The organism is Rhodoferax sp. GW822-FHT04A08 (genome assembly GCF_058801025.1).
On record NZ_JBXAMW010000004.1, the window covers coordinates 170,356 to 393,010 of the forward strand.

The window sequence follows — 222,655 nt, forward strand, 5'->3', positions numbered from 1 at the left end:
CGATGCCAAGTGGCGCGAGTACGAAGGTGGTGTGTCGGACTGGCTGGTGCAAAGCAAGCGCGCCAACGAGATTGCACAGAGCAAGGGCCAGAAAGGCGCCTCGCCGTTCAACTACGGACGCGACCAGGCCGCCAAGCCCGCAGCAGCGGCAGTCTCCACACCACTGCCGACACCCGCACCCGCAGCACCAGCCGCCAAGGCGCGCAAGCTCAGCTTCAAGGAGCAGCGCGAGCTTGATAGCCTGCCCGCTCTGATCGCCGCGCTGGAAGCTGAACAGAAAGACATCACCGAACAGCTTGCCGACGGCAGCCTGTTTGCGCGCGACAACGCCCGTGCGCTGGCGCTGACCAGCCGCAGCGCGCAGATCGACGAAGAGCTCATGACCGCGCTGGAGCGCTGGGAAGCGCTGGGCGCCTGAAGCCTGCAAGCACGCTAGGGGATTGTTACCCCTGGCGCAATCCCGCGATCGCGGGGTGCGGCAACACCTGATGCAAAACTCGCTGCACTTGCCCGTATTTTGTTAGAGTGGGACAAACAAACGGAAGGTCGCGCAATGAGGAGGAGCTTTGCATGAACCGGCTATTGGTGCGCCCCAGTCTTGCCTTGCTGACCGTCGCGGCTACCTGTGTGCTGGTTGCCATAGTGGTGACCATGGTCGCACTGGCCCAGCCGTGGCTGGGGCTCCCATTGCAGACGGCGGGCGAGGGTGATGCCGCCACAGTCATACTGACTGCAGACGCTCCCACAGCCAATCCTCCAATTCCCAAAGACGCGCGCGTGCTGCAGCTGAGCGACGGCCTGCAGACCCTGGCGCTCAAGCCAACCGACCTGATCGAAGAGCCCGATTTTCTGGATACCTATCCCGAAATGGACGACTTCTTTGCACGGCAAAACCAGCTCGCCCGCATACTGCGCGCCGGCGAGGTCAGCGTCATCTGGCAAACCACCGAGGAACATCCGCAAGCCAGCATGATCCGGCCGCAGCACCGTCCTCTGGCTAGCCTGGGTACGCCGTACTGGTACCAGTTGGCGGTGGGATTTGCAGCCTTGCTGATTGCCACCTGGGTATATGTGCTGCGCCCAGGCCAGTGGGGCACGCAGCTCTTTCTGTTCACCGGCATGAGCTTTGTCTTGTTCACTGTCCCTGCTGCCTTGTACAGCAGCCGCGAGCTTGCACTGCCTGGTGTGCTGTTTCGTACGCTGTCCAGCATGAACCATTTGGGCGCAAATGCATTTGGGTGCGCGCTGGTCGGGCTATTCCTCATGTACCCACGACCCCTGGTGAAGCCGCGTACCCTGCTGTGGCTGCCGCTGGTTTTTGGCCTCTGGTTTGCGCTGGATGCCACACACAGCGCACCGGATCAGGACTGGGGTAGTCGCACACCCATCATGGCGCAAATGCTGTTGGCCATCGTCATGGGCGTGGTGCAGTGGCGTACCACGCGCGGCAAACCGGTGGAACGGGCTTCGCTGCTGTGGTTTGCGTTGTCCTCGCTGGTGAGCTGCAGCCTGGCCGTGTTGCTGGTGTACGTGCCCAGCTTCCTCGGATGGTTTGCGCCGCTGCCGCAGGCCTATGCCTTTGGTTTGTTTCTGGTGATGTACCTGGGCATTGCGCTGGGGCTGAGCAAGTACCGGCTGTTCGATCTGGGCGAGTGGGCTTATCGCGTGATTCTGTGGCTGGGTGGCATTGCGGCGGTGATGGCCATGGACGCCGCGCTGCTCACCATCGGGCTGGGGCCTTCCCTGTCCCTGGGCACCACGGTGCTGCTGGTGGGCGCCCTGTACTTCCCGTTTCGCCAGTGGCTGTTGCAGCGGCTATTGCGCCGGCACGGTGCACGACTGGACAGCCTGCTGCCGGAAATCACCCGCATCACTTTTCTGGCCGGCGCGCCCGAACAGCAGGCGGCCTGGAGCGCGCTGCTGCAGCGCCTGTTCGACCCGCTCGAGTTGTCCGTTGCAGCACCAACAGATGCAACACTGCCCAAGGTGGCACATGTGGAGCAGGACGGGCTGGTGCTGCAAGTAGGTGGGCTGGCCAATCTGGCGCCCTGTACCCTGCGCTATGCCGGAGGCGGCGCACGCCTGTTCACCACGCGGGATGCGCAATGGGCCAGCGCACTGTGCGAACTGATGGCAGACATGCTGACCGGCCGCCTGAGCTATGAGGCCGGTGTGGCACAGGAGCGGCTGCGCATAGGGCGCGATCTGCATGACAACATCGGTGCACGCCTGCTGAAGATGATCCACCAACTGCGCGGCACACCCACCGCCGAAGTGGCACGCGAAGCCATGAAGGACTTGCGCACATCGATTGCCGCTTTGGACTCGCACCCGGTGGCACTTGCCGACGCGCTGGCGGACTGGCGTGCGGAGGCCAGCGAGCGTTGCGAGGCCGCGGGTTGCACCATGCAGTGGGAGCAGCAGACCGAGCTGACCGAAACACCGCTGTCCTCTCATACCAAGGCCACGCTGGAGGCCGTGGTACGCGAGCTGCTGACGAATGCACTCAAGCATGCTGCTCCCACCCAGGTGGCCGTTTCATTCGCATTGCAGGAGCAAAGGCTGCAGCTGCAGCTTACGCACGATGGTGCCGTCTCTGCACCCGATTCATGGAAAGACGGCTACGGCATGCGCAATCTGCGTGCCCGCCTGAAGGAGAAGGGTGGCTCGCTCTCGGCGGCCTTGCGGGACCAGACTCTGCTGTTTCAGGCAGAGCTGCCGGTGTCATGAAAAACGCCTTGGTGCTGGAAGACCTGCCCGAGTCGCAGGAGATGCTTTGCGAACTACTGCAGACCGCGTTTGCCGGTATCACGGTGCATGCCGAGGCCAGCGTTGCAGCCGCCCTGGAGTGTGTTTCGCGAAAACCGCTGGATTTGGCCTTGATCGATCTGGCCCTTCCCGATGGCAGTGGCGTAACCGTAATACAGGCACTGGCTGAGCGCTACCCGGACTGCATGATCGTGGTGGCCACCATCTACGAGGACGACGCGCATCTGTTTCCAGCCCTGCGCGCAGGCGCCCAGGGTTACCTGCTCAAAGACGAGACGCTGGAGCGGCTGGTGGCCCAGCTGCAAGGCATTGTGAAGGGGCAGCCGCCCTTGTCCCCCACCGTGGCGCGGCGTTTGCTCAAGCACTTTCGTGAGCCGGTTGCGACACTCGCACCAGTGGAAGACTCCACACAGCAAGCGGCACTGACGGCGCGTGAACGCGAGGTGTTGCAGGAGCTATCGCGCGGCGTCACGCTGGCCACCATTGCCGAAAACCTGGGTATCTCGCGCCACACCGTGGGCGATCACGTCAAGAACATTTACCGCAAGCTCAATATTTCCTCACGTGCCCAAGCGGCATTGCACGCGCACAACCTGGGCTTGATGTCTGGTAAGTAGCTGCCTTCAGGCAAACAGTTTGAAGCGTGATGCCAGTTTCTGCACGTCCCCCAGGCTGCGCGGTATCCGCGAGGCAGAACTGTCAGTTTGTGTTTCCTTGGCAAGCGACTTTTGCCGCTCCTGCTCATCGGCGTATTGGCGCATGGTGTTGACGGCAAAGGTTACAAAGGCCTGCGATGAGCTGTCCTGCGTAGCGGGCCTGGAGACCAGCACACCGTCCTTGTCCAGTGACAAGCTGCTAGGGGAATCGGCACTGCGCGCGACGGCTTGGCGATATTGCTCGCTTGCGCGTGCGGCATCTGCGTCGCTATCGGACGCAGCGTTGGCTTTGCTCCCATTGGAATACACCAGATCCGCAGGCACAGGGGCGGCAGGTGCAGTGTCACGGGTGGTCTGAATAGTCGCAATGACACCGGGCGCGTCCTGCGCAGCCGGCGTCGGGCGGACAGTGGTGTCCTTGGCCGGGCTGGCGGTCGCGGACTGGCTGCCGAAGTCGGGATAGATAAGGTTGTTTAGCTGGCCAATCTGCATGGCACGTCCCCAGTGGGTGAAGGTCTGGGACAAGTATGGAGACGGTGTCAATCCGTCAACGCAGAAATAAAGGGCAAATAGCGGGGCAATTCCGGCTATCTAGCCGCGGCGTTGATTCAACGGCCGAAAGCGCGCTTCAGGGTGGGCCACAACAGATTCACCGCCAGACCGCCCATGACCAGGGCTGCTGCCGTCAGTTTCCACAGCGGCAGCGACTCGCCCAGCCACCAGGTTGAAGCACCCATGCCAAACACCGGAACCAGCAGCGCCATCGGCGTGATGGTGGCAGCCGGATGACGTGCCAGCAACCAGCCCCATGCGGCATAGCCAAAGAGTGAATTGCCCCAGGACTGCCAGACCACGGCAAGCCAGGTTGCCAGGTCCGCGTCACGCAGCCCATGCAGGATGGCATCGCCCCCTTCAAACAGATACGACAGGACAAACAGCGGAGGTGCCGCAAACGCGCTGGACCACACCACGTAGGCCACCATGTTGTCCGGCTTACCCTCCTTGGCCGCAATGTTGCCGCCAGCCCAGGACAGGGCGGCGCCCAGCACCAGCAGCAAGCCCAGTACGGTGGTCGTGCCATCGGTATGCATGCCGATGGTGGCAATGCCCGCTGTGGCCAGTGCCAGCGCCAGCCACTGGAACGGCTGCACCCGTTCGGCCCGCATGCGCATGGAAAGGCCGATGGTAAAGAAGACCTGCGTCTGCACGACCAGTGAAGCGATGCCCGGGGAGATGTGGCCATTGATGGCCAGATACAACAGACCGAACTGGCCCACGCCGATCAATACGCCATACAGGGCCAGATTGCGCCACCCCACATTGGGCCGCGGCAGAAACAGCATTGCCGGGAACAGGGCAAGGGTGAAACGCAGCGCCGCAAACAGCAGGGGCGGCAAATGACCCAGGGCGAGTTTGATGACGACGAAGTTGGTGCCCCAAACAGCTACCACCGCCAGGGCAAGTAGAAAGTGGCGCAAAGGAAGAGCTGCTGGCATGTCCCTACTGTACCCGAGCGACTTCGTCCGGCTTGTCCATAACCCTGCTCGCATGACCGGTAACGCAAAGCCGCTCTGGCCTGACACAATCCCACCCAATCAGTATTTTTTTCAGGATGCAGCAGGAGGCCGGATCGCAGGCCTGCAACCGCCCAGAATGAACGGATCAAACGAACCACCCGCCGCGCACCGTGCATCCGACCCCATCAGGATGTTCATTGACACGCGCGGTGAAGCAGTCATCCGCTGGGTCATCTTCTTCATTGTGCTGGCCGTGGCCATCGTCAGCCTGTATATCTACCTGCTGCATGGGACCGTTGCCTATGTCACGTTGACCCTGTTCCTTCTGAACATACTGGTAGTGCTCTGGCTGCTGCGAAAGAAGAAGTTCCAGTGGGCGTTCTTCCTGTTCATTGCCGCATTGGTTGTTGTGGCCTTGCACCGCGGCTTTACCGTGTCGGGCTTTCAGACACCCGCCTTGCTGCTGCTGCCCATTGCCACCATGCTCAGTGGCTGGCTGCTGCGGCGCAGCCAGACCTTGGCATTGCTGGCCATCGTGACCGTCGGGCTTGTGGCGCTGGCCTGGATGCAGCAGACCGGCCAACTCCCTACGGCGCCACGCGAACCTGCGGTATGGGCGTTGACCTTTGGCATGGTCTGCGGCTTTGGTGCCGTATTGGGCATCGCCATGACCAGCAGCGTGCGGGAACAATATGCGCGCGCTGTCCAACTGAACCAAAGCCTGGTCGAACTCAACCGCGATCTGGACTCCAAGGTAGCACAACGGACACAGGATCTGCAGGACGCGCTGACCCGTCTGCAAAGCATGCAGGAAGAACTGATCCATTCCGAGAAGCTGGCATCGCTTGCAACCATGGTGGCAGGCATTGCCCATGAGCTCAACACACCCATTGGCAATTCGGTCACGATCCTGTCGACGCTGGACGATCACCTGCAGAACATCGGGCGAAAGGTTGACTCGGGCACCATCAAAAGATCACAACTTGTCAACGGCCTGCAGTCTGCTGCGGAAATGGCCCGGCTTGCCGACCGCTCGGTCAATCGCGCAGCCACCCTGATCACGAGCTTCAAGCAGGTTGCCATTGACCAGGTGTCAGAGCGCCGACGTCCCTTCGATTTGCGCGAAGTGGTGGAAGAGAATCTGGAGACCCTGCGCCCCGGCATCAAGCACAAACCCTGGGTTCTGACCAACGCCATCGAACCCGGTATCGCCTGCGACGGTTACCCCGGCCCCTTGGGACAGGTCATAACCAACCTGGTGCAGAACGCCATCATTCATGGCTTCGGGGAGCGCGAATACGGCAACGTCGAAATCAGTGCCCAAACGGAAAACGGGCAGTTGACGCTGACCGTGGCAGACGACGGTGTGGGCATGGACGCTGCGACCAGAAGCCGCATGTTCGAGCCCTTCTTCACCACCCGGCTCGGACAGGGCGGATCAGGCCTGGGGATGGCGATCTGTTTCCGTATCGTCAACAGCATTCTTGCGGGCGACATCCGGGCCGTCTCTTCGGCGGGAAGTGGCACCCAGGTGGTGCTGCGGTTCCCGCAGCGCACACCCGGGGCAATGTAGGCGCTGGCTGTGCCAGGTTAGATAACCGCAGCCTCCCTGAGTGCGGCGATCCTGGCGACATCGAACCCCATCTCCTGCAAGATGGACTGCGTGTGCTCGCCCAGAGCTGGCGGCGGATTGCGCAGCACCGGCGGGGTGCTACCCAGGCGCAGCGGACTGGCCACGCTGGCAATGGACGCCACACCGGTGCTGGCGCGTACGCTGTCCGAAGTGGTCTGCGTGACCTTGAGCCCACGGTGCAGTACCTGGGCATCGGCAAAAGCCTGGCCCATGTGGTTGATGGGACCGCAGGGCACGGCCTTGTCTTCCAGCGCGGCAATCCACTGCGCCGTGGTGCGTTGGCGCGTCGCCGTCAGCATCAACTCCACCAGCGCCACACGGTGGGTTACGCGGGTGGTGTTGGTGGCAAAGCGCGCATCCTGCGCCCATTCCGGATGGCCAGCCACTTCGCAGAAGCGGGCGAATTGCCCGTCATTGCCTATGGCCAGCAGCATGGCACCGTCCGCCGTTTCGAAGTCCTGGTAGGGCGCCAGACTGGGGTGGCTGTTGCCCTGGCGCATGGGCACCTTGCCGGTGTTGAGAAAGCCTGCGGCCTGATTCGCCAAGATGGCCATGCCCACGTCCAGCAAGGCCATGTCGATGTGCTGACCCTCGCCGGTGCGGTGCCGCACTTCCAGCGCCGCCAGGATGGCGCTGCACGCATAGACACCGGTGAATACGTCGATGATGGCCACGCCCACACGCATGGGCTCGCCTTCGGCCTTGCCGGTGATGCTCATCATGCCGGTCATGGCCTGGATCATCAGGTCATAGCCCGCGCGCTCGGCATAGGGACCGTCCTGACCGAAGCCGGTAACGGAGCAGTAGATGAGCTTGGGGTTGAGCTTCTTCAAACTCGCATAGTCCAGACCGTACTGGGTCAGGCCACCGACCTTGAAGTTCTCCACCACGATGTCGCTTTGCATCGCCAAAGAGCGGATCAACTCCTGCCCCTCGGGCTTGGACATGTCGATGGTGATGGAGCGCTTGTTGCGATTGCAGGCAGCAAAGTAGCTTGCCTGCTGGGTGTTGTTGCCGTCGGCATCCTGCAGAAAGGGCGGGCCCCAGTGGCGCGTGTCGTCGCCGACCTGGGGACGCTCGACCTTGATGACGTCGGCGCCCATGTCGGCCAACATCTGGGTGCACCAGGGACCGGCCAGCACACGGGAGAGGTCCAGCACTTTGATATGGGAAAGCGCCCCGGTAGTTTCAGTTGTCATGTTGTTTCCTGTGGCGCGCCGATACGTTGGCAGCGCGGTTGGGGTAGGGGCGGGCGCCGACTTGTGCGTACCCGCAGTAGGAGGCGCCCGCCCCTACCCCAACTGCGCAACCACAAGAGCACCGCAAAAGACCTTAATTGCCGAACGCCGCAATCCCCGTCTGTGCCCGCCCCAGAATCAGCGCATGGATGTCATGTGTGCCCTCGTAGGTGTTCACCACCTCCAGGTTCACCAGATGCCGCGCCACACCGAACTCGTCACTGATGCCGTTGCCCCCCATCATGTCGCGCGCCAGTCGGGCAATGTCCAGCGACTTGCCGCAGCTGTTGCGCTTGAGGATGGACGTGATTTCCACCGATGCAATGCCCTCGTCCTTCATGCGGCCCAGACGCAGGCAACCTTGCAGACCGAGTGTGATTTCGGTTTGCATGTCGGCCAGCTTCTTCTGGATCAACTGGTTGGCGGCCAAGGGACGGCCAAACTGCTTGCGGTCCATGGTGTACTGGCGTGCACGCAGCCAGCAGTCTTCTGCAGCACCCAAAGCGCCCCAGGCGATGCCGTAGCGGGCACTATTGAGGCAGGTGAACGGGCCCTTGAGTCCACGTACTTCGGGGAAGGCATTCTCTTCGGGGCAGAACACGCCGTCCATCACGATCTCGCCGGTGATGCTGGCGCGCAGGCCCACCTTGCCGTGGATGGCGGGGGCACTCAGACCGGCCATGCCCTTTTCCAACACAAAGCCGCGGATGGGGCCGACCTGGCCGCCTTCTGAAACTTCCTTGGCCCAGACCACGAACACGTCCGCGATCGGGCTGTTGGAGATCCACATCTTGGAGCCGCTGAGTTTGTAGCCGCCGGGCACTTTGTGTGCGCGAGTCGCCATGCTGCCGGGGTCAGAACCGTGGTCGGGCTCAGTCAGGCCGAAGCAGCCAATCCACTCACCGGTGGCCAGCTTGGGCAGGTACTTCTGACGTTGCGCTTCGGTACCGAATTCAAAGATAGGCACCATCACCAACGAGCTTTGCACGCTCATCATGGAGCGGTAGCCGCTGTCCACGCGCTCCACCTCGCGGGCAATCAGGCCGTAGGCCACATAGTTCAGGCCGGGGCCGCCATAGGCCTCTGGAATGGTCGGGCCCAGCAGGCCGAGTTCACCCATTTCGCGAAAGATGGAAGGATCGGTACTGCCTTCGCGAAACGCCTGTGTGACGCGGGGCAGCAGCTTGTCCTGGCTGTAAGCCGCTGCGGCATCGCGCACCATGCGTTCGTCGTCGCTCAGCTGGGTATCGAGCAGAAAGGGGTCTTGCCAGTTGAATGCGGTTGCCATGGGTGTCTCCGTAGGGGGATTGCAATTGCCCGCAAACAGCGGGATCGAATAGGCGCCATGTTAGGCGTGGGCGCCTTGGGAGGCAATCGATGCTTTCTTGCTCAGATATGATTGAAGCGCATATCTGGATTACCCCTTCACGCCATCACCACCCATGCGCCGCAAGCTGCCCTCTTCCACCACGCTCCTCTGTTTTGAGGCGGCAGTGCGCCACCGTAGCCTGACCCGCGCGGCAGTTGAGCTGTCGCTCACCCAAAGTGCCATTTCCCGGCAGATCATTGCCCTGGAGGAATACCTGGGTGTTGCGCTGTTCCGGCGCACGCGCCACGGCATGGAGCCCACTGCGGCGGGCTCGGAGTACGCGGCCCGCGTGGCACAGCGCCTGGATGCGCTGGAGCAGGACACGCTGGACGTCATGGGCACTTCGGCGCCAGGTGGTGACCTGCACCTGGCCTGCATGCCGACATTTGCCGTGAAGTGGCTGATTCCGCGCCTCGGCGAATTCAGCCGTCTCTTTCCGGGCACCACGGTGCACATGGACACCTGCACACGACCGTTCATGTTCTCCGACGGCACATGCGATGCCGCCATATTTGCCGGCACGCTGGACCAGATGAACCGCTGGGCCGGTACTGAGTTCACCAAGCTGCTCGACGAGAAGGTGGTAGCCGTCTGCAGTCCACGCGTACTGGGTGCGCGCCGCAAGCTCAAGCCCGAGGCTCTCACCCAGATGCCGCTGTTGCAGCAGTCCACCCGCCCCGACGCCTGGCGTAACTGGTTCCAGGCCCTGGGTGTGGACGCACCCAATGCATTGGCGGGTCCACGCTATGAGCTGTTTTCCATGACCAGTGCAGCGGCGGCACAGGGCTTGGGTGTGGCCCTCGTGCCGCACCTGCTGGTGGAGGCGGAACTGGCGCGGGGTGAGCTGGCGCTGGCCCACCCCACGCCTCTGCCCAGCGAGCGGGGCTACTTTCTGGTGTTGCCCATGGGTGCCCAGCGCTCCCAAGCAGTGTTGAATTTCATCGCCTGGGTACGGCAGGCATTGGACGCCGGCGTGGCTGCAACCCAGCGCTAGCGCCAAGCTGCTGCTGCTGCTGCTGCTGAGTTATCGCACCAAGCAGGGACGCTTGGGGTCGAACTTCCAACCCGGAATCAGGTATTGCATGGCGATGGCATCATCCCGCGCGCCCAAGCCATGCTGCAGGTAGAGGCGGTGAGCAGCTTCCACCTTGGCCATGTCGAGTTCCACGCCCAGGCCCGGTTTGCGTGGCACCTGCACATGACCGCCCACGATCTGCAACGGCTCCTTGGTGAGCCCTTGTCCGTCCTGCCAGATCCAGTGCGTGTCGATGGCGGTTACCTTGCCCGGAGCTGCCGCTGCCACATGGGTGAACATGGCCAGGGACACGTCGAAATGGTTGTTGGAGTGCGACCCCCAAGTCAGCCCCCAATCGCGGCAGGTCTGGGCCACGCGCACTGAGCCGGCCATGGTCCAAAAGTGCGGGTCCGCCAGGGGAATGTCCACGCTTTGCAGTGACAGCGCGTGCACCATCTGGCGCCAGTCGGTGGCAATCATGTTGGTGGCCGTAGGCAAGCCCGTGGCACGGCGGAATTCGGCCATGACCTCACGTCCGCTGAAACCGTCTTCCGCACCGCAAGGGTCCTCGGCATAGGCCACGATGCCACGGGTATCGCGCATCAGGCGCACAGCGTCTTTCAGCAGCCAGCCGCCGTTGGGGTCCAGCGTGACGCGCGCCTTGGGAAAGCGCGCGTGCAGTGCCGTGACGGCCTCCACTTCGGCCTCACCGGCCAGTACACCGCCTTTGAGCTTGAAGTCGTTGAAGCCGTATTTTTGATGGGCGGCCTCGGCCTGGCGCACGATGGACTCGGCGTCCAGTGCCGTGTCGTTGCGCAGGCGGAACCAGGGGTCTGCAGACGCCGCTTCATCGCGATATGGCAGATCGGTGCGTCGGCGATCGCCCACATAGAACAGGTAGCCCAGCATCTCCACGGAGTCGCGCTGCTGACCTTCGCCCAACAGGGCGGCCACAGGCAAATCCAGGTGCTGGCCCAGCAGGTCCAGCATGGCCGATTCGATGGCAGTGAGCACATGGATGGTGGTGCGCAGGTCAAAGGTCTGCAGGCCGCGGCCGCCTGCGTCGCGGTCTGCAAACTGGGCCCGCACCGCGTTGAGCACGGCCTGCACCTGGGCAACCGATTGGCCCACCACCAGTTTGCTGGCTTCCGCCAAGGTAGCCCGGATTTTCTCCCCTCCAGGCACTTCACCAACGCCGGTATGACCCGCGTTGTCGGTCAGGATCAGCAGATTGCGGGTGAAGAAGGGCGCATGCGCTCCAGAGAGATTCATGAGCATGCTGTCATGTCCGGCGACGGGAATGACGCGTAACGTGGCAATGGTGGGTGCGGTCATGGGTGAGGGCTATGGCAGAAATGGAAGGAATTGGTAGCGCTACCAAATTGAATTAGTGCGAATGGTAGCGCTACCAATTCTGGGCGTCAAGCCTGTTTGTCCAAAGCCCTACTCGGCCCATTCAGGTGCTGTCGCGCTCCACAATGGAAAAACCCACGTCCACCACGGGCTGGTCCACGTTGCGCCCTTCGGCACGGGCAATCAGCATCTCTGCGGACAGGCGGCCAATTTCCGCACCATTGATACGCACCGTGCTCAACGCCGGCACCAGATCGGCCACCAGCGGAACATCCCCAAAACCCAGAATGGCCAGCCGCTCTGGCACAGCAACGCTGCGTACACGCGCCTCCGTCAGCACGCCCAGCGCCAGCAGGTCGGAGCTGCAGAACACCGCATCCACATCCGGCGCCTGCGCCAGCAGCTGCGTCAACGCCTGACGGCCAGTGTGCATGTCGCGCGCGGAACCCACATTAATGACCTGCACAGTCGGCAGTCCCGCTTGTGCCACGGTGGCTGCAAAGGCTTCAAATCGGCGCTGCGCGCGCGCGTCGTCGGCCATGACCATGGTCAAGCGTGTGCGGCCTTTGCCGATCAGGAAATCCGCAGCCGCACGCCCGATAGCGGCGTGGGAGAAACCCACCAGCATGTCCATCGGCGAAGTGCCCAGGTCCCAGGTCTCCACCACGGGAATGCCAGACGCCAGCAAGCGCGTGCGGCTCGCGCCGGAAGGCAGAAGACCAATCAAGAAGATGCCATCCGGACGGCGCGCGATCACCTCTTCCAGCAGACGGGCCTCGCGCTCAGGCGCGTAATTGGACTGCCCCAGCATGAGTTGGTAGCCCGCATCCATGAGCACGGTGTTGAGCGCTTCTATGGTTTCCATGAACACCGACATCACCGTGCTGGGCACCACGGCGGCAATCAGGCGGCTGCGCTGTGAGGCCAGTCCACCGGCCATGCGGTTGGGAACGTAACCCGTGCGCTGCACCGCGTCCTGCACCTTGCGCAGCAGATCAGCTGACACCTGCGCAGGCGTATTCAGGGCGCGCGAAACGGTGATGGGCGCCACACCGGCCAGTTGCGCGACGTCCTGGAGCGTGACAGCTCCGCTGCGACGGCGCGCGCGCTTGGGTGGGTTGTTGTCCAGGTTCATGGCGGGGATGTTAGCGCCACCTGTCACATGAAGCCGCCTCAACCAAGTCCGAAGGGGAACAATGCCCGCACACGAACATTTCATCCGTCTTCATTCCTTGCTTCTCCCTAGCATCTGGCCGCCTGTTTCACAACATGCACCACCAGACGCTTGCTCCCCTCACGGGATCTGTGCAACTTCCTACTACACAAGCAAATGATCAAATAGTGAGAATCAAAATGAAAAACCAGTTACGGCTGATAGCAACCGCATTTGCTATCGTTTTTATAACGGGCTGCGGAGGCGGCGGTGGGGGAGGCACCACCACTACCACTGAGAGTTCCGTTGCGGCCCCGGTCATCACAAAGCAACCGATATCTGCCTCCGTCTACGAATCCCAAACCGCCACTTTCAGCGTCACCGCCTCTTCCAAGGATGCAGTTACCTACCAATGGAAGAAAAATAACGTCAACATACCGGGTGCCACTTCGGATACCTACAACTGGACAAACGCCGCGCTTGCCGACAATGGCAGCACCCTATCCGTCGCAGTGACCAGCACAGGCGGCACTACTACCAGTGCAACCGCGACGTTGAATGTACAAGCGGCCGCACCCAGCATCGTGACGGCACCCACGCCAAAGACGGTTCTTGTGGGGCAAGCTGCAAGCTTTACCGTCACCGCAAACGGGATGCCATCCCTGAGCTACCAGTGGTTGAGGAATGGTGCGGCCATCCAAGGCGCAAACCAGTCTGCATATTCAGCCGTAATGTCCTTGGGCAACAATGGTGACAAATATTCCGTGAAAGTCACCAATAGCGCTGGCAGCGTTACCAGTGGTGAGGCGCAAGTCGCAGTGCTCCCTGGCCAGAATGAACTGGTCATCTCCGAGGTTTCCAGCTGCTACTACTATGACGTGGGCTGCTGGTTCGAAATCTACAACCCCACTACTTCGGCGATCAACCTGAGCAGCTATGCAGTAAAGACTTACAGCATCGATGCGACCGTTGGAGGCTCTGCCACGATTTCCACCTTTGCACTCCCCAGCATCACAATTCCTTCCGACGGTTATGTGGTGATCTCTGGAAACGCGGAGAACCTTACGCAACGCAATAACCAGAATATTCGGTTGCGCTCTGGCAACCGGGTTCCGTTCTGGAACGCCAATGGGTTCATTGAACTTCTCAACTCAGGCGCTACGGCAGACTTTATCCGCTTCGGCTCCGTTACGCAGACCCCTGTGACAACCTCAAAGTGGACCGGCCAATCTGTTTCTGCGATGCCCTCCAGCGCCACGGACTATGGCAAGGCCATTGTGCGACTCTATCCCCGGATCATCGACACCAATACCCATTCAGCCGCAGACTGGACCAGCGTCAACTGGGCAACGCCCGGTGGAATGAACGATGTACCGGCCTCCGCAATAGATGCAGACGGCGACGGCATCCCCAACACGGCCAAGATTTCGGGTGGCACCTTTGCTGGCCTGGACTTGTATGCGATGGGCGCGCGTCAGGGAAGAAAGGCGATATTCATCGAAGTGGACAGCATGCAGAGCAGCGATCCTGGCGTGAAACCCAGGAAGGAGTCTCTGCAAAAGGTGGTGGATAGCTTCGCAGCCCATGGAATTGACGTATTTTTTGATGCCGGAAATCTGTTCAGCTCCACGTTTTCAGTGGCCGATTTCAACCTGGGCCAACCCAATGGCACCGTTGCATACGAACCTTGCGTCACGCTGGACCAGGTAACCTGTACGGCCAACCAAAGCAACATGCGCAGCATCTACGACTGGAAAGACACTTACATGGACCTGCGTCGCAGAGCCATCTTTCACTACCTGCTTCTGGGCAACTCCCAAAAGGCAGACGGTTCTGCAGGCTCTTCTGGCGTAGCCGAACTGCCGGGGAACGACTTTTTGGTCACCATGGGATCTTGGGGTTTCAGCGCCAACGCCGGTCAGAGCCTGAACAAGCTGATCAACATGCAGGCATCGACCATCATGCATGAACTGGGTCACAACCTGGGGCTCCGACATGGCGGGTTTGAAAACACCAACTACAAGCCCAACTATTGGAGCATCATGAACTACATGTACCAGTTGGATGGTCTTGATCCGGATCCGGCTTCCGCAACGGCCTATCAACGCTGGCTAATGTACGCAAACAACGACTACACCATTGAATGCAGCCTGATTGGCTCTCCCTGCGGTGATAAGGTGAACTTCGTCATCAGCTATTCCGACGGCACAGGCAGTGCTTTGGACGAATCCAGCTTGTCAGAAGCCCAGAACATGGGACGTGGAGCCAAGAGCGGTGCCTACGCAGATTGGGACCGCAATGCAAGCATCACCTCTGCGCTTCTCAGCGTGGATATCAATGGAGACGGCCATAAGAGCGTCCTGAGTGACTACAACGACTGGGCAAATCTGGTCTTCCCGTTTGCACGCCAATATGCTGGAAACGCAGGCAGATCGATCCTGAGCCAATCCAAGCCCGCCTTGAACCCCGTCTCGGCGGATCGTCAAGAAGCCGTTGTTGAAGCGCCGCCTCCTGCAGCGCGTCTCCAACTCCTTCGTCTGATGCAACAGCGATGAGATTGCTCCTGCTGCCGCTATGGATGGCTTCACTGCAAGGGCTCGCCATGGCGCAGAACTTTCAGTGTACGCAGATCGATGGACGCCTGTGGGAGTGCACACGCCAGGATCGCCATCCATCTGGTCCAACGGTTACCCGGGAGTTGAGGAGCGCTGTTGATTCACCCCCTTACTTTCGGGAAATACTGGGTGCGCGGTCCGGCAGCCAGGTGGTGGGTGATCTGCGTCTTCGGTATGGCACAGACCGCTCCTGGAGCCTCGTCTGGCCAGATGGGCACAGCACCCTATTGCTTACTCCAGGAGAGCGTCCTACCAAATGGGTTCGCGGGATAGACGCCAAAGGATTTGTTTGGGACGTCTTCGTCAAACGCCGCACTGAACCTATTGAAAGGGCCGGTATTTCCGTGGAGGACGAACCCAAGCTGGATCTTCAGCTTGTACGCAACACCCACTTGTAGCCATAGTCGGGCCGTGAGACTTTCGTTTGCACGGCACCCTCCACGCAGGGCCAATCTCTTGTCGACTTGGCGGTCGAAAGGGCTTGGCCCTCTTTTTGTTGCAGTGCTGTTTCCTGTGGGCCAACCGTAGGAGAGTCACCCGGCATCCTTCCACTGACATCGGGTAAGCCCCTACTTACAGGCTGGCACGTGCATTGCTAGTATTCGCTCAATTACTTGACCAAATGGTCAGTTTTTTAAGTTTTGCACCAAAAGGAGCGAGTCGCGTGAGCCCTGTTTCCACCAACCCCACATCCCCCGACATCCAGGCTGGCCGACTGCCCGCCGATGAATACGCACGGCGCTTTGCCGATGCAACACCCCGGCTCACGCCCTCGCAGGCCTTGCTGGAAGCCGAGCGCTGCCTGTACTGCTATGACGCGCCTTGCGCCACGGCCTGCCCCACCAGCATCGACGTGCCGTCCTTTATCCGCCGCATTGGCGAGGGCAACCTGCGTGGTGCAGCACGCACCATTCTGGACAGCAACCCCTTGGGCGGCATGTGCGCGCGGGTCTGTCCCACCGAGAACCTTTGCGAGGCCGTCTGCGTGCGCAACACCCAGGAAGATCGCCCCGTCTCCATCGGTCGCCTGCAGCGCTTTGCCGTGGATGCCTTGATGGAAAGCAAGCAGCCCCAGATATTTACCCGCGCAGAATCCACCGGCAAGAAGGTAGCCGTGGTCGGCGCCGGCCCTGCCGGCCTGGCCTGTGCCCACACCCTGGCGCGTCTGGGCCACAGCGTGGTGGTCTATGACGCCCGCCCCAAGGCCGGCGGTCTGAATGAATACGGTCTGGCCAGCTACAAGACGCCCGACAACTTTGCCCAGGCCGAAGTGCAATGGCTGCTGGGCATTGGTGGCATCAAGATCGTCAACAGTTGGAAGCTGGAAACCGCCGCCCAGCTGGAAACGCTGCGCCTGGACTATGACGCGGTTTTCCTGGGCATGGGCTTGTCCAGTACCGCGTCGCTCGGCGTTCCCGGTGAAGACCTGAACGGCGTGCAGGACGCGGTGGACTTCATTGCCACGCTGCGCCAATGCGAAGACCTCTCCACGCTGCCTGTGGGCCGCCGCGTGATCGTCATCGGTGGTGGCATGACGGCTGTGGATGCCGCGGTGCAAAGCAAGCTGCTGGGCGCCAAGGTGGTGCACATGGTGTACCGCCGCGGACCGGAACAGATGTCCGCCTCCAAGGACGAACAGGAATGGGCCCAGACCAACGGCGTGGTGCTGCACCAGTGGCTTGCGCCCGTGGAAATCGTGGGCAGCAATGGCCACGCCAGCGCAGTGCGCTTTGCCGAGCAAAGCCTGGTGGATGGCAAGCTGGTACCCACCGGACGCGAGATCTCCTGGGAAGCCGACACGGTGCTCAAGGCCATTGGCCAGACACTGGGCAATGCGGTACTGGGTGAAGCCGGGCTGACACTGCAAAGCGGACGCATTGCCACTGACGACGACGGCAAGACCAACCTGCCCGGCGTCTGGGCCGGTGGCGACTGCCGTGCTGGCGGACTGGACCTGACCGTGGAGGCCGTGGAACACGGCAAGCGCTCGGCCAAGGCCATTCATGCACACCTGAGCGCTGGCAAGTAATTCAGCGCACCACCCGAATTCAACGCATACCGTATTGGAAGTAACACCATGGCCAATCTGCAAACCACGTTCGTCGGCGTCAAGAGCCCCAACCCCTTCTGGCTTGCCTCCGCTCCCCCCACTGACAAGGCCTACAACGTCAACCGCGCCTTCGAAGCCGGCTGGGGCGGCGTCGTCTGGAAGACCCTGGGCGAAGCTGGCCCACCGGTCGTCAACGTCAACGGCCCCCGCTACGGTGCGCTGCTGAGCAACGACCGCCGCCTGATGGGTTTCAACAACATCGAGCTGATCACCGACCGCGACCTGGAAATCAACCTGCGCGAAATCACCGAGGTCAAGCGCCTGTGGTCGGACCGGGCCATGGTGGTGTCGCTGATGGTGCCATGTGAAGAGAAGTCGTGGAAAGCCATCCTGCCGCGCGTGGAAGACACCGGCGCGGATGCCATCGAACTCAACTTCGGCTGCCCGCACGGCATGAGCGAACGCGGCATGGGCGCCGCCGTGGGCCAGGTGCCCGAATACATCGAGATGGTCACAGCCTGGTGCAAGCAGTACAGCAAGCTGCCCGTCATCGTGAAGCTCACCCCCAACATCACCGACATCCGCCAACCCGCACGCGCCGCCAAGAAGGGTGGAGCCGATGCGGTATCCCTCATCAACACCATCAACTCCATCATGGGCGTGGACCCGTATACGTTGACCATGAGCCCTTCCACTGGCGGCAAGGGCTCGCATGGAGGCTATTGCGGCCCGGCCGTCAAGCCGATTGCACTGAACATGGTGGCCGAGATCGCACGCGATCCGCAGACCGCAGGAATCCCGATCAGCGGAATTGGCGGCATCGGCACCTGGCGCGACGCGCTGGACTACATTGCCCTGGGCTCGGGCACGGTGCAGGTGTGCACCGCCGCCATGGTGTATGGCTTCAAGATCGTGCAGGAAATGGCGGACGGCCTGTCCAACTACATGGACGAGATGGGCTTTACCAGCGTGGACCAGATCGTGGGCAAGGCCGTGCCCACCGTGTCGGACTGGCGCTACCTCAACCTCAACCACATCAGCAAGGCCGTCATCAACCAGGACAGCTGCATCCAGTGCGGACGCTGCCACATTGCCTGTGAAGACACCTCGCACCAGGCCATCACCTTTGAGAAAGATGGCAAGCGCCATTTCGAGGTGAAGGAAGACGAGTGCGTGGGCTGCAACCTGTGCGTCAACGTCTGCCCGGTGCCCGACTGCATCACCATGCGCGATCTGGCACCCGGCGAGGTGGACCTGCGTACCCAGAAGACGGTGCAGGCACAGCACGCCGACTGGACCACGCACCCCAACAACCCCATGCGTACAGCGGCCTGAGCCCAGGGGCAGTTTTTCGGTGACAAGTGCTGCGAACTGCCCTATTCTTAACCTGCTAATTTCTTGAGGAACTCTCCATGACCAGCCTTTTGATTCGTGGCGGCACCGTTGTCAATGCAGACCGTGCCTTTGTTGCCGATGTGCTCACCCAGGACGGGAAAATCGTTGCGGTGGGCGAAGGCCTGAGCGCCCCCACTGGCGCAACGGTGGTAGACGCCGGTGGCCAGTATGTGATGCCCGGCGGCATAGACCCGCATACCCACATGCAGCTGCCCTTCATGGGCACCACCACCATGGATGATTTCTACACCGGCACGGCAGCCGGCATGGCCGGTGGCAACACCACCATCATCGACTTCGTCATCCCCAACCCCAAGCAGCCCATCATGGAGGCCTACAAGACCTGGCGCGAATGGGCCGAAAAATCCGCCAGCGACTACAGCTTCCACGTCGCTATCACCTGGTGGGACGAGACCGTCAAGCGCGACATGGGCACCCTGGTGCAGCAGGAAGGCGTGAACAGCTTCAAGCACTTCATGGCCTACAAGAACGCCATCATGTGCGACGACGAAACCCTGGTGAACAGCTTCAAGCGCGCACTGGAATTGGGTGCCATGCCCACCGTGCATGCCGAGAACGGCGAGCTGGTCTACCTGCTGCAAAAGCAGGTGGCCGAGATGGGCATCACCGGCCCCGAAGGCCACCCGCTCTCGCGCCCACCCATGGTCGAAGGCGAAGCCGCCAACCGCGCCATTGCGATTGCCGACGTGCTGAACGTGCCTATTTACGTGGTGCACGTCTCCTGCATCGAAGCAGCAGAAGCCATTGCCCGCGCCCGCGCCCGCGGTCAGCGCGTGTACGGTGAAGTGCTGGCAGGCCACCTGGTACTGGACGACAGCGTGTACCGCAACCCCGATTTCGCCACTGCCGCAGCCCACGTGATGAGCCCACCCTTCCGCCCTGCAGGTCACCAGGAATTCCTCTGGCGCGGACTGCAAAGCGGCAATCTGCACACCACCGCTACCGACCACTGCACCTTCTGCGCCGCGCAGAAGGCTGCAGGCAAGGATGACTTCTCCAAGATCCCCAATGGCACCGGCGGTGTGGAAGAGCGCCTGGCCGTGATCTGGGACGCGGGCGTGAACACCGGGCGCCTCACGCCCAGCGAGTTCGTGGCCATCACCTCGGCCAACACCGCCAAGCTGTTCAACATCTACCCGCAAAAGGGCAACGTGTCGGTGGGTGCCGATGCCGACCTGGTGGTCTGGGACCCGGCCGGTACCAAGACGCTGTCGGCCAAGACCCAGCACAGCAAGGGCGACTTCAACATCTTTGAAGGCCGCACCGTACGTGGCATTCCCAGCCACACCATCAGCCAGGGTGAACTGGTCTACGTGCAAGGCGACCTGCGCGCCGTACGTGGCAAGGGACGCTACATCAAGCGCCCCGCTTTCAGTGCGAACTTTGAGGCATCGAAATTGCGTGCGGAAGCCCTGAAGCCCACCGCCGTCCAACGCTGAGGAACACACCATGACCACTGCAACAGCAACCGATATTTCTGCCCTGCGCGTCAACGGCGAGCGCCTGTGGGCCTCGCTCATGGAGCTGGCCAAGATCGGCGCCACGCCCAAGGGCGGCGTCTGCCGCCTCACGCTCACCGACCTGGACAAGCAGGGCCGCGATCTGGTGACCGGCTGGGCGCGCGAGGCCGGCATGACCGTCACCATCGACAAGATCGGCAACGGCTTCATGCGCCGCCCAGGCCGCAACAACAGCCTGCCGCCCATCATGACCGGCAGCCACATCGACACCCAGCCCACCGGCGGCAAGTTCGATGGCAACTACGGTGTGCTGGCGGGCATTGAAGTGGTGCGCACCCTCAACGACCACGGCATTGAAACCGAAGCGCCCATTGAAGTGGCGTTCTGGACCAATGAGGAAGGCTCGCGCTTCGTGCCGGTGATGATGGGCTCGGGCGTGTTCGCCAAGGCCTTCACGCTGGAGCACGCCTACGCTGCTACCGATACCGAGGGCAAGTCGGTCAAGGGCGAGCTGGAACGCATCGGCTACATCGGCGACCAGGAGCCCGGTGACCACCCCATCGGCGCCTACTTTGAAACCCATATCGAACAAGGCCCGGTGCTGGAGGACAACGACGTGACCATCGGCGTGGTCAGCGGCGTGCTGGGCATCCGCTGGTTCGACTGCACCGTCACCGGCATGGAAGCCCACGCGGGCCCCACACCCATGGCCTTGCGCAAGGACTCGCTCTTAGCCGCCACCCGCATCATGCAGGACGTGGTGGCCGCGGCCCACCGCCACCCGCCGCACGGACGCGGCACCGTGGGCATGGTGCAGGTGTTCCCCAACAGCCGCAATGTGATCCCCGGCCGCGTGAAGTTCAGCATCGACCTGCGCAACAGCACCGATGCACTGGTGGACCAGATGGCCGACGAGGTCAAAGCCTTTGCCGCCAAGGTCGCACAGGAGCATGGCGTGGACATCAAGATCGAACTGGTGTCCAGCTACCCCGCGCAGATCTTCCACGCCGACTGCGTGGACGCCGTGGGCCGTGCCGCCAAGAAGTTGGGCTACTCCAACATGCCCGCCGTGTCGGGTGCCGGCCACGATGCGGTCTACATGGCCAAGCTGGCTCCCAGCGGCATGATTTTCATCCCCTGCAAGGACGGCATCAGCCACAACGAGATCGAAGATGCCAAGCCCGAGCACATCACGGCGGGCTGCAATGTGCTGCTGCATGCCATGCTGGAGCGGGCGAAACCAATATAGACGCCATTAACTCACTGCCACAATAGGACCCGCGGAGCGAATGCCTGCGGGTTTTTTTATGGAGGCTAGGAATGCATTTGAAGCAACTAAGAATCTCAAATTACAAGAGCTTCTATGGAACTACTGAGTTCAATTTCTCGCCCGGCTTTAACGTTCTCCTAGGCGCGAATTCGAGCGGCAAGACTTCGGTTTTGGAGGCAATTTCATTTGCAGATCTGGTTGAAGTCCCTCATAGTTCCATTCTGAATTCAGATGAACCAGGTGCTTTACCTCAAAGCAGACCAACTACTGAGCTTTTGTTTTCTGTTGCTTTAGATGAGCTGCAGCGGCTCATTACACCAGCAAGTGAATTCTTTATTGGTATAGGTGAGCAAGTAGGCCACTTTCATACAAGTGATCCTGACCTGATAAGGCGAAAGTTAAAAACTGAATCGCTCAATTTTGGAGTTCAGCGTGATTTTTCGAACGCCCATCTCTTGGCAAAAATTGAGTTTTCACATTGGCCCTCAGTATGGCGCTCTTTAAGAGGCGGCACATCATTTCCAGCGGCATATATTTCTAGAAACCGCGAAGTTATTCAGGTTTCTCAGTTTCAAACTGAGGGAGACGAAATAGTACATATCAGCAATGCTATTTCTGCAAAAATCTTTCGATTCCAATCTGCAAGAGCAGTTCAGTCGGCTTACGGTCATTATCCGAACGCAGAGCTGCAGCCGAATGGGGCCAATTTGGCCTACTGTGTCAACTATTTGCAAACAACAAACAAAGTGTTGTTCGACCAGTTAAACGGCCTCTTAAACCGGGTTTTTCCAACAATACATTGGGTGGGAGCTCCACCAAACGGAAACAATGCATTTGAGCTGAAAGTCCATACTACTCAGACCCGTTTGAATCGTGGAGACCTCGCCGTACCAATCAGCCAAGTTGGAACTGGGGTTGGTAACGCGCTTGCAATTTTGTACGTTGCGCTTACTGCACAGACACCGCGCGTTATTTTGCTTGAAGAACCCAACTCATTCCTGCATCCACGCGCAGTACGCGAGCTCTTGGCAATCCTCGCGGAAATAGGCGGAAGGCATCAGTTCTTTGTTACTACCCATTCAAGTGATGTGCTCCGCACCATCAATGCCTCCACCGTCACGCTTCTTGAACACGATGGGCAACAAACAACCATTAAGCAAACATCTGGGAAGAAGCTTCATGAATTGAAGGCAGGTCTTACTGATCTGGGAATTAGTCTGACCGACCTACACGGTTGTGACAAGGTTCTTTGGGTAGAAGGCGAAACGGAAGAGGCTGTCTTTCCACAGTTGCTTCGTCATTACTTTCCGGCACAGGCGCAAGGCATTGCCGTTTTGCCTCTCCATGCAACTGGTGATTTCGAGTCCAGGAAATTCAGTCCAAAGAAAGTTGCCGAGATATACAAGACACTTAGCGAGGGAAGTTTTCTCGCTCCGCCCATGGTTGCTATCGCACTGGATAGAGAGAGGCGGCGAATCGAGGAAGTGGGGCAGATCGAAAAGGACTGTGAAGGCATAGTCCGCTTTCTGCCGCAGGTCATGTTGGAGGACTATTTTCTGCATCCTGACGCCATAGCTTTCGTTCTTAGCGAGGAAGCCGGTCGAAAATTTTCTGCCGATACGGTGGCCAAGGCTCTCGAAGACGCTCGCAAGGACAATAAGTGTCTTCTGCAACCGGAAAATCCCAAAGGCTCCGAGATACACGCTGCCAAGGCTCTCAACAAAGTGTTTGTAGAAATTGCCAGTACGGAGTATCACAAGACTGCACATGGCCCACAAATTGTCGACTGGCTGCTTTCAAACGATCCAGGCTCACTGTCAGCATTACGGGACTGGTTGGCGGTTGTCTTGCAACCAGGTGGCACGAGCTCTGCTTTGAGCGTCCATTGAAACAATTCGTCGCCATTCTTCGAACGGGAATTACCTATGCTCGACCTGCTGATTCACAACGCGGCATTTGCCGACGGCCGCAAGGCCATGTCCGTCGCCGTGCAAGGCGGCAAGATTGTCGAAGTCACGCAAGGGCTGCAAGCCCCCGCGCACGAAACCGTGGACGCGGGCGGCATGTTGCTGTCCAGCCCCTTTGTGGACGCGCACTTCCACATGGATGCCACGCTGTCGTATGGCCTACCGCGGGTGAACCAGAGCGGCACGCTGCTCGAAGGCATTGCGCTGTGGGGCGAGCTCAAGCCGTTGCTCACGCAAGAGGCGCTGGTGGAGCGAGCACTGGCGTATTGCGACTGGGCCGCAGCCAAGGGCTTGCTGGCGATACGCACCCATGTGGACGTGTGCGACCCGCGTCTGCTGGCAGTAGATGCGCTGCTGGAGGTGAAGAAGCGGGTGGCGCCCTATATCGACCTGCAGCTGGTCGCCTTTCCGCAAGATGGCGTTCTGCGCGGACCGCAGGGTGCACAGCAGCATATGGACAACCTCAAACGTGCGCTCGACAAGGGCGTGGACGTGGTGGGCGGCATTCCCCACTTTGAGCGCACCATGGCCGATGGTGCCCTGAGCGTGAAGCTGCTGTGCGAGCTGGCCGCCGAGCGCGGGCTGATGGTGGACATGCACTGCGACGAGTCGGATGACCCGCACTCGCGCCACGTGGAGACGCTGGCGTTCGAAGCGCAACGGCTGGGGCTGCAGGGCCGCGTCACCGGTTCGCACCTGACTTCCATGCACAGCATGGACAACTATTACGTCAGCAAGCTCATTCCGCTGATGGCCGAGGCCGGGCTGCACGTGGTGGCCAACCCGCTCATCAACATCACACTGCAAGGCCGCCACGACAGCTACCCCAAGCGCCGGGGCATGACGCGCGTGCCGGAATTGATGGCCGCTGGTATCAACGTGGCCTTTGGCCATGACTGTGTGATGGACCCCTGGTATTCGCTGGGCAGCGGCGACATGCTGGAGGTGGCGCACATGGGGCTGCATGTAGGCCAGATGACCAGCCAGGACGCCATGCGCCAGTGCTTTGACGCAGTCACCCGCAATGCGGCCTGTGTGCTGGGCTTGCAGGGCTACGGTCTGGCAGCGGGCTGCAATGCAGACTTGGTGCTGCTACAGGCACGCGACCCGGTGGAGGCCATACGCCTGCGTGCCACGCGTCTCAAGGTGTTCCGCGCTGGCAAGCTGATTGCGCAGTCACCCGCTGCCACCGCCCAGTTGAACTTGCCGGGGCGCCCGGCGCAGACGAGCTGGATTCAGGCGTTGGACGTGTAGGCGCTCAAGGCGTTGGAAGTGGTTGACGACTGCGAGGCGCTGAACTGCTGCACCGCCTTGAGCAAGGCGGTGCGTTGGGTTTGCAGCAAGGTGGACTTGCTGGTGAGCGCGCTGACTGAGGAGGCAATCCTTCCATCGCTGGCCAGCTCCTTGCCGGCCGCCTTGTCCACCAGCTTGCCGAGCTTGGACAAAGCCGTCTGCACGGTGCTGGGCGAAGCCTTGTAGGCCGCCGCAAACTTGGTGGCATCCAGTTTCAGCGTGCCGTCACTGGCTTTGGTAAAGCCCATGTTGCGCAGGTCGCTGATCTTGCTGAGATCGGCAGACAACGCGCGGCTCATGGTGGAGCTGATCTTGTCTGTGCCGCTGGTCTGTGCCGCAGCCGTTTGCGCCGACGCCACCATCGCATTGAATTTGGTGATGAAGCTGGTGATGCCCGCTTTCACGTCGTCACTGGTGGAAGAGGTCTGGAACCCGCTGAGTCCCTGCGCGGCGGTTTGCACCAGGGAAACGGCGGATTTGAACTGGCCCAGCGTGGACAGGCTTGTGGTGGCGGCATCCAGCTTGGCCTGCAAGGCGGTGCTGGATTTGGTGATGCCCGCCAAAACCGGGCTGAGCGCGCTGCTAGCCTGCGTGGTGGACTGGCTGCTGGATGCCAGGCTGGCCGTGCTGCTGCTGAGCAACTGGCTGATGTTCATGGTGATTTCCTTGGTAGGGCGGGCTCGTGGCCCTCCGGTGGGACCCCCTGATTTTGTTCAGCCTTGGCCCAGGCATAGAGGCGGAGATAGCCCGAAGACACCCGCCAATTGGATGGACCTCAGTCGCCCTTGCCGCCGCCTCCACCGCAAAGACGGTTTCTGCGCAGATAATCTTCCGAGCAACAAAGGGGGACGCGATGGTTCTGGACGATTTGACGGCGCACGACAAATTCTTGCTCATGCTGGAGTGGATGCTGGCCCTGGAAAAGCGCCATGCCGACGTGTTGCAGCCGGGCCTGGTCCACATCAAGTACGACCCCCAGGACATCCGGGACCTGACCTTCGGTGCCAGCGATGCCGCGCAAAAGCTCAGCGAAGTGGCCGAATGCCTCAAACGCTCGTTCCGTGGCACCGACTTCATTGCCCGCGAGGGCATGGGCTTCTGGATTCTTACCCCGTTCACACAGATTGACCCGGTGATGGAAAAGGTGCGCCAGGTTATCAAGACAGCGCCCCAAAATGGCCTGGGCATCGCCCATAGCAATGTGCGCATCTATATGCTGCGCGACCACCTGGGCGGTGCTGCCGGACAATTCAAGGCAGCGCAGGACTTCCTGGACTACCTGCAGACCTTGCCGGAACCGGTACTTCCGGTGTGACATTCGCCGGGCTGCAAAGTACGCAAAAGTACTTGCAAGGCCTCTTCATATACGTTTTTGTAATTAGAAACTGACAATTAAGTTGTTCCTGTTTTAACGGTCCACTTCCAGAATGCAACCCATCGCACTGTTGCGTTGCAAACATCCTGGAGTTGACCATGGCAAACAGCCACCCCCAATCCCGCCTTTCCCGCCGCCCGTTCCTCAAACTGGCTGCCGCAGTCGCCGTGGCTGCCACGTCCCTCGGTGCATCGCTGCAAGCCCAGGCCCAGCAGGCCGTCACCCTGCTGAACGTGTCCTACGACCCCACGCGCGAGCTGTACGTGGAATACAACGCGGCCTTTGCCAAGTACTGGAAAGCCAAGACCGGCCAAGACGTGACCATCAAGCAAAGCCATGGTGGTTCGGGCAAACAGGCCCGCTCGGTCATTGATGGCCTGGAAGCCGACGTAGTGACCTTGGGCTTGGCAGGCGACATCGACGCCATCGTCAAGAACGGCGGCTGGCTGTCCAAGGACTGGCAAAAGCGCCTGCCCCACAACTCATCGCCCTACACCAGCACCATCATCTTTGCGGTGCGCGAAGGCAATCCCAAGGGCATCAAGGACTGGGACGACCTGATCCGCCCGGACGTGAAGGTCATCACACCCAATCCCAAAACTTCTGGCGGCGCACGCTGGAACTATCTGGCGGCCTGGGAATTTGCCCGCCTCAAGTACGGCGGTGACGCCAAGGCCAAAGAGTTCGTAGCCAAGCTGTACGCCAATGTGCCTGTGCTGGACACCGGTGCCCGAGGCTCCACCATCACCTTCGGCCAGCGCGGCCAGGGCGACGTGCTGATTGCCTGGGAAAACGAGGCCTACCTGCTGGAAAAAGAATTCGGCGCCAAGTTTGACGTGGTTGCACCTCCCTTGAGCATCCTGGCCGAGCCGCCCGTTGCTGTGGTCGACAAGAACGTGGACAAGAAGGGCACCCGCACCGTGGCCGAGGAATACCTCAAGTACCTCTACAGCGAAGAAGGCCAGGACATTGCCGGCAAGAACTTCTACCGCCCGGCCGTGTCGGAGAAGGCCAAGGCCAAATACGCCAAGCAGTTCGCCAAGATCAAGCTCTTCACCATCGACGAGGCCTTTGGCGGATGGGAAAAAGCCGACAAGGAACACTTCGCCGACGGTGGCAGCTTTGACCAGATCTACACCAAGAAATAAGGCCCCCACGCATTTCACCTTGGGACGGCCCGGCGGTGAAACCAACTCTTAGCATCATCAACCAAGGTCTGTCATGTCTGTTCTCTTGATTGCCGGAAGCCCGTCGGAACGCTCACGCACCGCCGCACTGCTGGATGCCGCCGGCCAGCGCCTGGCAACCCGCGGTGCGCTGGTAGAGCGACTTCGTGTGCGCGACCTCTCGCCCCAGGCGCTGCTGCTAGCGGACTTTGGCCACCCCTCGGTGAGCAAAGCTATTGGTCAGGTGGCACAGGCGCAGGTCGTGATCGTGGCCACGCCGGTATACAAGGCCGCCTACAGCGGCGTGCTCAAGGTCTTCCTGGACCTGCTGCCGCAGGATGCCTTCAAGGGCAAGACCGTGCTGCCACTGGCCACCGGAGGCAGCCCCAACCACATGCTGGCGCTGGACTATGCCTTGCGACCGGTCCTGCAGTCGCTGGGTGCGCGCCATATCCTGTCGGGCATCTTTGCGGTGGACTCGCAGGTCACGCTTTCGCCGGAGGGGTCCTATAGCCTGAGCCCTGACATCAGTGACCGCCTGGATGCGGCTGTCACCACGCTGGTCACGGAAGCGCTGTCTCCTTCCCTGGCGCACGCCAGCCGCTTTGCACCGGTGCACTTCTCGCAGGTGCGATGTAGCGTGTAACAACCCAACGCGCACCGAGTGCGCAAACCCCACTCTCCACGTTTTTGAGGACCGCAGGATGCGGCCCCCGGGGGAGGTTTTGTCTTCACTTTTGCAAGGAATCCAACCATGTCCCATCCGTCCCTCACCCGACGCCACCTGCTGGCCGGTGCCGCTGCCTCCACTGCCTTGTTGGCCGGCGGCAGTGTCCTGGCACAAAGCGCGTCACGCACCTTGCGCATCGGTTACCAGAAGGGCTGGCTCTCCATCCTGCGCGGGCGCGGCACGCTGGAAAAGCGCCTCACACCCCTGGGCGTGAACGTGACCTGGACCGAGTTCAACGCCGGACCGGTGCAGCTGGAAGCACTCAACGTCGGCTCTATCGACTTCGGCGATGTGGGCGAAGCGCCTCCGATATTTGCCCAGGCCGCTGGAGCACCGCTGGTCTATGCCGCAGCCACCGTGCCGCGCCCGCGCCTGGAAGGCGTGCTAGTGCCCAAGGACTCGCCCATCCAAAGCGTGGCCGATCTCAAGGGCAAACGCATCGTCTTCAACAAGGGCTCCAACGTGCAGTACCTGCTGGTCAAGCTGCTGGAGAAGCACGGCCTGAAGTACAGCGACGTGACCCCCATCTTCCTGCCGCCGCCCGATGCGCGTGCCGCGTTCGAGAAAGGGGCCGTGGACGCCTGGATCATCTGGGACCCGTTCCTGGCCTCGGCCCAGAAGACGCTGCAGGCGCGCCTGCTGGTGGACGGCAGCGGTGTAGTGAACAACCGCCAGTACTACTTCACCTCGCGTGACTTCGCCACCAAGAACACCGACGTGCTGAAGATCGCGATCGAGGAGATCAACGCCATCGACACCTGGATCGGCAACAACAAGGCCGCCGGTGCCGCCGAGCTGGCCACCGTGCTGGGTCTGGACAAGAGCATCACCGAGCTGTACGTGGGTCGCGCCGCCTACGGCACCAAGGCCGTGACCAGCGACATCCTGGCCGAACAGCAGGCCGTGGCCGACACCTTCTTCGAGCTCAAGCTCATCCCCAAGAAGCTCAACCTGCTGCACGCAGCACCGGTCAACCTGAGCTGAAACGCCTTGCGAGAGACTGCCATGCGTACCACCTCACCCTTTCATACCCAGCGGCGCGGACTGCTGCAGTTGCTGGCCGTCACGGCGGGTACCTGGGGTCTGAGCGGCCCCGTCGTCAACCCGGCGTTTGCGCAGGCGGCGCCCTCGGCTGCCAAGCCGCTGGACGTGCTGCGCATAGGCTACCAAAAGTCTGCTGCCAATCTGGTCATCCTCAAGGAACAGGGCGCGCTGGAGAAGCGCTTCCCCAACACCAAGGTGAGCTGGATCGAGTTTCCGGCTGGTCCGCAGTTGCTCGAAGCGTTGTCCGCTGGCAGCTTGGAGTTCGGCCTGACCGGCGACTCGCCCCCGGTATTCGCGCAGGCTGCAGGCAAGGAGCTGGTCTATGTGGGTGCCGAGCCACCCAAGCCCGACAGCTCGGCTGTGCTGGTGCAGCGCGACTCGCCGCTACGCACCCTGCCCGAACTCAAAGGCAAGAAGATTGCCGTGCAAAAGGGCTCCAGCGCCCACTACCTGCTGGTGCGCGCGGTGGAAAAGGCCGGTCTGCAATGGAGTGACATCACCCCAATCTACCTCACACCGGCCGATGCACGTGCCGCATTCGAGCGCAAGAGCGTGGACGCCTGGGCGATCTGGGACCCGTTCTATTCCGCCACCCAGCTCAGTATCCAGGCCCGCGCGCTGGCCACCGGGCGCGGCCTGTCCAACAACAACTCGTTCTACCTGGCCTCGCTGCCGTTTGCCAACCAGCATGCCGATGCCATCGCAGTGCTGTTTGAAGAACTCACCCGCGCCGACCGGTTTGTGCAGGAGCACCGCCCCGAAGCCATCAAGCTGATTGCCGGCTTCAGCGGACTGGATGCCGGCGTGGTCAGCCTGTTCCTGCAACGTCGCCCCGCTTCACCGGTAGGCCCGCTGGCTGCCTCCACCAAGGCCGACCAGCAACGCGTGGCCGATGCCTTTCTGCAGCTCGGTCTCATCCCCAAGGCCGTGCAGGTTGCCGACATCGTGTGGACCGCCCCCGCCACACGCGTGGCCAGCACCAAACCCTGACCCCAACAACTACCCGCCCCCACGCCCCCGCAGACCATCATGAAAATATTCTGGTTCATCCCCACCCACGGCGACAGCCGCTACCTCGGCACCTCCGAAGGCGCGCGCGCGCTCAGCCACGATTACCTCAAGCAAGTGGCCCAAGCCGCAGACAGCCTGGGCTACGAAGGCGTGCTCATCCCCACCGGCCGCTCCTGCGAAGACCCGTGGGTGGTGGCATCCAGCCTGCTGCCCGTCACCACGCGCCTGAAGTTCCTGGTGGCCGTGCGCCCCGGACTGCATCAGCCTGCGCTGGCCGCACGCATGGCCGCCACCTTCGACCGCTTGTCCAATGGGCGCCTGCTCATCAACCTGGTCACCGGGGGTGACCAGACCGAACTCGAAGGTGATGGTGTGTTTCTGGACCATGCCGCCCGCTACGAACAGTCCGCAGAGTTCATCCGCATCTGGCGCGAGATCATTGCCCGCAGCCACGAAGGCAAGACCTATGACTTCGAAGGCAAGCACCTCAGCGTCAAGGGTGCCAAGCTGCTCTACCCCTCGGTACAACGCCCGCATCCGCCGGTGTATTTCGGTGGCTCTTCAGAAGCCGCGCACGATCTGGCTGCCGAACAGGTGGAGACCTACCTCACCTGGGGCGAACCGCCAGCCGACGTGGCCAAGAAGGTGGCCGATGTACGCGCCCGCGCCGCCAAGCACGGCCGAAGTGTGCGGTTTGGCATTCGCCTGCACGTCATCGTGCGTGAAACCGATGCAGAAGCCTGGGCCGCAGCCGACGCGCTGATCAGCCGACTGGATGATCAGACTGTGGCCACAGCGCAGAAGGCCTTTGCCCGCATGGATTCCGAAGGGCAGCGCCGCATGGCCGCTCTGCATGGCTCGGGCAACAAGCGCAGCCGCGCCGATCTGGAAATCAGCCCCAACCTGTGGGCCGGTGTGGGCCTGGTGCGCGGTGGCGCAGGTACCGCACTGGTGGGTGACCCACAAACCGTGGCAGCGCGCATCCAGGAATACGCAGCCCTGGGTCTGGACACCTTTGTGCTCTCAGGCTACCCGCATCTGGAAGAAGCCTACCGCTTTGCCGAACTGGTGTTTCCGCAGCTGCCGCTGGAATTGCAGAACAAGTTCTGCGGAGGCACACCGTTTGGCGAAGTGGTGGCCAATGAGTACCTGCCCAAGGTTTCGCAGAGCTGAGGCGCAATATGACACACGCTGTTCAAGAGGCCTCGGCCACGGCGGACACCCTGCAGGCGCCTGGCTTCGGCTTGCTGGCTGCGCTGCCTTCTGCACGCGCGCCCGGCTCCGCCCTGCTGCCGTTTCTGCGCGCCGTATGGCAGCGCCTGATTCCTTGGCTGGTTCCGCTGGCACTGATTGCGCTCTGGCAACTCAGCAGCGCACTGGGCTGGCTGTCCAGCCGCGTGCTGCCAGCGCCTCTGGATGTGGCGACCGCCGCATGGAAGCTGACACTCAGCGGTGAACTGTTTACCCACGTCAAAGTCAGTGCGGCGCGTGCGCTCACGGGCCTGGCCATTGGCGGCGGCCTGGGTTTGCTGCTGGGCTTGCTGACCGGCTCGATACGGATTTTCGAAACCCTGCTGGACAGCACCATCCAGATGGTGCGCAACATTCCGGCCCTGGCCATGATTCCGCTGGTCATCCTGTGGTTTGGCATTGACGAGTCGGCCAAGCTGTTCCTGATTGCGGTGTCGGTGTTCTTCCCGATCTATCTCAACACCTTCCACGGTATCCGCGGCGTGGACCCCGGTCTGGTGGAGATGGCGCGCAGCTACGGCCTCAACCGCTGGCAGCTCTATACCCAGGTGATATTGCCGGGTGCGCTCTCCAGCATTCTGGTGGGCCTGCGTTTTTCGCTGGGCCTGATGTGGGTGATCCTGATCGTGGCGGAGACCATTTCGGCCCAGGCCGGCATCGGCTACCTGACCATGAATGCGCGCGAGTTCCTGCAGACCGACATCGTGCTGGTGGGCATCCTGCTGTATGCCGCACTGGGCAAGCTGGCCGACTGGTTTGCGCGCACGCTGGAGCGCAGCTGGCTGCGCTGGCACCCCGGTTACCAAGATGCACAGTGAGGCACGCATGACAAACCCACAACAACGCGGCGTCGCACTGGATGCGAAGGGACTGACCAAACGCTACGGCGCGCGCACCGTGCTGAACAACGCGCAACTGCAGATTGCCCCCGGCGAGTTCGTAGCCATCGTGGGCCGCAGCGGTTGTGGCAAGAGCACGCTGCTGCGTCTGGTGGCGGGTCTGGAAGCCGCCAGCGATGGCCGCCTGCTTATTGACCAGAAGCCATCCGAAGGCATACGCAGCAATACCCGCATCATGTTCCAGGACGCGCGCTTGCTGCCCTGGAAACGCGTGGTCGACAACGTCGCCCTGGGACTGCCCGCAACCCGCCACGCCGATGCGGCGCGGGTGTTGGAGCAGGTCGGGCTGGGTGAGCGTCAACAAGATTGGCCAGCGCGCCTGTCGGGCGGCCAGCGCCAACGCGTGGCACTGGCCCGCGCCCTGGTGCACCAGCCGGACCTTTTGTTGCTGGACGAGCCTCTGGGCGCACTGGACGCGCTGACCCGCATCGAGATGCATGCCCTCATCGAAGACCTGTGGCAGCGCAACGGCTTTACCGCCCTGCTGGTCACCCACGATGTGCAAGAAGCCGTGGCACTGGCCGACCGCGTGGTGCTGATCGAGGACGGTGCGATTGCACTGGACGAACGCATAGCCCTGCCACGCCCGCGCCACCGCGGCGACCCGCGCTTTGCCGCACTGGAAGAACGCATCCTCAACCGCGTGCTGCAGCGTCCTGTCAAAGACGAGCCATCCACCACCACAGCCGATACCTGGCCCGGCGCACCTGCGCACGGTCTGCGCTGGGCCATCTGACATTTACTCAACGGACTTTTTAGGAGAAACCCATGTCCATTCAAGCCATCAACGTTCGCAACCAATTCCGCGGCAAAGTGCGCGAGATCATCCACGGAGATGTCGTCTCCGAAGTCGACGTGGAAACACCCTGGGGCATCGTGACCTCGGTGATCACCACCCGTTCGGTGAAGGACCTGCAACTGGTCGTGGGTTCCGAAGTCGTGGCACTGGTGAAGTCCACCGAAGTGTCCATCGCCAAGCTCTGAGCTGGAGGTTCCATGTCCACCCCCCAGAAGTTCGAAACCCTGGCGGTGCACGCCGGCTATTCGCCCGACCCCACCACCAAGGCCGTGGCCGTACCCATCTACCAGACTGCTGCCTATGCATTCGACAACGCGCAGCATGGCGCAGATCTGTTCGACCTGAAGGTGCCGGGCAATATCTACACCCGCATCATGAACCCGACACAGGACGTGCTGGAAAAGCGTCTGGCCGCGCTCGAAGGCGGCATCGCTGCGCTGGCCCTGGCATCGGGCCAAGCGGCAGTGACCTACGCCATCCAGACCATTGCAGAGTCCGGCGACAACATCGTCTCCAGCACGGCACTCTACGGCGGCACCTACAACCTGTTTGCCCATACGCTGCCGCAATACGGCATCACCACCCGCTTCGCCGACCACCGCGACCCCAACAGCTTCGAGGCGCTGATCGACGACAAGACCAAGGCGATCTTTGTGGAATCGCTGGGCAACCCGCAAGGCAATGTGACCGACATTGCGCGCGTGGCCGAGATTGCGCACCGCCACGGCGTGCCGCTCATCGTCGACAACACGGTGGCGTCTCCCTTTCTGCTGCGCCCCATCGAGCACGGCGCCGACATCGTGGTGCACTCGCTCACCAAATACCTGGGCGGCCACGGCACCAGCATTGGCGGTGCCATCGTGGACTCGGGCAAGTTTCCATGGGGCCTGCACAAGGCACGCTTCAAGCGCCTGAACGAGCCTGACGTGAGCTACCACGGCGTGGTCTACACCGAAGCCCTGGGCCCTGCCGCCTACATCGGCCGTGCCCGCGTCGTGCCGCTGCGCAACATGGGTGCTGCCATATCGCCGTTCAACGCGTTCCAGATCCTGCAAGGCATAGAGACCCTGGCGCTGCGCATGGAGCGCATCACCAGCAATGCCAGCGCGGTGGCCCAGTTCCTGCAAAAACACCCCAAGGTGAGCTGGGTGAACTACGCCGGCCTGCCCGAGCACCCGGACCATGCCCTGGCGCAGAAGTACCTGGGTGGCAAGCCCTCCGGTCTGCTGACCTTTGGCGTGAAGGCACCCGAAGGCAAACGCCGTGAAGCCGGTGCCGCCTTCCTCGATGCGCTGCAGGTGTTCACCCGCTTGGTCAACATTGGCGACACCAAGTCGCTGGCCACCCACCCGGCTTCCACCACCCACCGCCAACTGTCGGCCGAGGAACTCACCAAGTCCGGCGTGCCGGAAGACGCGGTGCGCCTGTCGGTGGGCATTGAACACATTGACGACCTGCTGGCCGATCTGGAGCAGGCACTGGGAGCGACATGAACTTTCAACAACTGCGCTCCGTGCGCGAGGCCGTGCGCTGCAATTTCAACCTCACTGAAGTAGCGCACATGCTGTTCACGTCGCAGCCCGGCGTGAGCCGCCAGATCCGTGAACTGGAGGAAGAGCTGGGGGTGGAAATCTTCGTGCGCGCGGGCAAGCGCCTGACCGGCCTCACGCCGCCGGGCGTGGCCATTCTGCCCATCGTGGAGCGGCTGCTGCTGGACGCCGAGAACATCAAGCGCGCCGGCCAGGACTTCACGGCGCAGATGGAAGGCCAACTCACGGTGGCCGCGACCCACACGCAGGCACGCTATGCCCTGCCTCAGGTGGTGAAGGACTTTCGCGATCGCTTCCCCAAGGTCACCTTGCACCTGCACCAGGGCTCGCCCAAGCAGGTGGCCGCGATGCTGATTTCGGGAGAGGCCGACATCGGCGTGGCTACGGAAGCGCTGGGCGACTACGCCCAATTGCTGACCCTGCCTTGCTACCGCTGGACCCACAGTGTGATCGTGCCCCCCGGGCATCCGCTGCTCGAAGAAAAGGGCCCGATCACGCTGCAGCAGTTGATCCGCTATCCCATCATCACCTACGAGGTGGGTTACACCGGCCGCTCGCATATTGACGATGCCTTCTCTGCCGAAGGGCTGCAGCCGGACGTGGTGCTGACCGCCATGGACGCCGACGTGATCAAGACCTATGTCGAACTGGGCATGGGTATTGGCATCGTGGCCTCCATTGCGCTGGACGAAGAGCGCGACCGCGCCCTGCGCATTCTGGATGCCGGCCATCTGTTCACCGTGAACGTGACCCGACTGGGTCTGCGCAAGGGTGCTTGGCTACGCGGCTACGCGTACAGCTTTGTGGAACTGTTCGTGCCCACCCTGACCAGGGAAGTGGTGACGGCGGCATTTGCGGAGGCCGGCTGACTGCTGGCGCCAAAGCGCTGGTAGCGGGTCGCATCTCCTATAGTGGCGGTTTTCCATCCGAACTACCCTCAGCCCACATGACTTCCTTTACCCCTCTGAGCGCTCTGGCCGGCGGCCTGCTGATCGGCACGGCCGCCATCCTGCTGCTCTGGCTCAATGGCCGCATTGCCGGCGTGACCGGCATGATCACCGGTCTGCTGGTCAAGCCGTCAGGCACACAGATCTGGCGTCTGCTGTTCCTGGCCGGGCTGGTGCTGGGCACAGTGCTGTATGCCGCCTGGGGCCAAGCTACGCCTTTGCGCCATGGCTTTCCTGTGCCGTTGCTCATCGTGGCGGGCCTCCTGACCGGCTACGGAACGGCCCAGGCCAACGGCTGCACCAGTGGCCACGGCGTCTGCGGTCTGGCGCGTCTGTCGGTGCGCTCGCTGGTGGCCACCGGCACCTTCCTGGGTGTGGCCATCGTGACCACCTTCGTGGTGCGGCATCTGGTAGGGCTGGCCACATGAGCCGCACGGTAATGCGCAACTTCGCCGCATTGGCCAGTGGTGTGGTGTTTGGTCTGGGCCTGTCGCTGGCGCAGATGACCAACCCCGACAAGGTGCTGAACTTTCTGGACGTGGCAGGCAGCTGGGACGCCAGTCTGCTCTTCGTGCTGGGCGGCGCTGTGGTGGTGAGCGCCGTGGTCTTCCATTTCATTCTGAAGCGCAGTGCGCCCCTGTGGGACACCGTGTTTCACCTGCCGCTGGTGCGTGCGATCGACAAGCCACTGGTCATCGGCTCGGCCCTGTTCGGTATCGGCTGGGGTCTGTCCGGCTATTGCCCAGGCCCGGCAATTGCTTCTGTCGGCCTCAACAACCCGGAGGCGCTCTGGGTGGTGCCCAGCATCATCGCCGGCGCCGCACTGCAGCGCTGGAGCCACTACCGCCAGACTGCCGACATTGATTAAACGCAACCTGCCAACCGCCGATAACTGATACAAGCGCCCATTCCACCTACTCAGCGAGCACCCATGAACCGTCCCACACCGTCCAGCGAATTCGAATGGCCCACCTGGTTGTTGTGGGGCGTGATTCTGTTGTCCTGGGTGGCACTGGTGGGAACCTACGGCAGCATTCCCACCTGGCTGTCCACCGGGCTGCTGATCGTGCTGCTGGCGTGGTACATGAGCTTTCAGCACGAACTCACCCACGGCCACCCCACGCGCAACGAAACCATCAACCGGCTGATCGGCCTGCCACCGCTGGCTGTGTGGTATCCGTTCGACACCTACAAGAAGGACCATCTCAAACACCATGACGATGCGCATCTGACCGAGCCCGGTGTGGACACCGAGAGCAACTACATCACGCCCGAGCAGGCCGCCACCATGGGCCCGGTGGCGCTGTGGCTGTACAAGAGCCAGCGCACCGTGCTGGGCCGCTTCATCATCGGCCCGGCCATCGTCAACGTGAGCCTGTGGACGCGGCTGGTACGGTCCCTGGCCAAGGGCGAGACCACCGAACTGAAAGTCTGGAGCTTGCACCTGCCGCTGGTGGCGCTGCTGCTGTGGCTGTTGGACCAGTACACCCGCATCCCGGTGTGGCACTACTGCTTTGGCATTGCCTACCCGGCACTGGGCCTGGCCATGCTGCGTTCGTTGTACGAGCACCGCCCCGGCGTCTTGCCCGCACACCGCACCGTGATCAACGAGGCCGCGCTGCCCTGGCGGCTGCTCTACCTCAACAACAACTTCCACGTGGTGCACCACGCCTACCCTGGCGTGCAGTGGTACAAGATTCCCGCGCTGTACCGGGCGGACCGCGCCGCCTACCAGGAGCGCAACGGCGGCTTTGTGCTGCCGGGCTACCTCTACCTGATTCGCAACTTCGCCTTCAAGCCGGTTGACAATCCGGTGCTGGCCGCTCCCGCCACCGCTCCCAAGCGCACCGCCCCCAAACGCGTGCCAGCCAAGCCCTGAGCATGCAGGCAGCATTGCCCATGTACTTCCCGCCGTGCGAGGCGGTAGAGGCCTTCTGGGCGGCTCTGGCCGGACTGTTGCGTACGGATGCTGCATGCGCCGGATATGACATCCCTGCCGCATTGCGCTGGCCCGAAGACGTTCATGCCCAATGGCTGGAGAGTGACCTGTTGCTCAGCCAGGCCTGTGGCTACCCCTTCGTCACCATGCTCAAGGGGCGGGTGCAACTGGTGGGCACGTTTGCCTATGAGGCGGTGGGCGTGCAGGGCATTTATTGCCGCAGCCAGCTGATTTGCCGCGCAGACGATGTGCGCCAGACGTTGGCGGAATTTGCCGGCAGCTCCGTGGCCTTCAACGACACCATCTCGCAATCCGGCTACAACGCCTTGCGCGCACTGGTGGCTACCACCACCACGCAGAGGCCGTTCTTTGACAAGGCGCTCCATACCGGCGCGCATTACCGCTCCATAGAAGCGGTGCGTACGGGACAGGCGGATATGGCCTCCATAGACCCGGTCAGCTGGGCGCACTGGCAGCGCAGCAACCCATCGCTTGGCACGCAGCTGCGCGTGTTTGAGCAAACCCAACCCTACCCCGGCCTGCCCTTGATCACTGCGCTGGAAACACCGCCGGCAGTGCTGCAAGCCTTGCGCAAAGGCCTGCACACCCTGGCGCACGATGCGGCCTATGCCGCGCTGCGCAAGCCGCTACTGATCAGCGGCTTTGAAGTGACCGACAGATCGCACTACCAGATGTGTGTGACGATGCAGGAGCAAGCTTTACTCCACGGCGTGCGAGACCTTTGACGAATGGCATACGATAGCGCCTGAGCAAAAAACAAGTTCTGGGAGGAACGATGGCTGCAGTCGCGACAGTGTTTGGCGCAGAAGAACAAATGAATTCCGCCGCCCACGCAGGTGGCATCAAGGGAATTCCCATTCCACCGCGCCCGCTGGTGGTTCAGCAGATGCAGGAAGAGATGGCGTGGCCCGAACCGGACATGCGTCGCATTGCCCAGATCGTGGGCCAGGACGTTGGCCTGACGGTCGCCGTTCTGAAGACCGTGAATTCCCCCATGTATGGCTTGAGTCGCAAGGCCGAATCAGTGGAACAGGCCGTCAACCTGATCGGGCTCAAGCAACTGGAAAACCTGGTGACAGCCCTGGCCATGCGCAACCTGCTCAAGGGTGACAGCAATTTCCTGGGCCGTTTCTACGATACGTCGGCCCGACGCGCCCAGGCCATGGCCCATATGGCCAAGGCCACCGGTGTGGTGGATGTGGGATTGGCCCAGACCTTCGGCCTGTTCTGCGACGTCGGCATTCCACTGCTGATGCAGCGCTTCCCACGCTATACCCAGACTCTGCGCATTGCGAACGAGGACAGCGAGCGCTCCTTTACCGCCGTGGAACATGAAGCCCATAACACCGACCACGCCCTTATTGGCGCGCTGATGGTGAGGACCTGGGGACTATCCAAGCACGTCGCACTGGCCATCCGCATGCACCACGACTACCACGTGTTTCTGGACCCGCAGGCACCGCTGGAAGTGGTGCGATTGATCTCGCTGAACATCGTGGCCGAGGAGGCCATCCAGCGCTATGCCCAGATGCATTCCAACGTGGAGTGGCTCAAGGGTGGTGACTACGTCCCCAGCACGCTGTCCATGGAACCGGCCGAAGTCGAGGAGTGGATTGAACAATTGACCGATACGTTTGCCCTCGGCATGGAGTAACCCTACTCGGTATTTGTGCTCTGTCGGAAACCGGTGCGATTGCTTTAGAGTCGCACCATGGGAGTGCCTACAACCTCTGAAAAACCCTCCGGCCAGGAGCAGGAGTCCGCTTGGCGAATCGTAGCTGTCTACACAATCTTCGCAGCGTTGTGGATTCTGCTGTCCGACACGCTGGTCGGCTCGATGTTCTCCGACGCCAAAGTGGTCGCCATGATCGGCTTGTTCAAAGGCTGGCTGTTTGTGGGCGTCACTGCGCTCTTGCTTTTCACACTGATTTCCCGCCTGATCGGCAACTACGAAAAGTCCCTGGAGCAACTGAAGCTGCGCGAAGACGAGCTCAACCGCAGCCAGCACCTGCTGCTGGAGGCGCAACACATCGCCGGACTGGGAAGCTATGAGCTGGACATTGCATCGGGGCGCTGGACTTCCTCCGATATCTGCGATGAGGTACTTGGCATTCCCCGGGATTTCGAGCGCACGCTGGAGAGCTGGAGCGGCCTGGTACACCCCGACGACTGGCCTGCATTGCTTGCCTACTTCACCGAACAGGTACTGCAGGCAGGAAAACCGTTTGATCGCGAGTACCGAATCGTCCGCCCCTCTGACAAGGAAATCCGCTGGATCCGCGCGCTGGGCAAGGTGACGCGCGATGCGCAAGATAATCCGGCTCGATTGACGGGGACGCTGCAAGACATATCCACCCTGATGTGGGCGCAGGCCCGGATCACAGAGACTACCAACACCTTGCAGGCCACCCTGGATGCATTGCCGGATCTGCTGTTTGAGGTCAGCGAACAGGGTTACATATTCCAGTACCACTCACACAGCAGGGATTTGCTGGCTGCACCACCGGAGGCTTTTCTTGGAAAGCGGTTTGACGAGGTGCTGCCGCCCGAGGCCTGCGCCGTGTGCAGAGCCGCCATAGACGAGGCATCGCGAACCGGATTCTCTTCCGGCAAGCGGTATTCGCTCGATCTGGCACAAGGTACACGCTGGTTCGACCTCTCGGTTGCGCCCATGGCCACGGGAACACAGAACAGCAAGCGCTTCATCTTCATTGCGCGGGACGTCACGGACCGCTACCTGGCCGAAAAACAACTGGAGCTTGCCGGCCTGGTGTTCAACCATGCACGTGAAGGCATCGTGGTAACGGACGCCGAAGGGGCCATCATCGATGTCAATCAGGCCTTTGCACGCGTCACCGGCTATTCCCGTGAGGAAGTCCTGGGAAGGAACCCGAGATTCCTGAATTCCGGGCGACAAAGCAAGGAGTTCTACAACGTCATGTGGACCCGTTTGCTGGAACTGGGGTTCTGGACCGGCGAGGTGTGGAACCGCCACAAGGACGGCGAGGAGTATGCAGAGCTTCTCACCATCAGTGCCGTGCGCGGCCCGACCGGCCAGGTGGAGCAATACGTGGCATTGTTCTCCGACATCACGGCGCTCAAGAAGTACCAGTCTGAACTGGAGCACGTAGCGCACTTCGACGTTTTGACCGGACTGCCCAACCGGCTGCTGTTGGCCGACCGGCTGCACCAAGCCATGGCCCAATGCCAGCGGCGCGGGCAGAAGGTATTGATTGCCTATCTGGATCTGGATGATTTCAAACGGGTGAATGACAGCTACGGCCATGAAGTGGGAGACGCTCTGCTGCAGGCCCTGGGCCAGCGGCTGGTGGCCCATCTGCGCGATGGCGACACGCTGGCGCGCATGGGTGGCGACGAGTTTGTGGCCGTGCTCACGGACTTTGTGGACACGGAGTCGGTGATGCCGCTGATTTCCCGGCTGATTGCCGCGGCGACCGAGCCTTTCCATCTGGGAGAACGGGTGCTTCGCATATCCACCAGTGTCGGCATCACCGTATTCCCGCAGGAGGCGGAGCTGGATGCCGAGCAGCTACTGCGACAGGCCGACCAGGCCATGTACCAGGCCAAAGTGGCTGGCAAGAACCGCTACCACGTATTCGATTTCCGCCACGACAGCGAGATACGCGTGCACTTCGACATACTGGAGCGCATGCGCCTGGCCTTGGCGCAGTCCGAATATGTGCTGCACTTTCAGCCCAAGGTGAACATGCGCACGGGCACCGTCATTGGCGCAGAAGCCCTGATCCGCTGGCAGCACCCTGAACGCGGCTTGCTTGCGCCTGGGGAGTTCCTGTCATCGGCGGAGGAGAGCCCGATTTCCGTGGACATCGGCGAGTGGGTGATAGATGCAGCGCTGCGCCAGCACCTGGTCTGGCTGAGCCAGGGCTTCGAGATACCGGTGAGTGTCAACGTGGGTGCCATCCAGTTGCAGCAGTGCGATTTCCTGCAGCGTCTTCAACGGATACTGGCGCGTTACCCCAGCGTCAAACCCGGCAATCTGCAAATTGAGATCCTGGAAACCAGTGCCCTGCGGGACATGCAGCAAGTCACCACCGTCATCCAGGCGTGCAAGGATATGGGCGTGGAATTCGCGCTGGACGATTTTGGTACCGGCTATTCGTCACTCACCTATCTGCGTCAGCTGCCCGTGGCCATGCTGAAGATAGACCAGAGTTTTGTCTGCAACATGCTGGACAACGTGGACGACCAGGCCATTCTGCGCGGCGTGGTGGGTCTGGCCCAGGCCTTCGGACGCAAAGTCATTGCCGAGGGGGTGGAGACCGAGGCACATGGCAGGTTGCTGCTGCAATTCGGCTGCGACCTGGCGCAGGGTTATGGAATCGCCAGGCCGATGGCGGGTGATGCCTTTGCCCTGTGGATGCAAGATTGGACGTTGCATCCGGGTTGGCCCGAGCGCCGCTAGCTACACTCGCCCTTTTCTTATTTTGAAAACACGGAGAAAACCATGATCAAACGCCTGGATGTCGGAGCCCGCATGTCCGAAGTCGCAGTACACAACGGCACAGCCTACTTGGCCGGACAGGTTGCCGAAGACGGCAGCCAGGACATCGCCGGCCAGACACGGCAGGTGCTCGCAGCGATAGACGCCCTGCTGGCCCGCGTGGACAGCGACAAAAGCAAGATCCTGATGACGCAGATTTTCCTGGCCGATCTGGCGGACTTCCCCGGCATGAACGCGGTCTGGGACGCCTGGGTGGTGCCCGGCCAGACCCCTCCGCGCGCGACGGTGCAGGCCGCGCTGGCCAAGCCGGAATGGAAAATTGAAGTGGTGATCACCGCCGCCGTCTGACCATCAGCAGGTGTGCCCCCGGGGCCGGCACACCTTGCATATCCCGGGTATGGCCCCATGTTGTTGATCTTTCCCACAGGAGAACCACCATGGCCCGCAAGACCCCCATCCAGCGCTACCGCAACATCGGCATCTCTGCCCACATTGATGCCGGCAAGACCACAACCACGGAGCGCATCCTGTTTTACACCGGGGTGAACCACAAGATTGGTGAAGTGCATGACGGCGCGGCCACCATGGACTGGATGGAGCAGGAGCAGGAGCGCGGCATCACCATTACCTCGGCTGCCACCACCTGCTTCTGGAAGGGCATGGCGGGCAATCTGGAAGAGCACCGCATCAACATCATCGACACCCCGGGACACGTGGACTTCACCATCGAGGTGGAGCGTTCCATGCGGGTGCTGGACGGCGCCGTCATGGTGTATGACGCCGTGGGCGGCGTGCAGCCGCAATCCGAGACGGTCTGGCGCCAGGCCAACAAATACAAGGTGCCGCGCCTGGCATTCGTCAACAAGATGGACCGCGTGGGCGCCGACTTCCTGCGCGTGCGCCAGATGATGGTGGACCGGCTCAAGGCCAACCCCATCGTGCTGCAGATCCCCATCGGCGCGGAAGAGCACTTCCAGGGCGTGGTCGATCTGGTCAAGATGAAAGCCATCATCTGGGACGCCGACAAGGGCGTGACCTTCAAGTACGAAGAGATTCCCGCCAACCTGGTCGAGGTGTGCGAGCAGTACCACGGCATCCTGCTGGAAGCTGCGGCCGAGTCCAGCGAAGAGCTGATGAACAAGTACCTGGAAACCGGCACGCTCAGCGAAGCCGAAATCAAGGCCGCCATCCGCCAGCGCACGCTGGCCGGTGAACTGCAGCCCATGCTGTGCGGCTCCGCCTTCAAGAACAAGGGCGTGCAAGCCATGCTGGATGCGGTGGTGGAATACCTGCCGTCGCCGGTGGACATTCCACCGGTGCCTGGCACCGATGACGATGACCAGCCCACCGTGCGCCGTGCCGCGGATGATGAAAAGTTTTCTGCGCTGGCATTCAAGCTGATGACAGACCCATACGTGGGCCAGCTCACCTTTGTGCGGGTGTATTCGGGCGTGCTGAAGTCGGGCGACTCGGTCTACAACCCGATACGGGGCAAGAAGGAACGCATAGGCCGCATCCTGCAGATGCACGCCAACCAGCGCGAGGAGATCAAGGAGATCCTGGCCGGCGACATTGCCGCCTGTGTCGGGCTGAAAGAAGTCACCACCGGCGAGACGCTGTGTGATCCAGAAGCCGTGATCACGCTGGAGAAGATGGTCTTCCCCGAGCCGGTGATTTCGCAGGCGGTGGAACCCAAGACCAAGGCCGACCAGGAAAAGATGGGCATTGCCCTGGGTCGCCTGGCGCAGGAAGACCCGTCCTTCCGCGTGCGCACCGACGAAGAGTCCGGCCAGACCATCATCTCCGGCATGGGCGAGCTGCATCTGGAAATCATTGTCGACCGCATGAAGCGCGAGTTCGGTGTGGAGGCCAGCGTGGGCAAGCCCCAGGTCGCCTACCGCGAAACCATACGCAAGTCCGTCTCGGACGTGGAAGGCAAGTTCGTGCGCCAGTCTGGCGGCAAGGGCCAGTACGGCCATGTGGTGCTGACGGTGGAGCCGCAGGCACCAGGCAAAGGATTTGAGTTTGTCGATGCCATCAAGGGCGGCGTGGTGCCGCGCGAGTTCATTCCGGCAGTGAAGAAGGGCATTGAAGACTCGCTGCCCAACGGTGTGCTGGCAGGCTACCCGGTGGTGGACGTCAAAGTCACGCTGACCTTTGGCTCCTACCACGAGGTCGACTCCAACGAAAACGCCTTCAAGATGGCGGCCTCTCTGGGCTTCAAGGACGGTTGCCGCAAGGCGACACCAGTCATACTGGAGCCGATGATGGCAGTGGAAGTGGAAACGCCGGAAGACTATGCCGGCAACGTCATGGGCGATCTGTCGTCACGGCGCGGCATGGTGCAAGGCATGGACGATGTGCCGGGCGGTGGCAAGGTCATCAAGGCAGAAGTGCCACTGTCCGAGATGTTCGGTTACTCCACGACGCTGCGCTCCATGTCCCAGGGGCGTGCCACGTACACCATGGAGTTCAAGCACTACAGCGACGCGCCCAAGAACGTGGCGGACGCGATCATTTCCAGTCGGCAAAAGTGAGCGGCTGAACCGCGGTCTGGCGATCGCGGTTCAGTTCACCGGCTGGTGGAAGCGGATGGCATTGCGCCCGGCCTCCTTGGCCTGGTACATGGCCCGATCTGCCCAGTTGAGGATGTCATCGGGTCTGGTTTCATGGCCCAAAAACATGGCAATGCCCACACTGGCAGAACAGTGGTGCTCGACCAGATTGCCCACATCCCCATCGGCTTCAATCTGCAGCTGGTAGGGCTGCGATATGGTGTTGCAGATTTTTCCCGCAATGGCGCGGGCCAGTGAGGCCGATTCGGCTTCGTCCATACTCAGCGCGCTCAGGATCACCACGAATTCATCGCCGCCAATGCGCGCCACGGTGTCTTCGGCGCGCATCAGGCGTTTGAGTCGATTGGCTACTTCGATCAACAGCAAATCCCCCACGGCATGGCCGTGCAGGTCGTTGATGGGTTTGAAATTGTCCAGGTCGATGAATATCAGGGCGTTGTAGAAGTAACTCCGCTTGCTTGCTGCCATGGACTGTTTCAGGCGATCCAGCATCAGACGGCGGTTCGGCAGGCCGGTCAAGACATCGTTGAACGCCATGTCATGCACTCGCTCGTCCTTTGCCTTGCGCTCGGTGATGTCAAACGAAACGACCGCCACATTCTTGATCTTGCCCGTACCGTCGCGGATGACGCCGCTGCGCGATTCCATGTAGCGCACGTCCTTGTGGTTGGGCAGCATGAAGCGGTATTCCAGGTGGCGCCCCACACCGGTGGTGACGACTTCCTGGAATGCCTGCTCCACGCGCTCACGGTCTTCGGGGTGTATTTCCAGAAAGGAAAACGTGCCAGCGGAGTCACCGGGGCCCAGCAGGCGCCGGTAGGAAGGACTGTTGTAGACGCGCACGCCCTTGAGGTCGAGCACGGCAACAAAGCCGTCCAGGTTTTCGGTGATCAGGCGGAAGAACTCGCCTTGTTCGCGCAGTTCGGCATGGACCTTCTTGCGATCGGATATGTCGCGAAAGAAGCCAAACATCTCCTGCCCGTTGTCGTCCGCAAGGGCCATGGATACGTCCGCATTCCACAGGGTTCCATCCTTGCGCCGAAGAATGGTTTCGAAGCGCCGCCCTTTTGCACCATCAACAAGTGTTGCATTGGCATTTGCCTCCAGGGCATGGCTATCGAATGCGGAAATATGCAAGCCCGCCAGCTCTTCACGCGGGTAACCGGAAAGCGCACAGAAGGCGGCGTTGACGTCAACCACCACGCCTGCCCTGGAAATATGCAGGTAGCCGTCCAGTGAAGTTTCGATGACTTGTCTGTGGTTTACATCCGTGGCATTCATATTCACTCTGAATCACCTGAAGCCCGGATACTGTGCGCCGCGTAGTTCAATATGACACCAAAATAGTTGATACCGCCAAGCGAATGCACAGGTGACCGGCCTGCGTTCGATATTTCATTTTCTCCGGCCCGAAGGCCCAATCGCATCTTATCGGCAAATAGTTATCCATATTTACCAATATTTTTCTGATGACGGATTATGTTGCATGCCTATGCAAAGCCGTGCTTAGCGCATCCGCGCTGCAATATTGCTGGCTGCATTGCATAAACTGTGCCGATAGCGTCTTGCCCCCTGCCAAAGCAAAGTCGAAGCAATTCGCCCTGCAATATTTCTGCGCCCGTGCGATTGAATGCTAAATATTCACATATTTCAAAAATGAAATGGTCATTGGCAATGGAAAGACGGCGTCTCCAAGCGATTGACCTCATCCTGAGTCGCAGTACTGCGATGCAGATAAATTACAGGACCTGAAGGCTCTCAACCCCGAACCCGCTTATGCATCTCACAGAATTGCTCGGTATCCGATACGCGTTGATACAGGCACCCATGGCAGGTGTGCAAGACAGCGCGCTGGCCATCGCTGTGTCGAATGCCGGAGCCCTGGGGTCCCTCCCATGCGCCATGCTGTCGCCGGCACAGATTCGTAGCGAACTCACGGCCATTCGTAGCGGTACGGACAAGCCCTACAACGTCAATTTCTTCTGCCACACCCCACCCCAGGTTTCTGCACAAAGAGAGGCGCAGTGGCAAGAAGCGCTGATGCCCTATTACCGGGAATTTGACATCGACCCGGCAGGCATCACCACAGGCTCCCAGCGGCAGCCCTTCAGCGCCGAACTGGCGGATTTGCTGGAGGAATTCAAGCCACCGGTGGTCAGCTTCCACTTCGGCCTGCCCACGCCACAATTGCTGGCACGCGTCAAGGCCTGGGGCACCAAGGTTCTATCTTCGGCAACCACGCTGGAAGAGGCCGTCTGGCTGGAGGCCCATGGGGCAGACGCCATCATCGCGCAAGGGCTGGAAGCCGGAGGACACCGGGGCATTTTTCTTTCGGATGACCTCAGCACACAGGTGGGCACCATGGCCTTGCTGCCGCAATTGGCGGCACACGTACGCGTGCCGGTGATTGCGGCTGGCGGCATTGCCGATGTGCGCGGCGTCAAGGCGGCCATGGCATTGGGCGCAACCGGCGTGCAGGTGGGAACCAGCTACCTGCTGGCACATGAAGCCCGCACCAGTGCCGTGCACCGCGCCGCCTTGAAAAGCGATGAAGCGGTACACACCGCGTTGACCAACATCTTCACCGGCCGCCCAGCGCGCGGTATCGTGAACCGCGTGATGCGAGAGTTGGGGAACATCAGCGCCCATGCGCCGGCCTTCCCCCTGGCTGGCGGCGCTATCGCCCCTTTGCGCGCATACGCGGAAGCACGGCAATCGGGCGCGTTCTCGCCGCTTTGGGCCGGGCAGAACACCAGCGGATGCGTGGAGAAGTCCGCTGCGGAAATTACCGCCGAGCTGGTCAGCGCATTGCCAGCGTAGGCGCGACACGGAACGGGTATCGGTCTTCAGGTGTTCAGCACGTAGGCTTCAAAGGCGTCAATCGGCAAGGGCCAGCCAAACAGGTAGCCCTGACAGGCGTGGCAACCTGACGCGGCCAGGAACTGACGTTGACAACCAAGGTGAGATGCTCCAACAGCAACCTGCTTGAGCAGCAGGTCTCCCATGTCATACCCCAGCGTGCTGTGCAAGGTCTTGAAGTGATCCAGATCGATATACAGCAGAGAGCCCCAGCTGCCGCGGCGATCGCAGTCGATGCTCCACTCCTTGAACCGGGCCAGCAGCAGAGTGCGGTTGGGCAAGCCGCCGGATTTCCTCATCCGCCTGCAGATGCTGGGTGATGTCACGCAGCGCGCTGATGAAGGGCGGCGACACATACAGCTGGTTCTTCTTGCGCTGCTTCAGGGCGTTCATCTGGTGGCGGTTTTCATCGCATAGAGTCGCTTGTCGGCGCTGGCGATGAGTGACTGCGCATCGGTCCCGTCTTCCGGAAAGCTGGCGAGTCCAAAGCTGAAGGAGAGGCTGTGTTCCGCATCGCCAAAACGCATGGGCTTGGCACGCAAACGGGCAAGAATGCCGGCGATGTTCTTTTCCATGGTCTCCGCCTTGGTCAGGTGGTAGCTGGCGATGAACTCGTCGCCGCCAAAACGGCCCATGATGTCCGAGTTGCGGCAGGACGCGCGCAAGGCGTTGGCTATGGCCAGCAGCATCCGGTCACCCGCGAGATGGCCGGATGTATCGTTCACGTGCTTGAGTCCGTCCACGTCAAACAACGCGACGACAAAAGGCTCCTGGTGCCTAAGGGAACGGTCCAGCGTAATCCGGAACAGATCGTCAAAGTAGCGACGGGTCAACAGCCCTGTAAGCGAGTCCACCTGATAGCGCTTGATGTTGGCGGTGTAGCGCTCGCGCGCCAGCAAACCCACCTCGATCTGGGTGCAAAAGCGCTCCACGATCTCCACGTCCTTGACGTCATAGGTGCCGGTCACCGGGGAATCGAGATTGAGCAGTCCAAACAGCCGGTCGCCCACGAAGAGTGGTGCGCTGATGACAGACTTGTATTCCCACTCACCCGGTTTGATGACCGTTTCGATGTGCTTGAAATCCTGCCCGGTGATCAGGCGTGCCTCCTCGATTTGGCCCCCGGTCAACTGGTACAGAAAGCAGTCTTCCAGCTTGAGGTGGAAGTTGCTGACAAACTCTTCGGTGAACCCTCTGGAGGCAACAAAGGTCAGACATCCATCTTCGCCCAGAATCAGGATGGAGCCGGTGGTGGCACTGGGGAATACGCTGAACAAATAATTGAGGATCGTGCGGTAAATGAGTTCAATGTCCTCGTTCAAGAGGATCTCACGATTGACCTTCACGTTCATCTCGGCCAACAAGCTGGCGCGGCGTGAGGACTCTTCCAGTTGCCGAACGTACCGGTAAATTAGCACCCCACCCGCATTGACCGCGACCAGGCTGCCAACGATGGCCACAGCCGTTACTGCAAAGCCTTGCCCCAGGCGGGAAAGCGTCACCAGAACAGCGCACAGGATGGCAAGTTGCGCCAAGGCGGCAACCGCAAATCCTGCCCACTTATTTGGTACGTTCAACCGCATTGCTTCAAGTATGGCATGAGCTGCCCATGCCAAAAGCGTCTACGGCAACACTGCGTGTTTCGCAGTGCAGCAAATCAATGGTCACCAAACAGGTGCCGGATCTCGCGATTCATCAGGCTGGGATCGCCGCTGTTCAATTCGATGAGGCGCCGCAGACGCGTCAGGCTGGTGACATCGATTTCGGTGCATTCAATGCCGATCAGCGGACCTTTCAAATGGGCAATGCGTCCTGCCATCACAATGCCCTCTCCGTCCTGGGCCATGGGCAGTTTCAGCCGGCATTTTTCGTCTAGCTGGAACGTCTCGCTACCGTCGCCCTGCACCAGCGCACCCTTGATGGAGATGTCGATCAGCTGGACCTTGATGGACTTGTCTTGCACCCTGAGCAGGACATCTGCATCGAACGGAATGCGCACAAACTTGCGCATGCTTTGGACCGGATTGTGTTTCATGGCGGGCTCTTGCTATTGAAGCCCTCAGGTTACCCTTGCGGCGCCGAATAGACAATGGCGCAGTCATCCCGCGCGTCGATCGGGCTGAATCAACGCTTGGCCGGCTTGGGGGACCAGACCGGGCGTTCGGTCGCACCCGAATCCACTACCACCAGATAACGCCCCGGCCAGGGCATCGTCTGCCGGTCTGAACGCAGTATCCAAAGCTTCTTGCCGCTGGCTGCGGCCTCTTCGTATTGGGCGTCAAGCACGCCGTAGCGGTCCAGAAAGCGGTTGAGACTGGCCGGTATGCGCACGCAGCCCTCGGATTGCACGCTGCCCAGTCGCGCCTCCAGCCCATTCGGGTCGGTTGCATGCATCTGCAAGCGCATCTGGCTCTCGCCATCGTCACCCCAGCCCCGCTGGGCCGTCTGCCAGCCGAAATCAAACACCCGCATCCCTTTCAAGCCATAGCCACGGATCTTGTTCTGGTTGTAGGTGCCTTCGGCCCGGAAATCCGGGTTGTCCAGGGTATGCGCAAAGACCCCCAAGGGTGTCAGAAAGTGCTCATATGTGCCGATCTTGCCGGTGGAAACCGCCGTGGCGCCCAGCCAATGCCAACCGGCAGACGTGCGCACCACGACAAAGGCGGCCTGTACAAAGGCACTGCGATCCACCAGCACGTAGGCTTGTGGCGGGGCATTGCGCATATGCGACTCCCCCAACTCCTGGGCGAGCAGATCGGTATAGCGCTTCTGAACATCTGGAGGCACCTGCAACTGGTGGTCCACCTCATTGGTGAATCGCAACGACCAGGCATTCAGCGTGGCGTCAGACGGTGGCACCGGTTGCGCGTGCACGAGGGTGCAGCAAAGTGCAAGCAGCAGGCTGCGTCGAATCATTCCCTATTCTCCCCCAGGTGGGCGCGCAGCGTCCGTGTGCCAGCAGACGATCACTGGCACGGGCAACGGTTGCCAGGCTATCGCTCAATCATCTACTGCGGCGGACGTCTGCTTGGGAACTTCTTTGGACTTCATAACCTCCGGCTCATGAACTGTGAGAGGAGCCTTGTCCTGCAGGTGGCTATGCGCCTGTTTGATCGCATGGTTGATACGGCCGTGCGGGTTGAACAACAGCATGCCCAGAACCAGAGCGGCGGCGACCAAAATGACGGAACCGGCACCTATTTTGGTGCCGGTTGAGACGATGGACTGCTTCACCTTGGACTCCTTGCGCATATCGGGGGGATACGCTGGCGCAAGCAGCAAGATCTGTACCCGTACCCGCTCCGAGATGGTGTTGGTCAGGCTCTTGTACTCTTTGGTCGCATCTGCGAATCCAGCCCCACCACCGAACCATGAACCAATTGATGTGCCAATGAAATCAGGCGCACCGGGCTGAAAGGCTTGACAAGATAGGCACTGGCGCAGGCTTGCAGGCTCTCCTGAACCTCCGGGTCTTCCCCGGCATCGGAATAGGCGGAATCGCAGCCGGAAAATTCCGACCACGTTCAGAATTTTCTGATCAGGCTTTCTGGTTCTTGTCCTGCGTGCGGGTCTCGAAGTCGCCCGCATCATGGCGCTCATGCAGCTGGGATTCCAGCGGGCCGAATGCGCGGTTGACGATGCGGCCGCGGATGACGGCCGGGCGCTGCGCGATTTCATCGGCCCAGCGCACCACATGGGTGTACTCCTGCACCTGCAGGAACTCGCCAGCGCCGTACAGAAGCCCCTTGGCCAGCCCGCCATACCAGGGCCAGATGGCAATGTCCGCAATGGAGTAGTCGTCACCCGCGATATAGCGGCTCTGCGCCAGGCGCTTGTCCAGCACATCCAGCTGCCGCTTGGTCTCCATGGCAAAGCGGTCTATGGCGTACTCGATCTTGGTTGGCGCGTAGGCATAGAAGTGCCCGAATCCACCGCCCAGATAGGGCGCGCTGCCCATCTGCCAGAACAACCAGTTCAGACACTCGGTACGCTTGGCACGCCCGGTGGGAATGTAGGCGCCAAACTTCTCTGCAAGATACAGAAGAATGGAGCCGGACTCGAAGACCCGGACCGGCTCGGGCTCGCTGTAGTCCACCAGCGCCGGGATCTTGGAGTTGGGATTGACCTCTACAAAACCACTGCCGAACTGGTCACCTTCGTTGATGCGAATCAGCCAGGCGTCGTATTCGGCCGCGGTGATGCCCAGCGCCAGCAACTCTTCGAGCATGACCGTGACCTTGACACCGTTGGGTGTTGCCAGCGAGTACAGCTGCAAGGGGTGCTTGCCGCGTGGCAACGGTTTCTCGTGCGTGGGGCCGGAGATGGGGCGGTTGATGTTGGCGAACTGGCCGCCGTTCTCCTTGTCGTAGGTCCAGACTTTGGGCGGTACGTAGGGCTTTGCTTCAGGCATGGAGCGGCATTCCAGTCAGTGGTCTTTGGTGGCTACGATCTTGTCGTTGCGGCGGGGTCGACCAGCGCGGCCGGTCTTGGACCATTCATAGTCCTGGCCATCCGGCGTCTTTCCATCCACCACGGCATCGACGCCGGGCTTGCCCACATGGCGCGGGTCTTCTGCCACCATGGTGACAAAGGAATACCCCGCATCCCGCTTTTCCTTGACAACTTCAAGTGCTTTGGTGAGCAGCTCTTCGTCTTGCGAGCAGGCCTGTGACTCGGCGTCGGTCCAGTAGATTTTGAACATGCTTCATCATAAAGCGGGTGTGCAAGCACCGCTCGCGCAAGGGCAAGTGCTCCTGCTCAGACGTTGACCGAACCCAGAAAAGCTTCCGGATAACGCAGACCCGCCGCCGCATCCGGTTGGAAGACCGCGTTCAGCCGCTCCAGCTCGTCTTGCCCCAACACCACATCCAACGCACCGATGTTGATGTCCAGATAGGTCCGCCGCTTGGTACCCGGGATCGGGATGATGTCCTCCCCTTGCGCCAGCACCCAGGCCAGCGCAAGCTGGGCTGCGGTGATGCCTTTTTCTTCGGCCAGCTGCTGGACCTGCTGCACCAGGGCGAGGTTGGCATCGAAGTTGTCGCCCTGGAAGCGTGGCGAAAAGCGGCGGCGGTAGTCTTCCTCCGGCAGGTCTTCAGGTTTAGTGAACGCTCCAGTGAGAAAGCCGCGGCCCAAGGGCGAATAGGCCACCAGGCTGACGCCGTTGCGCCGGCAGGCGGCCAGCGTGCCGGTGAATTCCGGATCGCGTGTCCACAAGGAGTACTCACTTTGCAGGGCAGCAATCGGATGCACCGCGCAGGCCCGGTCTATGGTTGCCGCCGAGGCCTCGGACAGGCCCAGGTAGCGCACCTTGCCCGCGCGCACCAGATCGGCCATGGCGCCCACGGTCTCTTCGATGGGGACCGTCTTGTCGACACGGTGCTGGTAGTACAGATCGATCTGCTCCACCCCCAGGCGTTGCAGGCTGGCATCGCAACTGGCCTTGACGTATTCGGGTCTGCCGTTCACGGCGCGCGCACTCTCGTTGGCCGGGTCGCGGCAGATGCCGAACTTGGTTGCCAGAAACACATCGGCGCGCCGGGCCGCAATGGCCTGACCGATCAGCACCTCGTTGGTGTGGGGTCCGTAGGCGTCGGAGGTGTCCAGAAAATTCAGGCCCTGGTCCAGCGCGTGGTGGATGGTGGCTACGGACTCGGCATCGTCGCGGTGGCTGTAAAAATCGCTCATGCCCATGCAGCCCAGGCCGATGGCGGAAATGGTGGGGCCGTTGCGGCCCAGTACACGTGTCTTCATGGTTTCAATGGTCCTTTGGTAAAAGTGGATACATGGCTTGTGTTGCCTGGAAGGGCTGTCTGCATGTCCTGGTAGGTCTGGATCTTGTTGCGGATGATTTGCAGGGTCTCGGCCCGCAGACGTTGCTCCTCTTCCAGGCGTAGCGCATGGCGCTCCAGCATGGCCTGGCGCTCGGCTACGCCCGCCGGGTCTGCCCCCTCACGCCGCAACTGCGCATAACGCTGCATGTCGCGCATGGGCATGCCGGTGGAGCGCAGCCGGACCAGGAATTCCAGCCAGCGCATGTCTTCTGCGCTGTAGCGGCGTGCACCGCTGCTGCGGGCCACGGGCGCAATCAGGCCAATCTGCTCGTAATAGCGCAAGGTGTGGGCCGAGAGACCTGTCGCGCGGGATGCCTCGGCGATGCTGAAGAAGGTTGTCATGCGGGCACTGTAAGACTTCGAGTGCACTCGAAGTCAAGCATTGTTTTTGCGGCGGTACTGCCACCTGCTGGAAGCTGTGCATACTGAGGGGCATGAGCAGACTTTCCCTGACACGCGACAAGATCTACAAGACAGTGGCCCGCCAGTTACACGGCAAAGTTCCTTGCTGGATGTGCGGTGAACATGTGGCGCCCGCGGAAGCGACGCTGGAACATATCCAGCCCTTGAGCGAGGGCGGCAACAGCCATGTCGAGAACCTAGCCATCAGCCATGCCCGCTGCAACCACCAGCGCCACATGAAAAAGCCGCTGCTTCCCTAAGGGCCTGCACTGCCAGGCATACACGCTTGCTGCATGAGCAAGCGCGGTTTTCTTCGTTTGCATTTCTTCCCCTGTAGCCAAGAATGGCTCGCAAGACCGATAAGGCGCATGCCCCCAGGAGGAACCTATGCCAGAGACTGACCACAACCCAGGGCCCCAGCCGGACAACCCGTTCGATGATGTTGAATTCCTGCCCGGATTGGGCGTGGCGGTTTTGATCGTCGTGCTGGCCTATGTGCTGGTCAATCTGCTGTTGCTGCCTGTGCGCCCGGTGTAACGCAGACCACGAAGCTCATATGCAAAAACCAACTATCCAACTGCTTTAAAACTCGTTTGCGTTTGAACGATGCGCTCCTACAGTCCTCGCATTACCTGACCTCAGCGAGACCAAAGGACACCGCACCATGACTGCCACCACCGACACCGCCAACCTGCCCGCCGCACTCGAATCCATTCGTGCGGTAGCCCTTGCCACCGGTTTGCCCTACGCGGGCGCGGTGCCGCCGCAGCTGGCCTGGGAGCTGGTTTCGGCAGGTGAGGCGGTGCTGGTCGATGTTCGTACCACCGAAGAACGCAAGTTCGTTGGCCATGTGCCAGGCACACAGCATGTGGCTTGGGCCACTGGTACCGCACTCACACGCAACCCGCGCTTCGTGCGCGAGCTGGAAGTCAAAGTGGGCAAGCAGGCCACCATCCTGCTGCTGTGCCGCAGCGGCAAGCGCTCTGCCCTGGCTGCACAGGCGGCAGCGCAGGCTGGCTTTACCCGCGTGTTCAACATCCTGGAAGGCTTTGAAGGCGAGATCGACCTGGACAAACACCGCGGCACCAAGGATGGCTGGCGCTTCCACAACCTACCCTGGGTGCAGGACTGACCAGGGAGCCCGCATGAGCCAGCACCACAACAAAATTGAACCGCCACTATTTGATCTCAAGAACATTGTTTCGGAGTTGGCCGCGGTAAGACAGGAATGGCGCACCGCGCAGCAGCGCTCCAACGAGCCGGGCGGGCGTGAACTGCCGTCGCGCGACGCCCTGACTGAGATCATTCATGGACTGCAGGGCGTGCTGTTTCCCATGCGCCTGGGGCCCAAAGACCTGCGCCAGGAAAGCGAAGACTTCTACATCGGCCACACCCTGGGGTCGGTGTTGCATGCATTGCTGGAGCAGGTGCATCTGGAACTGCGCCATGCTGCACGCCACGTACACGATGTGGATAATGCCGAACTGAGTGCAAAGGCCGAACACATCGTGCGGGAGTTTGGCAACGCCCTGCCCCACATCCGCCGCCTGCTCGACAGCGACGTGATTGCCGCGTTTGATGGCGACCCGGCCGCCCGTAGCGTGGACGAAGTGCTGCTGTGCTACCCCGGCATCCTGGCCATGATCCACCACCGCGTGGCCCACACGCTGTACAAGGCGGGTGTGCCCTTGTTGGCACGCATAGTGGCGGAACTGGCGCATGCACAAACCGGCATTGATATCCATCCGGGCGCAACCATAGGCGCCGGGTTCTTCATCGACCACGGCACCGGTGTCGTGATTGGTGAGACTGCACTGATTGGTCAGCGGGTACGCCTGTATCAGGCGGTCACACTGGGCGCCAAGAGTTTTCCGGTGGACGCCGACGGCAAACCCATCAAAGGTCAGCCGCGCCACCCGATCCTGGAAGACGATGTGGTCATCTACGCCGGTGCCACCGTGCTGGGCCGCGTCACCATCGGCAAAGGTGCTTCCATTGGCGGCAACGTCTGGCTCACGCACGATGTGGAGCCGGGTACCGCCATCACCCAGGCCAGCTTGCGCCAGGACAGCAAAGCCCGTTGATGCCACGTCCCACTCCCCGCTCTCCGTCCCAGACCGCAGCCAGCCTCACTCGGCACCTGGGCGCCACCGTGCGTCAGTTCCGTGAGGGCAGAAGCTGGTCACAAGAGGTATTGGCTGAAAAGGCCGACCTGAACCGCTCCTACGTCGGCGAACTGGAACGGGGCGAGGCCATAGCCTCACTCATTACCCTCGAAAAACTGGCTACCGCCTTTGGCGTCACTGTCAGCCACTTGCTGGCGCAAACCGAACGGCTGGCACAGCACCATGTGGTCTCGGGCATTCAATTGACGTCTATAGCCTGTTGAACACAGGCTGAAGACCCCAGACACTCATCCACTGTTTTCCTTTCACATCCCACGGAGTCTTTCATGTCCGAGAACACCTCTTCCCAACAAGCGCTCAGCGACAGCGCAGCACGGCAGCTAGCCAACGCGACCAAGACAGTCCCCATCCTGTCGACCATCAGCCCGCGCTGGCTGGTGCACCTGCTGCAATGGACGCCGGTGGAAGCAGGCATCTACCGCCTCAACAAGGTCAAGAATCCGCAGGACGTGCTGGTGGCTTGCACCAAGCGCGACGAGTCCGAACTGCCGCAGACCTTTGTGGACTACGAAGAGCAGCCGCGCGAGTATTTCCTCAACGCCGTGTCTACCGTGCTCGATGTGCACACCCGCGTGAGTGACCTCTACAGCAGCCCCCATGACCAGATCAAGGAACAGCTGCGCCTGACAATCGAGACCATCAAGGAACGCCAGGAGTCCGAACTCATCAACAACCCCGACTACGGCCTGCTGGCCAGCGTCGCGCCCGAGCAAGTCATCTACCCGCTGACCGGTGCTCCCACGCCCGACGACCTGGACGAGCTGCTGACCAAGGTCTGGAAAGAGCCCGCCTTCTTTCTGACCCATCCGCTGGCCATTGCCGCCTTTGGCCGTGAATGCACCCGCCGTGGCGTGCCACCGCCCACCGTGAGCCTGTTTGGCTCCCAGTTCCTGACCTGGCGCGGCATTCCGCTGATCCCCAGCGACAAGGTGCCCGTGGCCGATGGCAAGACCAAGATCTTGCTGCTGCGCGTAGGCGACAAGCGCCAGGGCGTAGTTGGCGTGTACCAGCCCGGTCTGGCTGGCGAACAAAGCCCGGGCCTGTCGGTGCGCTTCATGGGCATCAACCGCAGCGCGATTGCGTCCTACCTGATCAGCCTGTACTGCTCGCTGGTGGTGCAGTCCGATGACGCATTGGCCGTGTTGGAAGATGTTGAGATTGGCAAGTTCCATGACTATCCAGACACCTACAAGTGATCTGCCGGGAGCTACGCCTCCCGCTGGACTGCCTGATGTAGCCACGCTCACCCAACTGGCCGGCGCTTTCTTCGCCGCCCTGCCAGGTGAAGCGCCCAAGCTGCCTTCCGGAGCACCGAATTCCCCTGCACTGGGTGGCGTACCAGCACCAACGAATGTGCTGCCCGGCGGTACATCGCTGGGGCCGCTGGTGCGCGAACCGCAACTGCCGGGCACGATTGCGCCAGGTGCCAACGTGGCACCCACGACGCCACAGAACGTGCTGTCGCTAGGCGCCAGCTCGCCTTCGCTGCTGCCGCATTCCACCGCAGTCAACGGCCTGCCCGACAACGCGGCCATTGTGCCCCCCGCCGTAGACAACCGTACTGGCGGCCAAGCGCTGGGCGTGCCCGAAGGTTTTGCGGCTTCGCTTCCCGCCGCACCGCAGTCGCCTTCGCCGCTTCCCGGAACACCATCCACCCCGTACTACTTTTTGGGTGAGAGCAGTGGCTATCCCTCCACGTTGACCGAGTTCTCTGTGCCGCGCGAAGACCGTGTCACGGCGCATTCCTTCGGTCTGCCCGGCGCGGATGACCTGCGTGCCCTGCTGAGCGACAACCCGCGCAACGCAGCGCCCTCTAGCGCGACCCCTGGCTCCGCAGTGGGCGGCAGGCCGCAACAGGCCGATGCCGCCCAGGCTGCCGGACCGTTCTACTTCCTGGACCAGAAGCGTCCACCCAGCGGCTACGCCGGGCGTGACCCCCAAGTGGACCCGCAGGCGCGCCACCCGGCGTTTGATGTGAATGCGATCCGTCGCGACTTTCCCATCCTGCAAGAGCGTGTGAACGGCCGTCCGTTGGCCTGGTTCGACAATGCCGCCACCACCCACAAACCACGCCAGGTGATCGAGCGCATCTCGTACTTCTACGAACACGAGAACTCCAACATCCACCGTGCCGCCCACGAGCTGGCGGCGCGCGCCACCGACGCGTACGAAAGTGCGCGTGAAAAGGTGCGCGCCTTCCTGGGTGCGTCCAGCGTGGAAGAGGTGATCTTCGTGCGCGGAGCTACCGAGGCCATCAACCTGGTGGCCAAAACCTGGGGCGTGCAGAACGTGCTGGAAGGCGACGAGATCATCGTCTCCAACCTGGAGCACCACGCCAACATCGTGCCCTGGCAACAGCTGGCCGCGCAAAAGGGCGCACGCATCCGCGTGATCCCGGTGGACGACTCCGGCCAGGTGCTGCTCGACGAGTACAAGAAGCTGCTGAACGACCGCACCAAGATCGTCGCCGTGACCCAGGTTTCCAACGCACTGGGCACCGTGGTGCCGGTGAAGGAAATCGTGGAACTGGCCCACCGTGCCGGTGCCAAGGCACTGGTGGACGGCGCGCAGTCGGTCAGCCACATGCGGGTGAATGTGCAGGACATAGGCGCCGACTTCTTCGTGTTCTCCGGCCACAAGATCTTCGGCCCTACCGGCATTGGCGTGGTCTACGGCAAGCGCGAGCTGCTCGACAGCATGCCGCCCTGGCAGGGTGGCGGCAACATGATTGCCGACGTGACCTTCGAGCGCACGCTGTTCCAGCCCCCGCCCAACAAGTTCGAGGCCGGCACGGGCAACATTGCTGATGCCGTGGGCCTGGGTGCGGCCATCGACTATGTGCAGCGCATCGGTCTGGAAAACATTGCGCGCTATGAGCACGACATCCTGGAATACGCCACGCAACTGCTGCGGCCCATTCCCGGCGTGCGGCTGGTCGGTACGGCACAGAACAAGGCCAGCGTGCTGTCCTTTGTGCTCAAGGGCTACACCACCGAGGAAGTGGGCAAGGAGCTCAACCGCGAAGGCATTGCGGTGCGTTCCGGTCACCACTGCGCGCAGCCCATCCTGCGCCGCTTTGGACTGGAAGCCACGGTACGTCCTTCCCTGGCGTTCTACAACACCTGCGAAGAGGTGGACCGCTTCATCGCCGTGGTGCGGCGCCTGAGTTCGGCACGCTCCCACTGAAGAGGCGATTGGGGGGCTTTATCATCCGGCGCCATGCATGAGCCGGTTGAATGGTCAGAAGACCAGTGCCCCACCAGTCCCCGCTTCGGTGACGTCTACCGCTCGCGCGCCGGCGGCTGGCAGCAGGCGCAGACGGTTTTCGTGGGCGGCTGCCATCTGCCGCAGCGCTGGCAGAACACCGAGCACTTCACCATTCTGGAAACCGGCTTTGGCCTGGGTTTGAATTTTCTGGCGACCTGGGCAACCTGGCTGGCAGATGCGCGCCGTTGTGCGCGGTTGCACTATGTGGCGGTGGAGGCCTATCCGGTCTCGGCCGCAGATGTGGTGCGCAGTGCCCAAGCGTTGAGCGACACACAGGCCATATCGCCTCTTGTCGATCTGGCGCGGGAACTGGCCTTGCATTGGCAGACGCTGCGGCCCGGCATGCAGCAGTTCAGCCTCGCACAAGGTGCCATCCTTCTGACCTTGGCCATAGGCGATGTGCTGCCCATGCTGCAGCAACTCGATTGCCGTGCAGATGCGGTGTACCTGGATGGTTTCAACCCGGCGAAGAATCCAGAGATGTGGTCCGACGAAACCTTGCGTGCCATGGCGGCCCACTGCATTGTCGGCACCACACTGGCCAGCTTTTCAGTGGCCAGCAGTGTACGTAGCGGCTTACGGCAGGCGGGCTTCAGCGTGCGCCGCAAACCAGGCGTTGCACCTAAATGGCACCGCCTGGAAGCCTGCTACAACGGCTTGACCGCGCCCTGAATGGGTGCGCCTACTTGCCGAAATGACCGCCGTCAATCAGGCGGTCAATTTCTGCGGCAGCGAGCAACCAGTCTTCTTCCGGATTTCCGGGCGCAAACCCGCGGCGCTCGGCAATGTAGAAGGCGGCCACCTCAATGTAGTTGGCGCGCTGTTCAGGTGTGATCACGCGAGCTGCTGGCTTGGCCGCTTTCTTCGCGGCTGGTGCCTTCTTGGTCGGGGCCTTGGTTGCCGGTACTGCTTCTGGCACCGGCTTGGTCACTGCCTTTGCCGGCACTGCCTTCTTGGCAGGGGCCGCTTTTTTGGCGGCGGTTGCCGGCTTGGTTGCCGGAGTGACTACGGGTGCTGCCTTGGGGGCATCTGCCGCTTTCTTGCTGGTTGCCATAAGGGTCTCCTGTATTTGCATCGAAAGAACCCCACCGCGGTGGGCCCTGCGGGTGTGCAAGAACTGTACCGCATGCGCCATGACAGGCACGTTACTTGATTGATGTCTAGCTCTTGCCCTTCCAGGGAACCAGTACGCTCTCCAACAGGCGCATAGCCAGGGTGAAACCAAAGGCGCAGATGGCAATGACGCCAATACCCACGAACACTGCGTCCGTCGCCAGGAAGTGTGAGGCCGACATGATCAGATAACCGATGCCCCGATTGGCGGCAATCAGTTCGGCGGCCACCAGCGTGCCCCAGCCCACGCCCAGCGCAATGCGTATGCCGGTCAAGATTTCAGGCAGTGCCGAGGGCAGCACCACTTCGGTAAACAGCTGCCAGGGGCTGGCGCCCAGTGTGAGTGCCGCGTTGACGCGCTCGATGGGCAGCGCACGCACCCCAGCCTGGGCCGAGAGCACGATGGGTGCAAACATGGCCAGCGTCAGCAAGGTGATCTTGGATGCTTCACCAATACCCAGCCAGATGATCATCAAGGGCAGGTACGCCAAGGGCGGTAGCGGCCAGTAGAACTCGATGGGCGTGTCCAGCACGCCCTTGGCCCAGCGGTTCAACCCCATGAGCAGGCCCACCGGAATACCCAGCAGTACGGCAATGGCCGCTGCCGACAGGATGCGTGCCAGACTGGCCGATACATGTTCCCACAAGGTGGCGTTGGCATAGCCATCCGCCCAGATCGATTGGGCCATGGTGATGACTTCAGCCGGTGCGGGTAAAAACAGATGAGAGACCCAGCCCGCTTGCGTCACGCCCCACCATGCAAGTAGCAATACGACGCCACTGATCAGGCTGATCGGGGCGGTGGAGCCTTCCCCAATACCAAAGTTGCGCATCTTCACAACCTTGGGCGAGGGTGTCTTGGTATCCGGCAACATCACGGTGGGACTGGCGTCCACGTTCTGAATCAATGCCAGCTGTGCAGCCATATCGCTCATACGCTTGCCAACTCCTGGTCTTCGGTCTGGTGCACGATGCTGCGGATCTCTTCGCGCAGTTCGGAAAATTCGGGCAAGGTCTTGATGGCGCGCGCATCGCGATCGCGCGCGAAACGCCGCACGAAATCCACGTCGAAACGGGCCACGATCCGACCCGGGCGCGGTGACATCACAATGACCTGGGTGCCCAGAAAAAGGGCCTCTTCAATGGAATGGGTAATGAAGAACACCTGCTTGCCGGTACGTGCCCATACCGACACCAGCAGCTCCTGCATCTGCTCCCGCGTCATGCTGTCGAGTGCACCAAAAGGCTCGTCCATCAACAAGATCTTGGGGTCCGGAGCCAGCGCCCGTGCCAGGCCGACGCGCTGGCGCATGCCACCTGACAACTCGTAGGGCGCAGACTTGGCAAAATCCTGCAAGCCCACCAAGCGCAGCAGTTCGTGTGCCCGTTCTTCACGCTCGCGCCGCGGCACGCCGGCAAACTTCAGGCCCAGAGCCACGTTGTCCAGCACCGACTGCCAGGGCAGCAAGGTGTCTTTCTGAAACACCACCCCGCGGTCGGCGCCAGGCCCACCGACGGGCTGGCCGTCCAAGGTAATCGTGCCTTTGGACAGAGGCAGAAACCCCGCCATGGCATTAAGCAGGGTGGACTTGCCACACCCCGATGTGCCCAAAGCCACCACAAAGCCGCCGTTGGGAATCTCGAGTGAAACGTTGTCGAGTGCCTGTACCGGGCGGCCATTGCGGGCCTCAAAAAAGACGCTGGCGTTGTCGACCTTCAGCATGAAAGCCTGCTTACTTCTTCAGGGACGCAACCACCGTGGGAGTCACGTAGGCCGCGTAGCTGGGCAACACGTCGGAGATCTTCTTCTGCTCTTTCAGGAAGGCAGAAGTCTCTTTCAGGATTCTGGCAACGCCGGACTTCTCACCACCGCCCAGCCAGGCGTCGGAAGCCTGTGCAGTCAAAGGCACCAGGTTCAGGTTGAGCAGGCCCGCAGCCTGATCGGCCGGTGTGCCGCCCAGCAACTTGGCAAGCTGCTTGGCGTTGTCGCTGTCCTTGTTCCAGGCGGCCTTGTTGGTCAAAAAGGACTGGGTGTGCTTTTCGATCACGCTGGCAAACCCTTTGAGGAACTCCGGATGGTCCTTGGCGAAGGCGCCAGTGGCGACCCAGGCGGAGAAGGTGGGCGCGCCCTTTTCGGCCACTTCCTTGGAGGTCACCAATACCTTGCCGTTCTTCTTGAGCTCGGTGAGCGCCGGATCCCAGACAAAGCCACCGTCGATGTCACCGCGATTGAAAGCCGCCACGATTTCAGGCTGGGGAATGGCAAAGACCTGCACGTCCTTCTCGGTCAGGCCCTGGCTCTTGATGAGTGCCAGCAACTGGTAATGGTCTGTGGACACGGGAGCCGCGGCAAGCTTCTTGCCTTTGAGATCGGACAGGGAGTTGATGCCCGATCCGTTGCGAACGACCAGCGCCTCGTCGATGCCCGAAATGGAAGCCAGATAGAAAGCCTTGACGTCCAGTCCACGGGAAGTGGCTGCTGCATAGGGGCTGGAACCTACATAACCCACCTGCACGTCACCGGAGGCAATGGCGGCGAACACGTCGGCTCCGGAATTGAACTTGCGGAAGTCAATCTTGTAACCCGTGGCTTTTTCATAGTCTCCATTGGCAATGCCCAGCGAAGAGGGCAACGCGTCGGTCTGGTAACCGACCACCACAGACTTGTCTGCAGCGCTCACGCCAAAGGTAGCGGCAAGGGCCAGGGTGGCTAGCGTCGCGGCAAGCTTTCTTCTATCGATTTTCATGTGCGAGGTCCTTCTTTAACAATTCACAGGCCCACGGTGTGTGACCCTGGGTGAACTGTATGGAGGGACCTCGCGCTAGACAAAGACCGTTTTCGATCTTGTAAATGTGAATAACGAAGATGGCGGCTCCAGGCCGCCACACATCAGGGGCGGAAATGCTGCGCCAGTGCGAACACCGAGTTCGGTGGCAGGTTGCGCAAAACTGGGCGCGGTGCGGCAGGCATTACGCCCTTGTTGCTGACCTTGCGGCGTTCATCCACCTTGAAGCCTGCGGCGCGCTGGCCATCTGCCAAGCTCTTGAGCGTGATGGTCTTCATATGTTCAAACACGGCGGTATGTAGCGAGTCCCACAGCGCCTGGGTGTTGAGCACGCCCTGGCGTTGCTTGCGCGCGCTTTGGGGATCGCCCACTTCCTCGATGGCACTGATGATGTCTGCCACGGTGATGCTGTCACCGCGAAAGCCCAGGGTGTAGCCGCCGCCGGGGCCGCGTGTGCTTTCCACCAGGCTGTGCTGGCGCAGCTTGGCAAACACCTGCTCCAAATAGGAAAGGGAAATGCCGTGGCGCAAGGCCAAGTCAGATAGAGGTACCGGGTAGCCCTTGTCGCGCAGCGCAAGGTCAATCATGGCGGTAATGGCAAAACGTCCACGGGTACTGAGTCGCATGGTTATCACTCCTATGCAAGTGCAAAGGCACTTGTGTGAGTGGAATATAGGGTCGACAATGCTTCGTGAAAAGTCGAATTTTTCATTACTTTACTTCGCGAAAAACTGATGAACTTCAAACACCTGCGCTACTTCTGGGTCACGGCCAAGGCCGGCGGCATCACCCGGGCGGGGGAACAGCTCCACACAACGCCCCAAACCTTGTCCGGCCAGATCAAGTTGCTGGAGGACTGGCTGGGCCGCAAGCTGTTCAAGAAGAGCGGCCGCAATCTGGAACTGACCGAAGACGGACGAATCGCCCTGGGCTATGCCGACCAGATATTCACGCTGGGCGCTGAACTGGAGAGCGCCTTGCAGACCGCCCGGGACGGCAAGAAGGTTCTGGACTTTTCCGTGGGTGTGGCGGACTCGGTCACCAAGTCCATTGCCTACCGGCTGCTGGAGCCGGCGCTGTCCATTGACGAGCCGGTGCGGCTCATCTGCGTGGAGGGTAAGTTCCCCGACCTGTTGGCGCAGTTGGCGCTCAACCGCCTGGATCTGGTAATTGCCGACGAAGCCATGTCGCGTCGCCTGAACGTGCGTGCCTTCAACCATGCGCTCGGTGGCACCGCCATGAGCTTCTTCTGTACGCCGGAACTCAAGGCGCAGCTCAAGGGCAAGTTTCCCCACTGCATGACCAACCAGCCCATGCTGATACCCGGCACGCAAGCCTCGGTTCGCGGCCAACTCGAGAGTTGGCTGACGCGCCACGGTGTGCAGCCACGGATCGTCGGCGAGTTTGACGACGGTGCCCTGATGACCGCCTTCGGGCGCGAGGGCCGGGGCGTGTTCATGGCGCCCAGTGTGGTCGAGGACGAAATCATCCGGCAGTTTGGCGTGAAGGTCATTGGCCGCACCGACGAGCTGCGGGACGAGTTTTTTGCCGTCTCCGTGGAGCGCCGCATTACCCATCCATGCGTCGTGGCCATCACCGATGCGGCCCGCGTCACGCTGTTCGGCTGATTGCTCCGAGTCTCCCGAGCTTCAAGGCTTTCTGCATATGGAGAACCCTTCTATAGAGGGAATCCGCATATGCAAACAACCAAGTATTCGTTGGTTATTGCGGCTTCGGTCTGCACAATGCGGACTCCAATGGGGTGTTTTCGCACCCGCCGCTCAACCCTTCCTGAACTTGACCCATGCAATTCAAACAAAAACTGACGTTGGCCCTGGCGGCCTTGGCGCTTTCGGTAAGCAATCTGGCATCCGCCCAGACATTGCTGAATGCGTCTTATGACGTGTCGCGCGAGTTCTACAAGGATGTGAACGCCGCCTTCATTGCCAGTTACAAGAAAAGCACCGGCAAGGACATCAAGATTGACCAGTCCCATGGTGGTTCCAGCGCGCAGGCGCGCGCTGTGGCCGACGGCCTGGACGCTGACGTGGTGACCATGAACACCACCACCGACGTGGACTTCCTGGCCAATGCCGGTGTGGTGGCCAAGGACTGGAAGAAACGCTTCCCCAACAACGCATCGCCGAATTCAAGCACCATGCTGTTCCTGACCCGTGAGGGCAATCCCAAGGGCATCAAGGACTGGGACGACCTGATCAAACCAGGCGTTCAAGTCGTGGTCGTCAACCCCAAAACCGGCGGCAACGGCCGCATGGCCTATCTGGCCGCTTGGGGCTATGTGCGCAAGAAGGGTGGCACAGATGCCCAAGCCGCTGAGTTTGTGGCCAAGCTCTACAAGAATGTGCCGGTACTGGCCAAGGGCGGGCGCGATGCCACGACCATCTTCCTGCAACGCAATATCGGCGATGTGCTGATCACCTTTGAATCCGAAGTGGTTTCCGTGGACCGTGAATTTGGCACCGGCAAGGTCGACGCCATCCACCCCAGCATCAGCATCGTGGCGGAAAACCCGGTGGCCGTGGTGGAGCGTACTGTGGCCAAGAAGGGAACGGCCGATCTTGCCAAGGCTTATTTGACCTATCTCTATAGCGATGAAGCGCAGGAGATTGCCGCCAAGCACGCCCTGCGCCCGACCAACGCCGCCATCCTCAAGAAGTACGCCTCTACCTTCAAGCCCATCCAGCTATTCACCGTGGAAGAGCTGTTCGGCTCCCTGGCCGAAGCACAGAAAGTGCACTTCAACGACGGTGGTCAGTTCGACAAGCTGTATACGGTCAAGTAAATGAGTGCCGTCACCGCGAACGCCCTGTCGGTGCAGGGTGCCGACAACGCGTCCGCAAACCGCCGAACGCCCCGGCGCGTGCTGCCGGGCTTCAAGCTCACCCTGGGTTACACGCTGTTTTATCTGAGCGTGATCGTGCTGATTCCGCTGTCCGCACTGATCTTCAAAACCTTTACCCTGACCTGGGACCAGTTCGTGCTGGCCGTGAGCAGCCCCCGGGTCCTGGCTTCGTACCGCCTGACCTTTGGCGCGTCCCTGATTGCGGCGCTGGTGAACGCCGTGTTCGGCCTGCTGGTGGCCTGGGTGCTGGTGCGCTATAGCTTCCCCGGCAAGAAAATCATCGACGCGCTGGTGGACTTGCCCTTCGCACTGCCCACTGCGGTGGCGGGCATTTCGCTCACCGCGCTGCTGGCCAGCAATGGCTGGATCGGTTCCTTGCTGGAGCCCTACGGCATCCAGCTGGCCTTCAACCGCAACGGCGTGGTGATTGCACTCATCTTCATCGGCCTGCCCTTTGTGGTGCGCACCGTGCAACCGGTGCTGGAAGACGCCGAGAAGGAGCTGGAAGAAGCCGCCACCTGCCTGGGTGCCACCCGTCTGCAGACCTTCTGGCACGTGATCCTGCCGACTATTGCACCGGCACTGCTGACCGGCTTTGCCATGGCCTTTGCCCGCGCGATCGGTGAATACGGCTCGGTGATCTTCATTGCCGGCAACATGCCCATGATCTCGGAAATCACCCCCCTCATCATCATCGGCAAGCTCGAGCAATACGACTACGCCGGAGCCACCGCAGTCGCCGTGGTGCTGCTGGTCATCTCCTTCCTCCTGCTTCTGGTCATCAATGCCCTGCAAGCCTGGCAGCGTCGCCGCTCCGGCGGGAGTTCGTCATGAGCAATACACGCACAGTACGACGCGCACAAGCCGGAACGACTGAACCCACCTGGGTCAAATGGACCCTGTTGACCATTGCGCTGGCTTTCATCTTCCTGTTCCTGGTGCTGCCCCTGGCCGCGGTGTTCACCGAGGCTTTGCGCAAGGGTGGCGATGCGGCTCTTGAAGCGCTCAAGGAGCCTGACGCCTGGAGTGCGATCCGGCTGACACTGATCACGGCAGCGATTGCAGTACCGCTGAACCTGGTATTCGGTATTGCCGCAGCCTGGTCGATTGCCAAGTACGAATTCAAAGGCAAGGCCTTTCTGACCACCTTGGTGGACCTGCCGTTCTCGGTATCGCCCGTGGTGGCCGGCCTGATTTATGTGCTGATGTTTGGCGCCCAGGGCTGGATCGGCCCGTGGCTGCAGGCGCACGACATCAAGATCGTGTTTGCCATACCAGGCATTGTGCTGGCCACCATCTTCGTAACCTTCCCGTTCATTGCCCGCGAACTCATTCCGCTGATGCAGGCGCAAGGAACCGACGAGGAGCAAGCGGCCATCGTGCTGGGTGCCACCGGCTGGCAGACCTTCTGGCATGTGACGCTGCCCAACATCAAGTGGGGCCTGGTGTACGGCGTAATCCTGTGCAACGCGCGCGCCATGGGCGAGTTCGGTGCGGTGTCGGTGGTATCCGGCCACATCCGCGGCCAGACCAACACCATCCCGCTACACGTGGAGATTCTGTACAACGAGTACCAGTCGGTGGCAGCCTTTGCGGTGGCATCGCTGCTGGCCCTGTTGGCCTTGGTCACCCTAGTTATCAAGCAGGTTGTGGAGTGGCGATTCGAACGTGATCAAAAAGCCGCGGCGGCACTGCCACCCGAGCGCCCCTTGGTTGTTGCACCGTCTGCCACGTGACCATTTCCCGAAATTTAGAGAAGAAACCATGAGCATCGCCATTCGCAACGTCGACAAACACTTCGGCAACTTCCATGCGCTGCGCAATGTCAGCCTGGACATAGACTCCGGGGAACTGGTGGCACTGCTGGGCCCGTCGGGCTGCGGCAAGACCACCTTGCTGCGCATCATTGCCGGCCTGGAAACAGCGGACCAAGGCAATATTCTGTTCAGCGGTGAAGACACCACCGACGTGCATGTGCGCGACCGCAATGTGGGATTTGTGTTCCAGCACTACGCGCTGTTCCGCCACATGACCGTGTTTGACAACGTGGCCTTCGGGCTGCGCATGAAGTCACGCGCAACCCGCCCTTCGGAAGCTGTCATCAAGGAGAAAGTGCACAAGCTGCTGAACCTGGTGCAACTCGATTGGCTGGCCGACCGCTATCCGGCGCAGCTCTCGGGCGGTCAACGCCAGCGCATCGCGCTGGCCCGCGCCCTGGCGGTGGAGCCCAAGGTGCTGCTGCTGGACGAGCCTTTTGGCGCGCTGGACGCCAAGGTGCGCAAAGAGTTGCGCCGCTGGCTGCGCCGCCTGCACGACGACCTGCACGTGACCAGCATCTTCGTGACGCATGACCAGGAAGAGGCGCTGGAAGTGGCCGACCGCGTGGTGCTGATGAACAGCGGCACCATCGAGCAGATCGGCTCGCCACAGGAAGTGTGGGACCATCCGGCCAGCCCCTTTGTTTATGGTTTCCTGGGGGATGTGAACCTGTTCCATGGCCGCGCACACGAGGGCGAGATGCTGATCGGCGAACAGCTCCACGGCGTGCGCTTGGCCAGCCCCGAGCACAGCGATACACAAGACGCCAAGGCCTTTGCCTATGTGCGCCCCCACGATCTGGATGTGCGCCGCTACCAGGCCGGTGAAGCCGCCAACGTCAGCGCTGAGAACCCCCAGAGTGGTATTCCGGCCAAGCTGGTGCGCGCCATTGTGGTGGGCCCGATCGCGCGGTTGGAACTGCTGCCCTTGGACGCCTCGGCGGCCGGCAGCGGCGACATCATCGAAGCGCAGATCCCTGCCACGCAGTTCGCGCAAGAAGCCTTCAAGGAAGGTGAGACGCTGGTGCTGACGCCGCGCAAGGCGCGCGTGTTTGTAGCCTGAGGTCCTAGAGACCGCAGCCGCGCAGAATCAACGACACCACATGCTCAGTGGCACGGGCGTGGTCCTTGGGGCTCAGGGATTCCTTGCCCAGCACGGCACACACCTGCACGTCGAAATCGGCGTAGGTCTGCGTGGCGGCCCAGATGGTGAAGAAGAGATGGGTGGCATCCACCGGGGCCATGCGCCCGGCATCAATCCAGCCCTGCACCACGGCGGCCTTTTGTTTGACGAGCTGGCGCAGCTCGGTGCGTAGCAGTTCGCTTACCACCGGCGCGCCGTGCAGCAATTCATTGGCAAACACCTTGGAGCCGTCTGGCCGTTGGGCGGAGAGGTCCATCTTGGCGCGGATATAGGCTTCCAGCGCAGCGCGTGGTTCGGCGTCTACGGTGATGCCGTGTGTGGGTACCAGCCAGTCGTTGAGAATGTGCGACAGGACCGCGCGGTACAGCACGTCCTTGCTGCCGAAGTAGTAATGCAGATTGGCTTTGGGTAAGCCACTTGCTTCGGCGATGGCGGCCATGGTGGCGCCGCCAAATCCGGCCCGGGCAAATACCTTCTCCGCAGCCAACAAAATACGGGCCTCGTTCGTCTGGCGAATGAGGCCCTTGGTCTGGGCTTCTGCAGCCTCTGTCTGTGGACGCACGCGAACGGTCTTGGTATTCAATGGCATTCGCGTGCTTCCTGCTTGCGGCTGATTACTTCTGGGCAGCGTCCCAGATGGCGTGCGAGTAAGCGGCCTTGCCCGGATCCTTCTTGATCACGGGGTCGCTGCCACCAGCCAGCAACACCTTGACGGTGCGCTCATAGGCAGAGGGTTCCAGGTAGCCGATCTTCTTGGTACCGGCATTGGTGATCAGCTTGGCCACGTTTTCCATCTGACGGGTTTGCACCTTCAGGTTGGAGCTGCCAGAGGTGTCAGCATCCACCACAGCCTTGGCGGCACCGGCGGGATCTTTCACTGCATCATTCCAGCCCTTGAGTGTGGCCTTGAGGAACTTGCCCATGCGTGCGACGAAGGCCGGGTCTTTCAGGTTGGGTTCCAGCACGTACAGGCCGTCTTCCAGAGTGGCCACGCCTTCCTTCTCATAGAAGAAGGTAACCAAATCCTTTTCCTTCACACCGGCGTCCACGACTTGCCAGTATTCGTTGTAGATCATGGTGGAGATACAGGCGGCCTGGTCCTGCAGCAGCGGATCCACGTTGAAGCCTTGCTTGAGGATTTTGATGTCGGAGTCGGTCTTGAGGCCGAGCTTGCTCATCCAGTTGAGGAAGGGGTACTCATTGCCGCCGTACCAGACACCCAGGGTCTTGCCCTTGAAGTCCTTGGGGCTGGAGACGCCGCTCTTCTTCTTGCAGGTCAGCATCAGGCCGGACTGGTTGAAGATCTGGGCCACGTTGACCAGCGGCACGCCAGCTTCACGCGAAGCCAGGGCGGAGGGCATCCAGTCCACCACGATGTCGGCCTGCTTGCCTGCCAGCACTTGTGTGGGAGCGATATCCGGGCCACCGGGTTTGATGGTGACGTCCAGGCCCTCGGCCTTGTAGTAGCCCTTGGCAGCGGCCATGTAATAACCGGCAAACTGGGCTTGCGGCACCCACTTGAGCTGCACGGTCACCGCTTCATTGGCAAGGGCGCCGGTGCTGGCAGCAACGCCACACACGGCCAATACCGCAGCCAGCAGGCTACTGGTGAATTTGCGAGAACGAATCATGGACTACTCCTTCAGGGTTAAAGAAACTACACAGGAACACAAACCATTTGCCACCACTATTTGCCTTCGCGCACCGATGGGTGCCAGAACGCGGCACGGCGCTCCAGCGCGACCAGCACGGCATAGGCCACCGATCCGGTGACCGAGGCCACCACAATCGCACCCCACACCAAGGGCATATTCATCTTGGCCGACTCGGTGGAAATGCGAAAGCCCAGGCCCATGGTGGGCGAGCCGAAGAACTCCGCCACGATGGCGCCAATCAGCGCCAGCGTGGCATTGACCTTGAGTGCGTTAAAGATATAGGGCAGGGCCGAGGGCAGGCGTAGTGCCAGCAGCGTGCGGGTGTAGCTGGCGGCATAGCTGTACATCAGCTCCCGCTCCAGCTTGCCAGCCGCCTTCAGGCCTGCCAGTGTGGACACCAGCATGGGGAAGAAGGTCATCAACACCACCACCGCCGATTTGCTGGGCCACTCAAAGCCAAACCACATCACCGCGATGGGCGCCACGCCCACCAGCGGAATCGCACTGGTAAGAGACGCTACCGGCAGCAGCCCGCGCTGCAAGAACGGCATACGGTCGATGGCCACCGCCACGGCAAAACCCAGACCACAACCCAGGGCCCAGCCAACGAGGACTGCCTTGAGCACCGTCTGCACAAAATCGCCCCAGAGCTTGGGCGCATGCTCGACCAGCGAGCCCAGGATCAGGCTGGGCGCTGGCAGCAGCACGCGCGAAACATCGAGCGCACGCACCAGCACTTCCCAGAAGAACAGCACCCACAGGCCAAACACGCCAGCCGTGAGTGGCCCCACCCAGCGGCTGCCGTCGAGTGCCGCGGTCTTGTAGATCGTGAAAATGGCAATGACAGCCAACAGCGTGATGAGCGGCCAGAACATGGGCGCGTTGCCGTCCAGCAGAATGTTCATACGCCCCCCCGATTGCGCAGCACGAGTCGCTCGACAGCCGCTACGATGGCTGTGAGGAACAGTCCCAGAAACGCCGACATCACCAGCGCAGACCATATCTGCACTGTCTGACCGTAGTACGAACCCGTGAGCAGCCGTGCGCCAAGACCGGCTTGTGCGCCGGTAGGCAGCTCAGCCACCATGGCACCCACCAGCCCGGCGGCCACACCCACGCGCAGGGCGGGGAAAAGGAACGGCAGCGCTGCGGGCATGCGCAACAGCCACAGTGCCTGCCAGCGGCTGGCAGCGTAGGTATGCATCATCTCGGTCTCGATCTTTTGCGGCGAACGCAGCCCGGCTACCATGGCCACGGTGACGGGGAAGAAACACAGGTACATGGCAATCACTGCCTTGGGCGCCGTCCCGGAAAAACCCAGGCTGCCCAGAATCACCAGCACGATGGGCGCTATCGCCAGCACCGGCACTGTCTGCGACGCCACGATCCAGGGCATGAGCGCGCGGTCCAGCGTGCGGCTGTGCACGATCAGGATGGACAGCACCAGGCCCAGCACAGTGCCCATGGCAAAACCCAGAAGGGTGCTCTGGCCGGTGACGGCGACGTGGTACATCAGGTTGCGCGGGTTGTCCACGGGATAGCCGGTGAGACTCTCATAGAAGTCCATCACCACCTGGTGCGGTGCCGGCATCAGCGGGCGCTCCATGGTCATGGTGGCCTTGAACAGCTCCTGCCAGGTGTAGCCGGCGTCCGCGTCCAGCACGCGTTCGATGGCGCCCGGTGCATTCAGCGCCCAGGCAGCGCCATACCAGATCAGCACCACGGCAAAGAGCACCACCGCAATCGGCAAACCCTTGTGGAGCAGACCGTGCAGACCAGACGGGGTTTGGCCGCCGCCGGCGCTTGAAGACGCCGTCGCTTCAGCCATGGTGGTGGTCCGCCAGGGCCTCGCGCACTTCGTGCGCCACGGCAATGAAATCGGTGGTATCGCGCAATCCCAGATGACGGTCATCCGGCAGGGGTGAGTTGATCACTTTCACGATGCGCCCGGGTCGGGGTGACATCACCACGATCTTGGTGGACAGATACACCGCTTCGGCAATCGAGTGGGTCACGAACACCACGGTGCGGCGTTCGCGCTGCCAAAGCTGCTGCAGCTGTTCATTGAGACGGTCGCGGGTGATTTCGTCGAGCGCCCCAAACGGTTCGTCCATCATCAGTATCTTGGGCTCGAACGACAGCGCGCGCGCAATCGACACACGCTGCTGCATGCCGCCAGAAAGCTGCCAGGGGTACTTCCCCTCAAAGCCCTTGAGGCCCACGCGCTCCAGATGCTCCACCGCAATCTGTTTGGCCTCCGCACGGCCCTTGCCCTGGATCTGCAAGGGCAGGGTCACATTGGCCAACACGGTGCGCCAGGGAAACAGGGCCGGTGCCTGGAACACATAACCATAGGCACGTGCAAGACGTGCATCGTGGGGCGACACACCATTGACCAGCACTTTGCCCGCACTGATGTGCTCCAGATCGGCAATGACGCGCATCAAGGTGGTCTTGCCGCAGCCTGATGGGCCGATCAGGGAGACGAACTCGCCTTCGGCAATGTCCAGATCAATGTCGCTGAGCGCATGGACGGGCGTGTCGGCGGTCTGGTAGATCACGCTGGCGTTCTGCACTTGAACGGCCAGACGGGCAGAGTTTGCAGGGCGATTCGGTTCGGTATTGGTCATTGACTCAGGCAGGCTCTACAAGGGTTCGAACATCATAAGTTAACCAATTGGTCAGGATCGATGAATTCACAGCCATCGGTCCGCTCGCTTTCCCTTATTCGGAATGATCCTGATCAAGGGTATGCGCGAGCCGCGCAGCCCTTCTCAAATCGCAGAATCAAGGCATTGCTCCCATGGTGGAAGCAATAACGCAAGCTCCATGCCAACCTGACCAAACGGTCAGGTTACACAGGGCACCGGATTGCGCTACCTCGATCCCGTTGTCAGTGCATGTGGGGTGGATTCAACGCAACCGTGCACAAGTTTGGCGCGACAGTCGGGCTGCGGCTCAGGGCAGCTGAAGTCCCAGACCCACTGCATGGTGGCGCAGGTGGTCCGCCACGAAGGTACTGATGAAGTAGTAGCCGTGGTCGTATTGCGCGTGGCGGCGCAAGCTGAGTGACTGGCCCGCATGGGCGCAGGCCTGCTCGAACAGATGCGGATGCAGCTGCTCTGCCAGGAACTTGTCACCCAGTCCCTGGTCTATCAGGATAGGGCGCTCCAGCAGGGGTTTGCCGCGCTGCGTCATCAAAGCGCTGGCGTCGTGGGCCTGCCAAGCCTGGGTGTCGGATCCCAGATAACCGGTGAACGCCTTGTGACCCCAGGGGCACTGCGTGGGCGCGCAGATGGGAGCAAACGCCGACAGACTCTGGAACCGCTCGGGGTGGCGCAGCGCCAACGTCAGCGCGCCATGCCCGCCCATGGAGTGGCCCATGATGCCCAGCCGCTTCGCATACACCGGCAGTGTGTCGGTGACCAGCGGCAGCAGCTCGTCCATCAGGTAACTCTCCATGCGGTAGTGCCTGGACCAGGGGGCCTGCGTGGCATCCAGATAGAAGCCGGCACCCACACCAAAGTCCCAGGCATCGGTCTCGCCCGCGACGCCCGCGCCGCGCGGACTGGTGTCCGGCGCTATCAGCGCCAGGCCCAGTTCCGCAGCCACGCGCTGGGCGCCGGCCTTGGTCATGAAGGTCTCTTCGGTGCAGGTTAGCCCGGCCAGATACAGGACTGCGGGCACCTTGCCGTGCGCAGCCTGGGGTGGCAGGTAGACCGAGAAGCGCATGGGCAGGCCAATGGTGGCGGACGCATGCTGGTAGAAGCGCTGCACGCCGCCAAAGCAGGCATGCTCACTGGTCAGGGTGACGCTGGTCATGGGCCGGATCAGAACAGCACCACGCCGCGTATGGACTCACCGCGCTTCATCAAATCGAAGCCCTTGTTGATGTCTTCCAGCGGCATGGTGTGGGTGATCAGGCTGTCGATGTTGATCTTGCCTTCCATGTACCAGTCCACTATTTTTGGCACGTCGGTGCGGCCACGGGCGCCGCCAAAGGCCGAGCCTTCCCATTTGCGCCCGGTCACCAGCTGGAAGGGGCGGGTGCTGATTTCGGCACCGGCTTCGGCCACGCCGATGATGATGCTGCGGCCCCAGCCCTTGTGCGTGCACTCCAGCGCCTGGCGCATGACCTTGGTGTTGCCAATGCACTCAAAGCTGTAGTCAGCGCCGCCATCGGTGAGCTGGACAATCGCGTCCACGATGTTGCCGCCCGCCGCTTCGATGTCCTTGGGGTTGAGGAAGTGCGTCATGCCAAAGCTGCGGGCCATGGCTTCGCGCGCGGGGTTGAGGTCCACGCCGATGATCTTGTCGGCACCCACCATCTTCAGGCCCTGGATCACATTCAGGCCGATGCCGCCCAGACCGAACACCACCGCGTTGGCGCCGGCCTCCACCTTGGCGGTGAAGATCACCGCGCCGATGCCAGTGGTCACGCCGCAGCCGATGTAGCAGACCTTGTCAAAGGGCGCGTCGGACCGGATCTTGGCCAGCGCGATCTCGGGCACCACGGTGTAGTTGCTGAAGGTGCTGGTGCCCATGTAATGGAAGATGGGGTCGCCGTTGAGGCTGAAGCGGCTGGTGGCGTCCGGCATCAGGCCCTTGCCTTGCGTGCCGCGAATGAGCTGGCACAGATTGGTCTTGCGCGACAGGCAGAACTTGCACTGGCGGCATTCGGGCGTGTAGAGCGGAATGACGTGGTCGCCCTTCTTGAGCGAAGTGACACCCGGGCCCACATCCACCACCACGCCGGCACCTTCATGGCCCAGGATGGCGGGGAAGATGCCCTCGGGGTCGGCACCACTCAGGGTGTAGTAATCGGTGTGGCAGATGCCGGTGGCCTTGATCTCCACCAGCACCTCGCCCAGGCGCGGCCCAGCCAGGTCCACGGTTTCGATGGTGAGGGGTTGCCCGGCTTTCCAGGCGACGGCTGCTTTGGTTTGCATGGTGGTTCCTATTACTATCTGTGAAATGTGCAGGTATCGACGTTACCAAATGATGAACCGCCCATCTGCACAAGGCTTCAATTAACCAACAAAATCAAAAGGTGACAACATGGGGATCTATAACGTCATTGGCTACGGACTTATTGCTGTTTACGGACTTGCCTGCTTGGTCTTCGCGCCTTCATCCATGGGGCCTTTACTTGGCTTGCTGATCGGTTCCGTTTATTTCATTGCTTGCTGGTTCATGGGCGGCGTATACCTGTCCTGCGTCATACATATGGGCATTGCCCATCGGGCGCTCGATTACAAAGAGTGGTTCATCAAGACCATTACCATCGTAAACAACACGTTTGGCGTCTACATCAATCCTGTTTCCTGGATCAACCGCCACCGCCTTCACCACCGGTATGCCGACCATCCCGGCGATCCCAACAAACTGGCATCCGACGGCGCTTGGCGCACTCTGTACCTGTGCCTATTTCCCTACAAATGCGACATCAACGTGGCCAACGACGATATTCTCAAAACTTGGCCGTTTCGGCTGGTTTCCAATCCGGTGTTCGCCGTGGTGGCCCAGGTCTTCAACATCTGGTTGCTGGCGCAACTGGTGAACGACCTGCGCTTTGCCCTGGTGATGTGGACCGTATTCCGAGTTTTTGCTCTTTGGATCAACATGGTCCAAAACTATTGGACCCATGACCGCAGGTTCGGCTATAGGCGCCATGATGATGATCGGGACAACGCCATGAACATTGGCGACTGGCTGCCGGTCACCGTGACGTTCAGCGCCTGCCTGCAGAACAACCACCACCATTCCCCAGGCCTTTTGCGTCTGAGTCACGACGATTCAGAGTACGACTTCGGCTTCATGACTGTAAAGGCCATGAAGGCGTTGCGTCTGGTTCGGGCAACCCGCACGGGTATCGAAATTCCCAAGGAAGTGCCACTGACTTCAGTTGGTTTTTGATGGCGAATTAGGATAGGAACGCACCCTTCTTGAGAAGGGGTAGAGGGTCTGCGCCCAGAAGCCGTCCGGTAGCTTCTCTTTGTGGAGTCCGTATGTGTGGGGCCAGTCACTCGCAGGAAGGTAGTGAGTCCCAAATATCCGGTCGATCCAAGGGAAGTGGATGGCAAAGTTCTTGTCGATCGCCTCGCGCTGTGAGCTATGGTGCCAGTGGTGGTAGCGCGGCAGGATGAGATACGGTTCCAGCCACTTAAGCGTCGGACCGAAATTGCAGTGGGTCCAGGTGGCGTGTATCGTCACGAAGAATAGGTACGCCACAATGATGTCATGTGGAAACACAAACATCATGGGAATGAGCATGAATCCACGCACCACAACATCATCCACGAGGTGCGAACGAGAACCTGCGATCCAGTCGAGCGACTTGGAGGAATGGTGGATGGCGTGAAAGCGCCAGAGGGACGGTACCGTGTGAAACAGTCGATGAATGGCGTACTCGCACAGGTCCGCCACCAGCACTGCCATGAATAGCTGCAATAGCCAGGGAAGGCGGCCCACTGTCTCCAAAAGACCAGGATTACCGAGGTACTTTGTAAGCTCGGTCGCCGGCAGCAGAATGAGAAATGATGTGATCTGAATCGGCAAATGGGTAGACAGGAAGTAGCCAATATCCAGCAGCCACTCATCCCTGAAAACACTTTGTTTTGGATAAGCCGGCCACAGGACCTCAATGGGCGAAAAGATCAACGTCATCAGCAGCATGTCGAGCAGGAACCAATCCAGACCGATGGCAGGTCCGTTGTGCAATGTCTGGTTGATAGGCACACTGGCCCCTCCCAACAATGTCGCAAGCAGGGCCAGTGACATCCCCGTCAGTCCTAGCATTTTCTTTCTGCGCAGGATGGCAGAGGCAACACCGAAGATGATGGCCGCAATGATGACCGACTGGATCAACATGCGCATGATGGGCATGGGATAGTAGGCGCGCAGTTCTGGAGAGGTCAGCACCTGGGGGAAATGCAGGCAGATCACTGCGCCAAGCGAGAGCACGCCAAAGAAGGCGGACAGAACGCCACTCCACCAGCCGGAGCCGAAGCCGCTGGGTTCACCGTCGCCAAACACCGCGTTGACTTTTTTCTCAAGCATGTGCGCCCCTTGATTCACACTATTTTGTTGGGATCAAACCCGTTTGGGTTTAGTGACTGTAGTCGAACCCAAATAGTAAGTCCAAGACTTCAAACCCGCTCCAGGACCAGCGCAATGCCCTGGCCCACACCGATGCACATGGTGCACAGCGCGTAGCGCCCACCCGTTGCGTGCAACCGGTTGATCGCCGTGGTGGCCAGGCGCGCGCCCGAAGCGCCCAGCGGATGCCCCAGGGCAATGGCCCCGCCCCAGGCGTTGACGCGTGCGTCGTCGTCCTGCAGACCCAGCATGCGCAGCACCGCCAGACCCTGCGCGGCAAAGGCTTCGTTGAGTTCAATCACATCCAGCTGCGCCAGGCTCAAGCCCGTGAGAGCCAGTACCTTTTCTGTCGCAGGTGCCGGGCCTATGCCCATGATGCGTGGCGCCACACCCGCCGTGGCCATGCCCACCACGCGGGCCTTGGGTGTGAGCCCGTTCTTGGTCGCAGTGGCTTCGTCAGCCAGCAGCAGGGCGCAGGCGCCATCGTTGACGCCACTGGCGTTACCGGCGGTCACCGTGCCGTCCGGACGCACCACACCCTTGAGCTTGGCTAGCGCTTCCAGGCTGGTTTCGCGCGGGTGTTCATCGGTTTCCACGACGAGCGCATCGCCCTTTTTCTGGGGAATGTGCACCGCGCAGATCTCGCGCGCCAGGTGGCCGGCCTTTTGCGCGGCCACGGCTTTCAACTGGCTGGCCAGTGCCATGCGATCCTGCGCTTCGCGGTCTATCTTGTAATCGGTGGCCACGTTCTCTGCCGTCTCGGGCATGCTGTCCACGCCGTACTGGGCCTTCATGAGCTTGTTGACGAAGCGCCAGCCGATGGTGGTGTCATACACCGCGTTAGCGCGGCTGAAAGCGCTCTCGGCTTTGGGCATCACGAAGGGTGCACGGCTCATGCTCTCCACGCCACCAGCAATCATCAGTGTGGCTTCGCCCGCGCGGATGGCGCGTGCCGCCGTGCCGACTGCGTCCAGCCCGGAGCCGCACAGGCGGTTGACTGTGGCACCGGGTACCTGTTGCGGCAGGCCCGCAAGCAGCGCAGCCATGCGCGCCACGTTGCGGTTGTCTTCACCCGCCTGGTTGGCGCACCCCAGGATCACGTCGGTGACTGCATCCCAGTCCACCGAGGAATTGCGTTGCATGAGGGCGCGCAGCGGGATGGCGCCCAGGTCGTCGGTGCGCACGGAGGAGAGGGCGCCGCCATAACGGCCGAAGGGGGTGCGGATGGCGTCGCAGATGAAGGCTTGTTGCATGGCAGGTATCAGTTGGAAAGTGGTTTGGTCAGATCAAACAGGCTGGTGGCTTCCAGGTCCAGCACCTCGGTGCCCTGGGCGTTGAATAGCTGCCAGCGCCAGCGCAGGATGCCCAGACCCGGCTGGCTGCGCGCCACGCGCGTCTCCAGCACCGTGGAGCGGACCGTCAGGTCGTCGCCCGGGCGCACCGGGTGAGGCCACTTGACGTAGGCCAGCCCCGGCGAAGCAAACGACTCGGAGCCCTTGAGCGCCTTGTCCGCCAGCAGGCGCATGGCGATGCCGCAGGTGTGCCAACCGCTGGCAATCAGGCCGCCGAAGCGACCTTGTGCTGCAGCCTCGGGATCGGTGTGGAACCACTGCGGGTCGTAGGCGTTGGCGAACTGCAGGACCTCGGCCGGGGTCACATGGTAGGGGCCGGCTTCAATCACCAGCCCTGCAGAAAATTCAGCGAACCGCATCTCAGGCAGCCCAGGCGCGCTGGCGCAGCAAAGGGCTCACGCGGTAGCGCTCGCCACGGTAGTGCAGATCCAATGCGTCCAGCACCTGCACCACCGATGCCACGCCCCACAGGGCAAGCCAGTCGAACGGGCCAGTGGGGTAGTTCACGCCCAACTTCATGGCATCGTTGGCACCCTGTTCGGTACACACACCCTGGTGCACTGCATCGGCCGCTTCGTTGACCAGCATGGCAATGGTGCGCGCCACCACCAGCGCGGGTGTATCGGCCACGCGCTGGGCATTGAAACCCAGTGCCTGCACCCACTGACCCGCCTGCGCGGCCCATGCCTCTGACGCACGTGCAGACACTGCCCAGGCCAAGGGCGCGTTGGCGATGCCTGCGCTGCTGCCCTTGCCCTGCAAGGGCAGATCGAACACGGCCACCTCACCACCCAACTGCGTGGCGCAGCGGCCATCCGTCAGACGCAACTGGCAGCCATCGATATCCAGGCCGACCCAGTCGCTGCCGGGTTCGTTGTGTATGGCGGGTGCCGAGACTTCACCCAGACTGATGGCCGCATCTACAACGGTATCGAGCGCCTGCAACAGCAGCTTGGCTACCGCGCCGCTGCCACGCACCGTGATCTTCTGCGCTACAGGCAGTGCCGCTGCCTCGTACGTAGCGACTTGCAGCATAGCGGCATCGGCACCATAAGCATAGAAGCCACGCCCGGACTTGCGGCCCAGCAGACCGCCGTCCACCATCTCGCGCTGCACCAGCGAGGGCACAAAACGCTTGTCGAAGAAATTGGCTTCATACACCGACTGCGTCACCGCGAAGTTGGTGTCGTGGCCGATCAGGTCGATCAGCTCGCACGGTCCCATGCGAAAACCCGCTGCGCGCAGACAGGCATCCAGCGTGGCGGGCGCTGCGGCCTGCTCTTGCAGCAGGGCCAGCGTCTCGGCGTAGTAGGGCCGCGCAATGCGGTTGACGATGAAGCCCGGCGTGGAGCGCGCATGCACTGCCACCTTGCCCCAGCGTATGGACAGATCAAAGATGGCCTGCGCTACCGCGGCATCGGTCTGCAGACCCGACACCACTTCCACCAGCTTCATCAAGGGCACCGGGTTGAAGAAGTGCATGCCCACCAGACGCTGCGGGCGCTGCAGGCCGTTGGCAATCGCAGTGACCGAAATGGAAGACGTGTTGGTGGCCAGGATGCAGTCGGCACCCACGATGGATTCAAGCTGCTGGAACAGGCCGCGCTTGGCGTCGAGCTTTTCGATGATGGCTTCCACCACCAGGCCGGCCGATGCCGCTTCGTGCAGCGTGCTGATGGCGCTGATGCGCTCCAACGTCTGCGCCACGGCATCGGCCGTGAGCTTGCCCTTGGCTACCAGCGCCTGCAGGCTGGCGGCCAGCTTGGTCTTGGCATCCAGGGCCGCGCCTTCGCGCGTGTCGTACAGCATGACGGCATGCCCGGCCTGCGCTGCGACCTGCGCAATGCCGGCACCCATGATGCCGGCGCCCACCACGAGCACCGGTGCGTTGTTCAGGGAAGTCTCACTCATTGGGGAATCCAGTTGGCGGGGCGCTTGGCCAGGAAGGCAGCAAAGCCCTCGCGTGCTTCGTCGGTGCCGCGCACGCGGCTGATGGTCTGTGCGGTGAGTTCACGCACTTCGGGCGTGATGGGGCCGACCGCGAGCTGGGCAAACAGCGCCTTGATTTCACGCTGCGCGTTGGGGCTGCCCACCAGCAGCTCCTTCACCGTGGCATCCACCGCGGCGTCCAGCGCATCGAGCGCCACCACCTGCTGCACCAGGCCCATGGACAGCGCCTCGGACGCGCCGATGCGGGTGGTGGTGAGTGCCAGGCGCTGCGCCTGGCGTTTGCCCACGGCATTGGTCACATACGGGCCAATCACGGCGGGCAGGATGCCGAACTTGGCTTCGCTCACGGCAAAGCTGGCGTTGTCGGCGGCAATGGCGATATCGCATGCGCAGGCCAGTCCCACGCCGCCACCCAGTGCCGCACCCTGCACGCGCGCCAACACAGGTTTGGGCGCGCTGGCGATGCGATGCAGCATGCCGGCAAAGCGGCGCGCATCCTGCAGGTTCCATTCCACGCTGGCTTCTGCTGCACGCTGCATCCATTGCAGGTCGGCGCCTGCGCTGAAGTGCTTGCCTTCGCCCGCGAGCACGATCACGCGCACCTGCGGGTCGGCAACCAGCGCTTCAAAGGCCGCATCCAGCTCGCCGATCATCAGCTCGTCAAACGCATTGAACACGGCGGGCCGCGCCATGGTGATTTGCGCCACACCGGGCGCGCGCTCGCTGAGCGCCAGGGTTTGGTAGGTACGCATCAATAGGTTTCCAAGTGCAGGCGGCCTTCGCGTTTGAGGGATGCGCCCACCGTTTCCCAATTCAGTCCCGCACCCTTGGCGATGTCATGCAGCGCCAGCACCACGCCTTCTTCCATGCTCTTGAGTCCGCACACATAGAAGTAGCTGTTGCTGTCGGCCAGTAACGGTGCGAGGTCGGCGGCGCGTTCGCGCATCAGGTCCTGCACATAGCGCTTGGGGCTGCCCGGCGTACGCGAGAAAGCGAAGTTGATGTCGATGAAATCCTTGGGCAGGTTCTGCAACGGGCCGAAGTAGGGCAGCTCCTGCTGCGTGCGTGCGCCGAAGAACAGCATCAGCTTGCCGCCTTCGAACTTGCCGCTCTGGCGCAGCCGGCGACGCCACTCGGTCATGGCGCGCATGGGCGCGCTGCCGGTGCCGGTGCAGATCATCACGATGTTGGAGCGCGGATGGTTGGGCATCAGGAAGCTGGTGCCGAACGGGCCTATGACCTGCACCGTATCGCCGATCTGCAGGTCGCACATGTAGTTGGAGCCGACGCCGCGCACCGGCTTGCCACTGTGGTCTTCCAGCACGCGCTTGATGGTAAGCGAGAGGTTGTTGTAGCCGGGACGCTCACCGTTGCGCGGACTGGCAATGGAGTACTGGCGCGCGTGGTGGGCGCGGCCGTTTTCATCCACGCCAGGCGGGACGATACCGATGCTCTGGCCTTCCAGCACGGGAAAGGGCATGCTGCCGAAGTCCAACACGATGTGGTGGGTGTCGTAGTCGGCACCGGCGGTGGCGCCCACTTCGGTCACGCGTACGTTGCCGACGACCTTGGCAGTCACGGTCTTCTCGGCGGCCTTGGGTCCGTAGAGGTTGGTATAGGCATGGGCCGCCGACCAGGGCGGCAAGGTTGCGCCGAATGCAGCGGAGTTGAAGGCCTGCTGTCCGGCAGGGTCTGCTGCAGGTTCAGGGGCCTGCGCTTCTTCCACAGCCTGGGTGGCCACGCCCTGTTCGGCCAGTTGTTCGGCGCTGAGTTCAACGGGCAACTCGTCCCAGAAGAACTGCGCCTCGATGGAGTAGGCCTGGGCCGCAGGCATCATGCGCCAGTTGTCGATGGAGCCAGTGGGGCAGGGGGAGATGCAGGCCATGCAGAGGTTGCACACATCGGCCTTGACCACGTAGTTGCGTGCGTCGTGGGTGATGGCGCCCACGGGGCAGATGGCTTCGCAGGTGTTGCAGCGGATGCAGATCTCGGGGTCTATCAGGTGTTGCTTGATGACGGCTTCTGTCATGGTGTGTCTCTCTCTTCTTGTGGTTCACCGGTTGGGTATTGTGAACCTGCTTTTGCGCAGAATACGGGGAGCAGGGCACTCTGCGCCGTCCGTGTCCCCCGCCCTTCGGGCTCCTCCTTTACCTACCGGCACAGAGCACCCTGCTCCCCGTATTCCGGTAGCGTTTCGCATGCCCACAGAGGGAACGTAGCGATCTCATTCGCAGCAGCAGGGTGGGGGGACGTGCCAGAGCGAAGTAAAGGAGGAGAACCGGGCACCGCCCGGTTCGGGGGACATGAGCGGCGGCACGTCCCCCCACCCTGCTGCGGGTTCAGCGACCACTCATGCCAACAGCGCACAAGACCTCAGTTGAACCGAACGTATTCAAAGTCCACGGGCTGGCGGTTGATGCCCATGACCGGGGGAGCAATCCAGTTGGCGAACTTGCCCGGCTCCACCACGCGGCCCATCAGGCTGGCTACGAAGGCGCGGTCGGCGCCGGAAGGCAGCCAGTTGTCCACATTGGCCTTCCATTCCGCTTCGCTGACCACACGGCCGTCCGGAGACACCTTGGCACCGGAGAGTGAGCCGATGTTGCGGTGGAACGCCTTGTGTGGTGTCTTCAGGCGGAAGGGAATGCCGGCCTTCTCGATGACCTTGTTCCAGCGCTCCACGCCACCGATGGAATCCTTGATGTAGTCGTCGCGCAGCACTTCGTTCAACGCATTGAGCATGGGCACTTCGCGCTCCACCAGCTGGCCATTGCTGACCGACAGCACCTTGTAGGTCTGGCCCTTGAGCACGTGGTCGTCCACGCGCTTGCCTTCTTCGTAGCGGCCCTTGAGGCCGGTGTTGTAGAAGGTGGCGGCATTGCTGGACTCGTCGGCACCGAACAGGTCGATGGTCACGCTGAAGTGGAAGTTCAGGTAGCGCTGCAGCGTGGGCAGGTCGATCACGCCAGCGGCGCGCAGCTTGGCCACGTCGTCGGTCTTGAGCTCGTTCATGGCAGCGCAGGTGCGGCTGATCACGCGGCTGATGCCGGACTCGCCCACGAACATGTGGTGGGCTTCTTCGGTCAGCATGAACTTGGTGGTGCGTGCCAGCGGGTCGAACGAGGACTCGGCCAGGGCGCACAGCTGGAACTTGCCGTCGCGGTCGGTGAAGTAGGTGAACATGAAGAAGGACAGCCAGTCGGGTGTCTCTTCATTGAACGCCTGCAGGATGCGCGGGTTGTTTTCCTGGCCGGAGCGGCGCTCCAGCAGGGCTTCGCCTTCCTCGCGGCCATCGCGGCCGAAGTACTTGTGCAGCAGGTACACCATGGCCCAGAGATGGCGGCCTTCTTCCACGTTCACCTGGAACAGGTTGCGCAGGTCGTACTGGCTGGGGCAGGTCAGGCCCAGATGGCGTTGCTGTTCCACTGATGCGGGCTCGGTATCGCCTTGCGTGACGATGATGCGGCGCAGGTTGGCGCGGTATTCGCCGGGCACGTCCTGCCATGCAGCCTCACCCTTGTGGTCGCCGAAATGGATCTTGCGGTCTTGCTCGGCCGGGTTCAGGAAGATGCCCCAGCGGTAGTCGGGCATCTTCACATGGCCGAACTGCGCCCAGCCCTGTGGGTCCACGCTGACGGCGGTGCGCAGGTACACGTCAAAGTTCTGCGAACCGTCCGGCCCCATGTCGCCCCACCATTGCAGGTAATTGGGCTGCCACTGTTCCAGCGCGCGCTGCAGCGTGCGGTCCTCGGACAGGTTGACGTTGTTGGGGATCTTGTCGCTGTAATTGATGGTGGACATGGTTGTTTCCTCGGGTTGATTGGTTTAAACGCGGTTCCAGTCGAATACGGCCTTGTCGCCCTTGCCGTACACCTTGAGAGCGCCCTTTTCTCCAACAGCGTTGGGGCGCTGGAAGATCCAGTTCTGCCAGGCGGTGAGGCGGCCAAAGACGCGGGTGAACATGTTTTCCGGGCCGTTGAAACGCAGGTTGGCTTCCATGCCGGTGAGCGCATCGGGCGACATGGAGACACGCTCTTCCACGGCGATGCGCACTTCGTCGGTCCAGTCGATGTCATCCGGGTTGGAAGTCACCAGGCCCAGCGCAAAGGCTGCATCCGCATCCAGCGGCTTGCCCGCCTGGGCGCGCACGGCGTCGAGTGCGGCCTGCTCACTATAGAAGCGGCGTTGCAGGCGGCTCTGTTCAGTGACCATGGGGTACAGACCGAAGTTGGTGTCGGACACGGTGATCTTGGGAGATGCCGCTTCATCATCAGGCAGCATCAGCTGGTAGCTGCGGTCGCAGGCCAGGACCATTTCCAGGAAAGTGCCAGCAAAGCAGGAGCCGGCTTCGATCAGCGCAAACAGGCTGCGCGAGGACACGTCCAGGCGGCTGAAGGTGCGGCGCAGCAGGCCAATGGTTTCGCGTACCAGCCAGTGGTCCTTGTGGGCCACCAGCGTGGCGTCCATGGCCAGCACGGCGGCGGCGTCACCCTGCGACTTGATCAGCCAGATGCCGATGTCCAGTTCATTGGTACGCATTTGCAGAATGGCGTCTTCCAGTTCGCGGGCAAAAGCCAGCGGGAACCACTGGTCGCCAGCGGCTTCGATGCCGGCGATGTCGGTGGGCTGGGCGCCAGTGGGCGCCTTGGCGGTGAAGGTGGCGGTGCGCTTGGCGCGGTCGATTTCCACCGTCACATGTTGGTAGCGCAGGGCATCGGCTTCCACAGTGCGGTGCAAGGGGTTGAACTTCACGCCCTTGGCGTCCGCGGGACGGTCACTTTGCGCAGCCAGGGCCAGGGCACGCTCCTGCACCTTCTGGGCAAACACGGCAGGCTTGGCAACGTCGTCCACCAGGCGCCAGTCCTTGGCCTTCTGGCCGCGCACACCTTCCACGCTGGTGCAGAAGATGTCGGCCAGATCATGGCGCACATGGCGCTTGTCGGTCACACGGGTCAGGCCACCGGTACCGGGCAGCACGCCCAGCAGGGGCACTTCGGGCAGGCTGACTGCGCTGGAGCGGTCATCCACCAGCAGGATTTCGTCGCAGGCCAGGGCCAGCTCATAGCCGCCACCAGCGCAAGCGCCGTTGACGGCGGCCAGGAATTTCAGGCCGCTGTGCTTGGAGGAGTCTTCCAGGCCGTTGCGGGTTTCGTTGGTGAACTTGCAGAAGTTCACCTTCCAGGCATGGCTGGAAACGCCCAGCATGAAGATGTTGGCGCCTGAGCAGAACACCTTTTCCTTGGCGCTACTGACCACCACGGTGCGCACTTCGGGGTGCTCGAAGCGGATGCGCTGGATGGCGTCGTTGAGTTCGATGTCCACGCCCAGGTCGTAGCTGTTGAGCTTGAGCTTGTAACCGGGGCGCAGTCCGGCGGACTCGTCGATGTCGATGGCCAGGCTGGCTACGGCACCGTTGAAACTGAGCTTGAGGTGTTTGTACTGGCTGGGATCGGTCTGGTATTCAACGCGGGGTGGGGTGGCAGTGGTCATGGTCTTGTCTCCGATAAAGATGTAAATGGGTGCAGCTGTCGATCCATTGACATGAATAATAGTGCATCCATTCAAACGCAGTCAAGCACTTTTATGCATCTTTTTGGAAAATTCCTTAAACCGGGAGTTGCAACAACTCGCGCACCATGGTGCGCAGGGCCTTGAATGTGGCGTCCAGAGGCTGGGCGCTGGTGTCGAGCTTGAGCTGGGCCTTGGAATAGAAGGCTGCACGCCCGGCCAGAATGCTCTTGAGGTCTTCCATGGCTTCCTTGCTGGATGCCATGGGACGCAAATCGCCCTGCTCCAGCACCCGCTTCATATGGTCCTGCGGGTCGGCCTGCAGCCAGACCGTGGTGCAATGCGACAGCAACTGGTTGAAGGTGGCGGGATCGGACACCAGGCCGCCCGGCGTGGCAATCACGGCTTCGGGGTAGATCTGAATGGCTTCTTCCAAAGCGCGGCGCTCGTAGCGGCGGTAGGCATTCATGCCGTAGAGGGCCTGGATTTCGTTCACGCTGCAACCGGCAAACTTCTCGATTTCGCGGCTGAGTTCCACGAACGGATAACCCAAATCATCGGCCAGCATCTGGCCAAGTGAGGACTTGCCTGCGCCGCGAAGCCCTATCAGCGCCACTCTGGCGTTGGCGATGGGTGTGGCGCCACCGGTCCCCAGGGCTTCGCCAATGGCAATGCGCGCTTTGCGCAGCTTGGCGTCGTCGGCATGTTCCAGCAGCTCGCGGATCAGTAACCACTCAGGGTTGGACGTGGTCACGTCGCCCAGCAGCTCCATCAAGGAACACTGCAGGGCACCTGCCACCTGCAGCAGCACCAGGATGGAGGCATTGCCCTCACCATATTCCAGATTGGCCAAGTGGCGCTCCGACACATCGGCGGCTACCGCCACTGCCTTGCGGGTCATGCCCCGGCGCGCACGCAGCGAGCGCACGCGCTCGCCCAGGCTGACCAGGAAAGGGTTCTTCTGTGGCGCAGCGGTGCCGGTTTCAGCAACCTGGGGAACCGCTTCGGACTGCTCTAGTTCAGTATTCATAGGGAACTCAGTGTAAACCCGCACTCATGCAATATAGTGCTTGACACGGGGGTGTGCCGGCTTTATCGTTCATGCGTGCACAATAATTCATGTTGTGCGGAATGGCAAGCCTGAAACTCAAACTGGAGTGATTTGTGTCCCCCACCTCCGTCTCCCCATCCGATTTTCGCGAAATGATCGCATCCCTGACCCAGTCCATTGCTGGCAGGCCGCTGGACCAGGCGCTGGATGCCTGGCTCAACCAGAACGTCGGGCCCGATAGCCATACCTACCAGCAGCTCAAGGCCGCCTGCATCACCGGCGCGACCGAGGGCTGGCTGTGCAACCGTGAAGGGGGTGGCCTGCGCTATGGCCGCATCTTCAAGCCCGCCGATGACCTGCACGGCTTCTCGGTCGACGTGGTCGACATGAAAGACCTGGCCGGCCCGCACCATACCCACCCCGAAGGCGAGATCGACCTGATCATGCCGCTGGACGAAGGCGCCCTGTTTGACGGTCGCCCGGCCGGCTGGATGGTAGCCCCCGCGGGCAGTGCCCATCGCCCCACCGTTTCCCAGGGACGTGCCCTGGTGTTGTACCTGCTGCCCCAAGGCCGCATCGAATTCACGGCGGCCGCATGAGCACCACGGAACTCCTCCCCAATTACCTGGGTGGCCAATGGCAGACCGGCAGCGGTGCCGGCACCCCCTTGTTCGACCCGGTCACCGGTACCGAACTGGTGCGCGTAGACGCCACCGGCCTGGATCTGGCCGGCGGCTTTGCCTTCGCCCGTGAACAGGGCGGTGCTGCCTTGCGCGCCCTCACCTACAAACAACGTGGCGCCCTGCTGGGCGAAGTCCTCAAGGTGCTGCAGGCCCAGCGCGATGCCTACTACGACATCGCCACGGCCAACAGCGGCACGGTGAAAAACGATTCCGCGGTGGACATCGACGGCGGCCTGTTCACCCTGGGTGTGTATGCCCGCATGGGGGAAACACTGGGCGACAAGCACTATCTGCCCGACGGCGAAGCAGCGCGCCTGGGCAAGGACCCGCTGTTCCAGAGCCAGCACATCCTCACGCCCACACGCGGCGTGGCGCTGTTCATCAATGCCTTCAACTTCCCCGCATGGGGCTTGTGGGAAAAAGCCGCACCGGCATTGCTCAGCGGCGTGCCCGTCATCATCAAGCCCGCCACGGCCACCGCCTGGCTGACGCAGCGCATGGTGCGCGATGTGGTGGACGCGGGCATCCTGCCCGCGGGCGCCCTGTCGGTGGTCTGCGGCAGCTCGGCCGGTCTGCTGGACCAGTTGCAGCCCTTCGACGTGGTGTCCTTCACCGGCTCGGCCGATACGGCGGCAGTGATCCGCTCGCACCCGGCTGTCACCCAGCGTTCGGTGCGCGTGAACATCGAGGCCGACAGCGTGAACTCCGCCCTGCTGCTGCCCGGCGAAGCCGCAGGCAGCGAATCCTTCGACTTGCTGGCCAAGGAAGTGGCACGCGAGATGACGGTCAAGTCCGGCCAGAAGTGCACCGCCATACGTCGCGTCTTCGTGCCCGAAGGTGTGTACGCTGCCGCCGCACAGGCCATCAGCGCACGGCTGGCCAAGACCACGGTGGGCAACCCGCGCAATGACGCGGTGCGCATGGGCGCACTGGTGAGCCGCACCCAGCTCAACGCGGTGCGCGAAGGTCTGGACTATCTGAAGGCACAGACCGAAGTGCTGCACGACGGCGCCACCCATGCGCTGGTGGATGCCGATGCCGCTTCCTGCTGCCTAGGCCCCACCCTGCTGGGCACGCGTAATGCGGCTGGCAGCGATGCCAGCGACCGGGTGCATGACACCGAAGTGTTCGGCCCGGTGGCCACGCTGGTGGCCTACCGCGACCTGGACCATGCACTGCAACTGGTGCGACGCGGCCAGGGTTCACTGGTGTGTTCACTCTACGGCAGCGACGCGCAGGCACTGGCCAAAGCCGCCGCAGAGCTGGCAGACAGTCATGGCCGCGTGCACATCATCTCGCCCGATGTAGCAGCCCTGCACACCGGTCACGGCAATGTGATGCCGCAGTCGCTGCATGGCGGCCCGGGCCGCGCCGGTGGCGGTGAGGAGCTGGGCGGCGTGCGCGTGCTGAACTTCTACCACCGCCGCGCCGCCATCCAGGCCAGCACCACCGTGCTGGCCCAGCTCGGCGCCTGAGCACTACAAAAAGACAGGAGACAGACATGACCACAGAAACCACGGATGCAACGGCTCCCACCACGCTGCCCACGCCGTTCAACTTTGCGCAGTACCTTTTGCAGGTGAACGCAGAGCGTGCCGACAAGATCGCCTTCATCGACGACCATGGCACGCTGAGCTACGGCCAGTTGGCTGAGCGCGTGCGCCGCGTGGCCGCTGGCCTGCGTGCCTTGGGGCTACGCCGCGAGGAGCGCGTGCTGCTGCTCATGCACGACTGCGCCGATTGGCCGGTGAGCTTTCTGGGTGCCATGTATGCCGGCCTAGTCCCGGTGGCGGTGAACACGCTGCTCACAGCCGATGACTACGCCTACATGCTGGAACATTCGCGCGCGCAGGCGGTACTGGTGTCCGGTGCCCTGCTGCCGGTGCTGACCTCGGCCATGATCAAGTCCGACCATGAAGTCTCCAAGGTTGTGGTGTCCAAACCGGCCGCACCGTTGCACCCGGCGGAGGTGGAGTTCGAGGCCTTTGTACAGGTCCACCAGCCGTTGCACAAACCGGCGACCACCAGCCCCGATGACCCCGGCTTCTGGCTCTATTCATCCGGGTCCACCGGTCGCCCCAAAGGCACGGTGCATTCGCACGGCAACCCCTACTGGACCGGCGAGCTGTACGGCAAGGGCATTCTGAAATTGCAGGAGAACGACGTCTGCTTTTCGGCAGCCAAACTGTTCTTCGCCTACGGCCTGGGCAACGCGCTGACCTTTCCCATGGGCGTGGGCGCCACCACCATCCTGATGGCCGAACGTCCCACACCCGACGCCACCTTCAAGCGCTGGCTGGGCGGTGTTGGCAATACCAAACCCACAGTGTTCTACGGCGCTCCCACCGGCTTTGCCGGCATGCTCGCCCATCCCAACCTGCCAGCGCGCAGCGCAGTGCGACTGCGCTTGGTGTCCTCCGCCGGGGAGGCACTGCCAGCTGACCTGGGTGAACGCTTCAAGGCGCACTTTGGCGTGGACATCGTGGACGGCATTGGTTCCACCGAGATGCTGCACATCTTCCTGTCCAACACACCCGAGCGGGTGCGCTATGGCACCACCGGCTGGCCGGTGCCGGGCTATACCGTCGAGCTGCGCGGTGACGACGGCAAGCCCGTGCCCGACGGTGAGCCGGGCGATCTCTACATCCAGGGTCCCTCGGCCGCCATGATGTACTGGGGCAACCGCGAGAAGACCCGCGAAACCTTCCAGGGCGGCTGGACCAAGAGCGGCGACAAGTACGTACGCAACGAGGACGGCAGCTACACCTACGGCGGACGCAGCGACGACATGCTCAAGGTCAGTGGCATCTACGTCTCGCCCTTTGAAGTGGAAGCCACCCTGGTGCAGCATCCGTCGGTTCTGGAGGCTGCCGTGATTGGCGTGCCCGACGGGGAAGGCCTGACAAAAACAAAGGCCTTCGTAGTTCTGAAAGATGGAGCCTCCGCTACCGCTGATGAACTCAAGGCCTTTGTGAAAGACAAGCTCGCACCCTACAAATATCCGCGCCAGATCGAGTTTGTGAAAGACCTGCCCAAGACGGCCACGGGCAAGATCCAACGCTTCAAGCTGCGCGACCAGGAGCGTGCCTGAGCATGGACACCGCTGTGCGCAAGGCACCCACCACAACCGCCACCGAAACGGTGGAGCTGGACTGGGCCGGTCGGCCGGTGCGTGTGGAATACCAGTGGCTGCGCCGTGAAGACACACAAGCGCCCTTGATGGTGTTCCTGCACGAAGGTCTGGGCTCAGTCTCCATGTGGCGCGACTTTCCTGCTGCCTTGTGCGAGGCCCTGGGCTGCCGCGGCCTGGTGTATTCGCGCCCGGGTTATGGCCAGTCTTCGCCACGCGCTCCGGGTGAGCAATGGCGACCGGACTTCATGCACCGGCAAGCGCGCGAAGTCCTGCCCGCGCTGCTGGCCGCATTGGCCATCGACCCCACCCGGGACCGGCTCTGGCTGCTGGGCCACAGCGACGGCGGCTCCATTGCGTTGCTGTATGCCGCCCTGTTTCCCGACCGACTCAGCGGTGCCATCGTGCTGGCGCCGCACATCCTGGTGGAAGACATTTCAATCAAGAGCATTGCGGAGGCGCGCACAGCCTATCTGGATACCGATCTGCGTCAGCGCCTGGCACGCCATCACAACGACCCGGATTCGGCCTTCTGGGGCTGGAACGACATCTGGCTGCACCCGGACTTCCGCAGCTGGCGCATAGACCAGGAACTGCACACCATCACCTGCCCGTTACTGGCGGTACAAGGGGTAAACGATAGGTACGGCACGATGGAACAGGTGCAGGGAATAGCCCGAGTCGCGCCACAATGTGCAGTCGTGGAGCTGGCCGATTGCGGCCACTCACCGCATCTGGAACAAAGAGACCGCCTGATAGAAGCGGTACAGCAATTTTTTCGACAACATACTTGAGGAGACCACACCATGAACACCAAGCGCGTTCTTTTCCGCACCACCCTGGTTGCTGCCGCAGCCGCACTGCTTTCCACCGTAGCCTTTGCCCAGGCCGGTGCCAAGCTCAAGGTCGGCCTGATGCTGCCCTACACCGGCACCTATGCATCACTGGGCAATGCGATTGAAAACGGCTTCAAGCTGTACATCACCGAACAGGGCGGCAAGATTGCCGGACGCGAAGTGGAGTTCGTCAAGGTGGACGATGAGTCCGACCCGTCCAAGGCCACCGACAACGTCAACAAGCTGATCAAGCGCGACAACGTGGACGTGCTGATCGGCACGGTGCACTCCGGCGTGGCCATGGCCATGGCCAAAGTCGCCAAGGAAAGCGGCACGCTGCTGATCGTGCCCAACGCGGGTGCCGACGCGGTCACCGGCCCTATGTGCGCGCCCAACATCTTCCGCAGCTCTTTCAGCAACTGGCAACCCGGCTACGCCATGGGTGAAGTCATGGCCAAGAAGGGCATCAAGAAGGTTGTGACCATCACCTGGAAGTACGCAGCCGGTGACGAGAGCATACGCGGATTCAAGGAGGCGTTTGAGAAGGGCGGCGGCACCGTGGTGAAAGAGCTCAACCTGCCCTTCCCCAATGTGGAGTTCCAGGCCTTGCTGACCGATATCGCTGCGACCAAGCCGGACGCCGTGTTCACCTTCTTCGCGGGTGGTGGTGCAGTGAAGTTCGTGAAGGACTACGCTGCTGCGGGCCTGAAGAAAACCATTCCGCTGTATGGCTCGGGCTTCCTGACCGACGGCACGCTGGATGCACAGGGCGCCGATGCCGAAGGCCTGCAAACCGCGCTGCACTATGCCGACAGCATGGAAATCGCCAAGGACAAATCCTTCCGTCTGGCCTATGCCAAGACCTACAAGCTGCAGCCCGACGTGTATGCGGTGCAGGGCTATGACGCAGCGCAGATTCTGGGCATTGGCCTGAAGGCCGTGAACGGCGACCTGAGCAAGAAGGCCGAGTTCGCCGCTGCGGTGGAAGCCGCCAAGATCGACAGCCCGCGCGGCACCTTCTCGCTGTCCAAGGCCCACAACCCGGTGCAGGACATCTATCTGCGCCAGGTCACCGGCAAGGAAAACAAGCTGATCGGCATTGCCAGCAAGGCACTGGCCGATCCAGCCCGCGGCTGCAAGATGTAGTGGCACACCCCCCGGCTGCGCGCACTGCGTGTCGCTTCGCTTTCCCCCTTTCAGGGGGCAGCGCCAGCGGGCCGGCACAGCCGGTCCCGCGGCACTCTGAATTGAAGGCACTTCGCGCCGAGGATGATGGATTGCACATGGACTTTTCTACTTTTTTGATTCAGTGCCTGAACGCGCTCCAGTACGGCTTGCTGTTGTTTCTGGTGGCGTCGGGGCTGACGCTGATCTTCGGGATCATGGGCGTCATCAATCTGGCGCATGGCAGCTTCTACATGATGGGGGCCTACATGGCCTATGCGCTGGCGCCCATCGTGGCCAGCACGTTTGGCGGCGGCTTCTTCTCGACGCTGCTGGTGGGCGTGGTGCTGGCGGTGTTGCTGGGTTATGTGCTGGAGTGGGCGTTCTTCAGCTTTCTGTACGAGCGCGAACACTTGCAGCAGGTGCTGATGACCTACGGCCTGATCCTGGTGTTCGAGGAGATGCGCAGCCTGCTGGTGGGTGACGAGGTGCACGGCGTCGAAGTACCGGCCTTCCTCTCCGGCACGCTGCCGTTGGGCGAGATGATGACCTATCCGGTGTACCGGCTGTTCATCTCCGGCGTGTGCCTGGCGCTGGCACTGGGCATGTATGTGGTGTTCACCCGCACGCGCCTTGGCATGATGATCCGCGCCGGCAGCGCCAACCGCGAGATGGTGCAGTCCCTCGGTGTAGACATCAAGTTCCTCTACCGCGTAGTGTTTGCCGCGGGCATGGCGATAGCCGTGCTGGCTGGCATGGTGGCCGCGCCGGTGTCGTCGGTCTATCCGGGCATGGGCGACACGGTGCTCATCATCTGCTTTGTGGTGGTGGTGATTGGCGGCATTGGCTCCATCCGCGGCGCGCTCCTGGCAGCACTGCTGATTGGTGTGGTGGATACCTTTGGCAAGGTGCTACTGCCCCAGGCCGCCGGCGTGCTGGTGTATGTGCTGATGGCCTTGATTCTTCTGTGGAAGCCAGACGGCTTGTTCAAGGCCGCATAGCACCATGAATACACGTTTTGTTTTCGTTGGGGCCTGCTTTGTGCTGCTGGCGCTGTTCCCCTTGGTCTCTGGTAGTTATGGCATCGACTTTGTCACCAAGATCATGGTGTACGCCATCTTTGCGCTCAGCCTGGAACTACTGGTGGGCGCCACCGGCTTGATCTGTTTTGGCCAGGCGGCGTTCTTCGGCATAGGCGCCTATGCCGCGGTTCTGCTTTCGCCGCAAAGCGATTCGCCATCTCTGCTCTGGCTGCTGCCAGCCTGTGTGGCTGCCGCTGCGGCCTATGCGCTGGTGGTGGGCTCGCTGTCGCTGCGCACCAAGGGCGTGTACTTCATCATGGTGACGCTGGCCTTTGCCCAGATGGCCTACTACGTGGTGCACGACACGCCGCTGGGTGGCGGCACCGACGGCATCTACATGATGATGAAACCGGTGCTGGGCAAGCTGCTGGACCTGGACAAGGCGGCCAGCCTGTACGGCTTCACGCTGGTATGTCTGCTGCTGGTCTTCGGCGGTCTGGGCGTGCTCAACCGCTCGCGCTTCGGTCGCGCCCTGGCCGGCATCCGCGTGAACGAGCAGCGCATGCGCGTCACCGGCTTTTCCACCTACCCCTACAAGCTGGCCGCGTTCACCGTGTCGGGCGGCATTGCCGGGTTGGCCGGTTTTCTGTTCGCGGTGAAGGACGGTTTTGTGAACCCGGAAATGATGAGCTGGCACCTCTCGGGTGCCGTGCTGATCATGATCATCCTGGGTGGCATAGGCCATTTGCGCGGCGCGCTGATCGGTGCCTTTGCGTTTGCGCTGCTGCAGGAGTTGTTCAAGTCCGAAGCCATTTTTGGCGCCTTTGCCAAGCACTGGCATCTGGGCCTGGGCCTGTCCATCATTGCCAGCGTGGTGTTCCTACCGCGCGGTCTGGTGGGGCTGCCACAGCAGATACGCGCTCGCCTGCTGGGCGCAAAAAATACAGGTGGAGCAACACCGTGAACCGCATCGTGACAAACACCCCGCCCGCACAGTCCGCCAGCACCAGCGAAGTGCTGCTGCGCGGCATCAACATCACACGCCGCTGGGGCGGTCTGGTGGCACTCAATCAGGTGAATGTGGAACTCACACGCGGCAGCGTGCATGCCGTGATCGGCACCAACGGGGCCGGCAAGTCCACGCTGATCAACATCCTGTCCGGCGAGTTCCCGCCGTCTGAAGGTGGCGTGGAGCTCATGGGTCAGGACGTCACCCACTGGCAGCAACCGCGCCGCGCCCGCGCCGGCCTGGGCCGCAGCTACCAGCGCAACACCATCTACCCCAGCTTCAGCGTGTTCGAGAACTGCCGTCTGGCAGCGCAAGCTACCTACCAGAAGCCCTGGCAGTGGTGGCGCAGTGCGGAGCATTGCCCGATCAGTACCGCGATTGCGCGCGAGGTGGTGGCGCGCAGCGGCCTGACCGACCTGCAGAACCTGCATGCCGGCCTGCTCTCGCACGGGCAGAAGCGCCAGCTGGAAATCGCCATGTGCCTGGCCACCAAACCGCAAGTGCTGCTGCTCGACGAGCCGTTGGCCGGCATGGGCGCAGAAGAAACCGAACGCATGCTGACCATGTTGAATGAACTCAAGGCGGACCACGCCATCCTGCTGGTGGAACACGACATGGACGCCGTGTTCCGCATTGCCGACCGCGTGACGGTGATGGTCAACGGCAGCGTCATCGCCACCGATGCGCCCGAGGCCATCAAGACCAACCGGCAGGTGCAGATCGCCTACCTGGGGGAGCATTAATCATGTCGGCTTCCGAACCCATTCTGGACGCGCGCGGCCTGCACGCCTGGTACGGCTCCAGCCATGTGCTGCATGGCGTGGACATCCGCATAGGCCGTGGCAAAACCATGGGCTTGCTGGGCCGCAACGGCATGGGCAAGAGCACGCTGATCCGCACCCTGCTGGGCCATGTGACCCAGCGTGACGGGCACATCAACCTGTTTGGCCAGGACGTCTCCAAGGCCAAGCCGTATGAGGTGGCGCGCCTGGGCGTGGCCTACGTGCCCGAAGGCCGTGGCGTGTTCCCCAACCTGAGTGTGCGCGAGAACCTGGTGATGGCCGCACGCCCCGGACGTGATGGCCGCAAGGAGTGGACTTTCGAACGCGTGATGCAGACCTTCCCGCGCCTGCAGGAGCGGCTCACCAATCTGGGCGCACAGCTCAGCGGCGGCGAGCAGCAGATGCTGTCGATTGGCCGCGCGCTGATGACACACCCCGAGCTCATCATCCTGGACGAAGCCACCGAAGGCCTGGCCCCGCTGATCGTGGCCGAGATCTGGCGCGTGATCGGCGAGATCCGCAAGAGCGGCATCGCCACCCTGATCGTGGACCGCGACTACCGCAAGGTGCTCTCCCACAGCGACCAGGCCCTGGTACTGCAAAAGGGCCAGGTGGTGTTGGGTGGCAATGCGGACGCAGTTGCCGGCGATGAGACACTGGCAGGCTTTCTGGGAGTGTGATCCACCATGTCCATCTGGCAGCAGCCCATATCCGTTGACATCCTGGCGCAAGCGACAGCGGATACCGCCGTAACCCATCTCGGCATCGAGTTCGTGGAAGTCGGTGACGACTACATCGTCGGCCGCGTGCCGGTCAATGCGCATACCCGCCAACCGTATGGCCTGCTGCACGGTGGCGTGTCGGTGGTGCTGGCCGAAACCCTGGGCTCGTGTGGCGCGGCCTACAGCTGCGCGCCGGGGCAGTTGGTGGTGGGACTGGACATCAATGCCAACCACCTGAAGGGCGCGCGCAGCGGCTGGGTCACGGCGACGGCGCGTGTCGTGCACATAGGCCGCACCACGCAGGTATGGCAGATCGACATGTGCAACGACGCGGGCGAACTGAGCTGCGTATCGCGCATCACCATGGCGGTGCTGGCGCCGAAGTAAGTAGCCCGCTTACAGTGGCGCCACCGGATGCGGTGAACCGTCGTAGGCGCCCCATACCGACTGGTCGTATTCAATGACGGAGCCGGTCATCAGACCCGACTCCTCGCTGCACAGAAATGCCACGGCGCGTGCTACTTCGTGCGGGTCTACCAGACGGCCATTGGGTTGTGCCGCGGCGGCTTTTTGCAGCCAGTCGTCGTCGGCATGGTGGAACTCGCGCTGGATGCGGTCTTCGCCCTCGGACGCCATCCAACCGATGTTGAGCCCGTTGACCCGTATGCGATTGCGCAGCAATGCGTAGGCGGTGTTGCGGGTGAGCGTGGCCAGGGCGCCCTTGCTGGTGCAATAGGCCGCGAGGAAGGGCTGGCCTGCCATGGCCGACATGGAGCCGATGTTGACGATGCTACCGGCGATCTGCTCGCGGCGCATGATGCGGATGGACTCCTGCATCAGATAGAACGGTGCGCGCACGTTGACTGCAAACATGCGGTCAAACAGCGCGGGCTCGGTATCCAGAATCGTGCCGCGGTCGGTGATGGCCGCTGCGTTGACCAGCACGTCCACCCGGTGGAACGCGGCATCGGCCTGCTGCACAATCTTGCGGCAGTCCTCCACGTTGCCCAGGTCCGCCTGCACGTAGAGCGCCTCGGTACCCAGGCTGCGCAGCTGCGCTGCCTGTGCCTCGCCCTTGGTCTGGTTGCGGCCGCAGATAACCACACCCTTGGCTTGCCTCTGAGCGAACAGCTGCGCAATGGCAGCGCCCAAGCCCTGGGTACCACCGGTCACGATGGCCACCTTGCCTTGCAGGGATGCGGGAGCCGCTGCGGCGTTGGAAGAAGTGTTTGTCATGGTGTCTCCTGTTGTGAGTCGTTGGTATGGGGGTGGCGGAAGTCAGCTCAGCCGTGTCTGTGCCTGGGCCTGCAATGCGGTGTTGAACTGCGCTGCGTTCCAGTTCTGCTGCAACGCGCTGCGCAGCAGGTCCTGCTGGCTTTGCGGCGCCAACCCGCCTACGGGCGGATCGCGGTCCAGGTTGGTGGGGAAGGCATAACCCTCGGCACTGGCGGCAATGGCTGCTTCCACTTCCGCAGACAAGGTGGAGCTGGCCGTGCCGCGCATGCGCAGCAGGCTGGGGTATAGCGCTTGCGCCATGCGCACCCGATCCACCGTTTCCATGCAGCGCCCAAACGCCGACGACACCTGCAGCAGATTGGCCATGCGCCGTATGTCGTGCGAGCGGTTGTGGCCCGCCGCATGCATGAGCGCGGGGTTGAAGAAGATGCCATCGCCTTTTTTGAGGGGCAGCTGCACATGGTGCTGGTCGAAGTACTCCTGAAAGGCAGGCACACCCGCCACCAGATAGCCCGCCTCGTATTTTTGCGAGTGCGGCAAGTACAGCGTAGGCCCACTCTCCAGCGGCATGTCCACATGGGCCACCGCGCCCTGCAAGGTGAGCATGGGCGAAAGGCGATGCACATGCGCGGGGAAGCGCTCGGCCCCCTTGGCCGTGAAGAAACCCAGGTGGTAGTCACGGTGCGCCACCTGCGCCTCGCCACCGGGATTGACGCAGTTGATCTGCGAGGTGACCTGGTAGGCCGGGCCCAGCCAGGCTTCACACACCATGGCCAGCATGGGGTTGCCGTAGTAGGCGGCAAACACGTCGGGTGCGCGCAGGCAGAGTTTTTCCAGGGCGTTCCAGACCCGGTCGTTGGCGCCCGGCTTGGCGAAGTGATCGCCTGCATGGCCGGCGCGGCGGGACTCTTCGATGAGGCCGTTGAACGCGGCGGTAGCTGCGTCCACCACAGCCGTGTCCGGGTACAGGCCCTGCACCACCAGCACGCCGGGGCCATGCATCCACACCTGCGCACACTCGGCCATCAGCGCGGCACGCCACTGTTGCGGTTGTCTGGCGGCCGACAGCGCAGCACGCAAGGCGGCACCGTCATACACCGGCACGTTGTGCAACAGCGTGCTGGCTTGCGGGCAGTCCTGCGCCAAGGTGATCGTCTTCACCAGCCAGTCCAGATCATCCACACGGCAAGCATCGGCATGCAGCCAGCCATCGGGTGCTGCGTGGGCAGGGGATATGGGTGCGTTCATGGGAACCTTTGTGATGTGGGTCAATTCCGAAGTAGCTGCAGTGTAGGAACGGCATCTCTGTGCGGTTGCAGCAAAACACCTCAAAAACACCTCAGAATGAATCGGCTTGGCGCACAATCCGATGCATCCCACCCAAGGCCTGCCCACCATGTCCCACCCCCATCTGCTCAAAGCCATCGCCCTGCAGGCCGGTGTGAGCCTGGCCACGGTGGACCGCGTGCTGCACCAGCGCCTGGGCGTACGTGCCCACACGGTGCGGCGCGTGCAGCAGGCCGTGGCCGAGCTGGAGCGCCAGAGTGCGCAGGTGGGTCTGCAGGGCCGCAAGTTCATGCTGGATGTGGTGATGCAGGCGCCGGCGCGCTTTGCCCAGGTGGTGCGCGATGCGCTGGAGCGTGAGATGCCGCTCATGCATCCGGCCATCTTCCGCGCGCGCTACCACATGGACGAGTCGCTGCCGGTGGCCGAGCTGCTAGCGGTACTGGACAAGATCGCCACACGCGGCAGCCACGGCGTGCTGCTCAAGGCGCCCAACGATGCGCGCATGGTGGGGGCCGTGGCACGGCTCAAGGCACGCGGCATCCCGGTGGTGACGCTGGTGACCGATCTGCCGGGCTCCGCACGCCTAGCCTATGTGGGCATGGACAACCGCGCAGCCGGGCAAACCGCCGCCTACCTGCTGGGCCAGTGGCTGGGTACCCGGAAAAAGGCTGGTGTGCTGGTGTCGTTGAGCAGCACGCGCTTTCGTGGCGAAGAGGAGCGTGAGGCCGCCTTTGTCGAGGCGCTAGGCCAGCACTACCCGCTGTTGCGGCCGGTGGATGCCAGCGAAGGCCTGGGCCTGCATGAGGCCACGGCGGCATTGGTGCTGCAGCGCCTGCGCGAGCACCCGCAGGTGTGTGCCGTGTATTCGATTGGTGGGGCCAATGCGGCCATCCTGCAGGCCTTCGAAAAAGCGGGCAGGCGTTGCCGGGTGTTCATAGGCCATGACCTGGATGCCGACAACCTGCCGCTGCTGCGTGCCGGGCAACTCAGCGCTGTGCTGCACCATGACCTGCAGCACGATATGCGCATGGCCTGTCTGCAGATCATGCGTGCCCATGGCGCCGGGCCTGCGCACACGCTGCCAACCCTGTCCGGCGTGCAGGTGGTGACGCCGTTCAATCTGCCGCTCTGACGCGGCCTACAGGCCTGGTCTTTACTCCGCGGCGCCCTTGGCCATGCGCTCGCTCTTCCAGTACACGTCATCGCCCACGCTGCCATCGGTACGGTAACGGTTGAGTGCACGGGACAGCACGAACATCAGGTCCGAGAGGCGGTTGAGGTACTGGCGCGGTGCTTCCTTCAAGGCCTCTTCGTTGCCCAAGGCAACCAGGGCGCGCTCGGCGCGGCGGGCCACCGTGCGGCACACATGCGCAAGCGACGCCGCGCGCGTGCCGGCGGGCAGGATGAACTCCTGCAGACGGGGCAAGGCGGCGTTGTACTCTTCCAGCGCCTGGTCCAGCGCCAGCACGGCTTCGGGCTTGAGCAACTCGTAGCCGGGAATGGACAGCTCGCCGCCCAGGTTGAAGAGCTGGTGCTGGATTTCCACCAGCAGTGTGCGGATGCCCTCCGGCATGTCTTCGCACAGCAGCACACCGATCTGGGAGTTGAGCTCGTCCACATCGCCCATGGCGTGCACGCGCAAGCTGTTCTTGGAGACGCGGGTGTTGTCCCCCAGTCCGGTGGTGCCAGCATCCCCGGTGCGGGTGGCGATTTGTGTGAGGCGGTTTCCCATGACGGCGTCCTTGGATCAAAATGGGATTATTGACCGAGACCACCATGAACGCTGCCATTCCCCCTGATCACCTGATGCCATCCGTGCAATTGCGCGAAGTACCCCAGGCATTGCTCGACGCACTGCAAGCCCGCTTCGGGCCACAGTTTTCCGTAGCGATGGCCGTGCGTGAACAGCATGGCCGCGACGAGTCTGCCTTTGACGTGCCGCCACCCGATGCCGTGGTGTTTGCCCAGAGCACGCAGGATGTGGCCGATACGGTGAAGCTGTGCGCGCAGTACCGGGTGCCGGTGATTCCCTTTGGAGTGGGCTCCTCGCTCGAAGGCCATCTGCTGGCGGTGCAGGGCGGCATCAGCCTGGACGTGTCGCGCATGAACCAGGTGCTGCACATCCATGCCGAAGACCTGACGGTCACACTGCAACCGGGCGTTACACGCAAGCAGCTCAACGAGGCAGTGAAAAGCAGCGGCCTGTTCTTCCCCATAGACCCCGGCGCCGACGCCAGTCTGGGCGGCATGTGTGCCACCCGCGCCAGCGGTACCAACGCGGTGCGCTACGGCACCATGCGCGAGAACGTGCTGGCGCTGGAAGTGGTGACGGCCAGCGGCGAAGTCATACGCACCGGCACACGTGCCAAGAAAAGCAGCGCGGGTTACGACCTCACCCGCCTGATGGTGGGCTCCGAAGGCACGCTGGGCGTGATCACGGAAATCACGCTCAAACTCCATCCCCTACCAGAAGCGGTGATGGCCGCCAGCGTGTCGTTTGCCAGTCTGGCCGATGCGGTGAACACCACCATCCAGATCATCCAGATGGGCGTGCCGATTGCCCGTTGCGAGCTGCTCGATGGCCGAACCGTTGCCATGGTCAACCGGCATTCCAAACTCAGCCTGCCCGAGACGCCGCTGCTGTTGATGGAGTTTCATGGCTCACCGGAAGGCGTGAAAGAGCAGGTGCAGACTGTGCAGTCCATCGCCCATGACCATGGCGGCAAAGCCTTTGAGTGGGCACACACGCCCGAGGAGCGCAGCCGCCTGTGGACTGCGCGGCACAACGCCTACTTTGCCGGTGTGCAGTCGCGTCCGGGCTGCCGCGTCATCAGCACCGATACCTGCGTGCCGATCTCACGCCTGGCCGATGCGCTGCTGGACTGCGTCACCGAAGCAGATGCCGCCGGCATCCCCTACTTTCTGGTCGGCCACGTGGGGGACGGCAACTTCCATATGGGCTACCTGCTGGATCCGAACCAACCCCAGGAGCGCGTGGCAGCCGAAGCCCTCAATACCCAGTTGGTGCAGCGCGCGCTGCGGCTGGGCGGCACCTGCAGCGGCGAACACGGTGTGGGCCTGCACAAGATGGAATTCCTGCGCGATGAAGCGGGTGCAGGCGCGGTGGCCATGATGCGCGGCATCAAGCAGGCACTGGACCCGCACAACATCCTCAACCCGGGGAAGATCTTTACGCTTTAGAGGGCGAGCGTTTCACCGGGCACCTACAGGACGGCAATCTCCGCAATGGCGTTGGCCATGTAGTCGATCTTGTTTTGCATGTCCTGCTCGGTGTCGGCAAAGCGGTGGGCAATTTCCTCGAACTCAGCAGAGAGCTCCATGAAAGCATCCACCACATCGGGGTCGAAATGCTGGCCACGCTCGCTAAAGATGATGCCCAGAGCTTCCTGGTAGGTCTTGCCTTGGCGGTAGACCTTGTTGCTGATCAGCGCGTCATACACATCCGCCAGCGCCAGTAGCCGCGCAGAAACCGGAATCTGGGTTTCCGACAGGCCCTTGGGATAGCCTTTGCCGTTCCACTTTTCGTGGTGCGACAAGGTCATTTCCTTGGCAAGCGCCAGCATGGGCGAGAGCAGCCCCAGTGACTTTTCGGCCCGCACAATGGCATCAAAGCCTTTGGTCGTATGGGTAGACATGATGGCCTGCTCTTCTGCGGTCAGGCGTCCGGGCTTGAGCAGGATGCGGTCCGGTATGGCCACGGTGCCCAGGTCGTACATGGGAATGGCATCGCTCAGTGCTTCGATGTAGGCATCGGTGAGCTGGCCTGCAAAGGACGGATGGCTTTGCAGCTTGGAAGCCAGCAGCCGCACATAGTGCCTGACACGCAGCAGATGGCTTTCAGTATCGGACTCACGCAATTCGGCCAGAGAGGCCACTGCAAACAGGGCGACCTGGTGCGCATGCAATGCATCGAGGGTGCGACCCTCTGCGGTTGGCTGTAAGTCCATGGATGTCCTCCTTAGAGCACCACCATCGGTGCCCTGTACACCCAGACCATTTTGCCACCGGGTGTGCGGTAACGGGCAGTGGCGCGCAGATCTGTTGCTTCAAAGTCCAGACTCACCAGCCATGCGCCATCTTTCATTTCCCTGGCCTTGAGTTCGGCGCGTGTCATGCTCTCGGGACGCTGGAACAAATACACCATGTCGTAGTCCGACCAGTCCGCCAGCCAGATATTGCCCCGGCGCACACGCGCCCAAGGGCAGCGCATGGCGCTGAGCCAACGCAGCGGCCAACTCCACTCCAAACCATGCAGCACTGCATCCGGATAGGCGGTGCGCAAAGCCTGCAAACCATGGCCGGCACCGCATCCGGCATCCAGAATCAGCGCACCGGCCGGCAGGGCTGCATGCCGCGGCAGCTCCAACAGTGCGTCCGCCGGTGTGGGAAAGACGGGCGCATCGCGCCATGCATTGATGGGATAGACCAGCAGCAGCAAAACCAACGGCACCAGCCAGGCCCAAGGGGGCACGGCACTGGCACCGGATGAGGTCAGCAGAATTGCCAGGGACAACGGGAAGCCCGCGCCAATCAGCAAACGACGCCACCAGGTTTCGCCCCACAGGCTGCAAGCCACGCCCACGGCAGACGCAGCACCCAATGCCACGCCGGCAGCAAATCCATGCGACGCCATTGCCTTGAACAGAAACCAGGCCAGCGCCCACGCCAGCACAGCGGGCAGCGGCCATTGCCAATGCCCGGGCCACAGCTTGGCGCGCGCCATGCTCAGGCCCCTAGCGCGATACGCCCGGCGAGAGGCGTTCAATCAGGCCGTTGAGCTCTTCCAGCGAACCGAACTGGATCACCACCTCGCCCATGTCTTCCATACGGCCGTTGCGCTTGACGCGCTTCTTGATGTGCACGTCCACCTGCGCCATGAGCAGATCGGACAGCTCTTCTTCCACACGCTTGATGTCACGCGACTTTTCTTTCTTGGGCTTGGGTGAGGTCAGGGCGAATTCGGCGCTGAGCTTCTTGACCAGGCTTTCGGCTTCGCGCACCGAGAGCTTCTTTGTGGCGATCTGGTTGGCTGCGGTGATCTGAGTGGCGCGGTCCAGCGCCAGCAGGGCGCGGGCATGGCCCATGTCTATGTCGCCGGCCATGAGCATGGTCTGCACCGGATCGGCCAGGTTCAACAGACGCAGCAGATTGCTGGCGGCGCTGCGCGAGCGCCCCACCGCCTGGGCGGCGGATTCATGGGTCAGACCGAATTCCTTGATCAGGCGCTGCAGACCCTGCGCTTCCTCCAGCGGATTCAGGTCTTCGCGCTGCATGTTCTCGATCAGCGCCATGGCTGCGGCGGCCTGGTCGGGCACGTCGCGCACCAGCACCGGCACCGTGTCCAGCCCAGCCAGCTTGGCCGCGCGGAAGCGCCGTTCACCAGCAATGATTTCGTACAGAGGGCGTGACGCACCGGTGCTGCCCTGCTCCAGGCGCTTGGCGGCTGCCTGTGCATCGGTCAGGCGCCGCACCAGGATGGGCTGCATGATGCCTTGCGCCTTGATACTCTCGGCCAGCTCGTACAGTGCGCCCTCATCCATGTGGGTACGGGGCTGGTACTGGCCGGCCACCATGTCGCCCAAAGGCAAGGTGCTGGGTTGGCCCTCGCCGGAAACGCCGGAAGTCTCGCCCGGTGCCAGCTCCTTGACCTTGGGGCCGAGCAGCGCCTCCAGACCCATGCCCAGGCCCTTGGGTTTCTTGGTAACCATGTGGTGTTTTCCTTGTTGTGATTTATTGAGGTGCGCTGGTCTGCACCAGGCGCTGCAGCAACGCGCGACCTTCTGGCCAGTCGGCCAGGCCTGAATCGGCGTTGATATGGCCGCGTGCGCCGTAGTCGATGAATTCCGCGCCCCAGGCGTCGGCAAAATGGCGGGCACGCTCAAAGCTGCAGTACGGATCATCGTGGCTTCCCAGCAGAAGGCTGGGGAACGGTAGCTTGTGGGTGACGATGGGCGTCCAGCTCTTGAGCGCGCCTTGCAGCTCTTCGCGTTCCGGATCGCCCGGCGCCACCAGAAAGGCGGCCTGCACCTTCTGGGTGTTGCGTGAATGCGCGGCCCAGGCGGCGGTCAGCATGCAGCCCAGGCTGTGGGCCACCAGGATCACTGGCGCTGTCTGCTCTAGCAGCACTTCTTCCAAGCGCGCGATCCAGTCACCCCGCAGCGGACGCATCCAGTCATACTGCTCCACCCGCTGGTCGCCATACAGTGCTTCCCAGCGGCTTTGCCAATGGGCATCCCCGGAGTTTTGCCATCCGGGCAAGAGGAGCACTTTGGGATCAGACATGGCTTCAGTGAAAATCATTTGCTACAAATTTGATAGCTACATCGTCTGGATGCGGGCCACCATCTCCTGAGCGAAGGCCACAAAGGCCTGCGCGCCCTTGGAGTTGATGTCAAACACCACGCCGGGCACACCGTAGCTGGGTGCCTCGGCCAGGCGCACATTGCGCGGGATAACGGTATCAAACACCTTGTCGGCGAAATGCGCCTTGAGCTGGTCGCTGACCTGCTGCTGCAAAGTGATGCGCGGGTCGAACATGACGCGCAGCAGACCGATGATCTGCAGGTCGTCATTGAGGTTGGCCTTGACCTGCTTGATGGTGTTGACCAGATCCGTCAGGCCTTCGAGCGCAAAGTATTCGCACTGCATGGGCACGATGACGCCGTGGGCGCAGCACAGTCCGTTGAGCGTGAGCATGGACAAGGACGGCGGGCAGTCGATCAGCACGAAGTCATACTCGGTGGCCACCGCGGCGATGGCGGTCTTGAGGCGGCGTTCGCGCCGCTCCACTTCCACCAGCTCCACCTCGGCCCCGGCCAGTTCGCGGTTGGCGCCCAGGATGTCGTAGCCGCAACCGGCGACCTTGAGCTTATCGCTCTGCACGCGGGCTTCGGCAATAGTGGCAGACTCAAGCAGGACGTCGTACACCGAGAGCTCCAGCTTGCGCTTGTCCACGCCGGAACCCATGGTGGCATTACCCTGTGGGTCTAGGTCAATCATCAGCACGCGCTGGCCCACTTTTGCCAGACCGGCTGCCAGGTTGACGGTGGTCGTGGTCTTGCCCACTCCCCCTTTTTGGTTGGCGATGCAGAATATTTTCATGGTGCCTATTTGGAAAGTGCCAGCTTGATACCGAAGCCCAACAGGAAGACACCGGCCACTTTTTCAAGCACCTGTCCGATCCTGGGATTGGCGCGCATGCGTTCGGCCAGGAAGTAGGTCAGCAGCGTGGCGCCTAGCCCGTAGAGAAAAGTCAGTGCCGCGATGGTGGCAGCCATGAGGCCGTAGGTGACCACGCCCTGCTGGTGCGCCTGGTCCACGAACAGCGGGAAGAAGGCCATGTAGAAAAGAATCGCCTTGGGGTTGAGCAGGGTGATCATCATGGCTTGGCGCAGATAATGGCCGGGCTTGATATGGATGACTGGAGCTGCACCGGGCTTGGCCAGCAGCATCTTCACACCCAGCCAAGCCAGATAAGCGGCACCCAGCCACTGCACTGCGGCAAAGGCCTCCGGGTAGGCGGTGAGCAAGGCCGCCACACCTGCCACAGCCGACCACATCAAGACCTGGTCGCCCAGAATGACACCCAAAGTTGCCGCCAATCCGCCCGCCATGCCACCCTTGCTGGTGCTGGTGACCAGGGCCAGATTGCCTGGTCCGGGAATGGCCAGAAACACAATGACTGTGACGACAAAAGTGCCGTAATCGGTAACGCCGAGCATGGTGGGGCTTTCAAAAGGGAGAGCTGAGTTTACGTTAGGTTTTTGTTGTGCTTGTTTTGGGCAGCAGCTTGGGTTGACGAAGCGGATTCGAATGGCGCCTTTTCATTCGCCCACACAAGGGATGGGATGGGTACCGCCGCTCGTGTCCCCCGCAGAGGGCGTTGCCCTCTGCTCCTCCTTTACCTCGCTTTGGCACCCATCCCATCCCTTGTGCAGGAGGACTGGCTCGCATCGATTACGTGCCTGCACCACCTCGGATCAGGTGGCTTGGGTGCTCTGCAAAGTGAGGTAAAGGAGGAGGCCGAAGGCCGGGGGACACGAACGGCGCAGAGTACCCAAGCCGCCTGATCCCGCCAACACTGTCGGCAATAAACGTCTTCTAATCTAGGCGAGGATGCCGCATCCAGACAATGCAGCGCTCAGCCTGCAACCCCGGAACCGCCAATGGTTCCACGTGAAACACTTCCACCCCCGCAGGCAAGGCCGCGATCTCATCCGCCGGATGCTTGCCCTTCATGGCCATCCACACGCCCTGCTCTGCCAGCGATTTGACCGACCAGTTCACAAAGTCGGCCAGCGCGGCAAAAGCCCGGCAGCTGACCACGTCGTAGATTTCCGTCAGATTCTCCACGCGCGCATGGATACCGCGCAGATTGGGCAGCTTCAAGGACACGGCTACCTGCTGGATGAAGGCGGCCTTCTTGGCCACCGTATCCACGCAGTGCACGGAAACTTGCGGGCAACAAATGGCGATCACGACGCCTGGCAGTCCAGCACCGGAGCCCACATCCAGCAGACGAACCGGCGCATCTGCGCGCAGGGCACCCGCTGCCGACATCTGGTCCAACTGCCTTTGCAGTGGCAACACCACCGCCAGGCTGTCCAGCAGATGGTGCGTAAGCATCTCCGCCGGATCGCGCACGGCGGTCAGGTTGTAGACCTTGGTCCACTTGCCGATCAGCTCCATGTAGTCCAGCAATTGGGCAATTTGTGCGCCCGTCAGGGACAGTCTCAGCGCGGCAACCCCTGCGCGCAGATCCGATTCCATGGCGCGCATCAGTGGCTTGCCTCTGCCGTGGCAGCAATGGCTGCTTCACTACCCAGCGCACCCTTGTCGGCAAAGCCGCGAAAATTACCGCGCTTCAAATGGATCAGCAGCAGCGAGATCGTGGCGGGTGTGATGCCTGAGAGGCGCGAGGCCTGGCCCAGGGTTTCGGGTCGGTATTTGTTCAGGCGCTGGCGCGCCTCGATACTCAAGGCCGAGACTTGCATGTAATCCAGCTCAGCCGGCAGGCGCAGGTTCTCGTAATGGGATGCGCGCCGCACCTCGTCTTTCTGGCGATCGATGTAGCCGGAATACTTGGCGGCAATTTCCACCTGCTCCAGCACGGAGGCCACGAAGGCTTCCCGCTCCAAGTCTGCCGTATCCGCACCAGATTCCCCGGCCACGACGGGCAGCTCCGGATTGGCGTACTTGCCATCCGCCAAGGACATCAGCTTGGCGTAGTTCACATCCGGCCGGCGCAGCAGATCGGCCAGGTTGTACTCATGGTCAATCGCCTTGCCCAGCACCCGCTCAGCATCTGATTGCGCCAGGTTGCGCGGGTTGACCCAGATGCTGCGCAGACGTTCTGTTTCACGTGAAACAGCATCGCGCTTGCGGCAAAACGCATCCCAGCGGGCGTTGTCCACGAGCCCCAGTTGGCGACCCACTTCGGTCAGGCGGGCATCGGCATTGTCCTCTCGCAACTGCAACCGGAACTCGGCGCGGCTGGTAAACATCCGGTAGGGCTCGGTCACACCCTTGGTGATCAAGTCATCCACCAGTACGCCCAGATAAGCCTGATCCCGGCCAGGCAGCCAAGTGCTGTCGGTATACGTGATGCTTCCTGCGGCGCTGGCGGAATCGTTGCCACCACCCATGGCGCGCGCCTGCAGCGCGGCATTCAGCCCGGCGAACAGGCCTTGCGCTGCGGCCTCTTCATAGCCGGTGGTGCCGTTGATTTGGCCGGCAAAAAACAGGCCGCCAATCTGACGGGTTTCGAAACTGCTCTTGAGCGAGCGCGGATCAAAGTAGTCGTATTCGATGGCGTAACCGGGGCGCAGGATGTGGGCGTTTTCCAGTCCGGGCATGCTGCGCACCAAAGCCAGCTGAATGTCAAAAGGCAGGCTGGTGGAAATGCCGTTGGGGTAGTACTCGTGCGTGGTCAGGCCTTCGGGCTCCAGAAAAATCTGGTGACTGTCCTTGTCGGCAAAGCGGTTGACCTTGTCTTCCACGCTGGGGCAGTAGCGCGGCCCTACCCCTTCGATCTTGCCGGTGAACATGGGGCTGCGGTCAAAGCCGCTGCGGATGATTTCATGCGTGCGTGCGTTAGTGTGGGTGATCCAGCACGGCATTTGCTGCGGGTGCATCTGCACATTACCCATGAAGCTAAACACCGGCATCTGGGCGCTCATGCCACCGGGCATGCCGTCACCGGGCTGCTCCTCGCACTTGGAAAAGTCGATGCTGCGCCCGTCGATGCGCGGCGGGGTGCCCGTCTTGAGGCGGCTTTGCGGCAGTTGCAGCTCCTTCAGCCGTGCGCTCAGGGAAACCGCGGGCGGGTCCCCAGCGCGGCCGGCCGCATAGTTGTTCAGGCCAACATGGATCTTGCCATCCAGGAAGGTCCCGGCAGTCAGCACCACGGTACGTGCGCGGAACTGGATGCCCACTTGCGTCACGGCACCGACAACCCGCTCCCCCTCTACCAACAGGTCGTCCACCGCCTGCTGGAACAGCCACAGATTGGGCTGGTTCTCCAGCATGCGGCGTATGGCCGCCTTGTACAGCACCCGGTCCGCCTGGGCGCGAGTGGCACGTACGGCCGGACCTTTGCTGGAGTTGAGAATGCGGAACTGGATGCCGGCCTCGTCGGTCGCCAGCGCCATGGCGCCGCCCAGTGCATCCACTTCCTTGACCAGATGACCTTTGCCAATCCCACCAATGGAAGGGTTGCAACTCATCTGACCCAGGGTCTCGATGTTGTGGGTCAGCAGCAGGGTCTTGCAGCCCATGCGCGCAGCAGCCAATGCCGCTTCGCTTCCGGCATGGCCGCCGCCAACGACGATGACATCGAAATAATCTGGGTAGAGCATGGTGGATCCAATGGGGCGCGGCGCAGAAGGCGCGGCGCAAACAGGCAGGAGGGGGAGCCTGCGATTCTACCGTTTGCTGCAATTTCAGGCAGTACCCCGGAATTCGGCCATGCCCCTTGATCCACGAACCCACCCCTCTCGCGCTATTGCGAAGCCCATTTCAGAATCCGCAGCAAGAGGTTTTTGCTATTAATTCTATAGCAGTACGCCAGCCACCACAGCCGGTGCCAGAGCAATTAGCCGAGCTTCATGCGCAGCAACGTAGTGTCTTTCATGAAATAGTGGTGGTACAGCGCCGCGGCAGCATGGCCGCCAATCAGGAAATAACCGATGTTTCCACCCAACTCATGGATTTCCTTCAGGGTGCTGCCCAGTTCCCGGTTTTCTCCCATCAGCGCGGGCAAATCCAGGCCAAAGAAGGGAATGGGTTTGCCACGTGCACTCAGGGCAGCCCAGCCAATCAAGGGCATCACGACCATCAGGACATAGAGTGCCAGATGGCCCAGCTTGGCCAGCTTCTCCTGCCAGGCGGGTGGCTCAGGGACTATGGCCGGAGTCGTGCCCATCAAACGGAACACAATGCGCAACCACACCAGCGCGAACACCAGAAGTCCCAATGAAAAATGCGCGTTCTTAAGCAACTGCCTGCCATCACTCCCCTTGGGAAAGACGTCGGTCAGGTTGATGGCCGCATAAAGGCCTATGAATGCCAGCAGCATCAGCCAGTGCATGACCACGCTGGGTGTGCTGTAGCGTGACACGGGGCTTGTCTTGGTTTGCATCGGAACAAGAAATAGTTGAGAAACCCCTACTCTATGCCACACAGCCTGCCGCCACGTTAAGGCCGGCTGAACACGCGGTAAAGAGCCCGGGTCCGGCAAGAGTCGCTGAATCCGAATACCATGGCGCCCTGTCTCAGGCCCCCGACTGAGGCAGCCTCCAACCCCATAACTTTTATAAGGTGCAGCATGAAACTCTATTACTCCTCCGGCGCGTGTTCGCTCTCCCCCCATATTGCTCTGTATGAATCCGGCCTGGCGTTCGAAGCCGTTTCCGCACCCACCAAGACTCACAAGCTGGCAGACGGCACCGACTACTACACCATCAATCCCCTGGGCTATGTGCCTCTGCTGGAACTCGATGATGGCCGCCGCCTGCACGAAGGTCCGGCAATCGTCCAGTACATCGCCGACCTCGTTCCCGCCAAACAGCTGGCACCGGCCAACGGCACTTTTGAGCGCTACAAGCTACAGGAATGGTTGACCATGATCGGCACCGAACTGCACAAAGGCGGCTTTAGCTTTCTGTTCAACCCCGCCACACCAGCCGAATTCAAACCCGTGCTGCTGGAGCGTCTGCACGGTCGCCTGAAATGGGTGGACGGCGAACTGGCTGGAAAACAGTATTTGCTGGGCGACCATTTCAGTGTGGCCGACCCCTATCTGTTCACGGTTACCAACTGGGCGCCGTTCCTGTCGGTGGACCTCTCCGGCTACCCCAACCTGCTGGCTTTCCGTGCACGCGTTGCCGCCCGCCCGGCCGTGCAAGCCGCCATGAAGGCCGAAGGCCTGCTCAAGTAACTCGTTCTCAGAAGTCTGCGGCTAATGCGCCGCAGACTTTGGCAGCGCACGCTGGCGCAAGCCCAGCGCGGCGCCCAGCCAAAGTGCACTGGCTGAAAACACCAGCCCGCGTTCCAGCCCGCCGCTTCCGTCTGCGATCCAGCCCACCACCGTCGGGCCAATGATCTGACCCGCAGCAAACACCACTGTGAACGCGCTGATGCCGGAGGCCCAGGCGGTATGCGGCAGGTTATGGCGTACCAGCGCGGTAGTCGATGCGACCACCGACAGAAACACCCCGCCAAACACCATGCCGGATAGCAGCACCCAGCCCCAGGACTGCGTTAACGCCGGCAGCAGCGTGGCCAGACCCAACAGCGCATTGAGCAAGGCCATAGGGCGCCCGTCATGGTGGCGGCTCAACAGGCTGGCCCATATGCGGGAAGACGCCATCACGGCCAGGCCTAGCAGGGCATAGAACACGGTGATCTCCGTCGCGCTATGGCCCTGGCTGCGCAGCAACGCCACCACAAAGGTCATGTAACCGATGTAGCCCACACCAAACAGCGTGTAGCCACTCAGGCCAAAGGCAAATTGGCGCCAGCGAAAGTGCACGGCAGGCCCCGACGCGTTCGAGGCGGGAGCTTCCCAACCTGCCATCACCCGCGCCGGCCACAGCAAGACCAGGCTGAATAGCAGGCAGACCGCGCCCAAGGCCCACCATGCCCAGCGCCAGCCGTGTAGAGCTGCCTGTGCCGCATCCAGCGCCATGGGCACTACGATGCTGGACAGTGCAATGCCCACACCGGTGCCGCCGTAATACAACCCCAGCAGCAACCCGCTATGCAAGGGATCACGCGCGCCCAACCGCGCAGCCAGCAAGCCCCCCGCCACGAACACCAGAGCACTGGCAATGCCCGCCAGCAGCCGCTGCAGCAACAGGGCATCGGTTTGCGTCACAAAACCACTGCCCACCATGAAAGCTGTTGCCAACAGGGCGCCAACACACAGCATCAGCGAAGGCCCCCACTTGCGCATCAACCACGGGCAGGCCAACGCGCCCAGAAAATAGCCCATCGCATTGGCGGTATTCATGGCCCCGGCCAGCGCATACGACCAGCCCAAGTCCTGGCGCATCGTGGGCAACAGCAGTCCATAGGCAAACCGGGTGATACCCAGCGATACCGCTGCACCCAGCGCAAGGGCCAGGGCCAAAGCGATCAGGGAGCGCGGGATTTCGGACAAAGTCGGCCCCTCAAGGTTTCCAGCGCTTGAGCAGCAAGGCGTTGCTCATCACGCTGACCGAGCTCAGTGCCATCGCGGCACCGGCAAATACCGGATTCAGAAAACCCAGAGCGGCCAGCGGAATGCCGGCCACGTTATAGGCAAATGCCCAAAACAGGTTCTGGCGGATCTTGCGCACGGTGCGAGCGGAAATATCCAGTGCCGCAGCCACCAGCAGCGGGTCACCACGCATCAGCGTCACACCCGCTGCATGCATGGCCACATCGGTGCCACCGCCATCCGGATTAGCCATGGCCATGCCCACGTCCGCCGCCGCCAGGGCCGGCGCATCGTTCACACCGTCACCCACCATCAGGACCGTGTGCCCACCCTGCTTCAGCTGCGCAATCTGCGCCGCCTTGTCCCCCGGCAACACCTCGGCCAGCACCTCACCGTCTTCGGGTTTGAGCCCCAGTTGGCGCGCCATGGCCTCGGCGGCACCGCGGTTGTCTCCAGAGATCATGACCAGGCGCAGACCGCGGGCACGCAGTTCAGCCAGCGCCTGCTTCGCAGCAGGTTTGGGCTCATCCCCAAAGGCCATCAGGGCACGCAGCACCACAGTTCCTCCATCGGGCTGGGCACCGGGCTGCACCACACGCTCGGCCAATGCGGACACCGTGAACCCCTGCGACTGCCACAACGCCGCCTGCGCTGCCAACGCGCCCAGCTCCACCTGCAGCGACTCCATCCAGCGCAGACTGCCCAGCAGCAAGGTCTTGCCTTGCACTACGCCCTGCATGCCGCGACCAGGCACGGCACTGACATCAGTCGGCGTTGCCAGTGGCAACCCTTCCTTGGTGGCCAATGCCAGCACGGCGCGCGCCAGGGGATGCTCCGAGCCGCTTTGCAGACTCGCTGCCAGTTGCAATGCCTCAGTGCGATCTCCACCCGGCACTGGCGCCAGTTCCAGCAACTTGGGCTTGCCCACCGTCAGCGTGCCGGTCTTGTCAAAGGCCACTGTGTCCACCTTGTGCGCGCGCTCCAGTGCTTCCGCATCCTTGATCAGAATGCCGTATTTAGCCGCCACACCGGTGCCGGCCATGATGGCCGCCGGCGTGGCCAGTCCCAGGGCGCAGGGACAGGCAATGACCAGAACTGCCACCGCGTTGATCAGGGAAAGCTCAAAGCTATGGCCACTGAACCACCAGCCGAGCAGGGTCACCAGCGCAATGCCCAGCACCGCCGGCACAAAGACCGCGCTGACTTGGTCCACCAGACGCTGAATCGGGGCCTTGGCCGCCTGAGCGTCTTCCACCAGGCGAATGATGTGGGAGAGCACCGTATCGGCGCCCACCGCCTGCACCTGCATGTGCACCAAGCCATCGCCGTTGATGGAACCGGCCGTGAGCAGACTTCCCGGCTCCTTGGCCACCGGCAGGGATTCGCCAGTCAGCATGGATTCATCCACCTGGGTCTGCCCTTCCAGAACCACGCCGTCGGCGGCAAAGCGTTCACCCGGCTTGACCACCAGCCGATCCCCTGGCAACACTTCTTCCACCGGCACATCCGTTTCGCCATCGACACCCACCAAATGGGCCGTCTCCGGTCGCAGCGCATGCAGGGCGCGTATGGCTGAAGTGGTCTGGCGTTTGGCTCCTGCTTCCAGCCATTTGCCCAGCAGCACCAGTGTCACCACCAGCGCCGACCCTTCAAAGTACAGATGCACCATGGCACCGGGCTCCGCCGTGAGCCAGAGCCAGACCGACAGCGCCCAGCCTGCGGTTGTGCCCACGGCCACCAGCAAATCCATATTGCCGCTCCAATCCAGCAGCGCGTGCCAGCCCGCCTTGTAGAAGCGCGCGCCCAGCACAAATTGCACCGGTGTGGCCAGCAGGAACTGCCACAGCGCGGGCAGCATCCAGTGATAACCCAATAATTCGCCCAGCATGGGCAAAACCAGCGGCACAGAGAGCGCCAGCCCCCAGGCGATGGGCGCAAAACCCTGCCAGCGCGACTGCTCACCGGGCCGCAGCATGGCATCGGCCGCACGCGGCTCATAGCCAGCATCGCGCACGGCGCGGCGCAAGCGGGCTTCCATGTTGTCGGCAGGCACAGGCCCACCTCCCACCGCAGGCTCGCCCACGCGGAGCTCCACGCGGGCCGACTCGGTCGCCAGATTGACGGTGGCCTGAGCCACGCCCGGCACCTTCTTCAAGGCACGCTCGACCCGGGCAACGCAGGAAGCGCAGGTCATGCCACCAATGCCTAGATCAATACTTGTCGTAGTGGGTTCGTTGTTCATAGACAGGAGCCTAAAGCTTCCCACGGTTGCAAGGTCAAGGTGTTTTGCTGATCGGCACCACAAGCCTCATGGGCGCTTGACTTTGCCATAGTGGAAAGGTTCACACTATGCCCTTATCTGAATCACCTTGAATGGAAATGCCATGAACCAGACTTTTACCGTTACCGGAATGACCTGCGGCCATTGCGAAAAGGCCGTGACGCGGGCCATTTTGCAGGTCGACCCCCAAGCGCAAGTGCAGATTGACCGCCCCCAGAACCGGGTGGAAGTGGTCTCCGAACAACCGCGCGAGGCCTTGGCACATGCCATCACGGAAGAAGGCTACGTCGTCGCGTAACGAGGTATCCCAAGTTGTAAGACCTTGTTAATAGCGTCATCGCGGGGCAGCGGTTGCCGTTGAACAGCCATAAACCGGCACTTCTGTCGGTATGGGCTTCAGCCCCTAGCTGCCATGTTGACCACTACACACCTTCGCACGACGACGCGCATTGCCGCCACCCTGGCGCTGGCCCTGGCCGGCATGGGCGCACACGCTGACAACCTCAACCCCATCCTGGGTGGCGGACTGGGCGCAGTGGCCGGCGCATTCATCGGCCAGTCGGTGGGCGGCCGTGACGGTGCCGTGATCGGTGCAGCCGTTGGCGGTGCCACGGGTGTAGTGATTGCCAGCAACGGCGAACGTCGTCACGAACCGCAGCGCACCGTGGTCTACACCGAGCCACCCCGCCCAACTCCTGTATATGGTTACCGCGTGGTGGAGCGCGTCAACTACTACCCGGCTCCGGACTATGGTCGCCACGGCTGGGGCGAGCATGGTCGCTACATGGATGAGCGCCGCTGGGAACGTCACGACTGGGACCATCGTGGTGGTGAACACCGTGGCTGGGATCGCCACGATTAAGCGCACTTGCACCGCCTAGCAGCCCGCAGGGGCTGCTTATGCTGCAGGTGTGCCCTGCACCTCGGAGCCCAGCGCCTCCAGCAGATCGGGAATGAGCTTTTGCAGCTCTCCCGTGGCGATGGCCACATCGGCATCGAAGTTGTCGTCCTTGCCGTCCGATGAAAGTGCAGCGGCAGCTTCAAACACCACATCCAGCACCGCAACCTTCTTGAGCTGCAACGCCTCGGTCAGCACAAAGGACACGTGGTCATTCCAGGTCAGCGCCAGACGGGTGGGCATCTTGCCCTGGGCAATGTGTTCGCTCACCTCGTCCGTATCCAGCGCATGGCGGGTGTAACGCACCACGGCCTTGGATTCATCGGCCGCCTTGAGTTCGCATTCGCGGTCCACGGTAAAGCCCGGTGGGGCTTCCTTGGTCGCCAGCCACTGGGCCATGGCCGCAGCCGGTGAAACCTGGGTGTCTATCAGCTTCACCGCAAAACCATCGATGGCCTTGACCAGGCAGGTCATCACTTCATCAGCGCGCGATTGGCTGCCTGCATCCAGCACCAGCAGTGCGGCCTGAGGATCGATCCACACCGTAACCGAACCCTGCTTGGTAAAGGCCATAGGCAGCAGGCTCATGCGGGCATCTTCCTGGATTTCGCGCGACTCTTTCTTGCCAGGTTTGCGTCCGGTGGTGGCTTCAATCTGGGCAATCTGCTCCTGCGCACGACGCTTGACCACCGAGGCGGGCAAAACCTTGCTCTCCACCATCAGCTTGAGAATCCACTGTCCGCCCACGACTTCGACCAAGGGGCCATGGGCCACACCGCGCGGCTCCACCCAACCCACTGACTTTTCTTGGGACCCTGCACACTCCACAAAACGGGCCGGCTCCAGTGCCGCTTCCAGCTGCGCAACCGTCACGCTCCAGGGAGACAGCATGCGGTACATCATCACATTCTTGAACACAGATTTCCTTCTTGTTGACTGCGCAGGATTTGCTGCGCGAGGGCCTATTGTCAACGCAAGCGCATGCCGCTTTTTCATGCAACTTTACATAGCCTTGTCGCCGCACCATCGTGGCGATACAAAGGGGGCGCACACTGGACTCCAGGTTGAAGCCGATGTTCGCTCCGACCCCTCTGAATACAAGGAAACACCATGAAAAAACTGATTCAATCTCTGGTCCTCGCAGGTGTGATGGCAACTGCTACCGGTGCCGCCTTTGCACAAATGGATGCCGGTCCCATGGGCCCCGACGGCATGCACCGGGACCCGGCCAAGATGGCCCAAATGCATGCCAAGCATCTGTCGGAACTAAAGGCCAAGCTCAAGATCACTGCCAGCCAGGAACCCGCCTGGAACGCCTTCACCGAGAGCATGAAGCCGCCAAGCAATCTGCCTGGAACACGCCCCGACCGCGCCGAACTGGACAAGCTCACCACCCCCGAACGTATCGACAAGATGCGTGCACTGCGCAAGGAGCACATGGCGGCCATGGAAGCTGAAATGGACAAACGCGCCGATGCGACCAAGACCTTTTATGCGGCTCTGACACCGGAACAGCAAAAGACCTTTGACGCAGAGCACGCCAGGATGGACAAGCGTGGAGAACGCTTCCACAAAATGCACCCTGCGGATACCAGCAGCAAGGCCTTGACGCCACCCAAGCCATAGGCTTGCGCGACCGTGCGCAGTGCACGGTTCGGTCCTCTGGAAACGCCTTGATGGAATGCTGACCATCAAGGCGTTTTTCTTGGTGCATCCCCTACCCACTTGACTGGCATCAAGCCGCTAAGATGAAGTCGGCACTACACTCTTCACCTTATCGCCATGCCTACTCCCACACCATCCAACAGCGCACCCAGGATCAAGACCATTGGGATGATGCAACCCCTGATCTGGCTGGTGCAAGGTTTGCGCGACGTGGTCCGCTCAGGCTGGGTCAGCGTGTTCCATGGACTGGCGCTCACGATTGCCGGCATCATCATCATTGCGATTGCCCGCCATCGTTTTTGGCTGCTGGCTGGCGCCTTGTCGGGCTTCATGGTCATCGCTCCCGTGCTGGCAACCGGCTTGTATGCCCTGAGCCGGGCCATAGAGCGTCGGGAAAAAGCCAATCTGTCCGTCGTATTGAAAACCTGGTTGAACTGGCAGCACAGCCACTTCAACAAATGGGACAGTGACTACTGGTGCATGGTGCAGTTCGGTCTTCTTCTTGGTGCGGCAGCCACCGGTTGGGTGCTCACGTCTGCCGCCCTTATCACCCTGCTGGCGCCTGTTCCCATCAACAGCCCGCTAGACTTTGTGCACCACGTGGTGCTGGCGTCCGACAACTGGCTGTTCGAGATCTGGCTGGCCGTGGGCGGCGTGATGGCCGCTCCCCTGTTCGCCTCCAGCGTGGTAGCCATGCCGCTGCTGCTGGATCGCCGCGTGACGCTGATGCAGGCCATATTGACCAGCTGGCAAACCGTGCTGGAAAACCCGGCACCCATGGCGCTCTGGGCCGCCATCATCATGGTTTTTACAATGCTGGGTCTGGGCTCACTGCTGTTGGGTCTGGTACCTGTCATCCCCATGCTGGGGCACGCCAGTTGGCATGCTTATCGCGACTTGGTCGACGTATCCCATATCGAGGCCCGAGAGGCTCTGTCCGCACCCGATAGTCAGTTTGGTAATCTTTAATGTTTGGTTTTTCTGAAGAGCAGATCGCAACCTTTGGCCTCACCTTCGGGGTGGGCGGGTTCATGCTCTATATGCTGTTCATCATCGGCCATCTGGCCTGGGAGTCCAAGGCTGGCCGCTTTGGCACCTTTGTGATTTTTCTCGGGCTGGCGTTTGGCATGGTGGGCTTTGTAGCCAAGTACCTGATCCAGTGGTACCTGACCCGCTGAAGTCCCGACAACAAGCCCTAGCCGAACGGCTTGACGCCTATGAGCAGGCCGTGCAGCCACACGGCAAACAATCCGGCTGCAATCACTCCCACAACAACCGTCACCAGCGTGGCATTAGCCGTGCCAGCAGGGTACTGCGTGTTCTGCGCACGATCGCGACGGCGTGAACTAATGAAGTCCAGCACACCCCAGGCCAGGAAGGCACCAAACAGCACCATGTGAGCCAGGGTGCCATTGGAAATCAGGTGCGCCAGAGCCCAGGTCTTGACGCCCAACACCATGGGGTGGTGCACTCGCGCCTTGATGGCATTGCCAGGCACATAGGCTGCTGTCAGAAGAACAAAGGCAATCACATTGAACAGCGCTGCAATATGGCGCATGGGCTGGGGTGGCAACCAGATCTGTGTGGGCGTATCACGCGCAATGCCAAAGCCCCAGACAATCAGACCGAAACCCAGGAGGGACATCACGGAATAAGCACCCTTGTAGGCGTTCTCTCCCACGCGGGCAATGGTCTGCGTGCGCCATCCGTCGGCATAGATCCGCACGGAATGCACACCCAGAAACAGGACCAGTCCCAGAATCAGATAAGCCATGGTGTTGCTCTCGATATGAAGAATGTCGTAGCCTGATCAGGCACCGACCACACGGTTCTTGCCCGCGCGCTTGGCAAGGTACATGGCCTGGTCCGCACGGCGTATGCCTTCCATGCCCGGTTCATCACTGGCCAATTGCGCCACGCCGGCACTGAAGGTAATCAACATCTTTTCGGTACCGGCCAGGAAAAAACGCTTGGTCAGCTCGCGTTGCAAACGGGTCATCGCCTCCACTCCCTTGTCCAGGGGAGTATCGGGCAGAAGAATGACAAACTCCTCACCACCAAAACGCGCCAGCGTGTCCTGCGGGCGCATGCACTCACGTGCCACCTGGGCCAAGTGCGCCAGCGCCGAGTCACCGGTCTCATGGCCCTTTGCGTCGTTGATTGCCTTGAAGTTGTCAATGTCCAGCATGGCAATGCTCAGCGGCGTTTCCTTGCGGCGCAGCGTGGATATTTCCTTCTCTAACGCTTCTTCCAAACCGCGTCGATTCAGGGCACCAGTCAATGGGTCATGGCGCGCCTGGGTACTGACGCGATCGAGCTCCTGGTGCAATTTGGCAATTTCGGCCTGTGTCTTGTTGGCCTGTTCCCGCATGGTTTGCAACTCATCACGCGCATGCAAAGCGTCCTGGGAAATGACACGTGTTGCCCCCACCACTTCCTTGAGTACCGGTGCGATTTCAGCAAGCGTCTTGGCTGACTCAATCAGGCGCGCACTCTCTTCCAGCTTTTCCTGATAGGCACCGGTGGATTGCGACATCTGCGATAGCCGCTCAATGAAAGCTGCCAGCATCTGGCGCATTTCACTTTGCGCTTCCAGGGTTCTTTGCTTGGCATCCTTCTGCTTGTGGACCACGTCCTTGAGCAGACGTTCCACATCGTCCAGGCGACGCAGGCTCAATGGCTCCGTGGACGCTGCCTTAAGTGCATCCATCTGGCCACTGAGCCATTGGTCTTCCACCCCAAGGTCACCAATGTTCTCAAAAACAAGATTGAGCAACTTGAGCAGCGTCTTCTTGATTTCCGCCTGATCCTCGGCCACGAAAGAGAGACGGTGGCTGTAGTTGACCAGCATCTGCTTGGCTGCTGTCACGTCCACACCAGGTTGCCTCAGCATCTTGGTCAACTGATGGGTTTGTTCCACAAACCGTGCATCGTCCGTACCCAAGGCAGGCTGTGCATACTCAATGAGACGGCCGATGTGAGACAGAAACTCATTGGTCAGGGCCGGTGCTGACACGGGTTCGCTCGACACAGCAGCAATCGGCACACCGGCGCTACCCGCAGATTCGTTGCCACCAACCGGAGTAAAGCCGGAATAGGCAACCATGGCAGCGCGCACACCGTCCCAATTCATGCGCTCAATGGCGGATTCCAGTAGGCCCTTCTGTCTTTGCTGCCCCGGTGTCTTGGCCTGCAAGGCAGTGGCGATGCTACGCAGTTCATTGATAGGGAATTGCTCCACCGAGGGAATACCGGCGATCTCGTTGTAGATGGCCTTGTAGTTCACAGGCGTGGGAGCAAGCTTGCGGGCTGTCAACTGCTTGAGCGTTTCCCTGGCAACTTCAAATGGTTTTTTTTCACTCATAACTGGACCTACCTGCTGCGTTTTGTATCGCTTTTTGTGCAACCAGACAGCCCATTCAAAGGCCTCACTCCGGAATGGCAACTGCATTTGCTTGTGCATCAAGTATCCGCTTTTTTAACCTACCGTCACAACTCTTGTTCCATGAATCAGAAGCACCCGAAAAATCCCGACCATTGTCAGCATGTCAAGTAACAACACTGTGGATAGTTCTGGCATAACCGTGCACTTATCCACAGGATGGACAGAATGCCCCGAGTTATCCAGTCTGCGGGTACACCTCGAACGCAGACTCACCAACATGCTTCAAAAGTAGCTAAGCCCATGATTTCAATCCAGAAAAATGGCTTGTCCACACAAACAGCGTTTGCTCTATCTACGACTACTACTCTGTATCTAATAAAAGAAGATAAGAAGACAGGAAACCAGGCACTCAAAAAAACAAAAATGTTGTTGTGCATAGCTTCGCTTTGCCGGCCCACGATCAAGTAAGATTTGGCCTGTTTTGTTGCAGCCACAGGCTTTGTTTCACCTTCATGACCGTCAAGCCTTCAGGCACAAATTCCCAGCCCAATACCTCAAGTTTTGAAATCAAGAGCGCCCAGTTATCCCTGGTCGCCTTGTTCATCAAAACCGAGGTCTGGAACACTGTGGTCGCCGATGTCAGCAAGCAGTTTGGAGCGGGGGGTGAAAGCCCGGATTTTTTCGACAATGATCCGGTGGTACTGGACTTTTCAGCCTTGCGCAGAGACCTGGATTACGTCGATATATCGAAGCTGGTGCAGGCTTTGCGCTCCTGCCGCTTGGTCCCCGTGGCCTTCAGGGGTGAACCGCAATCTTGGACGCAAACTCTGTTGCAATCGGGATTGGTGCAAGCGCCGATGGAGGTCATCAAGTCAAAACAGGCGACAAAAAGCACTCCCCAAGCCATAGAAACCGTGGTGCGTGAAGTGCCAGGACCCGGCACCATGGTCATCGACAAGCCGGTGCGTTCTGGTCAGAAGATCTATGCCAGGGGCGCCGACCTGGTGGTGTTGGCCATGGTTAACCAAGGCGGAGAAGTGGTGGCTGATGGCAATATCCATGTGTATGCACCCCTGCGCGGCAAGGCCATGGCAGGTGCCCGTGGAAACACGGGGGCACGCATTTTTTCGCTGTGTCTGGAGCCGGAGCTGATCTCCATCGCTGGTGTGTATCGCACCAGTGAATCGCCTTTGCCCGAAAATGTGGCAGGCAAGCCGGCTCAGGTGCGGCTCTCAAGCGAAGGCGGACAAGACAAATTGCTCTTCGAACCGCTCAAAAGTTGATTTGAATTTAATACTGGAAAGAAACCCGAAATGGCAAAAATCATTGTGGTGACTTCTGGCAAGGGTGGCGTTGGCAAGACCACGACCAGCGCCAGTTTTGCAACCGGCCTGGCATTGCGCGGGCACAAGACCGCAGTGATTGACTTCGATGTGGGCCTGCGCAATCTGGACCTGATCATGGGTTGTGAGCGCCGTGTGGTGTACGACCTGATCAACGTGATCCATGGTGAAGCCAATCTCAACCAGGCCCTGATCAAGGACAAGCAATGTGAAAACCTGTTTGTGCTGGCTGCATCGCAAACACGTGACAAGGACGCACTGACGCAGGACGGTGTGGAAAAAATTCTTGCCGATCTGGCGGCCATGGGCTTTGAGTACATTGTGTGTGACTCCCCTGCCGGCATTGAAACCGGGGCTCTGATGGCCATGCACTTCGCGGATGAGGCACTGGTGGTGACCAACCCGGAAGTCTCTTCTGTGCGCGACTCTGATCGCATTCTGGGCATGTTGTCGAGCAAGACCAAGCGTGCCATGGAAGGTGGTGAACCGATCAAGGAACATTTGCTCATCACGCGGTACAACCCCTCCCGCGTGGACCAGGGCCAGATGCTTTCGCTTGACGACATCAAGGACATCTTGCGCATACCGCTGATTGGCGTGATTCCCGAGAGCGAATCGGTGCTGCAAGCGTCCAACCAGGGCGTGCCGGCCGTGCATATGCAGGGCAGCGATGTTTCGGAAGCCTACAAGGACGTGATATCTCGTTTCCTCGGCGAAGACAAACCCATGCGTTTCATCGACGCACCCAAACAGGGCTTGCTCAAACGCCTGTTCGGGGGAAAATAAACCATGTCGTTTCTTTCCTTTCTGCTGGGCGAAAAAAAGAAAACAGCCGGTGTGGCCAAGGAGCGTTTGCAGATCATTCTGGCGCACGAGCGCAGTGGCCGCAGCGCCGCAACACCGGACTATCTGCCGGACTTGCAGCGTGACCTGGTGGCAGTGATCAGCAAATACATCAAGATCAATCCCGACGATATCAAGGTCAATCTCGAGCGTCAGGACAATCTGGAAGTTCTGGAAGTCAAGATCGAATTGCCGGACGCCCGCTAGCCTGCCTCAGGCAGGATTTGCGTCCTGCTCACGAATCAGCCGTAGCAAGGTTATCTCGGAAGGGGCACCCAGGCGCATGGGTGGTCCCCAGTACCCGGTTCCGCGGCTGGTATAGATCCACATGTTGCGCAGCTTTTGCAGTCCCGCAGTGAAGGGCTGCTGCAGCCGTATGAAGTGTGGCCACGGCCAGAATTGACCGCCATGGGTGTGTCCGCTGAGTTGCAGGTCAAATCCAGCCTTTGCCGCAGCATCGGCGCTACGCGGTTGGTGTGCCAGCAACAGCTTGAATCCTGCATCGGTAGGTGCATTGGCAATGGCCTTGTGTGGGTCACTTTGATGGCTGGTATCGAAGTGGTGGGCACTGTAGTCCGTCACGCCGGCAAGAACCAGGGATGCAGATGCATGTGTGTTGCTGCCAAGGCCGTGGTCAATCACTACGTGTTCATTCATCAATACAGTGACACCCAGCATGCGCAAGGCATTGATCCATGCATGGGCACCCGAGTAGTACTCGTGATTGCCGGTGACAAAGAAGCTGCCGTATGTGGAATGTAGACCGCGCAAGGGTTCCACCAGCGACGCCAGTTGTTGAACGGGTCCGTCCACTAGATCGCCGGTAATGGCCACCACGTCGGCCTGCAACCGATTGACGCGATGGACTATGCGTTGCAGATACGCCTCCTTGATAGTCGGACCCACATGTATGTCACTGATCTGCGCTATGCGAAATCCCACCAGCGCTTCGGGCAAATTGTTAACCGGTACATCCACTGAAACCACCGCGGCCGTACGTCGGGCATTCCAGTAGCCCACTGCCAGAATTGCGATGGAAACAATTGGAATCAGCACGACGGTAACTTCCCGCAGTGCCATCAGATTCAAAAGACCCGGGTTCATCCACTGCAGCATGGTTGCAAACAGCAGTACTACCTCGCGTACGACCATCAGGGCAAACAGGCTGGAGAAAACTCCCATGCAGACCATCCCGATCCAGGTCAGCCTGTGGCCCCAGGGCTCTGGTGCAAGCCGCTGTGCCACCAGGCCCATGGGCATCAGTGCCGTGGAAAGGACCAACCACAGAGAAAAGGCAAATCCCGCATATACCGAGTACTGCGCCAAATCAGGTACCAGGCGCCAGCCAACCAATGCGTGCACGATCAGGGAAAAGGCAAAAAGAGGGGCAAAAGCCATAGGAACAATCGCCAGCTGTTGGCTGGCGACATGAAGAACACACTTCCAGATGACGCGGATTCAGGCCGGTTCAAGCCCAGAAGGCGATTTATATGGTGAAGAAATGTTTCGTTGCTGTCAGCGCGCCCTGGGCCCCGTAGGTTTGCTCAAAGAAGAAGGATCTTTGCCTGTTCAGCGCCAAAATGCTGCTGGCTCGCGTGCCGTACGCTGCCGAAGATACAAAGGCTGCAGACAGCATGTGCTCTATTTCTCTGGGTACACCGGTGTCAGGCAGTTCGGCGTAGGCAGCCTTGCTGCGATCCTGCAACAGGGGCAACAGGCCCTCTACCGTGGTTTGGCCTTGCTTGCATTGCTGCTGCAACGCTGATTTGAGGCGAAGCAGTTTGGGCCAGGGCGTATCAAAGTCTGCATTCGATACCGCACTGATTCCGGGCTTCAAGGTCACTATTCGCTGATTGCGGCTCTCTAGGCCCAGCAGTTCTTCACCATCCCACAACAGCAAGTTGAATGGGTTGTAGGCGCCCTGCTGAGCCAGCGCCTCCAGATAGGTCCTTGCACTGCTATTGCTTTGCAGAAATTGGGTCGTCAACATGCCACGCGATGGCTTCGGGGCAGAGTCCACCACCGGAAGGCGGTAGTTGGTCAGCGCAGCCAGACGACCGCCCCGGCCAATGCCGAGCCAGGTTCCACCGGCTTGCAAGTCCTTGCCAGCCAGAACCTCGGCGTCCTGCCAGCAATGCAGTGGCAGTGCCGGACGTGCAAAGTATTCGTCACGATTGCCGAGCAGCAGCAAGGGCGTTTCGCTGTCGGGTTGCCAGTTCCAGGCGATCAGGCACATTCAATTAACTGCCAATGCGGTCTTGTCTACGACACGGCGCAGTACAAAGCTGGAATGTACGCCCGTCACCCCGGTAATGCGTGTGAGCTTTTCCAGTAGCAGCGTCTGGTAATGGTCCATATCGCGCACGGCAACTTTGAGCTGGTAGTCGGCGTCCTGTCCGGTGATCAGCAGACATTCCAGTACCTCGGGCAGCACCGAGACGGAAGCTTCGAAATTGGCAAAACGCTCCGGCGTATGCCGGTCCATGGAGATATGTACCAGGGCCATCAGCGACAGGCCCAGCTTGCGCGCGTCCAACAGGGCCCGGTAGCCCATGATCAATCCAGACTCCTCCAGTACCCGTACCCGCCGCAGGCATGGTGAAGGCGACAGGCCGATACGGTCCGCAAGATCCTGGTTGTTGATGCGGCCATCGGTCTGCAGGATTTCCAGAATTTGCCGGTCATAGCGGTCAAGCGTCATATTGTTTGCCACAATTAATTGAATATTGGCAGTTTATGCCAAAAAATAACAATATGGAGGCAACAACGCAATAGCCTGCCTAGCCCCCTCCCATACACTGGATGCATCTGTAATCCACAGCACAAAGCAAGACCGGCCACAAGCCAAGCTTGCGCAGCCCCACCTCACAAGGGTTGGCATTGCAAATGCAACCCCCGGCGCAGCACCTGTTCCGGGGGTTTGTCATTTGGAGTGCAACCAGGTGCCAGCTTCCGCTATAACCAGCGCTTGCCTCTGCATAACCACATCGCACCATGACCCACGAACCCCGACTGACTACCGCTTTGCGCACCTTGTTGAATACCCATCGTGTGGCTGCGCTGGGCACCTTGGGGGAGGATGGCCGTGCCTTTGTGTCCATGGTGCCTTTTGCCATCGATGCAGCAGCCGGGTGTCTGGTGATCCATGTGAGTGGTCTTGCGGCACACGCACGCAATCTGCAAGCAACGCCACAAGTCTCCGTCATGGTCATGCAGGCCGAAATCCCCGATGAACCGGTACACGCTTTGCCACGGGTCACTTTGGAAGGTCAGGCCTCTGTCCTGGAGGTGGATACGCCCGCCTGGGCCAGCGCACGTGCGGCCTATCTGGCGCGTTTTCCCGATGTGGAATTCATGACGCGGTTGGGGGACTTCCGATTTGTTGCCATCGCCGTGGGTGGCGCACGCCAGGTAGCAGGCTTTGGTGCCGCGCGCTCCATTGACGCAGCGGAAATCGAGCAGGTTCTGCGCAACCCCGGCTGACTATTTGCCCTCAACAAAGGCAATCATCATGCGCGTCACGTCCAGTCCGTCGTGGCCATGCTCCAGGCTTTTGACTGCGCTGGTATAGAGATCCTCGCCCAGTGCTTCGCGGCGTCTGCCCATCAGAAAGGCACTGTACTCTTCGACAAATTCAGGGTGGCCCTGCACGCAGAACACCTCTTCGCCTACCGCGTAGCCCGCCACGGGGCAGTGCGCATTGCTGGCCAACAGGATGGCGTTTTCAGGCAGTTCAAATACCTGGTCCCGGTGGCTTACCAGCAGGGACAGCTTGTTGTCTTCAGGGGCGCTCAGCAAATCGGCAGCATGCCAGTCATAGGACATGCGTCCTACGCCCCAGCCTTGCGGCGCCCTGCCCACCTTGGCGCCCAGGCAGATGGCAATCAGCTGGTGGCCAAAGCAGATGCCCAGCAGTTTCTTCTTCTGTTCCAGTAGTTCACTGACACGCTTGCGCAGTTCCACTACCCATGGTTCGTCGGAAAACGAGTCAGCCTTGCTGCCGGTCAGCAGGACGGCGTCATAGCCATCAAAGGATGCTGGGTATTCAAAGACAGGGGTATGGAATACCTCGAACTGCCAGTCCTTGGCACCGGCTTCGCGGAATACGCGTTCGACCATGGAGCCATAGCCGTGGTATTTCTGTGTGGCCTCTGGTGCCAGATCGTCGTTTTCGAGAATGCAGAGTTTCATGGCTGCGTATTTTCCCCCTGTTTTAGTAATTGTGTTACATTAGCGGGTCGCTCCAAGCGAACAGACTGTGCATATCTGCGGTTTGCCAACCAGGCAATCAATCACACGCAACGCTGCACCGGCCCCCGGCAGAGGTGGTCGTCCGTTCAGCAGTTTTCAGCGTCCCGCTCCAGCACTCTCACGGCACTGCGGTTTTCTCCCCTTTTTTCTGCACACCGTCCCTGCCAGTGACACGTGCCTTTGTATTTTTAATGATTCATAACAATAATTTCATGCGACCTTCACCGGTCACCATCGGCAAATACCGCGTAGCGGCTTGCCCCCAGGAACTGGCCGGCGGACGTTTTGCCGCCCAGGTTTCCATTGCCAGCGGACGCGGCAGCGCGTCCACGGACCGCGTCATGCGCTTCTGCGATGACTTCTCCACCCACGATGCGGCAGCCCGCTATGCGTTGGCTCAAGGCATCGAATGGGTACACCAGACTACCCGTTTGCAATAAATCAAACGATAATCGAGGGCTTAAGGATAAAACCATGGCTAAAGAAGAACTGATTGAAATGATGGGCGTTGTCAACGAAGTGTTGCCGGACACCCGCTTTCGCGTCACCCTGGACAACGGTCACCAACTGATCGCCTACTCCGCCGGAAAGATGCGCAAGAACCACATCCGCATCCTGGCCGGAGACCGCGTGTCGCTGGAGCTTTCTCCTTACGACTTGAGCAAGGGGCGCATCAATTTCCGCCACATTGAAGGCCGCGGGCCGATGACGCCGCGCCGTCCTCAGTAAACACCACAAACGGCCGCTCTTCGAGCGGCTTTTTTTTTGCCCAGATCTTGCCGCAGAAAGGTTGTCGTCCATGTCCTTGAACCCTGTGATCTCCCTGTTGGGCCGGCGTCTGCGCCTGGCCGTCATTGGTGGTGGCCCCGGTTCATTCATTGGTGCCATGCATCGCCAGGCAGCGCGCCTGGACGACCGCTACGAGCTGGTGGCCGCGTGTCTGTCATCCAACCCCGAAAAATCCGTGCAGGCCGGGCGCGAACTGGGTCTGGCGCCTGACCGTTGTTATGCCGATGGTGATGCCCTCATCGCTGCCGAGGCCACACGCAACGATGGTGCCGACGTGGTGGCCATCATGACACCCAACGACAGCCACTTCCGCTTTTCCATGGCGGCGCTGGATGCCGGGCTGGATGTGATTTGCGACAAGCCCATGACCAACACCTTGCAGGAGGCGCAAGCTCTGCAGGAGCGTGTGCACAGCAGTGGTCGGGTGTTCTGCCTGACCCACAACTACACCGGCTATCCCATGGTGCGCCAGGCGCGCGCCATGGTGGCCGATGGCCAGTTGGGGGATATCCGGCTGGTGCAGGTGGAATATGTGCAAGGTGGCCGCGCCAAGGCCGGCCCGTCCCGTTCGCCGTGGAAAGATGACGCGACGCGCGGTGGTCCGTCGCTGGTCATGGGTGACATTGGCACCCACGCCCACAACCTGCTGCGCTTCATCACGGGGCTGGAAGTGGCGCAAGTGGCTGCAGAAGTCGGAACCATCGTGCCTTCGCGTGTAACCCACGACTATGCCGGTGCCTTGCTGCGGCTCGACAATGGCGCGCGCGGCAGCTTCTGGGTGACCCAGGCCGCGGCCGGGGTGGAAAACGCCTTGCGCATCCGCATCAGCGGCTCACTCGGAACGCTGGAATGGCAGCAGGAACAGCCCCAATTGCTGAGCTTCAAACCCATGGGTGTTCCGGCGCAAATCCGAACCCCCAATGGACCTGGCACCTTGCCACTGTCGGCGCATGCCTCGCGCATCGTCGCAGGCCATCCGGAAGGCTTTCACGAGGCGTTTGCCAATATCTACTCGGATGCAGCGGAGGCCATTGCCGCACGCCGCGCGGGCCAGATTGTGAATCCGTTGTCCACCCATTTCCCGAACGCAGCCGATGGGCTGTCCGGCATCCGCTTTGTGGACGCCGTGATCCGTTCCAGCACGAACGACGGTGCCTGGACCGCGGTCTAGCCGAAAGTGATTCTCAGGCCGGTTTGATGCCGCGGCGGGTGCGCACCGCCTCGGCCAGTTGTTCCAGCACCGGCACCGTTTGCGCCATGCTGATGCAGGCGTCGGTGACCGACACGCCGTATTTCAGGGCTTGGCCGGAGACGATGTCCTGGCGGCCTTCTTCGAGATGGCTCTCGATCATGATGCCGGTGATGCGCTGGTCGCCTGCCGCAATCTGGGCCGCCACATCAGCGGCCACGGTGATCTGGCGCTGGTGCTGTTTGCTGCTGTTGGCGTGGCTGACATCGATCATCACCTGCTCCCGCAGTCCGGCACTCTTGAGCAGCGCGCAGGCTGCATCCACATCGGTCTTGCTGTAGTTGGTCTGCTTGCCGCCGCGCAGGATCACGTGGCAGTCCTGGTTGCCGCGCGTTTCGAAAATGGCAACCTGCCCCATCTTGGTCATGCCCATGAACGCGTGCGCCGCCTGCGCTGCCTGGATGGCGTCGCTGGCCACCTTGATGCCGCCGTCGGTTCCGTTCTTGAAGCCCACCGGGCAGGACAGTCCGCTGGCCAGCTGTCGGTGGCTCTGGCTTTCGGTGGTGCGCGCGCCAATGGCGCCCCAGCTCACCAGTTCGCTGATGAACTGTGGACTCAGCAAGTCCAGGAATTCGGTGGCAATCGGCAAACCCAGTTCCAGAATGTCCAGCATCAGGCGTCTGGCCATTTCCAGCCCTTCATTGATGGCAAAGCTGCCGTCCAGATGCGGGTCGTTGATATAGCCCTTCCAGCCCACCGTGGTACGCGGCTTCTCGAAGTACACCCGCATGACCACCAGCAAATCCTGCTGTAGACGGTCCGCGTGGGTTTTCAGCTGGCGTGCGTATTCCATTGCCTGCGCATGGTCGTGGATCGAGCACGGGCCCACCACCACGATCAGCCGGTCATCGGCACCATGCAGTACCTTGGAGATGGCGGCCCGGCTGGTTTCCACCAGGGATTGGGCCGCTGGCGGGGCTGGCAGCCTTTCTTCCAGCAGCGCAGGAGTGATGAGCGGACGTACCGCACCGATACGCACGTCGTCAATACGGGTGGTGTCATGGGTAGTGAGTGGGGCGGATACGGCGGAGGTCATAGGCTGGGTGGAAAGGTGGTGGGATGGAAAGACGGCACGGCGGACAGGCAATTAGGCCATGCCCCGATTTTCACCCCAATCGCGGCCTAGAATTCCGGCACTGCGGGGCACCCGTCACTGCGCAAAGGAGTTCCACATGGCCATGGAAGTCGTCGTCGGAAAAGAAGCAACCATCCATTTCGATGCGCACAAGTGCATCCACTCGCGCAACTGCGTACTTTCGCATCCGGATGTGTTTGTTCCCAATGTGGTGGGTGAATGGATTCACCCGGACGCGCAACCGGTGGAGGAGTTGATCCGCATCGGCCAGAGCTGCCCGTCGGGCGCCATCTCGGTCCTGCGCAATGTGCCCACCGCGGGAGCCATGCCGCACTCGAACGCGGCACCCATTGTCAACACGGTGCGCCTGCGGGAAAACGGGCCGCTGGCGTTTGAGGCGGAGTTGCAGATACAGGGAGAAGTTCAAAGCGTTCCGCGCGCCACGCTGTGCCGCTGCGGCCAGTCGGCCAACAAGCCGTTCTGCGATGGCAGCCATGTGGCCGCCGGATTCGTTGCATCGGGTGAGCCGGCCACGGCAGCCTTTGAGCCGCTGGCCCAGCGCAATGGGCCACTGGATGTGCAGCCCACACCCAACGGCCCCTTGCGTGTGGTGGGCAATCTGGAGGTGGTGACCGGCACGGGACGCACCTGCAACAAGGTGGGTGAGACCTACCTATGCCGCTGCGGCCATAGCCAGAACAAACCCTATTGCGATGGCAGCCACAAGGCCGCCGGATTCCAAGCAACATGAACAAGAACCGGCTGGAGGCCTTCAGCGACGGCGTGATTGCCATCATCATCACCATCATGGTGCTGGAGATCAAGGTGCCGCACGGCGAAGAGCTTGCGGACCTGCAGCCCCTGTGGCCCATCGTCCTGAGCTACGTCCTGAGTTTTGTGAATGTGGGCATTTACTGGAACAACCACCACCACCTGTTGCACGCCACCCGACATGTGAATGGCGGGATCCTCTGGGCCAATCTCAATCTGTTGTTCTGGCTGTCCCTGATGCCCTTTGCCACGGCCTGGGTCGGAGAGAACCACTTCGCCGCCACGCCCATGGCCCTGTATGCGGCAGACCTGCTCATGTGTGCGATCAGCTACACCCTGTTGCAGGTGTGCATCATCAAGGCCCATGGCTCCGAATCCCTGCTGTCGCAGGCCGTGGGTCACGATCTCAAGGGCAAGATATCGATGGCCTTCTACCTGTCGGCCGTCCCCTTGGCCCTGTTGGGTCTGCCCCTGCTTGCGGGCGTGCTGATTCTGGCCGTGGCCCTCATCTGGCTGATCCCGGACCGGCGCATCGAAAAAAAGATCGCGCCTGAATAGCCGCTATTTGTGCAGCGTTTCCTTGCGATCGTCCTTGGGTGCGATGCCGTGTTCGCGTCGGTAAGCGCGTGAAAAAGCGGATGCGGAAGCAAAGCCACAGGCCAGGCCCACCTCGATCACACCCATGCTGGTCTGGCGCAGCAGATGCCGCGCGCGCTCCAGCCGCAGCCGCAAATACAGCTGTACCGGGCTCACATGCAGATGCTCCTGGAACAGCCGCTCCAGCTGGCGCCGGGTGACATGCACCTGCGCGGCCAGATCGTCGCTGGACAAGGGGCTTTCCAGGTGCTGCTCCATGCACTCGATCACCTGCACCACCTTGGCGTTGTGCACCTTGTAGCGCGCCGAGATCTGCAGCCGCTGGTGGTCCGCCCGGTTGCGTACCCAGCCGCTGACCAGTTGCTCGGAAACCTGCAGCGCCAAGGCATTGCCATGGTCCCGGCTGATCACCTCCAGCATCATGTCGATGCTGGCCATGGCGCCCGCTGACGTCATCAGCCGCGGTGACAACGTAAAGCGCACCTCGCCCTGCACATGGATGAGCGGATAGCGCTCCTGGAATGCCGGTACCGCTTCCCAATGCAGTGTGATGTTCTCGCCCTGCAGCAGCCCCGCTTCGGCCAGCACAAAGCAACCGGTATCAATGGCACCCAGGCGCTGGCCCTGCTGCACCCGCTGGCGCAGCTGGCGACCTATTTCGCGCGTGTAGCGGTTCAGCGGATTGAAGCTGGCGATGGCAAACACCACGCTGGCGTTGCTGACGTCATCCAGCCGTGCTTCGGGGTGCAAGTCAATGCCGTTGCTGGCCGTCACGGGCAAGCCGTCGACTGACACCATGCGCCAGGCATAGGCACCGGGCTTGTAGCGGTTGGCAATGCGTAGCGGCTCCACCAGCGCAGCAAAGCCGATGAACGAAAACTCCGGCAGCAACAGGAAATCAAAGACGTGGCGACTCATGGGGGCGTAGTAGGCCATGCAATGCGGGTCGTCGTCTATCCGCTGTGGACATGCTTTTAGCGGGCCGCGACAAAGTATTAGCCATGTGAATACTCTGCGAATCTCATTCATGCTGATTGGCAAAGCACATGGCTGCTGCGCACACTGCGCTCTTCATAACAAACCACTCAGGAGCACTCCATGCGCATCGGTCTACCCAAGGAAATCAAGAACCACGAATACCGTGTCGGCCTGACGCCGGCCAGCGTGCGCGAACTCACCTCCCACGGCCATTCGGTCCTGGTGCAAGCTGGGGCGGGTGCCGCCATCGGCCTGTCCGATGACCAGTACCTGGCAGCCGGTGCCACGCTGGCAGCCAGTGCCGCCGAGGTGTTTGAGAAATCCGAAATGATCGTCAAGGTCAAGGAACCCCAGCCGCAGGAATGCGCCATGCTGCGCCCCGGCCAGATCCTCTATACCTATCTGCACCTGGCGCCGGATCCCGAACAGACCGACGCACTGATCAAGTCAGGCGCCATCTGCATCGCTTACGAAACCATCACCGGCCCCGGCGGCGGCTTGCCCCTGCTGGCGCCCATGAGCGAGGTGGCCGGACGCATGTCGATACAGGCCGGTGCCGCCCACCTGGAAAAATCCAAGGGCGGCATGGGCGTGCTGCTGGGTGGCGTGCCCGGCGTGCCCGCTGCGCACTGCGTGATCCTGGGCGCTGGCGTGGTGGGAACGCATGCGCTACAGATGGCTGTGGGCTTGGGTGCCAAGGTCACCGTGCTGGACAAGAACGTGGACCGCCTGCGCCAGCTCGACCTGGTCTTTGGCAACCGTATCAGCACCATCTACTCCAATGTGCAAAGCGTGGAAGAAGCCGTGCTGGATGCCGACCTGGTGATCGGTGGCGTGCTGATCCCCGGTGCTGCGGCCCCCAAGCTGGTGACCAAAGCCATGATTGCCCGGATGAAGAAAGGCGCTGTGCTGGTGGACGTGGCGATTGACCAGGGCGGCTGCTTCGAGACCTCGCACGCCACCACCCATGCTGAGCCCACCTTCGTGGTGGACGGTGTGGTGCACTACTGCGTGGCCAACATGCCCGGCGCCGTTGCCCGCACTTCCACGTTTGCGCTCAACAACGCCACCATTGGGCACGCCGTGGCACTGGCCAACAAGGGCTGGAAGCAGGCGCTCAAGGACAACGCCCACCTGAAGAACGGCCTGAACGTGGCACAGGGCAAGGTCACTTATGAAGCCGTGGCACAGGCCTTGGGCAAGCCCTACGTACCGGCGGACAGCCTGCTGTAAATAGCACCATCCGGCGTGCAGTCACGCCGGGTGTTCAAGGCTTTTGCAGCCGCTTCCTGGCCTGGTCAATGCCGCCATAGTTTTCGGCATTGGAAAAGCCGATGCCCTTGAGCGTCTCCAGCGCAATGCCGGAGCGTCGACCGGTCTGGCAGTACAGGATGACGTGGTCATCCTTGGCCACCTTGGTCTTGAGAATGTCCTGCCCAATCGCCGTGTGGGGAATATTGAGGGCACCATCGACGTGGCCGGCCTGGAACTCCTGCTCACTGCGTACGTCAATGACCACATCCTTGGCCAGGGCCGAAAGGGCTACCAGCAGCCCCAAGCTGGTGGCAACAACAACTTTGAAATTCAACATGCGCGCTCCGAAAGTGGGGGAATACGGGGTTTGTACCAGATACCCCGCCCCACCCACTCCCGGGTTGGCCTGCTATCAGGCAGCCAGTGCGGCGTTAGCTGCGTTGGCTGCTACCGTGGCCGTCTTGATATCGGAGGTGGCAGAGGCCAGTGCCTGAGCCTTGCCCTCTTCACCCATGGCCAGACCTTCGGCACGCACGATGCGCACGTCGGTGATGCCAAAGAAGCCAAACACGGTCTGCAGATAGCTTTCCTGGTGTTCCATGGCGCGGCCACCTTCGCTGGTGGAATACAGGCCACCACGGGTGGAAGCCACGATCACCACCTTGCCACCGGCCAGGCCTTGCGGACCCTTTTCGGTGTACTTGAAGGTGCGTCCCACTTGGGCCACGCGGTCAATCCATGCCTTGAGCTGGCTGGGGATGGAGAAGTTGTAGAGCGGAGCGCCCACCACGATCACGTCGGCAGCCAGGAACTGTTGCACCAGGGCTTCAGAAACAGCGTTTTCGTGCTTTTGCACATCGGTCAGGCTGGAGCCCGCAGGCAGGCGAAAGCCCAGGGAGTCAGCCGACAGGTGGCTGGGGGCGTGGCTGGCCAGGTCCAGGTATTCCACCGTGGTGCGGGGATGGTTGGATTTCCACTCGGCCACGATTTGCGCGGTCAGTTTGCGGGAAACGGAGTTGTCAGCCAGTACGCTGGAGTCAATGTGCAAGAGTTTCATGGTGCAGGTCCTTTCAGTTTTGGGGGTCGCCGAAGCGTCTGCTGCGGCCATGGGTTGGACTTTAAAATTTCTTTAACCAAGGAGAAATAGCATTCCAATCACAGCCACATTGCTTATTCAGCAACAATCGGCATTTGAGAATCGCTATAAGTGAAGCCATGAACCACTCGCAAACTCCGTTATCCACACCGTCCGAACAACGCTCCATCAATCTGGCGCTGCAAGGTGGGGGCTCCCACGGCGCCTTTACCTGGGGCGTTCTGGACACCCTGCTGCAGGACGGGCGGCTGGACTTTGAGGGCATCAGCGGTACCAGTGCCGGTGCCATGAACGCCGTGGCTATGGCCCACGGTCTGGCGCAGGCAAAAGGCAAGTCCCAGATTGACAAGCGCGAGTCGGCGCGGGCGTCCCTGCATGATTTCTGGGAGGGTGTGATCGCCATGGGCGCCCTGCAATCCACCATTTCCAATGCCCAGCGTGTGCCGTTTGACCTGCTGTTTGGCGGCCTCTCTGCCCTGGTCGGTCATCAGTCGCCGGGTCAGATGGTGAGTGACGCCCTGACCGGTTTCTGGGCCAAGTCGTTCTCGCCCTACCAGACCAACCCGCTGGACATCAACCCGTTGCAAGACTTTCTGGAGCGGCAGATCGACTTTGAAAGGCTGGCAGCCTTTGACGAGTTGAAGGTCTTCGTGGTGGCCACCCGGGTCAGTACGGGCAAGGCAGAAGTCTTTTCCGGCAGGCGGCTCACGGCCAAGGCTGTCATGGCGTCGGCCTGCCTGCCCACGGTTTTCCGGGCGGTGGAGATCGAAGGCGAGGACTTCTGGGATGGTGGCTATTCCGGCAACCCTGCCATCCACCCGCTGGTGTATGAATGCAAGAGCTCCGACGTGTTGCTGGTGCAGATCAACCCGCTGCGACGCAATGCGCTGCCCACCAGTTCGGTCGACATCCTGGACCGCCTCAACGAAATCACCTTCAATTCGGCTCTGATTGCCGAAATGCGCGCCATCGATTTCGTCAAGCGCCTGCTCGCCGAAGGCAAGCTGGACCCCAAGCGCTACAAGAACGTGCTGATGCACCGCATCGACGGGGGCCATGAGCTGGACGCTTACCCAGCGTCCACCAAATCCGAAACCGGTGCCGACCTGATCTACAAGCTGCGTGACCTGGGGCAGCGGTGCGCCAGCCATTGGCTGGAGCGCAAACTGGTGCACGTGGGGGTTGCCTCAAGCATCGACATCGCACGTGACTACCTGGACGACCTGCGGGTGCCGGTCCAGGACGATGACAAATAGTGTGAACAGGCCCTAGCCCTGGTTGAGCCGGCCCGGGATGCCGCGTTCTGGCGGCCCCATGCGTAGTTTTACAGATGCGCATTGGCTGGCTGCGCTCCACAATCCGGCATCAACAGGCAGCCTGACTGCCTGGGAGTTCAAACCATTGGAGACAAACCATGTTCAAACGCCTCACTCTGGGCCTGCTGGCCTGTGCAACCCTTGGCAGCATGTCCGCGCACGCGGCCGATGACGTCATCCGCCTGGGCAACCTCAAGCTGGCGCATTTCGCCGCTGTTTCGTACATCAAGGAAATCGCGCCCAAGTGCGGCATCAAGGTGGAAGAAAGTACCTTTGCCAAGGGGCCGGACATCATGCAGGCCATCATTGCCGGCGAGCTGGACGTGGGTGCTACGGCTTCCGAGGCGGCCATTTCCGGCCGCGCCAAGGGTGTGCCGGTCTATGTGGTGGCCGGCTTTGCCAAGGGCGGTGCACGTCTGGTGGCGCGTCCGGATGCGGGCATCAAATCGGTCAAGGATCTCAAGGGCAAGAAGGTCGGTGTGACCCGCGGCAGCATCCAGGAGCTGCTGTTGGCAGTGGAGCTGGGCCAGAACGGATTGACCGCCTCGGACGCGCCCGGCAAGGACGTACAGCTCATCTATCTTTCCTACCCCGATCTGAACGCCGCGCTGCTGGGCAAGAACCTGGACGCCATCATGCAGACTGAGCCCCAGTCTTCCCAGGCGCTCAACAAGAACTTTGGCGTGGAGGTGATCAAGCCTTACGACACCCCGATTGGCGAGCCCGTGCGTACCCTGGTGATGAGCGAGAAGTTCTACAAGGAACACCGCCCCACGGCCGAGAAGTTCATGCGTTGCTTTGTGGAGGCCACCAAGACCTTCATCGACAGCAAGGCCACTGCTGAAAAATACGTCACGCAAACTGTGTTCAAAGGCCAGATCACCAAGGACGATTTCAACGACGCCATCGACAACTCGCCCTACACCTTTGACATCACGCCCGAGCACATCCAGATTTCCACCGACCTGATGGCCAAGTACGGTATCGGCAAGATGGAAAAGCCGCCCGTGGCCAAGGACTGGGTCAAGACCGATCTGCTGGAAGCTGCCAAGAAGTCCCTGGGAGTGAAGTAAGCCGCCATGAGCACTTCAGCAAGCAAAACATTCAAATGGCGCGAGATAGGCGCCGGTGTAATCGTCCCCATCGTGCTGATTGCCATCTGGCAAACCGCTTCTTCCATGGGCTGGGCCAATGAGCACGTGCTGCCCTCACCTTGGGCTGTGGTGACCCGTTGGGTGGCCTATCTGCTGCCGGCCAAGCCGTTTGCGGAAGTGGGTGGCAGCTGGCTGGCATGGGCCTTGTCGGGCGAACTGATTGTGGACGCCCTGGGCAGCATGTACCGGGTGGTTGTGGGCTTTCTGGTCGGCGCCGCACTGGCGCTGCCGCTGGGCCTGGTCATGGGCGCGAGCCCGCGGGTGTATGCCTGGTTGAACCCGCTGGCGCAGGTGCTGCGGCCCATTCCGCCCATTGCCTACATTCCGCTGGCCATTCTGTGGTTTGGTCTGGGCAATCCGCCGGCCATTTTTCTGATCTCCATCGGCGCATTCTTCCCGGTGCTGATCAACACCATCGCCGGCGTGCGCCACGTGGACGGCATCTACCTGCGTGCCGCGCGCAATCTGGGTGCCAATCAGCGCACCATGTTCCTGCGTGTCATCCTGCCAGCGGCGGTGCCCTACATCCTCTCGGGTGTGCGCATCGGCATCGGTACTGCGTTCATCGTGGTGATCGTCTCCGAGATGATCGCGGTGAACAACGGCCTGGGCTTTCGCATCCTGGAGGCGCGCGAGTACTTCTGGTCCGACAAGATCATCGCCGGCATGATCACCATCGGCATGCTGGGGCTGGCCATCGACATCGGCGTCAACCGGCTGAACAACTATTTGCTGCGCTGGCACCGCGGTCTGGAGCACTGAGATGAGCGCAACCCATATTGCCGTGAACGGCGTCAACAAGATCTTCAGCACCGCGGACCGTGAAGTGGTGGCGCTCAAGGACATCCAGCTCGACATTCCACAAGGCCAGTTCGTCTGCCTGCTAGGGCCTTCAGGTTGCGGCAAGTCCACGCTGCTCAATGCCATTGCGGGCTTCTCGTTGCCCAGCAGCGGAACCATTACCGCCGGTGGCGCCGTCGTGACCGGGCCCGGACCCGACCGCGGCATGGTGTTCCAGGAATACGCCCTGTTCCCCTGGATGACCGTGGAAAAGAATATCGCTTTCGGTCTGGAGATCAAGGGCGTGGGCGCCCAGCAGATCCAGGAGACGGTACAGGCGCTACTAGCCAAGCTGGGCCTGTCGGACTTTCGCACGCGCTACCCCAAGGACCTCTCGGGCGGCATGCGCCAGCGCGTGGCGATTGCCCGCATCCTGGCGCTGGACTCTCCCATCATGCTGATGGACGAACCCTTCGGTGCGCTCGACGCACTGACCCGGCGCAACTTGCAGGATGAGCTGCTGCGCATCTGGGCCGAGCTGGGCAAGACCGTGATCTTCGTGACCCACAGCATCGAAGAAGCCATCTACCTGGCCGACCGCATCGTGGTGATGACCTACCGACCCGGCACGGTCAAGCGCGACATGCTGGTGGACCTGCCGCGCCTGCGCGACCCGGCCTCTGCGCCCTTCAACGCACTCAAGCGCGAGTTGGGGCAGCTGGTGATGGAAGAGCAGCAGCGCCACCACAATGCCGAGCTGGTTGCAGCCGTGGACTGAGCATGGACCGCGAACCGCGCATTCCTTCCGTTCCCGACGAGCAGTTGGGTCCGGCCGAGGTGGTGCAGGCCATCCGCAAGCGGCGCGGCGGCACGCTGCTCAATCTGGACCGCATGCTGCTCAACAGCCCGGCGTTCGCGGTGGGCTGGAACACCTTTCTCGGAGCTGTGCGCAATGCGCTCACGTTGGATCCCAAGCTGCGTGAGCTCGCCATCTGTGCAGTGGCGGTCATCAACCGCGCGGAGTACGAGTGGCTGCAGCATGCGCCGGAGTTTCTGGCGGCGGGCGGCACCCAGGAGCAACTGGAGTCTCTGCGCGATGTCGAGGCGGCGAGCTGGGACATGATGCACTTCAATGCCATCGAGCGCGCTGTGCTGGAACTGAGCTTGGAGATGTGCAGGCAGGTGCAGGTGAGCGACGACTGCTTTGAACGGGTACGCCAGCGTCTGGGCTCGACGCAGCAGCTGGTGGAACTGGTGGGCGTAATTGCCAGCTACAACATGGTGTCGCGCTTCCTGGAGGCCCTGCAGGTGCAGCCGGAGTAATTGCCAACCCCGGGTGCTCAGCCTATGGGAGAGCCATCATTGGCCAGCGTCTCCAGAATCGGGCAGTCGGGCCGGTCATCACCATGGCAGCACTGCACCAGCTTTTCCAGGGCGGCTTTCATGGCTAGCAGTTCGTGGGCCTTTTGCTCCAGTTCGCGGATATGCGTCTGCGCCAGTTCCTTGACCTGGCGGCTGGGCCGCTCGCGGTCCTGCCACAGACCCACCAGCTCGCGGATGACGACCAGCGAAAAGCCCAGGTCACGTGCATGGCGCACAAACTTCAGCGTGTGGACATCGGCCGGGCCGTATCGACGGTAGCCCGCATCCGACCGCAAGGCCGCGGGGATCAGCCCTGCACTTTCGTAGTGGCGAATCATCTTGGCCGATACGCCCGAGGCCTTGGCCGCCTGGCCGATGTTCAGGTAATCCATGGCATGTCCGGTGGTTGAGAGGCACAGCATCGCATATCGCCAGTGGTCCTGTGTTGAGCGGGGACAAGCGGTGAAAATATGCAGCTTGCAATATACCCCATGGGGTATAAAATGGTGCTTACGAGTTTTTAGTCATTGAAGGTCCGTCCATGAGCAACTTTGACCACACCGGTCTGATCCAGTCCATCAACCAGAACCTGGCGCCGTTTCGCAAGGCACAGCCTGATGCCTTGCAGGCGTTCGGGCAACTGGCCCGCGCCTCCATGGCCGAAGGAGCCTTGGGTGCCAAGACCAAGGAACTCCTGGCCTTGGCCATTGGCATCACCCAGCATTGTTCGGGATGCATCGGCTTTCACGTCAAGGCGCTCCTCAAGCTGGGTTGCACCAAGCAGGAGCTGGAAGAAATGCTGGCGGTATGCGTGTACATGGGCGGCGGCCCGGCCCTGATGTACACCGCAGAGGCGCTGGCCGCCTACGACCAGATGGCAGCTGCCACCTGAATACGAACCCCACCCCCAGAAAGAACCCTATGAAAACAGCCAGTGACCTCGTCAGCGCCGCCAAGGCGCGCGTGAAGGAAGTGTCCATTGCCGATGCCGACCAGGCCATTCGCGACGCCGCCGTGCTGGTGGATGTGCGCGAGGCCGATGAGTTCGCAGCCGGCCACCTGCCCGGCGCCATCCACATCTCCCGCGGCATGCTGGAGTTCCGCTTCAGTGGCATGCCCGCACTGCAGTCGCGTGACATCGCCGTCGTTCTCTATTGCAAGACCAGCGGCCGCGCCGCATTGGCTGGCGCCGCGTTGCAAGACATGGGCTATCTGAATGTGCTGAATCTGGCCGGCGGCTTCGATGCCTGGGTGGCTGCGGGCAAGCCGGTTGCCAAGCCTGTGCCCCCTTCGTTCGAGTAAACGCTAGCTCTGGATGAAGCCGGTGGCCGCCAGCACCCACAGCGTGCCAAACACAAAGGGCAGCGCCTTGGCGGCCCAGTTGCCGCGGTGTGCCGTGCCGCTCTGCGGCGTGAGGTGGCACAGGCGCTCCAGCCCTGCTTTGCGGTAGGCGGCCTCAATGGCACGTGAGGAATCCAGCGCAGCAAAGATGCTGATGCCAATCACTCCCGCAACCGCCATTCCGAACAGCGGGAAACCGAAGATCAGCCAGCGGTGCTTGTCGAAGGTCAGCGTGCCGTAGGCGGTAAACAGCAAGCCCTGCGAGAGGATCAGCCACATCAACCGGTGGTTGACCAGGTTGTCCTCGTGCGTCCACTGCTCGCGCAGAGCGTGGTACAGGTCCCAGTCGGGCAGGGCTTGCGGCTTGTCGTTCACTTGGCCGTAGGCATCACAAACTCGGCGCCCTTGCCAATGCTCTCGGGCCAGCGCTGCATGATGCTCTTTTGCTTGGTGTAGAAGCGCACGCCCTCTTCGCCGTAGGCATGCATGTCCCCAAACAGGCTCTTCTTCCAGCCGCCAAAGCCGTGCCAGGCCATGGGCACGGGAATGGGCACGTTGATGCCCACCATGCCCACCTGGATGCGGCGGCTGAATTCGCGTGCCACGTTGCCGTCGCGGGTGAAGCAGGAGACACCGTTGCCGAACTCATGCGCGTTGATCAGGTTCACCCCCTGGGCCAGGTCTTTCACATGCACGCAGGACAGCACCGGGCCGAAGATCTCCTCCTTGTAGATCTTCATCTCGGGCGTAACGTTGTCAAACAGCGTGCCCCCCATCCAGAAGCCGTTGTCACAACCGGCGCCGGCAGCCTTGCCACTGAAGGTGCGGCCATCGTGCAAAAGCGTAGCGCCTTCCTTCACACCTTGTTCGATGTAGCCGGTGATGCGCGCGTGCGCGGCCTGGGTCACGATGGGGCCCATCTCGGCAGAGAGGTTCATGCCGTCCAGCACCTTCAGGGACTTGGTGCGCTCCAGCAGTTTGGGGATCAGGCGATCACCCACATCCCCTACCAATACGGCCACGCTGATGGCCATGCAGCGTTCGCCAGCCGAGCCATAGCCCGCGCCCACCAGGGCGTCCACGGCTTGATCAATGTCGGCATCGGGCATCACCACCATATGGTTCTTGGCACCGCCCAGGGCCTGCACGCGTTTGCCATGGCGCGCGCCGGTTTCATAGATGTGATTGGCAATCGGTGTGGAGCCCACGAAGCTGATGGCCTTCACATCGGGGTGCTCCAACAGCGCGTCCACGGCTTCCTTGTCACCCTGCACCACGTTGAACACGCCATCGGGCAGACCGGCCTGCTTGAACAGGTCCGCAATCAGCAGGCTGGGGCTGGGGTCCAGCGGACTGGGCTTCAAGACAAAGGTGTTGCCTGCGGCAATCGCCACCGGGAACATCCACATGGGCACCATCACGGGGAAGTTGAACGGAGTGATGCCGGCCACCACACCCAGGGGCTGGCGCAGTGTCCAGTTGTCGATGCCGGTACTCACCTGGTCGGTGAAGTCACCCTTGAGTAACTGGGCAATGCCGCAGGAAAACTCGACGATGTCGATGCCGCGCGAGACTTCACCCTGCGCATCGGTAAACACCTTGCCATGTTCGGCGGTGATCACGCGGGCCAGTTCGTCCTTCCGGGCATTGAGCAGCTCCAGAAACTTGAACATGATGCGCGCGCGCCGGATGGGTGGCGTGTCGGCCCAGGCGGGGAATGCCGCGTTGGCAGAGGCCACGGCGGCGGCTACGTCGGCCGCGTTACCGAGGCGCACCTGGCGTGCCACCTGGCCGGTGGCGGGGTTGTAGACGGGTTGCGTGCGTGTGCTGCTGCCCGTGGTGCGTGCACCCTGGATGTACTGCGCAACTTCGGTGGAATCGGTATAGGGGGTCATGGGGTGCTTTGGTAAAGGGTTTGCAGTGAGGGAAGTTGGGGGGAAGTCGGGCGTCAGGGAGCCAGCATCCACTCGTGTGCCGGGTCGTTTTTGAACACCCAGAAGCGGTTCGGGCCCGCCATCACATTGAGGTAATACAGATCGTAGCCATGGGGTGCGACCACCGGGTGATAGCCGCGCGGCACCATCACTACGTCGTGGTTCTCGACCGCACAGGCTTCGTCCAGGCTGCGGTCGTCGGTATAGACGCGCTGGAAGGCGAAGCCTTGCGGTGGGTTGAGTCGGTGGTAGTAGGTTTCCTCCAGCAGCGTCTCGGTCGGCGGCGTTTCCTGATCGTGCTTGTGCGGCGGGTAGCTGGAGCTGTGGCTGCTGGGCGTGATGACTTCCACCACCAGCAGATGGGCTGCGCGCGGGTCGTCGTGCGGCAGGATGTCGCACACATAGCGTGTGTTCGTGCCCTTGCCGCGCACGCTGCGGCGCATGCTGGCCGGGTCAATCACGCTCACGCTGCGCGTGGCATCGTCACAGGGCGCGGTGCACAGGGCCACTTCGGCCAGATGGCCAGCGCCGGCCGCGTTGCGCACCACCACGGTCTTGCCGGAGGGCACGTACACGGCTGCGGGCGAGACCTCTTCGAACACCGTGGCGCGCTGGCCCAGGTTGGCAAACACCTGGCCGTCCACTTCCACATCGACGGTGCCGGTGAGCACCACCAGGCACAGTTCGCGGGTACCGGTCTGCACCGTCTCGGCTTCACCAGCAGCCAGACGCACGGCCCGAAAGCCCACATGCGTCCAGCCCGCGCGCTCAGGCGTGACGTTGACGATTTCGCGGCCTTCTGAGGCGGCCTTGGCAAGTAGGGGACTGACCATTATTCGTTCCTTATCGGCGACGGGTTTTTTTCAGGGCGCCCGTGGAACCGGCTCCGCCGGTCCACCGGGTGCGTCCCCCTTGGGGGGAAGACGCGAAGCGGCTCAGGGGGGGTTACAAACCATCCACCAAGGCGCGCAGGGTGTCGTAACCCTTCTTGGCGTACTGGTAGCTGGGGGCCACGGCGGGGTCCTGCTCGGCTTCCACCACCAGCCAGCCTTCATAGCCTGCGTTCTTGAGCGTGGTGAGTGCTGCCTTGTAATCAATGCTGCCGTCGCCCGGCACGGTAAAGGTGCCGTTGATCACGCCGTTCAGGAAGCTCCAGCTGTCGTTGCGGGCCTGTGCGATGACGGAGGTACGCACGTCCTTGCAATGCACATGCACCACACGCTTGACGTGCTTTTGCAGCAGCGCAACCGGGTCGGCTGCACCGCCAAAGTAGGCGTGGCCCGTGTCGAACAGCAGAAAGACTTTGGTGGGGTCGGTCAGCGCCATGAGCTTGTCCACATCGGCGGGGGACTCCACATAGGCACCCATGTGGTGGTGGTAGGCCAGCTTGATGCCGTAGGTCTTGATCAGATGTTCACCGAATGCATTGAGACGCTCGGCGTAGCCTTGCCACAAGGCTTCATTGGCAAAGGTAGGGCGCTTGGACACGGGGGTGTCGATCTGGCCCTGCACCGTGCCGGCGCACTCGCCATACACCACGACCTTGACGCCGTTGTATTGCAGCTTGCTCATGTGCGCCTTGCAGCGCTCGATCTCGGCAGCCACTGCATCGGCATTGCTCTGGCCGGGTTCCACCTCGGCCAGGAAGCCGGAGTACCAGCCCGACACGCAGCGCAGGCCGAACTCGTCGAGCTTGGCCTTCAGACCGGGGCCGTCCTTGGGAAACTTGTTGCCCAGCTCGAAGCCTTCGTAGCCGATTTCCTTGCCTTCGCGCAGCGCGGTTTCCAGCGGGGTTTCGCCGCCCAGCGAGGGCAGGTCGTCGTTCATCCACGACAGGGGGTTGATGCCGATATGTACGTTCCAGGTCATAGTGTTCTCTCAGAAAAAAGCAAAAGGTTCAGATGCGTTGGTCTTGTTTGGCAGCCTGCAATCCGGCGTGGGCCGCGTTGACTTCGGGGCGCGCCGACACTTCGGGAATGCCCACTTCCCACCAGCAACCGCCCTCCTGGGTGGTGCGGGTGTGGGTGGTGTCAATCACCAGCACCTGGGTGCGCTTGGCAGCACGCGCTTTGGCCATGGCGCTCTTGAGCTCGGCCACGTTCTTCACATGCACGGCGTCTGCGCCCATGGAGACCGCGTGCATGGCGAAGTCGATCTTGCTGGCTTCGCCGCCTTCGACCACGCAGTCATCCAGCAGGTTGTTGAAACGTGCGCTGCCGGTAGCGGTCTGCAGGCGCTGGATGCAGCCGTAGCCGCGGTTGTCCAGCACCACGACGATGAGCTTCTTGCCCAGCAGCAGTGAGGTGGCCAGCTCGGAGTTCGCCATCATGTAGGAGCCGTCGCCTACGAATGCAATGACTTCCTGCTCAGGCCGCGCCATCTTGACGCCCACCGCACCTGCAATTTCGTAACCCATGCAGGAGTAGCCGTATTCCATGTGGTAGTTGCCGGGGCTGGATGCGCGCCACAGCTTGTGCAGCTCGGCCGGCAAAGTGCCCGAGGCGCCCACGGCCACGTCATGCGTACCGCTGTTGCCACCGGCGTCGTTCAGGGAGTCACGCACGGCGCCAATCACTTCGGCGTCATAGGGCAGCGTACCCGGCTCGGGCACATGCGTGGTCAGCGTGGTGACGGTCTGCACCCAGTCGGCAGCCTCGCGTTTGGCGCGTTGGGTCCAGGCGGCGTCGGCGGTCCAGCCATCCAGTGCGGATGTCAGTTGCGCCAGCCCCACGCGGGCGTCTGCCACCAGCGCGGTGCCGCTCCACTTGCCGGCATCAAACGGTTGCACGTTCAGGCTCAGCAGCCTGGCTGCGGTAAAGAGGGCGTGCGAACCGGTGGTGAAGTCCTGCAGGCGCGTGCCCACCGCGAACACCACATCGGCATCGCGCGCCAGGGCATTGGCGGCAGGGCCGCCGTCCACACCGATGGCGCCCAGGTTCAGTGGATGGTCCCATTCCAGGGCACTCTTGCCACCGTGCGACTCGACCACGGGAATGCCAAACTGCTCGGCAAATGCGCGCAGGCCGGTACTGGCCTGGCTGTAGAGCACACCACCACCGGCCACGATCAGAGGCCGCTTGGCGGACTTCAACAGCGCAGCTGCGCGTTGCAATTCGTGTGCATCGGCGGGCGGGCGGCGCAGGCGTATGACTTCGGGTTCAAAGAAGCTGGCCGGATAATCAAACGCATGGGCCTGCACGTCCTGTGGCAAGGCCAGGCAGACCGGGCCGCAGTTGGCCGGATCGGTCATGACCTGGATGGCGCGCGGCAACGCGGTCAGCAGTTGTTCGGGCCGGGTGATGCGGTCAAAGTAACGCGTGACCGGGCGGAACACGTCGTTGGCCGACACGTCACCCTGCTGGAAGTTCTCCACCTGCTGCAGCACCGGATCGGGTGCGCGCGTGGCAAAGGTGTCGCCGGGCAGCAGCAGCACCGGAATGCGGTTCACGTGGGCCACCGCCGCAGCCGTCACCATGTTGGTGGCGCCCGGGCCAATGCTGGTGCTCACCGCCATGATGCGCTGGCGCAGGTGCGCCTTGGCATAGGCTACGGCGGCATGGGCCATGCCCTGCTCGTTGTGTGCGCGGTAGGTGGGGAGCTGTGCGCGCTCGGCCCACAGGGCTTCACCAAAGGCGGCCACATTGCCGTGGCCGAAGATGGCGAACACGCCGCCGCAGTAGGGCTGGATGCTGCCGTCATCCATTTCCACGCGCAGGGCTGCCAGGTACTTGGTCAGGGCCTGCGCCATTGTCAGTCTCAGGGTCTTCATGGTGTGTCTCTGCTGTGTTTGTTCTGTAGGTCAGGCCACTGCGTGTGCCATGCTGCGGCGGTTGCGCCACGCATCCACCAGCACGGTGTAGTTGGCCGCCACCCGGTTCACGAATGTAGCGTCATCGATGTCCCCCTTGAGCCATTGCAGGGATTCCGTGGCCCACAGGCTGCGGCCCACCATGAAGCCCTTGACGATGGGGTTGGTGGCGTGCCGGAAGCTCTCCACCAGGTGCGGAATCGGCTGGTTCAGGCCCAGGATCACGGCGCCGCGGCAATGCGGGTCGCGCTCGGCCACCAGTGCCTCCAGGCAACGCCAGCCCGCGGCCTGCATGGGTGCGAGCTTCCACCACTCGGGTTTGACGCCGATGTTGTAGAAGCGCTTGACGGCGCGCAGCACCGCCGCGTCTTCCTGGCCGGCCACGGTCAAGGCCTTGGGCAGGATGATTTCCAGCAGCAGCTCGTTGCCGCTCTCGCGCGTGGCCTCCCACAGCTCCAGCACCTTCTGCTCCTGCTCCAGGCGCAGGGCAAATGCATCATCCGGGTGGTAGTGCACCAGGCACTTCACTACGTGCTCGGTGGGCCAGTGGATCAGTGCGCTGCCCACGGAGCGGGTGCCATCAAAGCGCAACGGGCGTGAGCCGGGCAGCTCCACCGGGCGCCCCACCCACCAGCCGCGGCCGGTGGCGCTGGCCAGCGCGTCGCGGCCATAGTCGCCACCGTCGATCAGCACGCCGGTGTGGCCCTGCATCTGGCGGCTTGTCTCCACCTGGTCAGCGGCTTGCACCAGCAGCTTCTTGAGCGCGGGAATGCGTGCATCGGAAGCACCGGCCTCACGGGCCAGGTCATAAAACTGGCTGCGATGGTCAAACGCCATCACGCACAGCTCGTCCCATTGCGGGCGGGCAATGCTGACGCGGTGCAGGTGCGCCAGCTGCTGGTCGGCATCGACCTTGGGGTTGCGCTGGCCGCCAAACCAGTGGGCCAGCTCGGTCGGTGTGGGCATGGCGGCGGAGCAGGCGTGGCGCGACACCACGATGGCACCGCAGGCATTGGCCACTTTGGTGGACTCGGCCCAGTCCTTGCCCTGCAGCAAGGTTGCCATCAGGCCGGAGAGGAATGCATCGCCAGCGCCCAGCACGTTCAGCACTTCGACCCGCTCGCCACGGTAGGTGGGCGCGTCTTCGATGCGGTCGGGAATGGCACCTTCGATGACACAGCAGCCCAAAGCGCCGCGCTTGACCACCAGGGTGGCTTTGGAGACGGCGCGCACGGCTTTCAGGCTAGCAATGATGTCTTCGCCTGCGCCACCGGCAATGAAGAACTCTTCCTCGGTGCCCACCAGCAGCTCGAAGTGCGGCAGCATTTCCTGCAGCTGCGCCGTGACGTGGGAATCGGCCACAAAGCGGTTTTCGCCTGCGCCACGCGAGGTCAGGCCCCACAGCACTGGGCGGTAGTCAATGTCCAGCACCCGCACCACGCCATGTTTGGCGGCATAGTCCAGCGCGGTCCGCGAGGCCTTGCGGGTGACCGGCGTGGACAGATGGGTGCCGGTGATGGCCAGGGCGCGGCATTTGGCGATGAAGGATTCGTCGATCTGCGCCGCGTCAATGGCCATGTCGGCGCAGTTCTCGCGCACAAACAGCAGCGGGAAGGTGTCGCGGTCCTTCAGGCCCAGCAGCACCAGGGCGGTCAGGCGCTCCGGGTCCACCTGTACCTGCGACACATCGCAGCCTTCGGCCTGCAGGCTCTGCGTCAGGAAGCGGCCCATCTGCTCGTTGCCCACGCGGCTGATCATGGCGCTCTTCATGCCCAGACGGGCTACGCCGAAGGCCAGGTTCCCTGAGCTGCCGCCCAGGTACTTGGCCATGCTGCGGGCGTCTTCCAGGTGGCTGCCGAACTGTTGGGCATACAGGTCTACCGCCAGGCGCCCCAGGCAGGCGAGGTCAATGGGACGGTTTTCAGGAAATGGGAAGGCTGGCATGTTGGATCTATCTGGTTGGCGTGAATCGGAACCCCGTGTGGATCAACAGCTTATGCCAGTTGCACGGAATTAGAAAAACTTTTCGATTCGCGGACTCTAAATTATATGGACAAAGATTTCGCTTGGGGTAATCACTTAGAAAATATTTTTCCTTTTTGGAAAATTCTCATTACAGTACAGCCCGTGGTGCAAAAATTTTCTGTTGATAGTGCGCCGCATAAAACCTGTTCGTTTTCGCTTCGAATCAAATACTCTGGAGACTCACCCATCATGAAGAAACTTATGATCGCCGCCGCCGTCGCAACCACCCTGCTGGCACCTCTGGCCGCGCATGCGCAAAAGATCGGTCTGGCCATGGCTGAACTCGATACCTTCCTGACCATTCTCAAGAACGGAACCGTGGATGCGGGCAAGAAGGCCGGCGCCACCGTCCAGGTGGAGGACGCACAGGGCGATGTGGGCAAGCAGCTCAGCCAGATCCAGAACCTGATTGCGCAAAAGGTGGATGCCATCATCGTCAACCCCGTGGATACCGATGCCACCCCCAAGATCACCAAGATGGTGACCGAAGCCAAGATCCCCTTGGTCTACGTGAACCGCAAACCGGTTGACTTTGAAAAGCTGCCTGCAGGCGTAGCCTTTGTGGCCTCCGACGAACGCGTCTCCGGCACCCTGGAAACCCAGGAAGTCTGCCGCCTGCTCAAGGGCAAGGGTGACGTTCTGGTGCTGATGGGCGATCTTTCCAACGAAGCTGCCCGTACCCGCACCAAGGACATTGAAGAAGTCATTGCCACCAAGGATTGCTCCGGCATGAAGATCGTGGACAAGCGCGAAGGCAAGTGGGACCGTACCAAGGCGCAGGACATCGTCACCAACTGGCTGTCCTCCGGCGTGAAGTTTGACGCCATCATTGCCAACAACGACGAAATGGCCATCGGTGCCATCAATGCACTCAAGGCCGGCAAGAAGTGGACCCCCACATCCATCGTGGCCGGTGTGGATGCCACCCCGGATGCGCTGGCATCCATGAAGGTCGGCGATCTGAAGGCCACTGTTTTCCAGAACGCAGCGGGCCAAGGCGCCGGTGCCGTGGAATCCGCCCTCAAGCTGATCAAGAAGCAACCGGTTGAACGTTTTGTCAACGTGCCCTTCGAGCTGGTCACACCGGCCAACCTGAGCAAGTACACCGGCAAGAACTAAGCGGTGGTCTCTCGCCATGCAAGCCCGCAAGGGCTTGCATGGCTGTTTGCTTTATTCAACGAGATATCAGAATGTCTGACACAGCCACACTGGAAGCCCCGCCCACGCCAGCCGCCGGATCCGGTGCGCCGCCGTTGCTGGAAATCCACGGCATCCGCAAGGGCTTCCCCGGCGTTGTCGCGCTGGACAACGTGGGTTTCAAGCTGCGCGCCGGTACCGTGCACGCCCTCATGGGCGAGAACGGCGCGGGCAAATCCACCCTCATGAAAATCATTGCCGGCATCTACATGCCGGACCGTGGTGACATCAGCCTCAAGGGACGGCGCATCACGCTCAAGTCGCCGATAGACGCGCTGAATCAGGGCATTGCCATGATTCACCAGGAATTGAATCTCATGCCCTACATGACCGTGGCTGAGAACGTCTGGATCACGCGCGAACCCCGCAATGCATTCGGTTTTGTAGACCATGGTGCGCTGTACCGCAACACCGCAGAGCTGTTCAAGACACTCAACATCGACATCGATCCGAGCGCAGAAGTGCAGACGCTGTCGGTGGCCAGTCGCCAGATGGTGGAGATTGCCAAGGCGGTGTCGTACAACTCCGATGTGCTCATCATGGATGAGCCCACCTCGGCGCTGACCGAGAAGGAAGTCTCGCACCTGTTTCGCATCATCCGCAGTCTGCGCGCCAAGGGCAAAGGCATCATCTACATCACCCACAAGATGAATGAGCTTTTCGAGATCGCCGATGAGTTCTCCGTGTTCCGCGACGGCAAGTACATCGCCACCAAACTCTCAACCGAGGTCACGCGCGACGACATCATCAAGATGATGGTGGGCCGCGAGATCACGCAGATGTTCCCCAAGCAGGAAGTGCCGATTGGCGAGGTGGTGCTGTCCGTTAAGAATCTGTGCCTGGACGGCGTGTTCAGCGACATCAGCTTTGATGTGCGTGCCGGTGAAATCGTCGGCATGGCCGGTCTGGTGGGCTCGGGTCGCTCCAATGTGGCGGAAGCGCTGTTTGGCGTGACGCCGGCCACCTCCGGAACCATTGCCATCAACGGCAAGCCCGTCAGCATCCACAGCCCGGGCGTGGCCCTGGCCAACGGAATGGCCTTTCTGACCGAAGACCGCAAGGAGACCGGCTGCTTCCTGGGACTGACCATCCAGGAGAACATGGACAGCGCGGTACTCACCCAGCGCTATGTGGCCGCTGGCTTTGTCCAGAGTAAACAGCTCCATGCCGATTGCATGGACATGGCCAAACGCCTTCGCGTCAAGACGCCCAGCATGGATGAGGTCATCCTCAATCTGTCCGGCGGCAACCAGCAGAAGGTGCTGGTCGGACGCTGGCTGCTGACCAACCCCAAGATCCTGATTCTCGATGAGCCCACCCGCGGTATCGACGTGGGCGCCAAGGCAGAAATCCACCGCCTGGTTTCCGAGCTGGCGGGCCAGGGCGTGGCGATTCTGATGATTTCCTCCGAAATGCCTGAAGTGCTCGGCATGAGCGACCGCATTGTCGTGATGCACGAGGGCCATGTATCCGGCATTCTGGACCGCAAAGATGCAGACCAGGTTTCCATCATGGATCTGGCTGCCAAATAGATTTTTCAAAGATGACCACTATGACTACCTCCACTGCACCGTCCAGCCCTTCGGTAGGCGCTGGTGCCAAATTCAAACTGCCACCCGAGGCCAGCATCCTGATGGTGCTGATCGGCATCAGCCTGTTCTTTGAGGCGCTGGGCTGGTATATCAACGGGCAGAGCTTCATCTTCAATGCCGAGCGTCTGCAGATCATCATCCTGCAGATGTCGGTGATCGGCATCATCGCAGTCGGTGTCAACATGGTCATCATCACCAGCGGCATCGACCTGTCTTCCGGCTCCGTGGTGGCAGCTGCCGCGGTGGTCTCTGCCAGCCTGGCACAGGTGTCGGACTTCCCGCGCGCGGTGTTTCCGCAGCTGACCGATTTGCCGGTGATCTGGCCCGTCCTGGCGGGCATGACCGTGGGCCTCTTGATTGGTCTGCTCAACGGCTCGCTCATTGCCTTCACTGCCATTCCGCCCTTCATCGCCACCCTGGGCACCATGGTGGCAGCGCGTGGTTTTGCCAAGTGGTTTACTGGCGGCATGCCGGTGAGCATGCTGACCGATGACTTCGCCTGGATTGGCTCCGGCGCAAATCCGGTGTACATCTTCCTGACGATTGCGGTCATCTTCCACATCGTGTTGCGCTACACCCGCTTTGGCAAGTTCACCTATGCCATAGGCGCCAACCGCCAGGCCGCACGTGTCTCGGGCATCAACGTCAACCGCCACCTGGTCTACATCTACACCATCGCGGGCTTGCTCAGCGGCATTGCCGGCAGCGTGACGGCGGCGCGTGCCATCTCCGGCCAGTCCGGCATGGGTGTGATGTATGAGCTGGACGCGATTGCTGCGGTGGTGATTGGTGGCACATCCCTGGTGGGTGGGTTGGGTCGCATCACCGGCACGGTGATCGGTGTGCTGATCCTGGGCGTGATGATGTCGGGCTTCACCTTCATCCGCATCGACGCCTACTACCAGGAGATGGTCAAGGGTGCCATCATCGTAGTGGCTGTGATTGCCGACCAGTACCGCAACAAGAAACGTGGACGCTGAGGAATTGCGCCGCGCGCCCTTTTGCGCGGGTCAGACGTTTTCTGAGGTGTAAATCTCGAACGGCAGGATGAAGGGCTGGGCCAGTACCGGTGTCTGCCCGGCTTCCAGCATCTGCAAAGCCTGCAGTAGCACGCGCACGGTGGTGTCGGTGAGCGCGACCAGCGGGGTCTGGATGACCAAGTCGATGATGCCGTCCACTAGGCCCAGCCGGTGCGCCGGCGTGAGCTCGTGGCACACCAGCACGATGTTGCGGCCGGTCGCTTCTTCGCGCAGGGCGCGTACGATGCCCACTGCGCCGCCACCTGCCGAGTCGTACAGGCCGACCAGATCGGGGTTGCGCTGCAGCAGCCCCACCGTGGCCTCGTAGGCGGTCTGCTCGTCTTCCAGATTGACCTGTGCGTCCAGCACGCGCAGCTGCGGTGCGTGTTCGCGCAGGGCCGAGCGAAAGGCCATTTCGCTGATCTCCTGCCCCTGGTAGCGGTGGCTGCCCACGAACACGCCCACATCCCCTTCGCCGCGCGACAGGCGCCGCACCGCCCAGGCCGCCGTGCGGCCACGCTGGCGGTTGTCTATGCTTACGCAGCCCAGGCGCTGTGGTGCACTCAGGTCGGTCAGCAGGGCCAGCACCGGGTGGCCTTCTGCATGCAGCTGCGCCACGGCGCTGTTCACGTGCGGGTGGTCCAGCGCCACCACGCCCAGTGCGTCGCAACGGCGCCCCAGCTCCAGCAGCTTTTCGCCGATGGCCACCGGCTCCAGGTCATCCACAAATTCGATCACGGTGGTGCTGCGTCCGTCGGTCTGCCGCTGCACCGCATCGCGCAACGCTTGGGCAAAGCTTTGGTAGAAGGGCGAGGCGCGCTTTTGCAGGCAAAAGCCCAGGCGCCGGCTGGCGCCGCGTTCGGGCAGGCGCTGACGCATTACATGCACCGCGTGGTAGCCCAGACGTTCGGCCGCTTCGATCACCCGCAACGCCGTGCCTTCCCGCACCGGCAAGCGGCTGTTGAGCACGCGGTCCACCGTGGCAGTGCTCACACCCGCCGCTTCGGCAATGGCCTGGATGGTGATCTTGGGTTTCATGGCGGCCCCTGTCTGCAAGTCATGCAAGTTTTCAAAGTCTGATTTTGATAGCTTTTGATGTGATTTGATGGTTTGTGATTGGAAAAAATTTTCAAATCGATACCATTCGCGGAAATCCAAAAACAGGAGACCAACAGTCATGAGCCTTGCCAGCAATCCCGCCCAGATGCAGTCGCCCGCGCCGCGCAGCCGTGACGACTACCGCCTCATAGGCGGAGCCGCTGAGCGCGCAGCTGCCGCCCGACTGGTCAACGCCCAGTGGTACAAATGCCCTGTACCCCGCCCGGTGATGAAGGGCCTGATGCAGCGGGACGACGCCCATGCCCTGCGCGACACGGCGCTTTGGTATGCGCTCATCATCGGCAGTGGTGCGCTATTCGCATATGGGTGGACCGCCGGTTGGGGCGCGGTTGCATTGTTTGCCGCCTACTTTGTCTACGCCACCTTGTATTGCGGTCCGGCCGACAGCCGCTGGCACGAGTCCAGCCACGGCACCGCTTTCAAGACGCGCTGGATCAATGATGTGCTGTACCAGTGCGCATCCTTCCAGGTGCTGCGCCGTCCCACACGGTGGCGCTGGAGCCATGCGCGCCACCACACCGATACCCTGGTGACCGGGCGCGACCCGGAAATTGCCGCGCCGGTGCCTGTCGATTGGGCCTCCACGCTGCTCAACTTGTTTGCCATCCTGAACGGCCCCAAGGAAATGGTTGCGGTATTGCGCAATGCCTGCGGCAGCATCAGTGCAGAGGAGAAAACCTTTGTGCCCGAAATGGAGTGGCCCCGCATGGTGCGTGAGGCGCGGCTATGGGTGCTGGTGTATGCCGTGGTGATGGGCAACGCCTTGGCGTTGCAGAGCTGGTTGCCGGTGCTGCTGATAGGCCTGCTGCCCGGCATGCTGGGCGCCTGGCTCTACAACTTCTTCGGGCTGACGCAGCATGCGGGCATGCCCGAGAACGTGCTGGACCACCGCCTGAACTGCCGCACCGTGTACATGAATCCGCTGTTCCGCTTTCTGTACTGGAACATGAACTACCACGTGGAGCACCACATGTTCCCCATGGTGCCCTACCACCAGTTGCCGCGGCTACACGAAGCCATCCAGGCCGATTGCCCGCCACCCTACGCCAGCACCATCGCCGCCTACGCCGAAATCCTGCCCACCATGTGGCGCCAGGCCAAGGACCCCTATCACTGCGTGCGCCGCACCTTGCCTGCACAAGCCGCCTGAACCCTTTACGGAGACAACCACCATGAGCCAATGGATTACCGCCTGTGCCTTTGACGATATCGACGATGAAGACGTGGTGCGTTTCGACGCAGACGGCCACACCTACGCCGTGTACCGCGTGGAGGACAAGGTCTACGCCACCGACGGCTTGTGCACCCACGAACAGGTGCACCTCTGCGATGGTCTGGTGATGGACCATGTGATCGAATGCCCCAAGCACAACGGCCGCTTTGACATCCGCGATGGCCGTGCGCTGGGCGCGCCGGTGTGCATCAACCTCAAGACCTATCCGGCCAAGGTGGAGGGTGGCATGGTGCTGGTTCAGGTGGACTGATGCCTTGACCCTGATCGCGCAAGTTGTACTTGGGCGACGGAAAATTGCCCTCCACTTTAGGAGGCTGTCATGAAGTTGAACCAATGGTTGTGCGCAACCTTGTTGCTGGGCTTGGCCGGGTCCGCCAGTGCGGCGGGAGTCGTCTCCAGTTCCCCACCTCCCATGGCCGAGCAGCTGGCGGCCGCGCGCAAGATGATGGATGGAAAGGATTGGCGCAATGCCGGCTACCAGCTGGAGCAGGCGCTGAGGATGGAGCCCAGGAATCCGGACGTGCTCAATCTGCTGGGCTATTTCAATCGCAAGAAACCTGCGCCGGAGCTGGACAAGGCCTTTGACTTTTACAAGAAGGCGCTGGCAATTGACCCCAACCACAAAGGCGCGCATGAATATATCGGCGAGGCCTATCTGATGGCCAGGCAACCCGAGGAGGCTCAAAAGCACCTTGCCATGCTGGAGTCCATTTGCGGCAATCGGTCGTGTGAGGAGTACGAGGACCTGGCCGAAGCCATCAAGAAGTACCAGCCCGTCCAGTAGCGCCATTTTGTTGGCGCGCCTCGGTGCGCGCGATCTCAGGGGACGGTAAAAACCCTGATTGATTTAATTATTGATGTACATAAACTGAACATCAATCAATTATCAATCAGTCATGGCAACCACCGTCACCATTGCAGAAATAGCCAAGAGCGCAGGCGTAGGCACCGCCACCGTGGACCGGGTGTTGAACGGGCGCTCCGGGGTGAATGCAGAGACCGAGCGCAAGGTACTGGACGCCATCAATGCGCTGGGCGCGCCCACCGTGACCCGGGGCCGGCCGCGCAGCAAGGGCAACTTCAAGTTTGCCTATGTCCTGCCCGAAGCCAGCACCCCGTTTCTGGACGACCTGGAGCGCCATATCGCGCAGACCGCAGGTGACTTTCGGCACCAGCACATCACCGAGCTGACCTATCGCTTTCCTGCCGAAGACCCGGCGCGCTTTGCCCAGGAGCTCTCACGCGTGACCGACTGCGACGCCATCGTGCTGGTCGGGCCGGATGTACCCGCCGTCAAGCTGGCCATCAACGACCACGTACGTGCAGGCGTGCACGTGGCGACGCTGTTTACCGATGTGGCCGGCTCCATGCGCCAGGCCTTTGTGGGTGCCGACAACCGTGCGGCCGGACGTACTGCGGGTTTGCTGCTGGCGCGCATGGCAAGCCAACCCCAACGCAACCGCCTGCTGCTGCTGTCGCAGACCACGCGCATGTCCGCCGAAATTGAACGCCGCATCGGCTTTGTGCAGGTCATCGAAGAACGTTTTCCGGCCCTGTCGGTGGAGCGCCTGTCGGACATCCCCGCCGATGACGACCAGGCCTGCAAGGTGCTCAGTGACTATTTCAACAGCGGTGTGGACCTCTCCCGCATCAGCGGTGTGTATTGCGTGGGCGTGGCCACGGCCGGCATTGCGCGCGCGCTGGCCCAGGCCGGCCTGACCGATGACGTGGCCCTGGTGGCGCACGACCTGACTGCGGCGCACCAGTCCATGCTGATCCAAGGCAGCCTGGCCTATGTGCTGCACCAGGATGTTCATTACTGCGTTCTCACGGCAGCGCGCGTGCTGCGTGGCCTGTGTGAAAACGTGCGCGGTGTGCAAAGCGTGGTGCAACCGCGCGTGGAGATCTTGACTGCCGAAAACCTGCATTGAAACGGCGGTGGGATGTTTGTTGAGTGAGAGTCCCTTCAATACATATTTACGAGGAGAACGGTTCATGAAAGCAATGTTGAAAAAGCTGCCGACGCTGGCGTCCATGGCAGTGGCCACCGCACTGAGTCTGGGCGCCGGCGTGGCACAGGCGCAAGACAAGACCATCACCCTGTGCTGGGCCGCATGGGATCCGGCCAATGCGCTGGTCGAGCTGTCCAAAGACTTCACGGCGCAAAGCAAGATCAAGATGAAGTTCGAGTTTGTTCCATGGCCCAACTTCGCCGACCGCATGCTCAATGAGCTCAACTCCAAGGGCAAGCTGTGCGATGTGATCATTGGCGACAGCCAGTGGATCGGTGGCGCGGCCGAGAGCGGCCACTACGTCAAGCTCAATGAGTTCTTCGACAAGGAAGGCATCAAGATGAGCGACTTCGCACCCGCCACCGTGGTGGGTTATGCCGAGTGGCCCAAGAACACACCCAACTACTGGGCCCTGCCCGCCATGGCCGATGCGCTGGGCTGGACCTACCGCAAGGACTGGTTCAACAAGCCCGAGATCAAGGCTGAGTTCAAGAAGAAATTCAACCGCGATCTGGAGCCGCCCAAGACCTGGAAAGACTTCAAGGAAGTGTCCGAGTTCTTCCAGGGCCGCATGATCGACGGCAAGAAAGTCTACGGCGCCTACATCTTCACCGAGCGCGGCTCCGAAGGCATCACCATGGGTGTGAGCAATGTGCTCTATCCCTTCGGCTTCAAATACGAAGACCCCAAAAAGCCCTATGCGCTGGACGGCTTCGTCAACTCCGCCGATGCCATCCGCGGGCTGGAGTTCTACAAGTCCATCTACAAGGGCAGCACGCCTCCGGGGCTGACCAACTCCTACATGGGCGAGGGGCTGGACGCCTTCAAGTCCGGCCAGGTTGCGATGATGATGAACTGGTTTGCCTTCTTCCCGGGTCTGGACAAGGACCCCAATGTGGGCGGCGCCAAGATCGGCTACTTTGTGAATCCGTCGGACAAGGCCAAGGGCGTGCAGCTGGGCGGTCAGGGCATCTCGGTGGTGTCGTACTCGCCCAACCGCAACGAGGCGCTGGCCTACATCAAGTGGTTTGCCAACCCCGAAGTGCAGAAGAAGTGGCAAGCCATTGGCGGCTCATCCGCGCACAACGCCGTGCTCAAGGACCCGGGCTACCTGAAGAGCGCGCCGTACGCGGCAGCGTTCCAGGAATCCATGAACCAGGTGGTGGATTTCTGGGCCGAGCCTTCCTATGCGCAGCTGCTGTTGGCCGAACAAAAACGGGTGCATGACTTTGTGGTGGCCGACAAGGGCACTGCCAAGGAAGCGCTGGACGCCCTGGTGCAAGACTGGAAGAAGGTCTTCAAGGACGACGGCAAGATCAAGTAAGACCACGCCGTCTTCCTGACTCCCGTATGTGTTCCTGCTCCACGCGTGTTGCGTGGGGCAGGTGCACGGATCACCAACGCCCTGGGCCACCACCATGTCCGAATCAACACCTCTGCTTGACCGCATTGCACGCTCCACACCGGCGCCGCTTGCCAGCCGCATGCGGGGGCTGTCCGACCGCTCCATCGCCTGGATATTCATCGGCCCCACCATGCTGCTGCTGCTGGCCATCAATATCTTTCCGCTGATCTGGACCATCAAGCTGTCGTTCACCAACTACCGCGCCAACCGGCCCAATGCTGCTGTCAGCAACCTCGGCATAGACAACTATGTGTCCATCCTGACCGACCCGGACGTCTGGGCCGCCATGCAGACCACGGCGCACTTCGTGTTCTGGACCATTCTGTTGCAAACATTGATCGGTTTTTGCCTGGCCTATCTGATAGACCGCAAGTTCCGCGGCCATGGTTTCTGGACCACGCTGATCCTGATTCCCATGATGCTGTCGCCCGCCGTGGTGGGCAACTTCTGGGCTTTTCTGTACCAGCCGCAGACCGGTCTGTTCAATGCCATTGCATCGCTGCTGACGGGTGTGTCGCCATCGTCCTTTTCCATGCTGGGTGAAGTGCCGCTGGCGCCCTGGGCCATCGTCATCGTGGACACCTGGATGTGGACGCCCTATGTGATGCTGATCTGCCTGGCCGGCCTGCGCTCCATTCCCGACTACATCTACGAAGCCGCCGAGGTGGACCGCGCCTCCAAGTGGCGCCAGTTCTGGTCCATCACCCTGCCCATGGTGCTGCCCTTCATCATGCTGGCGGTGCTGTTCCGCGGCATCGAGAACTTCAAGATGTTCGACATGGTGAACCTGCTGACCTCGGGCGGCCCCGGTTCCACCACCGAGGTGGCTTCCATCACGCTCAAGCGCGAGGCCTTCGAGAAATGGCGCACCGGCTATTCGTCTGCCTTCGCCATCATTTTGTTTGTGGCCGTATTCGGGCTGGCCAACATCTATGTCAAAGCCCTCAACCACATCAAGAACCGGTAACGCACCATGCGCACAGGTATCAGCACCGCCCACTCCGTTGTAGAGCCCTCGGCGCAGACGCGCTGGGTGGCCGGCACGCTTGTCGTGTTCTACGCCCTGGTCACCATCATTCCGCTGGTGTGGATCATCATGACCGGCTTCAAGACGCCGGCTGACGCCATCAGCTATCCGCCCAAGGTGGTCTTCAGCCCCTCGGTGGAAGGTTATTGCAACCTGTTCACCACCCGCTCGCGCCAGACACGCGAATACATTGCCAGCCTGCCACCGGCCAAGGGCGATTGCGAGCGCATTGCACGCGATCAGGAGATGGTGGTGGCGGGCCCCTCCAACTTCGCGCCGCGCTTCACCAACTCGCTGATCATTGCGTTTGGTTCCACCGTGCTCTCGGTCGGCTTTGGCGTGATGGCGGCGTATGCGTTCTCGCGTTTCAAGGTGCCACTCAAGGATGACCTGCTGTTCTTCATCCTGTCCACCCGCATGATGCCGCCGATTGCGGTGGCCATCCCCATCTACCTGATGTACCGCGAGCTGGGTCTCTCCGACACGCGCTTAGGCATGATCCTGCTCTACAGCGCGGTCAATGTGTCGCTGTCGGTGTGGCTGCTCAAGGGGTTCATCGACGAGATTCCGCGCGAATACGAAGAGGCCGCCATGGTGGACGGCTACACGCGGCTGCAGGCTTTTCGCAAGGTGGTGCTGCCACAGGCGGTGACCGGCATCGTGGCCACCGCCATCTTCTGCCTGATCTTTGCCTGGAACGAATATGCCTTTGCCGTGCTGCTGACTTCCGGCGAGGCACAGACGGCACCACCCTTCATCCCCATCATCATCGGCGAGGGCGGTATGGACTGGCCGGCCGTGGCGGCGGGCACCACGCTGTTCCTGGTGCCCATCCTGGTCTTCACCGTGCTGCTGCGCAAACACCTACTGCGTGGCATCACCTTCGGCGCGGTGCGCAAATAAGGCGGAGCTCTCCATGTCACATCCTGTGCCCTCTTCCCAACCGCCAGCACCCGCGCGTGCTTGGCCGCGCTGGCTGCGCCGCAACACCCTGGAGCTGGTGGCCTGTGCTGTCATCGGCCTGGGTCTGTTGATGCTGCTGCAGCCGTTTGCGCTGGTGCTCTACACCTGGTCTTTCATCACCATGCTGGCGGGCACCGTCATGTTCATGGTGGTGTCCAAGTTTCCCGAGTAAGCACCATGGCTGAAATACGCATACACAACCTGCACAAGGCCTTTGCCGATTTCACCGCGGTGAAGGACTCCTCCTTTGTCGTCAACGATGGCGAGTTCTTCTGCCTGCTGGGGCCCTCGGGCTGCGGCAAGACCACCACGCTGCGCATGATTGCCGGGCTGGAGCTGCCGACCTCCGGCTCCATCTTTCTGGGCAATGAGGACGTTACCTTCAAGCGCGCCTCGGCCCGCGACATCGCCTTTGTGTTCCAGATGTTTGCGCTCTACCCGCACATGACGGTGCGCCAGAACATCGCATTTCCGCTGGTCTCGCAAGGCGTGCCGCGCGCCGAGATCGAGCAGCGCGTGGCCCAGGCCGCCAGCACCTTGCACATCACCCATTTGCTCAAGCGCTCGGTCTCGGGTCTGACCAGTGGCGACCGCCAGCGCGTGGCGCTGGGCCGCGCCATCGTGCGCCAACCCCTGGCCTTCATGATGGACGAACCCTTGGGCGCGTTGGATGCCGAGTTCCGCGAGCTGATGTGCCAGGAGCTGCGTGCCCTGCACGACCGACTGGGCGCCACCACCGTCTACGTCACCCACGACCAGCGCGAGGCCATGTCCATGGCCGACAAGATCGCCATCATGAACCAGGGCGTCATCGAGCAACTGGGTGCACCGCAGGAAATCTATGAACGTCCGGCCAGCGTGTTCGTGGCCGACTTCATGGGCTCACCGGCCATGAACTTCTTGCCCGTCAACGCCGCCCTGGCGCGCGGTGCCACCACCCTGCCCTTGGGAGACATTGCATTGAACATACCCGCCGTTGCCGACGACGTCAGCCAGCGCCCGCTGCTCTACGGTGTGCGGCCCGAGCACATCCGCCTGTCTGCCGATGCGCCCCTGCGCGCCGAAGTGGTGGGCGTGGAGTACCTGGGCAATTGCCAGATCGTCACGTTGAATACGGCGGTAGGCGGCACGCTGCGCGCCAAGGTGGGCGTGCAGACCCGCGCCGTGCGGGGTGACCAGGTGGGGTTGGAGCTCGATGGCAGCGAGATGACGCTGTTTGACCAGGCCAGTGGACGCGCCATCCGCACCGCACGCGATGACATTGCGCTGAGCACGGTTGGAACCCGAAAGGTGGCCCATGGCTGATCTCAGACTACAGGGCGTCAGCAAGCACTTCGGTGCCCATGCCGCGGTCAGCGATTTGAACCTCGACGTTGCCAGCGGTGAGTTCGTGGTGTTGCTCGGGCCCAGCGGCGCCGGCAAGACCACTACGCTGCGGCTGGTGGCAGGACTGGAGCGACCGGACAGCGGCTCGGTGTGGATTGACGGGCGCGACGTGACGCACACCGCACCGGCCCTGCGCGATGTGACCTTTGTGTTCCAGCAGTACTCGCTGTATCCGCACCTCACCGTGTACGACAACCTGGCGTTCCCGTTGCGCTCACCCCTGCGCAAGACCAACGAGGCCGACGTCAAGGCCAAGGTTCTCGAAGTGGCGCGCATGCTGCGCATGGAAGACAAGCTGCAGAACCCGGCCACCAAGCTCTCGGGCGGTCAGATGCAGCGCGTGGCCATAGGCCGCGCCCTGGTGCGCAACCCCTCGGTGTATCTGATGGACGAGCCCCTGTCGTCGCTGGATGCCAAGCTGCGCAACGACCTGCGCCTGGAGCTCAAGCGCATCCAGCAGGACACCGGCGCCACCATGCTCTATGTGACGCATGACCAGGTGGAGGCGCTCACGCTGGCCAACCGCATCGGTGTGCTGGACCATGGCCGCCTGGTGCAGCTGGGCACGCCGCAGCAGGTCTACCAGGACCCGGACACGGTGGCCGTTGCCAGCCGTCTGGGCTCGCCGCGCATCAACCTGATCGCACGCGCCGGTCTGCCGCAGCTTGTGATGCCCGCCAGCGTGCAGACCGTGGGTGTTCGCGCGGAACACATGCACATCCATCCGGTCGGCTCCGCCGTGTCAGCGGGCGTGCCGGCACAGGTGATGCGGTTGGAGCGCTTGAGTGACCAGCATCTGGTGCATCTGCGCCTGCTGGACAGCGCGCAGGAGCTGATCGCCTCCATCGGCCCCGGCCAGATTGCAGAGACCGGACAGGAGGTGCTGATTGAGATGACCCAATGCCTTTGGTTTGATGCAGCAGACCAACGGGTTCGACCATGACTCTTAGGAACAGGTAAACCACCATGCCATTGAAGCCACTGATTCACAACGCGACCCAAACGCTGGTCGACCATCTGGACGAGTTGACCGCGCTGGACCAGGCCATCGGTGATGGCGACCACGGCCTCAACATGAAGCGCGGCGCGCAGGCCATCCAGGCCAAGCTGCCGGAGCTCGCCGGCCTGCCGCTCAACGAGGCCCTCAAGGCCATGGGCAAGATTTGCGTCGCCATGATTGGCGGCTCATCCGGGCCGGTGTTCGGCACCTTGCTCATCACGCTGGGCAAGGAACTGCCACCGCAAGCCACGGCTGCGGACCTGGCTGTGGCACTGCGCCAGGGCATAGAAGCGCTCACCCGCCTGGGCAAGGCCGAGGTCGGTCAGAAGACCCTGCTGGACGTGCTGGACCCGGTGCAAAAAGTGCTGGCCCAGGGCGGCCCCGATCTGCTGGCGCGTGTGCGCCAATGTGCCTTCGACAGCGCGCTGGCCACCGCCGACATGGACGCCACGCGGGGCCGATCCTCCTTTCTGGGCGACCGCGCCAAGGGCCATGTGGACCCGGGCTCGCGCTCCATGGCCTTGATCATCGGCGCGCTTTGTGACACGCTGGCGCAGGCCTGATTCCCCCCATTTCAACTACCTCTTTGGACCGGCTATGAAAAACTTGATGAACAACGTGGAAACCGTGTTGCAGGAATCGCTGGACGGCTTTGCCGCGGCGCATTCCACCATCGTGACCCTGGGTGCGGAGCGCGAGTTCGTGCGGCGCAAGACCTGCAAGCCCGGCAAGGTGGCGCTGATCTCCGGAGGCGGTGCCGGCCATGAACCCTTGCACGCAGGCTTTGTGGGCCACGGCATGCTGGACGCGGCCTGCCCGGGCCAGATCTTCACCTCGCCCACACCCAACCAGATGCTCAACGCGGCACAGGCGGTGGACGGTGGCGCCGGTGTGCTGTTCATCGTCAAGAACTATTCCGGCGACATGATGAATTTCCAGATGGCCTCCGACATGCTGGACCAGGAGAACGCCATCGTCATCGTCAACGACGACGTGGCCGTGGAAGACTCTACCTACACCACCGGTAGGCGCGGTGTGGCCGGAACACTCATCATCGAAAAAATCCTGGGTGCCGCAGCGGAGCGTGGAGACAGCCTGGAGCAGTTGCAGGCCCTGGGCAATGCCGTCAACAAGGCCACCGCTTCCATGGGTGTGGCGCTGACTTCCTGCACCGTGCCCGCAGCGGGCAAGCCCACTTTCCAGATCGGCATGCACGAGATGGAAGTGGGCGTGGGCATCCACGGTGAGCCCGGTCGGCGTCGTGTGCCGCTGGCCAGTGCCGATGACATTGCCGAAGAGCTCACCAGCGCGGTGCTCAAGGACCTGGCCCTCACGGCTGGTCAGGAAGTCATCCTCCTGGTCAACGGCTTTGGCGGCACACCCATGCTGGAGCTGTACCTGATGGTCAACGCCGCACGGGGCGTGCTGGAGCGCAACGGGGTAAAGGTGGTGCGCTATCTCACCGGTTCCTATGTGACTTCGCTGGAAATGGCGGGCTGCTCCATTACCGTGACAGCGGCCAATTCGGAGTTTCTGGAACTTTGGGATGCACCGGTGCACACGGCGGCGCTGCGCTGGGGGATGTAGGGGCGTTGACCTGTGCGGACTCTCAGCTCAGGCCGCTCACGGGCAGTGCTGCACCGTGCACGGCGCGGGCCGCGTCCGATGCCAGAAAGGCGATAACCTGCGCCAGGTCATGCGGGGAAACCCAGCGCGCTGGATCGGCATTTGGCATGGAGGCCCGGTTCTCCGGGGTGTCGATGATAGAAGGCAGCACGCAGTTGACGCGGATGTTTTGCTCCCGCAATTCAGCGGCCATCGATTCGGTCAGGCGGATGACTGCACTTTTGGTGGCGCAGTAGGCTCCCATCTGCGCGGCCCCGCTCAGTGCCGACCGGGCCCCGACATTGACGATGCAGCCACTGCCTGCAGTTTGCATTTTGGGCACGACTGCACGAACCATGTTCAAGAGGGTACGGACATTGATGTCCATGAGGAAGTCCCAGTCGCCAGTGGAAGTGGTGTGCACGGCATTGCCCATGCGGAATCCGCCTGCCAGGTTGCACAGCACGTCAATGCGCCCGAATTGCTTTTCGACGGCCAGAACCGCCGCATCCACCTGTGCGGAATCCAGCAGATTGACAGCTTCCAGCATGCGCCTATCGGTTGCCTGCCCGTAGCGTTGCGTCAATGCATCGCGCTTCAAGTCCAGCAACACCAGGTTGGCACCGGAGGCGAAAAACAAGTCGGCCACAGCACCGCCAAGATTGCCCGCTGCACCGGTGATCACTACCGTTTTGTTTGAAAAGTCCATGTCACTTCGCTCCTCGTCGTGCATCATGGTAACGGCCGGTACCGTGCGTTAGCACCACGTCTTGTGGCAACACCTGCTCCGGGGCGAATTCCTGCTGGTTTTTCACCTGCTCGTACAGGGGTCCAAAGTCAATGGTGGCCAATTCCAGCAGCTCGTCGAAGCTGTTGATCACGAAATAGGTTTCCTGGAAATCGTCAATGCGATAGTGGGTGCGCATGACGCGTGGCAGATCAAAGCGCAGTCGGTTGGGCGACGTATCTTCGAGCGCAAAGATGCTTTCCGATGGCGAAGAAGCAATGCCAGCGCCATAGATGCGCAAACCGTTCTTTTGCTGCACCAGACCAAACTCGACGGTGTACCAATACACCCGTGCCAGCTTGTCGAGTGCGCCCAGTTTCCGGGCGCGCAGTCCACCGACGCCATAGGCCTGGATGTAGTCGGCAATGGCAGGATTCATCAGCATGGGAACATGACCGAACACGTCATGAAATACATCGGGCTCTTCCAGGTAGTCCAGCTCATGCGGCTTGCGGATGAAGTGACCAGCCGGGAACCGCCGGTTGGCCAGGTGTTCAAAAAATACCTCGTCGGGGACCAAGCCAGGCACCGCCACCACTTGCCACCCGGTGCGCCGCATCAGTACATCGTTCAAGCGCCTGAAATCGGGAATGGCGTCTGCCCCGATCGGCAAATCACGCATGCCTTGCACGAACTCGTCGCAGGCGCGTCCCGGCAGAAGCCGGGTCTGGCGCTCGTACAAGGTTTTCCAGGTTGCGTGTTCCTCGGCGGTGTAGCGTTCCCAGCCTTGGTCGATGGTCCAGTCGGCTCGCTCGGGCGCAATGTCATTTCCTGCGGCCAGGCCGTGCTTTTGGGAAGAAGAGCTTGTAGATGGGTTCATGGTGGTGATTACCTCGAAAGACCTGCAAAGGCCGTGTCAATGCTGTGTGCCAGATCCAGGTCGCGCTGCGACAGCCCCTGCACGTCATGGGTGGTGAGGGTGATTTCCACCCGGTTGTAGACATTGCGCCATTCGGGATGGTGGTTGCGCTTTTCAGCCAAGATGGCGATCTGGGCCATGAAGCCAAATGCCTGGGCAAAGTCAGCAAAGACCAGTTCGCGCATCATCAGGCCGCCGCGCTCGGGGCTGAAATGCCAATGGGGCCAACTCTGCTGCAGGCTGCCAAAGGTGTCCGGGTTGATAGGTTCCATGCGTGGCCTCCTTTACAGGTCCCGTGCGGCCAGCACAGTGCCCCGGCATTCGCCGAAACCGATGCGCCGGGCCTGAGATGCCTCGCATGCAGCGCGCAGAATGACGGCATCACCGTCCTGCAAAAAAGTGCGCGTCTCGCCATTGGGCAGGGCCAGCGGACGCTTGCCGCCTTGTGTCAGCTCCAGCAGGGAGCCGCCCTGTTCCGGCGCCGGGCCGGACAGGGTGCCGGTGCCCAGCAGGTCTCCTGCGCGCAAGTTGCAGCCATTGACCGTATGGTGGGCCACCAGTTGCGCAAGTGTCCAGTAGGCATCGCGCATGTTCGATTGCGAAAGCCGCACGCCGGTGCTGCCAGCTTCACGCATCGCCGGGGTTTGCAGCCAGACTTCCAGCTGTATGTTCAGCGCCCCCTGCAAACGGTTGGCTTCGCTATCGAGGTAGGGCAGTGGTTGCGGGTCGGCGGCGTCCCGCACAAATGCCGTACGGAATGGAGCCAACGCCTCCAGGGTCACCAGCCAGGGGGAGACGGTAGTGGCGAAGCTCTTGGCCAGAAACGGACCCAAAGGCTGGTACTCCCAGGTCTGCACATCGCGTGCACTCCAGTCATTGAGCAGTGTGACGCCGAAGATCGCACTTTCGGCATCTGCCATCGAAACAGGAGTGCCCTGCGCGTTGCCCGTTCCAATCCAGGCTCCCAGCTCCAATTCATAGTCCAGCCGGGCAGTGGGGCCGAAATCGGGCACGGTAGCGCCAGGCTTGAGCGTCTGGCCGCGCGGGCGATGAAACTGCTGGCCGCTGGCTCCGATGCTGGAGGCCCGTCCGTGGTAGCCGATGGGCAGCCATTTGTAGTTGGGTAGCAAGGGGTTGTCAGGGCGCAGGAGTTTGCCCACCGTGGTGGCATGGTGGATGCCGGTATAGAAGTCCGTATAGTCGCCTATCTCGCAGGGCAGGCCCAGTTCCACCTCGGTCTGTCGCAGCAAGGCCTGGGTCCATACGCCTTGCAGAGCCGATCCCTCACGCAGCCCTTCCCACAAGGCAAGACGCAAGGCACGGCGCCGTGGCACGGGCTCGGCCATCAGGCGATGCATGTCGTTGTGGTCTACAAGCCCGGTTGCGTGCAGATCCAGAACCCGGTCGCCGATGGCCACGCCGATTCGCCACGGCTCCGTCAAGTCGTGGCGAAAACGACCGAAGGGCAGGTTCTGGACGGGGAAGTCGGTGTCTGGCGCATTGGCCGATTCGACCCAGCTCCGCGTCTCGGGTGCGTGCGTGGCATCCAATGCACTCATGCTGGGGCTCCGAACTCATTGGCATGCAAAAAGGCGGCGTGCCTGGGCGCGCGCTTGGTCACGCTCCACTCTTCCAACATGGCCCACTTCACCTGATCCATCTGTGCCAGCTTGGCCTGTTCGTCGGGGTCGGGGCAGGACAACTCCAGGCGGTGGCCATTGGGATCAAAGAAGTAGATGCTGTGAAAAATGCCGTGGTCCGTCACACCCAGTACATCGACGCCCTGTTCCTCCAGGTGCGCCTTGAACTGCAGCAGCTCTGCGCGGTCCTTCACCTTGAAGGCAAGGTGCTGCACCCAGGCCGGCGTATTGGGGTCACGGCCCATAGGCGGCTGGGTGGGCAGTTCAAAGAATGCCAGCACATTGCCCTGCCCCGCATCCAGAAAGACATGCATATAGGGGTCGGGCGCCTTGGTGCTGGGTACAAGGTCTTCGGCGATGGCAAGCACAAAGTCCATGTGCAGCATCTTCTGGTACCAGAGGACCGTCTCCTTGGCGTCTTTGCAGCGGTAGGCGACGTGGTGGATGCGTTCTATTTTCATGCGACCTCCAAAGCGCCGCGGCGCACCTGATCGCGTTCCAGCGATTCAAACAAGGCTTTGAAATTGCCTTCGCCAAAGCCTTCGTCGCCCTGGCGCTGGATGAATTCAAAGAACACCGGCCCGAGCTGGGGTTGCGAGAAGATCTGCAGCAACAGGCGCGGCTTGCCGCCTTCGGTCGAGCCGTCCAGCAAAATGCCGCGCGTCTGCAGTTGCGCCACCGGCTGACCGTGTCCAGGCAGGCGGCCATCCAGCATTTCGTAGTACACGTCATTGGGCGCGGTCATCAGCGGCACACCGGCCATGGCGAGCTTGTCTACGGTGCTGACCAGGTCGTCGCAGATCAGCGCGATGTGCTGGATGCCTTCTCCGTTGAATTGCATCAGGTACTCTTCGATCTGACCACCGCCCTGGCGCGCTTCTTCGTTCAAGGGGATGCGAATTTTTCCGTCCGGGGCGGTCATGGCCTTGGAAGTCAGTCCGGTGTATTCGCCCTTGATGTCGAAATAACGGAGCTCACGGAAATTGAACAGCCGCTCATAGAAGTCTGCCCAGAAGGCCATGCGGCCGCGGTAGACGTTATGTGTCAGGTGGTCAATCAGCTTCAGGCCATGGCCTTGTGGATGGCGGTCCACGCCTTCGATGAATTCAAAGTCGATGTCATAGATGGATTTGCCGTCCTCATAGCGATCTATCAGGTACAGGGGCGCACCGCCAATGCCCTTGATGGCGGGCAGGTTGAGCTCCATCGGGCCGGGACGCAATTCCACCGGCTGGGCACCCAGCTCCAGGGCGCGGTTGTACGCATGGTGTGAATCCTTGACGCGGAACGCCATGCCGCAGGCGCTGGGCCCGTGTTCGGCAGCGAAGTAGCCGGCCACAGATTTGGGTTCGCGGTTGACAATGAAGTTGATATCGCCTTGTCGATACAGCACGACGTTCTTGGAGCGATGCCTGGCCACCAGCTGGAAGCCCATGCGCTCAAAAACCGGCTCGATCACACCAGCCAGCGGGGAGGCGAACTCCACAAATTCAAAGCCCATCAGGCCCATGGGGTTCTCGAACAAATCAGTCGTTTTCGTGGTCATGGCAAGCTCCTCGGGAATAGTGTTAGATATAGGCAAATTGTGGCCAAAGCGGAATGCAAACGGTATGCATGTTTTCTGTCAATTGCGACGTTTATGCATAATTCATGCATGAATATCAAAAGTACAGACGATTCATTGCTTGATAGCTTTGACATCAGCCTTCTTGCTGCATTGCAGCGAGACGCGTACGCCACCCACCAGCAGATCGGCGAGCGGGTGCATTTGTCCGCATCCCAGGTGAGCCGACGGGTGCAGCGCTTGCAGGCAGGAGGCTTCATCCGCCGCTATGTGGCGCTGCTGGAACCCAAAGTGTTGGGCCTGGGTGTGCGGGCGATGAGCTATGTCACGCTGACCCGCCACGGGGGTGACGAAGGCATTGCCTTCGAGAAAGAGATTGGCACCATTGCCGAAGTGCTGGAGTGCTACTCGGTGGCTGGCGAGTCGGACTACATCCTGCACATCGTGTGTGCGGACCTGGGGCAACTGTCAGAGCAGGTGCTGCGGCGCATTACCCGCATCCAGGGTGTAGGCAGTATCCGCTCAAACATCGTTCTCAACTGCATCAAGAGCAGTACTGAGCTGCCTCTTGATCATTTGAAGCGCTAGCCACCCATGCCCATCCTGTATTCCTACTTTCGCAGTTCGGCCGCCTACCGTGTGCGCATCGCGCTCAACCTCAAGGGGCTTGCATTCGACACGGTCCCTGTGCATTTGCTCAAGGACGGTGGCATGCAGCACGCGCCGGCCTATGCCGATATCAACCCGTCCCATCTGGTGCCCACGTTGATTGATCAGGGCCTGCCAATGGGCCAGTCGTTGGCCATCATGGAATACCTGGACGAGGTGTATCCCGATCCGCCACTGCTGCCTGCAGATGCCGCTGGTCGCGCCAAGGTGCGCGCACTGTCCCAACTGATTGCCTGCGACATCCATCCCTTGAACAATCTGCGCGTGCTGCACTACCTTGAGCATGATTTGGCCGTTGACGCTTCCGCCAGGGCTGCCTGGTACCAGCACTGGGTCACGCTGGGCTTTGAGGCTCTGGAGCGCATGCTGCAAACGCAGCCCCAGGCAAGCATCTTCTGCACCGGTGACGTCCCCGGTATGGCGGAGTGCTGCTTGGTGCCGCAGATGTATAACGCCAGGCGGTTCCAGGTCCCGCTGGATGCCTACCCCCGGCTATGCAGCGTGGAGGCTGCCTGCCAGCAACTGGATGCATTCCAGAGGGCGGCGCCGCACATGCAGCCTGACGCCCAGTAACGCGCCGCGCCGCAAGATGTCAGGGCATCATGCGGCGGCCAGCAGCCCCACCTTGGCGGACGCTGATTCCTTGGATGGATTGGCCGTGCCAAACTGGATATCACCCGTCAACTGGCCACCTTCCTCGATCACCAGTTTGCCGTAACGGATCTTGCCGCTCACGCGTCCGGTGGAATAGACCACCAGTTTTTCGCGCACCGTCAGATCACCGTTGAAGGCGCCGTGAATCTCGGCGTAGTCAATCTCCGCCGAGCCCTTGAATGCGCCGATTGAGGTGATGTGCATGACGCGCGAGTCCATCGTGGCTTCCACCGTGCCTTCAACAATCAATGTGTCGCAGTCGGTGATTTCCACACCCTTGAGCTTGATGTTGGGCCCCACCGTGAGCTTGCTGCCACCCTCCTTGATGGGTGCGCCGGATATCGCCGGCGTGGCCGCACTCTCGATAGGCGCCGCAGGTGCCTGAACGGGTGCTGGCGTCGGTGCCGGGGCTACCGGTGCCGCTCCAGCGGCGACCGGGTGCGAGCCTGCGACGGCGCCGGGTTGGCCCGGGAGCGGACGGGAAGCAAGGGGATCGTTGGGGCGTTTACCAAAGAATGCGGGTTGCAATGCCATCGTGGTACTTTCAGAGATGAAGAGACTGCATGCTAGCCCCGTCATCTCGCAAATGCCCTTGGTCAATTGCAACATCTATGGTTCATGTGCGACCAAATGTATGTGCCGTCAATGACACCCCACGCGACTACGCTGCGGCCCGGACAAAGTCGATGAACGCGCGCAGCGGTGCCGGTGGAAGCTTTCTACCCGGGTAGTACAAGAACGGCCCCGAAAAACGGGGCCACCAGGCCTCGAGCACGGGCTCCAGTGCACCGCTGTCGAGTTGGGGGCGCAGCCACTCGTCAAACAGGTACACCAGGCCCGTTCCGGCCATTGCTGTTTCAACCAGAAGATCAACTGCTGAGCCGATTTGCACGATGAGCGGACCGGCGGGCGTGATGCGTACCACCTCGCCTTTACGTTCGAACTCCCACGTGGGCATGGCGCCGCTGGCAAAGCGCCCGCGCAGGCAGGCGTGATGCAGCAACTCGCTGGGGTGCTGAGGGCGTCCACACCGATCCAGATAGCCCGGCGATGCGGCCAATGCGAAACGCTGCACGCGGGGCCCGATGGGCACGGCAATCATGTCCTTTTCCAGTCGTTCCTCGTAACGAATGCCTGCGTCGCACCCGACCGCAATCACATCCACAAAGCTGTCGTCCGCGAATACTTCCAGCTGGATGTCGGGGTAGGCTTCGAGAAAGGCGGGAATGATCGCTGGCAAAACCAGCCGTGCAGCACTGACCGCCGCATTGAGCCGCAGTGTGCCCGCCGGCCGATCACGAAAACCATTGACCACGTCGAGTGCGGATTGCACTTCGGTCAACGCGGGTGCAAGCCGCTCAATCAGGCGTTGCCCGGCCTCGGTTGGAACAACGCTGCGCGTCGTGCGATGGAGCAGCCGGACACCGAGTTGGGTTTCCAGACGGCGCACTGCCTCGCTCAGGCCAGAGGCGCTGGTTCCGCTGGCCCGGGCACCCACGCGGAAACCGCCGGCACGCGCAACGGCAAGGAATGCATTCAAATCGCCGAGGTCAGCTTCCATTGTTCAGTAATTCGTACAACCCGTGCGCATTGTGGCGGATTGTCGAACAAAGGGTGGGCACCTACCATTCGCCCACTTCAACCCCACGGGAACCTCGACCATGTCGCACCACGCTTCACACTCCATCTACCCACTCGGCCGCCGCTCGGTCAATCGGCTCGGCTATGGTGCCATGCAGCTCGCGGGCCCCGGTGTCTTCGGTCCGCCCAAAGACCGCGATGCTGCGCTGGCGGTTCTGCGCGAAGCCCTTGCCAGCGGCGTGGACCATATCGACACTTCCGATTTCTATGGACCGCACGTCACCAATCAGATCATCCGCGAGGCATTGCATCCGTACCCTGATCACCTCACCATCGTTACCAAGATCAGCGCGCGCCGCGGTGCCGATGGTGCCTGGCTACCCGCCATGTCAAGCGATGAATTGATACAGGCAGTTCATGACAATCTGCGCAATCTGGGACTGGACGTGTTGGATGTCGTGAACCTGCGCAGCATGCTTGGTGTGCATGGTCCTGTCGAAGGCTCGCTGGAGGAGCCGTTGACGGTTCTGGCCGAATTGCAGCAGCAAGGGCTGGTGCGCCACATCGGCCTGAGCAACGTCACGCCCACGCAGGTTGCGCAAGGGCGTTCTATTTGCGAGATCGTGTGCGTGCAAAACATGTACAACCTGGCCCATCGCGATGACGACGGAATGATTGACGACCTGGCTCAGCAAGGCATCGCCTACGTGCCGTTCTTTCCGCTGGGCGGCTTCACACCGCTGCAGTCTTCGGCGCTTTCGGGCGTTGCGCATCAACTCGGTGCCACACCCATGCAAGTGGCCCTGGCCTGGCTGTTGCAGCGTTCTCCCAACATCCTTTTGATACCCGGCACATCGTCCGTGGCCCATCTGCGGGAGAACCTGGCCGCGGCGCAGCTGACACTGACTTCAGCCACATTGGCGCAGCTGGACACAATCACGCAATAGGTGCCACCGGCCAATTGCGCAACGGGATCAGTTTGTACGGCAGTCTCGCCGCGCACATCCGCCATTTCCTAAGCATCAGCAACTGCCTGAAATTGGCGTCTGTAAGCCGTGGGGGACACACCATAGCGGGCAACAAAATGCTGGCGCAGCGACACCGGTGAGCCAAAGCCGGAGTCCAGTGCAATGGCCTCCACCGATCGGTCAGACGACTCCAGCAACTGGCTGGCACGTGCCAGTCGCTGCCAGGTGAGCCATTGCACCAGCGTGGTTCCGGTCGTGCGCTGAAAGTGTCGGGTAAAAGTGCGTCGACTCATGGCCAGCCGTGCGGCCAGCGTATCGATGTCGTGGGCATGGTTCAGCCGCGTCTGCAGCCACTCCAGCAATTCATGCATGCGACCTCCCCGCCCGGTCTGGGGAATCACCTCTTCAATGAACTGTGACTGGCCCCCGGTGCGATGCGGGGCCACCACCAGACGGCGCGCCACGCGGTTGGCCAGGGTGGCACCGCACCAGGTGCGCAAAAGGTGCAGGCAGCAATCGATGCTGGCTGCCGTACCCGCGGAGGTAACGACGCGGTCTTCATCCACGTAGAGCACACTGGGGTCCAGACGTACCAGCGGATAGCGGCTGGCAAACAGCGAGGCCCAGTGCCAGTGGGTGGTGGCCTTTCTGCCATCCAGCAAGCCAGCTTGCGCCAGCACGAAGGCACCCAGGCAAAGACCCACTACCGTGGCGCCGCGCCGGTGTGCAGCCACCAGAGCACGCAGCAGCGCCTCTGGTGGGCGCTCGTCCACGTCACGCCAACTCGGTATCACCACCACATCCGCATTGCGCAGAGCACCCAGGCCATGTTTGGCATCAATGCGGAATCCGGCGGACGTCGACAGTGGTCCGGACTCGACGGCGCAAACCGCAAAGTCAAACGGTGCAACGCCTATGTCCGAACGGTCTTCGCCGAATACCAGACATGGCACCGACAGATGGAACGGGCTTATCCCATCGAAAGCAACCACGACGATGTGCCGCGGCTTACCCGATGTTTTCCTGGCGGAGAGTGACGAAGTGACAGCCGGTGCGCGACGGGTGGACATGACCCAATTCTATCGAAGAATGGCATTCGGGCCACTCGTCAAATAGGCGACCAACTTCCAGAATTCCTACTCATCTTCTACACACCGAAAGGAACACACCATGAGCACCACACCCCGCCGCGCACTGATCGTCATCGACGTTCAGAACGAATACATCACCGGCAATCTGAGGATTGAATACCCACCCATTGACATCTCGCTATCCAACATCGGCCACGCCATGGACGTGGCGCATGCAGCCGGTGTTCCCGTCATCGTGGTGCAGAACCGCACTGCGCCCACTGCTCCGCTGTTTGCACATGGGTCGGATGGATGGGCGCTGCACGACGTGGTTGCATCACGACCGCGCGACCACTATGTGGAGAAGACGCTGCCCAGCGCATTCACCGAAACCAATCTGGAAGCCTGGCTGAAGTCAAAGAACATCGACACACTGACGGTCGCGGGCTACATGACACACAACTGTGATGCGTCCACCGTCTTCGACGCGGTGCACCGCGGACTCACGGTGGAATTTCTGGCCGACGCAACCGGCGCAGTGCCCTATCGCAATGAGGCCGGCTACGCCAGCGCCATGGACATCCACCGGGTATTCAGCGTGGTCATGCACTCGCGCTTCGCTGCAGTCGTCACCACACAGACATGGGCAGAAGCTGTTCGTGCAGGCACGGTACTCGCACGCAGCAACATCCACGCATCCAATCAACAGGCGCTGCAATGGTGAGTTGATGGGCCAGCGCCGACTTCAGCCGGAAAGAACAGCGCAGTCTTGACGTTCAACGCCTCCACCAGAACTCCTTTCATCAGGTAAAGGGCACCCACGTACTTGACCAAGTCATAGGCAATGCCCGGTCCCGGTGTGATGGCCTAGCGGGTGCGCAATGCCGCCGTCCCCGTAGATGCGTACGACCTGCGCTATGACGACCTGGTAGCCCCTGAGCCATTGCGCCTGCTTCTCCTTGGCGGCGACGTGCGCAGGGTGTTTGATCAAGGTCTGCAGTGCCTCGAGGGTCTCCCAGTAGTACACATTGGAAATCAGACCCGTGGCCGGGTTCTCCCACGCTTCTTCGCCCAGGTAGCCTGGGATGGATTTCGCAAGCGCGGCAATCTCGGCATCGAGCGCAAAGAACGCATCATCGAACACGCCCTTGGCAAAAATGAAAGTGGCGCTGTACACCGTGCTCAACCGGCTTTGCGCATGGCGTGTGCCATGGCGTTGTTTCCACGTGCCTCCAGCGTGTCGGCTGCACCCAGGCGATCACGCTCCTCCCGGTTCTGGCTGAGCTTGGTCTTGCCCACCAGCGAGCTCAAGGTGATCTCGATTCCCACTACATTGCGCAGCATGGCGTCTATGTACTCTGGCGCGGAGTCGCCCATCTTCCAGGGCTTGGGTTCGGTGGCCTCGTGCCGGCGCGTGAGATGGGCCAGCAGACGTCGCAGAAAGCGCTCGTCGTCGTGAATGGTGAGAGTGCCGTGGGCATGCACCACCTCGTAGTTCCAGGTCGGCACCTGGCGATGGGTCTCATGCTTGCTGGGGTACCAGTTGGGCGAAATGTAGGCCTGCACTCCACGGAACACCACCATCACAGGCGTGCCGGTCGGACAGCGCTGCCACAGGGGATTGGCGCGGGCCACGTGTGCGAGCAAAGCGCCGTGTGCTCCGGTGGCTGCATCCAGCTCAAACGGAATGTGGTCCGCATCCAGACCAGCGTCGCCATGGGTCACCAGCATTCCCAGCGGATTCTCGCGAACGATACGGTGCAGCTCGTCAGATCGGGTTTCGGCAAAGTGGGCAGGGATGTACATCGTGGTGTTGGAGCAGGGGTTGAACGGAATGATGGCAACTGTCGCCTGAAACCGGCACAATGAGAAGAACCAGTTTTTCACAATATTCATGGGCCAGTTGACAAGTCGATCCACATCCCAACGCGTTGCCAACGGAGCCGGACGCGGCATCTATGCGTTGCTGCGGGCCCAGATCAACGACGGTACCTTGCCAGCGGGCGCCCGCGCACCTTCTACACGCAGCCTTGCGGCCGAACTGGGTGTATCGCGCACGACCGTCACGGCAGCCTACGAGCAGCTTGCAGCCGAGGGCTATCTGGCTACCTCCACGGGTCGGGTGGCCAGAGTCACCAAACGATTCACTGCCTCTGCCGCACCCGCCATGCCGGGCAAACGCCAGGCCCGGCCGAATCCCGCACTGTCTGATTTCGGGCGCCGCCTCAGCGCGATCGGCATGCCCGCGCTGCCGCATACCGAGCCACTGCGGTTTGACTTTCTCTACGGGGCAGTGGCCCATCGCGATTTCCCCACGCTGGCATGGCGGCGGGCTTACCAGTCGGAGTTGCTGCAACAGCAGCGCCGCCTGTACTACGTCCCTCCCGAAGGTGATGAGCGGCTGCGTCAGGCGGTGCAGGGCTATCTGCGGCGGGCCCGGGGCCTGGCCTGCAGCGCCGAGCAGATTCTGATCGTGCATGGCTCGCAGCAGGCCATCGATCTGTGCGCGCGGCTGCTGCTCAATGCCGGCGACATCTTTGTGTTTGAAGATCCCGGCTACCTGATGGCACGCCGCTGTTTCGAGGCCACGGGTGCACGCTGCTGTCCCGTGCCTGTGGATGCACAGGGCATGGATACTGGCCAATTGCCCCACGCGGACGGCGCCCGCCTGGTCTACGCAACACCCTCCCACCAGTTTCCACTGGGAGGCGTGCTGCCGATCGGGCGACGCCAGGAACTGCTGCAGTGGGCACGGCGCCAGAACGCCTGGATCGTGGAAGACGACTACGACGGCGAGTTCCGCTACGGGCAGCGCCCCATCGACGCGCTGCAGTCCATTGATGGCGATGGCCGTGTGATTTATGTCGGCACATTCTCCAAGGCATTGTCTCCGCAGCTGCGGATCGGCTATATGGTACTGCCGGTGGAATTGGTGCCTGTATTCCGGCAGGCCAAGCGCCTGACAGACCGGCATGCACCCGTGCTGGAGCAGCGGGTGCTGGCTGCATTGATACAGAGCGGTGCGTACGAACGCCATGTGCGACGCATGCGTCGTGAAAACGAGCGTCGCCGCGCAGCCTTGCTGGATGCCGTGGCACAGTACCTTCCCGAGGAAGCGCAAGTAAGGGGCACCGCTGCGGGTCTGCATGTGGTGTTGTGGCTGCCCTTTTTGCGTCCCGGTGACGAGCCGGCTCTGGTGGCTGCGGCGCGCGCGGTGGGTGTGGGTATCTATCCGGTGTCCACACTGTTTGCGAGCCTGGAATCTGCCGCGTACCGGCCCGCCGGTTTCATTCTGGGATATGCCAGTCTGACGGTTGAGCAGATTCAGCAAGGCATGCGCATTCTGGGTGCGTTGCTCGCCACATGGACCCCGGCGCATTGACTATCTTGCGCATGGTCAAGGATTTCTCCTCGGCGAAGCCTATATTTGTGGCGATGCCATTCACTGGCAACATGAAGGAGAAGGACCATGGACGTTGTCATCATTGGCGCCGGCTCGGCTGGCGTGCGCGCGGCAGAGACTTTGCGTGAAACCCGTGCCGATGCGCACATCACACTGGTCAGCGGCGAACCGGGTGAGCCCTATGCGCGCATGGCCATCCCCTACATCCTCAGTGGAAACATAGACGACGATGGAGCGCGCCAGCGCCGCTCGCACCACCACCTCGAAGGGCTTGGCATCCGCTACCTCCATGCCAAGGCGTTGCGGGTGCACGCCGGGCCGGACGGCGGCCTGGTCGATCTGGACGATGGTTCGCAACTGCGATATGACCGTCTGCTGGTGGCAACCGGCTCATCGCCCAGCTTGCCACCGTTGCCCGGCACCGATCTGCCGGGTGTGATGTCGTGCTGGACCCTGGAGGATGCGCACAAGATTGCGCCCAGTCTGGTCCCTGGCGCGCGCGTGGTCTTGTTGGGCGCCGGCTTCGTGGCCGGGGTCTGCATGAAGGCGCTGGTGAGCCGAGGTGTGCGGCTATCCGTAGTGGCGGGCCGTTCGGGCCAGATCCTGCGTTCCATGATGACGCCAGTGGGCAGCCGCATGCTGCAGCGCTGGCTGGAGGGTCGCGGTGTGAACGTCATCACCACCGGGCGCACCCTGCGCATAGAACCCGGTCCGCGCCTGGTCATGGACACAGGCACCATTGATGCCGACCTCATCATTCTGGCAACCGGCGTGCATCCGAACGTGTCGTTCCTCGCAAACACCGGCGTGGAAATCCGCAGCGGAATCGTGATTGACCCGCACATGCGCACCTCGGTCCCACACATCTACGCGGCGGGTGACGTGGCCGAAGGGCGCGACTTTTCCACCGGTGAATGGGTGGTGCACGCACTGCAGCCCACGGCTACCGAGCATGGACGCATCGCGGCGCTCAACATGGCCGGCAAGGACGTGCCCTACATCGGCAGCCTGGGCATGAATGTGCTGGACTCGGTCGGGCTCGTATCGCACACCTTTGGTCTGTGGCAGGGCGTTGACGGCGGTGAAAGCACCGAAGTGGTCGATGAGGCCAACTTCATCTATACCCGACTGTGCTTCGATGGCGACCAGCTGGTGGGCGCCATCACCATCGGCCATCCGCAGCACGTGGGCGCCATACGCGGGCTGATCCAGTCGCGCCGACACCTGGGGGCATGGAAGGAACGGCTGCTGAAGAATCCGGAACTGGTGATGGACGCGCAGGTGGATCTCAACCGCGGCTAGGGTTTGTGCGCTCTTGACACATGGGGGGCATTGAACGACTGTGCCTGCTCCAAGGCCCACGCCGGAGCAGTCCCCCATGCAAGTCACACCCCATCAGCATATTTCTACCGTGATGCAGGTCGCATCCGAGGCGCATGCAAACGGCAAGCCGCTGGCTTCCCGCCACGAAGACCTGATTCGGGACTCCTGGGTGCGTTGCGTGCACGAGCACGGGCTGGACCCCACGCGCATGCAGGAGGCCATCATCGTGCCGCAAGCCCGCTTGCGCGAGCACAAGGAGCAGATGGAGAGTCTTCTGCAAATTGCCCGCCACGGATTGGAGTCGCTCTACAGCAAGGTCTCGGGTCTGGGCTATGTGGTGTTGCTGACCGATGCACGTGGTATCACCGTGGACTTTCTGGGTGACCTGGTGTTCGAGCCCAGCCTGCGCCGAGCCGGCCTGTACCTCGGGGCGGATTGGAGCGAACACCATGCGGGCACCTGTGGCGTGGGCACCTGCATCAGCACCGGCCGTGCATTGACGGTGCATCTGGATGACCATTTCGATGCCACCCATATTCCGCTGACCTGCACCACGGCACCCATCTACGACAGCCTGGGCAATCTGAGCGCCGTGCTGGATATTTCACAGCTCAGTTCCTCGCAACCCAAGGAGAGCCAGCACCTCGCCCTGCAGCTGGTCACCATGTATGCGCACGACATCGAGAATGCGGCCTTCCTGCAGCGCCATCGGCGCGACTGGATCGTGCGGCTGGCCAGCGCCCCGCAGTTTCTGGAAGTGCAACCCGAATATCTGCTGGCCCTGGATGGGGCGGGGCGCATCATCGGCCACAACCGCCGTGCACAGTTGGGGCTGCAGGGCGTGAACCACGGCAAGCTGCTGGGGTCACCATGGGAAAGCCTGCTGAACGTTCCGTTTTCCCAAATCGGCCGCTACGTGATGGCGCAACCCATGGACCAGCGCGCGGTCATGTTGCGTGGCATGCACAGGGCACTGTTTCTGTCCGTCACACCACCACCACCGGTGCCACTGGTCGTGCGTGACGCGGCAATCGCACCCCTGCCGCAGCCGCTGGCATCCCTCTCTCTGGGCGACCCGGCGCTGGACCGACAGATCAAACGCGCGGCAATGCTGGTGAACTCCCCCATCAGCCTGCTCATCACCGGTGAAACCGGTTCGGGCAAGGAGTACTTTGCCAAGGCCATTCATGCCAGCAGCGTGCGCAAGCAGCGGCCCTTTGTGGCGGTGAACTGTGCGGCCATCCCCGAGGCGCTGATCGAGAGCGAGCTGTTTGGCCACATGCCCGGCAGCTTCTCTGGCGCCAGCGCCAAGGGCAAGCGCGGGCTGGTGCAGGAAGCCGACGGAGGCACCCTGTTCCTGGACGAGATAGGCGACATGCCCCTGGCGCTGCAGGCACGCCTGCTGCGCGTGTTGTCCGAGCGCGAGGTTCTTCCAGTGGGGGCACTCAAGCCCATCCCCATCAACATCCGCGTCATTGCCGCCACGCATGCACCCCTGGAAGCGCTGGTGCGCTCCGGCAAGTTCCGTGACGACCTGTACTACCGTCTCAATGGCGCCCATTTCAGTCTGCCGTCGTTGCGTGAGCGGGCGGACCGTGGTGCGCTGATTGGCCATATGTTGTCAGGCCGCACACTCACTGCGGCAGCGCTGGCACAACTGATGGCACATACATGGCCGGGCAATCTGCGGGAGCTTCGCAATGTGCTGGACTACGCCAGCAGCATGCGCGCGCACGGCGACATCGACACCGACGACTTGCCGCAACTGCGTGAAGCATCCGCCGTGCAGGCCGTGGCGCAGCCCCGTCCAGCCCCACGCTGCGATGCCGACGAGCTGCTGCTGCAGGCTCTGCGCGCCGCGCATTGGAACGTCAGTGCTCTGGCGCGCGAGCTGGGGCTGTCGCGCATGACGCTGTACCGGCGCATGAAGCGTGCAGGCATCGTGCCGAACAACCGTGAATAGCGGTGCAACAGGGTGACAACTGTCACCTGCCTGGCTGTTACACCTGTCACAGTGTGACAGCACGCCCTGCGTTCTGAGTCCATACAAATCAAGCACTTAGGCGCCGGACCGTTCTGGCATGGATATTGACTTGTATCAGTTGAGTCAGCCCATTTCGAGGCTGGCCATCCACAGGAGACAAGTTCAATGACAACCCCCTCGCAAAGGGCCAGCACTTGGCTGGCCGATTTTGGTGCTGCGCTTGGCAAGCGTGATCTGGATGCGGCGCTCGCACTGTTTGATGACGACTGCTATTGGCGCGACCTGGTCAGCTTTACCTGGAACATCTGTACCCAGGAAGGCAAGCCCGCAGTGCGCGACATGCTCGCTGCACGGCTGGCCGATGTGGCTCCGAGCCGCTTCACGCTGGAAGGCGAAGCGACCGAAGCCGGTGGCGTGATCGACGCCTGGTTCACCTTCGAGACACGTCTTTCGCGTGGGCGCGGCCATTTGCGGCTCAAGGACGGCAAGGCCTGGACCCTGCTCACCACCATGGTGGAACTCAAGGGCTTCGAGGAGAAGACCGGCACGCGCCGCATCAAGGGTGCGGAGCACGGAGTGCACAAGAACCGCAAGACCTGGATGGAGCTGCGCAACGAGGAGCAGGCCAAGCTGGGTTACAGCGAGCAGCCCTATGTGGTCATCGTAGGGGGTGGTCAGGGCGGCATCATTCTGGCTGCGCGCCTGCGCCGCTTGGGCGTGCCTACACTGGTCATCGAGAAGAATGCACGCCCTGGCGACAGCTGGCGCAACCGCTACAAGAGCCTGTGCTTGCACGACCCGGTGTGGTACGACCACCTGCCCTACATTCCCTTCCCGGACGACTGGCCGGTGTTCGCTCCCAAGGACAAAGTGGGTGATTGGCTGGAGATGTATGCCAAGGTCATGGAGCTCAACTACTGGGGCTCCACCACCGCCAAGAGCGCGCACTTTGACGAGGCCAAGGGTGAGTGGGTGGTGGAAGTGGATCGCGCCGGCGAGCTGGTGACGCTGCGGCCCAAACAACTGGTGTTTGCGCTGGGTGTATCCGGCTATGCCAACGTGCCCAAGATTGCCGGTGCAGAAACGTTTGAAGGGGAACAGCACCACTCCAGCAAGCACCCCGGCCCGGAAAAATACAAGGGCAAGAAAGTGGTGGTGCTGGGTTCCAACAACTCAGCCCACGACATCTGCGCAGCCCTGTGGGAGAACGGCGTGGACGTCACCATGGTCCAGCGCAGCAGCACCCACATCGCACCCTCGCAGGCGCTCATGGAGCTGGCACTGGGCGGGCTCTACAGCGAAGAGGCCGTCAAGAACGGCATAGACCACCACAAGGCCGACCTGATCTTTGCCAGCGTGCCCTACAAGATCATGCACACCTTCCACATCCCCGTGTATGAGGAGATGAAGAAGCGCGAGGCCGATCTCTATGGCCGACTGGAGAAGGCGGGCTTCATGCTGGACTTTGGTGATGACGGCTCCGGCCTGTTCATGAAATACCTGCGCCGCGGTTCGGGCTACTACATCGACGTGGGCGCGTCCGAGCTGGTGGCCAACGGCAGCATCAAGCTCAAGAGCCGGGTGAACATCGAGCGCATCAACCCCAAGTCGGTACTGCTCACCGATGGTACCGAGCTGCCCGCGGATCTGATCGTGTACGCCACCGGATTTGGCTCCATGAACCAGTTCCTGGCCGACATCGTCTCACCCGATGTGGCCAACCGCGTCGGCAAGGTCTGGGGTCTGGGCTCCAGCACCACCAAGGACCCTGGGCCATGGGAAGGCGAGCTTCGCAACATGTGGAAGCCCACCAACCAGCCGCAGCTCTGGATTCACGGCGGCAACCTGCACCAGAGCCGGCACTACTCGCAGTTTCTGTCCCTGCAACTCAAGGCCCGCTTTGAGGGCCTGGATACGCCGGTGTATCGGCAGGCTGCGGTGCATCACCTGCGCTAGCGCTTCACTTGAAGGCGACGGGCTTGCCAGCGTTGTCCTTGATGTCGCCCCAGGACTTCTGAATGGCGGCCACCACGGTGGCCGGCATCGGGACGTAATCCAGATCCGAGGCCGCCTTGCCGCCATTGGCGTAGGCCCAGTTGAAGAACTTCAGCACCTCGGCTGCATTGGCAGGCTTGTCCTGCTTTTCGTGCATCAGGATGAAGGTGGCTCCGCTGATGGGCCAGGCTTCCTTGCCTGGCTCATTGGTGAGGATCTGGTAGAACGACTTGCTCCAATCGGCGCCGGCAGCGGCCGCCTTGAAGGCTGCCTCGTCGGGATGGACGAAATTGCCCGACGCGTTCTGCAGGATGGCGTAGTTCATCTTGTTCTGCTTCACGTAGGAATATTCCACATAACCAATCGAATTGGGAATGCGGTTGACGAAGGCCGAAACGCCTTCGTTGCCCTTGCCGCCAGCACCAATGGGCCAGTTCACCGCCGTGCCTTCACCCACCTTGCTCTTCCATTCGGGGCTGACCTTGCTCAGGTAGTTGGTGAAGATGAAGGTGGTGCCGGAGCCGTCGGCGCGACGCACCTGCGCGATGTCCGTGTCAGGCAGTGCCAGCGTGGGATTCAAGGCTTTGATGGCAGGGTCGTTCCACTTGGCTACCTTGCCCAGAAAAATATCGGCCAGCACAGGGCCGGTGAGCTTCATCTGGCCGGGCTCAAGCCCCTTGATGTTGATGACAGGCACCACCCCACCCATGACCGTGGGGAACTGCAGCTGGCCTTTCGACTTGAGGACGTCGTCCGTGAGCGGCATGTCGGAGGCGCCGAAGTCCACGGTCTTGGAGTCAATCTGCTTGATGCCGCCGCCCGAGCCGATGGACTGGTAATTGACCTTTACGCCCGTGGCCTTGTTGTAGTCGGAAGCCCATTTGGCATAGACCGGTGCAGGGAAGCTGGCGCCAGCGCCTGTGACTTCCTGCGCGAATGCATGACCACCAGCGCAAAGGGTCGACAGCGATGCGGCGACAACCGATATTTTTTTGAATGTGAGATTCATGAGAACACCTGAGTAAAGGGAACCCGAAGGTAGTTTTCATGTATGTCAATTCAGTGACAACGGCGGCGCATTAAGTTCTGCTTAAGTAACCTGCGTCAAAGCATCCCAAAAAATGGCAGGTGTCGGGTGATAAATATCAATCGACGTCACCAGGTCGGCAGGGACACTCGTGTCACACCTTTAAGGGGATTGACATGAAATTGCTAACAGATCTGTTCACCACCGACTACGGAATCATGAGCATCAGCGGCATTGGCTTCATGCTGGGGATGGCGGTTTTCTTCCTCTGGTACTTCAAGCATAAAGTGAACGAGGCCGCCCGCAACAACGAAAAATAGCGGGTCGTGCAATCAGTCAGTCGACAAGCCGGCGAGGTTGATGATGCGGTAGGTACGGCCCTGCTTGTCCAGTGGTTCCAGAACTTTGTTGCGCACAAGCTGACTGACTTCCCTGCTGACGGTTTCCATCTTCAAATCGACCATCGCCCCGATGTCTTCCCGACTGAAGAGCGTGACGAGCTGCATGTCGGTGGGGCTTCGCATTTTCAGAATGAAATTGACAACGCGCTGGCGGGCAGTGCCGTAATTCAGGTCTGCCAACCAGTCCTCCGCTTCCTTTTGATTGTGGGACCACTTGCGCATCAGACTCTGATGCAGGCGCGGGGACTGCACGGCCAGCGACTGAATGATTTCCAGCGGTATCCGGCAGACGGATGCAGCGGTCAAGGCGACAACGCTCGTGTCGATCTTGCCGTGCACCAGCGCTTCCAGACCAATGACATCCCCCTGGCGCATTACCCGCACGATGCGTTCGCGGCCGTCGCTGGTCGTTCGCACCAGCTTGAACATTCCCGATCTCACGGTAAAGAGACCTGGCGCGCGGTCTCCTTCCTGCAGCAGCACCGAATCCACCGCATATTCCAGATCATCAATCGGGGCGTGAATCTTCGAGAAATCGGATTCATCCAAATCTGCAAACAGGACCATCTCCCTGATTGCACAGTTGCGGCAGTCCGATGTTCCTCGCCAGGCAGATGCGGTTTTGATGGGAATCACAAATAGACCTTCTTTGACTAACGGAATGGCGGGCGCGCCGATTCCCTGGTCCAGATGCTATCGACTTCCGATCAGATGGGTTTGATCTTCAACAGGTTGCCGCGCATGGCGGTCTGCTACTTCAGGCTCAAGAGCCACGTCAGGACATCGGCCTTTTCTTCGGGCGTGCATTCCCGCCCGATCACATCGTTGCAATTTCTGCGGAACCATTTTTCCGTCTTGGTGACATCGGTAAAGCGGCTTGGATTGGCTGCCGGTGCCATGGGCTGAATCACCTTGCCGGTCTTGACGTGCTTGCCCAGACCCGTGGGATCCGTGGTGTGGCAACTGGAGCATGACCATTCCCGTCCGTGCTTGGACACAAAGAAGTCATGCCCACTGCCGGGATTCGGCCGGATGCCCGAAAGCCTCACCAGCGTATCTACTTGCTTTGCCGGCGTTGTGTCTTCGGCATGCAGGTGCTGACTGAGCAGAATCAGGAATGCTGCAGTGAAAAGTCCTATGGTTGCGTTCATTCTGGCTCCAGAGAATGGGCCAGTCTACGTTGCCAAGAATTAAGTCAAACTTAATCTCGCCGACGCTCAATCGCCGCTACGCAAGCTACGTCTTTACGTTGCCTCCGAGTGAAAAAATGTAAAGAGCGAACAGGAGGCAATACCACTGAATTAGACTCGTGCGCCACTTCCGTACAGCTGCCTTTTGTATGCGAATTTTTATTGCTCTGAGTCTTCTGGGTCTGATTGCGTTTGACGCGCTGGCACAGTCGTCCGATCCGCCGTCGGCATTTCTGTTGAAGGAGATGCAGGAGGACCGGACAGAAGTGCGCATGGTCACTTCGCAGTTCGCACCCAACACCGCGAGTCCCTGGCATATCCACTCTGCGGCCGTGGCTATCTATGTTGAAACGGGAACCGGTGTCTGGGAGATTGAAGGAAAGCCACCGAAGACCGTCTCGGCCGGGCAGGGTTTGTTGGAGCCTGCGAACCGGAGGTCCCGAGTGATGAACAAACATGCCACGCAGGTACTCAAGCTGATAAGCTTTCAGGTCTCCGATCCGGCTCGACCTTTTTCCATTCAATACAAATAGTTCGGCATCTACCCATGACCGCGCCGTGAACCTTCTCCACCTCCTTGGCGTGCGCTATCGAACTTTTTGGGGTGAAAGGCTGTATCGATTTTCCTGGCTGGCAATGATCGTCTGGGCTGTATTGGCCGGGTTGATAGGCGCCTTGGCAACGCAAGCCTTTCGTCTGTCGCTGTACTGGGGAGACAGAGCCTTGCTTGGGCAGGGCGGCAGCATGGTTGCGCTGGCGCACAGTCTGAGCCCGGCGGCGCGCTTGTGTGTGCCTGCATTGGGCGGTCTGGTTGCTGGGCTGCTGCTGCAATGGATCAACCGCTTCAAGGAAAAGAACAGCATCAGCGACTACATGGAGGCCAGCACGATGGGAGACGGAAGCATCCCCGTGCGCCTGACTGTGGGGCGCAGTCTTTCATCGGTGGTGAGCATTGTCAGTGGTGGCTCGATTGGACGCGAGGGCTCCATGGTGCAACTGGCGGCCATGTGTGCTTCGTCCCTGGGCAAAGGGCTGCGCATGCCTGCCGACAAATTGCGCCTGCTGGTCGCCTGTGGAGCCGCAGCCGGTATTACGGCGGCCTACAACGCGCCTTTTGCAAGCGTCTTCTTCATTGCGGAAATCGTGCTGGGCTCCATTGCGCTGGATAGCCTGGGGCCGATCATCGTGGCGGCTGTGGTAGCCAACATCACCATGCGCGAATTCCCCGGCTATCAACCACCCTATGCCATCCCGAGCTTCCCCAGCATCCAGGGACCCGACGTGCTGCTGTTTGCATTGCTGGGTGTTCTTGCGGGGCTGGGGGCTGCGGTATTTTTGAGGGGGTTGGAAAGAAGCCGGAAACTCTTTGCCAGTCTTCCCGTGGCATTGCCCTTGCGCATGTGTCTTGGCGGACTGGTGGTTGGTCTTGTCTCCTGGTTCATCCCGGAGGTATGGGGCAACGGTTACAGCGTCGTCAACAGCGCGTTGCATTCCCAATGGAGCTGGACGCTGCTCTTTCTGCTGTTGGCCAGCAAGGCACTCGCCACCTTTGCCACGGTGGGTTCGGGCGCGGTCGGTGGGGTCTTTACTCCCGCCCTGTTCTTCGGCTGCATGCTGGGTGAGATCTATGGTCTGGGCGTGCAATCGCTTTGGCCCCAACTGGCATCCGCGCCGTTTGCCTACGGAATCGTGGGGATGGGAGCCTTTCTGGCAGGCTCCACGCAAGCGCCGCTGATGGCCATCCTCATGCTGTTTGAAATGACCTTGAGTTACCAGGTGATGCTGCCTTTGATGGTGGGGTGCGTGATGGCCTACTTCGTGGCGCGAGTGACCAATGCAGGCTCTATGTACGACATCACACTCCGGCGGCTGGTGCAGAGCGAGGAACGCCAGCGTTTGCGAAAGCTGCTGGTTCAGGACCTCATTCAGCCAGCCGAGACCGTAGTGGGCCAGGACGCGGATCTGGACAGCATGGCCCACCTGTTTGCGGCACATCCGGTGAAGTACCTTTATGTGGTTGACCCCCAGGGCGTGTACCAAGGCGTGGTGCCTTTGAGGAATCTGAATTCGGCGACGGCAGATCACAACCTGAGGGGCAACCGGGCCATCGACCTGCTCACCCAGGAAATCCAGCCCCTCACCAGCGATATGGATTTGAGTACCGCGTTTCGGCGCTTCATGGCGCATCAGGGTGAGCGACTGCCGGTCATCCAATCCGTAGACGAGCCCCGCCTGGTGGGTGTGGTGAAGAAGAGTGCCTTGCTCGAAACCTATGCACGACTAAGCATTTAGTGCGCGGACTTCCGTTGCATTGAGCTTGAAGGTCGCAACCACTGCTACCAATTCCTGCGCCTGGCTTTTCAGACTGCTCGCGGCTGCAGCCATCTGCTCCACCAATGCCGCGTTCTGCTGGGTCACCTGATCCATGCTTTGCACCGCCTCACCGATTTGGGATACGCCAGATGCCTGCTCGCTGCTTGCCGCGCTGATTTCTCCCATGATGTCGGTGACCCGGCGGATGCTGCCCACAACCTCGGTCATCGTACTGCCGGCCTTGTCCACCAGTGCCGTTCCTTGCTCGACGCGCTCGACACTGGCATTGATCAGGGACTTGATCTCCTTGGCAGCTTCTGCACTGCGCCCCGCGAGGGAGCGAACCTCACTGGCCACCACCGCAAAACCGCGTCCCTGCTCACCGGCACGGGCAGCCTCCACCGCAGCATTCAACGCAAGAATGTTGGTCTGGAAGGCGATGCCATCAATCACGCTGATGATGTCGCTGATCTTGCGACTGGAGTCAACGATGCCCTTCATGGTTTCCACAACCTGCCCCACCACCTCACCACCTTGCGTGGCAACAGCCGCAGCGTTTGCCGCGAGTTGATTGGCCTGGCGCGCAGCATCAGCGTTCTGCTTCACCGTGGAATTGAGTTCTTCCATGCTTGCCGCAGTCTCTTCGAGTGCGCTGGCCTGCTGCTCAGTACGCGACGACAGGTCGTTGTTGCCTTGCGCAATTTCCGAGCTGGCGGTTGCAACACCTTCGGAGCCGTTTCGCACCGACATCACAAGCTGTGCCAGGGATGTGTTCATTTTCCCGAGGGTACCCAACAAGGTGCCGAACTCGTCGCCCCGCTGCGTCGAAATGACAGCACTCAGGTCCCCGTGGGCAATGCGTATTGCATAGTCATTTGCCTGAGCCAGGGGTTCCTGGATAGAGCTGACCAGCCACCTGATTCCAAAAAATATGACCACAATGATCACCGCCAAGGCGATCAAGATCCCAAGCGTATTGTTGGCGCGCTGCTCTTCCGTTTGGGCAAGGATGTGCTCCATGTGTTGCTCCTGCAACTTCACGAAGTCCTTTTGTGCGCCAATGTAGAGGGCCATATTGGGCAGGTATTCGGACTGCATGACCTTGATTGCCTCGTCTCCATTCCCGTCGGTCTTGAATTGAAGCGCCTTGACTCTCAAGGCAATGACGGTTTTGCGCAAGTCCGATATCTTCTGCATCTGCGCCTTGTCCGCATCGTCCAACGGCATGGACTCGATCTTTTTCTGAAGCTCGGAAATCCTGGCGACCGTACTGTTTACAGAATCCTTGAACGCTGCGGAGATGGCAGGCTCGTTGCTGATCATCATCGCCTGGTTGCGAAAGGAGTTGCCCTCGGTCAAATTCGACCACTGGGTTGAAATCCTGATCATTTCTGCGGAGTTGTTTGCCGCTTCGCGGCCTTCTGCCAATATCCTTGCGCTTCGGGCTGTCCCCGCAAGCGCCACGGTCAGAATGGCGAGGACGACAACCGTCATGAACAGCCACAATTTTGTGGCGACTTTCATTGAAGCGAGATTCATTTTGTCCCCTTGTTGTGCCCGACGCGCCAATGCACGGCGGGTATTTAGAGGGACATTTTGCAGCATCTCCAGTTAGGAGTGCTTATCAGATCAGCGCGGTGTGTTGTATGTCAACCTGTCTGCTGCATCGATGCTGCCTGCGTCGTCCAATTCGATGGCCACCTGGGTGCAGACCGCGCGGCACAGCATGGCAACGCGCTCACTTTGCAGCTTGTAGTAAATCTGTACGCCTTCGCGGCGTTTGGACAGCACACCCTTGCGATGCAGGGTTGCCAGATGCTGGGACATATTGGGTTGCGTGGTGTCTATCAGTTCCAGCAGTTCGGAAACATTCTTTTCCTTTTCGCAGACGGCGCTGATGATCTTGAGTCGCATGGGCGTGGACAAGAGGGCAAACAGCTCCGCTGCTGATTCAAAGACGCGGTCTTGATTGATCGACTCATCCATAAGGTATCCGATAGAGGTAAATACGCCACTCGCATTTTAGGCACTCAGGCCCACGATGCTGACGCCAGTGAGAGAACGTCTTCCTGTGACATCTCACCCGGAATCGTCTGCTTCAGTATGCCCCGTTCTGAAACCAGGCACGTCAAAGGGATGATGCGCCGCTGTGTGAACTGCCCACGGAAACTGCTGTCGGCCAGCGCCACCGGGAAATGGAACTGATGGCTTTGCATGTAGTTGCCAAGCTTTGATCTGTCCGTTTCCGTGGCAACACCCAAAACACGCAAATTCCTGCCCAGGGTCTGCTGGTACAGCTTTTCAATGTGGGCGTTGTAACGCTGGCAAAAGGGGCACCAGGTGGCCCAGAAGACCAGAACTGCCGGCGTTCCAACCCAGGTCGAGGGTTGAAGCACACCGCCATCCAGCAAGGGAAGTGTTGGCCAGTCGATAGTGGCACTGCCCCCATCGGCCATGGCCAGCCCGGGCGTCCAGGCGATGGACATACCGCGCAAGATGTCCCTGCGCGACAAGTGTGCGGATGGTTTGTGTAGATCGGTCATGGCTCTGCCTGCTGCTCCATCAACAGATAGGTGTTGTAGGCGTTCATGTGGTTGGCGACCCGAAACAGCGGCATTTTTTCAAAGGCGGACCAGTCGGCCCTGGCATAGGCGTCCTCAAATGGCTCCAGATTCTTCGCAGCCTCGCCCATGGTCTTTCGCAGATACAGCAAATAGTCCCGCGTCATGGTCATGTCGGCCATGGGTTCGGAAGACGAGGGGCCGTGGCCGGGGATGACCAGTTTGGGTTGGTACTGCATCATCCGGTTGAGAGACGCAATCCACAGGCGACTGTCGGCCTGTCCAACGTAGGGAATGCGCCCGCGAAAGAACAGGTCCCCGGAAAACAGCACGCCGAGCTGGGGCACATAGACCACCACGTCTTCTACCGTATGCGCCGGTCCCACATGGCCGATGACGAAGTCAAAGGAGCCTACGCGCAAGCGCGTTTCCTTGTCTTCGAGCCAGCGGTCGGCAGGAACCAATCTGGTCTTGTCATCGATCCAGGGAAACAGCTCTGCCCGGCTGGCTTCCAGTCTCTTTTGCGCGGTGTCGGAGTTCAGGTATTCGCGGGCCTCCGTGTGCGCCAGTACCGTGGCGCCCGCGTCCTTGAATGCCTGCAAGCCATAAATGTGGTCGGCATGGTAGTGGGTGGCGATGACATAGCGCACCGGCTGCGGTGTGATGCGCCGTATTTCGGTCAACAGCTCCTTGGCAAGGGCTGGTGACCCCAACGCATCGACCACCACCACACCGTCGTCAGTGACCACAAAGCCCGCGTTGGATATGAAGTTACGGTTGGCAACACTGCCCAGTGCGGCCTGGCCCTGGACAAACCAGACGCGCTCCGCCAGTTGCACCGCCTTGAGCGGCGCCTCATCGGCATGGGCGCCCCAGAACCAGCACACACAGATGAGAACCCACAGGAGTTTTGCTTTGGCCATGGTTATTTGATTGCAAGCGATTCGGCAGCGGGATGCTGATCCATCAGCCTGTCCATGAGCGCACCGGCAAGCCACATGCCCGTGAGCGTCACAAACGAGGTCAGACTGAAGACCGATGTGCCCGACAGGCCTGCGCCGACGGCACAGCCACCGGCGAGCATGCCACCGAAGCCCATGCACATCGCACCCAGCAGGTAGCGGCGCATGCCCGCACCGCCTTGAAAACCTTCGAGCTTGAGCTCCCCCGACAGTGCTGCCGCAACAAAGGCACCCAGAAACACGCCGGGCACCAGTGCCAGGTCAAAGGTGGCAGGCTTGTCGGTGATGAACAGCACGCGAGACAGTACTTCGGCAGACGGGCCGGTAAAGCTGAGTGACTGGATGGGATGCGGGTCAAATGAAACCCGCGATATGGCATAGGTGGCCCACCAGGCGGCGGCAATCGTCAGCCCAACCCCTATGGCTCCCGCCCAGGCCCAGGTGGCCACACGCTGGCGCCGGGCCCACACGACCGCTGCAGCCAGCCACACCAGACCGAAGCACAGCGCACCTAAATGGCCAATGCCAGTCATGGCCAGCAGGTCGCGGGAGACACCACCGTCCACCGTCCACCATGCCGATATGACCTCGCGCACGGGAGACAACACACCGGTCCAGGCGGCTTGTGCCGCCACTGCAAATACCAGACCGGAAACCAATGAGCGCAGATTGCCTTGTGCGGCCAGCACCAGCAGCCGGCTGGAGCAGCCACGCGCCAGCGTCATGCCCATGCCGAACAATGCACCGCCTACGGCTGCCCCCGACAGGCTGCCTCGCGCTGAAATTTGCCGCGACTCGCTGGCATCAAACAGACCCAGAAGCGCCAGAGTTTGCGTGGCCAATACGGCGGTGGAAAACGCAAACAACCAGACCGTGAGCTTGCCACCGGTGAGGTTGCGTGCGAATTCAATGACGGCGGAACGCAGGCAGAAACGGGAGCGTTGCGCCAGGAAGCCAAACGCCGCACCCACCACCATGCCGAGCAGTGCCAGCGAATGGTTTTCGCCCAGGTACTCGACGGCACTTTCAATGAGCGAAGGTGGCATGCAGGATTCTCAGCAACGAGGCGTCAGGGTTTGATGTAGGCGTAGCCCTGCTGCTGCAACTTGACAAGGCGCACCACGCCAGAGGGCGTGAAGTCCACCTCCTGGATGAACTGGTCTTGCTTCAGGTTGCGGGTTTTCAGTGTGATTTCACAGACTTCAAAGGTGACTCCGCGGCTCTTCAAGGCAGAGACCGGGCCTGCATACAGGCTGCCGTTCTTGTCCTTGGCGCCTTCCATCAGGAAGTCGACACCGTTGGCATGGGTCACCACGATGATCTTGGCCGTTGGATCGGTGTCCAGATGGTTGCGGATATTGCGCAGACCTGCCAGCGCTTGGGAGTCTGCATCGCTGATGTGGTAGACCACCTTGTCCTGGCTCCAGGCCAGGCTGCTGGTAAGAAGTGCAAGAGCGATGGCAATCAGTCTGAGTAGTTTCATGGAATGCACCTTGTTGTAGAGCGTTTCAGAATTCAAGGGTATCGGCAATGGACCTTAACCCGGCCAGAGCGCAGTTGTCATCGGCATCACCCCCTGGCGCACCCGATACACCGATGCCGCCCAGAAGCGCGCCGCCGGCTTCAATGGGTTGCCCGCCACCGGCTGCCATGACATGTCCGTTGTTGCGGATGCCGCTCATGGGCATGCCCGCCTGTGTCTGCTGTGCCAATAGCGTGGTTGCCATTTTGAAACTGGCCGCAGTCCAGGCCTTCTGGCTTGCAAACTCCACCGTATGGGCGCCAGCAAACCGATCACGCACAAGCACCTGCAATATGCCGAAGCGGTCCACCACGGCCACCGAAACCTGATAGCCCGCATTGCGACACTGTTGCAGTGCTGCCTGTGCCGCAACCATTGCCGTCTCAGGGGTCAGCATTTTCACGGCGAAGCTTGCGCCCTCGTCTTTGCCCGCAGTCGCGCTTTGCATTGCACACAACATGGCCACGCTGACAAGCAACCGATGTGCGCGGCTGGGGAGCTGTTGCATGGCGGGCATGTCAGGCAATGCCGCTGTTGCCAGCCATGCCAATCAGCGTGGGTGTGTTGACAGCGCGGGCCTTGACATGGCCACCCGGTTGCGCCTTGAGCCAGGTCTCCACCACGTCCCATATCGGTTTGTTGCCGGGTGCGGTGCGTGCGGCTTCCGCCACGGGCGCCCATCCGGCAACCTTGTAGGTGCGTGATGCGTCCAGCGGCTTACCGCCCAACGTCATGCGGCTGATGCGTTGTCCCATGCGTTGGGTCGGCTCGCAGGTGTAGGCCAGACCACCCACGCGCACCATGTCGCCGCCTTGCTGGTAATAGGGGTCGGGGTTGAAGAGGTTGTCAGCCACATCTTCCAGAATGGTCTTGATGGTCTCGCCGGTCATCTCGGTCAGCGTGGCATAGGGGTAGGTAATGGCCAGCTGGTCCATCATCAGTTCGCGTGTGATCGTTTCACCTGGCAGCAGTGTGGTGCCCCAGCGGAAGCCCGGACTCAAGGCAATGTCGGCCCCTTGCACATCCATCAGTGCGTCACACACCAGCTGGTCCCAGCTGCCGTTGAAGTTCCCGCGGCGGTACAGCAGACCATCGGTGACTGCCAGCTTCTCGGCCAGCTTGGCGGCATAGGGTGCGCGCACTCTGTCGATCAGCGCTGCCATGGCTGGGTCGGCTGGGAGTTGATTGGCGAACACGGGCAGCAGGCGGTAGCGGAAGTCGGTAACGCCAGAGCTTCCCGCCTGGAAGTCCATGACACCGAGGAACTTGCCATTGCTTCCGGCATTGGTCACCAGGGTGGTGCCACCTGCGTTGGAAACCGGCACCGCGATCGGAACGCCATCGTGCGTGTGACCGCCAAAGATGGCATCCACACCGCGCACGCGCGAGGCCATCTTCAGGTCCACGTCCATGCCATTGTGGGACAGCACGACCACCACCTTCGCGCCTTTGGCACGCACTTCGTCCACCATCTTTTGCAGGTTGTCGTCCTGGATGCCGAAACTCCAGTCGGCCACCATGTAGCGCGGGTTGGCAATCGGTGTGTAGGGAAAAGCCTGACCGATGATGGCGACTGATACGCCGTTGATCTCGCGCAGCACATAGGGTTTGAAGACCGGATCGCCAAAGTCTGTCGTCTTGACGTTCTGGGCAACAAAGTCGATCTTGCCCTCAAAGTCTTTCTCGACAATTTCCTTGACCCGCTCCATCCCGTATGTGAATTCCCAGTGTCCGGTCATCACGTCCACACCCAGCAACTTGCATGCATCGACCATGTCCTGCGCCTGCGTCCACAGCGACGTAGCCGAGCCCTGCCAGGTGTCTCCGCCGTCCAGCAGCAAGGCTCCCGGCCGTGTTGCCTTGAGTTGCTTGACCAGCGTGGCCAGATGGGCGAAGCCGCCGACCTTGCCATACGAGCGCGAGGCCTTCTCGAAATCGATGTAGGTGAACGCATGTGCCTGGGCCGAGCCGGGTGCAAGACCGGCGGCTTTTAACAGGTTGTCACCCACCAGATGGGGGAGCTTGCCCTGCATTGCCCCTACGCCGATATTGACGCTGGGTTCGCGGAAATGGATGGGCATCAGCTGCGCGTGGCAGTCGGTCATGTGCAACAGCGATACGTTGCCAAAGCGGGGCAGGTCGTACAAGCCTTGCTGGGCCGTTGCGGCATCTGCATTGGCAAAGCGGCTCAGGTGCAGTCCGGCAACAGACGCTGCTCCCAGTACCTGGAGGAATTCACGTTTGGACAGGTTCATCGGTGCGCTCTATCAGTTGCTGTTGACGGGCGACTGTGGATCCAGCAGCAGGGCCATCAGGTGTTTCATTTGTGTCTCGTCCAAAAGACCGAGGTGACCGAAGCGCGGCATGCCGGAGCATGCGTTGTACGACCGGGAGTTGTAGATCTTGGTCCAGGTGTATTCAACGATGGGGCGGGACATCTCGCTTTGCGGATCCACGACGCCCCGGTCCTTGCCATAGTGGTAGAGGCTGGGGCCAATCGTGCCGTAGGCAATTTCTTCCTTGGTGACTTGGTGGCAGTTCAGGCAATTGCCGCCGTTGTCGCGGGGCTCGGCCGACTTGTCCGTCCATGTCATGCCGCGGCCATTCTGCGCAAGCTTTTCACCCTCGCGCCAGTCGCCCAGAAATTTGCCGTCCTTGGGCATGCGTACGCTCTTGAGAGCCTGCTCCTGGATAGCGTTGGTCATCGCTTCTGGCGGTGTGCCGGACTGGGCTTCAGAGCAGGCCGCGTTGGCCTCATCCTGCTTCAGGCGATCCGTCTTTGCTATGCCTTCATCGCGAAACGAGCTGCCCATCATCTGTTGCAACAAGGCCCGATAGTCGGGGCCGGGTGACATGGAGGCACATCCGGCGGCGATGGCGGCAGCGGCCACGATCACCATGGTTTTCAAAGCGTTCATGGTGTCTCCTTTAGCGTTTGAGCGCGGGTGCAATGGACTCTGCGCCCTTGGCGTTGACACCCATGTAGACACCCAGCGCCACCGTCACGTCCGAGGTGTAACCGGGATAGGGAAAGCGCTGCTGACGGAAGCAGTCATTGAGGCGGCGCTGCATTCCCCAGAGCTCGCCACTGCTCACGCGGTAGGCCGGCCATGCCGCAAACCCCACGCCATCGCCCGGGTTCTTGGTGAGGTCCGGCAGATCCTGCAAGCGGATGCGCTTGCCTTCCTGGCCATGGCACGACGCACAGGAAAAATCGTAAGGGCCGGCCCGGTAATAGAACGCACGTTTGCCCAGCTCGTAGGCAGTCTTTTCTGCTGTGTGGGCTTGCGGCAGATTGAAATGCATGCCCTTGGACTCGGCAGAGATCCAGGCCACCAGGCTTTCGATCTTTGCCTGCTCGCCCTTGCCAAAGGGGGTATTGATGATGACCTTGGAGTCAAAGCCCTGCAGGGTTTCCATGCAGGTCAGCAGTCGCGACTCCAGATCCTGCACCCTGCCAGTGTCTGCAAACCATCGGGGCAATTCAACAAACGCCCCTTTCACTACGCCAGCACCCTTGCCCAGGTTGCATTGCTCCAGGGAGACGTTTTTCGGTCCCCGTTTTTGCTTCCACAACTCTTCGCCCTTGGCCTCAAACAGGTCTGCCGGGTTGCCGTCAGCCAGCATGGCACGGTATTCGGCAATGGCGTCGCTTGCCGACTTCTGCTGCGCCAGACCGGCCGTCGACACGGCAACGGTTGCAACGGCAATGAGTGTCCAGAGTGTTCGCATAGTGGCTCCGGTGTTCAGGAGACGGTGGCTTCGTCCGTACGCTTTTCGCCCTTGTTGTCGATCCATGACATGGTGATCTTGTCCCCAGCCTTAGCGCCCTTGACGCTGAACTGCAGAAACGGATTCTTGGCGACCGAGGGGCCCCATTGGGCGGTCATCACGGTCTTGCCGTTGAGCTGTGCCGTCACTTCCTGGATATACCAGGCGGGTATCGCCTTGCCGGATGCGTCCTTGCGCAAACCGGTCTCCATTTCATGACTCATCAGCACGCGAACAGTTGCTTTGTCTCCAGCGGCCTGGGCGCGAATGCGCATCGGATCTGCCATGGTGTTCTCCTTCAATATGGGTAGGTTGACTGGGCTGGCTAATGGGGCGGCTGCTTAGCCGCCGCATCCGCCCAGGGTGACTTTGATTTCCTTGGAGGCATACAGGGAGCGCCCGTCGGCCATCATCGCCACGGCGAATACATTGGACGACTGCCCCATCTTCACGCGGGTGGAGAAGTTGGCGTCTACTGCATCGGTGACATCAAACATGGCCGACAGCATGGAGGGATTCTTCTCCACCAGCAGCAATATGCGCTTGACGCCTGGCAGCGCAGTCGATGCGCCCACGGGCACCACGGCGCCGTTCTCGGCAATGTCGGGCCCGGTAATCGTCACGTCCTTGCTCTCGGTGGGCGCACTGCCACCCAGGGCTTTCATCAGGTCGGCCATGTTCTTGGCATCAAAGGCCGCGACGTTGAAGCCGGAAGCCTGCGCCTGGGCCAGCTCGGGCAAAAGCCCCAATGTCGCCAACATCGCTGCCACCTGGGTGGACCGCGCAAGCATCTGTCTACGGGTTGTCATATGTATCTCCTATGAATCTAAACAATCTCACTTACCGGCACCGCTGGCAATCCATCGGGCCAAGGTACGCGCTTCCGCATCGCTCAAGGTCTGCGCTGGCATCACGTTGCTGCCCCAAAGGCCCGTGCCACCGGAACGGATCTTTCCTGCAAGGTAGGTTTCAATATCGGCACGCCCAGCGTACTTGCTTGCAACCTCCCTGAAGCCTGGCCCCACGATCTTGCTATCGATTCCGTGGCATGCCGTGCAGGCGTATTTCTTGGTCAGCGTATCCGGGCTGGCCGGGCCCGCCGCCACTGCAGCAGGAGCTGTCTTGACATTGGTAGCCGCTGCCCGGGCTTCGACGACAGAGGTGGATGGTGGGCGTGTGGTGTCCACACCGTGCTGGGCACCCACTGTACGGTTTTGCTCAGCCAGATTGCCATGGGCATTGCGTGCAAAGTCAGGTAGTGAAGACTTCACCGTGACCTCTGTGGCGCAATCCTTCATGCAGGCCACGGCTTTCACGTCGGGCTTGCCACCGTTGCCCATCCCCTTGCCCGGCCACAGGCCGTGGTCTGTGGTGATGCCATTGCGGTTGGGTAGCAGTTTCTGCACATCCGCCATGTTGGTGTTGGAAAGCACCAGGTTGTCCGGCACGATGCCGCCCAGATTCAGCAGATAGGCCACAACAGCGTAGACCTCGTTGGTGGACAGGGACTTGGGCGCGTTCCACGGCATGGCGCGGTTGATGTAGTCCCACAGTGTGGACAAGGTGGACACCTTCATCAAGGTGGTACGGCCCGGATAGGCCGGGTCATTCAGGCGCGCGACGTGACCGGTCTGGATGTCTTGCGCCGTGGTGCCGCCCACCAGCGGCGAGAAGGTCTGGTTGCTCTCGCCAAAAACGCCATGGCAAGCAGCGCATTTGGACTCCCAGATGTCCATGCCTTGGGCAACGGAACCTGAGCCCGCTGGCAGCCCTTTGAAGTCGGGTCGCACATCGATATCCCAGGCGGCCAGTTCCTTGGGTGTTGCACTGCGGCCAATGCCCACATAGGCCGTATCGGACCAGGCGTTGGTGCCAGTCAGCGCGCAAAGGCCCGCCAGCATAGCCACTGCTAAGCGCAACTTAGGCAACTTGAACATTCTTCACCTCACCGCTTTCCTGTACCAACCAGGTCTGAATGGAGTTGTTGTGATAGATCGAGCGGGTTCCGCGCACCGCTCTGAGCTGACGGTTGGTGGGTTGCACATAGCCGGTCTCATCCATCGCCCGGCTCTGGATCAGCGCCGGCTTGCCGTCCCAGACCCAGTCGAGGTTGAAGCGCGTCAGGCACTTGCTCATTACGGGGGATTCCAGGCGCGCGGTGCGCCAATTGCGTCCGCCATCGGTGGAGACGTCGACCTTACGGATCTTGCCGCGACCGGACCATGCCAGTCCGCTGATGTTGTAGAAGCCCTGATCCAGTAGAACCTGCCCACCCGACGGCGTGGTCACCACGCTCTTGCATTCCTGGGTGCTGGTGTATTGGCGATGCTGTCCGCTGGGTAGAAGGTCCACATAGTGAATCACTTCGTCTTTGGCACCATAGGGCTTGTCGCCCACTTCAATGCGCCGCAGGTACTTGACCCAGCTGACGCCCTGCACACCCGGAACCACCAGGCGCAAGGGGTAGCCATTTTCGGGGCGCAGCATCTCGCCGTTTTGCCCGTAGGCCACGATAACCTCGCCACTCTCTATCAGTTCCATGGGCACGGTGCGCGTCATGGACGAGCCATCCGCGCCTTCCGCCAGCACATAGCGCCCACGCTTGTAGTCCACCCCTGCGCGGTCCAGCAGCAGCTTCAGCGGAACGCCGGTGAATTCGCTGCAGCTGAGCATGCCGTGGGTGTATTGGCAAGTTGGAACCGCCACGTTGCCCCACTCCATGCCGGTATTGGCACCGCACTCAATGAAGTGAAAGCGGCTGACGGCGGGCATGCGCATCAACTCGTCCATGGTGAACACCATGGGGTTTTGCACGATCTTTTCGTCCGAGCCGTTGACCATCAGGCGATGCTTGCTGGGATCGATATCCCACCATCCCTGGTGATGGCGCTCAAAGTGCAGGCCGCTGGGAGTGACTATGCCAAACAGCGATTGCAAAGGCGCGAAAGAGACGGAGGCTTGTGCGGTCTGTGTCAAGCCGGGGCTGGGCCGCCGCTGCACATTGCTCTCATATTTGGAGGGTTTGCCGTATCCATCGGTTGCTACCGGCTGACCCAGTCCGCGCGAATGCTCCGGCAGATTCAGAATATTCGGATCGCCACCGGAATCGGGCACCGGGTTGGACTGTGCCATGACCGGTGCCGCCGCCGCAGCGCCCGCAGCGGCAAACGCGCGGCGCAGAAAATCGCGCCTACCGCTCTTGGCCTCTTCCTGAACCTGCCGGATGTCCTGTGCAGCCAGAAAGTTTTCAGGTGCCTTGATCAGGCGCCCGGTTTGTGTGGGTTCTGAATTTGACTTATTCATGAGCGCTAATATAAGCATTCAATGATGTCTGTGCATGAGGACAAACCCTGCCCATGACGCCGCTGCGATACTGTGCAAACAGTGCTATACGTATGCCGTAGAAATACCCGACCACCTTGCCCATGACCTTTCCACTCAGCCCCGAAATCGCCAGTCAGACCGTTGTATGGGGCGGCTTGCTGATCGGCGTGACCCTGGGCGCCGTGGCCCAGGGCACGCGCTTTTGCACCATGGGCGCACTGGCAGACTGGTTTGCCTATCGCGGCACAGCGCGCTTGATGATGTGGGTGCTGGCGGTGGCGGTGGGTGCAGCGGGCACCCTGGGTTTGATCGAATGGAATTGGCTGGATGCGAGCAAGACCAACGCCTGGAGCAGCCGCTTCCTCTGGCTCTCCTATGTTGTAGGTGGCACCTTGTTCGGCTTCGGCATGGTGTTGGGCTCAGGCTGCCCGCAGCGCAATCTGGTCAAGGCCGGCAGCGGCAGCCTGAAGGCATTGGTAACGTTGCTGATAGCCGGACTGGTGGCGCAAATGACGCTGCGCGGCGCCTTCGCCGGATTGCGCGTGGACCTGCTGGATGCACACAGTCTGGATCTGGGTTATCCGCAGGACCTGGGTTCCATATTGGCTGCCTTCACCGGTATTGCAGCGCAGGGTCTACGGCGCATGGTTCTGGGCGTGACCTTGCTTGTCGCTGCGTACTTGCTGTGGCGCAACCGCAGCAGCATGGAAACAGCGCAATGGTTTGGAGGCGTGGCCGTCGGACTGATTGTGCTGGCGGCATGGTTCCTCACCGGCTACGTGGGCTACATACCCGAGCACCCCGAAACGCTGGAGCCCACCTGGTCCGGCACCTATTCCCACCGCCCGGAGGCGCTTACATTTGCCGCTCCCGTTGCCCATCTGCTGGACCTGCTCACACTCTGGTCGGACCGCAACAACACGGTAAGCTATGGCGTCATGGTGTGCGTTGGCACTTTGCTGGGGAGCGCCCTCCTGGCCCTGGTCCGTAAGGAATTCCGCTGGGAATCCTTCCAGAACCCGCGTGACATGGGCAACCACATGATCGGTGGCGCCTTGATGGGCTTTGGGGGCGTGACCGCCATGGGCTGCTCCATTGGCCAAGGCGTCACAGGCCTTTCCATGCAATCAGCCGGCGCCTGTATGGCCGTGTGCGGCATCATCCTGGGAACCTGGCTGGCGTTGCGGTTTCAAAGCTGGCAATTGGAGTCTGCGGTTTGATGGCGAGCCAGTAGGCCATGGTGTCTTTGCCAACCGAAGACACCTTGAAGTCACCAGTGTTCTTCAGCGTGGCCGTATAGGCCGGGTACTCGTTGCTGGAATCTTTATACCGCCTCCACAGCGTTGCACTCAGGCCCAGCACCGAGAAGTTGGTCTTGTCATTGACCAGTGCCATATTGAGTTCAACGACAGACGACGCACCTATCAACTCGCGCGCCTTGGTGAAGGTCTCAGTGTCCCGGTACTTCATGCCCATGACCGCCGTCTTGTAGATCCCGTAGTAATAGGCCTTCTTGAACAGGCCACCGTTTTGTGACTCCGACGTAACGGTGGTCTGGGCGTCCCATTTGGCGTTGACATAAAAGGGCGCGGCCACCACAACTTGTGGACCTTCCACATCGAGCCCCGCGGCCTTGAACTTCTCCAGAAGCAATTCCACCGCCTCTCGTGCAACCTTCTCGGCGTCGCCCTCACCCGAAAAAAGTATCAGGCGCTCTGGACTCACTCCTACGCGCATGTTGGCACCGGCAAGAACCATCTTCTTCCCGGTGCTGGTGTCCAGGTGTTTGAGCTCGACTTGGCCGTTCCATTCGGGCGTCTGGGCGCTGGCAGGCACCCACCATGCGAGTGTTGCAAAGGCCAACAGCCCAAGCGCCGCCGAGCGGACTAAGTTGCGTGCACAAGCCATGAAGAGCATTCCCGTAAACGGCGACGACCCAATTGCGTCGGTGCATTGTCAGTCCCGGGTGGTGCGCCCATCTCCACACATTGCCCCTCCAATTCCCGTCTGGTTTGCAAGGTTTATATTACGCAACTAATAATGTTTCATGAAATCAAATACCCAACTATCCGATGTGCTGCATGTGCTTCTGCACATGGCCGAGGGCGATGGTCCCTCCACCTCCGAAGCACTTGCCGCTGCCATGCAGACCAACCCCGTGGTGCTGCGCCGTCTCATGGGTGGCTTGCGTGATGCCGGGTTTGTGATGTCGGCCAAGGGGCACGGCGGCGGATGGGTGCTGTCGTGCGATCTGGATCGCATCACCCTGGGTGACGTGTACCAAGCGCTGGGCGCACCACCGCTGGTGTCGCTGGGCTTCCGGGAAGACCGGCCCACCTGCCTGGTGGCGCAGGCCGTGAATGAGGCGCTTGCAGGCGCCGCGCAAGAGGCCGAGGCACTGCTGCTCAAGCGCTTTGGTGCAGTCTCGCTGGCCAAGCTATCAGCCGATTTTCATCGCCGCATGGCGCAGCACAAGGCGCATGGCAATGGGGTTCACCAACATATGCAGGAGCACACCCGTGAAGGATATTGACTTCGCCGTCATCGGCGGCAGCTATGCGGGGCTGGCCGCCGCCCTGCAACTGGCACGCGCCCGCCGCAACGTGCTGGTGGTGGACGCAGGCCAGCGTCGCAACCGGTTTGTGGACGCGGCGGGTGAAACGTCGCACGGCTTCCTGACGCAGGACGGCCGCGCCCCGGCCGAGATCGCAGCCGATGCCCGCGAGCAACTCATGAACTACCCGAGCGTGGAATGGATGCACGGAACGGCGGATGACGCACGGGTCGCCAGCGGCGCAAGACTGGAGTTCCGCGTAGGCCGCGACCTCATCAGCGCAGGCCGGCTCATTCTCGCCACCGGAGTGCGGGACGAACTGCCGCCTGTTCCTGGCCTGGCCGAACGCTGGGGCCGCAGCATCTTCCACTGCCCATATTGCCACGGCTACGAGATGAACGCGGGCCGCATCGGCATCATTGCCGCATCGCCCTTGGCGCTGCACCATGCCCTCATGCTGCCGGATTGGGGCAGCCCCACGCTTTTCCTGAACGGCGCCTACACGCCAACGGAGGAAGACTTGGCCGCCATCGCACGCCGCGGCACGCAGATAGAGGCAGCGCCGATCGACCGCATAGACGGCGTGGCCGACGTGGTACTGCAAGACGGCCGCACCCTGCGCATGAACGGCCTGTTCACCCAGCCGCGCACACTGCTCAGCAGTCCCATCGCCGAACAACTGGGATGCGCGCTGGAAGACGGCCCCATGGGGCAGTTCATCAAGGTGGATGAGCTCAAAGCAACCAGCGTACCCAACGTGTTCGCGTGCGGAGATGCAGCACGTGCAGCGGGCAATGTGACGCTGGCGGTGGCGGACGGAGCCATGGCCGCATTTGCGGCGCATCGGGCTTCGATGTTTTGAGCACGATGGTGGAGCCCGCAGGCATGAGCGGCAACGCCTTTTGAACCGTGAACAGCACGCCTTTGACGTGGGTATCAAAAGTCTTGTCGAAGTGCTCCTCGGTAATGGCGCCCAGGGGCGCGAGCAAGCCGCCGCCTGCATTGGCAAACAGATCCGGGCGGCCCTTGTCCGCCAGGCTGGATACATCTGCACGGATGCCCGTGGCCTGGACCGCAGCGTCCAATGCGGATTGGCGTCGCCCTATTCCGAAAATCTCTCGCGCCTGCTGGCGCAGATGGACGACCTGGAATCCAGTCTGGTGGAGGCGCAGGCCAGTCCATCAGTCATCCGCGAAAGGGGTAAACCCTGATGCACAACCAGCTTGTCAGGCATAAAGTCTTGTATACAAGCAGCCGTACAACGAAGCGCTGCACGGTGGTACGTTCAACTCCTAGGAGACATCAATGGAACTCAAGAATCCATCGCCAAATCTGTACAACGAAGATTTGGCACCTGCGAAAGACCGTCATTGGGGTGCCTTCAGCATCTTCAATGTGTGGACTTCCGATGTGCACAGCCTGTGGGGCTACTACCTTGCCGCCAGTCTGTTCCTGCTCTGCGGCAGCTTCCTCAACTTTGTTGTGGCCATCGGCCTCGGTTCCTTGATCATCTTTGCATTGATGAACATGGTGGGATATGCGGGTGAAAAAACGGGCGTTCCTTACCCGGTGTTGGCGCGTGCCTCCTTTGGCGTGTGGGGCGCCAACCTGCCAGCGCTGGTTCGCGCCGTTGTGGCGTGCTTCTGGTATGGGGCGCAGACCGCTGCCGCGTCGGGCGCCATCGTCGCATTGCTGACGCGCTCTGACGCAATACTGCAGTTTCACCAAGGCACGCATTTTCTGGGGCATTCCGGCCTGGAGGTGATTTGCTATGTGGTGGTCTGGGCACTGCAGCTTCTGATCATCCAGAACGGCATGGAAACCGTGCGCAAGTTCCAGGATTGGGCAGGTCCCGCGGTATGGGTCGCCATGCTGGTGCTGGCCATCGGCCTGTGCGTCAAAGCGGGCGGCTTCTCCTTTGACCACGGCATTCCGCAAGCTCTGCTGATCGAAAAGACCAAGGATGCAGGTGTCAGCGGCGAACCGGGTTCGTTCTGGGCCTTGATGGCTGTTGGCGCAACCTGGGTGACCTACTTCGCCGCGTTGTACCTCAACTTCTGCGACTTCTCCCGTTATGCGAAGAACAAGGATGCAGTGCGTACCGGAAATCTCTGGGGCTTGCCGGTCAATCTCATCCTCTTCTCACTGGTTGCAGGCGTCACCACGATTGCTGCCTTCAAGGTGTATGGCGAAGTCCTGCTCCACCCGGAACAGATCTCCGCGAAGTTCGATAGCTGGTTCCTGGCCCTGTTGGCGGCGTTGACGTTTGCCATTGCAACGCTTGGTATCAATGTGGTTGCCAATTTCGTCTCACCTGCCTTTGACTTTGCCAACGTATTTCCCAAGACCATCGACTTCAAGAGAGGCGGCTACATTGCAGCGGGCATTGCATTGGTGTTGTATCCGTTTGCTCCATGGGAAGGCAATGCAGCAAGCTTTGTGGGCGCCATTGGCTCCACCATGGGGCCCTTGCTGGGCATCATCCTGGTGGACTACTACCTGATCGCCAAAGGCGAAATCGATGTTCAGCAGCTCTACCAGGAAGAGGGTGCCTACACCTACGAAGGCGGGTGGAACATCAATGCCCTGATCGCTACTGGAATGGGTGCCGTGTTCTCCAGCATCCTTCCAAACTTCACCAGCCTGATGCCCTCCTGGTGGGGCATCTACGGTTGGTTCATCGGCGTGTTGATTGGTGGTGCGGTGTATTTTGTGATGTCGCAGATTCGCCCCCGCAAACCAGCCAAACGGTCCTGATGCGCATGCTGTAAGGCTGCCGTAGTACCAGATTGGGCATACTTGGGTTTGAACGAATCCTATGCCCAAGTCTTCCAAAGCCAACATTGCCGAACGCGTCGTCAGCGCTATCCTGAATCAGGACCTCAAACCCGGTGAACGCCTCGGCGAGCAGGAGCTTGGGGACTTGTTCGGTGTTAGCCGCACTCTGGTCCGACAGGCATTGATAGAGCTGCAGTCGCGCGGTTTTGTTGAAGTGCGGCCACGCATGGGCTGGTTCGTGGTGGAGCCTTCATTTGAGGAGGCCCGCGAGACCTACGCTGCCCGCAGGGTGATCGAACCCGGCATGTTGCAGGATGCAGGCAAGCCGCTGCAGTCGGTCATCAAGAGTTTGCGCCAGCATGTCGCAGACGAGAAAAAAGCCATCAAGAGCAAGAACGCCGCTGACCGCTCGGTATTTCTGGCCGACTTTCATGTCTGCCTGGCAGAGCGCCTGGGCAACCGCTTCCTGACGGCCATGATGATTGACTTGTCCGCGCGCACCACGCTGGTGTCAGCGCTTTATCAATCTGCAACAGAAGCGCAGGACTCCAACGAAGATCACGCCGCCATTGTGGATGCCATTGCTGCTGGAGACATGCAGTTGGCCGCCAACCTGATGCGCAACCACATCAATCAGTTGGAGACCCGGCTGGACGAGCGGCTAGCGCAGTCCGGCACATCACGCGAACGCATGCTGGCGAAGTTGATCGAGCCGGGCTCCAAGCCTAGAAAAGTCAAATTGTGAGACTGGTGCACAGGCAACAGGGCAACTCCAACACCCCGTGCCGTGCAAATCATTCGATGACTTCCGGCCACGCCGTGTGAAACCATTGCCCGGCAGGCTTGTCTACGCGCTCGTAGGTGTGCGCGCCAAAGAAGTCGCGTTGCGCTTGCAGCAGGTTGGCGCTGAGGCGCGCGGTGCGCAGGCTGTCGTAATAGGCCAGTGACGCGCTGAACGCCGGCACCGGAATGCCATGGCTCACGGCCAGCGCCACCACAGCGCGCCAGGCTTGCTGGTTGTGGTTGAGCAGGTTCTTGAAGAAGGGTGCCAGCATCAGATGCGGCAGCTTGGGGTCGGCCCGGTAGGCTTCGGTGATGTGGTTGAGAAAGCGCGCGCGGATGATGCAGCCGCCGCGCCAGATGGAAGCAATGCCACCCAGGTCCAGTGCCCAGTTCTTGCGCTCGCTCATGGTGCGCATCAGGTCCAGGCCTTGCGCATAGCTCACGATTTTGGATGCGTACAAGGCATCGTGCACCTGCGCAATCAGCTGCTGCCGGTCCACCTTCAACACGGCCTCGGGGCCGTTGAGCTGGCTGCTGGCTTGCACGCGCATGGCCTTCATCGACGACAACACCCGCGCTTCGACCGCCGCATTGATGGTGCTCACCACCACCGCGCTGTCGGCCGCGTTCATCAGCGTCCATTGCCCCGTACCCTTTTGCCCGGCCTTGTCCAGAATGACGTCCACCATCGGCTGGCCGGTTTCGGGATCGCGCTCGCGCAGCGCCTTGCCGGTGATCTGGATCAGGTAACTCTGCAGATCGCCCTCGTTCCAGGCGTCGAACACATCCGCCATCTCGTCAGCGCTCATGCCCGCTGCGCGGAACAGGCTGTAGGCCTCGCAGATGAGCTGCATGTCGCCGTACTCAATGCCGTTGTGCACCATCTTCACGTAATGGCCCGCGCCGCCCGGGCCGATGTGCATCACGCAGGGCTCACCCTGCACCTTGGCCGCAATGCTTTCGAAAATCGGGCGCATCGCCTCCCAGGTGGAAGCTGGGCCGCCCGGCATGATGGACGGCCCTTTGCGCGCGCCCTCCTCACCACCCGACACGCCAGCGCCAATGAAACGCAAACCCTTTGCAGTGAGCAAGGCATCGCGCCGCTCGGTATCAGTGAACAGGCTGTTGCCGCCATCGATCACGATGTCATCGGCCTCCAGGAGTGGCAGCAACTGCTCGATCACCGCATCCACCGCCGCACCCGCCTTCACCATCAGCATCACCCTGCGCGGTTTGGAGAGGCTCTGCACGAACTCGGCCAAGGCATGCGCGGCCACCAGCTTCTTGCCAGGATGCGCCGCCACGAACGCGTCGGTCACGTCACCCGTGCGGTTGTACACGCTCACCTGAAAGCCACGGCTCTCCACGTTGAGCACCAGGTTCTGGCCCATCACGGCCAGGCCAATCAGGCCGAAATCACTGAGTTTGTTCATAGCAGTTGCGCGCGTTTGTGCGGGTTTGGAGGTCTAAGGGGCTTATTGTGAGGCGTGTGGGTCGGCTCAAGAGGGGGTAGGGGTTTTGACGTGCGGGGTGTGAATGACGCAAATGCAGCGGCTGCGGCCGGAGGCAATGGAGGATGCTGTACGTAAAAAAGGCGCCCTCGCAAGCGGGGCGCCTTTTGGGTCAGCAAGAAATCAGGTGAATGATCAGCTGCGTGGTGCCTGATAGCTCGTGGGATAGAGCTGGTTCAGCTTGGTACCACTCTTGTCGCCACCAATGTTGAAAACAATGTTGCCCGTACGTTGGGCTTCAGCCAGTTCGGTAAGGACTTGTTCACGGGTCTTGGTGGAAGCCGTGGCCGTGGTCTGGGCCGGGTAGTTCGTGGGGTAGAGCTGGTTCAGCTTGGTACCGCTGTTGTCTCCACCAACGTTGAAAACAATGTTGCCCGTACGTTGGGCTTCAGCCAGTTCGGCACGAACTTGTTCGCGGGTCTTGCCGGGTGTGGAGTCAGCGGGCACATTTACAGCGATGGTCTCGTCGTATCGGGGGGCGCTGTTGCCGGCGAAAGCCTGGCCGGCGGCCAGAGCGGAGAGGGTCAAAACGATTGCACTTGCGTATGCGGATTTCATGAAGTCATTCCTTTCAGGTTGATTACGCAAACCGCCATAAAGCGCGGCTTGCGGTATCGATGGGGCGTAGAGATGTGCGTCTCGTCGATGGAATGAACTTTAAAAATTTTCGACGTAAAGAAAAACAGCCGAACCGGCACAAGGTCATTGCGCATCAAACAACAATAGAGCCCTTGAAAAATCGAACAGGCGCACGGGGCATGCGTTTGTGTAAACGGTGCGTTTCCAAATGTTGCTGTGCATGTCACGGCACCGCGTGGCCACCCCCGACGCAGCCGACTGCCCGCACCTTCCTACAACTTGCGGTGCTTGAGGATCTCGCGGATGCGCGTCATGCTGCGCAAGCTGCTTTGCACATGGGTGCTGGCGGCGGCGCTGGCGGCTTTGGCATCGCGCTCGCTCAGGGCCTTGGCAATAGCCTGATGTTCCTGTAGCCCCATATCGCCGAGGTCAATCCACAACACCTCCAGCGACAGGGCCAGTTGCAGCTGTTCATAGAGCTGGTCGGCAATGCGGATGAGCGCGCTGTTGCGCGTGCTTCTGGCAATGTCCTTGTGGATCTGCAGGCCCAGTTCCAGTTCCCGGGCTGCGTCCACGGGGCCGGTGCTGTTGCTTTGCTGTAGCTCCTCCATTTCGCGCACGATCTGGCGTATTTGTTCCAGGTCGGCTTCGGTGGCACGCTCGCAGGCCAGTTCGGCGGCCTTGGCGTCTATGGTTTCGCGCACCACCAGGAGGTCGCAGATGGAGTCGATGTCCACGTCGGCCACACGGTAGCCGACATTGCGTTGGCCCACCACCAGGCCTTCTTTTTCCAGCTTCATGAGGGCTTCGCGCAGGGGGGTGCGGCTCACCCCCAGCAGTTCAGCCAGGCGACTCTCGGCCACGCGCTCGGTCGGACGCAGTTTCCCCGAAAGAATCAGCTTCTTGAGGTCGTTGTAGGTTTTTTGCCGCACCGACTGCAACTCTGGCGTGTCTTTTGCTGGCTTCATGGCGTCCCCGGCGCTTTGTGCAGGTGGGTTCAAAGGTTTTTTCACAATGCCTTGATTATGCATCCACAATTGGATACGATTTGGGATACGATTTCATATCGACGGGCGAAATCGCCGTTGCACGAAGCCGTACGTGGGTTGCCATTCGGGCGCCCACGACTTGAATCCTTTCACCAACTGGGGAATGCATATGCTGAAGAAATGTTTGGTAGTCCTGGGTATCGGATTGGCGGTTGCGACCGGCGCCATGGCGCAGGACAAGCCCACGGCCATCACGATTGCGACCGAAGGCGCGTACGAACCCTGGAACTTCACCGGTCCCAATGGCGTGCTCGAGGGGCTGGAAGTAGATCTGGCCAAGGACCTGTGTGCACGCATGAAGGTCAAGTGCACCATCGTGGCCCAAGACTGGGATGGGTTGATCCCCTCCCTCACGGCCCGCAAGTTCGACGCCATCATGGCCTCCATGATCGTGACCGAGAAGCGCCTGGGCGTCATCGCCTTCAGTGACCCCTACGCTCCTACGTCGGCGACCTTCATGGTCGAGAAGACCGGCCCGCTGGCCAACCTGCCAGGTACCGGCACCACCGTGGACCTCGGAGGCGACCCGGCCCAGGTGAAGAAGGCGCTGGAGCCCTTGGCTGCCGGCCTCAAGAACAAGGCCATCGGTACCCAGGCTGCCACGGCCAATGCCAACTTCCTGGACAAGTACCTCAAGGGCGTGGTGGAAGTGCATGAGTACAAGACCACCGAGCAACACGATCTGGACCTCAAGGCAGGCCGTATTGACGGTGTGATCGCCCAGAAGACCTCGCTGACCGGGCTACTGAACAAGCCGGACTACAAGCAATACAAGTTGGCCGGTCCGGTTCTGGTAGGCGATGTGTTCGGCAAGGGCATTGCAGTGGGACTGCGCAAGGAAGACACAGCGCTCAAGGCCATGTTCAACGAAGCCATCAAGGGCGCCAAGGCCGACGGCACCATCGACAAGCTGGCCGAGAAGTGGCTCAAGACACGCCTCAACTGAACCTCCTGCATACCTGCAACTGGCTCTGACGGGAGAAGCGCGCCTTGGACCTCTATGAACTGTTTCTGGGCTCGGGAGGGTGGGCGCGACTGCTCTGCCAGGGCGCCCTGCTGACCGTGGCCGTGGCGGCGGTGGGCTTGCTCATAGGCGCGGCGCTGGGCATTGCGCTGGCATTCGCCCGTGTGAGCGGCGGCCTGCCGCTGCGCCTGATGGCCGATGCCTACACCACGGTGTTGCGTGGGGTGCCGGATTTGCTGGTCATCTACCTGCTGTACTTTGGCGGCAGCAGCCTGCTGTCAAGCCTGGGCAATGCAGTGGGTGCTACCGGCTTCATCGGTATGCCCAGCTTTGCCACCGGCGTGGTGGCGCTCGGGCTGGTGTCTGCCGCCTACCAGGCCGAGGTATACCGCGGCGCCTACCAGGCGCTGCCGTGGGGCGAGCTGGAGGCTGCGCGCGCCTGTGGCATGCGGCCGGCGCTGATGTTCCGCCGCGTGATCGCACCGCAAGTGCTGCGCCATGCGCTGCCCGGGCTGGCCAATGTCTGGCAATTGGTGGTCAAGGAGTCGGCGCTGATATCGGTCATCGGACTGGTGGAGTTGATGCGGGCCTCGCAACTGGGGGCCGGCTCCACGCGGATGCCGTTCGTGTTTTACGCGGCAGCGCTGTGCCTGTACCTGGTCATCACTTCCGTCTCCGGCTATCTGTTCCTGTGGGCCGAGTCCGTCTCCTTCAAACCCTACCGGAGAGCCTGATGGACTTTGCGTTTCTCAGCGAGACCTTCACGGCCCTGCTGGCTGGTCTGCCGCTCACGCTCAATCTGGCATTGACCTCGACCGTGATCGGGTTGATCGGAGCCATGGCCCTGGCGTTGTCTCGCCAAAGCGGTGTGGCGCTGCTGGCGTATGCGGCAAAGGCCTATGTGTTCGTGTTTCGCGGCACGCCGCTGCTGATCCAGATTTTCCTCATCTATTACGGGCTGGGCCAGTTCCGCCCGACGCTGCAGGAGTGGGGGCTGTGGGGCGTGCTGCGGTCGTCCTACTGGTGCGCCATCATTGCACTGGCCATGAACACCGCGGCCTATGGCAGCGAAATCATCCGCGGTGGCATTGCGGCCGTGCCCCATGGCGCCATCGAAGCCGCGCAGGCCTGCGGCATGGGGCCGGTCCTGCGGCTGCGCCGCATCGTCTTTCCATTGGCACTGCGCATAGCGCTGCCAGCCTACGGCAACGAGCTGATCCTGATGGTCAAGGCGACATCGTTGGCCTCGGTGATCACGCTGATGGAAATCACCGGTCTGGCCAGCAAACTGATTTCGCAGACCTACCGCTCGGTCGAGGTGTTTGCCTGCGCCGGCCTGATTTACCTGGTACTCAACTTTCTGCTCACGCGCATGGTGCATGCGCTGGAATGGAAGCTTTCCACTGAACGACGTCGCACCGCCTGACATGAGCAAACCCACAACCGACTCACTTCCTCCCGAAAAGATAAGTCTGAGCAACATCCACAAGCGCTATGGCGCAGCCGAGGTGCTCAAAGGCGTATCACTGCAGGCCAACCAGGGCGACGTGGTCGCCATCCTGGGAGCCTCGGGTTCGGGCAAATCCACGCTGCTGCGCTGTGCCAACTTCCTGGAAATGCCCGATGAGGGCGAGGTACGCATCGACGGCGAGCAGGTGCAACTGCAACGCAGCAAGGACGGCCGCCGCACGGTGAGCGATGCCGCCCAGCTGCAGCGCATCCGTACCCGCGCGGCCATGGTGTTCCAAAGCTTCAACCTGTGGTCCCACCGCACCGTGCTGGAAAACCTGATTGAGGCGCCGGTACATGTGCAAAAGCGCCCCCGCGCCGAATGCATTGCAGAAGCCGAAGTCTTGCTGGAAAAGGTTGGCCTGGCCGCCAAACGCCATGCCTATCCAGCCAGGCTTTCGGGCGGGCAACAGCAGCGCGTGGCCATTGCCCGCGCACTGGCCATGCATCCGGAGGTGCTGCTGTTTGACGAACCCACCTCCGCGCTGGACCCCGAGCTGGTGGCCGAGGTGCTGGGTGTCATGCGCGCATTGGCCGAAGAGGGACGCACCATGCTGGTGGTGACCCATGAGATGGGCTTTGCGCGCCATGTTTCCACGCGCACGGTGTTTCTGCACCAGGGGGCGGTGGAAGAACAAGGGCCGTCCGAACAGGTCTTCTCCCAGCCGCGCAGCGAACGCCTGCGCCAATTCATCCAGAGGATAGGCGGCTGACAGAACAGCCGCCCCACACAAACCACAACAACGACAGAGAGACCCTTATGCGCAATTTCGAACTTCCTGGCCGCTCGCTGGCCGCTTCCCGCCATGCCATGGCGGCCACCTCACATCCCGCATCCACCCTGACGGCCGTCGAGATACTCAAAGCCGGTGGCAACGCCATGGACGCCGCCGTTGCCGCGTGCGCAGTCCAGTGCGTGGTAGAGGCCGGCTCCACCGGCGTGGGGGGCGACTGCTTTGCCATGTTCTCCATGGGTGACGCCACCCAGGTGCGGGCCTACAACGGCTCCGGCCGGGCACCCGCAGCTGCCACGCTGGAGGCAGCGCGCGCCGCAGGCCTGCAGGAAATTCCCCAGCATTCGCCCTGGGCCGTCACGGTTCCCGGCGCTGTGGAAGCGTGGTGCCGTCTGGTGGCCGACCATGGCCGCCTGCCCATGCGTGAAGTGCTGGCACCGGCCATCCGCATGGCACGCGAGGGCTACACCATCACGCCGCGCGTGGCCTATGACTTGGACGAGGCTCAGCCGCTGCTGCGCTTGGACCCCAGCACACGCGCCACCTTTCTGGTGGACGGCAAAGCCCCCACGATTGGCGACATGCAATACCAGCCGCTGCTGGCCGACACCATGGAGGCCGTGGGACACGACGGACCGAAGGCCTTCTACCAAGGGGACATTGCACGCGACATGGTGGCCCATCTGCGCCAGCATGGCGGCTGCCACACCGAGCAGGACTTCGCCAGCGTCTCTGGTGAATATGTAGAGCCACTCAGCTATTCCTACCGGGGTCACACGGTATACGAGTGCCCACCCAACGGACAAGGCGTCATCGCGCTGATGATCCTGGGCATACTGCAGCGCTTCCCCATCAGTGGCGACCCGCTGGCCCCGGACAACTTGCACCTGGCCATAGAGGCCACGCGCCTGGCCTATGCCGCGCGGGATGCGTGGCTGGCCGAGCCCACCACGTCACGCGTACCACCGCAGCACATGCTGTCTGACACACTGCTTGACAGTCTGGCTGCAAAGATCGATCTGAAGCACGCCATTACCGATCTGCCGCCTTTCGTGGGGCCGGAGCACCGCGATACCGCCTATATCGCCGTGGTCGACAAAGACCGCAATGTGGTGAGCTTCATCAACTCGCTGTTCGACCACTACGGCACCGGCCTGATGGCACCGCGCAGCGGCGTGCTGTTCCACAACCGCGGCCAGGGCTTCTCGCTGAACGCGGCGCACGACAACGTGCTGGCACCGCGCAAGCGCCCCATGCACACCCTGATTCCCGGCATGGTGGCCAAGGACGGGCGCATCACCATGGCCTTTGGCGTCATGGGCGGCCACTACCAGGCCATGGGCCATGCCAACCTGCTGTCACGCCTGATCGACCACGGCATGGACTTGCAGGCGGCCATGGAGCTGCCGCGCCTGTTCCCCCTGCCCGGCACACTGCGTGTGGAAACCGAAGGGCTGCTGCTCGAAAAAGTTGGCGCTGAATTGAGCCGTCGCGGCTTTGGCATCGAGGCTTCCACCTGGGCCATAGGTGGCTCGCAGGCCGTGCGCATCGACTGGGACAAAGGCACCCTGCAAGGCGGCTCGGACCATCGCAAGGATGGCATGGCGTTGGGCTATTGATTGGAAGAGGTCTTGCGGGTTGCACGGGCTGTGGACTTCAACCCCCGCAATGCCTGTCCACCACCGCCTGGATCATCCCCGCGTAATACGCAAACGGCGGCGTCGGCATGTCCGCACGTTTGCCCGCCTCGTCGTACACCCGCACCTTGATGATGTCCTGCAGATACGGGTTGCGCTCAAACGCAGCCACCTCGTCTGCGCTCATGGGCCCGCCTTGCAGGCTCAGCGTGTGCACGGATGCGGGTGAGAGCTTGCTGAAGTAGTCCGGCCTGGTTGCGCACAGGTAGCGCTTGGCGGCCACGTGGTGGCGCACGCATTCGGTCACGCGGGGCGGCAGGAAGGGCGCCAGCAAATCGCCGCCCGCGCCTTCGTGGTGGCGGTCCTCTGTGTCGTCGGGCGAGTAGGTGCCGAACTCGCTGGTGAAGTGGCCTATGTCGTGCAGCAGTGCGGCCACTATCACTTCGTCGGGCTGCTTGGCCTGCTCTGCAAAGCGGGCGGCTTGCAGCATGTGCTGCGACATGGTCACGGGCTCACCCAAGTATTCCTCGTCGCCGCGGCGCGCAAAGATGTCGGCCACGAAGGCGACAAAGGTGGCAGGCGTCAACGGGGGGGTCATGCTGGCAGTCCTTGTTGTTCCAGTGCGGCCAGCGTGGAGAGCAGGCCGTCCTTGTCGGGGTAGCAACCTTGCAGCCAGCGCTTGCCGCTGCCCGAGTAGCCCTTGCGCGCGTGCAGCACGCGGGTGTTGTCCACGATGAAGCATTCGCCGGGCGCGAGCTTGAAGGTCACCTCCATGGCGGAGTCGTCGATGATCTCGCCCAGGCGCCGGTAGGCCGCGTAGTAGTCGGCCATATGCTCGAAGGGCACGTCGGTGATGGCGGCGGTGGACCGGTTGTTGAAGCGGATGGCCTGCAGTTCGCCATCGGGTGTCAGCTCGATCATGGGGCGGCGCGAGCGCAGGCACACGCCCGTTTCGCCCACGTATTCATAGCGCGCGCAGTACTGCGTCAGCAGCTGGAACCACAGCGGGTTTTCTGCCTTGAGGCGCTGCGCCGCGCGAAAGCCATCGACCACCATGTTCTCGCCGCCTTCGGTCGAGTTCTCCAGGCAGTACAGGATCTGCATCGTGGGCACCGGGTCGCGGTAGGGGTTGTCGGTGTGCGCCTGCAGGCCCAGGCTGGTGTAGGCCAGGTTGTTGGGGTTGACCTCGGTGCGCACCTCGAAGTACACGCCGTAGTTGGTCTCGCGCACATAGCCAAACAAGGCCGCCACCTTCAACAACGCGCCCGGTTCAATGGGCCCGCCAGTCAACTTGCCAAAGCCGTAGCGGCGCACCTGGGCCAGCCAGTCGCGCAAGGCGGCGGGTTGCTGGCTGACCGCGTGCATGTCCCCCACGGGCACGGAGCCCATCAGGCTGCTGTCCCAGGTGGTGATGGTGTCTGCGGTCCACCCCGGCGCTCGGTGCGCGGGCCGGTCGTAGGCATGGGCCTGCAGCCACGCGAGGTCGTAGTCCACCGTTTTGTTTTCTGGGGCGAAGTGCACGGTCAGGCGATTGCCGCTGATGGCCACCGACGCGATGCGCGTATCGGCGGGAATGTCGCGCAAGGCAATCAGGCGCTGGCCGTTGCCGGGTGCGCGCGTCTGCGCATCCCAGGCGTTGTCCCGCAACCAGATGGCATGGAACCGTAGCGCCGCACCGTTGCTGCCCGTGAGCGACAATACGCCGCCGTCTTCCGAAACCTGAGCTGTCTTCGTCATCTTGATCCTCGTCATGGCCGGCATGGCCCGGCGGGGTGCAGTGTCCATGCTCCAATCCATAATGACAAACAATATATTCAGTGTCTGAGGGGTGGTTTCCGTTATGGCAAACAGCAACGAACGCATGGACAAGCTCCCACTGGAGTGGGTGCGCGTATTCGAGGCCGCGGGCCGCACCGGCAACTTCACCGCAGCGGCGTTGGAACTCGGGCTGACACAAGCGGCAGTCAGCCAGCGCATCCAGAACCTGGAACGGCGCGTGGGCGCCCGGCTGTTCACGCGCCAGGCGCGCGGCGTGACGCTCACCGTGGAGGGTGAGGCCTGGCTGCCCTACGTCAGTGCCGCCCTGCGCAGCCTGGACCGCAGTGCCGACGAACTGTTCGGCAAGCCATTGCAGAAGCTGGTGCTTACGGCCAGCGCGTCGGTCATCCAGCTGTGGGTAGCGCCTAGGCTGGCCACGCTGGACCCGGGCGCGCACTTCCAGCTGTCGCTCACCACCATGAACATCGAACCGGATTTCGCCAAGTCCAACGCCAGCATCGAGGTGCGCTACGGCAATGGTGGCTGGCCAGGCATGACCAGCGCGCGGCTGTACCAGGAAGTGCTGACGCCACTGGCCGCACCGGAGCTGCTGCGCCAGTCAACGCATTGGCAAGAGCTGCCGCGCATCGCTGTCTCCGGCCCGCGCCCGGGTTGGCAGGAGTGGGCCGAACGCACCGGCGACGCCGCCCCGCCCGTGCCGCGCTGGCGCTTCGACAGCTTTGTGGCCGCACTGGCCGCAGCCCGTGCCGGGCTCGGCGTGATCCTGGGCTCCTTGCCGCTGTGCACAGCAGAACTCGGCAATGGCACGCTGGTGCGGCTGTCGGATGACACGCTCGCGCTGGAGGAGGGGTACTGGATGGCTGCGTATGAAGACCAGGTGCCTAGCCGGCAGTGGACGCAGGTGAGAGAGTGTTTGTGTCAGCCATCGAAGCACCCGCTTTACACCGGGCCTTTTGCAACGCAATGATCCGAGGGAGCTACGAAAAAGTCCTCAGCTTCGACACGTGGCCCTATGTCTGCCCGGTCCTCGTGTTATCGAAGCAGCTGGCGGCATGACCCGACCACGTGGTCGACCCGTCCAAGGTAGTGGGCTGGCAACTGCCTTCGTCGTTGATGGCACATGCGAGTGCAGGCCATGCGGCAGTATCAGAATGCATTGGACCGGTTGCTCGAGAAATTGATGGCATTCATCCGCCACCAAGCGCTCCCTAAGACCCAGCGCATTCAGAAACGCATCGTCATGCGTTATTCCAAAGATGCCAAGAACTCCCCCTGCGGGTGGGGGTAGGTGGAGACTGGCCGTCAGGCAGAAGGCAGTTGTTAGGGTGAACTCCCTTGCATGAAGGGCTTCATCACTTAGCACCACTGACCCACTGCCAGACAGCCTCCCGCACGCATTTGCAAAGTCTTTTTTTGTGAGCTATAATTCTCTTCATGAGATTTTTGTCTCATAAATAAAGCAACCCAAATCATGAAAGGAAGCATAACCATGCTACTCACTCCTGAAGAAATGGACCACCGACTCGACGAACATTTCGACTTTGAGGCGCGCGACGACGTCGCGGGCGTTCTGCGTACTTTGACACCCGAGGTCGAGCACGACGTGGTCGGTTGGCCCACGGGACCGAGCCGCGGCCGCGAAGGCGCCCGGCCGTTCTATGAAACCCTGTTTGCCGACTTGTCGCACGGTCAAGTCAAATCGCTGCGCCGTCTGTACGGTGACGGTTTCATGGTTGACGATTCCTTGTGGAGCGGAAAGGCACCCGGTCGGCCATTCGGTCTCGACGGTGGCGACCGCCCCCTGAGTTTCCGCTTGCTGCACGTCATTGAATTCGCCGAGAACGGCCAGATCAGCCGGGAAAACGTCTGGGTCGATATGGCCGCCATTCTTCAGCAGCTACCGCAAGTGGCGGTCGCAGCATGACCGAACAAGACTTGCGCCATCAACAAAAGCAGCGCACGCGCCAGGCGCTGTTGAAGGCCGCGGCCGAGTTGATGTCGAGCGGCGAGCGACCTACCCTGGAAGAAGTGGCAGCACGAGCCCAAGTCTCGCGCGCAACAGCCTATCGCTACTTTCCCAAGGTCGAAGTGCTCAACCTGGAGGCGTTGATCGATGTCGACACCCCGGATGCGCAGCAGGTGCTGGCAGGGGCTTCGGCGACGAACCCGGTCGCACGGCTCGAACGCATAGACGATGCACTGCACGCCATGACTGTGGCCAACGAGACCTCATTGCGCCTGATGCTGGCGCAGTCGCTGGAACTCAGTGCCCGCGGTGAGATTGACGCACTGCTACCCGCACGCCAGAACCGCCGCACACCGCTGATCGAAGCCGCGTTGGCTCCTGTGGGTGATCGCTTCTCGCCTGCGGCGTTGAAGCATCTCAAGCACGCGCTGGCCCTGGTCATGGGACCGGAATCCGTGATTGTTTTCAAGGACGTGCTGAGGCTCGACGATGACGAAGCACGCAAAGTCAGGCGATGGGCCATACGGGCACTGGTCGCCGCAGCTGAAAGGAATTAACCATGAAATACATTTCCAGAATTACCCTCGGCCTGACCATTGCAGGCACAGTGTTCGCTGCCACAGCGCAAACACCCAAGTCGCCTGCCAGCCAGGTCGAGCGCGGCCATTACCTGGTCAGGGTGGCGGGCTGCAATGACTGCCACACACCGAACTACGGACCCAGCAACGGCAAGGTCGATGAAAGCCTCTGGCTCACGGGTGATGCGCTAGGTTGGCAAGGTCCCTGGGGCACGACCTACGCCACCAACCTGAGACTGCTTCTCGCGGGTATGAGCGAGCAGCAATGGGTAAGCCACGCACGCACCATGGAACCTCGCCCGCCCATGCCATGGTTCAACGTCCGCGCCATGACTGACGCGGATCTCAAGGCTATCTACGCATTCACCCGGTCACTGGGGCCGACAGGTGCGTCGGCTCCCGCGTATGTACCACCGAATGCCAAGGCGGAGGGGCCGGTAGTTCGGTTTCCCTAAACAAGCCTCCGCTGGTCAGGAGCGCTACCGGCGAAGAGAGGGCGCAGCCCAAAGAGCGAGGACCCTCGTTTCAATTCCTTGTCCCGACATGTCACGTGATCAGCGCTGGTACCCGCAGAGCGCCGGAGCAATCAAAAATCGTGATCTGCTCGGGTGAAGTTCGGAAACTCTATATCGTGCTCTATCACCAGCGATTGGAGTGCCCTGTCCACCTCGCTGGGAAAGCCTTTGCGTAATCGGTCCCGGCGTAACAAATCCTCCATGTAGGTCATGAAATCAGGATCCTCCCAATGCTCCTGAAGCATGTGACCAACATGAGGAAACCGCCCTTTGACGATCGCAAAGGCAAGGCTGTCTTCAAGCATGTCACACCTCCTCTCAAAGATCCAGGTGAGTGGATCGACTGTCGCTTACAGAAGATATCCATGCGCACAAAATCTTCAAGTTGCGATGAAAGAAGGCAGATATGGGAACGTGGTGAATTCCCGTCCGACAAGACGATTTCCTCTCAACCTTGCCAACAGAAGACGGGCCCGCACAAACTTGTGCTGGCGGTCCTGGTTGAACGCTCAGACCTGAGGTTCGGGCAATATGTCGAGCACAGCTTCGCTGGGGCGGCAGAGCTTGGTGCCAAGCGGTGTAACGACCACCGGGCGATTCATCAGGATGGGATGCTCAACCATGAAGTCCAGCAGTTCGTCATCTGTCCACTTCGGATCTGCCAGGGACAGCTCCGCATAGGGCGTACCCTTCTCACGCAGCAATGTGCGCACGCCAATGCCCATGGCCTTGAGCAGTTCCTGCAATTTGGCTTTGCCCGGAGGCGTCTTGAGGTATTCAATGACTTCGGGTTCGACGCCGCTGTCGCGAATCAGTGCCAGCGTGTTGCGCGACGTACCGCAGGCTGGATTGTGATAAATCGTGATCTTGCTCATCCTCTTGTTCCTCTGATGGCTGTAACAATATGGCGCTTCAATGGCCGTGCCGGTGATGAATGTCCGGGTAATGCGGATGACTGTGCGTCATGACGAGGTGCTTGTGAAGGTGGCTGTGCTTGCCGCTACCACTCCATCCAAACCCGTGGGTATGTTGGTGGTGTTCATCGTGGCTGTGCTCATGCTCATGCTCCAATTCCTGGTGGACATGCTCGTGCGCATGGTGCTCGGTAAGGTGTAGCCACACCCCGAGGGCCATCAACGCCGCTGCGATCCAGAACGCAACGCTCGTGGTTTCCGCAAAGACAATCAGAGCCACTGCCGCGCCGATGAATGGTGCGGTTGAAAAATATGCTCCCGTTCGCGCTGTTCCCAGTCCACGCAACGCAAGCACAAACAGTACAAGGCTGACGCCATAGCCCAGCAGGCCAACCACCATGGTTGCACTTACCGTGGAAAAGTCAGGCAATGTGGCACTCATGGCAAGGGCAAGCAGTGTATTTACCGCCCCGGCAATCAACCCCTTGATGCCTGCGATGAACAGAGCGTCTGACGCAGAAACCTTGCGCGTGAGATTGTTGTCGATGGCCCAGCAAAGACATGCAAGAGCGACCAGTGCGGGACCGGAAAGGCTCACTTGTGACGCGGAATTTCCTTGCCAGCTCAATGCAATGCCGCCTGCCACAATTGCCAGCATGCCCAGCACAATGCGTCTGTCTGCGTTTTCCTTGAATACAAACCAGGCAATGACGGCCGTCAACACCGCCTCCAGATTCAAGAGGAGTGACGCAGTGGCCCCACTGGTGGACTTCAGGCCGAGCATCAGAGCTACGGGACCCAGAATACCCCCAAAGAAAACCGCTCCCAGAAACCATGGCCACTCATTGCTTCGCAGGCCCGACGGTTTAAAGCCACCGTCCCGGACAAACCGCACTACCGTCAGCCCGAACCCACTCCCCAGGTAAAGAAGACCCGCCAGCAGAACCGCAGGCATGTCACCCGTGAGCAGCTTCGCAAATGGTGTGCTCGCCCCAAACAGACCGGCGGCACCTAGTGCATAAAGGACATTTCTATTCATAGCCGGATTGTCGGCCCATCGCAGGAATCCATCGAAATGTCGCTACTTCCTGCGTGCCCAAGCTTGGGGGCACTCACGGTTAGTCCGTTTCAAGGTGCATCCCCCGTCGATTGGAGTGGCGTGACGGCTTGCCCTTGGGCCAGCCACTCGGAGATGCCGCCTTCCAGGTGACAGGCATCTGCGCCCATGGCCTGCAGCGTGGCCGTCAATCCCTGGCTGATCTCGTGGCCGTGGGCGCAATACACCACGATGGGGACGTCATGTGCAATGTCATCTTTCCAGTCCAGCCACAGTGCCGGATCCCTCCATTGGGCACCGCTGATTTGCACTCCTGATGCAAAGCGCGCCTGCCCTCGTCGCACGTCCAGCAACCTGATGGGCTTCCCCTCCTTCAACTGTCGGGCCAGTTCGGTTACCGAAATGAATTGCATGGGATGCTCCTTGGTCTAGTGGGTCAGTGGATACAACACGAGCCCGATGAGTGCGGCACTCACAACCACCACAGGCTCTTGCAGCTTCTTGAACTTCAAGAGAATGGCGATCGTGAGCAACGCCATGACGGCAGTGGGTACATCCACAATGCTGCGCTTGGCAATGACGATGACGGAGCCCGTGATGGCCCCTACCGCTGCGGCAGTTACCCCGTCCACAAAGGCCACGATGGCAGGAAGCTTGCCGTATTTCTTGAAGTACGGTGCCGGAATGATGGTGAACAGGTAGCAGGGCAAGAAGGTCGCCAGCGCGGCCATGCAAGCTCCGGGGAAACCAGCAATCAAGTAGCCAATGAATCCCACGGTAATGACCACCGGCCCCGGCGTGATCATGGCCACCGCCACGGCATCCACAAACTGCTTTTCATTGAGCCAATGGTGCTCGGTGACAACGCCGCCATACAGAAACGGAACGATGGCCAGTCCGGACCCGAACACGAATGCGCCAGCCTTGGCAAAGAACACGCCGATCTGGGTCAGCAAGGTCCAGTCCAGTGTCGCCATGAAGCTGCCGGTGTGAACCACGTCGACAGGCAGGACTGCAGCCAGCCCACCACCGCCCAACCGTTTGGGCGGCGCGCGCCAAAGCCATGTCACGACGCCTGCGGCCAGAAACAGCCAGGCAATTTCAGACTCCGTGACCACAGTGACCACGGCCAGTATGAGAAAGATTGCCCACAGCAACTTGTCCTTACCAATGCTCTTGGTGGTCAGTTTGTGGGCACTGATGGCAATGATGCCGATGACTGCGGCGCCCACGCCGTAGAACACGGCCTGCATCCAGGTGAGTCCGCCAAATTGGCAATAAGCCCAACCCAGTGCAACAACCATGAAGAACGATGGCAGAACGAAGGCAAGACCGGCCAGGGTGGCTCCCACAACGCGATAGTGGACATAGCCCAGGTAGATGGC

The 222,655-nt window shown here is 61.4% G+C and carries 233 protein-coding genes (2 of these 233 running past the window's edge); 122 read left to right on the forward strand and 111 right to left on the reverse strand.

Annotation, left to right across the window (positions count from 1 at the left end; translation table 11 throughout):
- From AC1RMF_RS10415 to AC1RMF_RS10425, 3 genes are all read left to right on the forward strand, one after another.
- On the forward strand, positions 1–418 hold the end of the coding sequence (locus tag AC1RMF_RS10415) for an ATP-binding cassette domain-containing protein (RefSeq protein WP_493141397.1). Its footprint begins 1,544 nt before the window's first position; 418 of the gene's 1,962 nt are visible here — the last part of the coding sequence; its start codon lies beyond the left edge, outside the window; its stop codon occupies positions 416–418.
- 152 nt (positions 419–570) lie between these two features.
- Positions 571–2,730, forward strand: a complete 2,160-nt coding sequence (locus tag AC1RMF_RS10420) for a sensor histidine kinase (RefSeq protein ID WP_493141398.1) — start codon at positions 571–573, stop codon at positions 2,728–2,730.
- Complete coding sequence (locus tag AC1RMF_RS10425; RefSeq protein ID WP_493141399.1) at positions 2,727–3,386, forward strand: response regulator; 660 nt, start codon at positions 2,727–2,729, stop codon at positions 3,384–3,386. Before AC1RMF_RS10420 ends, AC1RMF_RS10425 begins: the two co-directional genes overlap by 4 nt.
- A 6-nt stretch (positions 3,387–3,392) precedes the next feature.
- Here AC1RMF_RS10425 and AC1RMF_RS10430 read toward each other — a convergent pair whose 3' ends face one another.
- Positions 3,393–3,950, reverse strand: coding sequence for a hypothetical protein (locus AC1RMF_RS10430; protein WP_342619833.1), 558 nt, complete (start codon positions 3,948–3,950; stop codon positions 3,393–3,395).
- A gap of 83 nt (positions 3,951–4,033) precedes the next feature.
- Positions 4,034–4,921, reverse strand: coding sequence for an EamA family transporter (locus AC1RMF_RS10435; RefSeq protein ID WP_493141400.1), 888 nt, complete (start codon positions 4,919–4,921; stop codon positions 4,034–4,036).
- A gap of 157 nt (positions 4,922–5,078) precedes the next feature.
- Between AC1RMF_RS10435 and AC1RMF_RS10440 the strand changes: the two genes are divergently transcribed.
- A complete protein-coding gene (locus tag AC1RMF_RS10440; protein WP_493141401.1) occupies positions 5,079–6,515 on the forward strand; it encodes an ATP-binding protein in 1,437 nt (478 codons plus the stop codon).
- A gap of 17 nt (positions 6,516–6,532) precedes the next feature.
- On the opposite strand, the gene AC1RMF_RS10445 is transcribed toward AC1RMF_RS10440, so the two are convergent.
- Positions 6,533–7,774 (reverse strand): CaiB/BaiF CoA transferase family protein, encoded by a 1,242-nt coding sequence (locus AC1RMF_RS10445; RefSeq protein ID WP_493141402.1) that lies wholly within the window; start codon positions 7,772–7,774, stop codon positions 6,533–6,535.
- A 133-nt stretch (positions 7,775–7,907) separates the two neighbouring features.
- Positions 7,908–9,101: an acyl-CoA dehydrogenase gene (locus AC1RMF_RS10450; RefSeq protein WP_493141403.1), complete on the reverse strand. Its 1,194-nt coding sequence runs from the start codon at positions 9,099–9,101 to the stop codon at positions 7,908–7,910.
- Positions 9,102–9,255: 154 nt separating this feature from the next.
- On the opposite strand from AC1RMF_RS10450, the gene AC1RMF_RS10455 reads away from it, so the two are divergent.
- A complete protein-coding gene (locus AC1RMF_RS10455) occupies positions 9,256–10,176 on the forward strand; it encodes a LysR substrate-binding domain-containing protein (protein WP_493141404.1) in 921 nt (306 codons plus the stop codon).
- Between the two features lie 30 nt (positions 10,177–10,206).
- On the opposite strand, the gene gudD is transcribed toward AC1RMF_RS10455, so the two are convergent.
- Positions 10,207–11,532, reverse strand: coding sequence for a glucarate dehydratase (gene gudD, locus AC1RMF_RS10460; RefSeq protein ID WP_493141405.1), 1,326 nt, complete (start codon positions 11,530–11,532; stop codon positions 10,207–10,209).
- 121 nt (positions 11,533–11,653) lie between these two features.
- Positions 11,654–12,685, reverse strand: coding sequence for a LacI family DNA-binding transcriptional regulator (locus AC1RMF_RS10465; protein WP_493141406.1), 1,032 nt, complete (start codon positions 12,683–12,685; stop codon positions 11,654–11,656).
- A 218-nt stretch (positions 12,686–12,903) separates the two neighbouring features.
- On the opposite strand from AC1RMF_RS10465, the gene AC1RMF_RS10470 reads away from it, so the two are divergent.
- The 7 genes from AC1RMF_RS10470 to AC1RMF_RS10500 all read left to right on the forward strand — a co-directional run bounded on the left by AC1RMF_RS10470 (position 12,904) and on the right by AC1RMF_RS10500 (position 24,735).
- A complete protein-coding gene (locus tag AC1RMF_RS10470; RefSeq protein ID WP_493141407.1) occupies positions 12,904–15,258 on the forward strand; it encodes a zinc-dependent metalloprotease family protein in 2,355 nt (784 codons plus the stop codon).
- Between the two features lie 724 nt (positions 15,259–15,982).
- Entirely contained in the window at positions 15,983–17,347 is a 1,365-nt protein-coding gene (locus AC1RMF_RS10475) for an NAD(P)-dependent oxidoreductase (protein ID WP_446737988.1), read from the forward strand.
- Positions 17,348–17,395: 48 nt separating this feature from the next.
- Complete coding sequence (preA, locus tag AC1RMF_RS10480) at positions 17,396–18,703, forward strand: NAD-dependent dihydropyrimidine dehydrogenase subunit PreA (RefSeq protein WP_493141408.1); 1,308 nt, start codon at positions 17,396–17,398, stop codon at positions 18,701–18,703.
- A 77-nt stretch (positions 18,704–18,780) separates the two neighbouring features.
- Complete coding sequence (gene hydA / locus AC1RMF_RS10485) at positions 18,781–20,223, forward strand: dihydropyrimidinase (RefSeq protein ID WP_493141409.1); 1,443 nt, start codon at positions 18,781–18,783, stop codon at positions 20,221–20,223.
- Positions 20,224–20,233: 10 nt separating this feature from the next.
- Complete coding sequence (locus AC1RMF_RS10490; protein ID WP_493141410.1) at positions 20,234–21,493, forward strand: Zn-dependent hydrolase; 1,260 nt, start codon at positions 20,234–20,236, stop codon at positions 21,491–21,493.
- 71 nt (positions 21,494–21,564) lie between these two features.
- Positions 21,565–23,403, forward strand: a complete 1,839-nt coding sequence (locus tag AC1RMF_RS10495) for an AAA family ATPase (protein WP_493141411.1) — start codon at positions 21,565–21,567, stop codon at positions 23,401–23,403.
- A gap of 36 nt (positions 23,404–23,439) precedes the next feature.
- Positions 23,440–24,735, forward strand: coding sequence for an amidohydrolase family protein (locus AC1RMF_RS10500; RefSeq protein WP_493141412.1), 1,296 nt, complete (start codon positions 23,440–23,442; stop codon positions 24,733–24,735).
- Here AC1RMF_RS10500 and AC1RMF_RS10505 read toward each other — a convergent pair.
- The gene (locus AC1RMF_RS10505; RefSeq protein WP_342619846.1) at positions 24,717–25,430 is read right to left on the reverse strand and encodes a flagellar filament capping protein FliD; all 714 of its coding nucleotides are present in this window, start codon (positions 25,428–25,430) and stop codon (positions 24,717–24,719) included. The genes AC1RMF_RS10500 and AC1RMF_RS10505 overlap by 19 nt on opposite strands.
- A gap of 197 nt (positions 25,431–25,627) precedes the next feature.
- Between AC1RMF_RS10505 and AC1RMF_RS10510 the strand changes: the two genes are divergently transcribed.
- The 19 genes from AC1RMF_RS10510 (at position 25,628) to fusA (ending at position 44,526) form a co-directional block, all read left to right on the forward strand.
- Positions 25,628–26,089: a hypothetical protein gene (locus tag AC1RMF_RS10510; RefSeq protein ID WP_493141413.1), complete on the forward strand. Its 462-nt coding sequence runs from the start codon at positions 25,628–25,630 to the stop codon at positions 26,087–26,089.
- A gap of 158 nt (positions 26,090–26,247) precedes the next feature.
- A complete protein-coding gene (locus tag AC1RMF_RS10515; RefSeq protein WP_493141414.1) occupies positions 26,248–27,297 on the forward strand; it encodes a sulfate ABC transporter substrate-binding protein in 1,050 nt (349 codons plus the stop codon).
- A gap of 73 nt (positions 27,298–27,370) precedes the next feature.
- Positions 27,371–27,961: an NADPH-dependent FMN reductase gene (gene ssuE, locus AC1RMF_RS10520; protein ID WP_342619849.1), complete on the forward strand. Its 591-nt coding sequence runs from the start codon at positions 27,371–27,373 to the stop codon at positions 27,959–27,961.
- Between the two features lie 108 nt (positions 27,962–28,069).
- A complete protein-coding gene (locus tag AC1RMF_RS10525; protein WP_493141415.1) occupies positions 28,070–29,029 on the forward strand; it encodes a sulfonate ABC transporter substrate-binding protein in 960 nt (319 codons plus the stop codon).
- 21 nt (positions 29,030–29,050) lie between these two features.
- Positions 29,051–30,079 (forward strand): sulfonate ABC transporter substrate-binding protein, encoded by a 1,029-nt coding sequence (locus AC1RMF_RS10530; RefSeq protein WP_493141416.1) that lies wholly within the window; start codon positions 29,051–29,053, stop codon positions 30,077–30,079.
- A gap of 39 nt (positions 30,080–30,118) precedes the next feature.
- A complete protein-coding gene (ssuD, locus tag AC1RMF_RS10535) occupies positions 30,119–31,273 on the forward strand; it encodes an FMNH2-dependent alkanesulfonate monooxygenase (protein WP_493141417.1) in 1,155 nt (384 codons plus the stop codon).
- 8 nt (positions 31,274–31,281) lie between these two features.
- Complete coding sequence (gene ssuC / locus AC1RMF_RS10540; protein WP_493141418.1) at positions 31,282–32,169, forward strand: aliphatic sulfonate ABC transporter permease SsuC; 888 nt, start codon at positions 31,282–31,284, stop codon at positions 32,167–32,169.
- 7 nt (positions 32,170–32,176) lie between these two features.
- On the forward strand, positions 32,177–32,986 hold the full coding sequence (locus AC1RMF_RS10545) for an ATP-binding cassette domain-containing protein (RefSeq protein ID WP_493141419.1): 810 nt from the start codon (positions 32,177–32,179) through the stop codon (positions 32,984–32,986).
- A gap of 32 nt (positions 32,987–33,018) precedes the next feature.
- Positions 33,019–33,234, forward strand: a complete 216-nt coding sequence (locus tag AC1RMF_RS10550) for a TOBE domain-containing protein (protein ID WP_342619855.1) — start codon at positions 33,019–33,021, stop codon at positions 33,232–33,234.
- Positions 33,235–33,246: 12 nt separating this feature from the next.
- Positions 33,247–34,542: an O-acetylhomoserine aminocarboxypropyltransferase/cysteine synthase family protein gene (locus AC1RMF_RS10555; RefSeq protein WP_493141420.1), complete on the forward strand. Its 1,296-nt coding sequence runs from the start codon at positions 33,247–33,249 to the stop codon at positions 34,540–34,542.
- Positions 34,539–35,468, forward strand: a complete 930-nt coding sequence (locus AC1RMF_RS10560) for a CysB family HTH-type transcriptional regulator (RefSeq protein ID WP_342619857.1) — start codon at positions 34,539–34,541, stop codon at positions 35,466–35,468. The genes AC1RMF_RS10555 and AC1RMF_RS10560 overlap by 4 nt, the downstream gene beginning before the upstream one ends.
- Positions 35,469–35,545: 77 nt before the next feature.
- Positions 35,546–35,974: a YeeE/YedE family protein gene (locus AC1RMF_RS10565; protein ID WP_342619858.1), complete on the forward strand. Its 429-nt coding sequence runs from the start codon at positions 35,546–35,548 to the stop codon at positions 35,972–35,974.
- The gene (locus AC1RMF_RS10570) at positions 35,971–36,414 is read left to right on the forward strand and encodes a DUF6691 family protein (protein ID WP_493141421.1); all 444 of its coding nucleotides are present in this window, start codon (positions 35,971–35,973) and stop codon (positions 36,412–36,414) included. Before AC1RMF_RS10565 ends, AC1RMF_RS10570 begins: the two co-directional genes overlap by 4 nt.
- 63 nt (positions 36,415–36,477) lie before the next feature.
- Positions 36,478–37,425, forward strand: coding sequence for a fatty acid desaturase (locus AC1RMF_RS10575; protein ID WP_342619860.1), 948 nt, complete (start codon positions 36,478–36,480; stop codon positions 37,423–37,425).
- A gap of 2 nt (positions 37,426–37,427) precedes the next feature.
- A complete protein-coding gene (locus AC1RMF_RS10580) occupies positions 37,428–38,231 on the forward strand; it encodes a phosphate/phosphite/phosphonate ABC transporter substrate-binding protein (protein WP_493141422.1) in 804 nt (267 codons plus the stop codon).
- 50 nt (positions 38,232–38,281) lie between these two features.
- On the forward strand, positions 38,282–39,160 hold the full coding sequence (locus AC1RMF_RS10585; protein WP_493141423.1) for an HDOD domain-containing protein: 879 nt from the start codon (positions 38,282–38,284) through the stop codon (positions 39,158–39,160).
- Between the two features lie 57 nt (positions 39,161–39,217).
- Complete coding sequence (locus tag AC1RMF_RS10590; protein WP_493141424.1) at positions 39,218–41,950, forward strand: sensor domain-containing protein; 2,733 nt, start codon at positions 39,218–39,220, stop codon at positions 41,948–41,950.
- A gap of 42 nt (positions 41,951–41,992) precedes the next feature.
- The gene (locus AC1RMF_RS10595; protein ID WP_493141425.1) at positions 41,993–42,337 is read left to right on the forward strand and encodes a RidA family protein; all 345 of its coding nucleotides are present in this window, start codon (positions 41,993–41,995) and stop codon (positions 42,335–42,337) included.
- A gap of 89 nt (positions 42,338–42,426) precedes the next feature.
- Complete coding sequence (fusA, locus tag AC1RMF_RS10600) at positions 42,427–44,526, forward strand: elongation factor G (RefSeq protein ID WP_493141426.1); 2,100 nt, start codon at positions 42,427–42,429, stop codon at positions 44,524–44,526.
- A 30-nt stretch (positions 44,527–44,556) separates the two neighbouring features.
- On the opposite strand, the gene AC1RMF_RS10605 is transcribed toward fusA, so the two are convergent.
- Positions 44,557–45,846, reverse strand: coding sequence for a diguanylate cyclase domain-containing protein (locus tag AC1RMF_RS10605; RefSeq protein WP_493141427.1), 1,290 nt, complete (start codon positions 45,844–45,846; stop codon positions 44,557–44,559).
- A 495-nt stretch (positions 45,847–46,341) separates the two neighbouring features.
- Here AC1RMF_RS10605 and AC1RMF_RS10610 point away from each other — a divergent pair, with 495 nt between their 5' ends.
- Entirely contained in the window at positions 46,342–47,385 is a 1,044-nt protein-coding gene (locus AC1RMF_RS10610; protein WP_493141428.1) for an NAD(P)H-dependent flavin oxidoreductase, read from the forward strand.
- A gap of 26 nt (positions 47,386–47,411) precedes the next feature.
- On the opposite strand, the gene AC1RMF_RS10615 is transcribed toward AC1RMF_RS10610, so the two are convergent.
- The 9 genes from AC1RMF_RS10615 to AC1RMF_RS10655 form a co-directional block, all read right to left on the reverse strand.
- Complete coding sequence (locus tag AC1RMF_RS10615; protein ID WP_493141429.1) at positions 47,412–47,705, reverse strand: diguanylate cyclase domain-containing protein; 294 nt, start codon at positions 47,703–47,705, stop codon at positions 47,412–47,414.
- 108 nt (positions 47,706–47,813) lie between these two features.
- Positions 47,814–49,001 carry a GGDEF domain-containing protein gene (locus tag AC1RMF_RS10620; protein ID WP_493141430.1) on the reverse strand — a complete coding sequence of 396 codons (1,188 nt, stop codon included), beginning with the start codon at positions 48,999–49,001 and terminating at the stop codon, positions 47,814–47,816.
- An 80-nt stretch (positions 49,002–49,081) separates the two neighbouring features.
- Positions 49,082–49,459, reverse strand: coding sequence for a PilZ domain-containing protein (locus AC1RMF_RS10625; protein WP_342619871.1), 378 nt, complete (start codon positions 49,457–49,459; stop codon positions 49,082–49,084).
- Positions 49,460–49,548: 89 nt separating this feature from the next.
- Complete coding sequence (locus tag AC1RMF_RS10630) at positions 49,549–50,340, reverse strand: murein L,D-transpeptidase (RefSeq protein WP_493141431.1); 792 nt, start codon at positions 50,338–50,340, stop codon at positions 49,549–49,551.
- Between the two features lie 84 nt (positions 50,341–50,424).
- Positions 50,425–51,024: a hypothetical protein gene (locus AC1RMF_RS10635; protein ID WP_493141579.1), complete on the reverse strand. Its 600-nt coding sequence runs from the start codon at positions 51,022–51,024 to the stop codon at positions 50,425–50,427.
- Positions 50,963–51,835, reverse strand: coding sequence for a glutathione-dependent disulfide-bond oxidoreductase (yghU, locus tag AC1RMF_RS10640; protein ID WP_493141432.1), 873 nt, complete (start codon positions 51,833–51,835; stop codon positions 50,963–50,965). Before yghU ends, AC1RMF_RS10635 begins: the two co-directional genes overlap by 62 nt.
- A 15-nt stretch (positions 51,836–51,850) precedes the next feature.
- On the reverse strand, positions 51,851–52,126 hold the full coding sequence (locus tag AC1RMF_RS10645) for a hypothetical protein (protein WP_493141433.1): 276 nt from the start codon (positions 52,124–52,126) through the stop codon (positions 51,851–51,853).
- Between the two features lie 56 nt (positions 52,127–52,182).
- Positions 52,183–53,178 (reverse strand): aldo/keto reductase, encoded by a 996-nt coding sequence (locus AC1RMF_RS10650; RefSeq protein WP_493141434.1) that lies wholly within the window; start codon positions 53,176–53,178, stop codon positions 52,183–52,185.
- Entirely contained in the window at positions 53,175–53,600 is a 426-nt protein-coding gene (locus AC1RMF_RS10655; protein ID WP_493141435.1) for a MerR family transcriptional regulator, read from the reverse strand. Before AC1RMF_RS10655 ends, AC1RMF_RS10650 begins: the two co-directional genes overlap by 4 nt.
- A 92-nt stretch (positions 53,601–53,692) precedes the next feature.
- Between AC1RMF_RS10655 and AC1RMF_RS10660 the strand changes: the two genes are divergently transcribed.
- The 8 genes from AC1RMF_RS10660 (at position 53,693) to mnmC2 (ending at position 59,785) form a co-directional block, all read left to right on the forward strand.
- Complete coding sequence (locus AC1RMF_RS10660; RefSeq protein WP_342619878.1) at positions 53,693–53,920, forward strand: HNH endonuclease; 228 nt, start codon at positions 53,693–53,695, stop codon at positions 53,918–53,920.
- 127 nt (positions 53,921–54,047) lie between these two features.
- Positions 54,048–54,197 (forward strand): hypothetical protein, encoded by a 150-nt coding sequence (locus tag AC1RMF_RS10665; RefSeq protein ID WP_342619879.1) that lies wholly within the window; start codon positions 54,048–54,050, stop codon positions 54,195–54,197.
- A 127-nt stretch (positions 54,198–54,324) separates the two neighbouring features.
- Positions 54,325–54,792 (forward strand): rhodanese-like domain-containing protein, encoded by a 468-nt coding sequence (locus AC1RMF_RS10670; protein WP_493141436.1) that lies wholly within the window; start codon positions 54,325–54,327, stop codon positions 54,790–54,792.
- A 13-nt stretch (positions 54,793–54,805) separates the two neighbouring features.
- Complete coding sequence (gene epsC, locus AC1RMF_RS10675) at positions 54,806–55,744, forward strand: serine O-acetyltransferase EpsC (RefSeq protein ID WP_493141437.1); 939 nt, start codon at positions 54,806–54,808, stop codon at positions 55,742–55,744.
- Positions 55,744–56,049 carry a helix-turn-helix domain-containing protein gene (locus tag AC1RMF_RS10680; protein WP_493141438.1) on the forward strand — a complete coding sequence of 102 codons (306 nt, stop codon included), beginning with the start codon at positions 55,744–55,746 and terminating at the stop codon, positions 56,047–56,049. Before epsC ends, AC1RMF_RS10680 begins: the two co-directional genes overlap by 1 nt.
- 63 nt (positions 56,050–56,112) lie before the next feature.
- Positions 56,113–57,042 (forward strand): family 2A encapsulin nanocompartment shell protein, encoded by a 930-nt coding sequence (locus AC1RMF_RS10685; RefSeq protein WP_342619883.1) that lies wholly within the window; start codon positions 56,113–56,115, stop codon positions 57,040–57,042.
- Entirely contained in the window at positions 57,017–59,032 is a 2,016-nt protein-coding gene (locus tag AC1RMF_RS10690) for a family 2A encapsulin nanocompartment cargo protein cysteine desulfurase (protein ID WP_493141439.1), read from the forward strand. Before AC1RMF_RS10685 ends, AC1RMF_RS10690 begins: the two co-directional genes overlap by 26 nt.
- Before the next feature lie 33 nt (positions 59,033–59,065).
- Positions 59,066–59,785 (forward strand): tRNA (5-methylaminomethyl-2-thiouridine)(34)-methyltransferase MnmC2, encoded by a 720-nt coding sequence (gene mnmC2, locus AC1RMF_RS10695; RefSeq protein WP_493141440.1) that lies wholly within the window; start codon positions 59,066–59,068, stop codon positions 59,783–59,785.
- Positions 59,786–59,795: 10 nt separating this feature from the next.
- Here the strand turns inward: mnmC2 and AC1RMF_RS10700 are convergent, their stop codons facing one another.
- The 5 genes from AC1RMF_RS10700 to AC1RMF_RS10720 form a co-directional block, all read right to left on the reverse strand.
- Positions 59,796–60,167, reverse strand: coding sequence for a DUF2934 domain-containing protein (locus tag AC1RMF_RS10700; protein ID WP_493141441.1), 372 nt, complete (start codon positions 60,165–60,167; stop codon positions 59,796–59,798).
- 106 nt (positions 60,168–60,273) lie between these two features.
- Positions 60,274–61,161, reverse strand: a complete 888-nt coding sequence (locus AC1RMF_RS10705; protein ID WP_493141442.1) for an ABC transporter permease subunit — start codon at positions 61,159–61,161, stop codon at positions 60,274–60,276.
- Positions 61,158–61,949: a taurine ABC transporter ATP-binding protein gene (locus AC1RMF_RS10710; protein WP_493141443.1), complete on the reverse strand. Its 792-nt coding sequence runs from the start codon at positions 61,947–61,949 to the stop codon at positions 61,158–61,160. The genes AC1RMF_RS10705 and AC1RMF_RS10710 overlap by 4 nt, the downstream gene beginning before the upstream one ends.
- Before the next feature lie 10 nt (positions 61,950–61,959).
- The gene (tauA, locus tag AC1RMF_RS10715) at positions 61,960–62,973 is read right to left on the reverse strand and encodes a taurine ABC transporter substrate-binding protein (protein ID WP_493141444.1); all 1,014 of its coding nucleotides are present in this window, start codon (positions 62,971–62,973) and stop codon (positions 61,960–61,962) included.
- Positions 62,974–63,116: 143 nt separating this feature from the next.
- The gene (locus tag AC1RMF_RS10720; RefSeq protein WP_342619890.1) at positions 63,117–63,638 is read right to left on the reverse strand and encodes an Rrf2 family transcriptional regulator; all 522 of its coding nucleotides are present in this window, start codon (positions 63,636–63,638) and stop codon (positions 63,117–63,119) included.
- 108 nt (positions 63,639–63,746) lie between these two features.
- Between AC1RMF_RS10720 and nhaR the strand changes: the two genes are divergently transcribed.
- From nhaR to AC1RMF_RS10745, 5 genes are all read left to right on the forward strand, one after another.
- The gene (gene nhaR / locus AC1RMF_RS10725; protein ID WP_342619891.1) at positions 63,747–64,640 is read left to right on the forward strand and encodes a transcriptional activator NhaR; all 894 of its coding nucleotides are present in this window, start codon (positions 63,747–63,749) and stop codon (positions 64,638–64,640) included.
- Between the two features lie 176 nt (positions 64,641–64,816).
- Positions 64,817–65,815 (forward strand): sulfate ABC transporter substrate-binding protein, encoded by a 999-nt coding sequence (locus tag AC1RMF_RS10730; protein ID WP_342619892.1) that lies wholly within the window; start codon positions 64,817–64,819, stop codon positions 65,813–65,815.
- On the forward strand, positions 65,816–66,709 hold the full coding sequence (cysT, locus tag AC1RMF_RS10735; RefSeq protein ID WP_342619893.1) for a sulfate ABC transporter permease subunit CysT: 894 nt from the start codon (positions 65,816–65,818) through the stop codon (positions 66,707–66,709). It abuts the gene before it with no gap.
- On the forward strand, positions 66,706–67,611 hold the full coding sequence (gene cysW, locus AC1RMF_RS10740) for a sulfate ABC transporter permease subunit CysW (protein ID WP_493141445.1): 906 nt from the start codon (positions 66,706–66,708) through the stop codon (positions 67,609–67,611). Before cysT ends, cysW begins: the two co-directional genes overlap by 4 nt.
- 28 nt (positions 67,612–67,639) lie before the next feature.
- Positions 67,640–68,755, forward strand: coding sequence for a sulfate/molybdate ABC transporter ATP-binding protein (locus AC1RMF_RS10745; RefSeq protein WP_493141446.1), 1,116 nt, complete (start codon positions 67,640–67,642; stop codon positions 68,753–68,755).
- 4 nt (positions 68,756–68,759) lie between these two features.
- Here the strand turns inward: AC1RMF_RS10745 and AC1RMF_RS10750 are convergent, their stop codons facing one another.
- From AC1RMF_RS10750 to AC1RMF_RS10780, 7 genes are all read right to left on the reverse strand, one after another.
- Positions 68,760–69,425: a TetR/AcrR family transcriptional regulator gene (locus tag AC1RMF_RS10750; protein WP_493141447.1), complete on the reverse strand. Its 666-nt coding sequence runs from the start codon at positions 69,423–69,425 to the stop codon at positions 68,760–68,762.
- 25 nt (positions 69,426–69,450) lie between these two features.
- On the reverse strand, positions 69,451–70,467 hold the full coding sequence (locus AC1RMF_RS10755; protein ID WP_493141448.1) for an ABC transporter substrate-binding protein: 1,017 nt from the start codon (positions 70,465–70,467) through the stop codon (positions 69,451–69,453).
- A 56-nt stretch (positions 70,468–70,523) separates the two neighbouring features.
- Positions 70,524–71,396 carry an ABC transporter permease gene (locus tag AC1RMF_RS10760; RefSeq protein WP_342619898.1) on the reverse strand — a complete coding sequence of 291 codons (873 nt, stop codon included), beginning with the start codon at positions 71,394–71,396 and terminating at the stop codon, positions 70,524–70,526.
- The gene (locus AC1RMF_RS10765) at positions 71,393–72,319 is read right to left on the reverse strand and encodes an ABC transporter permease (protein WP_493141449.1); all 927 of its coding nucleotides are present in this window, start codon (positions 72,317–72,319) and stop codon (positions 71,393–71,395) included. The genes AC1RMF_RS10760 and AC1RMF_RS10765 overlap by 4 nt, the downstream gene beginning before the upstream one ends.
- Positions 72,312–73,121 carry an ABC transporter ATP-binding protein gene (locus tag AC1RMF_RS10770; RefSeq protein WP_493141450.1) on the reverse strand — a complete coding sequence of 270 codons (810 nt, stop codon included), beginning with the start codon at positions 73,119–73,121 and terminating at the stop codon, positions 72,312–72,314. Before AC1RMF_RS10770 ends, AC1RMF_RS10765 begins: the two co-directional genes overlap by 8 nt.
- A 328-nt stretch (positions 73,122–73,449) precedes the next feature.
- Complete coding sequence (gene fghA, locus AC1RMF_RS10775; RefSeq protein ID WP_493141451.1) at positions 73,450–74,313, reverse strand: S-formylglutathione hydrolase; 864 nt, start codon at positions 74,311–74,313, stop codon at positions 73,450–73,452.
- 8 nt (positions 74,314–74,321) lie between these two features.
- A complete protein-coding gene (locus AC1RMF_RS10780) occupies positions 74,322–75,440 on the reverse strand; it encodes an S-(hydroxymethyl)glutathione dehydrogenase/class III alcohol dehydrogenase (RefSeq protein ID WP_493141452.1) in 1,119 nt (372 codons plus the stop codon).
- Between the two features lie 109 nt (positions 75,441–75,549).
- On the opposite strand from AC1RMF_RS10780, the gene AC1RMF_RS10785 reads away from it, so the two are divergent.
- Positions 75,550–76,407 carry a fatty acid desaturase gene (locus tag AC1RMF_RS10785; protein WP_493141453.1) on the forward strand — a complete coding sequence of 286 codons (858 nt, stop codon included), beginning with the start codon at positions 75,550–75,552 and terminating at the stop codon, positions 76,405–76,407.
- Here AC1RMF_RS10785 and AC1RMF_RS10790 read toward each other — a convergent pair.
- The 9 genes from AC1RMF_RS10790 to AC1RMF_RS10830 form a co-directional block, all read right to left on the reverse strand.
- Positions 76,393–77,550 (reverse strand): sterol desaturase family protein, encoded by a 1,158-nt coding sequence (locus AC1RMF_RS10790; protein ID WP_493141454.1) that lies wholly within the window; start codon positions 77,548–77,550, stop codon positions 76,393–76,395. The genes AC1RMF_RS10785 and AC1RMF_RS10790 overlap by 15 nt on opposite strands.
- A gap of 89 nt (positions 77,551–77,639) precedes the next feature.
- The gene (pcaF, locus tag AC1RMF_RS10795) at positions 77,640–78,842 is read right to left on the reverse strand and encodes a 3-oxoadipyl-CoA thiolase (RefSeq protein ID WP_493141455.1); all 1,203 of its coding nucleotides are present in this window, start codon (positions 78,840–78,842) and stop codon (positions 77,640–77,642) included.
- An 8-nt stretch (positions 78,843–78,850) separates the two neighbouring features.
- Positions 78,851–79,300 carry a MaoC family dehydratase gene (locus tag AC1RMF_RS10800; protein ID WP_493141456.1) on the reverse strand — a complete coding sequence of 150 codons (450 nt, stop codon included), beginning with the start codon at positions 79,298–79,300 and terminating at the stop codon, positions 78,851–78,853.
- 1 nt (position 79,301) lies between these two features.
- Complete coding sequence (locus tag AC1RMF_RS10805) at positions 79,302–80,852, reverse strand: 3-hydroxyacyl-CoA dehydrogenase (RefSeq protein WP_493141457.1); 1,551 nt, start codon at positions 80,850–80,852, stop codon at positions 79,302–79,304.
- Positions 80,849–81,643, reverse strand: coding sequence for an enoyl-CoA hydratase-related protein (locus AC1RMF_RS10810; protein ID WP_493141458.1), 795 nt, complete (start codon positions 81,641–81,643; stop codon positions 80,849–80,851). The genes AC1RMF_RS10805 and AC1RMF_RS10810 overlap by 4 nt, the downstream gene beginning before the upstream one ends.
- On the reverse strand, positions 81,643–82,920 hold the full coding sequence (gene boxA, locus AC1RMF_RS10815; protein ID WP_493141459.1) for a benzoyl-CoA 2,3-epoxidase subunit BoxA: 1,278 nt from the start codon (positions 82,918–82,920) through the stop codon (positions 81,643–81,645). The genes AC1RMF_RS10810 and boxA overlap by 1 nt, the downstream gene beginning before the upstream one ends.
- Positions 82,921–83,264: 344 nt before the next feature.
- The gene (gene boxB, locus AC1RMF_RS10820) at positions 83,265–84,692 is read right to left on the reverse strand and encodes a benzoyl-CoA 2,3-epoxidase subunit BoxB (protein ID WP_493141460.1); all 1,428 of its coding nucleotides are present in this window, start codon (positions 84,690–84,692) and stop codon (positions 83,265–83,267) included.
- A 24-nt stretch (positions 84,693–84,716) separates the two neighbouring features.
- Positions 84,717–86,381, reverse strand: coding sequence for a 2,3-epoxybenzoyl-CoA dihydrolase (gene boxC, locus AC1RMF_RS10825; protein WP_493141461.1), 1,665 nt, complete (start codon positions 86,379–86,381; stop codon positions 84,717–84,719).
- A gap of 115 nt (positions 86,382–86,496) precedes the next feature.
- Positions 86,497–87,429 (reverse strand): helix-turn-helix transcriptional regulator, encoded by a 933-nt coding sequence (locus AC1RMF_RS10830; protein ID WP_493141462.1) that lies wholly within the window; start codon positions 87,427–87,429, stop codon positions 86,497–86,499.
- A gap of 173 nt (positions 87,430–87,602) precedes the next feature.
- Between AC1RMF_RS10830 and AC1RMF_RS10835 the strand changes: the two genes are divergently transcribed.
- The 10 genes from AC1RMF_RS10835 to AC1RMF_RS10880 all read left to right on the forward strand — a co-directional run bounded on the left by AC1RMF_RS10835 (position 87,603) and on the right by AC1RMF_RS10880 (position 97,185).
- Complete coding sequence (locus AC1RMF_RS10835) at positions 87,603–88,049, forward strand: 4-hydroxylaminobenzoate lyase (RefSeq protein ID WP_493141574.1); 447 nt, start codon at positions 87,603–87,605, stop codon at positions 88,047–88,049.
- Complete coding sequence (locus AC1RMF_RS10840; RefSeq protein WP_493141463.1) at positions 88,046–89,608, forward strand: 3,4-dehydroadipyl-CoA semialdehyde dehydrogenase; 1,563 nt, start codon at positions 88,046–88,048, stop codon at positions 89,606–89,608. The genes AC1RMF_RS10835 and AC1RMF_RS10840 overlap by 4 nt, the downstream gene beginning before the upstream one ends.
- 26 nt (positions 89,609–89,634) lie before the next feature.
- A complete protein-coding gene (locus AC1RMF_RS10845; protein ID WP_493141464.1) occupies positions 89,635–91,224 on the forward strand; it encodes a benzoate-CoA ligase family protein in 1,590 nt (529 codons plus the stop codon).
- Positions 91,225–91,226: 2 nt separating this feature from the next.
- Entirely contained in the window at positions 91,227–92,057 is an 831-nt protein-coding gene (locus tag AC1RMF_RS10850; protein ID WP_493141465.1) for an alpha/beta fold hydrolase, read from the forward strand.
- A gap of 12 nt (positions 92,058–92,069) precedes the next feature.
- Positions 92,070–93,245, forward strand: coding sequence for an ABC transporter substrate-binding protein (locus tag AC1RMF_RS10855; protein WP_493141466.1), 1,176 nt, complete (start codon positions 92,070–92,072; stop codon positions 93,243–93,245).
- A 137-nt stretch (positions 93,246–93,382) separates the two neighbouring features.
- On the forward strand, positions 93,383–94,264 hold the full coding sequence (locus AC1RMF_RS10860; protein WP_342619915.1) for a branched-chain amino acid ABC transporter permease: 882 nt from the start codon (positions 93,383–93,385) through the stop codon (positions 94,262–94,264).
- 4 nt (positions 94,265–94,268) lie between these two features.
- Positions 94,269–95,249, forward strand: coding sequence for a branched-chain amino acid ABC transporter permease (locus AC1RMF_RS10865; protein WP_493141467.1), 981 nt, complete (start codon positions 94,269–94,271; stop codon positions 95,247–95,249).
- Entirely contained in the window at positions 95,246–96,037 is a 792-nt protein-coding gene (locus AC1RMF_RS10870) for an ABC transporter ATP-binding protein (RefSeq protein ID WP_493141468.1), read from the forward strand. Before AC1RMF_RS10865 ends, AC1RMF_RS10870 begins: the two co-directional genes overlap by 4 nt.
- 2 nt (positions 96,038–96,039) lie before the next feature.
- Entirely contained in the window at positions 96,040–96,756 is a 717-nt protein-coding gene (locus AC1RMF_RS10875; protein WP_493141469.1) for an ABC transporter ATP-binding protein, read from the forward strand.
- Between the two features lie 6 nt (positions 96,757–96,762).
- Positions 96,763–97,185, forward strand: a complete 423-nt coding sequence (locus tag AC1RMF_RS10880; protein WP_493141470.1) for a hotdog fold thioesterase — start codon at positions 96,763–96,765, stop codon at positions 97,183–97,185.
- Positions 97,186–97,194: 9 nt separating this feature from the next.
- On the opposite strand, the gene AC1RMF_RS10885 is transcribed toward AC1RMF_RS10880, so the two are convergent.
- On the reverse strand, positions 97,195–98,034 hold the full coding sequence (locus tag AC1RMF_RS10885; RefSeq protein WP_493141471.1) for an SDR family oxidoreductase: 840 nt from the start codon (positions 98,032–98,034) through the stop codon (positions 97,195–97,197).
- A 42-nt stretch (positions 98,035–98,076) separates the two neighbouring features.
- Positions 98,077–99,282, reverse strand: coding sequence for a phytanoyl-CoA dioxygenase family protein (locus tag AC1RMF_RS10890; RefSeq protein ID WP_493141472.1), 1,206 nt, complete (start codon positions 99,280–99,282; stop codon positions 98,077–98,079).
- Positions 99,283–99,430: 148 nt separating this feature from the next.
- Between AC1RMF_RS10890 and AC1RMF_RS10895 the strand changes: the two genes are divergently transcribed.
- Positions 99,431–100,453: a LacI family DNA-binding transcriptional regulator gene (locus tag AC1RMF_RS10895; protein WP_493141473.1), complete on the forward strand. Its 1,023-nt coding sequence runs from the start codon at positions 99,431–99,433 to the stop codon at positions 100,451–100,453.
- Between the two features lie 21 nt (positions 100,454–100,474).
- On the opposite strand, the gene AC1RMF_RS10900 is transcribed toward AC1RMF_RS10895, so the two are convergent.
- Positions 100,475–101,053: a cob(I)yrinic acid a,c-diamide adenosyltransferase gene (locus AC1RMF_RS10900; RefSeq protein WP_493141474.1), complete on the reverse strand. Its 579-nt coding sequence runs from the start codon at positions 101,051–101,053 to the stop codon at positions 100,475–100,477.
- A gap of 44 nt (positions 101,054–101,097) precedes the next feature.
- On the opposite strand from AC1RMF_RS10900, the gene AC1RMF_RS10905 reads away from it, so the two are divergent.
- The gene (locus AC1RMF_RS10905; protein WP_493141475.1) at positions 101,098–102,522 is read left to right on the forward strand and encodes an FAD-binding oxidoreductase; all 1,425 of its coding nucleotides are present in this window, start codon (positions 101,098–101,100) and stop codon (positions 102,520–102,522) included.
- 23 nt (positions 102,523–102,545) lie between these two features.
- Here the strand turns inward: AC1RMF_RS10905 and AC1RMF_RS10910 are convergent, their stop codons facing one another.
- From AC1RMF_RS10910 to AC1RMF_RS10950, 9 genes are all read right to left on the reverse strand, one after another.
- On the reverse strand, positions 102,546–103,289 hold the full coding sequence (locus tag AC1RMF_RS10910) for an HD-GYP domain-containing protein (protein WP_493141476.1): 744 nt from the start codon (positions 103,287–103,289) through the stop codon (positions 102,546–102,548).
- Between the two features lie 11 nt (positions 103,290–103,300).
- On the reverse strand, positions 103,301–104,065 hold the full coding sequence (locus AC1RMF_RS10915) for a class I SAM-dependent methyltransferase (RefSeq protein WP_493141477.1): 765 nt from the start codon (positions 104,063–104,065) through the stop codon (positions 103,301–103,303).
- Positions 104,066–104,075: 10 nt separating this feature from the next.
- Positions 104,076–105,050, reverse strand: coding sequence for a ParB/RepB/Spo0J family partition protein (locus AC1RMF_RS10920; protein WP_342619926.1), 975 nt, complete (start codon positions 105,048–105,050; stop codon positions 104,076–104,078).
- Between the two features lie 22 nt (positions 105,051–105,072).
- Positions 105,073–105,624 (reverse strand): RBBP9/YdeN family alpha/beta hydrolase, encoded by a 552-nt coding sequence (locus tag AC1RMF_RS10925; protein WP_493141478.1) that lies wholly within the window; start codon positions 105,622–105,624, stop codon positions 105,073–105,075.
- 36 nt (positions 105,625–105,660) lie between these two features.
- Positions 105,661–106,443 (reverse strand): ParA family protein, encoded by a 783-nt coding sequence (locus tag AC1RMF_RS10930; protein WP_342619928.1) that lies wholly within the window; start codon positions 106,441–106,443, stop codon positions 105,661–105,663.
- A gap of 5 nt (positions 106,444–106,448) precedes the next feature.
- Positions 106,449–107,063, reverse strand: coding sequence for a LysE family transporter (locus tag AC1RMF_RS10935; protein ID WP_493141479.1), 615 nt, complete (start codon positions 107,061–107,063; stop codon positions 106,449–106,451).
- A gap of 379 nt (positions 107,064–107,442) precedes the next feature.
- On the reverse strand, positions 107,443–108,120 hold the full coding sequence (gene rsmG, locus AC1RMF_RS10940; protein WP_493141480.1) for a 16S rRNA (guanine(527)-N(7))-methyltransferase RsmG: 678 nt from the start codon (positions 108,118–108,120) through the stop codon (positions 107,443–107,445).
- The gene (mnmG, locus tag AC1RMF_RS10945) at positions 108,120–110,198 is read right to left on the reverse strand and encodes a tRNA uridine-5-carboxymethylaminomethyl(34) synthesis enzyme MnmG (protein WP_493141481.1); all 2,079 of its coding nucleotides are present in this window, start codon (positions 110,196–110,198) and stop codon (positions 108,120–108,122) included. Before mnmG ends, rsmG begins: the two co-directional genes overlap by 1 nt.
- A gap of 236 nt (positions 110,199–110,434) precedes the next feature.
- Positions 110,435–110,980: a cytochrome b gene (locus AC1RMF_RS10950; RefSeq protein WP_342619932.1), complete on the reverse strand. Its 546-nt coding sequence runs from the start codon at positions 110,978–110,980 to the stop codon at positions 110,435–110,437.
- A gap of 186 nt (positions 110,981–111,166) precedes the next feature.
- Between AC1RMF_RS10950 and gstA the strand changes: the two genes are divergently transcribed.
- Positions 111,167–111,778: a glutathione transferase GstA gene (gene gstA, locus AC1RMF_RS10955; protein ID WP_493141482.1), complete on the forward strand. Its 612-nt coding sequence runs from the start codon at positions 111,167–111,169 to the stop codon at positions 111,776–111,778.
- A 21-nt stretch (positions 111,779–111,799) separates the two neighbouring features.
- Here gstA and AC1RMF_RS10960 read toward each other — a convergent pair whose 3' ends face one another.
- Both AC1RMF_RS10960 and AC1RMF_RS10965 read right to left on the reverse strand, forming a co-directional pair.
- The gene (locus AC1RMF_RS10960; RefSeq protein ID WP_493141575.1) at positions 111,800–112,993 is read right to left on the reverse strand and encodes a YbfB/YjiJ family MFS transporter; all 1,194 of its coding nucleotides are present in this window, start codon (positions 112,991–112,993) and stop codon (positions 111,800–111,802) included.
- Positions 112,994–113,012: 19 nt separating this feature from the next.
- The gene (locus tag AC1RMF_RS10965; protein WP_493141483.1) at positions 113,013–115,283 is read right to left on the reverse strand and encodes a heavy metal translocating P-type ATPase; all 2,271 of its coding nucleotides are present in this window, start codon (positions 115,281–115,283) and stop codon (positions 113,013–113,015) included.
- Positions 115,284–115,425: 142 nt separating this feature from the next.
- Between AC1RMF_RS10965 and AC1RMF_RS10970 the strand changes: the two genes are divergently transcribed.
- Together AC1RMF_RS10970 and AC1RMF_RS10975 are read left to right on the forward strand one after the other, a co-directional pair.
- Positions 115,426–115,620, forward strand: coding sequence for a heavy-metal-associated domain-containing protein (locus AC1RMF_RS10970; protein ID WP_342619936.1), 195 nt, complete (start codon positions 115,426–115,428; stop codon positions 115,618–115,620).
- 114 nt (positions 115,621–115,734) lie between these two features.
- Positions 115,735–116,184, forward strand: a complete 450-nt coding sequence (locus tag AC1RMF_RS10975) for a YMGG-like glycine zipper-containing protein (RefSeq protein WP_493141484.1) — start codon at positions 115,735–115,737, stop codon at positions 116,182–116,184.
- A gap of 36 nt (positions 116,185–116,220) precedes the next feature.
- Here AC1RMF_RS10975 and AC1RMF_RS10980 read toward each other — a convergent pair whose 3' ends face one another.
- Complete coding sequence (locus tag AC1RMF_RS10980; protein ID WP_493141485.1) at positions 116,221–117,138, reverse strand: recombination-associated protein RdgC; 918 nt, start codon at positions 117,136–117,138, stop codon at positions 116,221–116,223.
- A gap of 192 nt (positions 117,139–117,330) precedes the next feature.
- Between AC1RMF_RS10980 and AC1RMF_RS10985 the strand changes: the two genes are divergently transcribed.
- The 3 genes from AC1RMF_RS10985 (at position 117,331) to AC1RMF_RS10995 (ending at position 119,063) form a co-directional block, all read left to right on the forward strand.
- The gene (locus tag AC1RMF_RS10985) at positions 117,331–117,846 is read left to right on the forward strand and encodes a Spy/CpxP family protein refolding chaperone (RefSeq protein WP_493141486.1); all 516 of its coding nucleotides are present in this window, start codon (positions 117,331–117,333) and stop codon (positions 117,844–117,846) included.
- A gap of 156 nt (positions 117,847–118,002) precedes the next feature.
- Positions 118,003–118,854, forward strand: a complete 852-nt coding sequence (locus AC1RMF_RS10990; RefSeq protein WP_493141487.1) for a DUF2189 domain-containing protein — start codon at positions 118,003–118,005, stop codon at positions 118,852–118,854.
- Positions 118,854–119,063, forward strand: coding sequence for a DUF2788 domain-containing protein (locus AC1RMF_RS10995; protein ID WP_342619941.1), 210 nt, complete (start codon positions 118,854–118,856; stop codon positions 119,061–119,063). The genes AC1RMF_RS10990 and AC1RMF_RS10995 overlap by 1 nt, the downstream gene beginning before the upstream one ends.
- Positions 119,064–119,080: 17 nt before the next feature.
- Here AC1RMF_RS10995 and AC1RMF_RS11000 read toward each other — a convergent pair whose 3' ends face one another.
- The 3 genes from AC1RMF_RS11000 to AC1RMF_RS11010 all read right to left on the reverse strand — a co-directional run bounded on the left by AC1RMF_RS11000 (position 119,081) and on the right by AC1RMF_RS11010 (position 121,764).
- On the reverse strand, positions 119,081–119,659 hold the full coding sequence (locus AC1RMF_RS11000) for an NnrU family protein (RefSeq protein ID WP_493141488.1): 579 nt from the start codon (positions 119,657–119,659) through the stop codon (positions 119,081–119,083).
- A 36-nt stretch (positions 119,660–119,695) separates the two neighbouring features.
- Positions 119,696–121,249 carry a GGDEF domain-containing protein gene (locus tag AC1RMF_RS11005; protein ID WP_493141489.1) on the reverse strand — a complete coding sequence of 518 codons (1,554 nt, stop codon included), beginning with the start codon at positions 121,247–121,249 and terminating at the stop codon, positions 119,696–119,698.
- Positions 121,250–121,539: 290 nt separating this feature from the next.
- Positions 121,540–121,764 carry a hypothetical protein gene (locus AC1RMF_RS11010; protein ID WP_493141490.1) on the reverse strand — a complete coding sequence of 75 codons (225 nt, stop codon included), beginning with the start codon at positions 121,762–121,764 and terminating at the stop codon, positions 121,540–121,542.
- A gap of 18 nt (positions 121,765–121,782) precedes the next feature.
- Here AC1RMF_RS11010 and minC point away from each other — a divergent pair, with 18 nt between their 5' ends.
- From minC to minE, 3 genes are read left to right on the forward strand one after another with little or no spacing between them, the layout of a single operon-like run.
- Entirely contained in the window at positions 121,783–122,553 is a 771-nt protein-coding gene (minC, locus tag AC1RMF_RS11015) for a septum site-determining protein MinC (RefSeq protein WP_342621055.1), read from the forward strand.
- A gap of 30 nt (positions 122,554–122,583) precedes the next feature.
- The gene (gene minD, locus AC1RMF_RS11020) at positions 122,584–123,399 is read left to right on the forward strand and encodes a septum site-determining protein MinD (RefSeq protein WP_342619944.1); all 816 of its coding nucleotides are present in this window, start codon (positions 122,584–122,586) and stop codon (positions 123,397–123,399) included.
- A 3-nt stretch (positions 123,400–123,402) separates the two neighbouring features.
- A complete protein-coding gene (gene minE, locus AC1RMF_RS11025) occupies positions 123,403–123,663 on the forward strand; it encodes a cell division topological specificity factor MinE (RefSeq protein WP_342619945.1) in 261 nt (86 codons plus the stop codon).
- A gap of 6 nt (positions 123,664–123,669) precedes the next feature.
- Here the strand turns inward: minE and AC1RMF_RS11030 are convergent, their stop codons facing one another.
- The 3 genes from AC1RMF_RS11030 to AC1RMF_RS11040 all read right to left on the reverse strand — a co-directional run bounded on the left by AC1RMF_RS11030 (position 123,670) and on the right by AC1RMF_RS11040 (position 126,157).
- Positions 123,670–124,854 carry a metallophosphoesterase gene (locus AC1RMF_RS11030; RefSeq protein WP_342619946.1) on the reverse strand — a complete coding sequence of 395 codons (1,185 nt, stop codon included), beginning with the start codon at positions 124,852–124,854 and terminating at the stop codon, positions 123,670–123,672.
- Positions 124,855–124,942: 88 nt separating this feature from the next.
- Positions 124,943–125,692, reverse strand: a complete 750-nt coding sequence (locus tag AC1RMF_RS11035; protein WP_493141491.1) for an NRDE family protein — start codon at positions 125,690–125,692, stop codon at positions 124,943–124,945.
- Positions 125,693–126,157, reverse strand: a complete 465-nt coding sequence (locus tag AC1RMF_RS11040; protein WP_342619948.1) for an Lrp/AsnC family transcriptional regulator — start codon at positions 126,155–126,157, stop codon at positions 125,693–125,695.
- Between the two features lie 293 nt (positions 126,158–126,450).
- Here AC1RMF_RS11040 and AC1RMF_RS11045 point away from each other — a divergent pair, with 293 nt between their 5' ends.
- Complete coding sequence (locus tag AC1RMF_RS11045; RefSeq protein ID WP_493141492.1) at positions 126,451–126,939, forward strand: HugZ family pyridoxamine 5'-phosphate oxidase; 489 nt, start codon at positions 126,451–126,453, stop codon at positions 126,937–126,939.
- On the opposite strand, the gene AC1RMF_RS11050 is transcribed toward AC1RMF_RS11045, so the two are convergent.
- Positions 126,940–127,647, reverse strand: a complete 708-nt coding sequence (locus AC1RMF_RS11050) for a glutamine amidotransferase-related protein (RefSeq protein ID WP_342619950.1) — start codon at positions 127,645–127,647, stop codon at positions 126,940–126,942.
- A 272-nt stretch (positions 127,648–127,919) separates the two neighbouring features.
- Here AC1RMF_RS11050 and AC1RMF_RS11055 point away from each other — a divergent pair, with 272 nt between their 5' ends.
- The 3 genes from AC1RMF_RS11055 (at position 127,920) to AC1RMF_RS11065 (ending at position 129,667) form a co-directional block, all read left to right on the forward strand.
- Positions 127,920–128,147, forward strand: coding sequence for a hypothetical protein (locus tag AC1RMF_RS11055; RefSeq protein ID WP_493141493.1), 228 nt, complete (start codon positions 127,920–127,922; stop codon positions 128,145–128,147).
- 34 nt (positions 128,148–128,181) lie between these two features.
- A complete protein-coding gene (gene infA, locus AC1RMF_RS11060; protein WP_117179267.1) occupies positions 128,182–128,436 on the forward strand; it encodes a translation initiation factor IF-1 in 255 nt (84 codons plus the stop codon).
- A gap of 70 nt (positions 128,437–128,506) precedes the next feature.
- Positions 128,507–129,667 (forward strand): Gfo/Idh/MocA family protein, encoded by a 1,161-nt coding sequence (locus tag AC1RMF_RS11065; RefSeq protein WP_493141494.1) that lies wholly within the window; start codon positions 128,507–128,509, stop codon positions 129,665–129,667.
- A gap of 13 nt (positions 129,668–129,680) precedes the next feature.
- Here the strand turns inward: AC1RMF_RS11065 and AC1RMF_RS11070 are convergent, their stop codons facing one another.
- Entirely contained in the window at positions 129,681–130,781 is a 1,101-nt protein-coding gene (locus AC1RMF_RS11070; protein ID WP_493141495.1) for a 3-deoxy-7-phosphoheptulonate synthase, read from the reverse strand.
- 136 nt (positions 130,782–130,917) lie between these two features.
- Here AC1RMF_RS11070 and AC1RMF_RS11075 point away from each other — a divergent pair, with 136 nt between their 5' ends.
- Both AC1RMF_RS11075 and AC1RMF_RS11080 read left to right on the forward strand, forming a co-directional pair.
- On the forward strand, positions 130,918–131,571 hold the full coding sequence (locus AC1RMF_RS11075) for a CDGSH iron-sulfur domain-containing protein (RefSeq protein ID WP_342619954.1): 654 nt from the start codon (positions 130,918–130,920) through the stop codon (positions 131,569–131,571).
- The gene (locus AC1RMF_RS11080) at positions 131,568–132,149 is read left to right on the forward strand and encodes a TMEM175 family protein (protein WP_493141496.1); all 582 of its coding nucleotides are present in this window, start codon (positions 131,568–131,570) and stop codon (positions 132,147–132,149) included. The genes AC1RMF_RS11075 and AC1RMF_RS11080 overlap by 4 nt, the downstream gene beginning before the upstream one ends.
- A 3-nt stretch (positions 132,150–132,152) precedes the next feature.
- On the opposite strand, the gene AC1RMF_RS11085 is transcribed toward AC1RMF_RS11080, so the two are convergent.
- The gene (locus tag AC1RMF_RS11085) at positions 132,153–133,124 is read right to left on the reverse strand and encodes a GlxA family transcriptional regulator (protein WP_493141497.1); all 972 of its coding nucleotides are present in this window, start codon (positions 133,122–133,124) and stop codon (positions 132,153–132,155) included.
- A 162-nt stretch (positions 133,125–133,286) separates the two neighbouring features.
- Here AC1RMF_RS11085 and ald point away from each other — a divergent pair, with 162 nt between their 5' ends.
- The gene (gene ald, locus AC1RMF_RS11090; protein WP_493141498.1) at positions 133,287–134,399 is read left to right on the forward strand and encodes an alanine dehydrogenase; all 1,113 of its coding nucleotides are present in this window, start codon (positions 133,287–133,289) and stop codon (positions 134,397–134,399) included.
- A gap of 34 nt (positions 134,400–134,433) precedes the next feature.
- On the opposite strand, the gene AC1RMF_RS11095 is transcribed toward ald, so the two are convergent.
- Together AC1RMF_RS11095 and AC1RMF_RS11100 are read right to left on the reverse strand one after the other, a co-directional pair.
- Positions 134,434–134,757, reverse strand: coding sequence for a rhodanese-like domain-containing protein (locus AC1RMF_RS11095; protein ID WP_342619958.1), 324 nt, complete (start codon positions 134,755–134,757; stop codon positions 134,434–134,436).
- Positions 134,758–134,832: 75 nt separating this feature from the next.
- Positions 134,833–135,477: an FMN-dependent NADH-azoreductase gene (locus AC1RMF_RS11100; protein ID WP_342619959.1), complete on the reverse strand. Its 645-nt coding sequence runs from the start codon at positions 135,475–135,477 to the stop codon at positions 134,833–134,835.
- 158 nt (positions 135,478–135,635) lie between these two features.
- On the opposite strand from AC1RMF_RS11100, the gene AC1RMF_RS11105 reads away from it, so the two are divergent.
- The 5 genes from AC1RMF_RS11105 (at position 135,636) to AC1RMF_RS11125 (ending at position 140,089) form a co-directional block, all read left to right on the forward strand.
- Positions 135,636–136,772, forward strand: coding sequence for a patatin-like phospholipase family protein (locus AC1RMF_RS11105; RefSeq protein ID WP_493141499.1), 1,137 nt, complete (start codon positions 135,636–135,638; stop codon positions 136,770–136,772).
- A gap of 209 nt (positions 136,773–136,981) precedes the next feature.
- Positions 136,982–137,905: an ABC transporter substrate-binding protein gene (locus AC1RMF_RS11110; protein WP_342621056.1), complete on the forward strand. Its 924-nt coding sequence runs from the start codon at positions 136,982–136,984 to the stop codon at positions 137,903–137,905.
- A gap of 6 nt (positions 137,906–137,911) precedes the next feature.
- Positions 137,912–138,748 carry an ABC transporter permease gene (locus AC1RMF_RS11115; protein WP_493141500.1) on the forward strand — a complete coding sequence of 279 codons (837 nt, stop codon included), beginning with the start codon at positions 137,912–137,914 and terminating at the stop codon, positions 138,746–138,748.
- A gap of 1 nt (position 138,749) precedes the next feature.
- Complete coding sequence (locus AC1RMF_RS11120; protein WP_493141501.1) at positions 138,750–139,544, forward strand: ABC transporter ATP-binding protein; 795 nt, start codon at positions 138,750–138,752, stop codon at positions 139,542–139,544.
- A 2-nt stretch (positions 139,545–139,546) separates the two neighbouring features.
- Positions 139,547–140,089 (forward strand): carboxymuconolactone decarboxylase family protein, encoded by a 543-nt coding sequence (locus AC1RMF_RS11125; protein WP_342619963.1) that lies wholly within the window; start codon positions 139,547–139,549, stop codon positions 140,087–140,089.
- A gap of 17 nt (positions 140,090–140,106) precedes the next feature.
- On the opposite strand, the gene cueR is transcribed toward AC1RMF_RS11125, so the two are convergent.
- Positions 140,107–140,511: a Cu(I)-responsive transcriptional regulator gene (gene cueR, locus AC1RMF_RS11130; protein WP_342621057.1), complete on the reverse strand. Its 405-nt coding sequence runs from the start codon at positions 140,509–140,511 to the stop codon at positions 140,107–140,109.
- 158 nt (positions 140,512–140,669) lie between these two features.
- Between cueR and AC1RMF_RS11135 the strand changes: the two genes are divergently transcribed.
- A complete protein-coding gene (locus AC1RMF_RS11135; RefSeq protein ID WP_342619964.1) occupies positions 140,670–141,020 on the forward strand; it encodes a carboxymuconolactone decarboxylase family protein in 351 nt (116 codons plus the stop codon).
- A 29-nt stretch (positions 141,021–141,049) separates the two neighbouring features.
- Positions 141,050–141,430 (forward strand): rhodanese-like domain-containing protein, encoded by a 381-nt coding sequence (locus AC1RMF_RS11140; protein ID WP_493141502.1) that lies wholly within the window; start codon positions 141,050–141,052, stop codon positions 141,428–141,430.
- A gap of 3 nt (positions 141,431–141,433) precedes the next feature.
- On the opposite strand, the gene AC1RMF_RS11145 is transcribed toward AC1RMF_RS11140, so the two are convergent.
- The 6 genes from AC1RMF_RS11145 to AC1RMF_RS11170 all read right to left on the reverse strand — a co-directional run bounded on the left by AC1RMF_RS11145 (position 141,434) and on the right by AC1RMF_RS11170 (position 149,155).
- Positions 141,434–141,844, reverse strand: a complete 411-nt coding sequence (locus AC1RMF_RS11145) for a hypothetical protein (protein WP_493141503.1) — start codon at positions 141,842–141,844, stop codon at positions 141,434–141,436.
- Positions 141,841–143,364, reverse strand: a complete 1,524-nt coding sequence (locus AC1RMF_RS11150) for a CoA-acylating methylmalonate-semialdehyde dehydrogenase (RefSeq protein ID WP_493141504.1) — start codon at positions 143,362–143,364, stop codon at positions 141,841–141,843. The genes AC1RMF_RS11145 and AC1RMF_RS11150 overlap by 4 nt, the downstream gene beginning before the upstream one ends.
- Before the next feature lie 53 nt (positions 143,365–143,417).
- Positions 143,418–144,239, reverse strand: coding sequence for a 5-deoxy-glucuronate isomerase (gene iolB / locus AC1RMF_RS11155; RefSeq protein ID WP_493141576.1), 822 nt, complete (start codon positions 144,237–144,239; stop codon positions 143,418–143,420).
- A 109-nt stretch (positions 144,240–144,348) separates the two neighbouring features.
- The gene (gene iolE, locus AC1RMF_RS11160) at positions 144,349–145,272 is read right to left on the reverse strand and encodes a myo-inosose-2 dehydratase (RefSeq protein ID WP_493141505.1); all 924 of its coding nucleotides are present in this window, start codon (positions 145,270–145,272) and stop codon (positions 144,349–144,351) included.
- Between the two features lie 28 nt (positions 145,273–145,300).
- Positions 145,301–147,172 carry a 3D-(3,5/4)-trihydroxycyclohexane-1,2-dione acylhydrolase (decyclizing) gene (iolD, locus tag AC1RMF_RS11165; protein WP_493141506.1) on the reverse strand — a complete coding sequence of 624 codons (1,872 nt, stop codon included), beginning with the start codon at positions 147,170–147,172 and terminating at the stop codon, positions 145,301–145,303.
- Positions 147,173–147,202: 30 nt separating this feature from the next.
- Positions 147,203–149,155 (reverse strand): bifunctional 5-dehydro-2-deoxygluconokinase/5-dehydro-2-deoxyphosphogluconate aldolase, encoded by a 1,953-nt coding sequence (locus AC1RMF_RS11170; protein WP_493141507.1) that lies wholly within the window; start codon positions 149,153–149,155, stop codon positions 147,203–147,205.
- Positions 149,156–149,425: 270 nt separating this feature from the next.
- On the opposite strand from AC1RMF_RS11170, the gene AC1RMF_RS11175 reads away from it, so the two are divergent.
- From AC1RMF_RS11175 to AC1RMF_RS11185, 3 genes are all read left to right on the forward strand, one after another.
- A complete protein-coding gene (locus AC1RMF_RS11175; RefSeq protein WP_493141508.1) occupies positions 149,426–150,355 on the forward strand; it encodes a sugar ABC transporter substrate-binding protein in 930 nt (309 codons plus the stop codon).
- Positions 150,356–150,426: 71 nt separating this feature from the next.
- A complete protein-coding gene (locus AC1RMF_RS11180) occupies positions 150,427–151,965 on the forward strand; it encodes a sugar ABC transporter ATP-binding protein (RefSeq protein WP_493141509.1) in 1,539 nt (512 codons plus the stop codon).
- Between the two features lie 20 nt (positions 151,966–151,985).
- Positions 151,986–153,005 carry an ABC transporter permease gene (locus tag AC1RMF_RS11185; RefSeq protein WP_342619973.1) on the forward strand — a complete coding sequence of 340 codons (1,020 nt, stop codon included), beginning with the start codon at positions 151,986–151,988 and terminating at the stop codon, positions 153,003–153,005.
- A gap of 30 nt (positions 153,006–153,035) precedes the next feature.
- On the opposite strand, the gene AC1RMF_RS11190 is transcribed toward AC1RMF_RS11185, so the two are convergent.
- Positions 153,036–154,082, reverse strand: a complete 1,047-nt coding sequence (locus tag AC1RMF_RS11190; RefSeq protein WP_493141510.1) for a LacI family DNA-binding transcriptional regulator — start codon at positions 154,080–154,082, stop codon at positions 153,036–153,038.
- 139 nt (positions 154,083–154,221) lie between these two features.
- On the opposite strand from AC1RMF_RS11190, the gene AC1RMF_RS11195 reads away from it, so the two are divergent.
- The 12 genes from AC1RMF_RS11195 to dhaK all read left to right on the forward strand — a co-directional run bounded on the left by AC1RMF_RS11195 (position 154,222) and on the right by dhaK (position 164,777).
- Positions 154,222–155,313, forward strand: coding sequence for a fatty acid desaturase family protein (locus tag AC1RMF_RS11195; RefSeq protein WP_493141511.1), 1,092 nt, complete (start codon positions 154,222–154,224; stop codon positions 155,311–155,313).
- Between the two features lie 22 nt (positions 155,314–155,335).
- A complete protein-coding gene (locus AC1RMF_RS11200; RefSeq protein ID WP_342619976.1) occupies positions 155,336–155,647 on the forward strand; it encodes a MocE family 2Fe-2S type ferredoxin in 312 nt (103 codons plus the stop codon).
- A gap of 69 nt (positions 155,648–155,716) precedes the next feature.
- Positions 155,717–156,181: a tetratricopeptide repeat protein gene (locus tag AC1RMF_RS11205; RefSeq protein WP_342619977.1), complete on the forward strand. Its 465-nt coding sequence runs from the start codon at positions 155,717–155,719 to the stop codon at positions 156,179–156,181.
- Between the two features lie 112 nt (positions 156,182–156,293).
- The gene (locus AC1RMF_RS11210) at positions 156,294–157,328 is read left to right on the forward strand and encodes a LacI family DNA-binding transcriptional regulator (RefSeq protein ID WP_493141512.1); all 1,035 of its coding nucleotides are present in this window, start codon (positions 156,294–156,296) and stop codon (positions 157,326–157,328) included.
- A 103-nt stretch (positions 157,329–157,431) separates the two neighbouring features.
- Positions 157,432–158,733, forward strand: a complete 1,302-nt coding sequence (locus AC1RMF_RS11215; protein WP_493141577.1) for an ABC transporter substrate-binding protein — start codon at positions 157,432–157,434, stop codon at positions 158,731–158,733.
- Between the two features lie 94 nt (positions 158,734–158,827).
- A complete protein-coding gene (locus AC1RMF_RS11220) occupies positions 158,828–159,781 on the forward strand; it encodes a carbohydrate ABC transporter permease (RefSeq protein WP_493141513.1) in 954 nt (317 codons plus the stop codon).
- A gap of 6 nt (positions 159,782–159,787) precedes the next feature.
- On the forward strand, positions 159,788–160,744 hold the full coding sequence (locus tag AC1RMF_RS11225) for a carbohydrate ABC transporter permease (RefSeq protein ID WP_342619980.1): 957 nt from the start codon (positions 159,788–159,790) through the stop codon (positions 160,742–160,744).
- A 13-nt stretch (positions 160,745–160,757) separates the two neighbouring features.
- Positions 160,758–160,976 carry a hypothetical protein gene (locus AC1RMF_RS11230; protein WP_342619981.1) on the forward strand — a complete coding sequence of 73 codons (219 nt, stop codon included), beginning with the start codon at positions 160,758–160,760 and terminating at the stop codon, positions 160,974–160,976.
- Between the two features lie 5 nt (positions 160,977–160,981).
- A complete protein-coding gene (locus tag AC1RMF_RS11235; RefSeq protein ID WP_493141514.1) occupies positions 160,982–162,109 on the forward strand; it encodes an ABC transporter ATP-binding protein in 1,128 nt (375 codons plus the stop codon).
- Positions 162,102–163,133: an ABC transporter ATP-binding protein gene (locus AC1RMF_RS11240; RefSeq protein WP_493141515.1), complete on the forward strand. Its 1,032-nt coding sequence runs from the start codon at positions 162,102–162,104 to the stop codon at positions 163,131–163,133. Before AC1RMF_RS11235 ends, AC1RMF_RS11240 begins: the two co-directional genes overlap by 8 nt.
- A 23-nt stretch (positions 163,134–163,156) precedes the next feature.
- Positions 163,157–163,753 (forward strand): dihydroxyacetone kinase subunit DhaL, encoded by a 597-nt coding sequence (dhaL, locus tag AC1RMF_RS11245; protein ID WP_493141516.1) that lies wholly within the window; start codon positions 163,157–163,159, stop codon positions 163,751–163,753.
- 34 nt (positions 163,754–163,787) lie between these two features.
- Positions 163,788–164,777, forward strand: a complete 990-nt coding sequence (gene dhaK / locus AC1RMF_RS11250; protein WP_493141517.1) for a dihydroxyacetone kinase subunit DhaK — start codon at positions 163,788–163,790, stop codon at positions 164,775–164,777.
- Positions 164,778–164,799: 22 nt separating this feature from the next.
- Here dhaK and AC1RMF_RS11255 read toward each other — a convergent pair whose 3' ends face one another.
- From AC1RMF_RS11255 to hppD, 6 genes are read right to left on the reverse strand one after another with little or no spacing between them, the layout of a single operon-like run.
- Positions 164,800–165,504 (reverse strand): SDR family oxidoreductase, encoded by a 705-nt coding sequence (locus tag AC1RMF_RS11255; protein ID WP_493141518.1) that lies wholly within the window; start codon positions 165,502–165,504, stop codon positions 164,800–164,802.
- A gap of 1 nt (position 165,505) precedes the next feature.
- Positions 165,506–166,402 carry a phenylalanine 4-monooxygenase gene (gene phhA / locus AC1RMF_RS11260; protein ID WP_493141519.1) on the reverse strand — a complete coding sequence of 299 codons (897 nt, stop codon included), beginning with the start codon at positions 166,400–166,402 and terminating at the stop codon, positions 165,506–165,508.
- A gap of 8 nt (positions 166,403–166,410) precedes the next feature.
- Positions 166,411–166,713 carry a 4a-hydroxytetrahydrobiopterin dehydratase gene (locus tag AC1RMF_RS11265; protein WP_493141520.1) on the reverse strand — a complete coding sequence of 101 codons (303 nt, stop codon included), beginning with the start codon at positions 166,711–166,713 and terminating at the stop codon, positions 166,411–166,413.
- A gap of 12 nt (positions 166,714–166,725) precedes the next feature.
- Positions 166,726–168,000 carry a fumarylacetoacetase gene (gene fahA / locus AC1RMF_RS11270; protein ID WP_493141521.1) on the reverse strand — a complete coding sequence of 425 codons (1,275 nt, stop codon included), beginning with the start codon at positions 167,998–168,000 and terminating at the stop codon, positions 166,726–166,728.
- Positions 167,997–168,542 carry a VOC family protein gene (locus AC1RMF_RS11275; RefSeq protein WP_493141522.1) on the reverse strand — a complete coding sequence of 182 codons (546 nt, stop codon included), beginning with the start codon at positions 168,540–168,542 and terminating at the stop codon, positions 167,997–167,999. Before AC1RMF_RS11275 ends, fahA begins: the two co-directional genes overlap by 4 nt.
- Positions 168,539–169,627 (reverse strand): 4-hydroxyphenylpyruvate dioxygenase, encoded by a 1,089-nt coding sequence (hppD, locus tag AC1RMF_RS11280; RefSeq protein ID WP_342619991.1) that lies wholly within the window; start codon positions 169,625–169,627, stop codon positions 168,539–168,541. The genes AC1RMF_RS11275 and hppD overlap by 4 nt, the downstream gene beginning before the upstream one ends.
- Before the next feature lie 108 nt (positions 169,628–169,735).
- Between hppD and AC1RMF_RS11285 the strand changes: the two genes are divergently transcribed.
- Both AC1RMF_RS11285 and maiA read left to right on the forward strand, forming a co-directional pair.
- Positions 169,736–170,233 (forward strand): Lrp/AsnC family transcriptional regulator, encoded by a 498-nt coding sequence (locus AC1RMF_RS11285; protein ID WP_493141523.1) that lies wholly within the window; start codon positions 169,736–169,738, stop codon positions 170,231–170,233.
- Positions 170,234–170,239: 6 nt separating this feature from the next.
- On the forward strand, positions 170,240–170,887 hold the full coding sequence (gene maiA / locus AC1RMF_RS11290) for a maleylacetoacetate isomerase (RefSeq protein ID WP_493141524.1): 648 nt from the start codon (positions 170,240–170,242) through the stop codon (positions 170,885–170,887).
- Between the two features lie 27 nt (positions 170,888–170,914).
- Here maiA and AC1RMF_RS11295 read toward each other — a convergent pair whose 3' ends face one another.
- Together AC1RMF_RS11295 and AC1RMF_RS11300 are read right to left on the reverse strand one after the other, a co-directional pair.
- Positions 170,915–171,502 (reverse strand): bactofilin family protein, encoded by a 588-nt coding sequence (locus AC1RMF_RS11295; RefSeq protein ID WP_342619994.1) that lies wholly within the window; start codon positions 171,500–171,502, stop codon positions 170,915–170,917.
- 127 nt (positions 171,503–171,629) lie between these two features.
- Positions 171,630–172,529 carry a LysR family transcriptional regulator gene (locus tag AC1RMF_RS11300; protein ID WP_342619995.1) on the reverse strand — a complete coding sequence of 300 codons (900 nt, stop codon included), beginning with the start codon at positions 172,527–172,529 and terminating at the stop codon, positions 171,630–171,632.
- Between the two features lie 100 nt (positions 172,530–172,629).
- Between AC1RMF_RS11300 and AC1RMF_RS11305 the strand changes: the two genes are divergently transcribed.
- Positions 172,630–173,496, forward strand: a complete 867-nt coding sequence (locus AC1RMF_RS11305) for an aldo/keto reductase family oxidoreductase (protein WP_493141525.1) — start codon at positions 172,630–172,632, stop codon at positions 173,494–173,496.
- Positions 173,497–173,564: 68 nt separating this feature from the next.
- Here AC1RMF_RS11305 and AC1RMF_RS11310 read toward each other — a convergent pair whose 3' ends face one another.
- Positions 173,565–174,587 (reverse strand): GlxA family transcriptional regulator, encoded by a 1,023-nt coding sequence (locus tag AC1RMF_RS11310; protein ID WP_493141526.1) that lies wholly within the window; start codon positions 174,585–174,587, stop codon positions 173,565–173,567.
- Positions 174,588–174,687: 100 nt separating this feature from the next.
- Here AC1RMF_RS11310 and AC1RMF_RS11315 point away from each other — a divergent pair, with 100 nt between their 5' ends.
- Positions 174,688–175,311 (forward strand): cysteine hydrolase family protein, encoded by a 624-nt coding sequence (locus tag AC1RMF_RS11315; RefSeq protein ID WP_342619998.1) that lies wholly within the window; start codon positions 174,688–174,690, stop codon positions 175,309–175,311.
- 111 nt (positions 175,312–175,422) lie between these two features.
- Here AC1RMF_RS11315 and AC1RMF_RS11320 read toward each other — a convergent pair whose 3' ends face one another.
- Complete coding sequence (locus AC1RMF_RS11320) at positions 175,423–175,764, reverse strand: antibiotic biosynthesis monooxygenase family protein (RefSeq protein WP_493141527.1); 342 nt, start codon at positions 175,762–175,764, stop codon at positions 175,423–175,425.
- 5 nt (positions 175,765–175,769) lie between these two features.
- Positions 175,770–176,393, reverse strand: a complete 624-nt coding sequence (locus AC1RMF_RS11325; protein ID WP_342620000.1) for an FMN-binding negative transcriptional regulator — start codon at positions 176,391–176,393, stop codon at positions 175,770–175,772.
- Positions 176,394–176,481: 88 nt separating this feature from the next.
- Between AC1RMF_RS11325 and pdxR the strand changes: the two genes are divergently transcribed.
- The 4 genes from pdxR (at position 176,482) to AC1RMF_RS11345 (ending at position 183,253) form a co-directional block, all read left to right on the forward strand.
- The gene (gene pdxR, locus AC1RMF_RS11330; RefSeq protein ID WP_493141528.1) at positions 176,482–177,969 is read left to right on the forward strand and encodes a MocR-like pyridoxine biosynthesis transcription factor PdxR; all 1,488 of its coding nucleotides are present in this window, start codon (positions 176,482–176,484) and stop codon (positions 177,967–177,969) included.
- Between the two features lie 87 nt (positions 177,970–178,056).
- On the forward strand, positions 178,057–179,292 hold the full coding sequence (locus tag AC1RMF_RS11335; RefSeq protein ID WP_493141529.1) for an NAD(P)/FAD-dependent oxidoreductase: 1,236 nt from the start codon (positions 178,057–178,059) through the stop codon (positions 179,290–179,292).
- Between the two features lie 76 nt (positions 179,293–179,368).
- Positions 179,369–181,276, forward strand: a complete 1,908-nt coding sequence (locus AC1RMF_RS11340; protein WP_493141530.1) for a sigma-54-dependent Fis family transcriptional regulator — start codon at positions 179,369–179,371, stop codon at positions 181,274–181,276.
- A 186-nt stretch (positions 181,277–181,462) separates the two neighbouring features.
- The gene (locus AC1RMF_RS11345) at positions 181,463–183,253 is read left to right on the forward strand and encodes an NAD(P)/FAD-dependent oxidoreductase (protein ID WP_493141531.1); all 1,791 of its coding nucleotides are present in this window, start codon (positions 181,463–181,465) and stop codon (positions 183,251–183,253) included.
- 4 nt (positions 183,254–183,257) lie between these two features.
- Here AC1RMF_RS11345 and pstS read toward each other — a convergent pair whose 3' ends face one another.
- Entirely contained in the window at positions 183,258–184,301 is a 1,044-nt protein-coding gene (gene pstS, locus AC1RMF_RS11350) for a phosphate ABC transporter substrate-binding protein PstS (RefSeq protein WP_493141532.1), read from the reverse strand.
- Positions 184,302–184,495: 194 nt separating this feature from the next.
- Here pstS and AC1RMF_RS11355 point away from each other — a divergent pair, with 194 nt between their 5' ends.
- Positions 184,496–184,639, forward strand: coding sequence for a DUF3149 domain-containing protein (locus AC1RMF_RS11355; RefSeq protein WP_342620006.1), 144 nt, complete (start codon positions 184,496–184,498; stop codon positions 184,637–184,639).
- 12 nt (positions 184,640–184,651) lie between these two features.
- Here the strand turns inward: AC1RMF_RS11355 and AC1RMF_RS11360 are convergent, their stop codons facing one another.
- Complete coding sequence (locus AC1RMF_RS11360) at positions 184,652–185,356, reverse strand: Crp/Fnr family transcriptional regulator (RefSeq protein WP_493141533.1); 705 nt, start codon at positions 185,354–185,356, stop codon at positions 184,652–184,654.
- A gap of 116 nt (positions 185,357–185,472) precedes the next feature.
- The gene (locus AC1RMF_RS11365; RefSeq protein ID WP_493141534.1) at positions 185,473–185,871 is read right to left on the reverse strand and encodes a DUF1924 domain-containing protein; all 399 of its coding nucleotides are present in this window, start codon (positions 185,869–185,871) and stop codon (positions 185,473–185,475) included.
- Between the two features lie 188 nt (positions 185,872–186,059).
- Between AC1RMF_RS11365 and AC1RMF_RS11370 the strand changes: the two genes are divergently transcribed.
- On the forward strand, positions 186,060–186,443 hold the full coding sequence (locus AC1RMF_RS11370; protein ID WP_493141535.1) for a cupin domain-containing protein: 384 nt from the start codon (positions 186,060–186,062) through the stop codon (positions 186,441–186,443).
- A gap of 25 nt (positions 186,444–186,468) precedes the next feature.
- On the forward strand, positions 186,469–188,202 hold the full coding sequence (locus AC1RMF_RS11375; RefSeq protein WP_493141536.1) for a ClcB-like voltage-gated chloride channel protein: 1,734 nt from the start codon (positions 186,469–186,471) through the stop codon (positions 188,200–188,202).
- Here AC1RMF_RS11375 and AC1RMF_RS11380 read toward each other — a convergent pair.
- From AC1RMF_RS11380 to soxC, 14 genes are all read right to left on the reverse strand, one after another.
- Positions 188,191–189,762 carry a methyl-accepting chemotaxis protein gene (locus AC1RMF_RS11380; RefSeq protein ID WP_493141537.1) on the reverse strand — a complete coding sequence of 524 codons (1,572 nt, stop codon included), beginning with the start codon at positions 189,760–189,762 and terminating at the stop codon, positions 188,191–188,193. The two genes, AC1RMF_RS11375 and AC1RMF_RS11380, sit on opposite strands and share 12 nt — an antisense overlap.
- 90 nt (positions 189,763–189,852) lie before the next feature.
- Positions 189,853–190,209, reverse strand: coding sequence for an ArsR/SmtB family transcription factor (locus AC1RMF_RS11385; RefSeq protein ID WP_342620012.1), 357 nt, complete (start codon positions 190,207–190,209; stop codon positions 189,853–189,855).
- A 44-nt stretch (positions 190,210–190,253) separates the two neighbouring features.
- Positions 190,254–190,766: a TlpA disulfide reductase family protein gene (locus AC1RMF_RS11390; protein ID WP_493141538.1), complete on the reverse strand. Its 513-nt coding sequence runs from the start codon at positions 190,764–190,766 to the stop codon at positions 190,254–190,256.
- Positions 190,763–191,707 carry an MBL fold metallo-hydrolase gene (locus tag AC1RMF_RS11395; protein WP_493141539.1) on the reverse strand — a complete coding sequence of 315 codons (945 nt, stop codon included), beginning with the start codon at positions 191,705–191,707 and terminating at the stop codon, positions 190,763–190,765. Before AC1RMF_RS11395 ends, AC1RMF_RS11390 begins: the two co-directional genes overlap by 4 nt.
- A gap of 2 nt (positions 191,708–191,709) precedes the next feature.
- Complete coding sequence (locus AC1RMF_RS11400) at positions 191,710–192,792, reverse strand: YeeE/YedE family protein (RefSeq protein ID WP_493141540.1); 1,083 nt, start codon at positions 192,790–192,792, stop codon at positions 191,710–191,712.
- A gap of 23 nt (positions 192,793–192,815) precedes the next feature.
- Entirely contained in the window at positions 192,816–193,229 is a 414-nt protein-coding gene (locus AC1RMF_RS11405) for a DsrE family protein (protein WP_493141541.1), read from the reverse strand.
- A gap of 25 nt (positions 193,230–193,254) precedes the next feature.
- Positions 193,255–193,785, reverse strand: coding sequence for a GlcG/HbpS family heme-binding protein (locus AC1RMF_RS11410; RefSeq protein ID WP_493141542.1), 531 nt, complete (start codon positions 193,783–193,785; stop codon positions 193,255–193,257).
- A gap of 1 nt (position 193,786) precedes the next feature.
- Complete coding sequence (soxB, locus tag AC1RMF_RS11415) at positions 193,787–195,523, reverse strand: thiosulfohydrolase SoxB (RefSeq protein ID WP_493141543.1); 1,737 nt, start codon at positions 195,521–195,523, stop codon at positions 193,787–193,789.
- Between the two features lie 12 nt (positions 195,524–195,535).
- Complete coding sequence (soxX, locus tag AC1RMF_RS11420) at positions 195,536–196,186, reverse strand: sulfur oxidation c-type cytochrome SoxX (RefSeq protein WP_493141544.1); 651 nt, start codon at positions 196,184–196,186, stop codon at positions 195,536–195,538.
- Between the two features lie 10 nt (positions 196,187–196,196).
- Positions 196,197–197,000, reverse strand: a complete 804-nt coding sequence (gene soxA, locus AC1RMF_RS11425; RefSeq protein WP_342620020.1) for a sulfur oxidation c-type cytochrome SoxA — start codon at positions 196,998–197,000, stop codon at positions 196,197–196,199.
- A 14-nt stretch (positions 197,001–197,014) separates the two neighbouring features.
- Positions 197,015–197,326, reverse strand: a complete 312-nt coding sequence (gene soxZ / locus AC1RMF_RS11430) for a thiosulfate oxidation carrier complex protein SoxZ (RefSeq protein ID WP_342620021.1) — start codon at positions 197,324–197,326, stop codon at positions 197,015–197,017.
- 54 nt (positions 197,327–197,380) lie between these two features.
- Positions 197,381–197,848, reverse strand: a complete 468-nt coding sequence (gene soxY / locus AC1RMF_RS11435) for a thiosulfate oxidation carrier protein SoxY (RefSeq protein WP_493141545.1) — start codon at positions 197,846–197,848, stop codon at positions 197,381–197,383.
- A 27-nt stretch (positions 197,849–197,875) separates the two neighbouring features.
- On the reverse strand, positions 197,876–198,976 hold the full coding sequence (locus AC1RMF_RS11440) for a c-type cytochrome (protein WP_446737991.1): 1,101 nt from the start codon (positions 198,974–198,976) through the stop codon (positions 197,876–197,878).
- A complete protein-coding gene (gene soxC, locus AC1RMF_RS11445; RefSeq protein WP_493141546.1) occupies positions 198,960–200,342 on the reverse strand; it encodes a sulfite dehydrogenase in 1,383 nt (460 codons plus the stop codon). Before soxC ends, AC1RMF_RS11440 begins: the two co-directional genes overlap by 17 nt.
- A gap of 122 nt (positions 200,343–200,464) precedes the next feature.
- On the opposite strand from soxC, the gene AC1RMF_RS11450 reads away from it, so the two are divergent.
- Positions 200,465–201,583 carry a YeeE/YedE family protein gene (locus AC1RMF_RS11450; protein ID WP_493141547.1) on the forward strand — a complete coding sequence of 373 codons (1,119 nt, stop codon included), beginning with the start codon at positions 200,465–200,467 and terminating at the stop codon, positions 201,581–201,583.
- On the opposite strand, the gene AC1RMF_RS11455 is transcribed toward AC1RMF_RS11450, so the two are convergent.
- Positions 201,522–202,271, reverse strand: coding sequence for a hypothetical protein (locus AC1RMF_RS11455; RefSeq protein ID WP_493141548.1), 750 nt, complete (start codon positions 202,269–202,271; stop codon positions 201,522–201,524). The two genes, AC1RMF_RS11450 and AC1RMF_RS11455, sit on opposite strands and share 62 nt — an antisense overlap.
- Before the next feature lie 139 nt (positions 202,272–202,410).
- On the opposite strand from AC1RMF_RS11455, the gene AC1RMF_RS11460 reads away from it, so the two are divergent.
- The 5 genes from AC1RMF_RS11460 (at position 202,411) to AC1RMF_RS11480 (ending at position 206,440) form a co-directional block, all read left to right on the forward strand.
- The gene (locus tag AC1RMF_RS11460) at positions 202,411–202,896 is read left to right on the forward strand and encodes an Rrf2 family transcriptional regulator (protein ID WP_493141549.1); all 486 of its coding nucleotides are present in this window, start codon (positions 202,411–202,413) and stop codon (positions 202,894–202,896) included.
- A complete protein-coding gene (locus AC1RMF_RS11465; RefSeq protein ID WP_493141550.1) occupies positions 202,883–203,779 on the forward strand; it encodes an NAD(P)/FAD-dependent oxidoreductase in 897 nt (298 codons plus the stop codon). Before AC1RMF_RS11460 ends, AC1RMF_RS11465 begins: the two co-directional genes overlap by 14 nt.
- A 40-nt stretch (positions 203,780–203,819) precedes the next feature.
- Positions 203,820–204,128, forward strand: a complete 309-nt coding sequence (locus AC1RMF_RS11470; protein ID WP_446737992.1) for a hypothetical protein — start codon at positions 203,820–203,822, stop codon at positions 204,126–204,128.
- A 94-nt stretch (positions 204,129–204,222) separates the two neighbouring features.
- Positions 204,223–205,674 (forward strand): NCS1 family nucleobase:cation symporter-1, encoded by a 1,452-nt coding sequence (locus AC1RMF_RS11475; RefSeq protein WP_493141551.1) that lies wholly within the window; start codon positions 204,223–204,225, stop codon positions 205,672–205,674.
- 61 nt (positions 205,675–205,735) lie between these two features.
- Positions 205,736–206,440, forward strand: a complete 705-nt coding sequence (locus tag AC1RMF_RS11480) for a GntR family transcriptional regulator (RefSeq protein WP_493141552.1) — start codon at positions 205,736–205,738, stop codon at positions 206,438–206,440.
- A gap of 49 nt (positions 206,441–206,489) precedes the next feature.
- Here AC1RMF_RS11480 and gnd read toward each other — a convergent pair whose 3' ends face one another.
- From gnd to AC1RMF_RS11495, 3 genes are all read right to left on the reverse strand, one after another.
- Positions 206,490–207,911, reverse strand: coding sequence for a decarboxylating NADP(+)-dependent phosphogluconate dehydrogenase (gnd, locus tag AC1RMF_RS11485; protein WP_493141553.1), 1,422 nt, complete (start codon positions 207,909–207,911; stop codon positions 206,490–206,492).
- 213 nt (positions 207,912–208,124) lie between these two features.
- Positions 208,125–208,547, reverse strand: a complete 423-nt coding sequence (locus tag AC1RMF_RS11490) for a DUF4148 domain-containing protein (RefSeq protein ID WP_493141554.1) — start codon at positions 208,545–208,547, stop codon at positions 208,125–208,127.
- Between the two features lie 293 nt (positions 208,548–208,840).
- Positions 208,841–209,536: a GntR family transcriptional regulator gene (locus AC1RMF_RS11495; RefSeq protein ID WP_493141555.1), complete on the reverse strand. Its 696-nt coding sequence runs from the start codon at positions 209,534–209,536 to the stop codon at positions 208,841–208,843.
- Positions 209,537–209,726: 190 nt separating this feature from the next.
- Between AC1RMF_RS11495 and AC1RMF_RS11500 the strand changes: the two genes are divergently transcribed.
- Genes AC1RMF_RS11500 through AC1RMF_RS11520 form a run of 5 tightly spaced genes read left to right on the forward strand, consistent with a single transcriptional unit; the run spans position 209,727 to position 214,443 of the window.
- The gene (locus AC1RMF_RS11500; protein ID WP_342620033.1) at positions 209,727–210,563 is read left to right on the forward strand and encodes a transporter substrate-binding domain-containing protein; all 837 of its coding nucleotides are present in this window, start codon (positions 209,727–209,729) and stop codon (positions 210,561–210,563) included.
- A gap of 44 nt (positions 210,564–210,607) precedes the next feature.
- On the forward strand, positions 210,608–211,315 hold the full coding sequence (locus tag AC1RMF_RS11505) for an ABC transporter permease (protein WP_342620034.1): 708 nt from the start codon (positions 210,608–210,610) through the stop codon (positions 211,313–211,315).
- Positions 211,315–212,007 (forward strand): ABC transporter permease, encoded by a 693-nt coding sequence (locus AC1RMF_RS11510; protein WP_493141556.1) that lies wholly within the window; start codon positions 211,315–211,317, stop codon positions 212,005–212,007. Before AC1RMF_RS11505 ends, AC1RMF_RS11510 begins: the two co-directional genes overlap by 1 nt.
- Position 212,008: 1 nt before the next feature.
- The gene (locus AC1RMF_RS11515; protein WP_493141557.1) at positions 212,009–212,803 is read left to right on the forward strand and encodes an ABC transporter ATP-binding protein; all 795 of its coding nucleotides are present in this window, start codon (positions 212,009–212,011) and stop codon (positions 212,801–212,803) included.
- Positions 212,804–212,850: 47 nt separating this feature from the next.
- The gene (locus AC1RMF_RS11520) at positions 212,851–214,443 is read left to right on the forward strand and encodes a gamma-glutamyltransferase family protein (RefSeq protein WP_493141558.1); all 1,593 of its coding nucleotides are present in this window, start codon (positions 212,851–212,853) and stop codon (positions 214,441–214,443) included.
- Positions 214,444–214,480: 37 nt separating this feature from the next.
- Here AC1RMF_RS11520 and tmpB read toward each other — a convergent pair whose 3' ends face one another.
- Both tmpB and tmpA read right to left on the reverse strand, forming a co-directional pair.
- Entirely contained in the window at positions 214,481–215,059 is a 579-nt protein-coding gene (gene tmpB / locus AC1RMF_RS11525) for a (R)-1-hydroxy-2-trimethylaminoethylphosphonate oxygenase (RefSeq protein ID WP_493141559.1), read from the reverse strand.
- Positions 215,056–216,246 carry a 2-trimethylaminoethylphosphonate dioxygenase gene (tmpA, locus tag AC1RMF_RS11530; RefSeq protein ID WP_493141560.1) on the reverse strand — a complete coding sequence of 397 codons (1,191 nt, stop codon included), beginning with the start codon at positions 216,244–216,246 and terminating at the stop codon, positions 215,056–215,058. Before tmpA ends, tmpB begins: the two co-directional genes overlap by 4 nt.
- A 55-nt stretch (positions 216,247–216,301) precedes the next feature.
- On the opposite strand from tmpA, the gene AC1RMF_RS11535 reads away from it, so the two are divergent.
- From AC1RMF_RS11535 to AC1RMF_RS11550, 4 genes are all read left to right on the forward strand, one after another.
- Entirely contained in the window at positions 216,302–217,207 is a 906-nt protein-coding gene (locus tag AC1RMF_RS11535; RefSeq protein WP_493141561.1) for a LysR family transcriptional regulator, read from the forward strand.
- 522 nt (positions 217,208–217,729) lie between these two features.
- On the forward strand, positions 217,730–218,164 hold the full coding sequence (locus AC1RMF_RS11540; protein ID WP_493141562.1) for an ester cyclase: 435 nt from the start codon (positions 217,730–217,732) through the stop codon (positions 218,162–218,164).
- Positions 218,161–218,763, forward strand: coding sequence for a TetR/AcrR family transcriptional regulator (locus AC1RMF_RS11545; protein WP_493141563.1), 603 nt, complete (start codon positions 218,161–218,163; stop codon positions 218,761–218,763). The genes AC1RMF_RS11540 and AC1RMF_RS11545 overlap by 4 nt, the downstream gene beginning before the upstream one ends.
- A 2-nt stretch (positions 218,764–218,765) precedes the next feature.
- Positions 218,766–219,239 (forward strand): c-type cytochrome, encoded by a 474-nt coding sequence (locus AC1RMF_RS11550; protein WP_493141564.1) that lies wholly within the window; start codon positions 218,766–218,768, stop codon positions 219,237–219,239.
- Between the two features lie 131 nt (positions 219,240–219,370).
- On the opposite strand, the gene AC1RMF_RS11555 is transcribed toward AC1RMF_RS11550, so the two are convergent.
- The 5 genes from AC1RMF_RS11555 to AC1RMF_RS11575 form a co-directional block, all read right to left on the reverse strand.
- Positions 219,371–219,604, reverse strand: a complete 234-nt coding sequence (locus AC1RMF_RS11555) for a hypothetical protein (RefSeq protein ID WP_342620045.1) — start codon at positions 219,602–219,604, stop codon at positions 219,371–219,373.
- A 204-nt stretch (positions 219,605–219,808) separates the two neighbouring features.
- Positions 219,809–220,174: an arsenate reductase (glutaredoxin) gene (arsC, locus tag AC1RMF_RS11560; protein WP_493141565.1), complete on the reverse strand. Its 366-nt coding sequence runs from the start codon at positions 220,172–220,174 to the stop codon at positions 219,809–219,811.
- Positions 220,175–220,211: 37 nt separating this feature from the next.
- Positions 220,212–221,252, reverse strand: a complete 1,041-nt coding sequence (locus AC1RMF_RS11565; RefSeq protein ID WP_493141566.1) for a DMT family transporter — start codon at positions 221,250–221,252, stop codon at positions 220,212–220,214.
- A gap of 89 nt (positions 221,253–221,341) precedes the next feature.
- A complete protein-coding gene (locus AC1RMF_RS11570) occupies positions 221,342–221,683 on the reverse strand; it encodes a rhodanese-like domain-containing protein (protein ID WP_493141567.1) in 342 nt (113 codons plus the stop codon).
- Between the two features lie 15 nt (positions 221,684–221,698).
- Positions 221,699–222,655: the 3' portion of a chromate transporter gene (locus AC1RMF_RS11575; protein ID WP_493141568.1), read on the reverse strand. It continues 234 nt past the right edge of the window; the window shows 957 of its 1,191 coding nt (coding positions 235–1,191); its start codon lies beyond the right edge, outside the window; it ends in the stop codon at positions 221,699–221,701.

Bases quoted from the DNA above. Each gene is read 5' to 3' on its own strand.
- AC1RMF_RS10420 (WP_493141398.1), top strand. From the start codon at position 571: ATGAACCGGCTATTGGTGCGCCCCAGTCTTGCCTTGCTGACCGTCGCG.
- AC1RMF_RS10425 (WP_493141399.1), top strand. From the start codon at position 2,727: ATGAAAAACGCCTTGGTGCTGGAAGACCTGCCCGAGTCGCAGGAGATG.
- AC1RMF_RS10435 (WP_493141400.1), bottom strand. From the start codon at position 4,921: ATGCCAGCAGCTCTTCCTTTGCGCCACTTTCTACTTGCCCTGGCGGTG.
- AC1RMF_RS10440 (WP_493141401.1), top strand. From the start codon at position 5,079: ATGAACGGATCAAACGAACCACCCGCCGCGCACCGTGCATCCGACCCC.
- AC1RMF_RS10445 (WP_493141402.1), bottom strand. From the start codon at position 7,774: ATGACAACTGAAACTACCGGGGCGCTTTCCCATATCAAAGTGCTGGAC.
- AC1RMF_RS10450 (WP_493141403.1), bottom strand. From the start codon at position 9,101: ATGGCAACCGCATTCAACTGGCAAGACCCCTTTCTGCTCGATACCCAG.
- AC1RMF_RS10455 (WP_493141404.1), top strand. From the start codon at position 9,256: ATGCGCCGCAAGCTGCCCTCTTCCACCACGCTCCTCTGTTTTGAGGCG.
- gudD (WP_493141405.1), bottom strand. From the start codon at position 11,532: ATGACCGCACCCACCATTGCCACGTTACGCGTCATTCCCGTCGCCGGA.
- AC1RMF_RS10465 (WP_493141406.1), bottom strand. From the start codon at position 12,685: ATGAACCTGGACAACAACCCACCCAAGCGCGCGCGCCGTCGCAGCGGA.
- AC1RMF_RS10470 (WP_493141407.1), top strand. From the start codon at position 12,904: ATGAAAAACCAGTTACGGCTGATAGCAACCGCATTTGCTATCGTTTTT.
- preA (WP_493141408.1), top strand. From the start codon at position 17,396: ATGGCCAATCTGCAAACCACGTTCGTCGGCGTCAAGAGCCCCAACCCC.
- hydA (WP_493141409.1), top strand. From the start codon at position 18,781: ATGACCAGCCTTTTGATTCGTGGCGGCACCGTTGTCAATGCAGACCGT.
- AC1RMF_RS10490 (WP_493141410.1), top strand. From the start codon at position 20,234: ATGACCACTGCAACAGCAACCGATATTTCTGCCCTGCGCGTCAACGGC.
- AC1RMF_RS10495 (WP_493141411.1), top strand. From the start codon at position 21,565: ATGCATTTGAAGCAACTAAGAATCTCAAATTACAAGAGCTTCTATGGA.
- AC1RMF_RS10500 (WP_493141412.1), top strand. From the start codon at position 23,440: ATGCTCGACCTGCTGATTCACAACGCGGCATTTGCCGACGGCCGCAAG.
- AC1RMF_RS10505 (WP_342619846.1), bottom strand. From the start codon at position 25,430: ATGAACATCAGCCAGTTGCTCAGCAGCAGCACGGCCAGCCTGGCATCC.
- AC1RMF_RS10510 (WP_493141413.1), top strand. From the start codon at position 25,628: ATGGTTCTGGACGATTTGACGGCGCACGACAAATTCTTGCTCATGCTG.
- AC1RMF_RS10515 (WP_493141414.1), top strand. From the start codon at position 26,248: ATGGCAAACAGCCACCCCCAATCCCGCCTTTCCCGCCGCCCGTTCCTC.
- ssuE (WP_342619849.1), top strand. From the start codon at position 27,371: ATGTCTGTTCTCTTGATTGCCGGAAGCCCGTCGGAACGCTCACGCACC.
- AC1RMF_RS10525 (WP_493141415.1), top strand. From the start codon at position 28,070: ATGTCCCATCCGTCCCTCACCCGACGCCACCTGCTGGCCGGTGCCGCT.
- AC1RMF_RS10530 (WP_493141416.1), top strand. From the start codon at position 29,051: ATGCGTACCACCTCACCCTTTCATACCCAGCGGCGCGGACTGCTGCAG.
- ssuD (WP_493141417.1), top strand. From the start codon at position 30,119: ATGAAAATATTCTGGTTCATCCCCACCCACGGCGACAGCCGCTACCTC.
- ssuC (WP_493141418.1), top strand. From the start codon at position 31,282: ATGACACACGCTGTTCAAGAGGCCTCGGCCACGGCGGACACCCTGCAG.
- AC1RMF_RS10545 (WP_493141419.1), top strand. From the start codon at position 32,177: ATGACAAACCCACAACAACGCGGCGTCGCACTGGATGCGAAGGGACTG.
- AC1RMF_RS10550 (WP_342619855.1), top strand. From the start codon at position 33,019: ATGTCCATTCAAGCCATCAACGTTCGCAACCAATTCCGCGGCAAAGTG.
- AC1RMF_RS10555 (WP_493141420.1), top strand. From the start codon at position 33,247: ATGTCCACCCCCCAGAAGTTCGAAACCCTGGCGGTGCACGCCGGCTAT.
- AC1RMF_RS10560 (WP_342619857.1), top strand. From the start codon at position 34,539: ATGAACTTTCAACAACTGCGCTCCGTGCGCGAGGCCGTGCGCTGCAAT.
- AC1RMF_RS10565 (WP_342619858.1), top strand. From the start codon at position 35,546: ATGACTTCCTTTACCCCTCTGAGCGCTCTGGCCGGCGGCCTGCTGATC.
- AC1RMF_RS10570 (WP_493141421.1), top strand. From the start codon at position 35,971: ATGAGCCGCACGGTAATGCGCAACTTCGCCGCATTGGCCAGTGGTGTG.
- AC1RMF_RS10575 (WP_342619860.1), top strand. From the start codon at position 36,478: ATGAACCGTCCCACACCGTCCAGCGAATTCGAATGGCCCACCTGGTTG.
- AC1RMF_RS10580 (WP_493141422.1), top strand. From the start codon at position 37,428: ATGCAGGCAGCATTGCCCATGTACTTCCCGCCGTGCGAGGCGGTAGAG.
- AC1RMF_RS10585 (WP_493141423.1), top strand. From the start codon at position 38,282: ATGGCTGCAGTCGCGACAGTGTTTGGCGCAGAAGAACAAATGAATTCC.
- AC1RMF_RS10590 (WP_493141424.1), top strand. From the start codon at position 39,218: ATGGGAGTGCCTACAACCTCTGAAAAACCCTCCGGCCAGGAGCAGGAG.
- AC1RMF_RS10595 (WP_493141425.1), top strand. From the start codon at position 41,993: ATGATCAAACGCCTGGATGTCGGAGCCCGCATGTCCGAAGTCGCAGTA.
- fusA (WP_493141426.1), top strand. From the start codon at position 42,427: ATGGCCCGCAAGACCCCCATCCAGCGCTACCGCAACATCGGCATCTCT.
- AC1RMF_RS10605 (WP_493141427.1), bottom strand. From the start codon at position 45,846: ATGAATGCCACGGATGTAAACCACAGACAAGTCATCGAAACTTCACTG.
- AC1RMF_RS10610 (WP_493141428.1), top strand. From the start codon at position 46,342: ATGCATCTCACAGAATTGCTCGGTATCCGATACGCGTTGATACAGGCA.
- AC1RMF_RS10625 (WP_342619871.1), bottom strand. From the start codon at position 49,459: ATGAAACACAATCCGGTCCAAAGCATGCGCAAGTTTGTGCGCATTCCG.
- AC1RMF_RS10630 (WP_493141431.1), bottom strand. From the start codon at position 50,340: ATGATTCGACGCAGCCTGCTGCTTGCACTTTGCTGCACCCTCGTGCAC.
- AC1RMF_RS10635 (WP_493141579.1), bottom strand. From the start codon at position 51,024: ATGAGCGCCATGATGCGGGCGACTTCGAGACCCGCACGCAGGACAAGA.
- yghU (WP_493141432.1), bottom strand. From the start codon at position 51,835: ATGCCTGAAGCAAAGCCCTACGTACCGCCCAAAGTCTGGACCTACGAC.
- AC1RMF_RS10645 (WP_493141433.1), bottom strand. From the start codon at position 52,126: ATGTTCAAAATCTACTGGACCGACGCCGAGTCACAGGCCTGCTCGCAA.
- AC1RMF_RS10650 (WP_493141434.1), bottom strand. From the start codon at position 53,178: ATGAAGACACGTGTACTGGGCCGCAACGGCCCCACCATTTCCGCCATC.
- AC1RMF_RS10655 (WP_493141435.1), bottom strand. From the start codon at position 53,600: ATGACAACCTTCTTCAGCATCGCCGAGGCATCCCGCGCGACAGGTCTC.
- AC1RMF_RS10660 (WP_342619878.1), top strand. From the start codon at position 53,693: ATGAGCAGACTTTCCCTGACACGCGACAAGATCTACAAGACAGTGGCC.
- AC1RMF_RS10665 (WP_342619879.1), top strand. From the start codon at position 54,048: ATGCCAGAGACTGACCACAACCCAGGGCCCCAGCCGGACAACCCGTTC.
- AC1RMF_RS10670 (WP_493141436.1), top strand. From the start codon at position 54,325: ATGACTGCCACCACCGACACCGCCAACCTGCCCGCCGCACTCGAATCC.
- epsC (WP_493141437.1), top strand. From the start codon at position 54,806: ATGAGCCAGCACCACAACAAAATTGAACCGCCACTATTTGATCTCAAG.
- AC1RMF_RS10680 (WP_493141438.1), top strand. From the start codon at position 55,744: ATGCCACGTCCCACTCCCCGCTCTCCGTCCCAGACCGCAGCCAGCCTC.
- AC1RMF_RS10685 (WP_342619883.1), top strand. From the start codon at position 56,113: ATGTCCGAGAACACCTCTTCCCAACAAGCGCTCAGCGACAGCGCAGCA.
- AC1RMF_RS10690 (WP_493141439.1), top strand. From the start codon at position 57,017: ATGACTATCCAGACACCTACAAGTGATCTGCCGGGAGCTACGCCTCCC.
- mnmC2 (WP_493141440.1), top strand. From the start codon at position 59,066: ATGCATGAGCCGGTTGAATGGTCAGAAGACCAGTGCCCCACCAGTCCC.
- AC1RMF_RS10700 (WP_493141441.1), bottom strand. From the start codon at position 60,167: ATGGCAACCAGCAAGAAAGCGGCAGATGCCCCCAAGGCAGCACCCGTA.
- AC1RMF_RS10705 (WP_493141442.1), bottom strand. From the start codon at position 61,161: ATGAGCGATATGGCTGCACAGCTGGCATTGATTCAGAACGTGGACGCC.
- AC1RMF_RS10710 (WP_493141443.1), bottom strand. From the start codon at position 61,949: ATGCTGAAGGTCGACAACGCCAGCGTCTTTTTTGAGGCCCGCAATGGC.
- tauA (WP_493141444.1), bottom strand. From the start codon at position 62,973: ATGAAAATCGATAGAAGAAAGCTTGCCGCGACGCTAGCCACCCTGGCC.
- AC1RMF_RS10720 (WP_342619890.1), bottom strand. From the start codon at position 63,638: ATGCGACTCAGTACCCGTGGACGTTTTGCCATTACCGCCATGATTGAC.
- nhaR (WP_342619891.1), top strand. From the start codon at position 63,747: ATGAACTTCAAACACCTGCGCTACTTCTGGGTCACGGCCAAGGCCGGC.
- AC1RMF_RS10730 (WP_342619892.1), top strand. From the start codon at position 64,817: ATGCAATTCAAACAAAAACTGACGTTGGCCCTGGCGGCCTTGGCGCTT.
- cysT (WP_342619893.1), top strand. From the start codon at position 65,816: ATGAGTGCCGTCACCGCGAACGCCCTGTCGGTGCAGGGTGCCGACAAC.
- cysW (WP_493141445.1), top strand. From the start codon at position 66,706: ATGAGCAATACACGCACAGTACGACGCGCACAAGCCGGAACGACTGAA.
- AC1RMF_RS10745 (WP_493141446.1), top strand. From the start codon at position 67,640: ATGAGCATCGCCATTCGCAACGTCGACAAACACTTCGGCAACTTCCAT.
- AC1RMF_RS10750 (WP_493141447.1), bottom strand. From the start codon at position 69,425: ATGCCATTGAATACCAAGACCGTTCGCGTGCGTCCACAGACAGAGGCT.
- AC1RMF_RS10755 (WP_493141448.1), bottom strand. From the start codon at position 70,467: ATGATTCGTTCTCGCAAATTCACCAGTAGCCTGCTGGCTGCGGTATTG.
- AC1RMF_RS10760 (WP_342619898.1), bottom strand. From the start codon at position 71,396: ATGAACATTCTGCTGGACGGCAACGCGCCCATGTTCTGGCCGCTCATC.
- AC1RMF_RS10765 (WP_493141449.1), bottom strand. From the start codon at position 72,319: ATGGCTGAAGCGACGGCGTCTTCAAGCGCCGGCGGCGGCCAAACCCCG.
- AC1RMF_RS10770 (WP_493141450.1), bottom strand. From the start codon at position 73,121: ATGACCAATACCGAACCGAATCGCCCTGCAAACTCTGCCCGTCTGGCC.
- fghA (WP_493141451.1), bottom strand. From the start codon at position 74,313: ATGACCAGCGTCACCCTGACCAGTGAGCATGCCTGCTTTGGCGGCGTG.
- AC1RMF_RS10780 (WP_493141452.1), bottom strand. From the start codon at position 75,440: ATGCAAACCAAAGCAGCCGTCGCCTGGAAAGCCGGGCAACCCCTCACC.
- AC1RMF_RS10785 (WP_493141453.1), top strand. From the start codon at position 75,550: ATGGGGATCTATAACGTCATTGGCTACGGACTTATTGCTGTTTACGGA.
- AC1RMF_RS10790 (WP_493141454.1), bottom strand. From the start codon at position 77,550: ATGCTTGAGAAAAAAGTCAACGCGGTGTTTGGCGACGGTGAACCCAGC.
- pcaF (WP_493141455.1), bottom strand. From the start codon at position 78,842: ATGCAACAAGCCTTCATCTGCGACGCCATCCGCACCCCCTTCGGCCGT.
- AC1RMF_RS10800 (WP_493141456.1), bottom strand. From the start codon at position 79,300: ATGCGGTTCGCTGAATTTTCTGCAGGGCTGGTGATTGAAGCCGGCCCC.
- AC1RMF_RS10805 (WP_493141457.1), bottom strand. From the start codon at position 80,852: ATGAGTGAGACTTCCCTGAACAACGCACCGGTGCTCGTGGTGGGCGCC.
- AC1RMF_RS10810 (WP_493141458.1), bottom strand. From the start codon at position 81,643: ATGCGTACCTACCAAACCCTGGCGCTCAGCGAGCGCGCGCCCGGTGTG.
- boxA (WP_493141459.1), bottom strand. From the start codon at position 82,920: ATGACAGAAGCCGTCATCAAGCAACACCTGATAGACCCCGAGATCTGC.
- boxB (WP_493141460.1), bottom strand. From the start codon at position 84,692: ATGTCCACCATCAATTACAGCGACAAGATCCCCAACAACGTCAACCTG.
- boxC (WP_493141461.1), bottom strand. From the start codon at position 86,381: ATGACCACTGCCACCCCACCCCGCGTTGAATACCAGACCGATCCCAGC.
- AC1RMF_RS10830 (WP_493141462.1), bottom strand. From the start codon at position 87,429: ATGAATACTGAACTAGAGCAGTCCGAAGCGGTTCCCCAGGTTGCTGAA.
- AC1RMF_RS10835 (WP_493141574.1), top strand. From the start codon at position 87,603: ATGATCGCATCCCTGACCCAGTCCATTGCTGGCAGGCCGCTGGACCAG.
- AC1RMF_RS10840 (WP_493141463.1), top strand. From the start codon at position 88,046: ATGAGCACCACGGAACTCCTCCCCAATTACCTGGGTGGCCAATGGCAG.
- AC1RMF_RS10845 (WP_493141464.1), top strand. From the start codon at position 89,635: ATGACCACAGAAACCACGGATGCAACGGCTCCCACCACGCTGCCCACG.
- AC1RMF_RS10850 (WP_493141465.1), top strand. From the start codon at position 91,227: ATGGACACCGCTGTGCGCAAGGCACCCACCACAACCGCCACCGAAACG.
- AC1RMF_RS10855 (WP_493141466.1), top strand. From the start codon at position 92,070: ATGAACACCAAGCGCGTTCTTTTCCGCACCACCCTGGTTGCTGCCGCA.
- AC1RMF_RS10860 (WP_342619915.1), top strand. From the start codon at position 93,383: ATGGACTTTTCTACTTTTTTGATTCAGTGCCTGAACGCGCTCCAGTAC.
- AC1RMF_RS10865 (WP_493141467.1), top strand. From the start codon at position 94,269: ATGAATACACGTTTTGTTTTCGTTGGGGCCTGCTTTGTGCTGCTGGCG.
- AC1RMF_RS10875 (WP_493141469.1), top strand. From the start codon at position 96,040: ATGTCGGCTTCCGAACCCATTCTGGACGCGCGCGGCCTGCACGCCTGG.
- AC1RMF_RS10880 (WP_493141470.1), top strand. From the start codon at position 96,763: ATGTCCATCTGGCAGCAGCCCATATCCGTTGACATCCTGGCGCAAGCG.
- AC1RMF_RS10885 (WP_493141471.1), bottom strand. From the start codon at position 98,034: ATGACAAACACTTCTTCCAACGCCGCAGCGGCTCCCGCATCCCTGCAA.
- AC1RMF_RS10890 (WP_493141472.1), bottom strand. From the start codon at position 99,282: ATGAACGCACCCATATCCCCTGCCCACGCAGCACCCGATGGCTGGCTG.
- AC1RMF_RS10895 (WP_493141473.1), top strand. From the start codon at position 99,431: ATGTCCCACCCCCATCTGCTCAAAGCCATCGCCCTGCAGGCCGGTGTG.
- AC1RMF_RS10900 (WP_493141474.1), bottom strand. From the start codon at position 101,053: ATGGGAAACCGCCTCACACAAATCGCCACCCGCACCGGGGATGCTGGC.
- AC1RMF_RS10905 (WP_493141475.1), top strand. From the start codon at position 101,098: ATGAACGCTGCCATTCCCCCTGATCACCTGATGCCATCCGTGCAATTG.
- AC1RMF_RS10910 (WP_493141476.1), bottom strand. From the start codon at position 103,289: ATGGACTTACAGCCAACCGCAGAGGGTCGCACCCTCGATGCATTGCAT.
- AC1RMF_RS10915 (WP_493141477.1), bottom strand. From the start codon at position 104,065: ATGGCGCGCGCCAAGCTGTGGCCCGGGCATTGGCAATGGCCGCTGCCC.
- AC1RMF_RS10920 (WP_342619926.1), bottom strand. From the start codon at position 105,050: ATGGTTACCAAGAAACCCAAGGGCCTGGGCATGGGTCTGGAGGCGCTG.
- AC1RMF_RS10925 (WP_493141478.1), bottom strand. From the start codon at position 105,624: ATGTCTGATCCCAAAGTGCTCCTCTTGCCCGGATGGCAAAACTCCGGG.
- AC1RMF_RS10930 (WP_342619928.1), bottom strand. From the start codon at position 106,443: ATGAAAATATTCTGCATCGCCAACCAAAAAGGGGGAGTGGGCAAGACC.
- AC1RMF_RS10935 (WP_493141479.1), bottom strand. From the start codon at position 107,063: ATGCTCGGCGTTACCGATTACGGCACTTTTGTCGTCACAGTCATTGTG.
- rsmG (WP_493141480.1), bottom strand. From the start codon at position 108,120: ATGCGCGCCATGGAATCGGATCTGCGCGCAGGGGTTGCCGCGCTGAGA.
- mnmG (WP_493141481.1), bottom strand. From the start codon at position 110,198: ATGCTCTACCCAGATTATTTCGATGTCATCGTCGTTGGCGGCGGCCAT.
- AC1RMF_RS10950 (WP_342619932.1), bottom strand. From the start codon at position 110,980: ATGCAAACCAAGACAAGCCCCGTGTCACGCTACAGCACACCCAGCGTG.
- gstA (WP_493141482.1), top strand. From the start codon at position 111,167: ATGAAACTCTATTACTCCTCCGGCGCGTGTTCGCTCTCCCCCCATATT.
- AC1RMF_RS10965 (WP_493141483.1), bottom strand. From the start codon at position 115,283: ATGAACAACGAACCCACTACGACAAGTATTGATCTAGGCATTGGTGGC.
- AC1RMF_RS10970 (WP_342619936.1), top strand. From the start codon at position 115,426: ATGAACCAGACTTTTACCGTTACCGGAATGACCTGCGGCCATTGCGAA.
- AC1RMF_RS10975 (WP_493141484.1), top strand. From the start codon at position 115,735: ATGTTGACCACTACACACCTTCGCACGACGACGCGCATTGCCGCCACC.
- AC1RMF_RS10985 (WP_493141486.1), top strand. From the start codon at position 117,331: ATGAAAAAACTGATTCAATCTCTGGTCCTCGCAGGTGTGATGGCAACT.
- AC1RMF_RS10990 (WP_493141487.1), top strand. From the start codon at position 118,003: ATGCCTACTCCCACACCATCCAACAGCGCACCCAGGATCAAGACCATT.
- AC1RMF_RS10995 (WP_342619941.1), top strand. From the start codon at position 118,854: ATGTTTGGTTTTTCTGAAGAGCAGATCGCAACCTTTGGCCTCACCTTC.
- AC1RMF_RS11000 (WP_493141488.1), bottom strand. From the start codon at position 119,659: ATGGCTTATCTGATTCTGGGACTGGTCCTGTTTCTGGGTGTGCATTCC.
- AC1RMF_RS11005 (WP_493141489.1), bottom strand. From the start codon at position 121,249: ATGAGTGAAAAAAAACCATTTGAAGTTGCCAGGGAAACGCTCAAGCAG.
- minC (WP_342621055.1), top strand. From the start codon at position 121,783: ATGACCGTCAAGCCTTCAGGCACAAATTCCCAGCCCAATACCTCAAGT.
- minD (WP_342619944.1), top strand. From the start codon at position 122,584: ATGGCAAAAATCATTGTGGTGACTTCTGGCAAGGGTGGCGTTGGCAAG.
- minE (WP_342619945.1), top strand. From the start codon at position 123,403: ATGTCGTTTCTTTCCTTTCTGCTGGGCGAAAAAAAGAAAACAGCCGGT.
- AC1RMF_RS11030 (WP_342619946.1), bottom strand. From the start codon at position 124,854: ATGGCTTTTGCCCCTCTTTTTGCCTTTTCCCTGATCGTGCACGCATTG.
- AC1RMF_RS11035 (WP_493141491.1), bottom strand. From the start codon at position 125,692: ATGTGCCTGATCGCCTGGAACTGGCAACCCGACAGCGAAACGCCCTTG.
- AC1RMF_RS11040 (WP_342619948.1), bottom strand. From the start codon at position 126,157: ATGACGCTTGACCGCTATGACCGGCAAATTCTGGAAATCCTGCAGACC.
- AC1RMF_RS11045 (WP_493141492.1), top strand. From the start codon at position 126,451: ATGACCCACGAACCCCGACTGACTACCGCTTTGCGCACCTTGTTGAAT.
- AC1RMF_RS11050 (WP_342619950.1), bottom strand. From the start codon at position 127,647: ATGAAACTCTGCATTCTCGAAAACGACGATCTGGCACCAGAGGCCACA.
- AC1RMF_RS11055 (WP_493141493.1), top strand. From the start codon at position 127,920: ATGCGACCTTCACCGGTCACCATCGGCAAATACCGCGTAGCGGCTTGC.
- infA (WP_117179267.1), top strand. From the start codon at position 128,182: ATGGCTAAAGAAGAACTGATTGAAATGATGGGCGTTGTCAACGAAGTG.
- AC1RMF_RS11065 (WP_493141494.1), top strand. From the start codon at position 128,507: ATGTCCTTGAACCCTGTGATCTCCCTGTTGGGCCGGCGTCTGCGCCTG.
- AC1RMF_RS11070 (WP_493141495.1), bottom strand. From the start codon at position 130,781: ATGACCTCCGCCGTATCCGCCCCACTCACTACCCATGACACCACCCGT.
- AC1RMF_RS11075 (WP_342619954.1), top strand. From the start codon at position 130,918: ATGGCCATGGAAGTCGTCGTCGGAAAAGAAGCAACCATCCATTTCGAT.
- AC1RMF_RS11080 (WP_493141496.1), top strand. From the start codon at position 131,568: ATGAACAAGAACCGGCTGGAGGCCTTCAGCGACGGCGTGATTGCCATC.
- AC1RMF_RS11085 (WP_493141497.1), bottom strand. From the start codon at position 133,124: ATGGCCTACTACGCCCCCATGAGTCGCCACGTCTTTGATTTCCTGTTG.
- ald (WP_493141498.1), top strand. From the start codon at position 133,287: ATGCGCATCGGTCTACCCAAGGAAATCAAGAACCACGAATACCGTGTC.
- AC1RMF_RS11095 (WP_342619958.1), bottom strand. From the start codon at position 134,757: ATGTTGAATTTCAAAGTTGTTGTTGCCACCAGCTTGGGGCTGCTGGTA.
- AC1RMF_RS11100 (WP_342619959.1), bottom strand. From the start codon at position 135,477: ATGAAACTCTTGCACATTGACTCCAGCGTACTGGCTGACAACTCCGTT.
- AC1RMF_RS11105 (WP_493141499.1), top strand. From the start codon at position 135,636: ATGAACCACTCGCAAACTCCGTTATCCACACCGTCCGAACAACGCTCC.
- AC1RMF_RS11110 (WP_342621056.1), top strand. From the start codon at position 136,982: ATGTCCGCGCACGCGGCCGATGACGTCATCCGCCTGGGCAACCTCAAG.
- AC1RMF_RS11115 (WP_493141500.1), top strand. From the start codon at position 137,912: ATGAGCACTTCAGCAAGCAAAACATTCAAATGGCGCGAGATAGGCGCC.
- AC1RMF_RS11120 (WP_493141501.1), top strand. From the start codon at position 138,750: ATGAGCGCAACCCATATTGCCGTGAACGGCGTCAACAAGATCTTCAGC.
- AC1RMF_RS11125 (WP_342619963.1), top strand. From the start codon at position 139,547: ATGGACCGCGAACCGCGCATTCCTTCCGTTCCCGACGAGCAGTTGGGT.
- AC1RMF_RS11135 (WP_342619964.1), top strand. From the start codon at position 140,670: ATGAGCAACTTTGACCACACCGGTCTGATCCAGTCCATCAACCAGAAC.
- AC1RMF_RS11140 (WP_493141502.1), top strand. From the start codon at position 141,050: ATGAAAACAGCCAGTGACCTCGTCAGCGCCGCCAAGGCGCGCGTGAAG.
- AC1RMF_RS11150 (WP_493141504.1), bottom strand. From the start codon at position 143,364: ATGACCCCCTATACCGATTCCACCGAAGTTGCGCAGTACATCCAGGGT.
- iolE (WP_493141505.1), bottom strand. From the start codon at position 145,272: ATGACCTGGAACGTACATATCGGCATCAACCCCCTGTCGTGGATGAAC.
- iolD (WP_493141506.1), bottom strand. From the start codon at position 147,172: ATGAAGACCCTGAGACTGACAATGGCGCAGGCCCTGACCAAGTACCTG.
- AC1RMF_RS11170 (WP_493141507.1), bottom strand. From the start codon at position 149,155: ATGCCAGCCTTCCCATTTCCTGAAAACCGTCCCATTGACCTCGCCTGC.
- AC1RMF_RS11175 (WP_493141508.1), top strand. From the start codon at position 149,426: ATGAAGAAACTTATGATCGCCGCCGCCGTCGCAACCACCCTGCTGGCA.
- AC1RMF_RS11180 (WP_493141509.1), top strand. From the start codon at position 150,427: ATGTCTGACACAGCCACACTGGAAGCCCCGCCCACGCCAGCCGCCGGA.
- AC1RMF_RS11185 (WP_342619973.1), top strand. From the start codon at position 151,986: ATGACTACCTCCACTGCACCGTCCAGCCCTTCGGTAGGCGCTGGTGCC.
- AC1RMF_RS11190 (WP_493141510.1), bottom strand. From the start codon at position 154,082: ATGAAACCCAAGATCACCATCCAGGCCATTGCCGAAGCGGCGGGTGTG.
- AC1RMF_RS11195 (WP_493141511.1), top strand. From the start codon at position 154,222: ATGAGCCTTGCCAGCAATCCCGCCCAGATGCAGTCGCCCGCGCCGCGC.
- AC1RMF_RS11200 (WP_342619976.1), top strand. From the start codon at position 155,336: ATGAGCCAATGGATTACCGCCTGTGCCTTTGACGATATCGACGATGAA.
- AC1RMF_RS11205 (WP_342619977.1), top strand. From the start codon at position 155,717: ATGAAGTTGAACCAATGGTTGTGCGCAACCTTGTTGCTGGGCTTGGCC.
- AC1RMF_RS11210 (WP_493141512.1), top strand. From the start codon at position 156,294: ATGGCAACCACCGTCACCATTGCAGAAATAGCCAAGAGCGCAGGCGTA.
- AC1RMF_RS11215 (WP_493141577.1), top strand. From the start codon at position 157,432: ATGGCAGTGGCCACCGCACTGAGTCTGGGCGCCGGCGTGGCACAGGCG.
- AC1RMF_RS11220 (WP_493141513.1), top strand. From the start codon at position 158,828: ATGTCCGAATCAACACCTCTGCTTGACCGCATTGCACGCTCCACACCG.
- AC1RMF_RS11225 (WP_342619980.1), top strand. From the start codon at position 159,788: ATGCGCACAGGTATCAGCACCGCCCACTCCGTTGTAGAGCCCTCGGCG.
- AC1RMF_RS11230 (WP_342619981.1), top strand. From the start codon at position 160,758: ATGTCACATCCTGTGCCCTCTTCCCAACCGCCAGCACCCGCGCGTGCT.
- AC1RMF_RS11235 (WP_493141514.1), top strand. From the start codon at position 160,982: ATGGCTGAAATACGCATACACAACCTGCACAAGGCCTTTGCCGATTTC.
- AC1RMF_RS11240 (WP_493141515.1), top strand. From the start codon at position 162,102: ATGGCTGATCTCAGACTACAGGGCGTCAGCAAGCACTTCGGTGCCCAT.
- dhaL (WP_493141516.1), top strand. From the start codon at position 163,157: ATGCCATTGAAGCCACTGATTCACAACGCGACCCAAACGCTGGTCGAC.
- dhaK (WP_493141517.1), top strand. From the start codon at position 163,788: ATGAAAAACTTGATGAACAACGTGGAAACCGTGTTGCAGGAATCGCTG.
- AC1RMF_RS11255 (WP_493141518.1), bottom strand. From the start codon at position 165,504: ATGGACTTTTCAAACAAAACGGTAGTGATCACCGGTGCAGCGGGCAAT.
- phhA (WP_493141519.1), bottom strand. From the start codon at position 166,402: ATGAACCCATCTACAAGCTCTTCTTCCCAAAAGCACGGCCTGGCCGCA.
- AC1RMF_RS11265 (WP_493141520.1), bottom strand. From the start codon at position 166,713: ATGGAACCTATCAACCCGGACACCTTTGGCAGCCTGCAGCAGAGTTGG.
- fahA (WP_493141521.1), bottom strand. From the start codon at position 168,000: ATGAGTGCATTGGATGCCACGCACGCACCCGAGACGCGGAGCTGGGTC.
- AC1RMF_RS11275 (WP_493141522.1), bottom strand. From the start codon at position 168,542: ATGAAAATAGAACGCATCCACCACGTCGCCTACCGCTGCAAAGACGCC.
- hppD (WP_342619991.1), bottom strand. From the start codon at position 169,627: ATGACCACGAAAACGACTGATTTGTTCGAGAACCCCATGGGCCTGATG.
- AC1RMF_RS11285 (WP_493141523.1), top strand. From the start codon at position 169,736: ATGAATATCAAAAGTACAGACGATTCATTGCTTGATAGCTTTGACATC.
- maiA (WP_493141524.1), top strand. From the start codon at position 170,240: ATGCCCATCCTGTATTCCTACTTTCGCAGTTCGGCCGCCTACCGTGTG.
- AC1RMF_RS11295 (WP_342619994.1), bottom strand. From the start codon at position 171,502: ATGGCATTGCAACCCGCATTCTTTGGTAAACGCCCCAACGATCCCCTT.
- AC1RMF_RS11300 (WP_342619995.1), bottom strand. From the start codon at position 172,529: ATGGAAGCTGACCTCGGCGATTTGAATGCATTCCTTGCCGTTGCGCGT.
- AC1RMF_RS11305 (WP_493141525.1), top strand. From the start codon at position 172,630: ATGTCGCACCACGCTTCACACTCCATCTACCCACTCGGCCGCCGCTCG.
- AC1RMF_RS11310 (WP_493141526.1), bottom strand. From the start codon at position 174,587: ATGTCCACCCGTCGCGCACCGGCTGTCACTTCGTCACTCTCCGCCAGG.
- AC1RMF_RS11315 (WP_342619998.1), top strand. From the start codon at position 174,688: ATGAGCACCACACCCCGCCGCGCACTGATCGTCATCGACGTTCAGAAC.
- AC1RMF_RS11325 (WP_342620000.1), bottom strand. From the start codon at position 176,393: ATGTACATCCCTGCCCACTTTGCCGAAACCCGATCTGACGAGCTGCAC.
- pdxR (WP_493141528.1), top strand. From the start codon at position 176,482: ATGGGCCAGTTGACAAGTCGATCCACATCCCAACGCGTTGCCAACGGA.
- AC1RMF_RS11335 (WP_493141529.1), top strand. From the start codon at position 178,057: ATGGACGTTGTCATCATTGGCGCCGGCTCGGCTGGCGTGCGCGCGGCA.
- AC1RMF_RS11340 (WP_493141530.1), top strand. From the start codon at position 179,369: ATGCAAGTCACACCCCATCAGCATATTTCTACCGTGATGCAGGTCGCA.
- AC1RMF_RS11345 (WP_493141531.1), top strand. From the start codon at position 181,463: ATGACAACCCCCTCGCAAAGGGCCAGCACTTGGCTGGCCGATTTTGGT.
- pstS (WP_493141532.1), bottom strand. From the start codon at position 184,301: ATGAATCTCACATTCAAAAAAATATCGGTTGTCGCCGCATCGCTGTCG.
- AC1RMF_RS11355 (WP_342620006.1), top strand. From the start codon at position 184,496: ATGAAATTGCTAACAGATCTGTTCACCACCGACTACGGAATCATGAGC.
- AC1RMF_RS11365 (WP_493141534.1), bottom strand. From the start codon at position 185,871: ATGAACGCAACCATAGGACTTTTCACTGCAGCATTCCTGATTCTGCTC.
- AC1RMF_RS11370 (WP_493141535.1), top strand. From the start codon at position 186,060: ATGCGAATTTTTATTGCTCTGAGTCTTCTGGGTCTGATTGCGTTTGAC.
- AC1RMF_RS11380 (WP_493141537.1), bottom strand. From the start codon at position 189,762: ATGAATCTCGCTTCAATGAAAGTCGCCACAAAATTGTGGCTGTTCATG.
- AC1RMF_RS11385 (WP_342620012.1), bottom strand. From the start codon at position 190,209: ATGGATGAGTCGATCAATCAAGACCGCGTCTTTGAATCAGCAGCGGAG.
- AC1RMF_RS11390 (WP_493141538.1), bottom strand. From the start codon at position 190,766: ATGACCGATCTACACAAACCATCCGCACACTTGTCGCGCAGGGACATC.
- AC1RMF_RS11395 (WP_493141539.1), bottom strand. From the start codon at position 191,707: ATGGCCAAAGCAAAACTCCTGTGGGTTCTCATCTGTGTGTGCTGGTTC.
- AC1RMF_RS11400 (WP_493141540.1), bottom strand. From the start codon at position 192,792: ATGCCACCTTCGCTCATTGAAAGTGCCGTCGAGTACCTGGGCGAAAAC.
- AC1RMF_RS11405 (WP_493141541.1), bottom strand. From the start codon at position 193,229: ATGAAACTACTCAGACTGATTGCCATCGCTCTTGCACTTCTTACCAGC.
- AC1RMF_RS11410 (WP_493141542.1), bottom strand. From the start codon at position 193,785: ATGCCCGCCATGCAACAGCTCCCCAGCCGCGCACATCGGTTGCTTGTC.
- soxB (WP_493141543.1), bottom strand. From the start codon at position 195,523: ATGAACCTGTCCAAACGTGAATTCCTCCAGGTACTGGGAGCAGCGTCT.
- soxX (WP_493141544.1), bottom strand. From the start codon at position 196,186: ATGAACGCTTTGAAAACCATGGTGATCGTGGCCGCTGCCGCCATCGCC.
- soxA (WP_342620020.1), bottom strand. From the start codon at position 197,000: ATGCGAACACTCTGGACACTCATTGCCGTTGCAACCGTTGCCGTGTCG.
- soxZ (WP_342620021.1), bottom strand. From the start codon at position 197,326: ATGGCAGATCCGATGCGCATTCGCGCCCAGGCCGCTGGAGACAAAGCA.
- soxY (WP_493141545.1), bottom strand. From the start codon at position 197,848: ATGACAACCCGTAGACAGATGCTTGCGCGGTCCACCCAGGTGGCAGCG.
- AC1RMF_RS11440 (WP_446737991.1), bottom strand. From the start codon at position 198,976: ATGTTCAAGTTGCCTAAGTTGCGCTTAGCAGTGGCTATGCTGGCGGGC.
- soxC (WP_493141546.1), bottom strand. From the start codon at position 200,342: ATGAATAAGTCAAATTCAGAACCCACACAAACCGGGCGCCTGATCAAG.
- AC1RMF_RS11450 (WP_493141547.1), top strand. From the start codon at position 200,465: ATGACCTTTCCACTCAGCCCCGAAATCGCCAGTCAGACCGTTGTATGG.
- AC1RMF_RS11455 (WP_493141548.1), bottom strand. From the start codon at position 202,271: ATGGCTTGTGCACGCAACTTAGTCCGCTCGGCGGCGCTTGGGCTGTTG.
- AC1RMF_RS11460 (WP_493141549.1), top strand. From the start codon at position 202,411: ATGAAATCAAATACCCAACTATCCGATGTGCTGCATGTGCTTCTGCAC.
- AC1RMF_RS11475 (WP_493141551.1), top strand. From the start codon at position 204,223: ATGGAACTCAAGAATCCATCGCCAAATCTGTACAACGAAGATTTGGCA.
- AC1RMF_RS11480 (WP_493141552.1), top strand. From the start codon at position 205,736: ATGCCCAAGTCTTCCAAAGCCAACATTGCCGAACGCGTCGTCAGCGCT.
- gnd (WP_493141553.1), bottom strand. From the start codon at position 207,911: ATGAACAAACTCAGTGATTTCGGCCTGATTGGCCTGGCCGTGATGGGC.
- AC1RMF_RS11490 (WP_493141554.1), bottom strand. From the start codon at position 208,547: ATGAAATCCGCATACGCAAGTGCAATCGTTTTGACCCTCTCCGCTCTG.
- AC1RMF_RS11495 (WP_493141555.1), bottom strand. From the start codon at position 209,536: ATGAAGCCAGCAAAAGACACGCCAGAGTTGCAGTCGGTGCGGCAAAAA.
- AC1RMF_RS11500 (WP_342620033.1), top strand. From the start codon at position 209,727: ATGCTGAAGAAATGTTTGGTAGTCCTGGGTATCGGATTGGCGGTTGCG.
- AC1RMF_RS11510 (WP_493141556.1), top strand. From the start codon at position 211,315: ATGGACTTTGCGTTTCTCAGCGAGACCTTCACGGCCCTGCTGGCTGGT.
- AC1RMF_RS11515 (WP_493141557.1), top strand. From the start codon at position 212,009: ATGAGCAAACCCACAACCGACTCACTTCCTCCCGAAAAGATAAGTCTG.
- AC1RMF_RS11520 (WP_493141558.1), top strand. From the start codon at position 212,851: ATGCGCAATTTCGAACTTCCTGGCCGCTCGCTGGCCGCTTCCCGCCAT.
- tmpB (WP_493141559.1), bottom strand. From the start codon at position 215,059: ATGACCCCCCCGTTGACGCCTGCCACCTTTGTCGCCTTCGTGGCCGAC.
- tmpA (WP_493141560.1), bottom strand. From the start codon at position 216,246: ATGGACACTGCACCCCGCCGGGCCATGCCGGCCATGACGAGGATCAAG.
- AC1RMF_RS11535 (WP_493141561.1), top strand. From the start codon at position 216,302: ATGGCAAACAGCAACGAACGCATGGACAAGCTCCCACTGGAGTGGGTG.
- AC1RMF_RS11540 (WP_493141562.1), top strand. From the start codon at position 217,730: ATGCTACTCACTCCTGAAGAAATGGACCACCGACTCGACGAACATTTC.
- AC1RMF_RS11545 (WP_493141563.1), top strand. From the start codon at position 218,161: ATGACCGAACAAGACTTGCGCCATCAACAAAAGCAGCGCACGCGCCAG.
- AC1RMF_RS11550 (WP_493141564.1), top strand. From the start codon at position 218,766: ATGAAATACATTTCCAGAATTACCCTCGGCCTGACCATTGCAGGCACA.
- AC1RMF_RS11555 (WP_342620045.1), bottom strand. From the start codon at position 219,604: ATGCTTGAAGACAGCCTTGCCTTTGCGATCGTCAAAGGGCGGTTTCCT.
- arsC (WP_493141565.1), bottom strand. From the start codon at position 220,174: ATGAGCAAGATCACGATTTATCACAATCCAGCCTGCGGTACGTCGCGC.
- AC1RMF_RS11565 (WP_493141566.1), bottom strand. From the start codon at position 221,252: ATGAATAGAAATGTCCTTTATGCACTAGGTGCCGCCGGTCTGTTTGGG.
- AC1RMF_RS11570 (WP_493141567.1), bottom strand. From the start codon at position 221,683: ATGCAATTCATTTCGGTAACCGAACTGGCCCGACAGTTGAAGGAGGGG.